Genomic DNA, 228965 nt, shown 5'->3' on the forward strand with positions numbered 1-228965 from the left:
ACTCCGGCGGCCCTGCCCGGTCAGTCCTCGACGAGCACGGGTGCCGGTACCGCGACCGCCGGCGGCGCACCGGCCGCCTCGCCGAAGTTGCCCTCGACCTCCGCCTTCTCGGCCGCGTCCGGGTACGGGTTCGTGCACGCGGTGCCCGCGCTGGAGCCCGACATCAGGCTGGAGCAGGGCCCGGGTTTGCGGTCCGGCAGGCCCAGGATGTGACCGAGTTCGTGGGACGAGATGCGTACCGTGTCGTACCCCTCGTCCACCGCCTGACGGCCGATCCAGACGGTGCCGTTGCCCAGGGAAGTGGTGAGTGCGCGCGGCCAGCCGTCGTCGGCCAGGACGCGTATGTTGGCCCGCTGTCCGGCCGTGGCCGGACGCAGCTCCGCGCCCTCGACGCTCTCGTTCCAGATCGCCGCGCCCCGGTCGACCGCGGACCTGAACTCCGCGGAGCCGCTCGCGTCATAGGTGAGGACCCGGGCCGCGGCCGGGGAGTTCGCCGCGTCGGGCGGCGAGCCGGCGGCCACGGCCTCGCCGCTCAGCAGCGGCAGCGACAACAGCGCGGCCACGGCGAGGTGTCCGGTCAGTGTGCGGACGTGCATGCTCGACCTCCTTGTGGGGGAGAGGAGTCGTGCTCATGACATCACCTGCCTCCCTGCCCACCGGACGCCGCTGCCAATCAGTCAATTCGCGCGGGGCCCCGGACGGCTCCGGAGCCCCGCCGGGGGTCAACTCGTCGGGAAGTCGTCGGCGGTGCTGATCCGGCTCTTCAGCAGGGCCCCGGACTCGGTCAGTACGCCGCTGCTGCCGTAGTCGGTGCCCTCGCAGGTGCCCGGCTTGAAGGCCGCGCTGCCCTCGTCGGCGTCCGAGTACGTCCAGTTCGCGTAGCTGATCTTCAACCGGTCGAGCAGATCCAGCCAGGCGACGCTGCTCGCCCGGTCCACCGCACCGCCGCCGGTGGCGCTCACCGTGCCGAACTCGGAGACGAACAGCGGCAGTTGCGTGGCCGCCCGGCTCACCGCCGCACGGTAGGCGTCCTTGTGGCTCGCGGCGTAGAAGTGGAAGGCGTACATGATGTTGGTCGCGTTCACGGGGTTGTTCACGACCTCGCTCTCATTCGCGCCGTCCGAGACGCCCAGCGAGGACCAGCCGCGGGTGCCGACGATCACGACGGCGTCCGGGTCGGCCGCCCGGATCACCGGGATGACCTGCTCGGCGTAGCTCTTGACGGCCGTCCAGCTCACACCGTTGGGCTCGTTGGCGATCTCGTAGATCACGTTCTCCTTGTCCGCGTTGCGGGCGGCCACGGAGGAGAAGAACGTCTTGGCGCGGTCGAGGTTGTAGTTCGGGTCGCCCGGCGTCAGCGTGTGGAAGTCGATCACCGCGTACATGCCGCGTGCCTCCGCCATGTCGACCAGGGTGTTCACCCGGCCGGTGAAGCCCGCCGGGTCGGTCTCGTAGCCGTCCTCCTGCACGTACATGGCGACGCGCAGCAGGTCCGACTTCCAGTCCTGCGCCAGTGCGTCCAGGGACGCGTCGTTGTAGCAGGGGCCGAACCACTGGATGCCGTGCGTACTCATGCCGCGCAGCTGTACGGGGCGGTCGTACCGGTTGCACAGATGCACACCGCAGACGTGCAGTTGTCCGTTGACGGCGACCGGGGTGCCGTCAGCGGGCGGGTCGGTCGGGGGATCCGTCGGCGGATCGGTGACGGAACCGGTGCAGGCCACGCCGTTGAGTGCGAAGGACGTGGGTGCCGGGTTGGAGCCGGTGAAGGATCCCACGAATCCCAGGTCGGCCGACCCGCCGGTGGACAGCGTGCGGTTCCAGTCGACGCCGCCGGCGGTGACCGTGGAGCCGGACTGCGACCAGGTCGCGTTCCACCCCTGGACGACCTTCTGTCCGGCGTCCGGCATCGTGAACTCGAGCGTCCACCCGCTGACCGGGTCACCCAGATTCGTGATCTTCACCCCTGCCTGGAAGCCGCCCTCCCACTGGCTGGTGACGGTGTACTCGGCCGCGCAGCCGGTCGCGGCCTGCGCCGGGGGTCCGGCCAGCACGGCGAGGCCGATGATCGATGCGCCGGTCGCGAGCAGGGCCAAAAGGCGTTTCACGGGTTTCCTCCCTGAATGGCGCGAGCATGACAATATGGAGCGCGTTTTGGGAGCGCTCCCAAAGCCTTCGGGCCGAGACCGTACACCGGTGCGCCGGTGCGCGACAGATGTCGGACGGTCCGACTGTCAGGACCGGGTCAGGAGGTGCTGGTGGCGGACCGGTGGCGGGTCAGGTACGCGGCTCCCCGTGTGCGGGCCGCGCGGGCTGGTGCCGCTGGAAGTAGTCGACGATCGCCGCCGACGGTGCGCGTACGTCGACCGGAGTGCCGCCCGAGCGCAGCGAGGTCGTCGCGGCGACCGCGGCGGCGACCGCTTCGCGCGCCGCCACCGGAGAGGTGTCCGTGGGGCCCCCGGAGGCGGCGAAGCGGAGGAACTCGTCGACCAGCGCCCGGTCCGCGCCGCCGTGGTCGTCCTGGGACGGTGTGGGGACGGGGACGGTGAGGTCGGCGTCGCGCCGGTAGCCGGAGCGGTGCCGGTTCCACACCTGGATCGTCGCGGGGTCGCCCTCCATGCCGTCCCCGAAGTTCTCCAGCCGGCCCTCGTCCCCGATGACGGTGTAGTTGCGCCAGTAGTCCGGCGTGAAGTGGCACTGCTGGTAGCTGGCGAGCACCCCGTTGTCCAGGCGCGTCAGCATCATGCTGATGTCCTCGACGTCGACGACGGGATTCAGTTCCCGCAGTGCGGCCGGCGGCCAGATCTCCGGGTCGAACCAGTCGGGCATGCGCCCGCCCGCCGGTGCCGGGTCGTCGGCCCCGCGCCGCGGGTTGTCGCCGTACACCGACAGGGCGCCCTGTGCGACGACGTTCCTGGAGTAGCCGCCGGCCAGCCAGTGGATCACGTCGAGGTCGTGGGCGCCCTTCTGCAGGAGCAGACCGGTGGTGTTGGCGCGTTCGGCGTGCCAGTCCTTGAAGTAGTAGTCCCCGCCGTGGCTCACGAAGTGACGGCACCACACGGCGCGCACCCGCCCTATCGCCCCGTCGTCGATCAGCTCGCGCATCCGCCGCAGCACCGGGAGATGGCGCAGGTTGTGACCCACGTACAAGCGGCTGCGCGAGTCGTACGCGGCCTGGAGCAGCGCGTCGCAGTCCTCCACGGTGATGGCCAGCGGCTTCTCCACGAACACCGGGATCCCGGCGGCCAGGAAGAACAGCGCGGGCCGCGTGTGCACATGATCCGGGGTGAGCACGAACACGGCGTCCAGGTCGTCGTCGGCCATCTTCTCGTAGTGCTCGTGCAGCACCACGTCCGGACCGAACAGGGCCCTGGCGTCGTCCCGCCCCCGCGGATCCGGATCGGCGCAGGAGACGACCCGGGCGACGCCGGGGCGGTTCGCCAGCGCGGCCACGGGCGCTCGCTGGCCGACGCCGATCACGCCGACGCGCAGTTCCGACATCGATGTCTGGTCACGGTGGCTCACGTGCTGTCCCTTCGTTCCCGACGGGGGAGAGGTGGGTTTGTGGGTGCGGGGCGTGCCGGGTGCCTACCGGCGTGGTGCGCTCGGCGCGGAGAGCCGGTCGCCCAGCAGCCGGTCGTCGACCTCGTCCAGCGCGAGGCGCACCGCGCCCAGGGCCACGCTCTCGTCGCCGAGCGTGGAGGCGCGCAGTTCCGGCAGGCGCAGGCAGTGCTTGGTCAGTTCGCGGCGCAGCGGTTCGAGGACCACGTCGGCGGAGCGCGAGAAGCCGCCGCCGTAGACGACGACCTGGGGGTCCAGGGTCAGCACCAGCGCGGCGACCCCGACCGCGAGGTCGCGGGTGTAGCGGCGCACCGCACCCTTCGCCTCCCGGTCGCCGTCCCGGGCCGCCTGGAAGACCCAGGCGGCGGCCTCGCCGGGTGCGGCCGTGTCCGGGATCCCGGGGCAGGTCTGCAGGTGGTCCGGGGCGGTGAGCCAGCGCACCGCTTTCAGGGCGCCGATCTCGCCCGCGGCGCCGCCGTGGCCGCGGCGCAGGGTGCCGTCCAGGATGAGACCGGCGCCGGTGCGCAGTCCGGCGAGCAGGAAGACGATGTCGTCGGCGTCCTGCGCCACCCCCTTCCACCGCTCGGCCACGGCGGAGAGCTTGCAGTCGTTCTCCACCCGGACCGGGCAGGAGAAGCGGGCCGCGAGGTGGGCGACCGGATCCGCCTCGGTCCAGCCGGGCAGCGGCGTGGACAGGCTGGTCCGGCCCGCCGCGTCGACCGGGCCGGTCACCCCGACCGTCACCGCCCAGACGTCGTCCGGCGTCATCCCGGTGGCGCGGAGGACGTCGTCGATCACCCCGTCGACCTCCGCCAGCCGTTCCGCGGGCGGCGCCTCGGGGTCGACCGGCCGGCGCAGCGTCCGCACGAGGTTGCCCTCCAGGTCGCTGAGTACCGCCAGCACCTTGTGCACACCGACGTCGATGCCGAGCACATGGCCGGCGTCGGCCCGGAACCGGTACCGGCGGGCGGGGCGCCCCACCACGCTGCCGGCCCCCGGCTCCTGCACCTCCGCCCAGCCCTCGGCGACCAGTGCCTGCACCAGTACGTCCACGGCGGGACGCGACAGACCGGCCCGGCCCGCGAGTTCGGTGACCGTCGACGGGGGGTTGCCGCGCAGCGCCCACACGATGGACAGCTGGTTCATCTCGCGCATCCGGGACAGATCTGTTCCGGTCGTCGCCATGCTTGGTCACTCCCTGCGAGGGTTGCCGTGCGCGCCGCTGGATAATGCTGAGGAGTTTACTAACTCGGATCGGCGGACGCGCTCGTGCCGGAGGTCAGGCGATCGGATAACGCTGCTCCGCCTCCGGAGCGACGGCCGGGGTGAGATCGACCTCCCGCCCGTCGAGGGCGAAGCGGTAGCGGCCGAGTCTGCGCACCTCCGGCCGCGCCTGAAGATACGCCGTCATCGTCCGCAGTTCCTCCGGGCGCAGCCACCCCGGCGGATCCGAGACCGCACGGAATTCGCAGACGTCGGCGAGGTCGCGCAGCCACCGCTGTTGCCGCTCGCTGAGCAGGTTGAGGCGGCTGCGGAAGTACACCACGTCCGGGTCCACCTCGAGGAGCGGCTTCTGCCACAGCCGGTGCACCGTGTTGACGACGGCGTTGCGGGCCAGCGCGTCGGACGGGTCCCGGGTGGCGTAGTGCTCCCACATCGGGGCGACGTCCGGGCCGCTGCGCGCACCGTCGGCCAGGCCCAGCGACGGCAGCAACGGCGCCCCGCTGGCGAGCAGATACGCCTCGGGCCCCGCCGCCTCACGGATGATCCGCAGGCCGGTCCGGTACGCCTCCTCACGGCCGACGTCCGCGAAGCGAACGCCGGGCACCGCCCCGGCCTGCAGGAAGTCGAGCTTGAGATAGGTGAACCCCCACTCCCCGACGACCCGGTGGACCATCTCCCGCAGGTGCTCCTGTGCTGCGGGCAGGGTGAGGTCGAGCGCCCAGTATCCGGTGCCCCAGTTGTGCCCGGCGACCACCGGAGCGCCGTCGTCGCCGCGCAGCAGCAGCTCCGGCCGCTCCCGTGCGGTGCGCGAGTCCGGGTGGACGATGAACGGCGCGAGCCACAGTCCGGGCCGCAGTCCCGCCTCGGAGATCCGCCCGGCCAGTGCCCGCATCCCGGCGGGGAACTTGGCGTTGGCCTCCCAGTCGCCCACCGCCCGCTCCCAGCCGTCGTCGACCTGGACGACGTCGAAGGGCAGACCGCGCAGGGCGGCGATGTCCTCGGCGAGCCGCGCCTCGGTGATGTCCTCGTAGTACGCGTACCAACTGCACCACACGTTGCCGGCCCGCCCGTTGCCGCGTCCCATGCGTGCGCCGAGGTGCCGGGCGTAGTCCGCGAAGACCTGCTCCTCGTCGCCGTGGGCGAGGAACCAGGGGGCTCCCGCGCGTTCGTACCACCCGCAGAGCGTGTCCCGGTCCGCCGACAGCCGGGGTACGTCGAGTCCCAGGGCGCCGAGCAGCAGAACCCGGCCGTCCGCGCCCTGCAGGGCGGCGACGGCGGAGGAGTGGTGGCGCGCCGGGTCGTCCCACACGGGGTCGTCCGCCGTCAGCCGGCGCTCGGGGTTCTCGATGCGCAGGGGTTCGGCGGAGAGCTGGCGCCAGCCGCACGGGCTCCAGGAGTTGTGGCCGTGACGGTAGAAGAGCGCGTCGCCGAGACCGTGCAGCAGGGCCACCCTGCCGGGTGGCAGCAGCAGACCGCCGTCGACGGGCTCCGGTGGGGCTTCGCCTTCGACCTCGACGGCGAAGCGGTGGTCGCCGAGGTCAACGAGCTGGGCCATGTGTCTCCTTGCGTTGCGACGAGTGACGGTGCGACAGGGTGAACGCCCGGGGCGGGGCGGTCCGGACGGCTATCGGAAGAGGGCGTTGACCTTGTCGTTCGCCGCCTTCAGGGCGTCTTCCGGTGACGCCTGGCCGAGGATCGCCGACTGGATGGCGTCCTGGACGATGGGATCGATCTCGGTGCCGTGCTCGGTGATGGGCAGCAGGAACGTGCCGTCCTTCGCCGCGACGGCGTCGGTGAAGACGTGGACGTCCTCGCCCTTCGTCCGGTGTGCGGCGAGCGCCTTCTCGGTGGCGGACTTGAGCGCGGGGAAGACCACGGCCCGCTTCGCGACCAGGTTCTGGCAGTCGGCCGAGGCCAGGAACTTCACCCACTTCCACGCCTCCTCCTTGTGCTTGCTGCCCGCCCAGACGGCGTCCGAGAGACCGTTGACGGCGCTCTTGCGACCGGCGGGTCCGACCGGCATCGGTGCGAAGGCGAACTGCCGCTGCAGCTTCGGGCCGGTGTAGCTGGAGATGGCGTAGGAACCCGCGACCGTCATGGCCCCCTTGCCGGCGGCGAGCAGCTCGGAGTTGGCCATCTTCGACTGCTGGTCCAGGCGGGGCGAGTACCCCTTGTCGATCAGGTGCTTGAACCAGGAGATGGTCTCGACCAGCTTCGGGTCGTCGTAGCGGTAGTGCGTGCCCCACGGGTTCTTGTGCAGGTAGTGGAAGCCGTTGGCGGCGGCGAACTCGCCCCAGCCGTTCTGTCCCTGGGAACCGTCGGCCCACTCCGGCAGGAAGCCGTAGACCTCGACGTGGTCCTTGTCGAAGCCGGGATCCAGGCCGTTGCGGCCCTCGTCGTCCAGCGTGGCCCTGGCGATGACCTCCTCCAGGGTGCCGCCGTCGGAGGGGTTCCAGGTCAGCTTCGCCAACCGGTCGGCGTCCATGCCCTGTTCACCGAGCATCGCCGTGTTGTAGACCAGCGCCACCGTGTCCCAGTCCTTCGGCAGGCCGTAGCGCTTGCCGTCCTTGACCCACGGTTCGGTGAGTCCGGCCTGGTAGCCGGAGAGGTCCACATGGTCCCGCTCCACATAGGGCGCCAGGTCCAGGACCTGGCCGCCGGAGACGTAGGTCGCGGAGTAGGTGGACTGGTTCGTCCACACGTCCGGGGCGTCGCCGGAGACCAGTTCGGTGGTGAGGTTCTGCCAGTACTGGGTCCAGGCCGTCTGGGTGAACTCGACGGTGATGCCGGGGTTGGCGCGGTGGAAGGCCGCCGCGCAGTCCTGGTAGGCGGGCAACTGCCGGTCGTCCCACAACCAGTAGTCGAGGGTGACGGAGCCGTCGGCCGCGTCGTCGCCGCCGCAGGAGACGAGGGTGGTCGAGGCGGCCAGGCACAGCAGGGCCGCGCCGACGCGCTGGCGCAGGGATGTCATGAGGAGGGGCCTCTCTGGCTCGTACCGCGTGCGGGGCTCACTTGACGCCGGTGAAGTTGAGTGACTCGACCAGACGCCGGCCGAGCAGGATCAGCAGGACGAGGACGGGAAGCACGGACAGCGTCGAGCCGGCCATCAGCCCCGTCCAGTCGGGCGACGTGTTGGGCGACTGCTGCTGGAAGATGCCCAGCGCGACGGTGAGGACCCGGGTCTCCTCGTCCCGGCCGGTCAGCAGCGGCCACAGGTAGTCCTTCCAGGCCCACACGGTGGTGGTGAGCCCGACGGTGAGCAGCGGGCCACGGCTCATGGGCAGCACCACCCGCCAGAACAGGCCCCAGGCGCCCACCCCGTCGAGGACCGCGGCCTCCTCCACCTCGCGGGGGATCGACAGGAAGAACTGGCGCAGGAAGAAGATGGCGAACGGTGTCATCAGCACACTCGGCGCGACCATGCCGGCGAAGGTGTTGAGCCAGTCGAGGTTCTTCACCAGGACGAAGTTCGGCATGACGGTGAAGATCGGCGGCACCATGAGCGCGGCGATCAGCACGCCGAACACCGCGTCGCGGCCGGGGAAGCGCAGCCTCGCGAAGGCGTAGCCGGCCATGGCGCAGCACAGGGTCTGCAGTACGGCGATCAGACCGCTGTAGACCACGGAGTTGAGCAGGTAGCGCAGGAAGTCCACCTGCGCGCCGGATCCGCCCGCGGCCATGGCCTCCTCCTGGCTGGTCAGGCCGAGAACCCGCAGGAAGTTGATGGTCGTCGGGTGCTGGGGAACGAGCCCGGTGGAGTCGGAGTAGAGGTCGGCCGCCGGTGTCAGGGCGGTGCGGACCATCCAGTAGAACGGGAAGACGGTCGCCACCAGCGCGACCACGAGGACCACCCAGGCGGCGACGCGTCCCGGCGTCACGGCCCTGCGGGCCCGGGTACGTCGGACGTCCCGCGCCCCGGTCAAGGACCGGATCTGTGTCTGTGTCCGTGTCACGTGCGCCTCCTCAGGCCAGGTCCGAACGGGAAGCGCGCAACAGGCGCATCTGCACCGCCGTCAGCACGCCGAGGATCAGGGCGAGCATCACGGCCACGGCGGAGGCGTAGCCCATGTGGAAGTAGGTGAAGGCCTGCTCGTAGATGTAGTAGTAGATGACCCGGGTCGCGCCCACCGGCCCGCCGCGGGTCGTCACCGCGATCGTGTCGAAGATCTGGAACGAGCCGATCATCGACACCACCAGCACCAGAGCGAGCACCGGCCGCAGCAGCGGCAGCGTGATCCTGGTGAACATCCGGAACTCGCCCGCCCCGTCCAGGGACGCGCTCTCGTACAGGTGCTGGGGGATCTGCAGCATCCCGGCGTAGAGCAGCAGCGCCGTGTAGCCGGTGTACGCCCAGGTGTTGACGGCGGCGATGGACGGCATCGCCCAGTCGGGCGAGGAGAAGAAGCCGGTGGTGCCCATGCCGAGGGCGTTGAGGACGTGGTTGACGAAGCCGAGGTTGGTGTCCAGCAGCCACAGCCACAGGAGGCCGACGGTCACGTTCGGGACGAGCCAGGGCAGCAGCAGCATCGCGCGCAGGGCCACCGAGCGGGTCAGCCGGTGCATCAGCGTGGCCAGCAGCAGCCCCAGCAAGGTCTGCGCGCCTATGTTGACCACGACGTAGTAGCCGGTGACCTTGAGCGCGTTCCAGAACTGCTCGTCGCTCACCAGGTCGCGGTAGTTCTCGGCGCCGGTGAAGTTCGGGGCGGCGAGGAGGTTGTAGTCGGTGAGCGAGTAGTAGACGCCGCGCACCGTCGGATAGGCGTAGAAGAGCGCGAAGCCCACCAGCGCCGGTGCCAGGAACAGCCAGGCGACCCTCCGGTCGTCGCGGCGCTTGCGCGGCCCGCCGGAACCGGGTGCCCCGCCGGGATCCGGGCGGGCGGGTCCCGGCGGTCGCGCAACTGCGGTGTGGGCACCCATGGTTCCCCTCCGAAGGTATCTGCGCCGCACCTCTTGCCAGTGGGGCACCGTGGCTACATATTGATGAGGTGAAGTGAAACTTTGTCAATGCTGACGCATAAAAAGGAACGGAGGCGGCGACGGGAAGGGCGCCGCCGGAGCGATGAGTTTTCCCGCCTGCTCCCGTCCTACCTGGTGACAGAGGAAGAACTGGCGAACAGGCGGTATCCGAGATGGACGAGCAGTTCACCGCGACCTTGCTGAAGAGCCCGAACGCGGGCGGCTGGACCTACGTCGTGTGGCCCGAGTCGGTCGAGTACTTCGGTACCCGCGGCCTGGTGAAGGTCCGGGGCACGATCGACGGTCATCCGTTCCGGGGTTCCTTCATGGCCCTGGGCGACGGCACGCACAAGCTGGCCGTGAAGGCGGAGGTCCGCAAGGCGATCGGCAAGGAGCAGGGGGACACCGTGACGGTCCGCCTGCTGGAGCGCGTGGAGGCCCCACGCATGAAGCAGCGGTAGCGGCGTGGCGATAGGGCCTGTCCGGCGGATCATGCCGCAGACGCGGGGTCTGGCACGCACATCTGCGGCGTTGTCGTCACTCTCCCCCACTCTCGGCTTCGCTCGAGCGGGAGGGGCCCCCACCGCTCCGGGTCGACTCCCTCCTCCGCCTTGCAGCTGCACGCACCAGACCCCGCTCACCAGCGACAATGAGGCGCCGTGGGTATCCTGCGACCTGATCCGCCGGACAGGCCCTAGGCGTGCTGGTCCGTGTAGTGGCCGCGGAGCAGGTCCGTTCCCCAGTCGTGGCGGATGTGCCGCCAGACCGAGTGGGCGTGGTTGCCGTCGTCCTGGGTGTTGTCGTACTCGATCAGGAAATCCGGAGCGCGCACGCAGTAGTAGTGCCGCTCACCGGGTGCGAGGCCGCCGGCCCAGGCGAAGGAGAGGCTGCTCAACCCGCGGGCCACGGTCTCGGACCAGCACTCCCGCGCGTACGCCGCGGGCGCGCGGTCGAGATAGCGGCGCACCAGACGCTCCAGCAGTTGCCGGTCCCCCGGTGCCATGCGGTCGTACGTCAGACCCTCCGGGAGGAGACCCGGATCGGCGAACGGATCGGCCCGGGTCAGGATGTCGTCCGGCGGCGTGGCGGCGAAGACCGCCGACGCCCGCGCGGTGCCGTGCAGGCTCGTGATCAGCCGCCTGGCCAGGTCCTCCTCCGGGCCGAGGAGACGGTGGCCCGCCCGCGGGCCGCTTCCGACGCGAGCCGGTTCCGAGCCGACGAAGTGCGGGGTCACCCGGATCCCGGCCGACGTGACCAGGACGTGTACGGCGAGATGGTGGCCGTTCATCCGCCAGCCCCAGGGTTCGTCACCGTCGGGGTCGCCGAGCAGTCGCACCCAGTATCGGTCCGCGCCCCGGGACCCCAGCAGGCCGCGCCGGTGCCGCTCCACCTCGATCGCACCGCGCACCAGCTCCGCCCCCGCCGTGCTGTGCGCCGTGGCGAGGAGCACGTCGACCACCTCGCGCTGCCGGTCGTCGAGCCCCTCGGTGCAGAGGCCGGGACGCGGCCCCGGCAGATAGGTCCACTCGCGCAGCTCGGGCGCGTCCAGCGGTCCGGGCACCGCGCGCAACAGACGCACCTGCTCCGGCTCCAGGACGGCGAGCAGGGCACGCGCGGCGTCCCGCATCCGGGAGGCGACGTCCTTCGACGGAAACACGCCCACGCTTCTCCCTTCCGCCGACGGCCGCTCTGCCGCTGGCGGGACTCATTGTGCGTGGCGTGCGGTGCGGTGTCATGCGTCCGGATCCGGTGTCATGCCGCACGCCACCGGACCCGGACGACCGTGCCACGGTTGCCGCTCAGTGCGATGGCGGTGCCGGGTCCATGGCGCTGGCGACGGTGCAGCCGCCCTCTCCGGGCATCCGCTGGATACGGGGCGGCACCCACACCTCGGTGGCGCCGGGGACGACGCGGGCGAGCAGACAGTCCCGGGGGTCGACATGGTTGCCCTCCGCGGCCTCCACCATGAGGACGACACCGACCCGGCCGCGGTCCGACTTCACCTCGGTACGGATCCCCGGATCGAGGTCGAGTGCGGCAAGCGCCCGGCGTACCCCGGCCTCGTCCACCCTGCCGTCCCGCGGGACCCGGGGGAGCGCCGCCCGCAGCTCCTCGCCCGGCAGCCGGGGCGGCTCCGGTGGCGGGGCGAAGGCCAGGGCGGGGTCCTCCGGGCAGTCCACGGCATGCGGGTCCTCGCGCCACCGTGTCTCGGGGGACACACGTACCGTGAAACAGCGCCGGACGGTGATCTCCTCCAGGTCGACCCACCTGTTGTACGCGGAGCCGGACGTGCGGACGACCAGGTCGATGCCGTCACCGGCCTGTGTGGAGGTCCCCGTCACCCGCATCACCTCCACGCCCTCGATCTGCGAGGCGGCCCACCCGACCTCCTCCGCCGTACGGGGGCGGCGACCGTCCAACTGCTCGGCCGCCTTCCTCGCGGCGTCCCGTGCGACATCGGTCGCCTCGCTCTCGGAGGACCGGGCCGGTCCGCAGCCGGCGGTGAACAGCAACAGCGGGGCGAGCAGCAGTATTCGGCGCACGCGCCCATCCTTCCACCGAGCACCGCCACGAGCGGCGTCCCGAGCGAACCGGCCGAGAGGGCACCCCGGACCGCGTCCTCCTGGACTTCGCCCGCCGTTCACCCGCCGTCCGCGGAGCACTCGTCCTCGGCTGAGAGCGTGCGGCGACGGAGTGGACCGGACCGGAGGAAAGATGTCCCCCAAGAGCAAGAGAACCCGCGCCGCGCTGACCGCACTGGTCGTGGCCGCCGGCACCCTGGCGACCACGGGAGCCGTGCAGGCGGAGCGGACGCACCCCGGGCAGCAGCAACAGCACCGGCGGCCGGGCCTGTTCGAGCGCACCGCCACCTACCCGGTCTTCCAGAACCGTCCGGCCGGTGACGACCCGGCGGCCGGCACCGTCGCGGAGATCTCCTCGGTCAGCGAGGACGGCCGCACCCTCGTCCACACCGACGCGGTGGCCCGGCGGATCGGCTTCCTGGACATCACCGACCCCGGCCGGCCGCGCGGCCTCGGCACCCTGTCACTGGCCCGGCTCGGCGACGCCGAGGACGAGCCGACCTCGGTGACCGTCGTCGGCGAGTACGTCCTGGTGGTCGTCAACACCAGCGCGAGCCACGCCCGGCCCTCCGGACGGCTCGACGTCGTCTCGCTGCGCGAGCGCGAGCGGGTGGCGAGCTTCGACCTCGGCGGGCAGCCCGACTCCATCGCCCTCAGCAAGGACAAGCGGTACGCCGCCGTCGCGATCGAGAACGAACGGGACGAGGACGCGACCCCGCCCGGCCGCGACAAGGGCGACCTGCCGCAGGCACCGGCCGGCTTCGTGCAGATCCTCGACCTGGGCCGGGGCGCCACGCCCGCGCACTGGCGGACCCGGGCGGTCCCGCTGACCCGGGCCGACGGCCGGGCGCTGCCGGTGCTGGCCGAGGCCGGCATCACCGAACCGACGGACCCGGAGCCGGAGTACGTCTCCGTCAACGGCCGCAACCAACTCGCCGTGACGCTCCAGGAGAACAACGGCGTCGTCCTCGTCGACCTGCCGACCGGCCGGATCACCAAGGCGTTCAGCGCCGGCACGGCCTCGGTGCGCGGCATCGACACCGTCGACGACGGCACGATCGACCAGAGCGGCGCCATCGAGGACGTCCCGCGCGAACCCGACGCCGTCGGCTGGATCGACGACCGCTACCTCGCCACCGCCAACGAGGGCGACTGGCGCGGCGGCACCCGCGGCTGGTCCGTGTTCGACAGCCGCACCGGCAGGCCCGCCTGGGACGCGGGCAACAGCTTCGAACGGCTCGCCGTCCGACACGGCCTGCACAACGAGGACCGGGCCGGGAAGAAGGGCTCCGAGCCGGAGGGCATCGCGATCGCCGAGTACGACGGCGTGCCCTACGCCTTCGTCGGCTCGGAGCGCGACAACTTCGTGGCGGTCTACGACGTCAGCCGTCCCACCCGGCCGGTCTTCCGCCAGATACTGCCCGCCACCAACGGCCCCGAGGGCCTGCTGCCCATCCCGGCGCGCGGACTGCTCGCGGTCTCCAGCGAGGAGGACGACGCCGAGGCGGGCGTACGCGCGTCCGTGAGCCTGTTCCGCCTGGGCCGGGGCAGCGACCGCACCCCCTCGTTCCCCGGCATCGTCTCGGCCGACGACTCCGACGGTGCCCCCATCGGCTGGGGAGCGCTCGGCGCGCTGTCCGCGGCGCCCGGAAAGCCGCACCAGCTCTACACGGTCACCGACGCCGCGTACTCCACCACCCGCGTCCTCACCGTCGACACGGCCCACCGCCCCGCGGTCGTCACCCGGCAGCTGACCGTCAAGGACGCCGCGGGCCGGCCCGTCGGCTATGACGCCGAGGGCATCCACGCCCGGCCGCAGGGCGGTTTCTGGCTCGCCGTCGAGGGCGGGACGGGCGCGGAGAACAAGCTCGTCCGGCTCGACGCGCGGGGCGTGACCCGGCAGGTCGTCCCGCTGCCGGCGAACGTCGCCGCGGGCCTGGGCAAGCAGGGCTTCGAGGGGGTCACCGCCACGACGGACCGGCGCGGCCACGAGATCCTCTGGGCCGCCCTCCAGCGCGAGGTCGCGGGCGACCCGGCGGGCGTCGTACGGCTGGGACGCTACGACGTGACCGCCGGCACCTGGAGCTGGTACGGATACCGGCTGGAATCCACCGGCACGCCCGGCGACTGGCTGGGGCTCTCCGAGATCACCGTGGTCCAGGACCGGCTCGCGGTCATCGAGCGCGACAAGCTCAACGGCCCGGCCGCCGAGGTCAAGCGGATCTACACCGTCGACCTGCCGACGTCGGCGGCGCCCTCGGGAGCCCTGCGGGTCCTGCCGAAGCGGCTCGCGCACGACGTGCTGCCCGACCTGCGGGCCACGAACGGCTGGACGCAGGAGAAGCTCGAAGGGCTGACGGTGGGCGGTGACGGCCACGTGTACGCCGTCACCGACAACGACGGCCTGGACGACGCGACCGGGGAGACCGTGTTCCTGGATCTCGGCACGGACCGGCGGGTCTTCGGCCGCCGCCACTGACGCCGGGACGGGGGAGGGCCCGGCAGCGCGGCCGGCCCTCCCCTCCCGGGCAGCCGTGAGCCGGGTGCTCGCGCGGCGCGTCAGCCCCGGCCGAGGACGCAGAACTCGTTGCCCGCGGGGTCGGCCATGACGACCCAGGAGACGTCGCCCTGGCCCACGTCCGCCCGTGTCGCGCCGAGACCTTCGAGCCGGGCGACCTCCCTCGCCTGGTCCTCGACCGGGTCCGACATCACGTCGAGATGGATGCGGTTCCACACGACGTCGTCGTCCGAGGTGCGGCGGAACTCGAGGTAGGGCCCGACACCCTTGGCGGAGCGCAGGAGTGCACGGTCGTCGGTCAGCCGGTGGACGGTCCAGTCGATCGCCCCGCCCCAGAACCGGGCCATCTCCCGCGGGTCGGCGCAGTCGACGACCACCGCCGCGATCGGCCCCGTGTCCCGGTAGAGATCGCGGGGCTCCAGGACGCCGAACACGTTGCCCTCCGGGTCGGCCATCACCTGCCACGGTGTGTCGTCCCCGACCACGTCGATGTGCGTCGCCCCGAGTTCCTCCAGGCGGCCGACCAACTCCGCCTGGTGGGCGTCGGAGGTGGTGGCCAACTCGATGCGCACCCGGTACCTCACCGTCTCCGGGTCCGGGACGCGGACCAGATCGACGCAGACGGCGGACGGGTCCGGCCAGTCGAAACCCACGGGCTCCAGGTTGGTGACGCCCGGCCCTTCACTCGACATGCTCCAGCCGAGCGCCTGAGCCCAGAACCGGCCGAGCGTCGAGTCGTTCCGGGCCTTGAAGTTCACCTGTACGAGTTCCAACGTCATCCCGTACACCCTAGTGGCCCGGAACGGCAGGGCGGCTCAGCAGGTGCGGCCGGTGTACCAGGCGCCGTCGATGTCGGAGCTGGAGCCGATCCAGGTCACGCCGGGCACCACGCACCGTTCGCTGTTGGGCCCCCAGTCGTCGATCTCGATGACGATGTGCGAGCCGTCCGAGGTGCAGTGGTTGTAGTAGGCGTCGGAGGCGGTCTCGTAGAAGCCGCAGGGGTTGGCCGCGGCCGGACCGGCGCTCAGGGTGACGGCGCCGGCGGAGGCGAGCACCAGCGCGAGGGAGGCGAGGGCGCCGGTCACGATACGACGAGGTGACAAGGTGAGCTCCGTTCAGTGGGGATCGTCGGCCGAACTGCCGGTGTCCGTCGATCCGTTGCCATTGCGAGGCCCAGGCTCGCAGCTCAGGGCAGCCGTTTTGATCAACGAAGGCCCCGTTCACCCGGCGAATCGATTCACTGCTGCGCCGATCAGTTGATCTCCGCCGGTTCACCGGACGGGGTCACCGAACCAGCTTCACCGAACCGCTTCACCGGAAGGCGTCACCGACCGTGCCGCCGGGACCGGCGGAGCCGCGGGCGCCGGGTGCGTCGGGCGGGAGCGGCGGCGTCCGGGGCGGACAGGCGCAGCGATATACGGCGGCGTGCGACCAGGCCGACCGCGATCAGCAGCAGGAACGGCAACCACGCGATCGCGTACGCGACGCCGTAGTGCTGGATGTCCAGGATCGACCGGCGGGAGTCGACGTCGCTGCTGTTGACGCCGAAGTACGCCAGCAGCAGCGCGGGCGGGAGCGCGATGAGCGAGCCCACGGCGATCACCGCGGCCAGCACCCGGTCCCGGTCCTCGGCGTACTGCTGGGACGCCGTCTCGAGGTCCACGCGGCGCGTCGCCAGCACGGCGTTCACGCGCTCGACGATGCGGGAGGTGTTGGCCAGCGCGTCCGCCAGCGACGAGACGTCGCGCAGTGACGAGTGGAAGCTCTCTACCAGCAGCTCCGGTATGAGGATCGTGTCGGCGTAGGCCTCGACGCTGAAGCTCAGGTCGAGTTGGAGGTCGTTGAGCCGGCGCGAGAGCTGCCCGACCAGGGCACGGGCGTCGTCCGTCGTCTCGACTGCCGCGGCCCGGTCGAGTTCCAGCGCCTCGAACGCCTGCCGCCGGATGCGGTGCACGGCCGCGACCGCGGTGAGGATGCCGGCGGCGGCCAGCCCGAACGCGTTCTCCACCGGCGGGGCGTAGCCGACGATCACTGACACGCCCCTGCCGTGCGCGACCATGGTCTGCCCCGCGTTGTTCAGCGTCTCGGGCCGCCGGATGCCCAGTGTGGCGCCGGTGTGGCTGTCCAGCGTGCCGCGCAGCACGATGGTCACCACGTCCTGGCCGACCGCGTCGCCGGGCACGTGTTCGGCCAACAGCCGCCGGGCGAGGGCCGCTCCGGGGAACACGCTCTGGTGGACGTTCCGCCCGAACTCGAGCGGCGGCCGGCCGGTGGGCCCGTCCGGGACGCCGTACACCCGCAGGCGCGCGTCGAGCCACTCGGTCAGCGGCACGCCGTCGACGCGGGTGGCGGAGCGGTTCTGCCAGGTGGCGTAGAGCGTTTCGGCGATGGCGTCCGCGCCGTCGGCGTCGTCCGCGATCTCGACGTCCACGAAGAGCAGCGGGTCCCGGCGAGGTGTGACGGCCAGGGTGACGGACGCACCGTCGACCCGGACCGCGTTCGGCGGCAGCGTGATGTCGACGACGCGCTCGTGCAGCACCAGCCGGGGCAGCAGCAGTTCGGCTGCCTCGACGTGGGCGGTGAACCGGCCGAGTCCGAGTGCCTCGGACAGCGGGCGGAGCATGTCGTCGGGAACCTGCACCTGCGGCGTGAGGTTGTACATCAACAGCAGGCGCGTACGAGTCCTGACAGCTGCGTCGGACCGTGGCACAACGTCCCCCTCCGGCTGACACCCGTGTGGGGCAGCAGCCTAGGGGTGCCGTCGGTGCAAGGCGATGCCGGAGTCGCGGGACCCCGGTTCGGCAGAGTGACACACGAGTCGAGACGTATCGTCTTGCCAAGTCGTGAAAGACGGCGTACCGTCCTGCACATGGGTTCCCTGTGAGATCACCGGCGCCGACGGCGTAGAGCACCGCTCCGCCGTCGCCGTGCCTCGCCGTGCCGCCGTCCACCCCGGACCCGGTCCGCGCCGAAATCCGCGCGGCCAGGAGGGACCCGATCTTGCACACCTCACAACTCACCCTTTGCCAGGTCACCAAGCGCTACCCGGGCCGCACCGTCCTGGACCAGGTGTCCTTCACCCTGAAGCCGGGCGAGAAGGCCGGACTCATCGGTGACAACGGCGCCGGCAAGTCCACGCTGCTCAGGCTTGTGGCAGGACAGGAGCGCCCGGACAGCGGCGAGGTGACCGTGTCCGCCACCGGCGGGATCGGCTATCTGCCGCAGACCATCCCGCTGCCCCCGACCGCCACCGTCCAGGACGCCGTCGACCTGGCCCTCGCGGACTTGCGGGTTCTGGAGGCGGAGCTGCACCGGGCCGAGCACGCGCTCGGCGACGGCGAGGACCCCGCGGCGCTCGCCGCGTACGCCGCGCTCCTCGCGCGCTACGAGGCCCGGGGCGGCTACGACGCCGACCACCGGGTGGACATCGCGCTGCACCACCTCGGCCTGCCGGTACTCCGCCGTGAGCGCCTGCTCGGCACCCTGTCCGGAGGTGAGCGCTCCCGTCTAGCCCTGGCCGGTGTCCTCGCCGGCCGACCGGAAGTCCTGCTGCTGGACGAGCCGACGAACGACCTGGACGATCAGGCCGTGGAATGGCTGGAGGCGCAACTGCGCGAACACCGCGGCACGGTGCTCGCCGTCACCCACGACCGCGTCTTCCTCGAACGCCTGACCACAACGATCCTGGAGGCGGAGGCCGGGAAGGTCACCCGCTACGGCGACGGCTACACCGGCTACCGGACGGCGAAGGCGGCGGAGCGCCGACGCCGACTCCAGGAGTACGAGGAATGGCGGTCCGAGCTGGCTCGCAACGACCGGCTGGCCGCCGGTCACGCCGCCCGCCTCGACGCCATTCCGCGCAAGGCGTCACTGGCCAACTTCGGCCACGGCGGCTTCCGGGCCCGCGGCCGGGCGCACGGCGCGATGTCCCGCATCCGCAACGCCCGCGAGCGGGTCGAGCGGCTGACCGGGAACCCGGTGGCACCGCCGCCCGACCCGCTGGTCTTCACGGCGCGCATGGCCACCCCGGAGGATGCGGCCGCAGGTGCCGTCTCCGCCCCCGCGGAACTGCCCGCCGCGCACCTGGAGGACGTACGTCTGGGTGACCGCCTGCATCTGGGCTCCCTGACCCTCCGCCGCGGCGGCCGGCTTCTCGTCACCGGTCCCAACGGCGCCGGAAAGACGACGCTGCTGAAGCTGCTCGCCGGTGAACTGCGGCCGGAGGAGGGCTCGGTACGAGTGCCGGGCCGGGTGGGCCATCTGCGTCAGGACGAGACGCCGTGGCCGCCGGACCTGAGGGTCCCCGACGCGTTCGGGCTGGGCCGCGTGGGCGCCGCCGCCGAGCACGCCGACGCCCTGCTCGCCCTCGGCCTCTTCCGTCCGGCGGAACTCCGCTTGCGCATGGGCGAGTTGTCGTACGGCCAGCGGCGCCGCGTGGACCTGGCCCGACTGGTCTCGGAGCCCGCCGACCTCCTGCTGCTCGACGAGCCGACGAACCACCTGTCACCGGCACTGGTCGAGGAACTGGAGGAGGCGCTGACCGGGTTCACGGGAGCGGTCGTGCTGGTCACCCACGACCGCGCACTGCGGACCCGGTTCCAGGGTGACCATCTGGAACTGCCGGCGGCAGCGGACCGACGCCGGCCCCGGGCACAGAGACCGGCGTCGGCAGGCTCCGGGTCGGCTAGAAGCCGGGGTTGAGGCAGCTGATGAAGGAACCGCTCTTGTAGTACAGCGGCCACAGCATCTCTCCACGGGTCGCCGGCCCGTAGACGCCGTCGGCGGTCACACCGAGGCGGTTGGCCTGGAGCCACCGGACGGCATCCACCGTGCCGGTGCCGTAGCTGCCGTCCGCCCCGCCGGTGGCGCTGATCCGATTGGCGGCATAGGTGCCGGGGTAGCATGAGAGGATGGCTCGCTGCAGGGCGGTCACGGCGTTCGAACTGCCCGTCTGGTACTGCATGTAGCAGCTCAGGCCGTTCCCGGTGCGGGCGGGGACCCGGTAGTAGTTGCCGGTGTCCCCCAACCCGTCGGTGCGCTTCACCGTCGTGTTGCACGGACCGTAGGCGGCGTGGGCCGGCGCGGTCATCATCGGGCTGGCCGTCAGGCCGCCGGCGAAGAGAAGGGCCAGAGCCCCCAGCACTCCCATCCGCATGCGGAGCGTCATTGATGCTTGTCGCACGATGCAATCCCTCCGGTCTGTGACGTCGTCCCAGTGACGGCCACGCCCATGGACCCTAAAGTCATCGTGGGCACCGGACTTTGCCTGCCGTGCAGGGGTGTTTGTCAGTGGCGCACCGCCCGCCGTCGACCGGCCTCGGCCGGCGTCGGCGGGCGGTGCGCTCGCCTGCCGACGCCGTTGCGCGGCGAGAGGGGACCCTGCCAAGCTGACACCGAGGACTGTCCGTACCGGGGAGGGCGCTCGTGGGGGATCGGGCCGAGCTGCGGTCGGGCCGGCGGTACGGCCGAGGCGGACGAAGGCCCGCCTCATGAGCCCGGTTCTGGACACCGCGTCGATACCGCCGCGCGACCGGGAGGAAGTGGTCCGGCACGCCGTGTGGGAATCCGTGGTGGCGGTCGACATCGATCACCGTCCTGCCGCCGAGGACCTCTCCGTTCGCATCGGGCTCGGCACCGTCGGACCCCTCAGGATCTGCTCGGCGCGGGCCACCGCGGTCACGATCCGTCGTACGGAGCGACTGGCCCGGGAGGACGAGGAACCCGCCGTCTTCCTCGGCCTGCAGGTGAGCGGCACCAGCCTGGTGGCGCAGAACGGGCGCGAATGTGTCCTGGGACCTGGGGAGTTCGCCGTCTACGAGTCGATCGCTCCCTACACACTCCTCTTCGACGAGGGGGTCGACCACCATTTCCTGCGCTTCCCCCGCGCGGCACTCGCGCTCCCCGACCGGCTGCTGCGAGACACCAGCTCGACCACCCTGGGACCCGACAACCCCCTCGCGCGTCTCGCCTTCACCTACTTCTCCGAACTGGCCGCCAGTGACGAGTTGCACCGGGCCGGTGTGCACGCGGACGCCGTCGTGGAGCCCAGCGTCGAACTCCTCCGCGCCGTACTCACCTCCCAGCACGGCAACACCGGCCTTGCCAAAGGCCCGTTGGAGGCCACACTCAGCCTGCGGATCACCCGGTACATCCGGGCTCACCTGGCCGACCCCGATCTGTCCGCGGCACGGATCGCCGCCGCACACGGCATCTCCGTGCGTCATCTCTATGCTGTGCTGTCCGCGGCCGGCATCAGCCTGGGGGACTGGATCCGTACGCACCGCTTGGCGGAGTGCAGACGGGAGTTGGCCGGCCCGAACGGCCGACGGCGGACCATCGCGGCGACAGGACGACGCTGGGGCTTCGTGAACCCGACCCACTTCAGCAAGGTGTTCAAAGGGGCATACGGACTCTCGCCCCGGGCCTGGCGCGATCAGAACCACCCCCGCCCCTCCGGGTGACGGCTCCTCAGGCAGCGGGCGCGGACCCCGTCACACCTGTTCGCGCAGGCCCCAGGGTGAGCCGTACTCGGTGAGCAGGTCGAGGAACGGGCGGGGCGGCAGGGCCTCGGCACCGAGCACACCGGCGCCGGACCAGACACCGGTGGCGAGCAGTTCGAGGGCGACGACCGGGTTGATCGCCGTCTGCCAGACCACGGCCTGCGACCCGTACTCGCGCATGGACCACTGGTTGTCGACCACGTGGTACAGGTAGACCTCGCGCGGCCTGCCGTCCCTGGTGCCCGTGACCCAGGTGCCGGCGCAGGTCTTGCCGGTCATCCTGTCGCCCAGGCTCGCGGGGTCCGGAAGGCACGCGGCGACCACGTCACGCGGGGAGACCCGGGCCGGTCCGTCCTCGCCCGGCACGGTGACCGCGGTGGTCGAGTCGAGACCCAGCTCGTGGAGGGTCCGGAGCCGGGCGATGAAGTCGTCTCCGAGGCCGTACTTGAACGTGACGCGCCGGGCGTCCACCCAGCGGGGAATCAACAGCACCTCCTCGTGCTCCACGTTGACGCACTCCACCGGCCCGATCCCCTCGGGGAAGTCGAACACCTCCGGCTCGCTGAAGGGCGCGGTGGTGAACCAGCCACGATCCCTCTCGTAGACCACCGGAGGGTTCAGGCACTCCTCGATGGTGGTCCAGATGCTGAAGGAAGGGGCGAAGTCGTAGCCCTCCACCCGCAGGTCGGCGCCGTCACGGACACCGATCTCGTCGATCTCGTCGAAGAGCTCGTCCGCGGCGTACCGGGCGAAGACGTCCGACAGCCCCGGCTCCACCCCCATGCCCACCAGAGCCGTGCGACCCGACTCCGCCCACCGCCCGGCCAGTTCGAACTGCGCGTCGCCGAGCTTGACCCCGCACTCCTCGTACGGCCGGGAGGTGTGCGGAGCGGACAGCGACATGGCCATGTCCATGTAGTGGGTCCCGGCGGCGAGGGCCGCCCGGAACAGCGGCATCACGAACCGCGGGTCCGTGGCGTTCAGCAGGATGTCGCACCGGTGCGCCGAGAGCACCCGCCGAACCGCGTCCTCGTCGGAAGCGTCGAGGCGCAGGGCACTGAACCGGTCACCCGCCCCCTGCAGCGCGTCGACCGCCGCCTGGGCGCGGGCGTGGTCGTAGTCGGCCACGACCATGTGGGTCAGGAACTTCCGGCGGGCCGCGATCCGGGTGACGGCGGTGCCGACACCGCCCGCGCCGACGAGGAGCACGCGCATGACGGGGACCTTTCGTACGGGAGGCCGTTGCCTCGGAGGGGTCCGATGCAACAGGGATCCCCGCTGTAAGGTCAACCGTGTTGGCATAAGGGGCCGCGGCAGATCCGGCGCGGCCGCGGACGGAGGTGGCGGATGCCGAAGAAGGTGGTGCCCGAGGAGGCGCGACGCAGACGCAGGCCGACCCGGCAGGGCGCGGTGCTCTCGGAGACCCTGATCGTGCGGACCGCGCTGCGGGTCCTGCGCGAGCACGGCACCGCCGGTCTGACCGCCCGTCGGCTGGGCGCGGCGCTGGGGGCGGACCCGAGTACCCTGTACCGCTACTTCACGGGCATGGACGATCTGGCACGGGCCGTCGGCAACGAGCTGATGGGGCGGGCCCTGGACGGATGGACGGGCGGCCGTGGCTGGCGTGCGGACCTGCGCTCCCTCGGCCTCGCCCTGCACTCCTCCTACCTGGCCCACCCCCAGGCCGCCGTGCTCACCGCCAGCCGGGTGAGTGGACGTCCGCGCGAGATCGCCGTGGACGAGGCGGTCCTCGGTCTCCTGCGGGGTGCCGGGCTGACCGATCGGGCCGCCGTCCGCTTCTACCACGCGTTCATCGACCTGACTCTGGCCTTCGCCGCGCTCGACGCCGGCGCGCTGGCCCTTCCGGAGGAAGCCCGCAGAGCCGACGAGAACATGTGGGCGTCCACCTACGCCCGGCTGCCCGCCGCCTCGCACCCGAACATCGCCGCGACCGCCGACCGCCTCGCGGCCCGTATGCCGCACAGCGCCTACCCGGTGGTCCTGGACACCCTGCTGGACGGCATCGCCGCCGAACTGGCCGCCTCGGCACAGCTGGACCAGGGCATGGACGGCCGCCCCGCACGGGCGGAGCGGGACAGCGGTCCGTAGCGCCCTGTCACCGCCCGCAAGTGGCTCGTCCGGCCGCCGTCGAAGTGGCCCACACGGGGGGAGTGACAGGGGCATACGGTCGAGATGACGACGCACGGTGTGCCGGCGGGAGAGCGCGGGGGCATCGTGTGTCCGACGACCACCGCTTCCTGCGAGGACCCTCATGCAAGCCATCACCGTCCACGACCGCGAGGCGGGTGCCGACGGGCTCGCCCTGACGGAACTGCCCCATCCGCACGCCGCCGAGAACGACGTCGTCGTGCGGGTGCACGCCGCCGGCTTCACGCGCGGAGAGCTCGACTGGCCCGGTACCTGGACCGACCGGGCCGGCCGCGACCGGACGCCCAGCGTTCCCGGACACGAACTGTCGGGGGTGGTGGAGGAACTCGGATACGGCACCACCGGCCTCACCGTCGGCCAGCGGGTGTTCGGCATGGCCGACTGGACGCGCGACGGATCGTTGGCCGAGTACACCGCCGTCGAGGCCCGCAACCTGGCGCCCCTTCCCGCGGACGTCGACCACACCGTGGCCGCCGCGTTGCCCATCTCGGGTCTGACCGCCTGGCAGGGCCTGTTCGACCACGGACGGCTCACCGCGGGGCAGACCGTCGTGATCCACGGCGCCGCGGGAAGCGTGGGATCGGTCGGGGTCCAGCTCGCGCGCGAGACGGGCGCGCGGGTGATCGCCACCGGTCGCTCCGCCGACCGGGACACCGCTCTCGCCCTCGGCGCCGACGTCTTCCTCGACCTCGAGTCCGAGCGGCTGGAGGACGCGGGAGAGGCCGATGTCGTGTTCGACGTCATCGGCGGCGAGATCCTGCACCGCTCGGCCGCGCTCGTACGCTCCGGCGGCACTCTCGTCACCATCGCCGAGCCGCCCGACGCCCGGCCGGAGAACGGCCGGGCGGTGTTCTTCGTCGTGGAACCGGACCGGGCCCAGCTCACCGAACTCGTGCAGCGGGTGAGGGACGGGCGGCTCCGGCCGGCCGTCGGGGAGGTGCGTCCGCTGGCCGAGGCCCCCGCCGCCTTCGCGCCCGGCCGCGGCCGGCACGGCAGGACGATCATCCGCGTCGCGTCCGACACCCGCGCGGCTGCGGGCTCCCGGTGAAAGACATCTCGCTCGACGCCCTTCCGGTGCCCGGCACGGCCGCGGCGGCCGCCGCCCTGGACGTGGCGACCGCCCACCTCTCCCCGGCACTGCTCAACCACTCCCTGCGGGCCTACTTCTGGGCGGCGGCCCGAGGCACGGCGGACGGCGTCCCCTTCGACCCGGAACTCCTCTACGTCGCCGCGCTGTTCCACGACATCGGGCTGGTGCCGGTCTTCGACAGCCACACCGTCGCCTTCGAGGAGGCGGGCGGACACGTCGCCCGTGTCTTCGCCGCCGGCGCCGGCTGGCCGGCCGAGCGCCGCGCACGCCTGTCGGACGTCATCGTCCGCCACATGTGGCCGCGGGTCGACGTCGCCACGGACCCCGAGGGCCACCTGCTGGCCCGCGCCACCGCGACCGAGATCGTCGGCACGGAGGCGGACGCCTACCCGCCCCGCTTCCGCGACGAGGTGCTGGACCGCTGTCCGAGGCTGGACCTCGCCGCGTCGTTCCTGGCGTGTTTCCAGGACCAGGCGAAGCGCAAAGCCGACAGCTCGGCGGCGGGCGCGGTGCGGTCGGGACTGGCGGACAGAGTGGCCGTCAACCCGCTCGACTCCTCCGCCTGAGACCCGCGACGGCCACGCTCGGCAGGGATACCGGGAGCGTCCTGAGCCGCCGGGACTTGCCGGGCGGCCTGGTCGGGAGAGAGGACCTGCCTCGGCGCGGCTCAGGCCACCTGGGTGAGTTCGGCGCGCCCGAAGAGGATCGCGTAGCCGGAGGGCAGTTGGGCGAGTACGCGGTCGAGCAGGGCCGGGCCGGCCAGTCGGGCGACGACGCCCAGGACCGAGCCGGCGTCCCAGCGCGCGGTGGCCAAGGTGCCGCCGGTGCGCGTGGCGAGGTCCCTGACGAAGGCCCAGCCGGTCATCGAGTCGGTGGCGGGGATCTGCGCGGCGAAGATCCGCGCCGCCTCGCGGGGGAGACGGGCCGCCAGCTCGACGCGTTCCTCGCCGGTGATGCGGCGGCCGAGGGCGGCCAGGACGGCGGTCACGACCTCCTCGGCCCGCTCCCGGGTGGGATAGGCGCCGTGGTAGCGGACCTGCTCCAGCATCTGGACGAACGACACGGCCGACTCGGTGGCCGTGGTCGTCGGCGCCGTCTGGGACTGCATCGGTGAAGGGTGCCTTTCTGAGTCGTGGGGTGGTGGGCCCTGGTCGGCCGGTGCTGGCCGGCCAGTACCCAGCGACCCGTGGGTCGTGGGCACTGGCCAACAGGGGGTGCGGAGGGGAGTGTCGGTTTCCCGACGTGCGAGCCGCACTCGACGGCGAGAGCGTGGCTTCGCCTGAGCTCTCTGCCTCGGATCTCCGCCTCAGCCGGAGATCTTCTTGTGGTCCGCGCCGGCGCCGATCGAGATCCTGCGCGGCTTGGCCCGCTCGGCGATCGGCACGCGCAGGGTGAGTACGCCCGCGTCGTACTCGGCACTGATGTGCTCGGTGTCGAGGCTGTCCGCGAGCACCACCTGGCGGGAGAAGACGCCGAACGGGCGTTCGGAGAGTTCCATCTGGACGTCGTCACCCCTGGCGGCGGGACGGCGTTCGGCCCGGACGGTGAGCATGTTGCGCTCGACGTCGATGTCGATCGCGTCCCGGTCGACACCGGGGAGGTCGAGCGCGATCACGTACACGTCCCCCTCGCGGTAGGCGTCCATGGGCATCGCGGACGGCCGCGACCAGGTGCCGGACGTGCTGGGGAACAACTGCTGGGTGAGCCGGTCGAGTTCACGGAAGGGGTCGGTGCGCATCAGCATCGTGAAACACCTCCAGTACGAGCGGATCCGCTCATGCGCTGCTTCTTGCATTTCTTGTAGCATGTCATCGGAACGATGACAAGCGGCGGCGTCGTCGAACGGGTGACGCCGACGTCGGGAGGTGACCATGGCCGTGGACCCGCAGGAATCCGTATCGCAGCCCGTGTCCTTTCTCGCCGCCGAGGCAGCGCTGGCGGCGATCGAGGAGGCGATTCACAGCGCCCAGGCGCCACCGCACGGCAAGCAGCCCGGCGGTGAGGTCGGCTCCGACCAGGTGCTCGCCGCACTGCTGCTCCTGCGTCGGATGCGCGACCAGCTCGCGGGTTGGGAGACGGGCCTGATCGAGACAGCCCGGGAGGCGGGTGCGAGCTGGGCCGACCTGGCCCGCCCCCTCGGCGTCGCCAGCCGGCAGGCCGCCGAACGCCGCTACCTGCGCCTGCGCCCCGGTGCTCCCGGCAGCACCGGCGAACAGCGCGTCCAGGCCACCCGCGACCGCCGCGCCGCCGACCGTGCCGTCACCACCTGGGCGCGTGGCAACGCCGCGGATCTGCGTCAGCTCGCCGGTCAGATCACCGCACTCGCGGGCCTCCCGGACCAGGCCCGCAATCCCCTGGTCCAGGCACTGGGCCACGACGACGCCGCCGGCCTGATCGGGCCGTTGTCCGGTGCCCGCGAGCACCTCGGCGCCCACCACCCGGAGCTGGCCGACCGCATCGACACGCTCACCCGCCGCACCGACCGGCTCCGCCGCACGGGGAGCAGCGAGGCCCCGCCACCCGGGGAATGAGCCGTGCGAGCGAAAGGCTTTGCGCGGGCTGTCGTGCGGATGATGAGGTGGCGCGGTGAGTGCCCGCGACGACACGACGGCCGTCCGGCCGGTGACACCGGCCGGCGCGGGTCGTGGAGGAGCGGTTGGACGCCCATGTCACCGGGTTGATGAACACCCTGGGCTGAGGCCCCCCGCGTTGCGAGGCTCGACGGAGGAGTCTCCCCCCGTGCCGCACTGCGGAGGCGTCCGAGCCATCCCCGGCAGCCGCGTGGCGCGTGCCCTGCCTCGTCGGCCGGCATCCGGGCAGGGTAGGGCTCGGCGAAGTCCGCCGAGCGGCTGACGTCTTCCCACGTGGAGGCATGCGCCAGTTGGCGACGCGAGTACTCCGTCGCCATCTCGACGGCGTTGGCGCCGAGTAGGAGGCGCGAGGGCGGGTTGTCGCGTCGGACCGCCCAGCGTGAAGCGGCGATCCTCGAAGCGGCCCGCAGGCTCGGTGCCGAGCGGGGCATTCGTGAGATCACGCTGACTGACATCGCCGCCGCCGTGGGCATGCACAAGTCGGCGCTGCTGCGCTACTTCGAGACGCGCGAACAGATCTTCCTCAAGATCACTGCCGAAGGGTGGCGGGACTGGTCCGCGCAGTCGTGTTCCCGGCTGCGCGCGCTGCCGAGCGCGACACCGGAGGCCGTCGGCCAAATCTTCGCGGCCACCCGCGCGGCCTCGAGGAGACCCAGGCCGTGGACGTCATCGCGACGGCCACCAGCCTGGCAGGTCCCCTGTGGTAGATGGCGACGCCCGGTCCGCACATCCGGGCCCTCTACCGCAGCGATCCCCGGCTCGCGCACGCAGTGGTGGACGTCGAGCCACGACGGGACCGCGTACTCGGCGCCCTGCTGCGAGGACTGGCCGACCGGTGAGGGCGTCGTCCCCGACGGCTGAGAGGTGCGCCGGCGCTGGTTCTCCCGCACCTGGACCGAAGTTGAGCCGTTTCAGTCGTCCGCTCGGTGCCGCTCGGCCCGTCGGAGTCCCTCGGCGCCCCCCGGGCCGGCGATGTCGAGCGACACCGCCGACAGCGGACAGCCGACGCACGTCAGCACATACCCAGCGGCCTTCTGCTCCGGCGTCAGGCACGTGTCCTCGGGTTGCGTGACCTCCCCGTCGCGCACCCGTGCCGTGCACTCGCCGCAGCTGCCGACCGTGCAGGAGTACGGCATGGGCAGTCCCGCGGCGAGACCGGCGTCGAGGAGCGTCTGGCCGGGCTCGACCACGGTCGTGCCGACGACGTTCCCGTTCTCCTCGACCGTCATGTCCTGGGGCGTCCCGGCGGTGAGCGCGGTCGAACCGCCGGTGAAGCGCTCCTGGTGCATGCGCCCGTCCGGCACGCCGAGACGCCGCAAGACGTCCTGGACGGTGTCCATCAGCGCCTCGGGACCGCAGACGTAGTGATGGGCGCGGTCGGACTGGGGCAGCCCCGTCACCCACCGGCGGACATCCTCGGCGTCGAGTCGGCCCGCGCGACTGGTGAGGACGTGAGTGACCGCCAGCCGGTCCGGATGGCCCTTCTCCAGACGGGTCAACTCGTCGCCGAAGATGACGTCCTCGGGATCGCGGCTGCTGTAGAGGAGATCGATCCTGCCGGCCGGCTCCGGGGCCGACAGGCGGGTCCGGATCATGCTCATCATGGGCGTGATGCCGCTGCCGGCCGCGATCAGTACCAGATGGCCGGGTGCCCGCGCCGCGGCGTGGAAGGTACCCGAGGGGCCGCGCACCGCGAGGAGGTCCCCGGGACGCAGGTCGCGGTGGACGTGCGTGGAGAAGCGACCGTCCGGCACCCGCTTCACGGTCAGCTCCAGACGCGTCGCGCCGGGGATCGAAGAGGCCGAGTAGGCACGCCGCAGCGGCTGTCCCGCCACGTCCGTGACCAGGGTGAAGAACTGCCCGGGGTGGAAGTCGAACGGCCCGGCCTCGTCAGTCGCGTCCGCGAGGACCAGGGTGCGGACGGAGGGCGTCTCGTGGCGTACCTCGAGTACGCGCACGGGTCGAAGAGGGCTTCCCACCCGACTTCCCACCGCCTCGCCCCGGGTGCCGTCGCCGTGGTCGGCTGCTTGCGGGGCCCGGACGTTGTCGTAGCCTTCTTTGCGCAGCCCGAAGACGTAGGCGCGGTCCGCGACCTTCCGCATCAGCCGGTTCATCCCGGGAAGGGCGGTGACGAGCCTGATCAGTCGTGCCGACGCGCGTCCGGACTCCGCCGTGCTCGCGGCCAGGTGGGCGCTGCCCAGGGCCATCATGTCGGGGGCCGGGCCACGGGCGGTCCGTCCCTCGGGCGTCCACAGGCGCGCACCTGCCACCGCGTCGTTGGCGCTCACCTCGGCGTGCTCCACGTCGATGACGAGCGCGAGATGCGGTGGCACACCGCGCAGCGCCATCGTCTTCAGCAGCGCGGCGTCGTCGGTGATCGCGGCCCGACCGTGGACGTGCAGCACACCGCTGCGGCCGGGGACGAGTGCGGCGAGCGAGAGCCGGTCGTCCCGCAGCAGGTTGTGCAGGGTGTCCGCCCGCTTGTTGCCCCTGCGGTCGGCCAGGACCAGGGTGCGGCCGTCCAGGACGCGGGCCACCGTCTGCCGTTCCCCGCGCGGGCTGGTGTCGCTGCCGCCGTCCGTGTCCCACGTGGACAGGGCCAGGAAGGGCGAGGCGGCCAGGAAGTCGCTCACACCGGGGTCGGACAACGGGCCCTCGCCCGGGGCCGGTTCGGCCCCCCGGGACGGCGTCGGCGGTTCCCACAGGCCTGAGCGGATGACGGCCTGCGCGCAGTGCACGTACGCCTCGGCGACGTCCACGGCGGTCTCCCTGCCCCTGTGGCCGTCCCGGAGCGCGGAGGCGGTGCCGTTGACGCGCAGTACCTCGCCCACGCCGGGCAGCAGGAAGAACAGCGAGACCGGACCCCGTACGACGGTCGGCCCGGGAGTGGGGAAGGAGAACCGCTGGGGGGAGTGGACGCGCGCGAACCCGGGGGCGCCGCCGACGAAGGTGGTCCGAGCGGTGCCGTCCGCGTCGAGGTGGCCGAAGGCCGCGATCGTGCTGTGGGCCAGCACGGCGCGGCAGCCCGCGTCCAGGTAACCGATCTGCTTGCGCCTGATCATCGCGGCCGGGCGGCCGACGACCGCCTCGATCTCGTCCACGCGGGAGAGCCGGTGCAAGGAGTCCGGCCGGAAGCTGTGCTGCTGCATGTCGGTCCCTTTCAGCCGGGGGTCGACCGGCCCAGGCGCCAGTAGCCGTAGAAGGAGATGTCGCGCTTGGCCACGCCGCGGTCGTCGGCCAAGTGCCGCCGGACGCCGGTGGCCAGCCGGGACTCGCCCGCCGCCCATGCGTAGAGGGGCCCGTCGGGCAGTTCGGCGTCGCGGACCGCCGCCAGTGCGAGGGTGCCGGGCCGCAGGTTCTCGTCGTCGCGGCTGAGCCAGTGGACGCGCACCCCGGATGGTGCGGGGACGTCCCGGACGTCGGCCGCTGTCGCCACCTCCACGAAGACCTCGGTGGGCGGCGGGTGCGGATCGTCCTCCAGGATCGAAAGGATGGCCGGCAGCGCCGTCTCGTCGCCCACCAGCAGCCGCCCCCGGGCGTGCTCGGGCAGCCGGTACATGGTCCCCAGGTCGAAGATCCCGGCCGGGTCGCCCGGTCGGACGCGGCGCACCCACGAGGACAGGGGCGAGTCGCCGTGCAGGGCGAACTCGATGTCGATCTCCTGCTCGGCGGGCCGCAGCCGCCGGACGGTCAGGTTGCGCACCCACGGGCGGACCGCCTTGGCCATGAGCATCACCTGCACCATCCACCGCTCGTTCGAGGCGGTCGGCATCCGCAGCTCCCGCTGCCCGTCCCTGGTGAAGAAGAGACGGACGGCCTGGTCGCCGCCGCCCCGCACGAGGTCGCGTACGCCGGGACCGCCCAGGGTGACACCGGCGAAGCCCGGTGTGAGCGGCTCGCACCGCCGCACCTCCAAAGTGATCATCTTGCGCTCTCGGGGGATGCTCAGCTGAGGGATCACGTCCGTGCTCCCCGTCCTCGATGCGCCTTGTTTCCGCAGCTCATGGCACTATTCTGAGTAATAGCTCAGCTCTTGGCTACTCGCTTTTCGCTGCCCGGAAGGACCTGTGGATGACGTCCGCCGACCGCCGTCTCGCCCCACGTCGCAAGCCTCGACAGGTGCGCGCGGAACTCACTCGTGAGCGCATCCTCACCGCCGCTGCTCACGTTTTCGCCGACTACGGCTACGCCGCGGGCACCACCAACCGGATCGCCGAACGCGCCCGCATGTCCATCGGCTCGCTGTACCAGTACTTCCCGAACAAGGACGCCATCCTCGCCGAGCTGTTGGTCCGGCACATCGACCGCGGCGCGTGGACGGGCGTCGAAGAGCTGGACATGTCGCCCGGCAGCCTGGCGGAGGCGGTCCGGGCGCTGGTCCGCGACGCGATCGACCACCACCGCGACGACCCGCAGCTGCTGCGGATCATGTTCGAGGAGGCGCCGGCCTCCAGCGAGCTGATCGAGGCGATCGACCGGCACGGCAGGGCGCGGGTGAGTCAGGTGCGCGAGGTGTTCGCCCGCCATCCGGACGTCCGGGTGGGCGATCTCGACACGGCCGCGGAACTCGTCGTGGGAACGGTCGAGATGAACACCCACAAGCTCATGGCGAGCCCGCGGCCCATCCAGGTCGAACGGCTGGAATCGGAGCTGGTCGCCATGATCACCCGATATCTCCGGGGTGACGAGTAGCGGACGGTTGCCGGGTCAGGCCTGCGTCGAGTCGCCCGCGTCGCGCACCAGGAGCGCGATCTGGACCCGGTTCTCGACCGCCAGCTTGGCGAACAGGCTGCCCGTGTGGGCCTTCACCGTCGCGACGGTGATGCGCAGCCGCTCGGCGATCCGCGCGTTGTCCAGCCCGTCCGCGATGGCCCGGGCGGTCTCCCGTTCCCGTTCGGTCAACACGGACAGCCGCTCGCGTGCGTCCTCGCGGGAGCGCCCACGGACGTGCGGGGAGACCGGGCCCGTGGCCGCGGCGATCACTCGTGCCGTGGCCGCCGGGGACAGGACGGGGTCGCCGTCCGCGACGGTCCTGACCGCGTCGAGGATGCCGGCGGGCGGGGTGTCCTTGAGGACGAAGCCGAGCGCTCCGGCGCGCAGCGCCCCGAGCACCAGGTCGTCGGAGTCGAAGGTGGTCAGCATCAGCACCCGCGGCGGATCCGGCCGGGTGAGCAGCTCCCGGGTCGTGTCAAGACCGTCCCGGCCCGGCATCCGTACGTCCATCAGCACCACGTCGGGCCGCTGCTCGGCCACCGCGGCGAGAGCGGCGTCGCCGTCGGCGGCCTCCGCCACCACGGTCAGGTCCGGTTCACCGTCGATGACGAGCCTGAGGGCCATGCGCACCAGTTGTTCGTCGTCGACGATGACGACCCGTACGGGATCGCGTCGCGTGTCCACTCATGCGCCCCTTTCGTGGCGGTGGGCGGGGCCGTGCGGCCAGGGAAGGCGTGCGGTGAGAACGTACCCGCCGTCGGGCGTGGGGCGGTGGCCCAGTTCGCCGCCGGCGACGGCGACCCGTTCGCCGAGGCCCAGCAGGCCGAAGCCGGAGGCCGGCGGCCGTGCGGGACCCGGCGGGGCCGGGCCGTTGCGGACGCCGACGTCGAGGGTGCCGCCCGCGGCTCCGTCGAGGGTGACCCACACGACCGCGCCGGGGGCGTGCTTGGCGGCGTTGGTCAGCCCTTCCTGAACGATCCGGTAGCAGGTCCGTCCCACGCCGTCCGGCGGGGTCGCCGTCACCGCGTCGGTGAGCCTGACGTCGAGACCCGAGGCGCGGGTGTCGGCCACCAGGTCGGGAACGCGGTCGAGGGAGGGCTGCGGGGGTTCCGGGCGGCCGGGGTCGGCGCGGAGCACGCCGAGGACCTCCCGCAACTCCTCCAGCGCCTGGTGGGAGCCCTCCGCGATACCGCGGACCAGGACGCGGTTCTCATCGGCCGAGAGGTCGCCCCGGTGGTCGAGGACCCCGGCCTGCATGGCGACCAGGGAGATGCGGTGCGCGAGGACGTCGTGCATCTCCCGGGCGATCCGGTTGCGTTCGAGGGCCCGTGCCTGTGCCGCCCGTGCGCTCTGCTCGCGTTCCGCGCTCTCCGCCCGTTCGCGCAGGGACCGCACCTCCACCCGCCGTGCCCCGACGGCCATGCCGGCCGCCACGGCGATCCCCGCGGTCAGCGCCGGCACCACGACCTGGACCCACCACAACGTGCCGACCGGATCCTGCGTCGGGTAGACGACGCCGGCCAGCCGGGACGCGGCCACGTAGGCCACGACGACGGCCCCGATCTCCACCGGGCGGCGGCGGGTGGCGACCGAGCACAGCGCCAGCAGCGCGGCGCCGGTGGCGAACGCCGACACGGTCGAGGCGACCGTGACGGTCAGAGCCACGGTGCGGGGCCACCGGCGCCGCCACAGGAGCACCGTCAGGCAGCCCAGGGCCACCAGCGGATCGCCGACGAGGATCCAGCAGCCCGCCTCGCCGGACCGGTCCCGCAGCAGCGCGAGGGCCGAGAGCCAGACCGGCACACTCACCAGCGCGGCCACCAGCAGCCGCCATGCGTGCTGCCAGGCCCCGAGCCGTGGCACAACGTCCTTGTTCACCGGGCCATTGTCGCCGCGTCGTGCGACCGGCGGATCAGACCGGAGACGGATGCGCCTTGGACCCAGGTCCAACCGGCGCCTCTCCTTCGGTCGGACCCGGAGCCGACCGCCGGGCCGATGTGCCGACCGCTTCTTATCAACAGACTCGTCCCCGTGCCGGACAACCCCGCAGGAGGACACCCCATGCGCAGAAGCCTGTCCCTCGCTCTCGTCGCCGTCGCGTTGGCCGCGACCGCGTTGCCGACATCGTCGGCGGCGGCCACGACGACACCACCCAGCACCCTGCAGTGGGGCCCGTGCCCCGAGGGCGCCGATGCTCCCGGCCTGGAGTGCTCGACGCTCCGGGTCCCGCTGGACTACCGGCATCCGGACGGCCGCCGGATCGAGATGGCCATATCCCGGCTGGCGAGCGAGAAGCCGGCACAGCGGCGTGGCGTCCTCCTGACCAACCCGGGCGGCCCGGGCGGCTCGGGCCTGCTGTACCCGGCGGTCCTCGCCGCCTCGGGGCTGCCGCAGAAGGTGCTCGACTCCTACGACATCATCGGCTTCGACCCGCGCGGTGTCGGCCGCAGCACACCGGTGACCTGTGACCTGACGCAGGAGCAGCAGTGGCGCGGCAACTTCCCGCCGTACGCCCACACCGCGGCCGACGTCAGGCGGGAGGCCGGCCCCGCACGGAAGATCGCCGAGCAGTGCAACAGCTCGCGGACTGCCTGGATGCTGCCGCACACGACCACCGCCAACACGGCACGCGACATGGACCGCCTCCGCACGGCGCTGGGCGAGCCGAAGCTGTCCTACCTCGGAGCCTCCTACGGCAGCTACCTCGGCGCGGTCTACACCACGCTGTTCCCGCGGCGCGGCGACCGGATCGTGCTCGACAGCAACCTGGGTCCCGGCGGCTACGACATCTCGGCCATGCGACTGTTCGCCCGTGGACTCGAAGACCGCTTCCCCGACTTCGCCGCGTTCGCCGTCGCGCACCCCGAATACGGCCTGGGCTCGACGCCGAAGCAGGTCACCGCCAAGTTCTTCGAGCTGGCGGAGCGGCTGGACGCGAAGCCGCGACAGGGTGTCGACGGGGCCGCGTTCCGCGGCCACACCTTCGAAAGCCTCTACGCCGACGGCCTCATGCCCCGGCTCGCCGAGTTCTGGCAGGCCGTCGACACGGGCGGACAACTGGCCCTCCCAGAGCTGCCCGCCGACCTGGAGAACCTCATGTCCGCGCGGTTCGCCGTGGTCTGCCAGGACACGCGCTGGCCGGGGACGGTCCGTGAGTACCAGCGCAACGTCGCCGTCGATCGGGTCAGGTACCCGATGCTGGGCGGCTCCACGGCCGGCATCAACCCCTGCGCCTTCTGGCCGCGGGCGCGCACCGAGCCGCCGGTACGCATCACCGACCGGGGCCCGTCCAACGTGCTGATGCTGCAGAACGAGCGCGACCCGGGCACACCGCTCGTCGGAGCCCGGGAACTGCGGCGGGCCTTCGGCGGCCGGGCCACGCTGGTGACAGCCGACCAGGGCGGTCACGGTGTCTACCCCTACGGCCGCAACACCTGCGCCAACGACGCGGCGACGAGGTTCCTGACCACCGGAGAACGCCCGGCGCGGGACCTCGCGTGCGGGGCGCAGCCGGGCAAATAGGCGGCAGCTGCGCCGTGACCGGTCACCGGTCCAACTCGGCTGGACCGTGCCCCTGGTGGCGAGCAGCGCTCCGAGTACCGCCTCGGGCGTCTCGACCTGCGGGAGGTGGCCGGTGCGGGGGAGCAGCGTGAACGTGGATCCGGGGATCGCGGCGGCGTATGCCTCGCCGTACGCGGGATCGACCACGCCGTCGTGATCGCCCCACAGGAAATGGACCGGGACGTCCAGGGTGCCGAGGCGCTCGATCAGGGTCGGGTCGGACATGGTGGGGCCCGTGTAGCCGATCAGCGCCGGTACGTCCGGACTCGGGCCGGTGTCGTCGCCCGAGGCCGCCTGCGCCTTGCTCGGGTCGTAGAAGGAGCGTGCCTGGATCTCGGCCCGCGTAAGGCCGCTGACGTCGGTCATCGGGTGCCCGGGGACCTCGATCCCGATGCCGTCGATGATGACGGCGCCGCTGACGCGAGGACTGTTCCGCAGGGCCAGCTCGGCGGCCAGCCACCCGCCGAAGGAGTTGCCGACCAACGTCACGTCCGCGAAACCCGGGTGGGTGGGCAGCAGTACGAGGGAGTGGGTGCGCTCCGCCAGCAGACCGGCGAAGGCGCTCATGGTCCGCACGCCACCTCCGCCGTGCAGCAGCAGGAACGGCCGGGTGCGGTCGAGGTCGTGGACGGTGACCTCGGCGCGGAGCTCGCCGGTGCCGTAGAGAGCGCGGTGCGGGAGCAGGGCCGCGGCGAGATCGCCGCCCGGTTCCTGTCGGCCCTCGCACTGCTCGCCCTCGACACCGCCCACCGCCGCTGGATCGCCGACCCCGACGGGCGGAGCTACGGCGAGCACGCGCACGAGACCCTGGACGAACTCGTCGCCCAGGCGAGCGAACTGCCCGGTGCCCAGGCACGGAAGGGCTGACTCGGCACCGCGCGACGCACAAGCCGCCAACCCCACTCGCGGAGAACGCCTCGGCCGTTCGGGTGGGTTCGACGCCCACCGGCGCGTTCTCGCGGCGTCGTCCCCGCAGGTGGCGGAGCATGCCACGCATGCTGTCCGGTCTCCTGGCCAGATTGGTCAAACTACTGCTCGGACGCCAAGGCGGTTCGCTGCACCTGAGGGCTTCGTGTGCCGCGACGTTCCTACTGGTGATCGTGATCCTCGTGGGTTCCTACTGCGCCGTCCTCGCCGAGCGCGGCGCACCGGGGGCGCAGCTGACCACCTACCCGCGGGCCCTGTGGTGGTCCGTGGAAACCGCGACGACCGTCGGCTACGGCGACCTGTATCCGGTCACCTTGTGGGGACGGCTCGTGGCCGTGGTGGTGATGGTCGCCGGGATCACCGCCTTCGGTCTGGTCACCGCCGCGCTGGCCACCTGGTTCGTCGGCAGGGAACAAGAACGCCGGGGGCACTTCGTGCGCCGCACCGAGAAGGCCGCCGAGGAGGTGTACGCGCAGGCGGACCGAGCGCTGCACGAGCGTTTCGACCGGTTGGAGCGGATGCTCGAAGACAACCGTGGAGGTTCCTCCCCGTGACGGCGCGCCCGCGTCACCTCCTTCAGGAGCCGCCCCCTGCCAGGGCGGCCAGGTAGCCGTCCAGCAGCTCGACCTGCCGCTCGGGCGTGAACGTCGCCGGATCGATGAGGGCCTGGACCACCAGGCCGAGGACGAAGGACTGCGCACCTGCCGCGATCTGTGCGGGGTCGCCCCGGGGCAGTTCACCGAGATCCTGTGCGGCCGCCACCCGGGCGCGCAGCCTCTCGCGGCCCTGGGCGTACTTGCGGGCGTAGTCGGCGGACAGGGCGGGGTCGGAGAGCGCGGCGTCCCAGGACGAGACCCAGACGCGGTTGCTGTCGACGGCCTCGGGGGTCAGCGGCAGGATGTCCAGCAGGGCGTCCCTGAATGCGGCGAGGCCCTGGCCGGCCTCGCGGCGGGGGCGCGAGAGGGTGCGCTGTTCCAGCAGGTCGAGGGCGTACTCGACCAGGGCACGCTTGGTCGGGAAGTAGTGCGTGAGCAGACCCGTGGTCGCCCCGAGCTCGGCGGCGACGGCGCGCAGGGTCAGGCCGGCGAAACCGCGGGTGGCCATGACGTGCCAGACCGCCGCGGAGACGTCCCGCCGCCGGGCCTCGTGATCTCCCTTGGAGCGTGGCATGCGGCCACGGTACATTGACACAACAAGTGTTGTGCAACAAGTGTTGTGCAAACGGGGAGGCCCCATGTTCTCGATGTCGCTGGGTGACGCTGCGCGCCTCGGTCCGCTGGAGGTGTGGCAGGCCGAGGAGTTCGCCGGTCATCTGGACCGGGCCCGTGAGCACATCCGCCCCTGGGTCGGGCCCGCGTTCGTCACCGACGACACGGAGGGAGCGCGGGCCACACTGGAGCGGTACGCCGCGCGCCAGGCCGGCGACGGCGCCCGCCTGTACGGCATCTGGTACGAGGAAGTGCTGGTCGGCGGGGTGATGTTCACCGCCTTCGACGCGGCCTTCGGCACCTGCGAGATCGGCTGCTGGCTGGAGCCGTCGGCCGAGGGCCACGGCCTGATCACGCGGGCCTGCGACCTGTTGCTGGACTGGGCCTTCACGACCCGGGGGCTGCACCGGGCCGAATGGCACTGCCGCGCGGACAACGAACGCAGCGCCGCGGTGGCCGAACGGCTCGGCATGACCCTGGAGGGCGTGCGACGCGAGGCGTGGCCGTACGAGGGCGTGCGTTACGACAAGCAGGTCTGGGCGGTGCTGGCCCCGGACCGGCGACCGTACGAGGGGCCTCGCGAGGCCGGCGCGGGGCGTACGGGCTGTGTGCCCGTACGCGCGCCCCGCTCCCTGCCGCGAGGGCGGCCCCGTCAACGACTGGCCCCTGTGCCCGGATCAACGTGACGTCACTGCGGCTGGGTGGAGATCTGGATCAGGTTGCCGCAGGTGTCGTCGAAGACGGCGGTGGTGACGGGGCCCATCTCCAGGGGCTCCTGGGTCGTCGACGGTGAACTGGGCGAGGGGGATCCCGTCCGGCCTCGAGCACCGCGAGGTGCTGCGAGACCCCTGCACTTGCCTATCAAACGGGCCTGCGGGCTCACATGCCGTGCTCCGTGAACAGGTCGATCAGGCCCTGGGCCGTGTTGTCGGCGGAGTCGAGTCCGGGCATGTCGTCGGTGGCCCACTCGGCGCTGCGGGGGAACAAGGCCCGTTCGTACGCGGTCAGTGCCCCCTCCACGTCGTCGGGATGCTCGGCGAGGGCCCTGCCCAGTTCCGCGCCGTCGAGCATCGCGAGGTTGGCGCCCTCACCGTTGGGAGCGGAGAGGTGGGCCGCGTCGCCCAGCAGGGTCACCCCCGGCACCCGGTCCCAGCGGTGCCCGGTCGGCAGGGCGTGGAGGGAGCGCAGGACCGGGGCGACGTCGCTGTCGGTGATCAGTGCGGTGAGCTCCGGCGCCCAGCCCTCGAACTCGCGGGCGATCCGCGCGGTGGCCGCGACCGGATCGGTGAAGTCGACGGCGGCGAACCAGTCCCGCGGCCGGGCCAGCCCCACGTAGGCGTGCAGAGTGTCGTCCTTCTCCCGGTGGGCGAAGATCTCCTTGCCCGGCGAGGGAGCGATCAGCATGCCGCTGCCGACGGCCTTCGCGGCGGCCGGGTGTCGGGATCCGGAGTCGAACAGGTAGGTCTCGACGACCGACTTGCCGATGTACTCGGGTGTGGCGGAGGACAGCAGTGGCCGGACGCGCGACCACGCGCCGTCCGCACCGACCAGCAGGCCGGTGACGGCGGTGCCGCCGTCGGCGAACGCCACCTCGTGGCGCCCGTCGCCCAGGGAGCGGACACCGCTGACCTTGTGCCCCCACCGCACGGTGCCGGCCGGCAGCGAGTCGAGCAGGATCTGACGCAGGTCACCGCGCTGGACCTCCGGACGGCCGCCGGTCCCGTCGTCGGGCTGGTCGAGCAGCACGGTCCCGTCCTCGTCGAGTACCCGCATCGCCTGGCGGCCCTCCAGCACGATGGCGCGGAAGTCCTCCATCAACCCGGCTTCCTCGAGCGCGAGTTGTCCGTTGTAGTCGTGGATGTCGAGCAGTCCTCCCTGTGCGCGCGCCGAAGGGGAGGAGTCGGCCTCGTAGACGGTGACCGCAATCGCGTGGACATGCAGGACGCGGGCCAGCGTCAGTCCGCCGAGCCCGGCGCCGATGATCGTGACAGGGGTGTGCATGGTGACTCCTTCGCTGTCGGACCGTCCGGCTGGTTCCGGTCGGCCACGTCCCGAAAGGTGCCAGCCGCCACCGACGAGTCACCGACAGCCGACCGACAGCCGCCGACAGCGCTCCTACGCGGCGGCGACACGGCACCGACACCGCACGACTCGCCGCGACGCGCACGTCAACGAGGACGTCGGCAACCGACCCGGGCCGCGGTGTCGGGGTGCAGGTCGAGGGTCCAGTTCTGGCCGACGAGGTGCTGGCCGTAGCTGTGGTGGCGCTCCTCGTCCGCGAGGGTGAAGCCGAAGCCCTGGTAGATCCGGCGCGCGGCCACGAGCACGTCGTTGGTCCACAGCGTCACCCGCTCGTAGCCCGCCGCGCGGGCGAAGGAGAGGCACTCCTCGACCAGCCGGGTTCCGAGGCGGAGGCCCCTGCCCTCCGGGGTGACGAGCAGGATCCGCAGCTTGGCCACCTCCGGCCGGTCGCCCGCGACGAGGAAGACGCAGCCCACGCGCCGGCCGTCGACCTCGGCGATCCAGCCCGCCTCGCGGGCCGGATCGTGCCGGGTGGCGTAGTCGGCGACGATGTTGGCGACCAGTGCCTCGAAGTCGGTGTTCCAGCCGAACTGCTCGTCGTAGGTCTCGCCGTGGGCCATCACCACCCACCCCAGGTCGCCGGGCCGGTCGGCGCGGCGTACGACGGCGTTCCTCTGATCCTGCTGCGGCATGTGGTGCTCTCCCGGCCCCCGTGGTCGTTCCACCGATGTAACTGAAACAGTCGTTTCAGTTAGGCTAGCCCCATGCCCCAGGAAGCGCCAACCCCCTCGGCCCGGCGGAACGAACTGCTGGAGGCCGCCTACCGGTACGCCCTCGCCCACGGACTGGCCGACCTGTCCCTGCGCCCCCTGGCCGACGCCGTCGGCTCCAGCCCGCGGGTCCTGCTCTTCCTCTTCGAGAGCAAGGACGGCCTGCTGCGCGCGCTGCTCGCACGGGCGCGCGCCGACGAGCTGGCGCTCCTGGACCGGGTCGGGCGGCCCGATCGACCCGCGGGGCTGGCGCCGGCCGTCGAGCGGGTCTGGACATGGCTCGCCGCGAAGGAGCACCGGCCGTTGCTGCGGCTGTGGGCCGAGGCCTACGCACGCTCACTCACCCACCCCGAAGGTGCCTGGGCCGGGTTCGCCCGTGCGACGGTGGACGACTGGCTCGGCGTCCTGGCCGGGTTCCAGGCCCCGTCCGAACGGGACAGCGAGGGCGGTGCCGTTCGCTGCACCCTGGCCCTGGCGGTCCTGCGTGGTGCACTGCTCGACCTGCTCGCCACGGACGACGAGGAGCGGCTCACCGCGGCCGTCGCGCATCAGCTCGCCCTGCTGCGCGACGGTGCGTCGAGGTGACTAGTGTGAACGACATGAGCGAACACTCGGAGCGTTCCGTCGTCGTCGAACGCACCAGCAGCGGCCGGTTCGTGGCGACCAACACCCGTGGCGGATCGATCGAATTCGGTACGTCCCCGGACAGCGGCCCGGACACCGGGTTCACCCCCGTCGAGCTGTTCCTGGCCGCGATCGGCGGCTGCTCGGCCGTGGACGTCGACGCCGCCACCGGCCGTCACGCGGAGCCCACCCGGTTCTCCGTGACGGTCAGGGGAGACAAGGTCAGCGACGACCTGGGCAACCGCTTGACGAACCTCGAGGTCGCGTTCACGGTGACCTTCCCGGACGGCGAGGGAGCGGAGCGCGCCCGCTCGATCCTGCCCCGCGCGGTCAGGGCCTCCCACGACCGGCTCTGCACCGTGAGCAGGACCGTCGAGGTCGGCACACCGGTGACCACGACGGTCACCGACGCCTGACACCCGTGCGGGGTCCGCGGGGCACCTTTGAGGTGCCCGGTCCCCGTTCGGCCACGGCCCAGGCCACCCGTTCGGCCCGATCTCGGCCCCACCGGACCCACCCGCGCCATACTGGTGCAAACAGGGTGAAATCCGGAAAGGGCGAGTTCACGGAGGCGCAGCGATGCAGCAGCACGCCGAGAACGGCGGCGACCACCCGACGGACGCCGCGCAGGAGCCGGAGCCGTACGACGACGAGGTGTACGACGACGAGGTGTACGACGCGGGGCCGCCCTCGCAGGAGCGCGGCCCCGACGTATACCTGGACGTTCCGCAGCTCAAGGTCGACGAGCTCAACCTCGACGTGGAGAACCTGCGGGCCCGGGTGTCCCTCCGGGCCGAGGTGCTCGACCTGCTCAAGCTGAACGTGGGCGCCGACGTCGCGCTCGACCAGGTCCACCTCGGCATCTCGGGAGTCGAGGCACAGGCCCAGCTCAAGGTCCGCCTGGACAACGTCGCGCTGATCATCAACCGGGTCCTCACCACGCTCGACCGCAATCCGCAGATCCTGGAGGACCTGGCCCGCGGCGTCGGGTCGGCCGTGGACGACGTGGGCCGGGGCGCCGGGAGCGCCGTCCGGGAGGTCGCGGAGGACGCCGGGTCCGCGGTCGAGGACATCGGCGGCAGCGCCGGTGAGGCCGTCGGAGAGGTCGCGCGGGGCGCGGGCGGCGTGGCGGCGCGTCGGACGGCCGGACGGGCCGGCCCTGACGCCGAGAGCGGGCGATCGGCCGGGCGGCCCCGCACCCGCGACGAAGCGTCCGGGGCCACGCGGCCCGTCGGGCGCCGGGGTGTCAGCAAGCGCGAGGAGCCGCCGTGAACACTCACGCCGTTGTCCCCGCCCCCTGATGCCTCCGCCGGGCACCCGGCGGGTTCCGGCCCTTGCGTCTCCTTCGACGCGGTCGTCAGCGGCGACCGGCTGCGCTTCGAGCGGGCGCCACGGACCCGGGTCTCCTTCACCGGCACCGGGGCGCGCGAGTCGGTGTCCCGTACCGGGCGGGGCAACCTCCCCCTGCGGGTGGCCCCCGGGCAGGACTACCGCGAGGTGACCGTGGAATACCACCTCGCCAGCCGTCTCACCGGGGCTTCGGAGGAGGGGCGGGTGCCGGACGACGACGGCCCGTCGACCTGAGCCGGGCCACCCGGGCCGGGACACCTGAACCGGGCCACCAGGGCCGGGACACCCGCGGGCGTCCCGGCCCGGCCGACTTCTCGCTCAGGAGGCGGGCAGTTCACCCCGGACGGTGCGGGCGGCGGCGACCAGGTTCTCGAGCGAGGCCCGGGTCTCGGACCAGGCGCGGGTCTTCAGGCCGCAGTCGGGATTGACCCACAACCGTTCGGCGGGGATCGCCTCGAGGCCGGTGCGCAACAGGTCCGCGGCCTCGCCGGCGCTCGGGACGCGCGGGGAGTGGATGTCGTAGACCCCCGGTCCGGCCTCGCGGGGGTAGCCGTGGGCGGCGAGTTCGCGGGCGACCTGCATGTGGGAGCGGGCGGCCTCCAGGCTGATGACGTCGGCGTCGAGGTCGTCGATGGCCTGCACGACGTCGCCGAACTCGGCGTAGCACATGTGGGTGTGGATCTGGGTGTCCGGGCGCACGCCGGTGGTGGTGAGCCGGAACGCCTCGGTGGCCCACGCCAGATACGCCGCACGGTCGGCGGCCCGCAGCGGCAGCGTCTCGCGCAGCGCCGGCTCGTCGACCTGGACGACCGCCGTCCCGGCCGCCTCCAGGTCGGCGACCTCGTCGCGCAGGGCGAGGGCGACCTGGCGGGCGGTGTCGGCGAGGTGCTGGTCGTCGCGGACGAAGGACCAGGCGAGCATGGTGACCGGCCCGGTGAGCATGCCCTTGACGGGGCGATCCGTCAGCGACTGGGCGTAGGACGTCCAGCGCACCGTCATCGGCTCGGGCCGGGAGATGTCCCCGGCCAGGACCGGCGGACGGACGTAGCGGGTGCCGTAGGACTGGACCCAGCCGTGCCGGGTGGTGAGGCAGCCGGTGAGCTGCTCGGCGAAGTACTGGACCATGTCGTTGCGTTCGGGCTCGCCGTGCACCAGGACGTCGATGCCGGTCTTCTCCTGGAACGAGATCACCTCCTGGATCTCCGCCCTGATGCGCTCCTCGTAGCCGCCGGTGTCGACGCGGCCCGCTCGCAGGTCGGCGCGGGCCGTACGGAGTTCGTCGGTCTGCGGGAAGGAGCCGATGGTCGTCGTGGGCAGCAACGGCAGCCCGAGGCGGGCGCGTTGCGCCGCGGTCCGTTCGGCGTACGGCTGGGAGCGGCGGGTGTCGGCCTCCGTCACTGCCTCGGCGCGGGTTCGTACGGCCGGGTCGCGGGTGATCGGTGATCCCGCGCGGGAGGCCAGGTCGGCGCGGTTGGCGGCGAGTTCGGCGGAGACGGCGCCGGTGCCCTGGGCGAGGCCCTTGGCGAGCGTGACGACCTCGGCGGCCTTCTGCCGGGCGAAGGCCAGCCAGCGCCGGATCTGCGGCTCGATGTCCCGCTCGGCGGACGCGTCGAGCGGCACGTGCAGCAGGGAGCACGAGGCGGCCGCGTCGACCCGGTCGGCGAGCCCCAGGAGGGTACCGAGAGTGGACAAGGACTTCGACAGGTCGTTGATCCAGACGTTGCGGCCGTCGACGACTCCGGCGACCAGGCGCTTGCCGGGCAGCCCGCCGACCGCGGCGAGTGCGTCGAGGTTGGCTTCGGCCGCCCCGGTGAAGTCCAGGGCGAGCCCTTCGACCGGCGCCTTGGCAAGGATCGCGAGCGCGTCGCCGAGCCGGTCGAAATAGGAGGCCACGAGCAGCTTCGGCCGGTCGGTGGGGGTGCCGAGCACGCGGTAGGAGCGTTCGGCGGCGTTCAGTTCGGCCGGGGTACGGTCCTGCACCAGCGCGGGCTCGTCGAGTTGCACCCACTCGGCGCCGGCCGCCCGCAGATCGGCGAGGACCTCGGCGTACACGGGCAGCAGCCGGTCCAGCAGCGTCAGCGGTTCGAAGTCGGCGGGCACGCCGGGGGCGGGCTTGGCCAGGAGGAGGTAGGTGACGGGGCCGACCAGCACGGGCCGTGCGTTCAGCCCGAGAGCGAGGGCTTCGGTCAGCTCGGCGACCTGCTTGGCGGAGTCGGCGGTGAAGACGGTGTCGGGGCCCAGCTCGGGGACCAGGTAGTGGTAATTGGTGTCGAACCACTTGGTCATCTCCAGCGGCGCCACCTCCTGGGTGCCCCGGGCCATGGCGAAATAGCCGTCCGTCGCTTCGGCGTCGACGGCGGCGCGGTGCCGCTCCGGGATCGCGCCGACCATGACGGTGGTGTCGAGGACGTGGTCGTAGTACGAGAAGTCGCCGGTGGGCACCTCGTGGAGGCCGGCGTCGGCGAGCTGCCGCCAGTTGCTCCGCCGGAGTCCGGCGGCGGTGGTCCGCAGGGCCTCGGCGTCGACGCGCCCCTTCCAGTAGCCCTCGACGGCCTTCTTCAGTTCCCGGTTGCGACCCTGGCGCGGGTAGCCGTACACGGTGGCCCGTGTCGCCACGGCTGCCGACTTCGCTGTCACGGAGATCTCCTTCGCGAGATGAATCCCTGAGATCCCGGCGGCGGGACGAGAGCGCGAAGGAGCGACGGACCGGACGGCCACGACCCGCGCGGCACAAGCACGGCCGCTCCGTCCGATGTGTACGCCGACCCGCCCTCGAGGTCACCGGGATGTCCGCGTACGGAACGGGTCCGTACCCGGGCAGGTGGCAGGTCTTCGGACTCGCGGGCGTGTCCTGACGACGTCAGGGTTCCTACTGGCCGTCGCTTCCCGGGCCCGGTACCTCGGACCCAGTGCGTGTGACGGCGGTCGTTCCCGCTCACCGCTGCGGGGCAGTCCCGGATTCCCACCGGGTTCCCTCTTGCGACACCCCGCCTGGCTGACGGGGCGAACCAGCTGCACCTGCCAGCCTACGGGGTGGCGGAAGGCGGCGGTGCGACATCCGGGAGGTGAGGCGCGGCACTTCCGGACCCGGCAGGCGAGGCGGGTGAAGGCGTCGGCGGCGGCCTTGCAGTGGCCGACCATGATGGAGGCATGGCAACACAGGAACCGAACCGGTCCGACAGCGGGCCGTCGCTGGAGCAGATCCTCGCTCTGGTCGCCCCCGGGATGCTGGACGTCGTCGCCGCGCCGCGCGGCTCCCAGGTTCCCGTGGCCGACGTGGTGCTGCACGACCCGGGTGAGGAGCGGGATGACGGCAGCTGGGCGGCGTCCGGGCTGATCCTGCTCGCGGTCGGGGTGGACGTCGCCTCCCCGGAGGCGGTCGACGTGCTGCGCGGTGCCGACCGGGCCGGAGCCGCGGCCGTGGTGCTGCGGCGAGGCGCCCGCGGGCCCCGGGCCGCGTTGCTGGAGGCGGCCGCTTCGGGGCGTACGGCCCTGCTCACCCGGCGGCCGGGGCAGGGGTGGACGGAGGTGCTGGGGCAGTTGCGCACCGCCCTGGCGCACAGCGCCCCGACCGGCACGAGCGGGGTGGAGGGCCTGCGGCTCGGCGACCTGCCGGGGCTCGCCAACACGGTGGCGGCCCTGGTCGGCGGTGCCATCACGATCGAGGACCCGCGGTCACGAGTGCTCGCCTACTCGCGGATGGACCATGAGCCCGATCCGCTGCGCAGGCTGACGATCCTCGGACAGGAGGTCCCCCGCTGGCGCGTGGACGAGCTGCGTGAGAGCGGCTTCTTCCAGGCACTGTGGAGCACCGACGGCGTCGTACGTCTGCCCGCCGACGACCGGTACGCGGAGCGGCTGGCGGTCGCGGTGCGCCATGGATCGGAGGTCCTCGGGTCGCTCTGGGCGGCCGCCGACGGCCGGCCGCTGGCCGAGGACGCGGCGGCGGCGCTGCACACCGCGGCGCGGGCCGCCGTGCCGCATCTGGCCCACCACCAGACCTGGGGCCGGGCCGCAGCCAGGGCACGGGAGAGCGCGGTGCACGCGCTGCTCGACGGGAGCGGGCAGGCGGCACGCGTCGCACACGAGGCCGGGGTCGCGCCGGGGCGGCCGTACGCCGTGATGGTCGCGGAGGCGTACGACAGCCGGGAGCTGCGGGGCGAGCCCGCTCCGGCAGCCGGGGGCGCCGCCGAGCAGCGGGTACTGGACGTGCTCGCGCTGCAGGCGGCGGCGTACCGGCCGGGCAGTGTGACAGCCCGGTCGGGGCGACGGCTGTACGTGCTGCTTCCGGCGGGCGAGGGCGAGCCGGACCCGGCGCGTGCCCTGCCGGCGGCGACTCGCTCGATGCCGCGCGGTGTGGTGTTCGCGGGCGTCGGCCCGGTGGCGGCGGACCTCTCCGGGCTGCCGGCGTCGCGCGAGGCCGCGGAGCTGGTGGTGCGGGTACTTCGGGAGCGGGCCGCGCGACTGCCGGCCGCGGACGTGGAGTCCGCGGTGGCGGCGTTCGGCGAACTGGTTCCCGAGGTGTCCGCGCTGCGGGTGCTCGACCGGATCGCGCCGTTGTGGGAGAGCCTGTCGGGTCCGGTGCACGCCATGGTGGAGCACGACCGGGCGCACGGCTCGGAGTACGGCGCGTCGGTCGCCGCACACATCGACGCGTTCGGAGACACGGCCACGGCCGCAAGACGCCTGAACGTGCATCCGAACACCCTGCGGTACCGGCTGCGGCGGGCCCGGGAGCTGTTCGGCGTCGACCTCGCCGACCCCACCCTGCGCTTCCTGGCGGACATCGGACTGCGGCTGGCACGGCGCACGGGATGACGACCCCGGCGACCCCGGGAGCGCCTGGTGCACCGAGGAGATCTTGATCATTAAGCTGTCGCAGCGGACAGGAAACCGACCGTACCGTGGTCGCTCGGGACGAAGACACGCCGGGCTTCGCGGCACGAAGCTGGGCAGGTGAAACGGCCGGCCGCCCGAAGAGCGCCGCGCACGACCGATGCGTCTGGAGTGTGTTGACAGTGACATCCGGTTCCCCCCACCGGCGCGCCAGGGCCCGTGAGGCCGCGCTCGCACGAGCCGTCGAGGACGGCCTGCTGGGCCCGCGAACGCCCCTGGTCGGTCTCCTCGACGTGGACGCCGTGCTCGCCGCCGTCGAGGCGCTGAACGAGGCGTTCGAGGGACCGGCCGAGGTGCAGCACACGTTCGCGGCGAAGGCGTGCGGACTGGTGCCGGTCCTGCGGTTGCTCGCGGAGGCCGGCATGGGGTGCGAAGTGGCCTCGCCGGGGGAGCTGGAACAGGCCCTGGCGGCCGGTTTCACCTACGACCGGCTGGTTTTCGACAGCCCCGCCAAGACGGTCGAGGAGCTCGAGTTCGCCCTGACCCACGGAATCGCGATCAACCTGGACAACTTCCAGGAGATGACCCGCGTCGACGGCCTGCTGGCCGGCCGTGAGCCCGCCGGGCCCATCGGACTGCGGGTGAACCCGCAGGTCGGATCCGGTGCCATCGGTGCGATGAGCACGGCGACCGCCACCTCCAAGTTCGGCGTCGCGCTGCGCGACGAGGGAGCCGTCGACGCGGTGATCGACGCCTTCGCGTGCCGGCCGTGGCTCAACCGGCTGCACGCCCACGTCGGCTCCCAGGGCTGCCCGCTGCCGCTCATCGCCGAGGGGGTACGGGCGGCGTACGAACTGGCCGAGCGCATCAACAAGGAACTGGGCCGCGCCCAGATCACCGGACTGGACATCGGCGGTGGCCTGCCCGTCAACTTCGACAGCGAGGACGACCGCCCGACCTACGCGGACCACGCCGCCGAACTGCGCACCGCCGTGCCCGGCCTCTTCGACGGCCGCTACGCCCTGATCACCGAATTCGGCCGTTCCCTGCTCGCCAAGAGCGGCACCATCGGCTCGGTCGTCGAGTACACCAAGTCGGCCGGCGGCCGCCGGATCGCGGTCACGCACGCAGGCGCCCAGGTGGCCACCCGCACGGTCTTCATGCCGGACGCCTGGCCCCTGCGCGTCGGCGTGTTCGACGCCGCGGGCCGGCCCAAGGAGGGCCCGACCGAGGTCGTCGACATCGCGGGCCCGTGCTGCTTCGCGGGCGATCTGACGGCGACCGGGCGGGAGTTGCCGCTCGTCGAGCCGGGCGACGTGGTGGCGCTGTACGACACAGGGGCGTACTACTTCTCCTCGCACTTCTCCTACAACTCCCTGCCACGGCCCGCCGTGTACGGCTATCGGACGGATGCCGACGGCCGGGTCGCCTTCGCCCTCGTGCGCGAGGCCCAGAGCGTGCGCGGTGTGGTCGAGGAGAGCGGACTCTCCCAGGCGGACGCCCTCGTGTCACTGCGCTGAGAGATGTGCGGTACCCGGACCGTGGCCGCCGCGTACACCGCTTCCTCAGGATCCGGAGGATGGTGAAGAACCGGGTCCGGTGTCAGGCGTGCGCCGTTGGAACGTGGCGTACAGCAGCCACAGGGAGGGGACGAGCAGGACGGCTCCCACGGCCAGGACCACCAGGCAGGCCGCCAGGACCGCATCGTCCGAGGCGGCCTGCCCGACCGTCGTTCCGCCGACCAGCATCGCGGGGTACTGCGCCGCACCCCACGCCCACAGGATCGCGGCGACCGCCAGCGCCGATGCGGGACGGGCCGCCACGAAACGGTCGCGGTGCAGCAGGAAAAGGCCGCCGAGACCGGCGACGGCGCTGAGCACGACCAGCGGCAGCGCGCGGTGGGTCAGCCCGTGGAAGAGCTCGGGGGCGTCGGCGTGCAGCACGGCGACACCGGCGCCCGCGACGGCGCCGCTGACCAGACCGCTGACGACGGCGCGCCGGGCGAAGAGCGAGGCGAGTGCCGGCTCGCCGTCGCGGGCGGCGTCGGCACACAGGTACACCGCGGCGAGGTGGGCGCAGGTGGTGACCGCCAGGACGCCGCCGAGGGCGGAGGTGGGGTTGAGCCAGCTGGTGATCACGTCACCGGCGGCGAGACCCGGCGGTACCCGCCCGGAGGCGACCGCCCCGGCGACCGCGCCGAGGAAGAACGGCGTGACCAGGGAGGAGAGGGCGAAGAACGCCCCGAACAGCCGCTGCTGCCACAGCTCGGTGCTCGCCTTGCGGAAGGCGAACGCGGCCCCGCGCGCGATGATGCCCAGGGCGGCGAGTGTCAGCGGCAGGTAGAGCGTGGACATGACGGCGGCGAACACGGGGGAGAACGCCGACCACAGCAGCACGATCACGAAGATGAGCCACACGTGGTTGGCTTCCCAGATGGGCCCGATGCTGTGCTCGATCAGGCGGCGCTGCGGCAGTCCGCGCCTGGAACCGCCGGCGAGCAGGTCCCACACGCCGGCCCCGAAGTCCGCCCCGCCGAACAGGGCGTAGCAGGTGAGGCCCACCCACATGACAGCAAGAGCCGTGTTCGCGAGCACGGTCACCTCCGGTGACGGCCGACGGGGCGGCGCGAGAAGCGGTTCGGGTGGTGGCCGCGGCCGCCGGGGGAGCCCGCCGGGGCGGGCGGACGGCGCGGCGCGGCGTGAGGCGGCGCGGCGGTCATACGACCGGATAGCTCTCGACGTCCCGCTCCTGCGGAGCCAGAGGCACGGCCGTGCCCTTGGCCAGACGGCGCAGGACGTAGACGGTGGCGACGGTCATGCCGGCGTAGACGATCAGCACCAGCCACAGACCGGTCATCAGCCCCGGTGCCGGGTTCACGGCGTCACGCACGCTCATGATTCCCCAGACGATCCAGGGCTGCCGCCCGAGTTCGGTGACGCACCAGCCGCTCTCCAGCGCGACCACCGAGGCCGGACCGCCGACCGCGGCAAGTGTCAGGAACAGCCGGGACCCCCGCTGGTCGAGCAGCTCGCCCCGCCGCCTGCGGCGCCCGCGCCACCAGGACAGCAGCAGCCAGGCCCCCAGGGCCAGCAGGAACAGTCCGATCCCCACCATGACGTCGAACGCCCAGTGCACGCCCGTCACCGGCGGCCACTGGCTGCGCGGCACCTTGTCCAGGCCCTCGACGACGGTGCTCGGCGAGTAGCCGACCAGCAGGGACAGGCCGTTGGGGATCTCCAGCCCGTAGCGCAGGGCATCGTCACGAGCGACGCCGCCGAGGGTCAGCGGCACATGCGAACCGGTGGTGAAGACCCCCTCGATCGCCGCGAGTTTCGCCGGCTGGAACTCCGCCAGGAACCGGGCGGCCCAGTCGCCCACGACGAGCTGAAAGGGCGTCACCACGGCGCCCAGGGTGAACGGGATGTAGAACCCCGCCTTGTGATAGGCGTCCCGGCGTCCCCGCAACAGGGCGACCGCGTAGACCGAGGCGGTCAGGAAGGACGCCACCATGAACGCGGCGAGGATCATGTGCACGGTCTGCGGCGGACTCGCCGGATTGAGCATGGCGGCCCACGGGTCCACGTCGACGACCTTCCCCTCGCGCAGCACGAAGCCGCGGGGTTGGTTCATCCAGGCGTTGGCGCACACCACGAAGAACGCCGAGGCGACACCCGCCACCACGATCGGCAGTCCGGTGAGCAGATGCCGTCGGGGCGGCAGCCGGTCCCAGGCGTAGAGGTAGATGCCCAGGAAGATGGCCTCGATGAAGAAGGCGATGCCCTCCAGCGCGAAGGGCAGCCCGATGACCTGGCCGAACGTTCCCATCAGACCGGGCCACAGCAGCCCCATCTCGAAGCTGAGGATGGTGCCGGAGACGGCGCCCACGGCGAACAGCACGCCCATCGCACGCGCCCACCTGCGTGCCAGCAGCCGGTGGGCGGGGTTTCCGGTACGGATGCCGTACCACTCGGCGATCAGGGTGAGCGCGGGCAGGCCCACCCCGAGACACGCGACGACGATGTGCCAGGCGAGGGAGAACCCCATCTGGGCCCTGGCCGCGGCGAGGTCCCCCTCGGACGCGGCCAGGAGATGCATGACGGCCACGCCTGCCTCCCAAGGACGAGCCATGCCCGGAGCCATGGGATATGCACCGGTTCGTCCCCTTGACGGTAGCGACACGAACCCCCGAAGCCGTTCGCGCCACGCCTCCGCATGTCCCGTCGAATGTGATGCGGGCCACTCTGTGAATGGTTGACCGTCCGCTTCTCAAACCGGTTTAGTGTGTGCCGTTCGAGGTTCTAAACCGGTTTGAACGCAGTCGTCGGCCTCACTGGCCGCGCGGAGGACGGGAGCGTCATGGCGCGCAAGCAGCCCACCATCGCCGATGTGGCACGGCGTGCGGGTGTCTCACGTACCTCCGTGTCGTTCGCCCTGAACGACCGTCCGGGGATCGCCGAGGAGACCAAGCAGCGCATCCTGGCCGCGGCGGCGGAACTGGGCTGGACACCGAGCCGCCCGGCCCGGGCCCTGTCCCTCGGCAAGGCGGGCGCCTTCGGACTCGTCCTCGCCCGCGAGCCCGAGGACATCGGCACCGACCTGTTCTTCCCGGCGTTCATCGCCGGCGTCGAGGTCGCCCTCGGCGAGCGGGGCGACGGACTCATGGTGCACCTCACCACGCCGGACCGGGAGCGGTCCGTCTACGAACGGCTCGCCGCCGACCGCCGGGTGGACGGCGTGCTCCTGACCGACCTGCGGCACGACGACCCGCGTCCCGCGCTGGTCCACCGGCTCGGACTGCCGGCGGTCGTGGTCGGACAGAGCGAGTGGGGCGACGGACTGACCTCGGTGAGCCTGGACGACCGGCCCGCCTACGTCGAGGCGGTCCGGCGCCTCGCCGAACTCGGCCACCGCCGTATCGCGCACGTCGAGGGACCCCAGGAGTTCCGCCACGCGCACCGGCGCCGGTCGGCCTGGGAGGAGACGCTGCGCGAGCTGGGGCTGCCCGAGGGGCCGGTGCTGCCCGGCGGCTTCACCGCGGAGGGCGGCGCGCGGGCCACCCGCGAACTGCTGACGCTGGCCGAACCGCCCACCGCGATCGTCTACGGCAACGACCTGGCCGCGACCGCCGGACTGTCCGTCGCCCTGGAACTGGGCGTCGCGGTCCCGGACCGGCTCTCGGTGGTCGGCTACGACGACACCCCCCTCACCCGCTACACCCACCCCCCGCTGTCCTCGGCCCGCGCCGACGCACGCGGGTGGGGAGAGGCGGCGGCGCGGGCCCTGGACCGGGTCCTGGCCGGCGAGGAGGTGGCACATGTCGTGCTGCCGCCGGCCGAGTTCGTCCCCCGCGCCTCGATAGGCCCGGCACCGCGTCCCTGACGCCGGGCCGCCGCCCCAGGGAGCGCGGCCAAGGATGTCCCGCCCGGCGACGAGGCCGGGTGTGAACAGTTCGGAGAGTCTTCATGCTGAGGAGAACGGCGTACGCGCTGCTGGTGCTCGCGCTCGCGGGCACCGCGACCGCCTGTGGCCGGTCGGCCCCCGACCCGGAGGCCGCCGCGACCGCCCGCGGCCCCATCACGGTCTGGCTGTCGAACAACGCCCAGGAGGTGGCCTGGGGCGAGAAGATGATCGCCGCCTGGAACAAGAGCCATCCGGGCGAGCACGTCAAGGCCCAGCAGATCCCGGCGGGCAAGACCTCCGAGGAGGCCATCAGCGCCTCCATCATCGCGGGGACGAGCGCCTGCCTGGTCTTCAACACCGCGCCCGCCTCGGTGCCGACCTTCGAGAAGCAGAACGGCCTGGTGCCGCTCAGCGAGTTCCCCGACGGCGACGCCTACATCCAGGAGCGCGGCGGCGCCCTCACGGACCAGTACAGGTCGCCGGACGGCAAGTTCTACCAACTGCCCTGGAAGAGCAACCCGGTGATGATCCTCTACAACAAGAAGATCTTCGAGAAGGCCGGGCTCGACCCCGAGCACCCCCGGCTGGCGACCTACGACCAGTTCCTGGAGACCTCCCGCACCCTCGTCCGCAGCGGGGCCGCCAAGGCCGCCATCTGGCCCGCGCCCAGCAGCGAGTTCTTCCAGTCCTGGTTCGACTTCTACCCGGCCTTCGCCGCGGAGAGCGGGGGCAGGCAGCTCGTCGAGGACGGCAAGCCGCAGTTCGACTCGCCGGCCGGCCGCCGGGCCGCCGCGTTCTGGCGCACCCTGTACGCGGAGAAACTCGCCCCGCAGGAGCTGTACCCGGGCGACGCCCTGAACGACGGGAAGGCCGCCATGGCCACCGTCGGCCCGTGGGCCGTCTCCGCCTACAAGGACAGTGTCGACATCGGCGTGGTCCCCGTACCGACCTCCACGGGCAAGCCGCCCGAGGACACGTACTCCTTCGGCGACGAGAAGTCCGCGGCGATGTTCAGTGCCTGCCGCAACCGGGCCACCGCCTGGGACCTGCTGAAGTTCGCCACCTCCGCCCAGCAGGACGGCGAGTTCCTCGACGAGACCGGGCAGATGCCGATGCGCGAGGACCTCACCGCCCGCTACCCGGCCTTCTTCACGAAGAACCCCCTGTACAAGACGTTCGCCCGGCAGGCCGAACGCATCGTCGAAGTCCCCAACGTGCCGGGCTCCGTCGACATCTGGCAGGCGTTCCGCGACGCGTGGACCAAGTCCGTCGTCTTCGGCGACGAGTCCACCGACACCGCGCTGCGCAAGGCCTCCGACAAGATCACCAAGCTGCTCGACGAGTACGGGGACCCGGCATGACGAACCTCAGCCCCACCGCCGCCGGCCCCGTCGGCGGCCGCCCGGCCCGCAAGGGCGCCGCCACCCGCCACGGCCGGGCCCGCTCCCGGGCCGGCGCGCTGTTCGTGTCCCCGTACGTGCTGTTCCTGCTCGTCGTCTTCGCCGTACCGCTGGCGTACACCCTGTGGATCTCCGTCCACCGCTTCTACTTCACGGCCCCCGGCACCCACGTCGACTCGCCCTGGGTGGGCCTGTCCAACTACCGGGACGTCTTCACCGATCCCGTGGTGGGCCGCGCCTTCCTGAACATCGGCGTCTTCCTCGTCATCAACGTGCCGCTCACCGTGCTCCTGTCGCTCGTGCTGGCCGCCGCGCTGAACGCGAAGATCCGGTTCAGGGCGTTCTTCCGCGCCGCCTACTACCTGCCGTACATCACGGCGAGCGTCGCCCTGGTCGCGGTGTGGCAGTTCCTGTTCGGCACGGACGGGTTCGTGAACAACGTCCTCGGTTCCCACGCACCGGACCCCTCGTGGCTGGTCAACTCGCACCTCGCCATGCCGATGATCGCCCTCTTCGTGACCTGGAAGCAGCTCGGCTTCTTCGTGATGCTGTACCTCGCCGCACTGCAGAACGTCGGCAGGGAACTTTACGAGGCCGCCTCCGTCGACGGCGCGGGCCGCGTCCGGCAGTTCTTCTCCGTCACCGTGCCCGGCGTGCGGCCCGCGACGACCCTGGTCGTCATCTACGCGATCATCACCGGCGCCAACCTGTTCAGCGAGCCCTACCTGCTGACCGGCGGTGGTGGTCCCGACCACGCCTCCACCTCGCCCGTCCTGCTCATGTACCAGAAGGGCATCGAGCAGGGCCACCCGGACTTCGCCGCCGCGCTCGGCGTGGTGCTGGTGGGCTTCGTCCTCGTCATCTCGCTGGCCGCCCGCAAGCTCACCGAGAGGGGCAACTGACATGAGCGCCTCGACCACCCCGGCCCCGGAGAGAGAGACCGCGCACGCCGCGAACCGCTCCCGTCCCGGCGGCTCCCGCCGGCCCTGGGGGACGGCCGCCAAGTACCTCCTGCTCGCGGCCGGCGCCGTGGCCTTCCTCTTCCCCTTCTACTACATGATCGTCGGCTCGCTGCGGAAGACGACCACCGGCGACCTGTCCTCCGCCGTGCCCAGCGGGCTCACCGGCACCAACTACACCGCCGTCAACGGCGCCATCTCGCTCGGCCGTTCACTGGTCAACTCCGGCATCATGACCATCGGTGTCCTGCTGTGCACGCTGGTCTTCGGCGTGCTCGCCGGATACGCGCTGGCCCAACTGCACTTCCGCGGCCGCGGTGCCGTGTTCGCCTCGCTGCTGCTGGTGCAGATGGTGCCCTTCCAACTCCTCACCCTGCCGCTCTACGTCCTCGTCGTCCGCGACTACGGGCTGGGCGACAACTACATCGGGATGATCCTGCCGTTCGCGATCAACTCGACGGCCGTCTTCCTGTTCCGGCAGTTCTTCCTCCAGATGCCGCAGTCCCTCTTCGAGGCCGCCCGCCTCGACGGAGCGGGTGAGCTGCGCATCCTGTGGCAGGTCGCGCTGCCGATGGCCCGGCCGGCCGTGCTCACCGCGATGCTGCTGACCTTCATCGGCCCGTGGAACGAGTTCCTGTGGCCCTTCCTGGTCACCAAGGACGCCGACATGCAGCCCCTGGCCGTCTCGCTGGCCAGCTTCCTGTCCAACCTCCAGGGCACGGTCGCAAACCCGACCGGCGCCCTGCTGGCCGGCGCCTGTGTGCTGGCCGCACCCGCCGTGGCCCTGTTCCTGCTGTTCCAGCGCCACTTCACCTCGACCGACATCGACTCCGGAGTAAAGGGCTGATTCCCCCATGAGCACCACCGGCGCCGCCGCGCGCATCCCCTACCGCCTGGTCCGCAAGGGCCTGGTCATGTCCCCGCTGCCCGGCGAGGCCAACGAGGCGGAAGGCGTCCTCAACCCCGCCTCCGGACGCACCCCCGACGGCCGCCTGCACCTGCTGCCGCGCCTGGTCGCCGAGGGCAACGTCTCCCGCGTCGGACTGGCCGAGGTCACCTTCACCGACGGCGTCCCGAGCGGTGTCGAGCGGCGCGGCGTCGTCCTCGCCCCCGACCAGGGCTGGGAGCGGGGCAGGAACAACGCGGGCGTCGAGGACCCGCGCGTCACCTGGATCCCCTCGCTCGGCAAGCACGTCATGTCCTACGTCGCCTACGGGCCGCTCGGCCCCAAGCCGGCCCTCGCCGTGTCCGAGAACCTCACCGACTGGACCCGGCTGGGCCCCCTCCAGTTCGCCTACCAGCCCGACCTCGACACGGACCTGAACCTCTTCCCGAACAAGGACGTCGTCCACTTCCCCGAGCCCGTGCCCGGTCCCGACGGCGAGCCCGCCTACGCGATGCTGCACCGTCCCATGTGGGACCTGGGCTGGTTCCGGCCCGGCGAAGGCGTCCACCTGCCCGCCGGTGTCAGTGACGAACGGCCCGGCATCTGGATCTCCTACGTCCCCGTCGCCGAGGCCCAGGCCGACATCCGGGCCCTGGCCCGACCGCGCGACCACCGCCTCGTCGCCCTGTCCGAACACCCCTGGGAGGAGCTGAAGATCGGCGGCGGCCCCGCCCCCGTGCGCGTGCCCGAGGGCTGGCTGCTCCTCCACCACGGCGTGTCCGGACACATCGAGGACCCCTTCGAGCAGAACCAGAAGGTGTCCTACGCGGCCGGCGCCATGATCCTCGACCCGGCCGACCCGGCGAAGGTCCTCGCCCGCTCCGAGGAGCCGCTGATGGCACCCGAGACCGAGGAGGAGCGGGCCGGCACCGTCCCCAACGTCGTCTTCCCCACCGCCATCGAGGAGATCGACGGACAGCTCTACGTGTTCTACGGCATGGCCGACGCCCACATCGGCGTCGCCCTGCTGGAGCGCACCGCATGAGCCCGGCGACGGCCCCGCTCGGCCTCGGCCTGGTCGGCTGCGGCGGCTTCGGGGCGTTCCTCCTGGACGCCGTCGCCGACCTGCCGGGGCTGCGTCCGGTCGCCGTCGCCGACCCCGACCCCCGGCGGGCGGCGGCCCTCGGCCGACGGCACGGCGTCCCCGCCCTGGCCGGCCTGGACGAACTCCTGGCCCGCGAGGAGGTGGCGGTCGTCGCCGTCGCCACCCCGCCGGCCGCGCACGCCGCCATGGCCACGGCCGCGCTGCGCGCCGGACGGCACGTGTTCTGCGAGAAGCCCCTGGCCACCACGGCCCGGTACGCCGAGGCGGTGGCGGACGAGGCCGAGCGCGCGGGCCGGGTCCTCGTCGTCGACCACGTGCTGCGCTACAACCCGCTGCTGCGAGCCGCGGAACGGCTCATCGGCGAGGCACTGCTCGCGCCCCCGCGCCGGTTCCTGTTCGAGAACGACGCCTCCGACGAGGACCTCGACCCCGGCCACTGGTTCTGGGACCGCGAGCACAGCGGCGGCACCTTCGTCGAGCACGGCGTGCACTTCTTCGACGCGGCCCGCGCCCTCCTGGGCTCCGACCCGCTCAGCGTGCGCGCGACCGCCGTCCGGCGGCCCGGCGGCGGCCCCGTCGACATGGTCAGCGCCGACGTGCTCCATCCGGGCGGTGTCCTCGCCTCCCACCTGCACTCCTTCACCCACGCCCACCGCTGCGAACGCCAGCTCATGCGCCTGGACCACGGCTTCGCCGAGACCCGGATCGACGGCTGGATCCCGGTGCGCGCGGAGATCTCCGCCTGGACCGACGAGGACGGCGCCCGGGCCTGGGAGCAACTGCCCGCGCGGGCCGGGGCGCTGCTGCGCGTGGAGGGCTTCCGCCCGCACGGCGACGAGCGCGTCTCGGTCGCCGTGGAACGCGACGCCGGCACCGCCCGCCCCGTACGCGGACGCGGGGAGCAGCGGGTCGCACCGCACCACGTCCGCGCCGTGCTCGACCTCGGCGGCGAGGCACGCAAGCCGTACGTCTACCGCGAGAGCGTCCGGGCCGCGGCCGCCGACCTGATCCGCGTCGCCCGCGACGGCGGCACCCCGGTCGCCGACGCCCGCGCGGGCCTCACCGCGGTGGCCGTCGCCGAGGCCGCCACGCTGGCCGCCGACACCGGCGTCGCCCAGCCCGTACCGGCCCTCGTGGCCGGCTCTCGCCCCGGGGAGCCCGCATGAGCTGGTGGCAGGACACCGTGTGCTACGAGCTGTACCCGCGTGCCTTCGCCGACTCGGACGGCGACGGCATCGGCGACCTCGCCGGCGCCACCGCACGCCTCGGCCACATCGCCGAACTGGGCGCGGACGCCGTGTGGATCACCCCCTTCTACCCGTCCCCGCTCGCCGACGGCGGCTACGACATCGCCGACCACACCGGCGTCGCCGCGGACCTCGGCACCGGCGCGGACTTCGACCGGCTCACCGCCCGCGCCCACGCCCTCGGCCTGAAGCTCATGGTCGACCTCGTGCCCAACCACACCTCCGACCGGCACCCCTGGTTCCGGGCGGCGCTGACGGCAGGACCCGGCTCTCCGGAACGCGGACGCTACCTGTTCCGCCCCGGGCGCGGCGCACACGGTGAACTCCCGCCCAACGACTGGCAGTCGGCCTTCGGTGGTCCCGCCTGGACCCGGGTCGCCGACGGTGAGTGGTACTGCCACCTGCACGCCCCCGAACAACCCGACCTCGACTGGCGCGACGAAGGCGTGCGCTCCGCCTTCACCGACATCCTGCGGTACTGGCTGGACCGGGGCGTGGACGGCTTCCGTGTCGACGTCGCCCACGCGCTGTTCAAGGCCGAGGGCCTGCCCGACGCGGGACCCGGCCAGCACCGCGACCCCCTGCGCAACCACCTCATGCCGTACTACGACCAGGAGGAGCTGCACCCGCTGTACCGCGCCTGGCGCACCCTGCTGGACACGCACCCGGCACCGCCCGGCGCGGTGCCCCCGGGCCAGCGGGTGATGGTCGCCGAGGCCGCGGTGTTCGACCCCGAAAGGCTCGCCCGCTACATCCGCCCCGACGAGATGCACCAGGCCTTCAACTTCGCCTTCCTGGAGGCGGCCTGGGACCCGGCGGAGCTGCGCCGCGTCATCGACGCCTCGCTGTCCGCACCGGGCGGCGGATCGGTCACCTGGCTGCTCTCCAGCCACGACGCGGTCCGCCCCGTGACCCGCCTCGGCTTGACGGCCAGGGCCCGGGCCGCGGCCCTGCTCATGCTCGCGCTGCCCGGCTCGGCGTACCTCTACCAGGGCGAGGAACTCGGCCTGCCGCAGGCCACCGTCCCCGACGACCGCATCCGGGACCCGCTGTGGGAACGCTCCGGACACACCGACCGGGGCCGCGACGGCTCCCGCGTCCCGCTGCCCTGGTCCGGCGACCGCGCCCCGTACGGCTTCACCACCGCCGGCCCCGGGGACACCTGGCTGCCGCAGCCGGACGACTGGGCCCGCCACACCGTGGCCGCCCAGGACCGCGACCCCGACTCGACACTCGCCCTGTACCGCGACGCCCTGCGCCTGCGCCGCGCCCACCCCGCGCCCGACCCGACGGCCCCGCCCCACTGGTACTCGGCGCCCGACGACTCCCACCTCGCCTTCCGGCGCGGCGCGCTGGCCTGCGTCGTCAACCTCGGCACCGAGCCGCTGCGCCGGTCCGCACTCGGCGTGCCGGGCCGCCCGGTACTGGCCAGCGGCCCCACCGACGGCCACGACCTGCCACCCGACACCGCCCTGTGGCTCCTGGACACGCCCGCCCCGCAGCAGCACGAAAGAGACACCCATGACCGCCCCCGCTGACCGCTCCCCGCACACCGACCTGTCCGCCCTCGTCAAGGCCTACGACGTGCGCGGTGTCGTACCGGACCAGTGGGACGAGGGAACGGCCGAACTGTTCGGGGCCGCGTTCGTCCAGGTCACCGGCCCCCGCGCCGTCGTGACCGGACACGACATGCGGGCCTCCTCGCCGGGCCTCGCACGGGCCTTCGCGCGAGGAGCCACGGCACAGGGCGCGGACGTCGTAGCGACGGGTCTGTGCTCGACGGACCAGCTGTACTACGCCTCCGGCACCCTCGATCTGCCCGGCGCCATGTTCACCGCGTCGCACAACCCCGCGCGCTACAACGGCATCAAGATGTGCCGGGCCGGCGCCGTGCCCGTCGGCCAGGACAGCGGGCTCCGGGACATCCGCACGCTGGTCGAGCAGTGGACCGACGCGGGCGGACCGCCCCCGGCCGTGCCGCGCCCCGGCACCCTCACCCACCGCGACACGCTGGACGAGTACGCGGCTCACCTGCGTGGTCTCGTCGACCTGACCGGCATCCGCCCGCTGAAGGTCGTCGTCGACGCGGGCAACGGCATGGCCGGTCACACCGTGCCCACGGTCCTGGCGGGCCTGCCGCTGGACGTCGTGCCCCTGTACTTCGAGCTGGACGGCGGCTTCCCCCACCACGAGGCCAACCCGCTCGACCCGGCCAACATCGTGGACCTCCGGCGGCGGGTCCGCGCCGAGGGTGCGGACCTCGGCCTCGCCTTCGACGGTGACGCCGACCGGTGCTTCGTCGTCGACGAGCGGGGCGAACCCGTGTCGCCCTCCGCGATCACCGCACTCGTCGCCCTGCGCGAACTGGACCGGAGGCCGGGCGCCACCGTCCTGCACAACCTGATCACCTCACGCACGGTTCCCGAGGTGATCCGCGAGGCGGGCGGGACTCCCGTGCGCACTCGCGTCGGCCACTCCTTCATCAAGGCCGAGATGGCGCGCACCGGTGCCGTGTTCGGCGGCGAACACTCCGCGCACTACTACTTCGCCGACTTCTGGAACGCCGACACCGGCATGCTCGCGGCGCTGCACGTCCTCGCCGAACTCGGCTCTCACGAGGGCCCGTTGTCGTCCCTCACCCGGCGCTTCGACCGCTACGCCGCCTCCGGTGAGATCAACTCGGCCGTCGACGACCCGCCCGCCCGCATCCTCGCCGTCCGCGCCGCCTGGCAGGACCGGCCGGGCGTCACGGTCGACGAGCTCGACGGCCTCACCGTCACCGGACCCGACTGGTGGTTCAACCTCCGCCCCTCCAACACCGAACCCCTCCTGCGCCTCAACGTCGAGGCCCGCACCCTGGAGACGGTGAGGGACCTGCGCGACGAGGTCCTGGGCCTGGTTCGGGCCGGCGGGCCCGTGGCCATGCCCCCCGCAATCCGGGTATCGACTGCGGACTCGGCCCCATAAAGGATGAAAGACGTCCGATTCTTCTGTCGGTGACTGTTACCTCCGGTACCGCCGGGCCACGGCCGTGAAGGCGGCCTTGGGCTCCCATTCCATGTCGGGGTAGGTGTGTCCCCGATGTCCTTCGAGGAGTTTGACGATGCCCAGGCCGGCTCGGTCCAGGTCTTCCCTGGGGTCGCCGTCCGGGCGGTGCGGGTAGCCGGCCAGGGCGAACAGGAACACGAACGCGCTGTCCACGCCTTCGGTCTCGAAGATCTCCAACAGCTCGCTCAGATACGCGGCCTGGCCGGCCTCGTCGCGCTCGTACACGCCGTTCAGCCGCACGGGGGCCTTGGTCCGCGGGTGGTGCTCGACCACTTCCAGTACCCGCCCGCCGCGGTCTCCCGCGCCGCGGTAGGCCGCGGTGCCGAAGCCGGTGATGGCGAGCGGCTTCGGGCCCTGGGCCAGGGTGCGCACCGCGTCCCGGAACCGGTCGGCGACCTCGGCGGAGCGGAGCAGTTCGTACGTCACCACGTCGAAGGGGGTCCAGTCGACCTGCTCGAACTGGATGGCCGCGTAGGTGAGCGGGCCCTGGAAGTGCTCGCGGATCGTGGCGACGGCCTCGCGGAGGAACGTGTTGACGCGCACGCCGAGTTCGCGCATGGCCTCGGCCCGCCGCTCGGGTCGGCTCAGCAGTTGCCCGACCCGTTCCTCGGGGCTTTCTCCGGGCAGGAACCCGAGGTTCATCACGCTCAGTTCGACCCCTGCGACGAACACGACCGAGGCGCCCTGCTGCCGGAGCCGTTCCGCTCGCGCGGCGCAGTCGCTCAAGAGCGCGAGGATCTGCTCCGGGCGCAGCTCCAGCGGATACGGCGAGAACCAGATCTCCAGGCCGAGTTCGGCGGCCGCGTCGGCTGCCACCGCGAGTCGGTCCGGGTCGCCGCCGATGATCTGGACCGCGTTGCAGTGCAGGTCGTCACGGATGATGGCGAGCTCGCGCCGGACCACGGCGGGGTCGAAGTCCTCGCGGGACAGCCGGCCGTGCGCGACGAGTCCGGTGTCGTAGGTCATTCCTCTGGCTCGCACGGTGGCGTCCTCTCTGTCGGTTTCGGGAGGGTCGAGGCTGACAGGAAAAGTGCGTGCACGCAAGTTTGCGGGCGCGCAGTTCCGTGTGACAGGCTCGGGCCGTGACGACACCACCACCGGGGCTGCGGGAGCGGAAGAAGCGGGCCACGCGCGAGGCGCTGCGCGAGGCGGCCCTTCGGCTGGCCGTGGAGCGCGGGCCGGACCAGGTGCGGGTGGAGGACATCGCCGAGGCGGCCGGGGTCTCGCCGCGCACCTACAACAACTACTTCGCCAGCCGTGAGCAGGCGATCGTCTCCGCGGTGACCGCGGACCGGGAAGAGCGGATCGCGGCGGCGGTGGCGGCCCGGCCGGCCGGAGTGCGCCTGGCCGACGCCGTCACCGAAGCGGTGGTCGAGCAGTACGCGCACGAGGGTGAGCGTGAACGCGGAGTCCTGCTGCTGATCACCACGCGGACCGCGCTGCGCGACGCCTTCCTCGGCAGCACCGCCGGCATCGAGGCCCCTCTGTCGGCGGTGATCGCCGAACGTCTGGAGGGCGCCGGAGCGCAGACGGCCCGCGTTCTCGCGGCAAGCGTCGCCGCGGCGGTTCGCATCGCGCTGGAAGGCTGGCTGCGGCCCCCCGGGGGCGGAGAGGCTGCCGCGGATCTCGGCGTCGCGGGACTGGTCGTGCCCTCGGGGTCGCTGTCCGACCGGCTCCGTGCCGCCCTGGCCCCGCTCGCGCCCGCGTTCGACGCCGCCGAGCAACGCACCCGGCAGTGACGCCGGTTACTCCGCGCCACTGAACCAACGTGCGCCTGCGGAGCCGCGGTCCCACGCGATTCATGGTGTCCGGCGTCCGCCCTGCGGGCACTTGTTGAATATGGATGTCATTACCGACTAATGTCTGAGTGCCGAACAGGCGCCCGCGTGGGCGGTAACAGGGGAGTCCCCATGTCCTTGGCAGGTCAGGCGTCCGAGACCGCGAAGTTCAGTGCCGCACGGGACCGGTGTGTGGGGGCCGGGCAGTGCGTGCTCGCTGCACCGGCCGTCTTCGACCAGGACGAGCAGAAAGGGCTCGTCCTCGTCCTGGACGAGAACCCTCCCGCGGCCCAGTCGGACGCGGTGCGCCAGGCCGTGCGCGCCTGCCCGTCCGGCGCCCTCGCCCTGCGCCGGTAGCACACGCCGCGGCTCGAACCGCGGCGAGCCGATCAACCCAGTAGAACGTCAAGGAGAAGCATGTCCAGACAGATCGACCGCCGTGCCTTCCTCCGTCGCGGCGCGGCGGGGGCCGCCGCTCTGGCGGTGGGACCCGGCCTGCTGGCGGCATGCTCCACCGACGAACCCGGCGCCGCCGGGAAGTCCGGCCCGGGTTCCTCGCCCCGCTCGGGCGGCACGCTGCGGGCCGCCTTCGTCGGAGGCGGCGCCTCCGAGACGCTCGACTTCTTCAACGGCCCCTCCGCACTGGACCTGGTGCGAGCCCGGGCATGGCACGGCACCCTGGGCAACCTCGATCCCAGCGGTCCCGACGGCGTGCGGTACGGAGTGCTCAAGGCGATCGACATCTCCGACGACCTGTCGACGTACACGCTGCACGTGCGGCCCGGCGTCCGCTTCACCGACGGCTCCCGGCTGACCTCCGCCGACATCCTGCACTCCCTCAGCGCGCTCGCCGGCAAGAGCAAGCTGCCCGTGTACCGGCTCGCCGCCGCCAACTTCGACCTCGCGCGCGCCCGCGCCGACGGCGACCTGAAGGTGGTACTGCCCACCCTTCGGCCCATCGCCGACGGCCGTCTGATCCTCTGCCAGGGCAACTTCCTCGTCGTCAAGGACGGCACCGCACGCTTCCGCAAGGGCATGCCCAGCTGCGGCCCCTTCCGGCTGACCGAGTTCACGGCAGGCCAGGGCTCGGCGTTCGAGCGCTACGACGACCACTACGGCCACGTGCCCCACCTCGACGGTCTGGAACTGCGGTCGATCGCGGACTCGACGGCCAGGGCGGGGGCGCTCACCGGCGGCGAGATCGACTTCGCCCACGACCTCTCGCCGGTCACCGCGCGCACCCTCGCTGACGATGCCAAGGTCGAACTGGCCCCCACGAAGAGCCCTTACCTGGTCGGCCTCTCCTTCCAGATGAACATGAGCGCCGAGCCCTTCGACGACCCGCGGGTGCGGGAGGCGTTCAAACTCGCGGTCGACCGCGAGGCCATGGTGAAGACCGTGTTCTACGGCAACGCCGAGGTCGGCAACGACCTGCCCTCCATCGGATTCCCCGACTACGCCGACGGCATCCCCCAGCGCGCCCACGACCCAAACCGGGCCCGCCGACTCCTCGACGAGGCCGGCGCCGACGGGATCACGGTCCGACTGACCACCGGCCCCGAGACACCGGGCATGGTGGAGATGGCCACGCTCTTCGTCGAGGACCTGAAGAAGATCGGTGTGCGGGCGTCCGTCCGCGAGCTGCCCGCGGGTCAGCTCTACGCCGACTTCCCCGCGTACTCGGCCCTGCCACTGGCCGGTTCGTACCAGATGCCCATCCCCGCGCTGTCGACCTACCAGATGAACACGGCGGGCGGATCGCCGTCCGCGTTCGGCTGGAAGAAGTCCGAGACCGACGCCCTCGTGGCGCGGGCCCGCGCCACGAGCGACCCGGAGCAGGCCAAGAAGCTGGGCACGCAGGCCCAGCGCACCCGTTGGGAAGAGGGCAACCAGGTGCTGCCGGTCTTCAAACCGAACCTGAACGCCCAGGCCAAGGGCGTCGACGGGATATCCGACGACCTCTTCGAACAGTTCCCCGGCTTCTCCCGGGCGTCGCTGGCGTGAAGCTGCTCGCCTTCGCCGCCCGTCGCCTGGCCGGGGCCGCCGTCCTGCTCGTCCTGCTGTCGGCCGCGGTCTTCGCGGCCACGGCGGTCCTCCCCGGAGACGCCGTCAGCGCGGTCGCCGGCGTGGACGCCTCCGAGGCCCAACGCGCCGAAGTCCGGGCGGAACTGGGGCTGGACCGGCCCGCGGCCGAGCGGTACGCCCACTGGGCGGCGGACGCGGTCCGGGGGGATCTGGGCCACGGCTTCGTGGGCGAACGACCGGTCACCGAGGTCCTCGCCACCCGCCTGCCCAACAGCCTGCTCCTCGCCGCACTGACGCTCGCCGTCACCGCGCCGCTCGCCGCGCTGCTCGGCCTGTGGACGGGGATGCGCGGCGGCGGCGCCGACCGCTTCGTCTCGACGACCGCCCAGATCCTGGCCGCCGTACCGGAGTTCGTCGTCGCCGCGCTGCTCGTCGCCGTGCTGGCGGTGTGGCTGGAGGCCCTGCCGCGGGTCTCCGTCATCCCGCTGGGAGGCACCCCGCTCGACGTCCCGCACGCGCTGGTCCTGCCCGTACTGACGCTCAGCGCGGTCGGTCTCGCGGTGGCCACCAGGCTGCTGCGGGCCTCCGTGGCGGACACCGCGGCCACGCCGTACTGCGAAGCCGCACGGCTCAACGGCGTGCACGGCGTCCGACTCGCGGTGCGCCACATCCTCCCCAACGCGGCGGGACCGGCCGTTCAGGCGCTCACCCTCACCACGGGGGCCCTGGTCGGCTCCGCGGTGGTGGTGGAGAACGTCTTCGACTACCCGGGAATCGGCCGGGAACTGCACCTGGCCGTCGCGGCGCGGGACGTACCGATGGTGCAGGGCATCGCCACCGCCCTGGTCGCGGTGATGCTCGTGGTGCTGCTGCTGGGCGACATCTGCGCGCGTCTGCTGGGCGCACGGGAGGGACACGGCCGATGACGACGGTTCTGACACCACCACCGAGGCGGGCCCGCCCGAGCCGGGCCGGCACGCCCGCGCGCCGACGCCGGCCGCTGGTCACCGGGGCGTTCACGCTGCTCGTCCTGCTGCTCGCCCTGCTGGGTCCGCTGGCCGCGCCGCACAGCCCCACCGCGCAGCTCGCCGCGCCCTTCCAGCAGCCGGACGGACAGTTCCTCCTCGGCACCGACGTGCTGGGCAGGGACGTGGCGAGCCGGGTGCTCGGCGGCGGCCGCACCATCGTCCTCACCGCGCTGGCGGGGACGGCGGCGGCAGGCGCCGTCGGGCTGGCCGCCGGTGTCCTGGCGGCCATGGTCTCCCGCCGGCTGGGCGACCTGCTGGTCCGCTGCGTGGACGCGCTCGCCGTCGTCCCCGCCCTCCTGGTCGTCCTCGTCCTGGCCGCCGGATTCCCCGGGAGCCACGCCGCCCTGGTGACAGCCGTCGCCCTGGCCACCGCCCCCTTCTCCACCCGGGTGCTGCGGGCGGCCGCGGACACGGTCCTGGACAGCGGGTACGTCGAGGCCGCGTTGGCCCGGGGTGACACCCGGCGGGCCGTGCTGCGCCACGACGTGCTGCCCAACATCGCCGGACCGGCCCTCACGGACACCGCGCTGCGCCTGGTCGCCGCCCTGCACCTCACCGCCACCGCGGGCTTCCTCGGCCTCGGACCGGGAGGAGCGGCGCCCGACTGGGGACGCATGGTGAGCGAGAACGTCCCCGGGGCGACCCTGGCCGCCGCGCCGTTCCTGGCTCCGGCCCTGCTGCTGATCCTGATCTCCGTCTGCGTCGGCCTGCTGGCCGGGAGGCTGGCGGACACGGTGGGAAGGGGAGCCGCATGACCGGCGACGCGACCGTCCGCCCGTCGGGGGAGGACCCGATCGGCGAGCTCTGCGGGCTGTCCCTCGGTCCTGCGGCCGGCGGTCCGCCCGTCCTGCACGACGCCCACCTGTCGATGCCGCGCGGGGGAGTACTGGGGGTCGTGGGCAGGTCGGGGTCGGGCAAGAGCAGCCTGGCGTACAGCCTGCTCGGACATGTACGGCCGGGCCTGGAGGTGCGGGCCGGAACCGTCCGGGTGGCGGGCCTCGACCCGTTCGTCCGCCGGGACGCCCGCGCACTGCGGGGGCGCGTGGTGTCGTACCTGGGGCAGGACCCCGCCGCCTCGCTCAACCCCGCGCTCCGGATCGGCACACAGCTGGCCGAGGCGGTGCGCCTGCGCTCCTCCGCGACGCGCGGGTCGCAGGTCCGCCGGCGCGTCGACGAACTGCTCCGTTCGGTGCGGCTGCCGGCCGACCCGGCGTTCCGGCGACGGCTGCCGCGGCAGGTGTCGGGCGGGCAGGCGCAACGGGTGGCCCTCGCCATCGCGTTGGCCGGCAGCCCCCGCCTCCTGGTCCTCGACGAGCCCACCAGCGGTCTGGACACGGTCCTGGCCGACGGGATGCGGGACCTGCTGGCCGAGGTCCTGTCCGACGGGGACCGCGCCGCGTTGCTGGTCAGCCACGACCCCGCGTGGATCGCGTCCGTGGCGGACGAAGTGATCCGCCTGGAAGCGGGCCGCATCGTCGGCGCCGGGCCGCCCCGGGCGCCGCTACCCGCTCCGCGCTCGTTCGCGAGCGCCCCGGTGGCGGGCCCCGGCCCGGAGAGCACCCGGAGTGCCGCTCCGGTCGGAGCCCTGTCCGTACGCGGTCTCGACGCGGCCCATGGACGGGTACCCGTGCTGCACGACGTCTCGCTCACCGTCCCCGCAGGCTCCTGCACCGCGGTCGTGGGCCCCTCGGGCTCGGGCAAGACCACCCTCGCCCGGTGTCTCGCGGGGCTGCACCGGACCGCGCGGGGGAGTGTCGAGTGGCGGGAGGACGGCGCGGAACGAGGGCGCGCGGCCCCCGTGCAACTCGTCGCGCAGGACGCCCGCGGCGCCCTCAATCCCCGCGAATCCGTGAATGCCGCGCTCCTGCGCCCCCTCAGGGGAGTGGGGCGCCGGTCCGCCGGCGACGCCTCCCGCGAAGCCGTGCGGCTGCTCGGCCTGGTCGGTCTGGACGCGGACGTGCTGGCCCGCCGGCCGGGGGAGTTGTCGGGAGGCCAGCGTCAACGCGTCGCACTGGCCCGGACGCTGGCTGCCGAGCCGCGCGTCCTGGTCTGCGACGAGATCACCTCCGCGCTGGACCCGGAGACGGCCGGCGGCGTCCTCGACCTGCTGGACTCGCTGCGGCACACGCTGGCAGTGACGGTCGTGATGGTGACGCACGACCTGACGGCAGCCACCGGTCACGCGCAACAGGTCGTCGTCCTGGACGCGGGACGAGTGGTGGAGGCCGGTGCCGCGGACCGCGTGCTGAGGACTCCGGAGCATCCCGTCACCAGGGCACTGCTCGCCCACGCCGCGTCCGCCGCCCCTGCCGTCCCCGCCGTACCGGACCTGCGGCGGTGAAAGGCCCTTTACGGCCGGCGGGAGGAGCGCCCGGGGCACCGGACGCTCCTGCGCGCGCGGCGTCACGGCTGAGGCAACTCCTGTGCCAGTGCGGCCTTGTCGACCTTCCCGACCGCGGTGAGCGGAAGCGCGGGGACCCGCACCACCTCGTCCGGAGCCTTGTAACCGGCCAGCCCGCGCTCCTTCAGATGGGCGGCGACCTCGCGCACGCCGGGCGCCGCACCCGTGCAGACGACGAAGGCGACGGACCGTTCACCCCACCGCTCGTCGGGCACACCGACCAGCGCCGCCGCCGTGATCGCGGGATGCGTCATCAGCTGTTCCTCCACCTCGACCGCGGCGACCTTCTCCCCACCGCGGTTGATCTGGTCCTTGATCCGCCCCACCACCACGAGGTGACCGGACGGCAGCCGCCGCACCACGTCCCCGGAGCGGTAGTGGCCGTCCGGGGTGAACGCCGTGCGATTGTGCTCCTCGGCCCGGTAATAGCCGCGCAGCGTGTACGGGCCCCGGGTGAGCAGCTCACCCGCCGTACCGTCCGGCACGGGCCTGCCGTCGGCGTCCACCACGAGCACCTCGTCGTCGGGCGAGACGGGCCGGCCCTGGGTGGCGCAGACGAGGTCCTCGGGGTCGTCGAGGCGGGTGAGGTTGATCAGACCCTCCGCCATGCCGAAAACCTGCTGCACGGTCACTCCGAGCGCCGGTCCCAGCTTGCGTGCGTGGTCCTCGGGCAGCCGCGCCCCGCCGACCTGCACCACCGAGAGGCTCCCCAGGTCCCAGGAACCCGAGGCGGCCTCGTCGATCCAGTGGGGTACGAGCGGCGGGGTCAGCGAGGTCAGGGTCACGCCCTCCCGCTCGACGAGGGCGTACGCCGTCTGCGGGCTGGGGTCGGGCGCGACGACGACGGTTCCCCCGGCCATGAGGGTGCCCAGCACACCGGGGCAGGCGAAGGCGAAGTTGAACCCGAGGGGAAGCACCGCCAGGTACACGGACCGCGCGTCGAGTGCGCACACCTCCGCGCACGCGCGCGCGTTGTAGGAGTAGTCGTCGTGGGTGCGCGGGATGAGTTTCGGAAGTCCCGTGGTGCCGCCGGACAGCAGCAGGAGGGCGACATCGGCGGCGTCCGCACCGCCGTCGTCGGCGGCGGGACCGGACTCGGCCGGTGCCTGGGTGCGCAGCGCCTCGAAGGGCACGAAGCCCTCCTCGGGCCCCGGTTCGCCGACCACCACGACGTGCCGCAGCGAGCCGCCCGGCCCCTGCTCCGCCCGCACCTCGCGCATCAGCTCCCGGTGGTCGAACCGGGCGTGCCGGTCGGGCACCACGCAGGCCACGGCGCCCGCGACGCGCACCAGATGTCCGATCTCCCGGCGCCGGTGGCCCGGCATGGCGTGCACCGGAACGGCGCCGAGCCGCTGCAACCCGAACCACACGAGCAGGAACTCCGCGCAGTTGGGGAGTTGGACGACCACGCGGTCACCCCGCCCGATCCCGAGCCCGCGCAGTCCGCGGGCCGCACGGTCCGCTTCGGCGTCCAGTTCCGCGTAGGTCCACCGCCGTTCGCCGTCGACCAGGGCGACACGCCCTCCATGGGCGGCCGCGGACGCGCGCAGCCGGGCGCCGAAGGTCACCCCCTGCCAGTGTCCGGCGGCTCGGTAGCGCGCCGATTCGGCTTCGGACCAGGTCCGTCGAGTCTCGGTCATGGGGCTTCGCCTCTCATTGCCGGGCCTCCGGCTCTGGCGCCGAGTCCCGTCGTGTGATTACGATGTGAAGTATAGAAATGATAATCATTTCAATCTAGCGGGGGTTCCGCCCTGCGCCGTGGCGGCTCCCGGCGCCGGCCGCGAGCGCATCGGCGACGTGCCGACTGCGGCGTACTCCGCCGCGGCCCCCACCCCATCCGACCGGAAGGCAGCACCAGTGAGCGATGAAGCAGTCGTCCAGGCGCGGACAGCGGAGGGAGACGTCGGCAGTCCTGACCGACACGCGCCCGCCGCGGTGCGTGAAGCCGTGGCACGCGCGCTGGAGATCGCACCGGAGGAGTTGGACGACGACCGTGACCTCTTCGAACTCGGCCTCGACTCACTGGTGCTGATGTCCCTGGTCGGTGGCTGGCGGCGCCAGGGCATCGAGGTCACCTTCCAGGACCTCACGAACAGCCCGACCCTGCGGGACTGGACGACCCTGCTCACGCGTGCGCGGGACGGCGAAGCAGCAGCCGGCGCCCCGCGAACGCCGCCCACGCCGTCCGTGCCGCACGTCGCGACCGGCGCGGAGCCGGACTCCTTCCCGCTGGCCACGATGCAGCACGCCTACTGGATCGGACGCCAGGACGGACAGCCCCTCGGTGGCGTCGCCGCGCACTTCTACGTCGAACTCGACGGTCACGACGTCGATCCGGCCCGCCTCGACACCGCCCTGCGGGCGCTCGTGCTGCGGCACGGCATGCTGAGGGCCGTCTTCGACGAGGACGGCGGTCAGCGCCTCGGTGCCGCAGGTGAACCGCTCACCGTCCACGACCTGCGGGAACTCACCCCCGCCGAGGCCGAGTCGGAGCTGTCGCGGCTGCGTGAGCGCAACACCCACGCCCACCCGGACGTCAGCGCCGGTGACGTCTTCCGCGCCGGGCTGTGCCTGCTGCCCGAAGGCAGGACCCGGCTGCAGATCGACCTGGACATGATGGCCGGCGACGCGCTGAGCCTGCGGGTCCTCCTGGCCGACCTGCGCCGCTTCTACGAGTGTCCCGACGACCCGCCGCGCGAACTCGCCCTGGACTACCGGCGCTACCTCGCCGAGCACGCCGTCCGCAGACGTGCGGAGCGCGAGCGGGCCGCCGCCTGGTGGCGCGAGCGCCTGCCGGAACTGCCGCGGGCCCCACGGCTGCCGACGACCGTCGACCCCCTGACCCCGGTCGGCGCGCACGACGGGGCACTGACCCACTCCCGCCGCCTGCACCACTGGCTCGGCCCCGCCGACAAGGCCGTGCTCGTCGGCGCCGCCCGTCGGCACGGCCTGACTCCCGCCGCGGCCCTGGCCACCGCATTCGCCGAGGTGATCGCCGCCTGGAGCGACAGCCGCCGCTTCCTCCTCAACCTGCCCCTGTTCGACCGCGAGCTGTCCGTCCCCGACGCCGCCCAGATGGTGGGCGACTTCAGCAGCTCGGTCCTGCTCGACGCGGACATGAGCGCTCCGCTTCCCTTCTCCCGGCAGGCCCGTGGCCTCCAGGAACGACTGCAGGAGGGCATCTCCCACGGTGCCTACGGCGGTGTCGAGGTACTGCGCGACCTCGCCCGCGCCGAGGGAGCCCCGGTGCTGGCTCCCGTCGTGTACACCAGCGCCATCGGACTGGGGGAGATCTTCGAACAGGACGTCCAGAAGTCCTTCGGCCGGCCCTCCTGGATCATCTCCCAGGGCCCGCAGGTCTACCTGGACGCCCAGGTCACGGAACTCGACGGCGGCCTCCTGCTCAACTGGGACGTCCGTGACGGCGTGCTCGAAGCCAAAGTGCCCGACGCCGCGTTCGACGCCTACCGCCGCCTCGTCACCCGCCTGGTCACGGACCCCGGTGCCTGGGACCGGCCGGTGGACGGCCTGCTCGCCCCCGACGTCCTGCCCCGGCGCGCGGTGGCCGCCCTGCCTCCGACGCCCGTCGCGGACCGCGCCCTGCACACCCGCTTCTTCCGGCTCGCCGAGACCGCACCCGACCGCACCGCGGTGATCCGCACCACGGGCGACACGCTCACCTACGGCGAACTCGCCCACCGGGCACGGCAGATCGCCGCGCTGCTGGGCGACCACGGCATAGGGGAGGGCGACACCGTCGCCGTGACCCTGCCCAAGGGCGCCGACCAGATCACCGCCGTCCTCGGCATCCTGGCCGCGGGCGCGGCCTACGCCCCGGTCGGCGTGGAACAGCCCGCCGTGCGCCGGCGCCGCATCCACTCCGTGGCCGGTGCGGCCGCCGTACTCACCGACCGCGACCACGCCCACCTCTGCGCGACGGCATCCGAGGCCCCCGTGCTGCTTCTGGAGGACGCGTCGGGAATCCGGCCCGCGCCGGTCGCCCGGCCGGACCCGGCCCTGCCCGCCTACGTGCTGTTCACGTCCGGCTCGACGGGGCTGCCCAAGGGCGTCGAGGTGTCCCACCGGGCGGTCGTCAACACCGTCGAGGCGATGGCGGAGCAGCTCGGGCTCGGCCCGGCGGACCGCACGCTCGCGATCTCCGCGCTGGACTTCGACCTCGCCACCTGGGACATCTTCACCCCACTGTCCCTCGGCGGCCAGGTGGTCGCCGTGGGGCAGGAGCACCGCCGCGACGCCCACCACTGGGCGCGGCTGGTGCGCACGCACGCGGTGACGCTGGTGCAGTGCGTGCCCGCGCTGCTGGACCTGCTGATGGCCGCCGGCGAGGACGAGGGCCTCGGGGACTCCCTGCGCATGGTGCTGCTCGGCGGTGACTGGGTCGGGCTCGACCAGCCCCGCAGGCTCCGGGCCCTCGTCCCCGGGTGCCGCTTCGTGGCGCTCGGCGGCATGACGGAGGCCGCCGTCCACTCCACGGTGTTCGAGGTGGAGGAGACCGACCCCGCCTGGAGGTCCGTCCCCTACGGCGTCCCGCTGCGCAACATGCGGGCCCGCGTCGTGGACGACCGGGGACGCGACTGCCCCGACCTCGTCCCCGGCGAGCTGTGGATCGGCGGCCCCGGCGTGGCCAACGGCTACCGCGGGGACGCCGAACGCACGGCGGACCGCTTCGTCGACCACGACGGTGAGCGCTGGTACCGCAGCGGAGACCTGGCCCGCTACCGGCCCGACGGCCTGCTGGAGTTCCTCGGCCGCGCCGACCACCAGGTGAAGATCGGCGGCCACCGCATCGAACTGGGCGAGGTCGAGTCCGCGCTGGAGGACGACCCCGCCGTCCTGCACGCGGTCGCCTGCGTGCTCGACGCACCGGTGCGCCGCCTCGCCGCGGCCGTGTCCGCCGCCCCCGGCGCTGCTCCCGACCCGGACCGGGTCCGGCCGCGGGCGGCACAGCGACTCCCCGCCCACATGGTCCCCGAGCGTGTCCTCGTCCTGCGCGACCTGCCGCTGACCGCCAACGGCAAGCTCGACCGGGCCGCCGTCCACCGGGCGCTGACCGAGGCCGCGGGCCAGGAGGGCGCCCGCACGTCGGCACCGACCGGTCCGGTGGAGACGGCCGTGGCGGCCGCGTGGGCCGACCTGCTCGGCGTGGCCGAAGTGGGCCGCGAGAGCAGCTTCTTCCTGCTCGGCGGCGACTCGCTCGTCGCGACCCGCATGATCGGACGGCTGCGCGCCGCGGGCTTCCCCGGCGCCCGCGTGGCCGACCTCTTCGCCCGCCCCGTCCTCCGGCGCTTCTGCGAGACGCTGCGGCCCGCCACGGCCGTCGCCGACGAGACGTCAGCGGCCTCCGCGCCCCTCCTCGTACCCGATCCGGAGCACGCGCACGAGCCGTTCCCGCTGACCGACGTCCAAGCCGCCTACCACACCGGCCGCGACCCCAGGTTCACCCTGGGCGGCGTAGGCACCTGGCACTACACCGAGTTCGACGGCACCGACGTCGACCTGGACCGGCTGGAGCGCGCCTGGAACACCCTCGTGCGACGGCACGGCATGCTCCGCGCGGTCGTCGAGGACGGGCACCAGCGTGTGCTGCCCGAGGTACCGCCGGTGCGCCTACCGGTGGAGGACGCCCGCACCGGCGGCGCGGCCGAGGCCCTGGCAGGTCTGCGGGCCCGTCTGTCCCAGCAGGTCCGCGACCCCGCCCGGTGGCCGCTCTTCGCCGTCGAGGCGGTGCGCTACCACGCGGACGAGGACACCGACGGGAAGGACGCCGAGGAACGGACCCGGATCGGCATCGGCCTGGACTACCTCGTCCTCGACGCGCTTTCCATCACCACGCTCTATGCCGAACTGAACGCCCTCTACGCCGACCCCCAACACCAACTGCCGCCCGTGGGCGTGTCGTTCCGCGACTACCTGACCCGTCTCCCGGCGGACCCGGAGTCCACCGCGCGGGCCCGCGCCCACTGGCGGGCCCGGCTGCCGGAACTGCCGCCCCCGCCCGCCCTGCCCCTCGACCGGGACCCGGCGACGCTCGACGTGCCCGTCTTCACCCGGCGCAGGCTGAGCCTGCCGGCCGGGGACTGGCAGGCCGTCAAGCGGGACGCGGCACGGCACGGCCTGACCCCGTCCACCGTCCTGCTCGCCCTGTACGGGGAGGTCCTGGCGGCCTGGAGCGGGTCCGACGCCGTGACCGTCACCCTCACCCTCTTCAACCGGCGTGACGTACACCCCCACATCCACCGCGTGCTGGGCGACTTCACCTCCCTGTCCCTCGCCGGCTACCGGCGCGAGGGAGCCGACTGGCCGGCGGCGGCAGCCGCGCTGCAACGACGGCAGGCCGAGGACCTCGACCACGCAGACGTGCCGATCGACTGGCTGCTGCGGGAGTTCGGCCGGCGCACGGGCACGGTGGACGCCGCCGCACCCGTGGTGTTCACCAGCGCCATCGGCGTCGGCGACGCGACGCTGGCCGGAGGGGGCACCGGGTTGCCCGCGAAGGTCCACGGCATCTCCCAGTCCCCGCAGGTCTGCCTGGACAACCAGGTCACCGAGGAGTCCGGGAACCTGGTCGTCACCTGGGACGCCGTCGAGGAACTCTTCGCCGAGGGCGTGCTGGACGCGATGTTCCGCGCGTACGAGCGGCTGCTGCGGCACCTCGTGGCCGGTGACTGGCAGACCCCGCTGCCCGACCTGGTGCCCGCCTCCCACCACGAACGCAGGGCCGCCGCGGCCCGCGAGGCCGCCCTGGAACCGGTGGCGCCGCGACCGCTGCACCAGATGTTCTTCGCTCACGCCACGGCCGCCCCCGACCGCACCGCCCTCGTCACCACGGCGGGGGAGGAGGTGACCTACGGCACCCTCGCCGCGCAGGCGCTGCGCATCGCCGCCGCGCTCGGTGACGCGGGCACGCGGCCGGGCGACCTGGTCGCGGTCACCCTCCCCAAGGGCCCGGAACAGATCGCAGCCGTCCTCGGCGTCCTCGCGGCCGGCGCCGCCTACGTCCCCCTGAGTCTCGAGCAGCCCGCCGTACGGCTGGAGCGGGTGCACGCCACGGCCGGCTTCGACGTCGTCCTGGGAAGCTGGCCCGCGCCGGAGGGCACCGGCCCCCGCACCCTCTCCTTCGCGGACACACAGGGCGGCGAGCCGCCGACCACACCGGTCGAGACGACTCCCGAGTCGCTCGCCTACGTGATCTTCACATCGGGCTCCACGGGCGAACCCAAGGGCGTCGAGATCACCCACGCCGCGGCCTGGAACACGATCGCGGACATCAACGCCCGACACCGGGTGTCCGGCGACGACCGCGTCTTCGCCCTGTCGGCACTGGACTTCGACCTCTCCGTGTACGACGTCTTCGGCCTGCTCGCCGCGGGCGGCTCCCTCCTGCTGCCCACCGAGGACCAGCGCCGCGAACCGGCCCGCTGGCCGCGCCTGCTGGAACGCTACGGCGTCACCCTGTGGAACACCGTCCCGGCCCTGCTCGACCTGCTGCTCGACGCCGACGAACAGGACGTCCGGGAAGGCGGCTCCGGGCGGGCAGGCAGCGACAGGAGAGAGCAGCGGAGGCTCGCGGGGCTGCGGACCGCGCTGGTCTCCGGCGACTGGATCGGCCTCGATCTGCCCGCCCGGCTGCGGGCCAGGACCGCGCGGCCCTGCGTCTTCGTCGCGATGGGCGGCGCCACCGAGGCCGCCATCTGGTCCAACACCCTGACCGTCGACGAGCCCGACCCCCGGTGGGTCTCCATTCCCTACGGGCGCCCCCTGACCGGGCAGCGGTACCGCGTCGTCGACCGGGACGGCCGGGACTGCCCCGACTGGGTGCCCGGCGAACTGTGGATCGGCGGTGCCGGACTGGCCCGCGGCTACCTGGCCGACCCGGCACGGACCGCCGAGAAGTTCGTCGAGCGGGACGGCCGGCGCTGGTACCGGACCGGAGACCTGGGCCGGTTCCGCGGCGACGGACTGCTGGAGTTCCTCGGCCGGCTCGACGGCCAGCTGAAGATCGCCGGCCACCGCATCGAGGCGGGCGAGGTCGAAACAGCCCTGGAGGCGCATCCGGCCGTCGCCCGGGCCGCCGTCGTGGCCGTGGGGGAGCGCACCGCCCGGCGTCTGGTCGCGTTCGCCGTCCCGCACGAGCCGCCGCCCGCCGAGGGCACCGAGCCGGTCGAGGACCCCGGACTCACCGAGGACCTCTTCGGCCTGCTGGCCGAGCGGGTACCCGTCTACGCCGTACCGTCCCGCATCCTGTTCCTGCCCGCTCTGCCACTGACCGGCAACGGCAAGGTCGACCGGGCCGCACTGACCGGTCTCGCCGGACCGGAGCCGCTGCCGGCCACGGCCGAGCCGCCACGGGGCGAGACCGAGACCGCCCTGGCCGCGCTCTGGCACGAGTACCTGCCCGCCACCGCGCCGGACCGAGACGCCAACTTCTTCACCGCGGGCGGCGACAGCCTCACCGCGCTGCGCCTGCTCACCGCGATCGAGCGCCGCTTCGGGGTCACCGTGCCCGCCCGCCGCTTCTTCGCCGCACCGACCGTCGCCGCGCTCGCCGCGGACATCACCCGCACACACGCGGCCCACGGGACCGCCTACGAGACCGGAGAGCTGTGAACATCGCTGAACTGCTGGCCCGATACGCCGACGACGGCGTGACGCTGTGGGCCCAGGACGGACAACTGCGCTTCCGGGCCCCGCAGGGCAGGCTCACCGACACGCACCGAGCCGAACTGCGCACGCACAAGGAAGCCATCCTGCGCCACCTGGAGGCGGCGCAGCCCGCGCTGCGGGCCGACCCCGACAACCGTCACGAACCGTTCCCGCTCACGGACATCCAGGCCGCCTACCTCATCGGCCGCACCGACGCCTACGCCTACGGGGGCGTCGGCTGCCACGCCTACGTGGAGCTGGAATACCCCGACCTGGACGTGGACCGCGTGACATCCGTGTGGCGGGAGCTGGTCCAGCGGCACGACATGCTCCGCGCCGTCGTCCACCACGACGGCTACCAGCGGATCCTGCCCGACGTACCCGCGCCGACGGTCGGCACCGACGACCTGACCGCGCTGGAGGCCCCCACCGCCGACGCCCGGGTCGCGCGCACCCGGGCCCGGCTGTCCACCCGCGAGACACCCACCGACCAGTGGCCCCTCTTCGAGGTGCACGTGACCCGGACCGCCGAACGGGCCGTGCTCCACCTCGCCTTCGACATGCTCGTCGTCGACCACGCGAGCCTGCGCCTGCTGCTCGCCGAGTTCCGGCGCGCCTACGACGGCACCGCCCTCTCCGACGCCCCGCGCATCACCTTCCGCGACTATGTCCTGGCCCGCCGCGCCCTGGCCGGCACCGACGGCCACGCCCGCGACCGCGGGTACTGGACCGAACGCCTCGACACCCTGCCGCCCGCCCCCGAACTGCCCCTCGCCGAAGCCTGGGAGGCCGCCGTGACGGCCCCGGACGAAGGCGGCCGCATCCCTGCCCCCGACGACCCGGCGACCTTCCGACGGCTGGAGGTCCTGCTGCCCGCGGCCGACCGGGACCGGCTCACCGAACGGGCCGCACGGCGCGGGCTCACCGTGTCGGCAGCCCTGCTCACCGCCTACGCCGAGACCGTCGGCGCCTGGTCGCGGACCAGCCGCTTCACCCTCAACGTGCCCACCGTCGACCGGCCCGCCCTGCACGACGACATCGACCGCCTCGTAGGCGACTTCACCTCGCTCGAACTCCTCGCCGTCGACCTCGGTGCCCCGGCCGGTTTCGCCGAGCGGACCGGGGCCGTGGCGGAACAGCTCCTCGAAGACCTGGCACACCCGCTGTTCACCGGCTCGGAGGTGCTCGCCGAACTCTCCCGCAGGGCCGGCGCCCCGGTCCTCATGCCGGTCGTCTTCACCAGCGCCCTGGGCTCCGGCGCCACCGCCGAGGGCGTGCCCCCCGAGGTGACGTACGCCGTGACCGGGACGCCCCAGGTGTGGCTCGACTGCCAGGTCATGCACCGCGGCGACGCGCTGAGCCTGTCCTGGGACGTCCGGGACGGCGCGCTCGCCCACGGCGTGGCAGACGCCATGTTCGAGGCGTACACCGCACTCGTACGGTCGCTGTCGGCCGCGGGAGCGGCCGGTGAGGACGCCTGGGACGCACCGGTCCGCATCACCCTGCCCGCGGCGCAGGCGGCGCGCCGAGATGCTGTCAACGCCACCGAGGGCCCGCTGCCGGACGCCCTGCTCCACGAACCCGTGCTCGCCCGGGCGCGCACCACACCGGACGCCGTCGCGGTCCGCACCCCCGAACGGGCCCTCTCCTACCGGCAGCTGGTGGCCCGCGCGACCGGTGTCGCACAGACGCTGACGGCGGCCGGACTGCGCCCCGGGGAACCCGTGGCCATCTGGACGGACAAGGGCTGGGAACAGGTCGTCGCCGTCCTCGGCACCCTCATGGCGGGCGGCGCCTACCTGCCCGTCGACACCGCCCAGCCGCCCGCCCGCCGCGACACGATCATCGCGGACGCGGGCGTCCGCACCGTCCTCACCCAGTCCTGGCTGGCCGAGCTCGAAGACCTCCCGGCAACGGTGTCCGCCGTCGCCGTGGACCGCGTCGAGGAAACCGCCGCGGACGGTACGGCGGTCACCGCCCGCCGGGATCCGGACGACCTCGCCTACGTCATCTACACCTCAGGTTCCACCGGCACGCCCAAGGGCGTGATGATCAGCCACCGGGCCGCCCTCAACACCGTCGAGGACGTCAACCGCCGCTACTCCGTGACGGCGGACGACCGCGTCCTCGGCATCGCGGGGCTCGGCTTCGACCTGTCCGTCTACGACCTGTTCGGACCGCTCGCCGTCGGCGCCACCCTCGTCCTGCCCCGGGCCGACCGGCGCGGCGACCCCTCCCACTGGGCCGAACTGGTCCGCGACTACGGCGTCACCGTGTGGAACTCCGTGCCGGGCCAGCTCCACATGCTGTGCGACTGGCTCCGCTCCGAGCCCCCCACCGACGACGGCGCCCTGCGACTCGCGCTGATATCGGGCGACTGGATACCGGTCGCGCTGCCCGACCAGGCCCGTGCGCTCCTGCCGGGCCTGGAGATCATCTCCCTCGGCGGAGCCACCGAGGGCTCCATCTGGTCCATCGCCCACCCGATCGGCGAGGTGGACACCGCCCGACCGAGCATCCCCTACGGCACACCCCTGACCAACCAGACCTTCGCCGTGCTCGACCGGAACCTGCGACCGCGCCCCGAATGGGTGCCCGGCGAGCTGTACATCGGCGGCGCAGGAGTGGCCCTCGGCTACTTCGGCGACGCCGAACGCACGGCGGAGCGGTTCCTCACCGACCCCGCCACCGGAGAACGGCTCTACCGCACGGGCGACCTCGGCCGGTACCTGCCCGACGGAACCATCGAGTTCCTGGGCCGGGAGGACGCCCAGATCAAGCTCCGCGGCTACCGGGTCGAACTCGCCGAGGTGGAGGCCGCCGTGCAGGCCCACCCGGCCGTCGCGGCCGGCGCCGTGGTCGTCGACGACTCGGCGGCAGGAGGGCGACGCCTGGCCGCCTTCGTGGAGACGGCACGCAAGGACGGCGCACCGGAACACGGCGCGGGCGGAACGGCAGGCCGGGACGGCCGCGGGCCCGCCGCGGCGAGCCGCGAACAGGCCCGCGCCGCGGCGGCCGACGCCGTGCGCGAAGCCTCCGCGGCCGTCGACGCGGGACGGCTCACGGACTTCCTGGCCGCGCTCGACGACGTGGCCCTCGCCGAGATGACCCGGGTCCTGACCGCCACCGGGGTGTTCGACGGGGGAGCGGTACGCACGGCGGAGGAAGTGGGCACGGCCTTGCGGGCCACGCCCAGGCACCGGCACATCGTGCGCCGCTGGCTGCGGGCGCTCGCCGCCCGGGACCGGCTCACCCACCGCGACACCGACGACACCTACAGCGGCCTCGTGCCCGTCTCCGCGCCCGAGGCGGAGCGCGCCCGACGGCTGGCCGCCGAGCTGGAGCACGAGATCGGCTGGAGCACCGAACTGCTCGCCGTCATGCGCACCTGCGCCGAGCGGCTGTCCGAGCTGGTCTCCGGGGAGGTGGGTATCCGCGACCTGCTCTTCCCCGGCGCCGCGACGGACGCCGCGGACGCCGCCTACCGGGACAACCTCGCCATCCGGCACCTCAACCGGGCGGTGGTCGCCGCGCTGCGCGAGATCGCCGCGAACCACACCGGTGAGGAGCGGCTGCGCGTGCTGGAGGTCGGCGGCGGCGTCGGCGGCACCACCGGCGAACTGGTGCCCGTCCTCGCCGAGTACGGCGTCGACTACCTGTTCACGGACCCCTCGGCGTTCTTCCTGAACGAAGCCCGCGAGCGCTTCGCCGACCACACGTGGGTGGGCTACCAGCGCTTCGACGTCGACGAGGACCCGCGGGCCCAGCAGCTGGTGCCCAACACCTTCGACGTCGTGGTCTGCGCCAACACGCTGCACGCCGCCGCCGACGCGGACGCCGCCGTGGGCAGGCTCCGGGAACTGCTGGTGCCGGGCGGGCAGCTCGTGTTCGTGGAGAACACCCGCGACGAGAACCTCCCACTGCTCGTCTCCATGGAGTTCCTGGAGGTCACCGGGCGCGCCTGGACCGATGTACGCGAGCACACCGGGCAGTCCTTCCTCACCCACACCCAGTGGCGCGAACTCCTCGACGGACACGGGGCGTCCGAGGTCGTCTCGCTCCCCGACGCCCGGGACGCCCTGGCAGCCACCGGGCAGGAGGTGTTCCTCGCCACGATGAAGGACGACCGCCACCACGTTCCGGTGGGAGAGCTGGCCCGTACGGCGGCCACCCGACTCCCGGAGTACATGCTCCCCACCGTGTGGCAGGTCGTCGACACCCTGCCCCGCACGGCCAACGGCAAGACCGACCGCGCACGCCTGAAGTCCTGGCTGCCCCGGGAGAGCGCACCGGTCGTCGTGGCCGAGCAGCCGAAGGACGAGCTGGAGAGCGCCCTGGCCGGCCTGTGGACCGAACTCCTCGCGGTCGACGGCGTCACCCGCAACGACGACTTCTTCGACCTCGGCGGCGACTCGCTCCTGGTCGCCCGAATGGTGGGACGGCTGCGCGAACGCGTCCCGCAGGCGGCGGACCTGGAGTGGGAGGTCGTCCTGCGCCACATGCTGCGCCGCCCCACGGTCGCGGGCCTCGCGGGGTTCCTGCGCGGCATCGCCGGCGCGCAGGACGCGCCCGCGCCCGGGACCGTACGCACGGACCCGGTGATCCACCTGCACGGCTCCCGCTCGCAGGACGAGCCGACCACCGTGCTGGTGCACGCCGGAACCGCGACGATCATGCCGTACCGGGCGCTGATCACCGAGATCAGGCGTCGCTCGCCGGGCCTCGCCGAAGTCGTCGGCGTGGAGGTGCCCGACCTGGGCGCCTTCCTCGACGCACCGCCCGACGGACTGATCGAGCAGATGGCGGCCGACTACGCACGAGCCCTGACGGCTGACGGCCGCGGCCGCTTCCACGTCGTCGGCTACTGCCTGGGCGGCCTGATCGCCACGGAGGTGGCCCGCAACCTCGCCGAGTCCGGGGCCGAGGTGGAGAGCCTCACCGTCATCAGCAGCCACAGCCCTCGCTTCCGCCTCGACGACGAACTCCTCGCCGAGTACTCCTTCGCCGTCATGATGGGCATCGACCCGGCCGAACTCGGCTTCCCGGACGACCAGTACCGGGTGGCCGCGGCCGCCGACGCCGTCCTGGCCGCCAGCCCGGGTGTCCTGCCGGACGGCGGACTCGCCGCGCTGCCCCGGGAGTTCGAGGATGTCGCGAGCTGCTTCCGGCGACTCGCCGACGTCCCCCGGGCCACCCGCATCGCCCGCATGTGCGAGGCCGTGCCGGCGTCGGCCGGTACCTACGAACCCGACCACATGACACGGCTCTTCCTCGCCTTCCGCCAGAGCGTCTTCGCCATCACCCGCTACGACGCCGAGCCCTACGCGGGCGACATCACCTTCCTGCGCCACGACGGTGCCTACCCCTTCCCCGGCAGCAAGGACGCCGTCACCACCTACTGGGAGGAACTGACCCTTGGGGACCTGGACATCGTCGACATCGGCGGAGACCACTACAGCTGCCTGTCCGTCGAACACGCGCCCGGGATCCTCAAGACCCTCGGCGAACTGACCCAGGGAGCGATCACCCGATGACCAAGCCCGTGATCGGAGTCCTCGGCGCATCCGGGGCGGTCGGCCGGGCCGCCGTACGGGAACTGCGCGCGCTCGGGCACACCGGACTGCGCCTGGGCGGCCGGACCGCGTCGGCCCTGCGCGCGGTCGCCCAGGAGGACCCCACCGGCCACGACGAGACGGTGTGGGCGGACGCCACCGCACCGGACGGTCTGCGGGCCCTCACCGAGGGCTGCGACATCGTCCTCAACTGCGCGGGCCCCACCTACCGGCTGCGTGCCACGGTCGCCTTGGCCGCACTCGCCGCCGGGGCGGACTGCGTCGACGTCGCCGGGGACGACCCGGCCGCCGAGGACCTCCTGGAGGCGGGCGACCCGGCCCGCCACGGCCGTACGGTCGTCCTGTCGGCCGGAGCCCTGCCGGGCCTGTCCAGCCTCCTGCCCCGCTGGCTGGCCGGGCAGGGGCTGGACAGCGTCTCCGCGCTGACCGCGCACTGCGGCGGCCTGGAGACCTGCTCGCCGACCGTGGCGCACGACCTCATGCTCTCCCTCACCTCCGGAGGAGCGGACGGCGCGGCCTACGGCGAGGCCCTCGCCGCCGTCCGCGGCGGCCGGCGCGTCCCGCGCGCCCTGCGCACCGCCGAGGACACCGAACACCACGCCTTCCCCGGCCGGGTGGCGCTCCAGCCCTACCTCAGCGGGGAGAGCGAACGCCTCGCCACCGTCCTCGGCCTCGACAGGCTCGACTGGTACAACGTCCACCCCGGCCCCGCCGTACGCGCCCTGCTCAACGTGCTGCCGGGCCGCCTCGCCGCCGGGGACGACCCGGCGGAGCTGGCGGACCGGCTGTTCCTCGCCGCCGACCTCGACCTGGCCGGGCGGGAGCCCTACTACGTCATGGACTTCGAGCTGTCGGGCACCGCGTCCGGACGGCCGGCCACGGCGGGACTGACCCTGCGCGCGGCCAGCAGCTACCGGCTCACCGCGGCCGTCGGAGCGCTCGCGGTGGACGCCGTACTGCGGGAACGGGTGCCCGCGGGAGTGCACTTCGCCCGCGACGTGCTGGACCCCGGCACCGTGGTGCGCCACCTGCGCGACCGCGGCGCCGCGGACCTCCGGCCCACCGGTGCGGCGGCCGGCGCCGACCACGTGGAAGAGGGCGTGCTGTGACCGACACCTCCGCCCCCTTCCGGGTGCTGGTCTGCGGCACCAACTTCGGCCGCTTCTACGCCGAGGCCGCACACCGCCGCCCCGGATACGCGCCGGCCGGCATCCTGAGCCGGGGTTCGGCCGCCTCCCGGGCGTACGCGGAGCGCCTCGGCGTCCCCCACTACACCGACACCGACGACCTCCCGGCCGACATCGACGCCGCCTGCGTGGCGGTGAGTTCCGCCATCTCGGGCGGCGGGGGCACCGAGCTGGCCAGGGCGCTCATGGACCGGGGCATCCACGTCCTCCAGGAACACCCCGTCCACCTCACCGAGTTGACCGAAAACCTCACCCACGCACGCCGCCGGGGCGTGCAGTACCGCCTCAACACCCACTACCCGCACGTCGCCCCGGTCCGCGGCTTCATCGACGCCGCCCGCCGGCTCGTCGCACAACAGCGACCGCTCTTCGTGGACGCCGCCACCCCGATCCACCTGATGCACCCCCTGGTGGACATCCTCGGCCGCGCGATGGGCACCCTGCGCCCCTGGCGCTTCGCGGACCCCGCGCCGCTGCCCGCCGCTGTCGGACCGCAGCCGTTCCGCTCCCTGCACGGCATGCTGGCGGGCGTCCCCCTCACCCTGCGCGTGCACCATCAGCTCGACCCGTCCGACCGGGACAACCACGCCCTGCACTGGCACCGGATCTCGCTCGGCACGGAGGGCGGAGTGCTCACCCTGGCCGACACCCACGGCCCCGTGCTGTGGAGCCCCCGGCTGCACGTCGGACGTGACACCGACCGGCGCTTCGTCCTCGACGGACCCGGCACCGGCCGCCTGGGCCTGGGCACCACCGCCGTCGTCGGCACCACGGGCACCTTCCGGACCGTCTTCACCGACCTGTGGCCGGAAGCGGTCGGCAGCGCTCTCGACGGGCTCCGCGAGGCCGTCGAGCAGGGCGGCGACGCCCTGCGCACGGGCCAGTACGACCTGGCCGTGTGCCGCATCTGGACCGACCTCGCCGCACGGCTCGGACCACCCGAGATCGTCCGTCCGGCCACCCCGCGGCCCCTCGCGCTCAGCGACGTCTTCCCCGCTCCGGAGCAGGCTCGCGCCGACACGGCCCGCGTCGACACGGCAAGCACCGACGCGCACCGCTCCGACGACACGGACCGCACCCGCGGCCCGGGTAGTGCCTCGCCCTACACCCCGTCGGCCGAGTTCTTCGACCTCGTCGCCGCCGAGCACACCGCGACCGCGAGCGCGCCCGCCGTCGCCGCGCTGCTCGCCGACGCCGACCTGAGCACCGGACCGGTGGTCGACATCGGCGCCGGTACCGGCCTGGTGACCGAGGCCGTCGCCCGTGCCCGGCCGGACGCCGAGATCCTCGCCTGCGAACCTGCGGTCGGCATGCGCGCCGTGCTCACCAGCAGGGTGTTCAGCGACCCGGACCTGCGCTCCCGCGTCACCGTCACCGCCGACGCCGCGCCCGACCTGGACCTCCCGGAACGGGTCAGCGTCGTCCTGCTGTGCGGCGTCCTCGGCCACCTCGACGCCGCCGGCCGGGCCCGGCTGTGGCGGCGACTGAACCGACGGCTGGCCCCCGGTGGGCTCGTGGTCGTCGAACTCATGCAGTTCGAGGAGCCGTTGACCCTCCCCGACACCAGGCTCGCCACCGCCACCGCCGGACGGCACCGCTACGAGTGGTCGTTCGGCGCAGCGCCCGACGAGACGGAGGACGGCGTGATGCGCCTGCACTCCACCTGGCGCGTCTACCGAGAGGACGCCACCGAGGCGGAGCGCGAGGTGCACGACTCCTACCGGTGGGAGCCCTTCGGGCTGAAGGACGTGGTCGCCGAATCCGGGATGACCGCCCGCACCCTGCCCACCCGCCCCGGAGCACCCCCGCTGGCCGTACTCACCCGCGCACCGGACGCACCGGACACCCCTGCCCCCGCCACCACTCCCACCCACGGCTGAGGAACACCGATGACATCCCCCGAATCCCCGACGGCGTCCGACACCCCGGGCACCGTCCCGCCCCGCGACTTCCCGATCCGGCGCGGCTGCCCCTTCGCCGCGCCCGCCGAGTACGCCGCGCTGCGCACCGACGACCCGGTCGCCCGCGTCACCCTGCCGACCCGGCGGGAGGCATGGGTGGTGACCCGCTACGACGACGTGCGGGAACTGCTCTCAGACCCGCGCGCCAGCGCCGACATCCGCCGCCCGGACTTCCCCGCTCTCGGCGAGGGCGAGCAGGAGGCCGGGGCCAGGTTCCGCCCCTTCATCCGCACCGACGCCCCCGAGCACACCCGCTACCGGCGCATGCTGCTGCCGGCGTTCACCGTGCGCCGGGTCCGCGCGATGCGGCCCGCCGTACAGGCGCGGGTGGACGAGATCCTGGACGGCATGCTGGACGCCGGCGGCCCGGTGGACTTCGTCACCGCCTACGCCAACGCCGTCTCCACGTCGGTGATCTGCGAACTGCTCGGCATCCCGCGGCACGACCTGGAGTTCTTCCGGGACGTCACGAGGATCTCCGGCTCCCGCAACAGCACCGCCGAGCAGGTCTCCGAAGCCCTCGGCGGCCTCTTCGGCCTGCTCGCCGGGCTGGTCGCCGAGCGCCGGGAGGAACCCCGCGACGACCTGATCTCGAAGCTCGTCACCGACCACCTGGTCCCCGGCAACGTGACCACGGACCAGCTGCTGTCCACCCTCGGCATCACCATCAACGCCGGCCGCGAGACCACCACCAGCATGATCGCCCTGAGCACCCTGCTGCTCCTGGACCGGCCCGAGCTGCTGGCGGAACTGCGCAAGGACCCCGCCTTGATGCCCGCGGCCGTCGACGAACTCCTGCGCGTCCTGTCCGTCGCCGACTCCATTCCGCTGCGCGTCGCCGCCGAGGACATCGAGCTGTCGGGCCGTACCGTCCCCGCCGACGACGGCGTCATAGCGCTCCTCGCCGGTGCCAACCACGACCCCGAGCAGTTCGACGATCCCGAGCGGGTCGACTTCCACCGCACGGACAACCATCACGTGGCCTTCGGCTACGGAGTGCACCAGTGCATCGGTCAGCACCTGGCGCGGCTGGAGCTGGAGGTCGCGCTGGAAACGCTGGTCCGCCGCGTCCCCACGCTGCGCCTCGCGGGGGAGCGGGACCGGGTCGTCGTCAAGCACGACTCGGCCACCTTCGGCCTCGAAGAGCTGATGGTGACCTGGTGACCGCCGCCTTCCCGCCGAACTTCTCCGCCCGCGCCGCACGGACCGACAGCCCCTGGATCAGGCGCTGGAACGAGGGTTCCGCAGCCCGGCTCACGCTGCTCTGCCTGCCGCACGCCGGTGGCAGCGCGGGCTTCTACCGGCCCTGGGCGGCGCTGATGCCGGCCGAGGTGGAACTCGTCGGCATCCAGTACCCGGGCCGCGAGGACCGCTTCGACGACCCGGTGAGCGCGGACATGGGCGAGCTGGTGACCGCGCTGGCGGACGCCGTCCTGCCGCTGCTCGACCGGCCGTACGCCCTCTTCGGGCACAGCATGGGCTCCGCCGTGGCCTGGGAACTGGCCCACGAACTGGACCGCCGGGGCGTCCCCGGCCCGCGTCGCCTCTTCGCGTCGGGCCGGGCCGCACCCGGCACGGCGGTGACCGGGCAGCTCCACCGCCAGGACGACGACGTCCTGTGCGCGGAACTGGCCCGGCTCGGCGGCACCAGCCGTGAGGTCCTCGACGACCCGGGGCTGCGCTCCCTCGTCCTCACCGCCGTCCGCCACGACTACCGGATCATCGAGACCCACCGGCCCCGGGCGCGGCCGCCGCTGTCCTGCCCGATCCACGTGCTGACCGGCGACACCGACCCGGAACTCGGCGAGGAACGCAGCCGCGACCGGGCCGGCGGCTGGGCGGGCCTGACCACCGCCCGCACCGAGGTCCGGGTCTTCTCCGGGGACCACTTCTACCTCACCCCGCGACGCCGGGAGGTGGTCGCCACCGTCCTGCGCAGGCTCGACCCCTCGCTGACCACGGACGGCCGGCGCACCTGGCCGAGCACCCCGTGAGCGCCCGCCGTCCGGCCACCCCCGACCCGTCCGTCCCACCCACCCCTTCGGCAGCACCCGCCAGGAGACCGTCGTGATCGACTACTACTCGACCTCGGCCGAGTTCTACGAACTGGTCGCCACCCGGCACACCGCCAGCAGCGGCCCCCCGCTCACCCGCGTCCTCACGGGTCTGGACGTCTCGCACGGCCCGGTCCTGGAGATCGGCGCGGGCACCGGACGCGTGACCGAGGTGATCGCCGCCGCACTCCCCGAGGCGGAGATCATCGCCGCCGAACCGTCGGCCACCATGCGGGCCATGCTCACCTCCCGGGTCGCCCGCGACCCGGACCTGCGGCGCCGGGTGACGGTGGCCGACGGCGCCGCCCAGGACCTCGTGCTGCCCGAACGGCTCAGTGCCGTCGTCATCTTCGGCGTGGCCGGTCATCTGACCGTCCCCGAGCGCGTGGCGCTGTGGAAGCGGCTCGCGGCCCGGCTGCCGGAGGGGGCGCCCATCGTGGTGGAACTGATGGGCGTCTCCTCGCCCCGCGTCATCCCTCCGGTGATGTCCCTGCGGGAGACCATCGGCCGCCAGACCTACGAGTGGTGGATCGGCGGCGAACCCACCGAGGGAGACGCCATGCGGTTCACCACGACCTGGAAGGTGCTGCGCGACGGCCGCACCGTGCGCGAGGTCGCCGACAGCTACGACTGGCACACCTTCGACGTCGCCCGCCTGGCCCGCGAGGCGGGCATGACCAGCCGCCGGATCACCGAGGCGGGCGGCCGGCCCATCCCCGAAATCGGAGTACTCGTCAAGTGAAGTCACAACCGTCCGAGACCGGCCGGGACCCGGTGTCCCGGACCCCGGCAGCCCCCGGCGCGGGCACCGGGGCACGTCCGCGCCCCCTGCGTGAGCTGACCGGGCCCGTCCGCGGCCGACTGGCCGTCGCCGTCGGCCTCCAGAGCGTCGCGGCCCTCGCCGGGGTGGTGCCGTTCATCGCCGTCTCCGAGATCGCCGACCGACTCACCGCGGACGCACCCGCCGACGGTGACACCCTGTGGCCGCTGGTCGCGCTGGCCTGCGCGGCGGGGCTCCTCGCCCTGGCGTGCGGCACGGCGGCCGGCGCCCTGGCCCACCTCGCCGACAACGACCTCCAGCTCGCCCTGCGCCGCCGGCTCGCCCGGCACATCGGGCGGCTGCCGCTCGGCCGGCTCACCGAGCGGGGGACCGGCGAGGTGAAGCAGGCGGTGCAGGACGACGTGAGCGCGCTGCACACGCTGTTCGCCCACACCCTGCTCGACATCGTCGCCGTGCTCACCGCACCGCTCCTGGCCCTGGCCTACCTGTTCACCGTCGACCTGCGCCTGGGCCTGGTCAGCGTCGTGCCGTTGCTGCTCGGCGTGTACCTGTTCAGCCGGGCCATGGCGGGCGCGGCGGCACAGATGGCCGAGTTCGGAGCCGCGGTGGGGCGGATCTCCGCCGCCGCCGTGGAATTCGCCTCCGGCATCGCCGTCTTCAAGAGCTTCGGGCGCGGCCGCAAGGCGCACGAGCGGTTCGTCGACGCCACCGAGGGCTTCGCCGACTTCTTCTCCCGCTGGGTCCGCACCACCCTGGTCAGTTCCACCGCCGCCGTGCTGGTGGTCGCCCCGGCCGTGGTCCTGCTGCTCCTGACCGTGCTGGGCACCGTGTTCGTGACCCAGGGCTGGCTGACCGGCGCCGAACTCGTCCCCTTCCTCCTCCTGGGCCCCGCCGTGGCCGCCCCCATGGGCGTCGTCGGCCCGCGCATCCAGCAGATCCGGGCCGGTCAGGCCGCCGCCGTCCGCATCACCGAGCTGCTGCACGCCCCGACCCTCCCCGAGCCCGCCACCCCCGTCCTGCCCGACGGCCACCACGTCCGCCTGCGCGGGGTGTCCTTCTCCTACGACGGGCGGACCGACGTCCTGCACGACGTCGACCTCGACCTCGCGCCCGGCACGGTCACCGCGCTGGTCGGACCCTCCGGCTCGGGCAAGTCGACCCTGGCGTCGCTGCTGCCCCGCTTCCACGACGTCACCGCCGGCACGGTGACCCTCGGCGGCGCCGACCTGCGCGACATCCCCGCGACCGAGCTGTACCGCCGGGTCGGCTTCGTCCTCCAGGACGTACGGCTGCTGCGGGCGAGCGTCGGAGACAACATCCGCCTGGGCCGCCCCGAGGCCACCGACGAGGAGGTCGAGCGGTGCGCCCGCGCCGCCCGCATCCACGACCGGATCACGGCCCTGCCCGACGGCTACGCGACCGAACTCGGCACGGCCGTCACCCTGTCCGGCGGCGAGGCACAGCGCCTCTCCATCGCGCGGGCCCTGCTCGCCGACGCCCCGGTGCTCGTCCTCGACGAGGCGACCGCGTACGCCGATCCGCACTCCGAGGCACTGATCCAGGACGCGCTGTCCGCGCTCGCGGCGGGTCGCACCCTGCTCGTCATCGCCCACCGCCTGTCGACCGTCCGCTCCGCCGACCGGATCGTGGTGCTGGAGGACGGGCGCGTCACCGAACAGGGCCGCCACGACGACCTGCTGGCCGCCGGCGGCCGCTACGCCACGCTGTGGAACGCCCAGCGGAGCGCGGACGACATCCGAGAAGGAAGTGCACGATGATCCGTCAGCTCTACGGTGTCCTCGGGCCGGAGGGCTCCCGCCCGCTGAACCGGCTGCTCGTCCTCCAGTGCGGCGCGGCCGTCCTGCAAGGCGTGGCCTTCGCCCTCCTGGTGCCCGTACTGCGGGCCCTGCTCGGCCCCCGTCCCGACGACGTGTGGCCCTGGCTGACGGCGTTCGCCGCCTGTGCGCTCGCACACGCCCTCCTCCAGGGCGCTGCCATCGCCGGCGGGTTCACGGTCGGGTCCCGGCTCTCCCGGGTGCTGCACCGCCGTATGGCGGACCAGGCCCTGCGCCTGCCCCTGGGCTGGTTCACCACAGGACGCACCGCCGAGTTCAGCAGGCTGGCCGGACAGAACGTCATCCAGGTGATGAGCACACCGGCCCACTTGCTGCGCCCCTTCATCAGCTCCCTGCTCACCCCGGCGACCCTGGTGATCGCCACCTTCTTCTTCGACGTCCGCACCGCCCTGGTGCTGCTGGTCTGCGCGCCCGTCCTGTTCGCCGTCCAGGCGGGGAGCAGCGCCGTCATGCGCCGGCTCGACCTCGGCCGTGACGCCGCGATCGCCGAGTCCGCCGACCGGGTCCTCGAGTACGCACGCAACCAGCCGGTACTGAGGGCCTTCGGCCGGACCGCCGAAGGCCATGGGGCGCTGGACGACGCCCTGGTGGCCGAGGCGCGCGCGGACCGCCGGCTCATCGCGCGCGGGCTGCCCGGACTGGTCTCCTTCTCCTTCGCCACCCGGCTCGTGTTCGCCCTGCTGCTCGCCCTCGGGGTGTCCTGGCAGCTCGACGGCTCGCTCACGGTGCCCACCCTGCTGTCGCTCCTCGTGCTGCTGGTCCGCCTGATCGACAGTGTGTCGTCCGCCGCCGAGGCCGGCGCCGGGATGCGCATCGCCCGCAACACCCTGGAACGCCTCGGCGCGGTCCTCGACGAACCGCCGTTCCCCCAGCCCGCCGAGCCGAAGACGCCGCGCGACGGGAGCGTGGAGTTCACCGGGGTCGGCTTCCGATACACCGAGGGCGGTGGCGATCCGGTGGACGCTGCGGCCGCACGCCCGGTCCTGAACGACGTGACCTTCCGCCTGCCCGAGCGCAGCATGACGGCGCTGGTCGGCCCGTCCGGCGCGGGCAAGACCACGGTCGCCGCTCTGCTCGCCCGCTTCCGGGACACCACCGAGGGCACCGTCCGCATCGGCGGCGTCGACGTGCGCGAGATCGCCGCCGACGACCTGACCGCCCATGTCTCCCTCGTCTTCCAGGACGTCTACCTCTTCGACGGCACGATCGAGGAGAACGTCCGGATCGCCGCCCCCGACGCGGACGCCGGAGCACTGGCCGAGGCCGCGGCGCTCTCCGGCCTCGACCGCGTGATCGAGGAGCTGCCGGACGGCTGGGCCACGAAGGTGGGGGAGGGCGGCGCACGTCTCTCCGGCGGTCAGCGCCAGCGCGTGTCCATCGCCCGTGCGCTCCTCAAGGACGCCCCGATCCTCGTCCTCGACGAGGCCACCGCCGCCCTCGACCAGGAGAACGAGGCGTTGTTCGCAACTGCCGTCCGGGCCCTGGCGGACCGCAAGACCCTCCTGGTCGTCGCGCACCGGCTGAGCACCGTCGTGCGCGCCGACCAGATCCTCGTCCTGGAGGACGGCCGGATCACCGAACGGGGCACGCACGACGACCTGGTGGCGGCGGGCGGCACGTACGCCTCCTTCTGGGAACGGCGTGCGCGGGCCCACGGGTGGCGGCTGGCGGCGGCACCGTCATGACGGCTCATCCGAAACCCACGACCACCTCCGACCGAACGGCAGAAGGAAGGCACGACACGATGAGCACCGGATCGCGGAACACCTGGGAGGCATGGGCGAGGTCCGTCCCGCCGCTCGCGTGCGAGAGCACCCGGGAGCCCTGCCTCGACCCCATGACCACCGCCACCCGCCTCGCCCGGGCCGGACTCGCGGGCCAGTACGTGGTGTACGAGGCGGACGGCGGAGTCTGGCACTTCGCGGCCGGCTCCGACGTGAGTGTCACCGCGGACACCGGCGGCATCACCGCGCGCGCCGCCGGGCGCACCTGGACCTCGCGGACCGACGGGAGGCCACTGGCGGCGTTCGCCGACGCCCTGTCCGCCCTGCGTGACGAGGACGACGAGGGGAGCAGGGGCGAGGAGAACGCCGGAGGGCGCCACTTCTACGGCTGGGCGGCCTTCGAACTCGCCCACCTCCTTCACGCGGACCCCGCGTCGGCCGGGGACCGGCCCCTGCTGCACGCGATGGTCCCGTCCGTCGAGGTCACCCTCGGCGGCGACTCGACGGTGGTCCGCGCGGTGGACGAGGCATGGGCACGCAAGGTCGCCGACCTGCTCGCGGAGCCCGCGGCCGGGCAGTCCTCCACCCGCGACGAACCCGTGCGGGAGGGCACCGAGGGCATCATCGCGGCCGGCAGTGCCGCCTACGGTAAGGCGGTCGCGCGTACGGTCGGGGACATCCGCGCCGGGCTGCTGGAGAAGGCCGTGGTCTCCCGGAAGGTCCCGCTGCCCGCCGAGCGCCACCCGGACTTCCCCGCCACCTATCTCGCGGGCCGCCGGGCCAACACACCGGCACGGTCCTACTTGCTGGACCTCGGCGGTTACCGGGCCGCCGGCTTCAGCCCCGAGACGGTCCTCGAGGTCGGGGGCGACGGGCGCGTCAGCACCCAGCCGCTCGCGGGCACCCGCGCCCTGGGCGCCGACCCGGCGGAGAACGAGCGCCGGCGCGCGGAACTGCTCAGCGACCCCAAGGAGATACACGAGCACGCCGTGTCCGTACGTCTGGCCTGGGACGAGATGGCGGCCGTGTGCAGTCCCGGTTCCGTCGTGGTCGAGGAGTACATGGCGGTCCGTCCACGCGGCTCGGTGCAGCACCTCGCCTCACGGGTGACGGGCCGGCTCCGGCCGGACACCGGGCCCTGGGACGCCTTCGCCTCCCTCTTTCCGGCGATCACCGCCACCGGGGTCTCCAAACGCGCCGCACTTCAGACGCTGGCCCGCCACGAGGACGGGCCGCGCGGCCTGTACGGCGGCGCGGTGTTCCGGGGGAGCACCGGCGGCGCCCTGGACGCCGCGCTCGTCCTGCGCACGCTGATCGGCACGGGGGACGAGGCGTGGCTACGGGCGGGCGCCGGGGTCACCGCCCAGTCCAGCCCGGAACGGGAGATCGAGGAGACCTGCGAGAAACTGCGCAGCGTCGCCCCGTATCTGCGGTTCTCCGCGGACTGAAGCCGTGCGACCGGCGGACCGCTCGTGCCCGATCACGCGTCAGACCTTGACGCGGTGCAGTTCGATCTCCGGATTGACGAAGAGGTGCACGAAACCGCAACGCAGACAGATCAGCCCCGTCGCCCTCTCGTCGGCCCAGGCCAGGTTGAACAACTCCCCGCCCGTGCTGTTGAGTTTCACCCCCCGCTCGCGGAACAGGTCGTTCTTGCAGACCTGACACGTGATCGACATCTCGCCCAGCGAGGCCCGTACCGCCTTGGCCATGGCATCTCCCTTTCCGGGCCCGGCGCGGCGGCCGAGCCGACGCATTCCGCCACTCGTGCTCCGCCCATCTTCGGTCATCGCCGAGTGAACCCCTGCGCCGGTGCCGGTGCCGGTGCCGGCGCCGGTCAGGGCCAGGACGTCGCCTGCTCGCGGAAGACGTCGGGGTCGCTCTCCACCGGCAGGACGCACAGCAGGTGTCCGCCGGGTGCCCGCAGTACACGGCACTCCTGCCATTGCGAGACCTCCTGGGCACCCAGGGCGATCAGGCGGGCCGTCTCCGCCGCCACGTCGTCGGTCTCGAAGTCCAGGTGGATGCGAGGGGCGTCGTCGACCGCCTGAACGGCCGTGACCAGCCCCGGAATCGCGTGGTGCAGGCTGGTGAACTGCGGTGCGGGCGCGAAGGGGCCGGCGGTGGCTCCGAGGGCTGCCGCCCAGAACTGCGCCGCCCGGGCGGCTGTGGCCGTAGGGGCGTCGATGATCACGGCGTACACACGGCTCCGGTGCATGGGGGGACACCTCTCCCGATGGCGTCGCGGTCGAGTGATGCGGTCGTCCGACCTCGCGCCATCGTACGAGTGACCGGCGGCGGTGGGTGCCGTTCCGCCGGTCAGGTGCGGTCGTGGAGGGTGATGTGGTAGCCGTCGGGGTCGGCGAAGGTGAACGTCCGGCCGAACGGGCCGTCGATCGGTGCGGAGACGATGGTGTGACCGTCGGCGACGAGGGCGTCGTGGATGGCCTGGACGTCGGTGGCGTGGAGCCAGATCGCGGCACCGATGCCGGGCTGGGCGACGGAGGCGAGATCGGTGCCGGGCACGACCTCGCGGAGGGCGAACGCGATCGGCTTCGTCTCGAAGACCACGGCGTGCGGCGGCCCGGCCTGCGAGCGGACGAGGCCGAGGTACTGCTCGTAGAACGCCTGTGAAGCGTCGAGGTCGCGGGCCTGGAGGGAGAGGAAGTCGGGGCCGGTGGCGGGCATGGTGGTGCTCCTTCTCTTCATGTCAGCTTTCTGACACGCAGCGTATGTCAGAATACTGACATGAGTCAAAAGGGTGCCGGCATCGACCTGGACAAATCACTGGGCTACCTGCTGAAAGAGGCTTCGAGTGCCCTGCGCACAGCCATGGAGGAGGTGTTGCGGCCACTCGGCATGAGCGTGACGCACTACTCCTGCCTCGAGTTGCTGGCCCAGCGGCCGGGCCTGTCGAACTCCGAGCTGGCGCGCGGCGCGTTCGTGACCCGCCAGACGATGAACGTGCTGCTCCAGACCCTGGAACGCGAGGGCTACGTGACCAGGCCCGCGGAGGCGGCCGTCGGGAAGGTCCTTCCCGCGCGGCTCACGCCGAGCGGCCGCCGGAGCCTGGAGAAGGCGACCGTGGCGGTCCGGTCCGTCGAGGTCAGGATGCTGGCCGGGATGACCGAGGCGGAGCAGGCGCACGCGTTCCGCAGTCTGCAGAGCATGATCGGTTCCCTGCGCGAGCGCGACGAGGATGCCTCCTAGCCCGCGCCTCGGCCCATCCGAACGCCGCGCCCGGCCGGAGTGCGGATCAGGCCAGCGGCTCGTGATTGGCCCAGACGGCCCGGTACGGGTGGCGGGCCTGCCAGCGCCTGATGAGGTCGACGGCCCCGGGCATGGTGAAGGTCGCGTTCAGGGCGTCGAGGTCGGTCAGGCGCAGTTGCACGACGGCGCTGGCGACGGCCACCGGGGCGTGGTCGTCGCCCGGGACGCGGATGTGGTGCCGGGTCGCGACCGACTCGACCAGACCCGAACCCGTCACGAGCTCCTCGAACTCCTTGAGGTACTGGTCCAGCTCACTCGCGGGAATCGGATTGTCGAACGCTACGATCATGGTGTGGTGAATCATGCCTTTAGGGAACAGGCATCTTTCCCGCCCGTCCAAGATCCATCCGATCTCGTTCCATGCCTCATGGGAATGGATCGGGCGGTAGCCTTGCGGCATGGCCGAGCTGGAGACCCGCGAGCTGGAGTACTTCGTCGCCGTGGCGGAGGAGTTGCACTTCGGGCGCGCCGCGGCCGCCCTGGCGATCGCGCAGCCGGCCCTGTCCAAAGCGATCCGGCGCCTGGAATCCCGGCTCGGAGTGCGGCTGCTGGAGCGCTCGAGCAGACACGTCGCCCTCACTCCCGCCGGTGACGCGCTCCTGCGCCACGGCCGGCACGCGCTCAACGCCGTCGGCGCGGCTGCCGAGAGGGCCCGCCGGGCCGGTGATCACCAGGGTCGCCTGCGCCTGGTGATCAAACCCGGGGGTGACGCGAACCTCCTGTCCGGCATCCTGGCCGCTTACGCCGACCGTCCCGACGCCCGCCAGGTGGACATCCTGTTCGGCGGAGCCACCGACCGCGCCGACCACGTACGCGACGGCCGCGCCGATGTCGCCCTGCTCTACGCGCCGTTCGACGACTTGACCGGCCTGGACCACGAGACCCTGATGGTCGAGGGACGGGTCGCGATCCTGCCGCCGGACCACCGGCTCGCCGCCCGCTCGGAGGTCACTCTCGCCGACCTCGCCCAGGAGACGCTGCCCCGCTGGAAAGGCGTGCGCTGGACCGGAGCGCCCGAGGCCGGGCAGGGGCCCGAGGTCACGGACGCGGCCGAGGTCCTGCACATGATCAGACTGGGCCGCACCGTCGCACTCCTGCCCCGCTCACTCGCCCGGCCCATGCACCCCGACCTCGTCTACCGGCCGGTGACCGACGCCCCCGACAGCGAACTCGTCCTGGCATGGTCGCAGGACGACCGCCGCCACCTGGTCGCCTCCTTCGTCGCCGCCGCCGCGGAGGCGAGCGCACGATCGGCGGGGGCGTGAACGCCCGCTCCGACGCACGCGGCCGTGAACGGATGCCTGAGCGACGGCCTGTTGACCCGCACCTCGGCCAGTGACGGGCGGCCGGCCCTGCGCGTCAGTCCAGCGTCTGCGTCAGTTCGCTCCGGCTCGGTGTGTGAACGACGCGGCCGTACGCTCCGTTGACGATCGGCATGTAGGGCGGGACGTGCCCGCACTCGACGTCGGCGATGATCGGGACGTCGAGAGACCCGAGTGCGTCGAGGACGGCCTCGTGCTGGCTGAGGGAACGGTTGCCGGGTGCGTTGGTCCGGCCGACGAGGATCGCGTTGGCCCGGTCGAAGAACCCGGCGAGCCTCAGGCCGTGCAGGTTGCGGCAGATCGTGAACGCATCGTCGCCGGCTGCCTCCACGTACACCAGCAGCCCGTCCGGTGACTCGTCGCGAGCGAAAGCCGTGACATCGAGGTAGGCCGTCCCCGCGAGATTGCACAGGGTTTCCGTGCAGCCGCCGATCAGCCTTCCCTCGGCCTCCACGTCACCGCTCCCGTCGAGCCGCGTCCAGGCGCCCGCCGAGTCGAGCGTGTACTCGCGTACGTCCGGGCGGGCGGCGAAGTCGTCGAAGCCGGTGGTCCGGTGGCGACCGGGAGGTGTCTGGGTGAACCGGTGACCCGGGGGTGCCGCGACGACGTCGAGCCACGATCGCAGTCCTTCAGGCACTCGGTAGGGCGTGTCCATGAGGTTGTTGCCGTGAACGGTCGCCGTCCCCGTGAGCAGAGTCATCGGCGTGATCAGGGTCGAGATGTCGGAGAACCCGACGAACCAGGTCGGCTCTGCTTCCCGAAGCCTGTCCCAGTCGAGCAGAGGTAGCAGGTCGATCGCGGTCTCGCCGCCCCACGGCGGCACGATGGCCTTGATGGTCGTATCGGTCAGCATCGACATCAGCTCGCTCGCCCGGTCGGCGGCGGAGGCGCTGACGTGCCCGGAACCGTCCATGCACCGGCCGACGACGACCTCGTACCCGCGGTCCTGGACCTCACGGACGGCGACGTCGAGTCGCTCACGCAGTTCCTTCGGGACCCCGCTGGACGGAGAGGTGACACCAACACGGTCGCCGGGACGCAGGGGAGACGGGTATCGAACAGCCATGCGCCGGATTTTGGCACAGTGACGCGATGCTCCTGAAGGCCGGCCTCCTCGACCCGCACCCGCCGCGCCGGCCCGTCATCGCCGGGACCGTTCGGACGCGTAGGGTCGGCTCGACCGGGGTGCGACCAGGGACGGGGAGGGGCAGGAGATGGCCCGGACGGGTACGACGGCCGTGCTGGCGCTGTTGCCGGACGCCGAGCCGCTGTTGCGGTCGGCCGCCGAGGTGGACGCACTGGCGGTGCGACCGGGTGTGCCCGCACATGCCGCGCTGCTCTATCCCTGGCTGCCCGCCGACGAGGTGGACGGGTCCGACGTGGACCGGCTGCGGGTCGCCCTACCGGTCGGCCCGGTCCCCGTCAGGTTGACCGCGGTCGAGCGAATCGGCGGGTTCGTCGGTGTCCCGGTGCCCGAACTGGGCCGGACAGCCGACGCCGTCCGCACAGCGTTCCCGGATCAGGTCCCTTACGGCGGCCGGTTCGGTCCCCGCCCGCCGGTGCACCTCACCGTGGCCCTGGACGTCGCCCCGCAGGCCGCCGCCGAGATCGCCCGCCGTACCGCCGCCGCCCTGCCGATCACCACGGAGGTCACCGCCCTGCACGTGGTCGGCCTGACCGACACGGGTTGGCACAGCCTCGCCGAACTGCCGCTCAGCCGCTAGTTCTTCCTACCGGGTCAGGTCGCGGCCGTGACAGCTTGGCGGGGTGCGCATGTCGGCTTCGCCCGGCTGTCTGCTGCCCGCGCCCGTATACCGCACCACCCGCCACCAGGCGGTCCGTATCCATGACTTCAGCCTGATTTCGTCCACGACACAGCGATCCGGCCAACCTCCTCCCGGTTCCCGCCTTCTGGACAACCGGGCATCCGACCGCTCCCTCTCACAGCGCGGGCACAGCATGTGCCCGCCTGCTTCCTTCCCACCGCACCCCCCAGCACCTGAAGGACGAGGGATCGATGACCAGAACGCGCACCACCCGGCTGCGACGTCCACTGCTCGCGGGCACCACGGCCGTCGCCGCCATGGCCGTGACCGCCGGACTCGTGGCCGCGACCGCGGAGCCGGCGAAGGCGGCGACCGGGCCCAAGCTGAGCCTCATCGCCGCGACCAACTCGCTCACGCTCACCTCCTGGAAGGAGGACCCGGGCGTCTACCTCGACCTCGGCACCTACCTCACCGCAGAGGGCAGGCCGCTGGAGCTCAAGGTGACCCGCAAGTCCTACAAGGACCCGGTGACCATCACCCAGACCGTGTACGAGGGCGGCAAGGCCAAGGCCAAGACGCTGCCCAAGGGAACGGTGAAGGACTTCTCCGGACTGCCCGGCTTCGCGGAGGTCACGGTCACCGACAAGGCGGGCAAGAAGGTCCTCAGCCGGACCGAGGACTTCTGCCCCAACAACGCCAGCGGCCGGGTACGCCCGGACGCACCCGCCACCTCCAAGTATCCGGAGAGCTGCCCCACCAACCCGTTCACCCTCGGTTCGGTCTGGGGCGTGGAGAAGGGCTGGGCGGCCAACACCTACGCGGGTTCCTACACGGAGCCGGCCGCCCTGGCGCCCGGGACCTACACCGCCAAGGTCTCGGTCGCCAAGAAGTACCGCGACCTGTTCGGCATCGAGAACAAGCCCGCCACCGTCAAGGTGACCGTGGTGGAACGGAGTTGGGAGGACGACCAGGGTGCCGTCGGATCGGCCGCGTCCAGGTCCGCGACGGCCGGTGAACACGCCGGTCACCAAGCAGCCCACCAGGCCCCGGCCGCACACGCGGGCCACGGGCCGGGACACGCCCCGACTCCCGCCCAGGCGGCGGCGCCGGCCACGAGCGGAGCGGGCCCCTCGTACAACGTGGGCCACGGACCGCTCAAGGCGGCGCCGCCCGCCCTGCCCTGGGCGCTGAAGAAGGAGCAGGCCGCGCGTTCCCTGCCGGTCGGCGACAAGGGCGGCCAGACCGACGGCTCGCGCAAGGCCCCGGCGCTCCAGCCACTGGCGAAGCGACCGGCAGGCAAGCCCGCCGTACCGGACGTCCCCAAGCCCGACCTGCGCTCGCTGCCGGCCTACGGCATCGTCGTCACCGACGGGGAGAAGGACATCCCCGGCAAGGACTACCTGGCCTTCAGCGCCAACGTGTGGAACGCCGGTCCGGCGCAACTGGTGGTGGACGGCTTCCGGTCGCCCGGCAAGGCCAAGATGGACGCCTACCAGTACTTCTACGACGCCAAGGGCAAGCAGGTCGGCTACACCCCGACCGGCACCATGGAGTGGGACCCGCGGCCGGGTCACATGCACTGGCACTTCACCGACTTCGCCAGCTACCGGCTGCTGAAGGCGGACAAGAAGGAGGCCGTGCGCAGCGGCAAGGAGGCCTTCTGCCTGGCCAACACCGACGCGATCGACTACACGGTGAAGAACGCCAACTGGCACCCGTACAACACCGATCTGGCCACCGCCTGCGGCGAGGAGAACTCCATCTCCGTCCGCGAGGTGCTCGACGTCGGTTCGGGCGACACGTACTCGCAGGACCTGCCGGGCCAGTCCTTCGACATCACGGACGTGCCCAACGGCACGTACTACATCCAGGTACTGGCCAACCCCGAGAAGCGGCTCAAGGAGACCAGCCTCGACAACAACAGCGCGCTGCGGAAGATCGTGCTCGGCGGCAAGCCCGACGCCCGGACCGTGACCGTCCCGGCGCACGACCTGGTGAACGCGAACTGACCTGACCCCGCGGGGGCGTCAGCGCCCCGCTGCGAAGAGCCGACGGCCGCCCACGGTGGCCGTCGGCTCCTCCATGTCACCGGTGGGGCGGTACCAACCGATCCCGCAGAGCCGTCAGTTGGTGCGAGTGCTCGACGGCGCGCGTCTCGTCCAGGGTGGTCAGCGCCAGCAGCAGGGCATCGGCGACCAGGAGGCCGGTCAGGGACTCGTTGGTGTTGCCGGTGGGAGTGTGCGGCGCGGTGAGCACGGCGTCGACGCGGTCGCCGAAAGGCTCGCCGAGTTCGTCGGTGATCAGGACGATGGCGGCCCCCACCGCTCGCGCCCGCTCCACCAGCACGGTCAGTTCGTGCAGGTGCCGGGCGGGCTGGAAGATGACCACCGCGTCGCCCTGGGACACGGGCAGCAGATCGTCGGCGAAGGCGAATCCGGTGGCTCCGCTGAACCGGGAGCGCCGCCCCAGCCGGCCCAGGGACAGGGTGAGGTGTCGGGCCCCGACCTCGCACGCGGCGACGCCGTAACAGAGGACCTCGCGGGCCGAGACCAGTGCTTCGACGGCCCGTTCGAAGGACTTCGTACTGGTCAGCCGCCTGGCCTGCTCGATGCGTTCCTGAGCCTCGTCGAACACGTCGCCCCAGATGCTCTCCAGGTCCTGGCCCACGTGGGAGATGCGCTGCTTGAGGCGGACCTCGGGCGCCTGTGAAGCGGTGAAGTCCGCGGCGAGTTCCCTTTTGAGCGCCGGGAGTCCGGCGTAACCCAGGTGCTGCAGGGTGCGGACGACGGTGGCGTTGCTGGTGCCGCTGGCGGTGCCCAACTGCTGGGCGCTGGCGAACATGATCTGCTCCGCGGGTGCACTCGCGAGGTACTGGGCCACGGTGCGCTCGGACGTGGAGAGTTCCCCCCACAGATCTCGGATCGCGGTCCGCAGCCGGGCCAACCCGCCCGGACCCACACTGCCGGCCTCTGGAACGTCCATTACGCCTCTTGACTTCCTCGGTTTCGTGGTTACGCTCTGAGCAACTTGTTCCAATGATGTTCATCTTTGGAATGGATGTTACAACACCACTGCCCCCCGAGGAGCCCTGTCATGCACCACGCCCTCCTGCCGGTCATAGAGATCTCCGGAACGCCGGAGGAACGCGGACGGCAGTACGGCGAAGCGGTGCGCTCCCGCATCGGTGAGGCCATCGCCTACTACACCGAAGCCTTCGGGGAGGCGTCCGGCCTGACCTGGGACCAGGTCACGGCCCGCGCCCAGCTCTGGCTGCAGCCGGTGCGCGAGCACGCACCCGAGCTGGTCGAGGAGATGCGGGGAATAGCCGACGGAGCAGGTGTGGGCCTGCTCGACGTACTGGCGCTCAACGCGCGCGGCGAGGTCATCTACGACTCCACCTTCAGCCGGCTGCTGCCCGAGGACGAGGAGGCCGCCGAGGGCTGCACCTCCTTCGCCGCCCACGGACCGGCGAGCGGCGACGGCCATGTGTGGGCCGGGCAGAACTGGGACTGGCGGGCCGCGGTGGCCGGCACCGTCGTGATGCTGCGCGTCGTCCAGCCCCCGAAGCCGACCCTCGTCATGCAGGTGGAGGCAGGACAGATCGGCCGCCAGGGCGCCAACTCGGCCGGCATCGCGCTCAACGCCAACGGACTGGGCGGACGCTTCGACGACACCGTCGGACTGCCGCAGACGGTGATCCGCCGCAGCGTCCTTGACCAGTCCAACATCAGTGACGCCCTGCGCATGCTGAGCCGGACCCGGGCCCACATCGCCGGGAACGCGCTGCTCACCTGCCGGGAGGGCTTCGCCATCGACGTGGAGACCACCCCGGCCGGACACCGCTGGATGTATCCCACCGACGGCCTGCTGGTGCACGGCAACCACTACCAGGCAGGCATCCCCGCCGCTCTCGCCGCCGACTACCGACCGCTGGCCGCCGACTCCCTGGTCCGTGTCCCCCGCGCCGAGCAGGGGCTGCGGCGGCTGCGGGACTCCACGGGTCCCGACGAGTCCCGCAAGACCATCCAGCAGGCCATGTCGGACCACCTCGGCTTCCCCGAGTCCCTGTGCACCCACCCCGACCCGCGCAGGTCGCCCGTACGGCAGTGGCAGACACTCGTCTCCTCCTGCGTCGACCTGACCTCCGGCGACTACCACGTCACCGCCGGCACCCCCTGCGACCGCGACTACCAGCACCTGCCCTGGAACCTCTACGACGGCCCCCACGCCCCCCGATAGACCGGATCGACGGCCCCACGCCCCCCCGTTGGACCGGATCGAAGGGCACCAGGCGCCCCACCCCCCCGCAGAAACGAGCAGTCTCCGCACCACCCTTCCCGCTCAGGAGCCACCGTATGAAGTTGAAGACCTCGATCGCCGCCCTCGGGCTGGCGGGCATGACGGTTCTCGCCACCGCCTGCAGCGGTGCCGACACCGGCCGGACCGGGGGCACGTCCCGTGACGTGACCCAGCTGGAGCTCACCCCGACCACGGCCGCGGCAACCGGTGCGGTGGACAGCGTCGACTGGCTGCTGGAGGACGAGCCCGACTCCCTGGACCTCGACACCCAGGGCGGCAGCGCGGGCCGCACGGTGCTCACCAACGTGTGCGAGCGCCTGTACCAGTTGCAGCCCGACATGACCGTGCGGCCCTGGCTCGTCGTCAAGGCCGACCGGCCGGACGACAGGACCCTGGTCCTGACCGTGCGCGACGGCGTCACCTTCCACGACGGCTCCGCCATGACCGCCGACGACGTGCTGTTCAGCCTGCGCCGGCACGCGGACCCGGACATGTCCGAGGCCGACGAGTTCGAGAACGTGACGTCGATGAAGAAGACCGGCGCCCACGAGATCACCGTCCGCTTCAAGGAACCCGACGCCCTGTTCACCAAGGCGCTCGCCGGTGACGCCGGACTCGTCTACCAGCAGAAACGAGTACAGGAACAGGGGAAGGACTTCGGCACGCCGGGCCGGCCCGACGCGTGCAGCGGTCCCTACCGGCTCGCCTCCTGGAAGTCGGGCGACTCCGTCACCCTGGAGCGCTACGACGGCTACTGGGGCGACAGGCCACTGACCCGCAAGGTCGTCTTCCGCTGGGCCGAGGACAGCGCCATGGTCAACGCCCTGCGCACCGGAGCCGCCGACGGCGCCTACACCGACTCCGTCGGCACGGCCGCCGCCCTCGACGGCAAGAAGGGCATCGACCTGCACTTCGGGCCCAGCACCGCGACCCTCGACCTCATCCCCACCGAGCGCGGCGGACTGGCCGACCCCGACATCCGCAAGGCCCTCTCCCTGAGCCTCGACCGCACCGGCATAGCCAAGTCCGGCTACGGCGGCCTGGCCCAGCCCTGGGCCACTCCCGTCGGCTCCGGCGCCTGGGGCTACGAGAAGTCCGCCTTCTCCGCCGCCCAGGAGAACCTGACCGGCGCCCCCGCCTCGCCCACCTCCGCCGACATCGCCAAGGCCAAGAAGCTCGTCCAGAACGCCGAGCACAGGCCCGACGGACCGATCGTCATCGGCACCGACAGCACACAGGGACGCCTCGTCATCGCCAACGGCGTACGCGCCGCGCTCCAGCAGATCGGCCTCAAGGCACAGATCAAGACCGTGCCCTCCGCCGAGTACGGCGAGTTCTACGGCGACAAGTCCGCCCGCGCCGACATCGACGTCCTGGTCGCCGACTGGTACATCTCCAAGAGCGACCCCGTCGGCTTCTACGACAACGGAGTCTCCGACGACTCCAACAACTGGGTCGGATTCCACAGCGCCGCCTACGACGCGAAGGTCGAACAGGCCAAGCGCACGCTGGACGACGCCGAGCGCGCCGAGCTGGTCGTCGACATCCAGCGCCGGTTCACCGACGCCGCCGTCTGGATCCCCGTGGCACAGACCCCCACCGCCCTGGCCCTCAGCGACAAGCTCACCGGCCCGCCGGCCTCGATGGCCTACCTCTACCACCCGTGGGCCGCGTCGCTCGGCGCCAAGAAGGGCTGAGCACATGATCGTCCGTATCGGCAGACGACTCGCCGGCCTCCTCGCCACCCTCCTCGCGTCGTCGTTCGTCATCTTCGCCGCGATCTACGCCGCCCCCGGCGACCCCGCGGTCTTCCTGGCGGGCGGCCGCGACACCCTCACCCCCGAGCGCCTGGCCGCCGTACGCGAGCAGTACCACCTGGACGAGCCCCTGGTCGTACAGTACGGCCGGTGGCTGTGGGACTGCCTCCACCTGGACCTGGGACGCTCCTTCCAGTACGGCGACGAAGTCGCCGACCTGCTTGCCGCCCGCTTCCCCACCACCCTGGAACTCGTCGCCTACGCCACCGTCCTCTTCGTGGTCCTGGGCGTCGGCGCCGGTGCGCTCGCCGCGCTCAACCGGGGCCGCTGGATCGACTCGGCCGTCGTCGGCGCCACCACCCTCGCCGCGTCCGTGCCCTCCTTCGTCGGCGGCATCGCCCTGGTCGCACTGTTCGGCGTGCAGCTGGGCTGGTTCCCCGTCACCGGCAGCGGAGAAGGACTCGCCGGCACCCTGCACCACCTCACCCTGCCCGCCGTCGCCATGGCCCTGGGCGCGCTGGCGGTCGTCAGCCGGGTCACCCGGCAGGCCGTCGTCGACGCCGACGGAGCCGACCACGTCGCCGTGGCCCGCTCCTCGGGCCTGCCCGAGCGCGAGGTCGTCCGACGCCATGTGCTGCGCAACGCGCTCGGTCCGATCGTCACCATGTGCGGTCTGGTCACCGCCGGCATGCTCGCCGGCACCGTGGCCATCGAGACCGTCTTCGGCCTCAGCGGCATCGGCTCCCTGCTCGTCGGCGCCATCAACAGCCACGACTTCCCCGTCGCCCAGGCAGTCCTCCTGCTCATGGTCACCTGCTACGTCGTGGTCACCACGCTCGTGGACCTCGCCCACCCGCTGCTCGACCCGCGCCTGAAGTCCGCAAGGAGCGCCGCATGAGTGCCGTACCCGCCGACGCCCCCGCACCGGCCCGGACCGTACGGCGGGCCCGGCGCCCGGTCGCCGCGCTCGTCGCCATCGGCTTCCTCGCCCTGGTCGTCCTCGCCGCGGTCCTCGCCCCGCTGCTCGCGCCGTACGCCCCCGACACCGTCGACCTCTCGTCCTCCCTGGTCGGCACCGGCGGCGAGCACCTGCTCGGCACCGACGCCTCCGGCCAGGACCTGCTCTCCCGCGTGCTGTACGGCGCGCGCACCAGTCTCGTCGCCCCCGTGCTGCTGCTGGCGCTCGCCGGCGTCATCGGGGTGAGCCTGGGCACCCTGGCCGCCTGGCGGGGCGGCTGGGTCGACGCCTTCGTCTCCCGGCTGACCGACGTGATGTACGCCTTCCCCGGGCTGCTGTTCGTCGTACTGATCATCGCCGTCTTCGGCACCGGCATGACCACCTCGGTACTCGGCCTCGGCCTCGCCTTCGCGCCCACCATCGCCAAGTACACCCGAAGCGTGGCCCTGGCCGAGCGTGCCAAGCCCTACGTCGACGCCTACCGGGTGCAGGGCATGGGCGGCGCACGGATCTGCGTACGCCACCTCGTGCCCAACCTCGCCCGGTCGATCGCCGGGTACCTGGTGGTCCTCTTCGGCGAGGCGCTGATGAGCCTGGCCACCCTCAGCTACCTCGGATTCGGCACCCAGCCGCCCAGCTCCGACTGGGGACTGATGGTGCAGGAGGGACAGTCGGCCATCGTGCAGGGCGCCCTGCTGCCCGCGCTGGTGCCCGGCACCGCCATCGCCGCCGTCGTCGTGGCCTTCAACGTCGCCGGGGTGCACCTCGCCGACCGGCTCGGAACCAGGAGGTAGCCACCCCGTGCTGCTCGACATCGACCGACTCACCGTCCACCTGCCCGGCACCGCCCGGCCCCTGCTCGCCGACGTGTCCCTGCGCGTCGCCGCGGGCGAAATCGTCGGCCTCGTCGGCGAATCCGGCTCCGGCAAGTCCACCACCGCCAAGGCCGTGCTGCGCGTCCTGCCCGACGACGCCGCGGCGCACGGGCGGGTGACGGTCGCCGGAACCGACGTGCTGACCATGACCGGCACCGCGCTGCGCGAGCACCGGGCCCGGCGCGTGGCGATGATCCACCAGAACCCGCGCTCGGCCCTCAACCCCGTCCACCGTGTCGGCGACTTCCTCGTCGAACGCCTCGTGCACACCGGCGACCACGACCGCCGCACCGCCCGCGACCGCGCCGTCGAACTCCTCGACAGCGTCGGCCTGAACGATCCGGCCAGCCGCCTGCGCCAGTACCCGCACGAGATGTCCGGCGGCATGCTCCAGCGCGTCGTGATCGCCGGCGCACTGGCCGCCGACCCCGACCTGATCCTGGCCGACGAGTCCACCAGCGCCCTGGACGTCACCACCCAGGCGGAGATCCTCGCCCTGCTGCGCGACCTGGGACGCCGACGGGAGACGGGCATGCTGTTCATCACCCACGACCTGCACCTGGCCGCCGCCTACTGCGACCGCGTGTACGTCATGTACGCGGGCCGCATCGTGGAACACCGGTCGGGCCACACCCTGTTCGACCACGCCCGCCACCCCTACACCCGCGGACTGCTCGACTGCTCACCCGAACTCGGCGTGTCCCGCCCCCTGCGGCCCATCCCCGGCAGGCCCCCGTCCCTCGCGGACGGATCCGACGGCTGTCCGTTCGCCGCGCGGTGCCCGCAGGCGGAGCCCGCCTGCGAGGCGTGGGCCCCGCAGGCGACCGAACTTCCCGACGGCGGCGAGGCCGCCTGCCGCCGACTGCCCGAGGCCGCGGCGGCCACCGCCGGAGCGACTGCGAAGGACATCCCGTGACCACTGCGCAAACCCGGCCCACAGCCCCGCCGCTGCTCGTCGCCGACGGGCTGCGCAAGACCTATCAACTCCCCGGCGGGGGCAGTCTGGTCGCCGCGCACGACGTGTCGTTCACCCTGCCGACGGGCGGGTCGGTGGGCATCGTCGGCGAGTCGGGCTCCGGCAAGACGACCGTCGCCCGCATGCTCGTCGGACTCGTCAGGCCCGACGCGGGAACGATCTCCGTCGACGGACGGGACCGGATGGCGGGCCGACGCCGCGGCCGCGGTGAACGGCTTGCCCGGGCTCGGGAGATCCAGATGGTCTTCCAGGACCCCTACCTCTCACTCGACCCCCGTCTGACCGCGCGCCAGTGCCTGGCTACCTCGCTGAGCCTGCACGCCGCGAGTGACGCGCACGAACGGATCGGGGAACTCCTGGACCGGGTCGGCCTCGGCTCCCGCGAGGCCGCCGCCCGCCCGCACGAGATGTCCGGCGGGCAGCAGCAGCGGCTGGCCATCGCACGGGCCCTGGCGGTGAACCCGCGGGTCCTCGTCCTGGACGAGGCGGTGGCCGCACTGGACGTGTCGATCCAGTCGCAGATCCTGCGACTGCTCGTCGACATCCGGCAGGACACCGGTCTCGCCCTCGTCTTCATCAGCCACGACCTCGCCGTGGTCCAGCACGTCACCGACGAGACCGTGGTGATGCGGCGCGGCACCGTCGTCGAACAGGGCCCCACGCAGCGACTGCTGACCGCGCCCGAGGACGCGTACACCCGGGCACTGCTGGCCTCGGTTCCCCGCCGCGGCTGGGATCCGGCAGCCGCGGTACGGGACCGCGCGGCAGCGGTACGGGACCGCGCGGCAGCCTCGGCGGGCGGTCAGCCCTCCGCCAAGGTGCAGGACTGAGAGGAGTCGACGCACTCCGCGCTCACGGAAACCGCAGGGCAGGCTCACGGAACAGGCGAACAGCTGACCCGGCCGGTCTTGGCCTCAGCGGGCGATCGACACGGCGAAGGGCGCGAATCCGCCGGAGCGGATCACATGCGGTACGAACAGCACCGCGGCCTCGGCGGCCCGAGCGCTCTCGATCCCGCCGAGGTCCGTGACCCATTCGGGCTGCCAGCCCAGGTCTCCCAGGAGCTCGCGCACGACCTGCTTGGCCTGCGCACTCTCGCCGGACAGGAAGGCCGTCGGCTTCTGCGCGAGTGAGCCCGGCGCGGTCATCACCGGGTAGAGCATCGTGTTGAGCGTCTTGACGACGTGGGTGCCGGGCAGCGCTTCCTGCAGTTGCTCCGCGAGGCTCGACCCGGGAAAGAGCAGCTCGGCGGGCAGCCCGTCCGGTCCGTCGACGGTGGCGTTGGCAAGGTCCACCAGGATCTTTCCCCGCAGCTCCTCGCGCAGGGCGGTCAGTCGCTGCAGTGAGCTGTCGCCGGGCGTGGCGTTGATGACGACGCGTGCCTCCCGGGCGCTGTCGGCCGCCGCGCCGGGTGCGCGCCCCGCGACGCTCACCTCGTGCCCGGCGCGGGTCAGGGCCGCGGCCAGGTTGCCGCCGACACGGCCGTTTCCGAGAACCGCGATTCGGTCCATGGTGATCTGGTCCCTTCTTCGTGCTGGTGATGTTGCGCGGTGATGTTCCGCGACGGTCAACGGGTCAGAGCGGCGACGGCGGCAGCGTGCACTCCCGGAGCGGAGGCCAGGAAGCCCTCGCTCTCCGGAGTCCACGCGCGCCCTTCGGCGTCGGTGACCCGGCCTCCGGCCTCCGACACGAGAAGTGCCCCGGGGAGCAGGTCCGCGCGAGCCCCTGCGAACTGCCAGAAGGCGTCGATCCGTCCGGCGGCCACGGACACCAGATGCAGGGTCGCCGGCACGGACGTGCGCACCACGAGCGCGTCGAGCAGCATCGCCGTGACCGAGGAACCGATGCGCCGCACGATGCTCGCGTCCTCGTCCGGTCTGGCCTGGCTGGTGGCCACCAGAGCGAGGCCGAGGTCCGTCGTCTCCGAGACCCGCAGAGCCCGGCCGTCCAGATGGGCACCGCCACCGGCGAGCGCCGTGTAGGTCTCACCGGTCAACGGCAGGTGAATCGCGGTGAGCACCGGGCGGTTCTCGCGCACGAGAGTGGCGGTGACGGCCCACTCCGGCAGGCCGTGCAGGTGGTTGACGTTGCCTTCGGCCGGATCCACCAGCCACCACTCACCGGGAGGCAGCGCACCACCCTGCAACTCGTCCTCCACCCAGCGGGCGTCGGGGCGGAGGAGCGTGAGACTGGGCCGCAACACTTCGAGCACCGCTTCGTCGTTCGCGGCGAGAGCCCGCATCAGTTCCTCACGGCTCTCGTGGCGAGCCACGTCGCCGAACCGCTCCCGCAGGACCGAACCCGCCGCACGAACGGCGTCGGCGGTCCGTGCGAGCACTTCGACATAGGTCGACGACATGACTGTCTCCGTCCAAGAAGGGGTCAGGGGTTGTGGGGGGAGCTTCGTTGCCGTTCTCTCCCCGCTCCTCGACCGTATGAGGCCGGTCAATTAACAGCAAGTGCATGTAAGGAACGCCTAACATGACTCCCATGCAATTGGATCTGAACCTGCTGACAGCGCTCGACGCGCTCCTCGAGGAGGGCAGCGTGGCCGGAGCGGCAGCGCGGCTCCACGTGACCGCCCCCGCGATGAGCCGCAGCCTCGGCCGGATCCGGCGCACGACGGGAGACCAGATCCTGGTCCGCACCGGCCGCGTGATGACCCCGACGCCCTATGCGGTCGCCGTCCGGGAACAGGTGCACGACCTGCTCCTCCAGGCCCGGACCGTGCTGGCGCCCAGCCGCGAACTCGACCTCGCCTCCTTGGACCGCACCTTCACGCTCCGGTGGCACGATTCCCTGGTCACGCTCGGCGGGTCCACGCTCCTGTCCGCCGTCCGCAGCCAGGCACCGGGAGTGAGGCTGCGCTTCATCGCGGAATCGAGCGTGGACACGCCCGAGTTGCGTCGCGCCCAGGTCGACCTGGAGGCCAACGCGGGCCGTCCGGCGGCGCCGGACATCCGGACCGAGCAGGTGACGGAGAGCCGGCACGTGATCGTCGTACGGGAAGGGCACCCGCTGACGCGGGCCGGCACGGTCACCGCCGCGCAGTACGCCGCGGCCGAGCACATCACCGTCTCGCGGCGCGGCAATCTCGGCAACGCCCTCGACGACGCCTTCGCCGAACTCGGCCTCACCCGGCACGTGGTGGCGGCGGCACCCACCGAGGCGGCCGCGTTCGCGTTCGCACGCGACTCCGACTTTCTGCTCACCGTTCCGGACATCACGATGCGCCCGGCAGCCACGGCTTTCGGTCTGACCGTCCTGCGACTGCCGATCGAACTGCCGCCGGCCCCGGTCCACCTGTCATGGCACCAGCGCTACGACAGCGATCCCGCGCACCTGTGGCTGCGCGACCTGGCACGCGCCGCGCTCCGCGGCCGAAGCGGCGGGTGAGAACAGGGGGATCACCGGGGAGATGGGCCGTCCGGTTCACTCATCGGCCATGCATCCGTCGTCGGCGGGTTGCCGGGGTGTTGCGCGTCCTCCGCCCGCGTTCTCGATCATGTGACGTCGTCCCAGTGGTGGGCGCGGTCGCGATCCGACGCCGGACGCATGTCGGTCCCGCCCGCTCCCTGACGAAGGAGACAGCCCGTGCACGCGTTCTCAAGACGCCGCTCCCGTGTCGTCGCGGCGACGGCGACCCTGGTGTTCACCGCAGCCGTCGCGGCCGTACCCTCGGCGGACGCCGCGGCACCCGCCGCACCGCCCGAGGTCGTTCCCCGGGCCGAGACCGCCGCGCTGTTCGACGACGACGAGGGCGGGAACGCGAACGCCGACGACCCGGCGATCTGGCGCGACTCCACGGACCCGGACGCCAGCCTGGTCATCGCCACGGCCAAGGAGGGCGGCCTGCGGGTCTACGACCTCGACGCCCGGCAGGTGCAGTCGGTCCCCGCGCCGGCGGCGCCCGGAGCGGACGACGCCCCCGGCCGCTTCAACAACGTCGACCTGGTGCACGGGGCGACCTCGGGCCCCGGCGCCACGGACCTGGCGGTCGTCAGCGACCGTGGCAGCGACAAGCTGCGCGTCTACCGCGTCGACGGCGACCGGCCGGACGCCCCGCTCACCGATGTCACGGACGCCTCGGCGCCGTGGATCTTCTCCGACTCGCAGGACGAGGTCAACGAGGAGAGCACCGCCTACGGTCTGGCCACGTACACCGACTCCGCGACCGGCAGGTCCTACGCACTCGTCAGCCAGAACGCGACCACCCGTATCGCGCTGCTGGAGCTGACCACGACGCGCCGGGGCACGGTGTCGTACCGGAAGGTCCGCACCCTGAGCCTGCCGGCCGCCTTCACGATGCCCGACGGCACGAAGTGGTCCCCCTGCGGCGCCCCAGGCGAGGGCCCGCAGGTCGAGGGCATGGTCGTCGACCCGGAGACGGGCACGCTCTTCGCCGGGCAGGAGGACGTGGGCATCTGGCGCCTGCCGGCCGACCTCAAGGGCGCCCCCGTCCTTCAGGACAAGGTCCGCGAGTACGGCGTGCCGGCCACGTTCGACGAGGCGTCCGACGAGTGTGTGGCGGGTGACGACCCCGGCTTCGGCGGTGCCCGGGTCTCGGCGGACGTCGAGGGCCTGACCCTGCTGAAGCAGGATGACGGGGACGGCTACCTGCTCGCCTCCAGCCAGGGCGACGACACCTTCGTCGCCTACGACCGTGAACGGTCCGACGACTACGAGTACGAGGGTGGCTTCAGGGTTAGCGCCGCGTCCGAGTCGCTGGACGGCTCCGAGGAGTGCGACGGCGCGGACGTACTCGCCGAGCCCCTCGGCAGCAGGTACCCGAACGGCCTGCTCGTCGTCCAGGACGGTCACACGGCCCCGGAGGACGGCGACCGGGAGGCCACCGGCTTCAAGTTCGTCGACCTCGCCGACGTCCTGGAGGCGCTGGACGACTGACAGCCTCCGTGACGGCCCGAGCCGGCGCCGGAGCCGCCCGCGCGGGCGCCTTTGCGAGCGCAGGGTCCGGGGAACCGTCCGCTCGCCTCACCTCGCGGCGCGCGAGCCCGCCGTGAGGTGAGCCGTGCGATCGCCTTCAGGACCGGCGGGGTTCACGCCGAGGTGCGCCGCACCACCTGATGTGTGAGCACGACCTCCCGCGCGGGTCCCTCGTCCCCGTCGAGCCGGTCGATGAGCAGCCGCGCCGCCGAACGGCCGATCTCCCGTGCCGGGTTGACGACCGTCGTCAGCGCGGGGGAGACCATCGACGCCGCGTCGATGTCGTCGTACCCGGTGACGGCCAGCCGTCCCGGAACGTCGAGGCCCCGCTCGCGCGCCACGTCCAGCGCCCCGATCGCGATCAGGTCGTTGGCACACACCACGGCGTCCGGCGGCTCGGCGGTGTCGAGGAGGCGGGCCGCCCCGGCACGCCCGCCCTCCCGTGTGAAGCCGGTCCACACGGCCAGGTCCTCCGGCACGGCCCGCCCCGCCTCGGCGAGCGCCTGCCGGTACCCCTCGTAGCGCTCGCCGCCCGGTTCGACGCCCGCCTCGCCGCCGATGAACCCGATCCGCCGGTAGCCGCGCTCGCCCACGAGGTACCGGACCAGGCCCCGCATGCCCTCGGTCTCGGCGCCGCGCACCACATCGCCGGGACCGTCGGCGATCCGCGTGCCGAGGCGGACCAGGCGGGCTCCGGAACCGGCGATCAGGTCGAGGTCCGCGCGCTGCGCGCCGAACCGCCCGAGCACGATCCCGTCGAGTCGCCGCGCGGTCAACTGCCCCAGCACTGCAGGGAGTTGCGGGCCGTCCGTCATGGGTGCCTCGCACACCACGGTCAGCAGGCCGCGGGCGTACGCGACGGCCTGGATGCCGGCGGCCAGCTCGGTGTTGAACGGGTTGGTGATGTCCGGGACGACCAGCCCGACGGTGTCGGTGCGCTGGGTGCGCAGGCCGCGCGCCGACGGGTCGGCCTGGTAGCCGAGGCGGCGCACCGCATCCTCGACCCGGGCGCGGGTGGCGGCCGACACCGGGCGGCGGCCACTGATCACATGCGACACCGTCGTCACGCTGACTCCGGCGGCGGCCGCCACGTCCACGATCTTGACGCGGCCCGAGCCGTGCACATCCGCCTCCCGGTCGTCGGTGGCGCCCGTGCGGCGCCATGGTCGGTGTCACCCTACCCAAAACGCAAAACGTTTTGTATCGTCCTCGCCATCAAGGTGTCGCGCAATGCCGTGCATCCGCTCCTGTCTGCCCTCTTCTCGTCATCTGTCATGCAAAACGATTTGGATACGTGATGGCCATAGCTCCCCTTCCCGGGGCTCCACGCGATGCAGAGTGGTCGCCATGAACCGCTCACCGGGCGCCGCGCGTCCGCTCAGCCGCAGAACGCTGCTCGCCGCGGCCCTCGCCGCCACCGCGTCGGGCGCGGCCCTGACGGGGTGCACCTCCGACGCGTCCGGCGACCCCGGCCGGACCGTGCGGTTCCTCGGCCCCGAGACCCCGGAGACGTTCCGGCCCGTCATCCGGGGCTTCGAGAAGGCACACCCGGGGCTGCGGGTCGCGTACACCGCCGTGCCGCCCGCACAGCTCAACGACGTCCTCCAGCTGCGGCTGTCCGCGAAGGACTCGGCCATCGACGTGTACTGCGTCGACCAGCCGCGCGTCCCCGCGCTCAGTGCCCGCGGCTTCCTCACCGACCTGAGCGGCGTCGGCCGGCGGGCCCGCGCGGCCGTCACGACGGAGCAGTACGAGATCAGCTCCTGGGACGGCACCCTGCGCTCGCTCCCGGTGTGGACCTCCACCCAGTACCTCTTCTACAACGCCGACCTGCTGAAGCGGGCGGGCGTCGGCGTCCCGTCCGAGGACCCCGCCGAGCGCTGGACCTGGCAGCGGATCCTCGACGCCGGGCGCCGTGCCATGAAGCGGGCGGGCAGCGAGTACGCCCTGATCCTGGAGCAGACGGACGCGTACTACGGCCTGCAGCCGCTGGTCGAGTCCCTCGGCGGCGGCTCGGGCGTCACCGGCGAGGACATGCTCTCGCCCGCCGTCACGACGGACGGCTGGGTGCGGGCGATGCGCTGGTACCACGACCTGTTCGCGGACGGCCTCTCGCCGCGCGGCGTCACCTCGTTCCAGCTCGCCTCCTTCTTCACCTCGGGCAAGGTGCCGTTCTTCGTCGGCGGCCCGTGGAACCTGGGCTCCTTCGCCGGGCTGAAGGAGTTCGCCTGGGGCACGGCGCCGCAGCCGTACTTCGAGGGCGGCCGCCCGGTGACCCCGACCGACTCCTGGTCCTGGGGCATCAACCCGTACAGCGGCCGACAGGAGGAGGGCCTGAAGTTCATGGAGTACGCCTCGCTGACCACCGCGGGCAGCCTGGCCACGGTGGCCGCGTCCCCGCTGATCCCGGCCAACCGCGCCGCCTTCGACGCGTACGCGGCGCGCCTGGACAGGCAGGCCACGAAGTCCACCGAGGGAGTCGCCGCGATCATGCGGCACGAGCTGGAGCACACGGCCGTCAGCCGCCCGCGCTCCGTCGGCTACACCCAGTTCGAGACCGTCCTGGCCTCCGCCTTCTCCGACATCCGCAACGGATCGCCCGCCGAGCCCCGGCTCGCCAAGGCGTCGGACGAACTGGTGCGCACCTGGGAGCGACTGCGATGACGAGTACCACCCGGCCCCCGGACACCCCCGGCCGGCCCACCGGCCCCAGGTCCGCCGTGCGCCGCCGCACCCGCTCCCAGGCCCGCACCGCGCTCGCCTTCCTGGCCCCGGCGCTGCTCGCGCTGCTCGTCCTGCGGCTGCTGCCCGCCGGGCTCGCGGTCGTCGACAGCCTGCGCCACCACAGCCTCGTCGACGGCGTCACCCGCTTCGTCGGCCTCGACAACTACGGCGACCTCTTCGGCGACCCGCAGTTCTGGCAGAGCGTGCGCGTCACCTTGCTCTTCAGTGTGATCGTCAACCCGCTCCAGGTGCTGTGCGCGCTCGGCCTCGCCGTCCTGTTCAACCGGCGCTTCAAGGGCGCCCGCTTCTGGCGCTCACTCGTCTTCGCGCCGATCGCCGTGCCGCCCGCGGTCTCCGCCGTGATCTTCGGCATCCTCTACCGCCCCGAGGGCCCGCTCAACGCGCTCCTGGGCGTCTTCGGCCTGCCCTCCCAGCCGTTCCTCACCAGCCCCACGCAGGCGCTGTACGCGCTGATCGTGCTGATGAGCTGGGTCGGCGTCGGCTATTGGATGACGTTCCTGATCGCGGGCCTCCAGGACATCCCGCAGGAGACGTACGACGCCGCCGCCATGGACGGCGCGAACGCCTGGCAGCGCTTCGTGCACGTCACGCTGCCGCTGCTGCGCCGCCCGCTCGCCTTCGTCCTCGTCGCCGACACCGTCTCCAACTTCCTGGTCTTCGCACCGGTCCAACTGCTCACCGGCGGCGGCCCCGAGGGCTCCACCAACCTGCTCATGTACGACGTCTTCCGCCGGGCCTACAGCGTCGGCGACATCCACTACGCCCAGGCCGAGGTGGTGCTGCTGGTGGCACTCACCCTGGCCGTCGTCGCCGTCCAGTACCGGCTGATGCAGGGCAAGGGGGAGGAGTAGCCATGACGACGCCTCACCGCTCCACGGTCCGGGGCCGCCCGTCCCCGGCCCGGCACATGCCGGCGATCGTCGCCGTCGTCATCGGCGTGCTGTTCGCGCTGCCGCTGCTGTGGGTCCTCGCGGGCTCACTGCGCCCCGGCTCCCAGGTCCTCGACAGCCTCGACGAGCTGTCCTGGCGCTCCCTGATTCCCACCGACGCGACGCTGCACAACTACGTCACCCTGTTCCAGGGCGACTTCGGGCGCGCCGTGCTCAACTCGGTGCTGGTCGCGGCCGTTACCGTCGCGCTCGGCCTGCTGGTCTCGGCGAGCGCCGCGTTCGGCCTGTCGGTCTTCGAGTTCCGGGGACGCGGCCTGGTCTTCGCCGTGATCCTGCTCAGCTTCATGATCCCGTTCGACGCGATCGCGATTCCGCTGTCGTCCCTGTTCCGCGACTGGAACCTGCAGAACACGTACGCGGGCCTGATCCTGCCGGGCATCGGCAACGGCCTGGCCATCTTCCTGCTGCGCCAGTTCTTCCTCGCCGTACCCAGGGAACTCGTCGAGGCCGCCCGCATCGACGGCCTCAGCTGGTGGGGCGTGTTCACCCGGATCCACCTGCCGCTGTCGCGCCCGGCGCTGATCGGGGCGGGCCTGACCCTCTTCACCTTCCAGTGGCAGTCGTACATGTGGCCCCTGCTGATCGGCACCGAACCCTCCAAGCAGCTCGGCCCCATCGCGCTCGGCACGCTCCAGGGCCAGATGGTCGTCGACTACGGGCAGGTCTTCGCGGCCGCCGTCGTCCTCACCGTCATCCCGCTGGTCGTCCTGCTGCGACTGCAGCGCCACTTCACCCAGTCCATCGCGAACAGCGGCCTCAAGTAGCGGCCCGTAGCGGCCCGAGTAAGGACCCCCACGCATGACCACCCCACTCCACCGCGTCCTCCTCGACACCGACATCGGCAGCGACGTCGACGACGCACTCGCCCTCGGCGTGCTGCTCGGCTCGCCCGCCGACGTCCGCGTCGAGGCCGTCACCACCGTCTACGGCGACACCCTGCTGCGCGCCCGCCTCGCCCACCGCCTCGCCGCGCTCGCCGGACACGAACTGACCGTGGTGCCGGGCGCCGAGGACACCCTCTCCGGCAAGGAGGTGTGGTGGGCCGGACACGAGGGCGCCGCCTTCACCGACCTGGAGACGGAGCCCGTGCACGACGACGTGCCCGCCGACCGCTTCCTCGCCGAGGCCGTCCTCGCTCGCCCCGGCGGGCTCGACGTCATGGGCATCGCCCCGCAGGCCAACCTGGCCCGCGCCATCGCCGGCGCGCCCGGCTTCGCCGAAGCCGTCCGCACGCTCTACCTCATGGGCGGCCACTTCGGGCCGGACGCCGGGCCCGAGCACAACATCGTCAGTGACATCACCGCCGCCCGTGCCGTCTTCGCCGCCGGCATCCCCACCGTGATCACCGGCATCGAGACCACCCGGCGGGTCCGTATCGGCCGCGACGGCATCGAACGCATCCGCGCCGCCGGCCCCTACGGCGTCGCGCTCGCCCGCGAGATCGATGCCTGGACCGGCTTCACCGGCGAAGGCTGGAGCGTCCCGCACGACCCGATCACCGCCCTGTCGATGCTCCGCCCCGACCTCTACCGGACCGAGCCCGGCACGGTCACCGTCGACGACGAGGGTGTCACCACCTTCCACCGCGATCCGTCGGGCCACGTGCGCCTCGTCGTCGACGCCGACCTGGACCAGGTGGCCGAGGAGATCGTCGCCCGCATCGAGCGGGCGGGAACCACTGCCACCCCCTCGTAGACGGTCGGCCACCTGACGACCGCCGTGGGCGCTGCCCGCCGCCTACCGAAAGCCGAGGTACGGGTCGCCGGTGCCGACCAGCTCGGCGCTGACGGCCCACAGGCGGGCAGCGACAGCCGGATCGGCCATGTGGGACGGGACGGGCTCACGCCTCGGGAGGCCGCGCAGGCCGAAGACCCGCGGACCCCACAGCTGCCCTCCGAGCACCTCCGGGTCGAGGACGGCCCGGACGACGGGCCACGCTCCGGCGTCCTTGCCCTGCACCAGGACGCCGGCGGGCACGGCGCGCAGCCGTTCGCCGGGGGTCGTCACGCACACCGGCGGGCGGGACGGGGTGAGGGAGTCCAGCGCGCCGCCGGGGTGAGCCACCACGCTGAGCACCGTGCTGCCGACGGCACGCAGGCGGCGGTCGAGTTCGAAGCCGAAGCACATCTGTGCCAGTTTCGATCGGCCGTAGGTGCGCTTGGGCCGGTAGTCCCGGGCCGACTGCGGGTCGTCCAGGTCCAGGCGCTCGGACCGCGCCGCGAAGCTTCCCACCGTCACGACGCGGCCCGCCGGCGCCGCGGACAGCAGGGGTGCCAGCCACTTGGTCAGCGCGAAGTGGCCCAGGTGGTTGGTGCCGAACATCAGCTCGTGGCCGTCCCCGGTCTCCCGGCGCGGCGGGTCGTCGAGCGCGACCCCCGCGTTGTGCACCACCGCGTCGAGACGATCGAGGTCCAGCCTGTCCACGGCGGTCCTGAGGGACGCCAGGTCGGCGAGGTCCAGTGGGAGGTGCCGCACCTGCGCGCCGGGGACGCGTGCGCGGATCGAGGCCATGGCGGCGCCGGCCTTCGCGCCGTCCCGGCTGCCCAGTACGACGACGGCGCCGGTGGCGGCGAGCTGCTCCGCGGCAAAGTAGCCGATACCGGCGTTGCCCCCGGTGACCAGGAAGCTCCTGCCCTGGGCAGACGGCAGGCGGTGCACGTCCCACGACCGGCTCCGGGATGCGGAAGACACGATGACAGACTCCTTGTGCTCAGGGGGAAGCGTGCTCAGTGGGAGCACCGACCCGCCCAAGGTCGCAGCCTGCGCCGACAGATCTCCGACAAGAGCGCCGACATGGCGCCGACAGATCTCCGACAGGTCACCTCACCACGGACCCACCACCACACTCAGCCCTTAGGGCTGATACCCGTCGGCCTGGACGGTGAAGAGCCGGGCGTACGTACCGGCCTGGTCGAGCAGTTCGGCGTGGGAGCCCTCCTCGCTGACCCGGCCGTCGGCCAGGACGACGATCCGGTCCGCGTCCCTGACCGCACCGAGCCGGTGGGAGATCAGCAGACTGGTGCGGCCCGCCCGGTATCGCCCCAGCCGCAGGTGGATGTCGTACTCGGCCTCCGCGTCCAGACCCGAGCTGGGCTCGTCCAGGATGAGCAGGTCCGGATTCCTGCGCAGGAACGCCCGGGCGAGGGCGAGGCGCTGCCACTGTCCACCGGAGAGCAGTGCCCCGGCGTCGTCGTCGCCGTCGGCGGCGAAGACACGGCTCAGCATGGTGTCGTAGCGGTGCGGCAACTTCGCCAGCACGTCGTGCACGCCGGCCTCCCGCGCGGCGGTGCTGAGCCTCGCCGGATCGTCGAGCGCCCGCACGTCGCCGACGGCGATGTTCTCGCCGGCGGTGAGGTCGTAGTTCATGTAGTCCTGGAACACCGCGCCGAGCCGACGGCGCAGCTCCCGCACAGGTACGCGGCGGATGTCGACCCCGTCCCACAGGATTTCGCCCTGAGTCGGGTCGTAGAACCGGCACAGCAGTTTGACCAGTGTGCTCTTCCCGGCACCGTTGTGCCCGACCAGGGCGACGGACACGCCACGCGGGATGAACAGGGTCACGCCGCGCAGTACCCAGGGCTGGTCGTCGCCGTACCGGAACCAGACGTCCCGCAGCTCTATGCCCCGGCTCAGCGCGGGGAGCCGGTCGAGGAGGACATCGTCGGCCGGCGGTCCGAGATCCGGCCCGGCCTCCAGAACCGCCACGTAGTGGTTCAGCAGCAGCAGTTGGTGGTGCCCGTCGGCGAGGGAGCCGACGAGACCGGACAACGCGCCCTGCACACCCACGACAGCGGCCACGAACAGGGAGACGTCACCGGCCGTCAACTCTCCCCGTCTCGCGGCGAGCACCGCCCAGACCAGTCCGCCCCCGGAAACCAGTGCGCCGAGCAGTGCGAGACCCGACTGGGTGACCAGCTCCCTGCTCTCCACCAGCCGTCGTTCGACGTCCGCCGTGCGCCGTTCACCGAGCATCCGGCCCTTGAAGAAGTCACCGGCCGCGAAGAGCCGGATCTCCTTGGCCGCGTCCAGACTCGACAGCAGGGACTGGTAGAAGAACTCCCTGCGCTGCGCCGAACTGATGCGCCAGGCGCTCTTCGCGCGACGTCGGGACAGCCGCAACTCGGCCACCAGCGCGGGTACGGCCGCCGCGGCGACGAGCGCGGTCATCACCGGGCTGATGACGAACAGCGCGACGACGAACCCGATGACGCCCAGGGCCCCACCGGCGATCCTCAGCCCGGTCTCCACGACATGGCCGACGGTCTGGCTTCCCGCGGACTGCGCCATCCGCAACCGGTCCTGGAAGCGCGGGTCCTCGAACCTGGCGAGACCGGCGAAGGAGTTGACGACCGTGAAGAGCCGGTCCACCGCACGCATGCCCGCCGCCCGATTGAGCCGTGCCCCCAGGTACTGGCTGAGGTGCGGCAGCAGCGCCGCCACCAGTCCCAGCAGGCCGAGCCCCAGGGCCGGCCCGAGCAGAGCCGCCTGGCTCGCACCGGTCAGCCGGTCCAGGAGGAGCCGGGTGAGCCAGGCCACCCCCACGGGGACCACCGCGACGGCGACGGCGACGGCGACGAGGCCCGTCACGTGTGCGGGCGCCGACCGCCAGGCGAGCGAGAGCGCACTGCGGGCGGCGGCGAACGCCTCGCGCGGCGCGAGCTGCTCCTTCCCGCCGCCCCTGCGGCGCCCCGGCTCCTGCCTCGTGTTCTTGGTCATGCACCGGCCTTCGTGGGGTGCGGTACGCGGAGCAGGGCCCGGCCGCTGGCCGCGATCCGGCCGTCGGGGCCCATGCGGACGCCGGTGGGCATGCCCTGGATGCTGAACGCCCGGCTCAGTTCGCCCTCGAGGCGGGTCACGGCGACCGTGGCCACAGGGGACAGCGCGGCGACGAAGGCATCGGGTCGCTCTCCGCCGTCCTCGTTCTGCACCACGACGGCCAGGACCTGACCCGGCCCCGCCCTGCGGCCCAACTCCACCACGCCGGGGAGCAGTTCCTCGCACGGGAGGCAGCCCGGGGACAGGAAGGCCACGAGCATCCCTTCGTGCAGGCTGTCACGGGTCAGCCGCCGGCCCTCCGTGTCGCGTACGGAGAAGCGGCCCACGGGCTCCCCGACGGCGAGGCCCGAGCCCTGGAACGGGTCGCCCTTGGTGGCGGGCGTGGTCTCGCGCCGCTGGGTGCGCAGCCGTCGGACGATCCCGATCGTCAGCGTCAGGTTGACGATGCTCAGCAGGCCGAACAGCGTTACGACGGCGGTCAGGTACGCCATGGTGGATCGGTCCTTCCGGGGACGGCCCGGCCGCCGTGGCCGGGTGACGAACGGGAACGGCTGTTGCCGGACGCGGTGTGCGGGAGCCTGCGGACGACGACGCCCAGCAGCTGGCCGGAGGTGAAGTAGCCGCACTGACGGGAGTCCAGGCTCCGCAGGGGGTTGTCTCCGAGCAGCACCATCCGCCCCGCCGGTACCCGCTCCTCGGTCAACGCCCGCAGCGCGGGGCCTGCGTCCTTCGGTACCCGGTCCCCGGGGACGGCCACGGCACGTTTGATCAGCCACATGGGCAGGGGGAGATGGTCCCAGCGCTCGCCGGAGGGCGGCCCGGACACGACGAGCCGGCCACTGCGGACCGCGGCGAGCCGGGCGCGGCGGACCACGACCCGGTCGCCGTCGGCCAGAGTGGGAGACATGCTCTCGCCTTCCACGGTGACGACGACGTACCGGTGGCGGGCCAGGGCCACCGCACCGGCCACCGCGCATCCGGCGCCGAGCGCCGTGAGAGCGGCGAGGCGCGTCATGCCCGCGCCTCCTCGGCGTCCACCGGGCCGAACAGGTGCGCCAGGTCGTCGAGGACCACCGTGAACAGCGCGAGCAGGACTCCGACGCCGGCAGCCAGGAGCAGCCCGGCCGACGAGCCGGCCGCCGCCTCCGTGAGCGACCGCCCCACCAGTCCGGTGAGGGCCACGCAGACCAGCAGCACATTGCGCACGACGTGCCGGGGAGCGACGGGTTCCGAACCGCCGAAGCAGTGGCAGGCGGCGTGTTCCTCGCGCCGCAGCACACCGGCCAGGGCCAGCGCGAACCCCACGAGCAGGCATGCGGCACCCGCGAAGCCGACAGCCACGGACGCGGGGACCACGAGTGCCACCGCCACGGCTGCCTCGGCGGCGATCACGAGGGGCGCCGCGGCCTTCGTCCTGCGCCTCAACGGCGGGGCGAGCTGCGCCACCGAGAGCCGGAAGGCACGGTACGCGGTCGGGGAGCGGAGCTTGCCTGTGACCGAGCACAGGAAGACGAGGACGAGCAGGACCTGGCTGCTGACGATCACGTAGTTCATCGGAGCGGAAACCCTCCCGCCGGCGCGGCGCCGGGTGCTGAAGACCGGTCGTCGGACACCGGCTCCGTCCCGGCGGTGGCCGGGACGGAGCCGGTGGTGTGGCAGTTGCGGCGATACGCGGTGGGCGACGCCCCGCTACATGCGGCAGCCGCAGTAGCCGACCCGCTGGAGGTCCTCGCACGTCTCGTACCACATCAGCGTGGTGGTGCGCCCCTCGCAGCTTCGGTAGATGCACTCGCTCTGCCAGCAGTCGGCCGCCGACGCACTCGCCTTCGGGGCCACCTTGTCGAGCAGACGATCCGAGATCGTCCGCAGTTGTACGAGCATGCCTCTCCTCCGGTTCCTTCGCGGTTCTCGTGGGATCGCCCGGATCGGCACCGGTCCGTGCACGGCGCGGTGCCGGTCGGTGCGCGGACCCTGTTCGGTCTCGCCGGCCGGGCTGAACCGAGCTTGTGGCACGGAGCGGATCCCGGCAACGGCACGTTCTGTCTCGGACAATCCGTTCCTTGTCCGGACTGGTCACAGGCGTGTCCGGAAGCTGTCCGGAACGGGCCGCGGAGGACCGGAATCAGCGTTGTCCGGGTGTGGCGGGACGGCTCACGATGTCCGCATGGCGAATGTGGGGGAGTTGCAGCCGCAGCAGGTCGGTGATGCAAGGGAGTTCGCGACCGCCATGCGGCAGCTCAAGGAACGCTCGGGACTGACCTACCGTCAGCTGGAGGAGAGCGCCGCCGAACGCGGGGAGGCGCTGGCCCGCAGCACGCTGGCGGACGTCCTCGCCGGGAAGGCCACACCACGTCCGGAACTGGTGGCCGCCTTCGTACGAGCCTGCGGGGACGGACTACGGATACGGGAATGGCTGGAGGCCCGGGAAAGGGCCGTCGGCAGCGGGACCGCCCAGGCTCAAGGCGAGGTGCGCAGACAGGGCCGGCGCACGGGGCGTGGACCGGGGAAGCGCCGGGCGCCCGCGCTCCTGCTGGCGCTCGCCCTGCTGTCCTGCGTGGCCGTGACCGCCTGGGGCGTCGGCTTCTTCGGAGAACCGGGCGGTTCCGGCAAGGACGGAGGAGACGCTTCCGCGGCCTCCCGCAACAGGGCCGTCCTGCCGCAGGGACCCGTGCAGATCCGCCCGGTCCTGTCCGCCGGTCTGTGTCTGACCGACGGTAAGGCCGAGGGGTACGACTCCCTGGTGGCCGTGCAGCGCCCGTGCGGTGACGTCGCACCCCAGCAGACCGAGCTGGTACCCGCGGGGGACGGCACGCTCCGCGTGCAGTGGTACCACCCCGACCACGGCAAGGGCTGCTTGAAAGCGGTGACCGTTCGCACCGGTGCCGCCCTGCTGGAGCCCTGGGACGACTGCGGGAAGACGAGCAGGTTCCGTATCGAGCCGTCGGATTCCGGCGGCCGCGATCAGTATGTGCTCCGTGTGACCGACGGTGGCTGTGTGGGCATCAGCGGGTCGAGGAGATCCGCCGGGGCCCCGGCGGTGACGCAGCCCTGCGACGGCAGCGGAAACCAGATCTTCACCATCGCGCCCGCGTGAGCCGCATGACGACACAGGAACCGCCACGCCGGCGAGTGGACCCGACTCTCAGGTGCCACAGGGACATGGATTGCGGGGCCGGGCGCGGGCGGCCGCTCAGGAACGTGGTGCGGCGGTGCCGGTGCCGCCCCGGGAGCGGTGGGTGCGGATCGCTTCGTGGTGGTCCGCGGCCCAGCCGATGAGCTGCCTGACGATCCCGTGCAGGCCGCGGCCGAGAGGGGCGAGGGCGTACTCCACACGCGGCGGAACCTCGGCGTAGGCGGTACGCGTGACCAGACCGTCCTCGACGAGCTGGCGCAGCGTGTGGGTGAGCATGCGCTGGGAGATGCCGGGGATCTGGCGCTGCAGGTCGGTGTAGCGCAGCGGGCCGTTCTCCAGGACGGCGATGATCAGCATGCTCCACTTGTCGCCGACGCGGTCAAGCACCTGCCGGACGAAGGCCATGTGCTCGGCGGGAATGCTCGCACACGGCCCGGCCGCGGCCGCCATCTCCCCATCGGTCCCGTCCGGCATGGCGCCCATTCCTCTCCGTCGCGCACACCCGTGTGCCTTTTGTAACGCCTTCCATACTGCCGCATCATGGCGCTACGAACAAAAAGTAGGAATTGGAGTTCAGGCCGTGAAAGTAGCGATCTGCCCCACGGACCACGCACCGGGCCGTGCCGCCGAAGGGTGCACCGTCCCCGCCCACCTCTGACCGTCACCCCACCCAAGTCACCCCATACCAGTCACCCCGCACACCCACCTCTCCTCGAAAGGTCCCACCGACATGTCGTACCTGCTGCACGTCGACTCCTCCTCGCTCGGCGAGGCATCCGTCTCCCGTCAGGTCGCCCAGTCCTTCCGCGACCGCTGGCCGGGGCCGGTCGTCCACCGGGACCTCGCGGCCGCACCGGTGCCGCACCTGACGGCGGCGGGCGTCACCGCCCGCGACACCGTTCCGGCCCGGCACACCCCCGAGCAGGCCAAGGCCCAGGCACTGCAGGACGAGCTGATCGAGGAGTTCCTCGGCGCCGGCGCGTACCTGTTCACGGTGCCGATGTACAACCTGTCCATGCCGTCGGCGTTCAAGGCGTGGCTCGACCAGATCCTCGTCACGGACCGGACCTTCAGCCACACCGGCGCCTCCCCGGCCGCGGGCCGGCCCGCCCTGCTGATATCCGCCCGCGGCGGCAGCTACGCGCCCGGCGCCCCAAGGGAGGGCCTGGACTACCTGGTCCCCACGCTGGAAACCGTCCTGGGCCACGAGGACCTGCTCGGCCTGGACGTCACCACCGTGACTCCCGAGCTGACCATGGCTCCCCACGTACCGGCGCTCGCCTCCCTCCTCCCGCTGCACGAGGCGTCCATGACGGCCGCCCACGACCACGCCCGCGCTCTCGCCACGAGCTTCGCCGCCCGCGCGGCCTGAACGTGCCGTCTGCCGGAGTGTCACACCGCGTTGACGGCGTGCCGCACGACCGCGTCGAACAGGTAGCCCTGGGTGTTGTGGACGGTGGCGTCCGGCTGGGTCCGCCCCGTGGTGTCGGTCGCCCGGGCCAGCAACGTGCACGGGCCGGGCGACGGCGGACGCCAGGGGGTCGACCAGCGCACCCAGCCGTCGCGCCGGGGCGCGTCGTGGAGCCGGGCGGCTCTCCAGCGGGAGCCGCCGTCGGTGCTCACGTCCACCCGCACGACACCGCCCGCCCCCGACCAGGACCGCCCGGTGAGCCGGTGGGTCACGCCCGCCGTCAGGTTCGCCCGTGCGTCCAGCTCCCAGGCGCTCTTGATCGTCTGCCGGGTGAGCGGGGCGCTGCCGCCGCCCGGGTGCGCGTCGCCGAACAGGCGGTAGAAGTCGGTGTTCCACGGTGAGTACAGCGGTCGGGCGGACACCTGGATGTCGCCGACCCACTTGATGGAGGCGATGCCGATCCACGAGGGCACGAGGAGCCGCACGGGGTGCCCGTGGTCGGGTGGCAGCGGTGCGCCGTTCATCTCGTAGGCGAGCAGTACGTCGTCCAGCGCCTTGGACAGCGGCAGCGGGCGGCGGACCCGGCCGAGGTTCGTGCCGTCGGCGGTGACGTAGTCGTCGTCGAGGCCCCGGGGCAGGACGTCCACGGCCCGTCGGCCGAGCCCCGCGCGTCGCAGGACGTCCGCCAGACGTACCCCCCGCCAGCGGGCGACACCGATCGCGCCGAGGGTCCAGGCGGTGCCGCCGACCTCCTGGCCCTGCTGGCTGGTGAAGTAGCCGCGTCCGTTGCCCGCGCACTCCACGAACGCGCTGTGCGTGACGGACGGCAACTTCTTCAGGTCGGCGAGGGAGAAGTCCACGGCGCGGTGCCGTTCGAGGCCGTCGCCCCAGACGGTGAGCCTCCAGTCGCCCGCCGAGAGGACGGGTGTCGCGGTGTGGTTGCGGACGAAGAAGCGGTCGTTGGGGGTGTGGTAGCCGGTGTGCGCCAGGGAGGCGAACCGTGTCTCGGCGTTGGTGCCCCGCACCGTGAACAGGTCCTCGGGCAGGGGTTTGACGATGCCGGGGGCAGTGCCGGTGGCGGCGGCCGCCGGTGAGCCGGGCGACGCCACGGATGCGGCGCCGGCGAGTCCGGCCGCGGCGAACAGCCGGAGCATGTCACGCCTGGTGACACCGTCGGCCCGGGCTTCTCCGGAGAGCCACTGCCGCAGTCTGCGTCGGTCGTAGGCGGATTCGGGGGTATGCATCAGGTTCTGCCTTTCGCAGGCGGGCACGGGTCGTGCCCCGTGCGGACGGGGGAGAGGGAGGCGCGGCCGTCCCGGCGGGACGAAGGGACGGCGGCGGCACCGGCCGTGGACGCGGCGACACGCCCCCGGCCGGGCCCGGGGACGACGCTTACGCGGTGAGGATCAACAACAGCAGAACGGCATGAGCACGCGGGACCGCGGGGCTGCGGGGTGGCGTCGGCTGAGGATCACGACGCCATCGTACGGAGGCGACGCGTTCTCGGGAAGAAGTCGGCAAGTCCCGTGCTCCACAAGGGCGGTGACACCCGACCCGAGGCCCCGTGCCGTCCGCCGCTTTGACATCCCTCGCAAGTTCGTTCATATTCCTCTCATGTCGTCCGACCACGCCACCGCACGCGCCGCCATCGAGCTGGCGCTGATCGGCGTGACCCCGCTCTGCGTGGCCGACATTCTCTGTCGCTGACGTCCGCCTTCGGCGCGTACGTCGCGTTCCACGACCCTCACGACCCTCCTCCGGGCACCCTTCGCCGTGCCTCGGGGCGGTCGACGTCCGGTGGCCGCCGTGCCCGCGCCGGGGTGATCCCGTCGCCAGCCGTTCCCCGCGCCATACAGCCGTCCCGAATCCGGAGACGGCCCGTCCGAGAGGTCGTCCTCCCATGCGTCACCCGTCCCGCAGAACGCGCCGTGTCACCACCGCGTTGACCGTCAGCCTGATCGTGACGGCCGGTGCGGCCGCCTGCGGACCGGAGGACAACGATGCCAAGGCCGGCGGCGCCGACGCCGAACCCCACAAGGGCGGCACCCTCACGGTTCTGAACTCCGATCCGCAGCAGGACTTCGACCCGGCACGCCTCTACACCTCGGGCGGCGGCAACGTCCCCTCCCTCGTCTTCCGCACCCTGACGACCCGCAACCGGGAGGACGGTGCCAAGGGCGCCGAGGTCGTCCCCGACCTGGCCACCGACACCGGCCGTCCGAACAAGGACGCCACCGTGTGGACGTACACCCTCAAGGAGGGGCTCGCGTACGAGGACGGCACGAAGATCACGTCCGCGGACATCAAGTACGGCATCGAACGATCCTTCGCCGCCGAACTGTCGGGCGGCGCCCCCTACCTGCGGGACTGGCTCGTCGGCGGCGCCGACTACCAGGGGCCCTACAAGGACAAGGGCAAGGGGCTCGACTCGATCGAGACGCCGGACGAGCGCACCATCGTCTTCCACCTGAACAAGCCCGAGGGCGAGTTCCCCTACCTGGCCACGCAGACCCAGTTCACTCCGGTGCCCAAGGCCGCCGACAAGGGCACGAAGTACGAGGAGCACCCCGTCTCCTCCGGGCCGTACAAGGTCGTCGAGAACCAGAACGACGGTGAGCGGCTGATCCTGGAGCGCAACGAGCACTGGTCGGCGAAGACAGACGAGGAGCGCAAGGCGTACCCGGACCGCATCGACGTCCGCTCCGGTCTCGACTCCTCGGTCATCAACCAGCGGCTGTCCGCCTCCCAGGGCTCCGACGCCGCCGCCGTCACCACCGACACCAACCTGGGACCGGCCGAACTCGCCAAGGTCACCGGCGACAAGGACCTCGCGAGCCGGGTGGGCACCGGCCACTTCGGCTACACCAACTACATCGCCTTCAACCCGAAGGTGAAACCCTTCGACAACCCCAAGGTGCGACAGGCGATCGCGTACGCGGTGGACCGCACCTCCGTGGTCAACGCCGCCGGGGGTTCCTCCCTGGCGGAGCCCGCCACCACCTACCTGCCGAACCAGAAGTCCTTCGGCCACACGGCTTACGACCACTTCCCGGCCGGCGCGTCGGGCAACGCGGCGAAGGCCAGGGAACTGCTGAAGCAGGCGGGTTACGCGAACGGACTGACCGTCACGCTGACCCACTCCAACGCCAAGGACTTCGAGACCGGTCCGGAGATCGCCACCGCCGTCCAGGACGCCCTGAAGAAGGCGGGGATCACGGTGAAGCTGGACGGCCTGGAGGACAACGACTACAGCGACACCATCCAGGACGTGAAGAGCGAACCCGGGTTCTTCCTGGCGCACTGGGGCGCCGACTGGCCCTCCGGAGGCCCCTTCCTGGCGCCGATCTTCGACGGCCGGCAGATCGTCGAGGACGGCGCCAACTTCAACACCGGCCAGCTGAACGACAAGTCGGTCAACGAGGAGATCGACGCCATCAACAAGCTCACCGACCTCGACGCGGCGGCGAAGCGCTGGGGTGCCCTCGACAAGCGGATCGGTGAGCAGGCGCTGACGGTCCCGCTCTTCCACCCCGTCTACAAGCGTCTGTACGGCAAGGACGTCAAGAACGTCGTGATCAGCGACTGGACCGGTGTGCTGGACGTGTCCCAGGTCGCGGTGGACTAGGCCCGGGGAAAGCACGTCCATGAGTGAGGCCCGCGCGGCCGCCGAGGGCGCGAGGGCGGGCACCGGCACGGTGCTCGCCCCCGCCTCGGGGGCCCGACAGTTCTGGCGGCGGCTGCGCGTGCAGCGAGCCGCCCTCGTCGCGGCGATCGTCGTCGCGCTGCTCGTCCTGCTCGCGCTCACCGCGCCCCTGCTCACCGCAGTGGAGGGGCAGGACCCCACGACCTACCACCCCGAACTCGTCGACTCGGCACGCGGCGGTGTGCCCGTCGGCACGTTCGGCGGCATGAGCGCCGACCACTGGCTGGGCGTGGAACCCCAGACGGGGCGCGACCTGTTCGCCCGCCTCGTGTACGGCGCCCGGGTCTCGCTCGGGGTGGCTCTGGCGGCAACGGTGGTGGAGGTCGCCGTCGGACTCGTCATGGGGGTCGCGGCCGGGCTCGGCAACCGGTGGGTGGACCAGGCATTGAGCCGGTTCACCGACGTGGTGGTGGCGCTGCCGCTGATGGTGATGTCCCTCGCGCTGCTCGCGATCGTGCCCAGTGACTTCCCGCGCCCCGTGCTGGTCGCGAGCGTGATCGGGCTGATCGGCTGGGGGTCCGTCGCCAAGATCGTGCGGGCCCAGACCCTGACGCTCAAGCAGCTCGACCACGTCGCGGCGGCCCGGCTCAGCGGTTGGGGCCCGTGGCGCATCGCGCGCCGCGAGTTGCTGCCCGCCCTGGCCGCGCCGGTCATCACGTACGCCGCGCTGCTCTTCCCGGTGAACATCAGCGCCGAGGCCGCGCTGAGCTTCCTCGGTGCCGGAGTGAAGCCGCCGACGCCGTCCTGGGGGCAGATGCTCACCTCCGCGAACGTCTGGTACCAGGCGGCACCGCAGTACCTGCTGCTGCCGGCCGGGCTGCTGTTCGTCACCGTCCTCGCGCTGACCGTCCTCGGCGACGGGGTGCGCAGGGCCCTCGACCCACGCGCGGCCTCCCGGCTGTCCGTGGGCACCGGCCGCCGGAAGGAGACACGGGCATGAACGCCCTGCACGGCTTCGCCGGCTTCGCCCTGCGCCGCACGCTCGGAGCGGTGGTCACCCTGCTCGCCATCTCGGTGATCGTGTACGTGGTCTTCTACGCCGCCCCCGGCGACGTCGCCCAGATCACCTGCGGGCCGCGCTGCTCGCCCGCGCAGGTCCACCAGGTGGCGGAACAACTGCGCCTGGACGACCCGCTGTACGTCCGCTACCTGCACTTCCTCCAGGGTGTCGTCGTCGGCCACGACTACTCCACCGGTACCTCGGTGGAGCACTGCTCCGCGCCGTGCCTCGGCATGTCGTACCAGAGCGACCAGCAGGTCACACAGCTGATCCTGGCCAAGCTGCCGGTCACCGGCTCCCTCGCGCTCGGCGCCATGGTGCTGTGGCTGCTGTTCGGCGTCGGCACCGGAGTGCTCGCCGCGTGGCGACGCGGGCGGCTGGACGAGCGCATCCTGACGGGCATCACCCTGGCCGGCTGGGCGACGCCGGTGTTCGTCGTCGGGCTGCTGCTGATGGTCGTGATCTGCGGGCAGTTGCAGCTGCTGCCGTTCCCGCAGTACGTCCCGTTCACCGAGGACCCGGAGCAGTGGGCGTGGAACCTGCTGCTGCCCTGGCTGTCGCTGGCCCTGATCGAAGCCGCCAAGTACGCGCGCCTGACCCGGTCGGCCATGCTGGAGACCCTGGCCGAGGACCATGTGCGCACCTTCCGCGCCTACGGTGTCGGGGAGCGCGCCATCGTCGGACGGCACGCCCTTCGCGGTGCCGTCGGACCGCTGATCGCGCTGAACGCCAACGACCTGGGTTCGCTCTTCGGCGGGGCGGTGCTCACCGAATCACTGTTCGGGCTGCCCGGGATCGGCCGTGAGCTGGTGCATGCGGTGAACGTCGTCGACCTGCCGGTCGTCGTCGGCATGGTCGTGCTGACCGGCTTCTTCGTAGTTCTCGCCAACGCCGTCGCGGACGTGCTGTACGCGGTGGCCGACCGAAGGACGGTGCTGTCGTGAGTACGGCCGAGAGTCTGGTCCAAGTCACCGGCCTGTCGGTCGCGTTCGGCCCCGTGCGCGCGGTGGACGCGCTGTCCTTCCGGCTGGAGCGGGGAGCGGCGCTGGCACTGGTCGGGGAGTCCGGCTCCGGCAAGTCCACCGTGGCGTCCGCCCTGTTGGGGCTGCACCGGGGCACCGGTGCGGTCGTGGACGGCACGGTCCGGGTGGCCGGGGTCGACGTCGGCAGTGCCTCCGACGCGGAACTGCGGCGGCTGCGCGGCGGCACGGCGGCGATGGTCTTCCAGGACCCGCTGTCGTCCCTGGACCCCTACTACGCCGTCGGCGACCAGATAGCCGAGGTGTACCGCGTGCACCACAGGGCGTCCCGGCGGGCGGCACGGGCGCGCGCCGTCCAGGTGCTGGACCGGGTGGGCATCCCCGACGCGGTACGGCGTTCACGCTCGCGCCCGCACGAGTTCAGCGGCGGCATGCGCCAGCGTGCCCTCATCGCGATGGCCCTGGCCTGCGAACCGGAGCTGCTCGTCGCCGACGAGCCCACCACCGCCCTCGACGTGACCGTGCAGGCCCAGATCCTCGACCTGCTGCACACACTGCGCCAGGAGACGGGCATGGGACTGCTGCTCGTCACCCACGACGTGGGCGTCGCCGCCGGGAGCGTCGACGACATCCTGGTCATGCGGAACGGAGTCGAGGTCGAACACGGCCCCGTCGCCACCGTCCTGGGATCCCCGGCCCGGACGTACACGCGGCGGCTGCTGAAGTCGGTGCCCCGGGTGGACGTACCGCGCCCCGCGCACCCGGCCGACGCGGAGCACGAGCCGGCGTCCGCAGGGGTGGCGCTGGAAGCCGTCGGACTGCGCCGTGTCTTCGGACGCGGTGCGAGGGCGTTCGCCGCGGTCGACGACGTGTCGCTTCAGGTGCGGCGCGGGGAGGCACTGGGCATCGTCGGCGAGAGCGGCAGCGGCAAGACCACGCTCGGCCGGATGCTGGTGGGCCTCCTCGCCCCCTCGGCCGGGCAGGTCCGCCGCGAGGGCGTCGCCGTCAACGGCGTGCGTCCGGACGTCCAGATGGTGTTCCAGGACCCGGTGTCCTCCCTCAACCCCCGGCGCAGCGTGGGCGAGTCGGTGGCCGACCCGCTGCGGGCCCGGGGGGAGCGGGATCCGGCGGTGCGCACCCGTGTCGCGGAGCTGCTGGAGCGGGTCGGTCTCGAACCCGCCCACCACGGCCGCTACCCGCACGAGTTCAGCGGAGGCCAGCGGCAACGCATCGGCATCGCGCGGGCGCTGGCGGCCGACCCGCGCGTCCTGGTCTGCGACGAGCCGGTCTCCGCTCTCGACGTGACCACGCAGGCCCAGGTCGTCGAGCTGCTGGACGAGCTGCGGCGCGAACTGGGCCTCGCCCTGGTGTTCATCGCCCACGACCTGGCCGTCGTGCGCCGGGTCAGCGACCGGCTGGCGGTGATGCGGCGGGGCCGGGTGGTGGAGTACGGGCAGGCGAACGAGGTCTACGAGTCGCCGCGGGAGGCGTACACCCGGCACCTGCTCGCCGCCGTACCCGCACTCGACCCGGACCTCGCCGCCGTGCGCCGTGCGGAGCGCATGGAGCAGCGGTCTCTCGGTTGACCTGCGAGACCTTCACCGTCACCCGGCCGAGGAACTCGCCGATGGACTCGTCGGCATGGTCGGAGCGTCCCGTGGTGAGGCGAGCCCCGGGATGTGACGGCGAGAGATCCGGAGCGCGATCGGCCGACGGGAGAACGTGCCGCTGCTGGTGTCGCTCGTCGGCACGCACGGCTTCGACGTCCCGCACCGGGTGCTTGCCACGGCACCGTACCCGGCGCCGTGGTGATCGAAGACCCGTGGGCCAACGGGGCGGTGGGGGACACCTGGGTCGATACCCACCTGCTGCCCGTTCCCGAAGCGTCGCTCGACACGATGGCCACGCTCTCGCCGGACCGCTTCCGCGGCGCCGTGACCATGCGTCCCGCGTAGGGGGCGGGCAGCCCGCACGGCCTGCTTGTTACCGCTGCATCATCTCCTGCTCCCACCAGCCGCGCGTGTCGACGTCCGTGGCATCCGCCAGCGCCTCCAGTTCCGCGATCTCCTCGTCTGCCAGCTCGATGCCGCGAGCCCGGACCACCGCGTCGACGTAGGCCGCCTTCGTGACCCCGATGATCGGGGTGGTCCCCTTGGCGATGGCCCAGGCGACGGCAACCTCCGCGGCGGACACGCCTCGGTCCTTGCCGATCACCTCCATCCGGTCCGTCAGCGCCCGCAGCCGGGGCAGGACGCCGTTGTACACGTCAGCCCGGCTGCTTCCCGCCGGCAACGGATTCGCCGGGCTGTACCTGCCGGTCAGCGCTCCCTGCTCGAGGACCATGTAGGAGAAGAACCGCACACCGTGCTCGCGGCAGTGGTCGAGGATGCCCGCCCGGTCGGAAGCCCGGTACAGGAGGCTGTAGTGGTTCTGGACGGCCTCCACGCGGAAGCCGGCCTCGCCGAGGATCCGATCGGCGAGAGCGATCTCCTCCAGGTTGTGGTTCGAGACGCCGACATGCTGGATCCTGCCGCTCTCGAGCAGCGGGATCAGATGCGGCGTCCACCGCGCCACGTCGGCAGGATTGTGGATCCAGAAGAGATCCACATAGTCCGTACGCAGTCGGTCGAGGCTCTGCTCCAGCATGTCCGCGACCGGATCGTCGCCGTCGCCCGCGAGTTGCGGGGTGAACTTCGTCGACAGCTGGTACTCGCTGCGGTGACAGCCCGACAGCGCCTGGGCGAGGACGCTCTCCGAGCGGCCCATGCCGTACGCCACGGCGGTGTCCCACAAGGTGAACCCGTTCGCCTGCGCCCTCTCGACGACCTCCCTCAGTCCGGACTCGCTCAGTCGACTGCCGAAGTAGCCGTCGCCCGCCTCGCCGCTGTCTCCCCAGGCCCATGTGCCCAACGCCACCGCCGGCACCGTCAGCGCCCTGCTCGTCATGTCTCGGCTCCGTTGTTCGTTCTCAGGATCGTGTCGCACCGTTCGAACCCCAGGAGACCGCGCCCGCCGCGGACCGGAGAAGGTCGCGTTCATGGGGGTACAACCTCAACCCCCTTCGCTCTGTGACCGGCGCTTACCATGAATTCCATGGACCAGCAGCCCGGAACCCGCGGCGAGATCCGGGACTTCCTCGCCGGCCGACGAGCCAGGATCACCCCGGCACAGGCCGGACTGCCGACCAGCGCCCGTCGCCGGGTCCCCGGGCTGCGGCGCGAGGAGGTCGCCGTCCTCGCCGGTGTGAGCACGGAGTGGTACACGCGGCTGGAGAAGGGTCACATCGCCGGCGTGTCCGAGGGCGTCCTCGACGCGGTCGCCCGTGCCCTGCGACTGGACGACGACGAACGCGCCTACCTGTTCGAGCTGGCCCGGTCGTCGCGGCACGCGAGTCGCACACCGTCGCGTCGCAGGGACGTCGAGGTCCCGGACCGAATCCAGTGGCTGCTCGACTCCATGACGACGTCCTCGGCGTTCGTACGCAACGGCCGCACGGACATCGTCGCCCACAACCCCCTGGCCCGAGCCCTGCTCGCGCCGCTGTTCGACAGCGCCACAACCGACGGACGCGGCCGCCCCAACATCGCCCGCTACATCTTCCTCGACCCGGCCGCGCCCGACTTCTTCGTCGACTGGGACGCCGCCGGCAACGCCACCGCCGCCCTGCTGCGCGCCGAGGCCGGGCGCGAACCCCGCGACCGGGCACTGCGCGAACTCGTCGGCGAGCTGTCCACCCTCAGCCCGGAGTTTCGCGGCCAATGGGCCACGCACGACGTCCTGATGCGCCACGACGGCGTCAAACGGCTCCAGCACCCCGACGCCGGCCACCTGGAACTGACCTTCCAGTCCCTCGACCTGCCCCTGCCGGGCCGGGCCGTGCACGACCTGATCATCTACACCGCCGAACCCGGCACCGCGTCCGAGGAACGGCTCAGGCTCCTCGCGAGCCGGGACTCGACGACGGCGTGTGCGCGTAGCGGCCGATGAACTCGCGGATCTCCCCGGCGACGAGTTCGGGGGACTCGTACGGTGCGAGGTGCCCCGCGTCCGACAGGTAGACCAGCCTGCCCCCGGGCATCGCGCGGACGTCGGCGATCAGCTTGTCCCGCGGGGCGATGGTGTCCCGGCCGCCGATGACGTAGCACGCCGGCACGGCCATCCCGGACAGTTCCTCGAACATGCTCGTGTAAGCGCCGCCACCACTTCCGAGCCAACTGCGCCAGAACTGCTCCGTGACACCACTGGTCATGGTGCGCACGACGTCGGTCGTCCGGCTCGGGTCCAGCGACATGACTCCGACGGCCTCAGTGATGGCCTCGACGTCACGGAAGGACGAGTGGAATCTCTCGATGACCGGATCGCCCGCCTCGGTACCGCCCGCGTTCCACGGCATGACCGCCATGACGGCGAACACCTGGCCGGGCCGGTCGAGAGCGATCCGCACGCCGAGCGCGCCACCGAAGGAGAGACCGACGAGGGCGAAGCGTTCGAGGCCCAGCTCGTCGCAGGCGTCGGTCACCGTTGCGGCGATCCGGGTGAGGCTCGATCCGTCGGCAGGCGCATGGAAGGAGCCGGCGTGGCCCGGCAGGTCCATGAGAATGAGACGGTAGCCGTCGAGCAGGGGTGCCGTCTCGGACCAGCACTGGAGCGAGCACCCGAGTCCGGGCAACAGGACGATCGAGTTCGGCCCGCTTCCCCGCACCTCGTAGTGGACACCGTTGTTCGTCTTCGGCATGAGATCCCTCCCGTGTGTCACGTAACCGGTGTTGTCGTCGCTGTCCGTGCCGTCGTCGCCCGCCGCGCGAGCGGGTGTCACGCCGCTACACCAGCGACAGGCTCGCGCGAAGTGAGGCGAGCAGATCCACCACCTCAAAGAGGTCGGTGGCCGTGCCGAAGACATAGAAGTCCGGGCGGACCAGCACGGCCACGACGCCGGCCGCCTTGAGCCAGTCACTCAGCGCTTCCCCGTCTTCCTGGACCCCCGCGGCACCCACGACGACTGACCGCAGCCCGATCGCTCGCTCGAGGTCCGCCACGGCCGCGGTCGTCGCCTCGTCCGGTTCGACCACGCTGAACAGGGTGAACCCGCGGCCGAGTACGTCGTCCGACCGCTCGGTCTTCCCGCTGCCCGTCCGCAGAAGGGGCTGTACGGCCAAGTGACCGGCCAGCGGTTGCCCGGCTCGGAAGCCCGCGCCGACCGGCGGCGCGAACGGCGCCGGAAGCTCGGTCGCCGACCGCATCTCCTCCCGACGCCGCGCCGCACGGACCGGATCGGTCTCGCAGACGACGGTCCCGACCCGCACCGACTCCTCGATGTAGTCAATGACCTGCGGCCTTCTGGAGAGCGTGTACAGGTCCAGCAGCTCCGGGTCAGCGGCCCCGGTCAGCACGAGGTCGAGCATCCAGCCGAGGGTCGCGGCGTCCCGGACGCCGGAGCTCATGCCCTGTCCGAGAAACGGCGGCATGACATGAGCGGCGTCACCGGCCAGCAGAACCGACCGGTGGCGGAACGTGGCGGCCACCACGGAACGGAACTGGTAGACGGTCTGCCGGATCAGCTCACCCTCCTGCGGGCCGATCCAGGGCCTGAGCAACTCCCAGACGCGTTCCGGCTTCACCATCTCGGTCGGATCGTCGCCCTCGACGAGCATGAACTCCCAGCGGAAGTACCGCTGAGCAACCCGGCCCATGTGATTCGGCCTCGCCGGGTCGAGGACCTGGCCGGTGTCCGGGATGTCCGGGACCGGGGCGCCAGGACGGGGCCGCACGTCCACGACCAGCCAGTCGCCCCGGAAACCGAGATCCTTCGTCGGAATGCCGCAGAGCGTGCGCACCCTGCTGTTGGCGCCGTCCGCCCCGACCACATGGCGGGCGGTGACGACGCCGCCGTCCGCCAACGTCACCACCACGTGGTCGGTCCCTTGACGCAGATCGACCAACTCCGCACCGAAACGAACGTCCACCGTTGACGCGCCGCGGACCGCCGCGTCCAGGGCGTCCTCCAGTTCCGGCTGGTAGAAGTGGTACGACGCGTCCCAGCCGGAGGGTGCGGCCCCCTCCCTCGGCAGGCGAGAGATCACGCTCCCGTCGCGATCGAGGAACTCGTACACACGCGCCGGTTCCGCAATGCGCCGTACGTCGTCGGCAATGCCCAAGGACTGGAAGACGCGCATGATTTCGTGATCGAAGTGCCCGGCTCGTGGCGTCTCGTAGCGGCCCACTCGCCGTTCGCAGACCAGTACCCGGTGACCCGCTGTCCCCAGCAGAGCAGCCAGGGTCTGACCGACCGGGCCGTACCCGATGACGAGGACGTCCGCGTCCACGGCATCCGGTGCGGTCGTCGTCGTGGTGCGGAATTCATCGGCAAGCTTCATGTGTCCCAACCCTTCGCTTACACCGGAGCGTGTGCACGCCGGAGACCACCTCAGGCGGCGTCGATGTCCAGTACGATCCGGCCGCGGGTGCGACTGCCCGCGTGGAGCATGCGCCAGGCGTCGGCGGCCTGCTCCAGCGGGAAGGAGCGGCTCACGGGGACGGACAACTGCCCGGACCCGGCGAGCGCGGCCACCTCCGTCAGCTCGTCGGCGTCCGCGCGCGCCCACACCAACTGGCCGCCCTGTTCGGGTGCGGTGACGTCGGCCACGGAGGCGACCCGCGCGGGATCCTTCAGGACCTGCCGCGAGACGGCCACCGAGTCCCCGCCGAAGAAGTCGAGCGCCGCGTCGACGCCCTCCGGAGCCACTTCGCGCACTCGCTCGGCCAGGCCGGCTCCGTAGGTGATGGGTGTGGCGCCCAGTTCACGCAGGTAGTCGTGGTTGCGCTCGCTCGCGGTGCCGATCACGCGGGCGCCCCGGGCGACCACCATCTGTACGCCGAGCGTGCCGACCCCACCCGCGGCTCCGTGGATCAGGACGGTGTCGCCCTCACCGATGTCGATGCGCCTGACGGCCTGGTGGGCCGTCAGCCCGTTCAGCGGCAGACACGCCGAATGCAGCCAGTCCCAGGACGCCGGCTTGCGTGCCAGGGTGCGGGCCGGGGCCGATACCAGTTCGGCGTAGGTGCCGTTCTGCGCCCAGTCCTTGAGGACGAAGCCGATCACCTCGTCGCCGATCTCGAACTCGGTGGCGCCGAATCCGCGGGCCTCGACGATGCCGGCCATCTCGAAGCCGGGGACGAGGGGGAAGTGGGTCACCATGATGCCGTCGAGGTTGCCGACGGCGATCTTCTCGTCGGCCGGGTTCACCCCGGCCGCCTTGACGCGAATCAGGAATTCTCCGGGCGCTACCGCCGGCGTCGGCAGCTCGGTGAGTTCCAGGGCGTCCGCGTCGCCGTAGTGCGGGAGTGCGATGGCTTTCATGGTCTCCTCGGTGAATCCGTGAGTGGTTCGGAAGGTTGCCGGGTGTGCTGGGTGCGCTGGGTCACCCACGGCGGAGCCGGTCACGGAACCAGTCGCAGACGAACTCCGTGCGCTCGGCCGAGTGGTTGTACACGGTGTGGTCGCCGTCGTCCCACACCCGCAGGGTGTGGTGTTCCGACAGGTCGAGGAACACCTTCTGCTGGTCCAGGCCGACCAAGGGGTCGTTGCCGCCGTGCAGCACGAGCATCGCGGCGCTCATCCGGTCGACCGCCGGATCGAGCCACAGAGTGCGGAAGACGGCCGCGGCTACGTCGTCGGTCTCGACGCCCAGGAGCGCCCGCGACTGTTCGCGCGCGGTCCGGAACGGCAGTGGCTCAGGCCTCGCGTGGGCCCCGTTGACGCAGCACGCGCCGAAACGGCTGTCGTGCACGGCGGCACGGGCGGCGAGCAGTCCGCCGAAGCTGTTTCCCCACACCCCGAACCGGCCGTCGTAGCCGGTACGGGCACGTACGGCGTCGAGGGCCGCGCTGAAGGCCCGGTCGACGCTTTTGTCGAGGTGCAGTCCGCCGGCCATGCGCGTATCACCTTGGCCCGGTGCCTCGAACAGGACGGCCGACAGTCCCCGCCGTGCCAGGGCTTCGGCCTGCCGGTGGAAGGCCGGGCCCCAACCGCTCTGCCCGCCGACGACGACCACTGCGGGGCCGGGGCGAGCGCCGGACCGACTCACGAACCAGGCGGTGCAGTGGCCCTGCCGGAACGGGATCGACAGCCGCTCCACGTGCAACTCGGTGTCGAGCTCGGCCGCGGCCTGGTAGGCCCGGAGGAGCCGGACGTAGAGCGCGCGTTTGGCCGGAAGGTCGGTGTTGAAGGCCATCTGCGCGAAGACCAGGCAGGCCGTCGCCCGGCGATAGCAGGCGACCGCGGTTTCGACGTCACCGCGGTCAGCGGCCGCCGCCGCCCGGGTCGACTGGGCCTCAGCCAGGCGAGTGGCGACCTCGTGCCACGGTTCCGAGACGGCCGCGCCGGCCAGGTGGACGGCGTCTGCGTGGTCCATGCCGTAATCGAGCATGCGGGACATCGGCATGGCACGCAGCAACGCGGCCCGAAGCTTGGCCGGATCCTCCGCCGGCCCGGGAGTGTCCATCAGCGCGCGGCTCCATCGGTGAGGCGCGGTCGTCCTTCGTCCTCCCGCCCTGCCGCGCCCGGGGTTCGCAACGGCATGACCGGCGCGGCCTCGACGACGGTGTTGCGCAACTCTCCGAGACCTTCTATCGCCGCGACGACCTCGTCGCCCGGCTGCAACCAGGGGTAGGTCGTCGAGTCGTGGGTGCGGGAGAGCTCCAGGACGCAGCCGGTTCCGCAGGTGCCGGAGCCGATCACGTCGCCGGGCCGCACCTCGGTGCCGCGGGAGGCGTAGGCGATCATCTCGCCGAACGACCAGTGGATGTCCGACCACAGGGCACGGGAGTAGGGGACCCCGTTGACCGTGCAGGTCATTTCGAGACGGTACCCATTGCCCTCGCGGAAGTCGGCGATCTCGTCCGGGGTCACGAAGTACGGGCCGAGGCTCGTCGCGGTGTCCTTGCCTTTCACCGGTCCCATCGACAGCTTCATCTCGCGCTGCTGCACGTCCCGGCCGCTCCAGTCGTTGAGCACGCAATAGCCGGCGATGGCGCGTTCGGCGTCCCGGACGGTCAGGTCGCGGCCGCCGTGGCCCACCACCGCGGCCACCTCCAGTTCGAAGTCGAAACGCTCGGCACCCGGAGTCATGGGCACCGGCCCGCAGCCCGTGACGGCGTAGGGGTTGGAGAAGTAGAAGACCGGCAGCTCGTACCAGTCCGGGTCCATCTCGAGGCCCCGCCAGGCGCGCCCCGCCCGGACATGCTGTTCGAACGCGTAGAAGTCGCGGACGGTCGGAGGCGTCGCGATCGGCGACAGGGGAACGAGGTCCGGCAGGGGCACGGTCGCACCGCGCCGCAGCGCCGTCCGTCCGGCAGCGAGCAACTCGTCCTTGCCACCCTCGATGAGGGGCAGCAGGTCCGTCGGACCGTCGACGACCCGGACCAGGTCGCCGTCCACCACACCGACGCTTGAGGACGGCCCGTCCGCGTAGCGAACGAATTTCACCGGCCTACCTCCTTGCCTGCGTGGGAGTCGGCCGCCACCGCTTGTTCGCGCGTCCAGGCGCGGTAGCTCTCCTCGGTGAAGCCCGACGTGCCGTGGCGTTCGACCGAAGCCCGGATGGCGTCCAGCAGCTCCTCCGAATCGGTCTCGATGTCGATGTGCTCGACGAAGGGCTGTCGTGCCACGAGCCCGGTCCGCCAGTAGACCTCGCACCGGTTGCCCTCCGGGTCGAAGAAGTAGACGCCGACGGCGTTGCCGTGCGAGACGATCATGTCGAGCCGTACGTCGTGCTCCCTGAAACGCCGATGGAAGCCGAGGACGTCCTCGAATCGCGCGCACCGGAACGACACCTGCTGGATGAGTCTGACTCCGAGTGGCGCGTCCCGGCCCTCGGCCAGGAGCAGTTCGTGGTGTTCGGTGTCCGGCCTGGCGGACAGGAACCAGATGCCGAGCCGTTCGTCATGGTCGGTGACCGTCAGCCCGAGTATGTCGCTGTAGAACGCCAGCTGTCGGCTCACATCGTGACAGCGCAGGCCCACGTGGCCGAGTTCCGCGACGGACGGCGATGAAGGTGTCACGCCGGTCCTCCTGAACGGTGTTCCGTAGAGCAGATCATGTTCTGCAAGGTAACTCGGCTCGGATGCAGCGTCAACGGTCTGGTGTTCTGCTGAATGGATGGCGATCTGTTCAGCGGAACGAAGATTGGAGCGTGAGCGCTACGGAACGACAGCCGCGGAGGCGTGCGATCAGGCAGGTCACGCTATTCTGGCTGGCGAAATGCAGTTCAATCACCAGAACAGCCGCCGGTGACGACGGCGAGAGGGAGGGCTCGTGGCAGCGTCGGCCGCCTACCCGGTGGAATCGATCGACAACGCGGCACGAATCCTGCTGATGCTGGTGGACAATCCGTCGCTGCGAGTCACCGACGTGTCCGCCGAGCTGGGGGTGGCCAGGTCGACCGCCCATCGGATGCTGACCACCCTGCAGGCCCGCGACCTGCTCCGTCAGGACGCCCGGACCAAGGGCTACGGACCCGGGCCCGCCCTGGCCAGGCTCGGTATCGCCGTGATGGGGGCGGTCTCCCTCCGTGACGAAGCCCGGCTCCTGCTGGAAAGACTCGTAGAAGACACCTCCGAGACCGCGCATCTGCTCGTCCTGGAAGGGACGGAGACGGTCTTCGTCGAAGGTGTGGAGAGCCGGCAGGTGATCCGCGCCGGGCTGAGGACCGGGCAGCGAGGCCCGGCGCACGCGTCCGCCGCGGGCAAGGCGCTGCTCGCCGAGCTCTCCCGCGAAGAGCTGCGGCGCCGCTATTCTGGCGCGCGACTGCGAGGCGGGACCGAGCGCGCGGTCAGCACACGCCGGGCGCTTGAGGCCGAGCTCGAGAAGGTGAGGGAGACCGGCTACGCCACCAACATGGAGGAGAGTGAGTGGGACCTCTGTGCGGTGGCCGCCCCCGTACGGAACCGGCAGGGCGTGGCCTGCGGAGCGCTGTCCGTATCCGGCCCGGCGAGGCGGACCGGGACCAAGCTCGCCCTGCTCAGCGTCGCCGTCGTCGCAGCCGCCACCGAACTCGGCGCGCGCCTCGGTTAGGCCCTGTCCGTTAGGTCATATGAGCTGATCGGGTGACGCTTCGGGCTCCTGCGCAGATCCGGTCACCCCCCTGCCGGGTGGCCTTCCACGATGACGGCCGTCGCCGCGTCGCCCCGGCCCGGGGATCGTTTGCGTGCCGCCCGTCAGGCGTGTTTGGCTCGCCCGATGAACTTCCTGTTGACGGCGAGCGGCCTGCGCAACGAGACACTGCGGGATGCGCTGCGTGACATGCTGGGCAAACCGTTCGGATCGGCGAACGTCGTGTTCGTTCCCACCGCATCCGTCGCGGATCCCGGGGACCACGGGTGGGTCGTCGCGGACATGAACCGCCTGCACGGCCTCGGCTGGCGGGAGTTCGACATTCTGGAGCTGAACGGCCTGCCCCAGCAGCTGGTGCTCGACCGGCTGCTCCACGCCGATGTCGTCTACGTCGAAGGCGGCAACCACTATCACCTCGCCCGCAGCATCACCGGCAACGGTCTGGCCGAGGGCTTCCTGGAGGCGCTGCGGAGCCGTGTCTACGTGGGAGTCAGCGCCGGATCAATGATCTTCAGCCGCAACCTCACCGGACACTCCGCCGACGTCATCGGGGATGCCACGGACCTCCACGTGCTCGGCGCGACGAGTGTGGAGCCGCCGTTCGGCCTCTTCGACTGGTACCTCAAGCCCCACCTGTACTCGCCGGACTTCCCCGAGCGGGACGACGCCTGGGCCGACCGGATCACCGCGCGGGCGGACTTCCCGATCTACTTCATCGATGACGAGACGGCCGTTCGTGTCAGGGACGGCGAAGTGGATGTCGTATCCGAAGGCAGGTGGCGCTTCCACCCGTGACCCCGTTGCCAGGCACCTCACTGGGAGGTTCCAGCACCGGCGACACGAGCGTGGGGTCTAGCGCAGTGCGGCGGCGACCAGCCCTTCGAGGGCCTCTCGCCGTACTTCGCCGCCGTTCACCAGTCGGTCGAAGACCAGTCCGTCGACACAGGTCAGCAGTGTGTGAGTGCGATTCTCGACGTCGGTCACGCCGTGCTCGGCGAGGAACAACCGGACGGCCTCGCGGCCGGCGTTCTCGCGGGGCACCAGGATCTCGCGCAGCTCTTTGTCGCGCACGCTCTCGACGGCGCAAGCGTGGCGGGCGAGCGAGCGGCGGCGGCCCGCGCCGGTGAGTCGCCGGCGGGTGAGTGCCACCATGCCGTCCACCAGTTCCTCGACGGTCCGCAGGGGTGGAAGCTGGTCGGCCGCCGTCCGGAGTTCCGCCTGGTCGAGCTGGACCAGGCGGGCGACGAGCCCGGTCAGCAGCGCGGCACGGGTGCGGAAGTAGGCCGAGGTGGTGCCGGGCGGCATGGCCGCTCGGCGATCGACCGCGCGGTGGGTCAGCCCGCGCATCCCTTCGTCGGCGAGGACGTCGAGAGCCGCGTCTGCGAGGAGGGTGCGCCGATTCGAAGCCATGGCCCCTTTCTACACCCGTAGAAGTTCGGGGGTAGAGTCGACTTCTACAGATGTAGAAGAGGGGGAATGCGGCATGGGGAACACGGCAGTGGTGGTCGGAGGAGGCATAGGCGGGCTGGCCGCCGCGATCGGCCTGCACCGCATGGGATGGGACGTGACGATCCTCGAACGTTCGCCCGTGCTCGAGGACGCGGGGGCAGGCATTTCCCTGGCGGCCAACGGCCTGCGCGCCTTGGACGAACTCGGCGTCGGCGGTGCGGTTCGGGACGCGTCGCGAGGCCAGTACACCGGCGGAACCCGAACGCCCCGGGGCGGCTGGCTGACCAGGATGGACGGCTCGGCCCTCGAGAAGGCGGTGGGCACACCGATCATGGGCATTCCCCGTTCCACCTTGCACCGACTGCTGCGTGAGCACCTGCCCGCCGGATCACTGGAGGTCGACACCGAGGTGACAGCCGTTGAGCAGGTCGGCCCGGGGACAGTCCGTGTCGACTGCGGCACCACGGCCCTGGAAGCCGATCTGGTGGTGGCGGCCGACGGTATCGGCAGTGCCGTCCGCAGCAGAGTCCTTCCGGGCCACCCGGGCCCCGTCTACAGCGGCTCGACGGTGCTGCGCGCGATCACCGAGCACGCGGTCGACGTACGCGCCGACTTCGAGCTGACCTGGGGCCGGGGCGCGGAGTTCGGGCACATCGCCTTCCTGGACGGGCGCGCCGAGTGGCACGCCGTCCTCAGTCTCGCCGCCGGAACGCGGTTCGCCGACCCGCTGACCGAACTGCGTCGGCGCTTTCGCACCTGGCACGATCCGGTCCTCGCCCTGCTCGACGCGACTCGGCCCGAGGCCGTGCTGCATCACGACGTGAACGAACTCCGCACGCCACTCCCCGCATACACGGTCGGGCGGATCGCACTGCTCGGCGACGCGGCCCATGCGATGACCCCCAACCTCGGGCAGGGCGCCTGCCAGGCACTGGAGGACGCGGTCACCCTGGCCGCCGCCCTCGGTGCCGAGCCCACCGTCGAGGCCGCGCTCGCCCGCTACGACGCCGAGCGCCGGCCGCGGAGCCAGGCTGTCGCGGGGGCCGCCCGTCAGGCCGGGAGAATGGGTCAGCAACTGTCCCACCCGCTGGCCGTCACCCTGCGGAACACGGCCATGCGACTGACACCGTCGCGGGCCGCCACACGCATGATCCTGCGCCACCACGCCTGGGTTCCGCCGTCGCTGAACTGACCCGAGCTGCTCGGCGTCACCCCGTGGCCTCGCGGGCCACCCCACGGCACTGGCCGGGCCTGCGCTCAGCGGCCTCGACTCCCGGCCACGCGACCGCTTCGCGCAGCTGTCGATGAGAAATCGTCGTTGGCTTTCACGTCCCCGGGCGGGATCATGAAGGCCATGACCACTTCCTCGTCTGCCGTCGACGTGCTGCGCTACGCGGCCTTCACCCCCCGCCCCGACGGGGGCAACCCGGCCGGTGTCGTCCTCGACGCCGCGCTGCTCGGGCCGGACCGCATGGGGGCGATCGCCGCCGAGGTCGGATACTCGGAGACGGCGTTCGTAACCACCCGCGACGAGGAGCGGCGCCGGCTCACACTCCGGTACTTCAGCCCTCTCGCCGAGGTCGCCTTCTGCGGCCACGCCACCGTGGCGACCGCGGTGGCTCTCGCCGAACGGCTGGGCCCCGGTGACCTGGTCTTCGACACGCCTGCCGGAGAGATCCCGGTGACCACGGAGACGGACACCGACGGCGCGGTGCGGGCGACCCTCACCAGCGTGCCGACCCGGTCGCGGGAGGCGCGGACCGACGAGGTGGACGCGACGCTGTCCGCCCTGCGCTGGGACAGCGCCGACCTCGCCCCCGAGCTGCCGCCGCACGTCGCCTTCGCCGGCAACGACCACTTGATCCTCGCGGTCCGCTCCCGGGCCCGACTGGCCGACCTCGACTACGACTTCGACGCGCTTGCCGCACTCATGCGGAAGCACGGCTGGACGACCGTGCACCTGGTCTGGCGCGAGGACGAGCAGCGGTACCACGCGCGGGACCCCTTCCCGGTGGGCGGCGTGGTCGAGGACCCGGCGACCGGAGCCGCCGCGGCCGCGTTCGGTGGCTACCTGCGCACGGTCGGCGCACTGCCCGCGTCAGGCGTCGTCACCGTCCGGCAGGGGGAGGACATGGGCCGGCCCAGCGACCTCACCGTACGAACGGACCCGCACGGCGCACGCGTCCACGTCTCCGGCAACGCCGTACCGATCGTCGGCTGACGAGGTCCGTCGGCGACGTGCCGGCTGCGTGAGATCCGCGCCGAGATCGTCCAAACCCGGGCCGACTGCGACGGGCCGCCGAACGGGAGGCGCCGATGAGTGGCCAGGCGGACCGGCACGGCCTGGAACGGGCCCGCCCCCTGTAAACCGGCGCTCGAGGTGTTCGTACGGGGTGCGGTGTCACGTGTCGGGTGCTCCGTGCTCCTCGGCGCCGTTGGCCGACGGGTGGAACTGGACAGCCTGTTGGCACAACGGTGAGGCGAGGGGGCTTGTGGTGGCCAGTGAGTTCCGCAGGACGAAGGTCCAGGCGATGTTCGACGTGTTCGACACGGACGGCAACGGCTTCCTGGAGGAGAGGGACTTCGAGGCGCTCGCCGCGCGGTGGAGCCGACTGCCGCGGGTGGCCGCGAGCCCGGAGCTGTCCCTACGGGTACGCGGCGTGATGATGGGATGGTGGCAGCAGCTGTCGGCCGCCGCCGACGCGAGCCGGCCCGGCCGGGTGAGCATGGACGAGCTGATGACCGTGGTCGAGCGGCTGCCGGCCATGGCGGAGGCCGTCACGGCCACGGCCGACACGATCTTCGACGCGGTGGACGAGAACGGTGACGGCCGTATCTCCCGTGACGAACACCAGCGGCTCGTCGACACGTGGCACGGCCGCGGCATGGCGACGCAGGACGTGTTCGACCGCCTCGACCAGGACGGCGACGGCTACCTCGGCCGGGCGGAGTTCGCGCTGCTGTGGACGCAGTTCTGGATCAGCGACGACCCGGCCGAGCACGGCAACGCGATGTGCGGCCCCGTCGCCCCCGCCGCCTGAGGCCACGGCAGCGACGGCTCATCGAGGCCCACGGCCCACGTGGTGGTGCGGACCCTGTCACACCGCGGGCCGTGGCGGCACAGCCGCGAGCAGCCGGTGCTCGCCAGCAGAGGTCAAGCGGTCCCGGACGGAAACGCGCGGATGCGCCACAGGCGCGTGCGACACGTGGCGCGTGCGGTCGCGGCGAGCGCCAGGAGTGAGCGACAGTGGTTCCATGTGCGGCCGGTACGTTTCCACCCGCGGTCCCGAGGACCTCGCCCGGCAGTTCCAGATCGCCGACCCGGACCTCGGCGATCCCCTCGCGCCGAGCTGGAACGTCGCGCCGACCGACGAGGTGTGGGCCGTCCTCGAGCGCCCCTCGCGCGACGCCTCCACGGGCGCTCCGGCGGCGCGGCACCTGCGTAGGCTGCGCTGGGGTCTGGTGCCGTCCTGGGCCCGCGACACGAAGATCGGCGCCCGGCTGATCAACGCCCGGATGGAGACCGTCCACGAGAAACCGGCCTTCCGCACGGCGTTCGCCCGGCGCCGCTGCCTCCTGCCGGCCGACGGCTTCTACGAGTGGCAGCGCATCGAGGACCCGGAGACGGGAAGGACCCGGAAGCAGCCCTACTTCATCCACGCCGCCGACGACCAGGTGATGGCCCTGGCGGGGTTGTACGAGTACTGGCGCGACCCGGACGCCCGGCACGACGACGACCCGTCGGCCTGGCTGACGACCTGCACCATCATCACCACCGAGGCCACGGACGACGCCGGACGCGTCCACCCCCGCATGCCGCTGACCGTGGCCGATGAGCACTACGACGTCTGGCTCGACCCTTCCCACCAGGAGACCGGCGCGTTGCGCGACCTGCTCGAGCAGCCGGCCGGCGGCCGGCTCGACGCCCGTCCCGTCTCCGCGGCGGTCAACAACGTCCGCAACAACGGTCCGCAGCTGGTCGAGGCGGTCACCGGCCCGGAAACCGGAGCCACTCCGTCCGATTGAGCCCCCGGCCCATGAACAACCGCCGCCTCGCGAAAGACCGGTTGAACGCCGAGCGCCCGACGGCAAGGATGACGCCATGCGAAGCATCATGGTCATGGACGCCCCCTCCAACCTGGGGCTGCGCCCGCCGGCCCCCGGCACCGTCCCCGGCTGCTACAAGCTGGCCGGGGCGCTGCGGGACAACGGGATCGTACGCAGGCTCGGCGCCCTCGAAGGAGGCGTCGTCGTGCCGCCCCGCTACGACCGCGGCGACTGGCAGGAGGGCGACGGCGTCTTCAACGCACGCGCCCTCGCCGCCTACACACGCACCCTCGCCGACCGCATCGAGCCGCACGTGTCCGCCGGTCACTTCACCCTGGTCCTCGGCGGGGACTGCTCCATCCAACTCGGCGCCGCGCTGGCCCTGCGCCGTCTCGGCCGGTACGGCCTGGTGTCGATCGACGCCTCTCCCGACTTCCGCCATCCGGGCACCTCCGACCGGATCGGCGCCGCCGGGGGAGAGGAACTCGCCCTCGCGACCGGGCGCGGGCAGGAGGACCTGACGGACCTCGAAGGGCTGCGGCCCTACCTCCGGGACGAGGACGTCCGGCTCTTCGGCACCCGGGACGCCTTCGTGGACGACGAGGACGTCGCCGAGCTGCGCGGGCTGAAGGTCCCCGTCACCACCGTCTCCGACCTGCGCCGCACCGACCCCGCAGACCTGGGCGCCGCGACCGCCGCCGACCTCGATGCGGCAGCACTCGACGGCTTCTGGATCCACCTGGACGCCGACGTCCTCGACCCCTCGGTGATGCCCGCGGTCGACAGCCCGGACCCCGACGGACTGCTGCCCCGCGAAGTCACCGCCCTGCTGCGCCCGCTCGTCCGTTCCCCGCGCTGTGCGGGGCTCAACGTCACCATCTACGACCCCGACCTGGACCCGGACGGCAGCGCCGGCGTCCTCCTGACGGACCTGGTGGTGGCCGCCTTCACCACCGACTGAGACGCATCAGCACGGGCCAGGCCCACGGCGCACGCCGCGATCAACTTGTCGCGGAGCCTCGTCCGGGTGGCCGTCCCCGCCCAGCCGCCCTCCGCCACCGCGGGGTCAGCACGAGATCTCGGACCTGATCACCGTCGCCGGTACCCCCGCGACGACGCTTCGGGCGGGAACATCACGAGTCACGACGGCACCGGCGGCGACCACGGCGTCGGCACCGATGGTCACGCCCTGCAGGACCACGGCGGACGCTCCGATCCAGACGTTGCGTCCGATCCGGATCGGGGCCGACGTGATCCCGGTACGCCGCCGCGCCGGGTCCAGCGGGTGGCCGGAGGTGATCAGACTGACGTCCGGACCGAGCATCACGTCGTCGTCGATCTCGATGCCACCAACGTCGTTGAAGCGGCAGCCCTGATTCACGAAGACGTTGCGGCCCACCCGGATGTTCACACCGTGGTCGGTGTAGACAGGCGGGATCAGGTGGAAGGTCTCGTCCACCTCCCGCCCGGTGAGCGCGCTCCAGCGCTCCTGAATCTCCGCCTGCTGGGCGTACGCGAGCTTGTTGATCTGCTCGGCCATGCCGATCGCCCGCCGTACCTTCTGCGCAAAGTCCATGTCGTCCTCCCCGGAACAACCGTCGTGTGACCGGTGCGAGTGAACCAACGCTGTGATCTCTGGGGCAAACAACCTCAGGGTCACCGGCCACAACCTCTGGTTGTGTCGTTACGATCCAGGTATGGATGTCGATGCGGTCCGGACGTTCGTGGTGGTGGCCGACAACGGGCATTTCCAAGTGGCAGCCGACGAGCTGGGAATCAGCCAGCAGGCGGTGTCCAAGCGCATCGCGGCCCTGGAGAGACAGCTCGGAGTCGCACTACTGGTGCGGACCACTCGCGGGTCCCGGCCGAGCGTGGACGGGCAGGTCTTCCTGCCCCACGCCAGGAAGGTCCTGACCGCCGTCGAACAGGCCGAACACGCCGTGCGGCCGGGGAGCCGGCTCCTGCGGGTCGACGTCCTCAACCGGCGCATCGCCCCGGCCCAGGCCGTCTACCGTTTCTACCGCTCCCGCCCCGACGCCGACCTCGACGCGGTCACCCTGGGTCGGGAGAACGCCGCCCAGGCGGCCCAAGCCGTGCTGGAAGGAACGGTCGACGCCTCCTTCCGTGCGGTGCCGGCAGACCAGGTCCCTGCCGGAATCAGTGCCGAACGAATTGCGGACGCCCCACTGCAGCTCCTGGTCGGGCCCGCCCACCCGCTGGCGAACGCCCCCTCGATCAGGCCGGCCGACCTTGCGGCGCACCGCATCTGGGTTCCAGGGATCCGACCCGGCACGGAATGGTCGGCGTTCTACGATGCGCTGGCCGAGGAGTTCGGACTGAGCATCGACGCCCTCGGCCCCAACTTCGGCGACGAGGCCCTCATGGACGCACTGGCCGACTCGGCCTCCCTTGCGACCCTCGTCGGCGCCGGGGACCGGTACCTGTGGCCCCAGGCCCACGACCTGCGACGCATCTCCCTGATCGACCCGACACCGGTCTACCCGCACACCCTGCTGTTCCGCACCGGGGACAGGCACCCGGTGCTGACCGACCTGCGCGGGTACCTGCGCGCGGCGGTACCTGAGACATCCGGTGACGTGTGGGTGCCACGCTGGGCGTGCATGTGACGTCGCCCGGGGAGGGGCCGGAGCACGTCGCCGGCCGCTACCCCTCGGCCTCGGTGAAGCGATGGGATCCGAGTACGGCCAGGAGTCGCAACTTCTCGTAGCCCTCGCTCCGGGGCGGAGCCGTGAGGACCAGCAGGGTCTGGGACTGGTCCTCGGTGAACAGCGCCTGACAGTCGAGTTCGATCGCGCCCACCTCGGGGTGGATGAGCGTCTTGTGGTCCTCGAACCTTCGTGTGACCTCGTGCCGGGCCCAGAGCTCGGCGAACTCGGTGCTGGCCTTCTGCAGGATCCGTACGAGCTCGCCGGCGCGCGACTGCGGCCCTCGCAGCCCGTAGGCGGCGCGCAGGTTCGCCACCTGGGCGCGGCTCTGCCGGTCCCGGTCGGCCTCGGGATAGATCGACCGCTCGGCGGGATCGGTGAACCAGCGGTGGACGGCGCTGCGGGCCAGTCCCGTGTGATTCGCCGCGTCCCCGAACAGGGCGGCCGCCATCCTGTTCTGCACCAGTGTCTCGCCCAGGTCGGTCAGGACGAGCGCCGGAGTGTCGTCGAGCCGCTCCAGTACCCGCAGCAGTGCGGGAGCGACGTGTGCCGGAGCCGACAGGGCAGCCGGTGCGTTGTGCCCGGCGAGTTGGTACAGGTAGTCGCGCTCGGCGCTCGTGAGCCGCAGCGCACGGGCGAGCGAGGCCAGTATGTGGCCGCTGGGCCGGGGGCCGCGCTGCTGCTCCAGCCGCGTGTAGTAGTCGGTCGACATCACGGCGAGAGCCGCGACCTCCTCACGCCGCAGACCTGGGGCTCGCCGACGCGGGCCTGGGGGAAGACCGACGTCCTGGGGGCGGAGCGCCTCGCGGCGGCGGCGCAGGAAGTCGGCCATTGCTGCACGGTCCATGTCGTCGATTGTCGTCCTGCACCGGGCGGCGAACCAGGGATCGTCGATCCCCCGACAACCGGTCTCTGCACCCGCGCACGCAGACCGGTGACGATCGGGACATGAACATCTCCGGCAACACCATCTTCATCCCCGGTTCCACCAGCGGCATCGGTCTCGCCCTCGCCCTCGCGCTGCGTGCCAAGGGCAACACCGTCATCGTCGGCGGCCGACGTACCGAACTGCTGGAACGCATCGCGGCCGCGCATCCCGGCATCGACACCGTGCAGATCGATGTCGCGGATCCCGCGAGTGTCGCCTCCGCCACGAAGCAGGTGCTGGCCGGTCATCCGGACCTGAACGTCCTGGTCGCGATGGCCGGCGTGATGCACGTCGAGGACTGGCGCGATCCCGCGTCGTTCCTCACCACCGCCGAGTCCACGGTCACGACGAACGTGCTCGGTCCGATCCGCCTCATCGCGGCGCTCGTCGAACATCTGCAGACCCGGCCCGACGCCACCATCATGACCGTGTCCTCCGGCCTGGCGTTCACGCCGCTCAAGGTCACGCCGAGCTACAACGCGTCGAAGGCGGCGATCCACATGCTCAGCGAGTCCCTCCGGCTGCAGCTCGCCGGCACGTCCGTGAAGGTCATGGAACTCGAGCCGCCGTCCGTCCGTACCGCGCTCCTGCCCGGCCAGGAGGACAACGAGCTCGCCATGCCGTTGGACGAGTTCATCGCCGAGGTGGTCGACCTGATCGAGGCCCGGCCCGACGCCGAGGAGATCCAGGTCGAGCGGGTGAAGTACCTCCGCTACGGTGAGGCCCGCGGCGACTACCACGAGGTCGTCCAGACGCTCAACCACTCGGACCCGCACGGCGAGTAGCCGGGACCGCCGAGAGGCGCGACGCAGCTCAGGGGCGGGGCAGCACGCCCAGGAGGGTCGCGGTGAGGGCCAGCTCCAAGGAGTCCTTCAGCTCCAGGTGGAAGCGTGCCAGGTCGGGCTCGGCCTGGTAGGCCGCCTGGAGGCTGGGCGGGGGTGTGCTGTACGCCGACAGCGCGCCGGCCATGACCATGGTCTGCAGGCTGAACAGGGTCGCGTTCTCGCCCAGCTCCGGCAGGTACTTCCGGATCAGCGCGGTCATGGTCGTGAGGCGGTCCAAGGAGGCGCGCTTGTAGCGTGCCACGACCTCGACGGAGACATTGTGTTCCAGGACGCCGCCCTGGGCGCCGAAGAGGTCGCACAGCACCGCACGGCTGGAGAGTGAGCGGCTGAGGATCCCGGCCACCGCCGTCGCTCGCTCGGCCATGGGCCGGCTCTCGTCGACGTCGGCCGCCAACTCGTCTGCCAGTTCCGCCAGCCACTCCCGCAGGAATCGGTCCAGCAGTTCCAGCAGCACCGCCTCGCGGGACTCGAAGTAGCGGAGCACGTTCGGCTTCGCCAGTCCCACCCGGCGGCTGAGCTCGTTCAAGGTGACCGCGGCCACAGGCATCTCGTCGAGCATCGCCGACGCCATGTCGAGGATCGCCCGCCGACGGATCTCCCGCTGCTCTTCGGTTCTGGCCCGCTGGAAACTCACGACCACCACCTTAGCTTAAGTACCTCAGGTACGTTGACAACGTACCTGAGGTACTTTAGCGTTCCGAGTGCAAGATACCTCCGGTACGTAATGAGTGGGAGCTCGACATGGGTGAGCAGTGGACGACGGCGAGCATGCCGGACCAACGCGGGCGGGTGGCCCTGGTGACCGGGGCAAACGCCGGACTGGGGTACGAGACCGCCAAGGCCCTCGCCGAGCGCGGGGCCTGCGTGGTGCTGGCCGTGCGCGACGTCGAGAAGGGCGAGCAGGCCGCGGCCCGCATGGCCGGCGACGTGACCGTACAGGCGCTGGACCTGACCTCGCTCGACTCCGTCCGGACCGCGGCGGCCGCGCTGCGGTCCCGGCTCGGCCGACTCGACCTGCTGATCAACAACGCCGGTGTGATGTACACGCCGAAGCAGATCACCCGGGACGGCTTCGAGATGCAGTTCGGCACCAACCACCTGGGCCACTTCGCGCTCACCGGGCTGCTGCTCGACCTGATGCTGCCGGTGCCCGGCTCGCGCGTGGTGACGGTCAGCAGCACCGGCCACCGCATCCGAGCGGCGATCCACTTCGACGACCTGCAGTGGGAGCGGTCGTACGGTCGGGCCGCCGCCTACGGCCAGTCCAAACTGGCCAACCTCATGTTCACCTACGAGCTGCAGCGCCGGCTCGCCGCGCACGGCACCACCGTCGCGTTGGCGGCGCACCCCGGCATGTCCAACACCGAGCTGGCCCGCAACACACCCGCGGCCCTCCGGCTTCCGCTCACCTGGCTGGCGCCGCTGATCACCCAGACGCCGGCGATGGGTGCCCTGCCGACCCTGCGAGCCGCCACCGACCCCGCCGCGCTCGGCGGCCAGTACTACGGCCCCGGCGGACGCAACGAGGTCAAGGGCCACCCCCGGCTGGTCACCTCCAGCCCGGCGTCGTACGAGATGGCGGTCCAGCAGCGCCTGTGGGCCGCCTCCGAAGAGCTCACCGGCGTGAAGTTCCCCGTCGCCGAGTCCAAGGGGAGCCCGCTCACCTCCGGCTCGGCCGCCACCACGTAGCCCGCGCCGGAACGCCTCTGCGGTGCTACAGCGGTCCGGCCGCATGCGTCAGGGGAGGGGCGATCGCCTGCGCATCCGCTCCCTCGCCGACCCACAGGGAGATGAACAGCGCGGCGGTCGCTTCCAGGAGCCCCGCACGTTCGAGACCGCCGCCGGCGACGGGCTCGCCGCCCACGTCCCGCACCAACTCGCGTACACGGGCAAGGGCCGTCTCGTCGTCCCCGCAGACCGGCACGGCGAGTGGACGTCCACCGAAGACGGGCGGACGCATGCGCCACACGTTCTCGTGGCAGAGGTTGAAAGCCTTGACCACGTGGGCTCCTGGTGCCGCCGCAGCCAGTCGCTGTGCGGCTGAGGGGCCTCCATGCGTCAACAGCCGGAAGCCCGGACCGACCGGGTTGGAGCAGTCGAGCAGCACCTTGCCCTGCAAACTCGCGCGCAGGTCCCGTGCCACGTCCGCTCCCGCCTCGAAGGGCAGCGCGGCCAGCACCACCTCCTGACCGAACTCGGCCGCGGCGCGCAGGCCGGCCGGCTGCACGCCGCCTCCGATGCGCCTCGCGAGTCGCTCCGCCCTGTGCGGGTCCCGCCCGCCGATGGTCACCTGGTGGCCGGCCCGCACCCAGTGGGTGGCCAGTGCGTCGGCCATGTTGCCCGTTCCCAGTACACCGATTCTCATCACACGTTCCCTCTCCGTGCAGGCTTCGCCGTTCACACCGACGTTAGAAGGCGGTTCGGGCACCATTTGGTACGTGACGACCGACGCCTTCCTCGCCGACTGCCGCGCCCGCCTCGCCTTCGACCTGCTCTCCAACACCTGGAACGCCGTGGTGCTCTGGGCACTGCGCGACGGCCCCAGGCGTCCGGTCGAACTACGGGAGCGGATCGGAGGCATCAGCTCCAAGGTGCTCACCGAGACCCTGCGACGGCTGCAGTCCAACGGACTGGTCGACCGCATGGCCGACCCCGAGGCGCCATCCCGGGTCGAGTACCGACTCACCGCTCTGGGCCGGACCCTGCTGGCGCCCATCGACGCCGTCGGTGCCTGGGCCTTCGAGTACGGCGACGAGGTCGTGGCCGCACAGGAAGCGGCCTGCACTGCTGACCCGGGCTCTCCTCGCCCGCCCCGGCCGACCTCGAACTACGACACATCTCCGATGAATTGACGGAAAAGAAGCATCCGGAGCACAACCAATCCCCGCTGCCCGTAGTCACACCAGACAGGAGCAAACAACTCCTACGACCGCAAGGGGGAAATATGCGCATTACGCGCCCCGTCCTGTCCGCCACCGCCGTGGCGGCCCTGGCCCTGGGTACCGCGACGGCACTCGCCGCACCCGCGTCCGCCGCTCCCAACACCACGCCCGCGAAGGTCTGCGGCAGCGGCTACAAGACCGTCAACTCGGCCGCCGTCGGCTCGCGCGGCACCGTCTACCTCACCTACAACGCCACCACCGGCAAGAACTGCGTCGCGACCATCCGCAGCACGCCGGGGACCGCGACGGACATGTCCGCCTGGATCTACGTACCCGACACCGAGGCGTACGACGAGGACTACGGGAAGTACACCTCGTACGCCGGCCCCACCTACGTCTACGGCAAGGCCCACTGCGTGGACTGGGGCGGCAGCATCGCCAACGTCAGCGTCCAGATCACCGGCTCCAACTGCGCAGCCCGCGCCGAACACCGGGTCACCACCGTCCGGTGACCATCACGGGCGGACTGCCGCGTCACCGGACGCGGCAGTCCGCCCGTGCCGCGTTCACTCACGGCTCGACCCCGTGCACGAGCTCCTGGGCACCGGTGAGGTCGACGGCGAACATGACACGACGCGTGCCCAGGACGTTGTGCGGCCGAGCGGGCGGTCCAACGAGGCCGTACGCCACCCGTCCGCTACAGCGGATGGCGTACGGCCGCTCAAGGGTGCCGGATCGGGGATACGCCCGGCTTCAGGGCACCGGCGCCGGACTCGGGGCCGCGTGCCGCTCCTCGGTCACCGGGGTCTTGCGGCCGCGCAGGCCGGCCAGTGTCACGGCGAGCAGACCGAGCACGGCCCACGTGCTGAGCGTCACGATCGCCGTGCCCGCGCCGCTGCCGTCGAAGAAGGCCACGGAGCGCAGCAGGGTGCCGCCCGCGCCCGGCGGCAGCAACTGACCGATGGCACCGACCGGTTCGGGCAGCAGCTCCGGTGCCGATGTCACGCCGGACCACGGGTTGCCGAGCAGGACGACGAGCAGGGCGCCGACGCCGACGCCGGCCCGCCCCAGAAGGGCGGCGAACCCCGCCACCGCGGCACCCGCGGCCAGCGCCATCAGCCCCAGCGCCCCGGCCTCCGCCCACCAGTTGCCCGTGAGCACGCCCAGCCAGCTGTCGGCGATGGCCGCCGCGGCCAGCCCGACCAGGGCGGCGGCCCCGGCCAGCGCGGTGGCGGCGCGTACGCCGCGCAGCCCCAGCAGGGTCACCAGGGATCCCGCGGCGACGCCGGCGAGCGCCAGCGGCAGCGCGCTCGACCCGAGTACGGCGCCGCGTGGGTCGGCCTCGGGTGCGGCCACGACGTCAACTGCCTGGAGCCGTGTTCCGGGCGGCGCCTGGCGCGAGACGGCATCGGTCAGCAACTGGGCGACCACGGGGCCCGCGGCGCTCGCGGTCAGCAGCTTCGGGCCCTGCGGGGTGACGACCACGGCGCCGTAGACGTGCCGGTTCTCGATCGCGTCGCGGGCGGCGGACTCGTCGTCGTAGCGGTGGACGTCGAACGCTCCTTCCCGTTGTTCGAGTTTCTCCTGCAGGGGCGCGGCGGCGGCCGCCGGGCCCGCCACGCCGACGGGCAGGTCGTGCGGAGCGATCCGGGCATTGGGCCAGGCGAACGCCCACAGGGCCAGGGCGATGACGACCGGCACCATCACGAGCACCACGAGCATCTGCCGGGCCGCGGGCAGGGGCGGCCGGGCGGGGGCTGTAGCGGACACGGTTGGGACCCTCGTTTCAAAGAGAAGGATCGTTCGTTTTGTATGAGTCCCACTGTCGCTCCGTCGTTCGACGCTTGTCAAGAAGGAGCGTTCGCTTTACGTTGGGGCACATGGCCCGTGTATCCCAGGCGCACCTCGACGCCCGCCGCCGCCAAATCCTCGACGGCGCGGCCCGTTGCTTCGCCCGCAACGGCTTCCACGCCACGTCCATGCAGGACGTGCTGCGCGAGGCGGGCCTGTCGGCGGGCGCGGTCTACCGGTACTTCCGCAGTAAGGAGGAGATCATCGGTGCCATCGCGCGGGAGTGCTTCGCCACCGTCCGCGCCGCCTTCGAGGACGCCTCTCGCGAGACCCCGCCACCGCCCCCGGACGTGATCGTCGGCCGCGTCCTCCGCCAGGTGTACGAGGGCCCGGCCGGCTTCACCCAGGGAGACGGGGAGTCCTTCGCCCGGTTGATCCTCCAGGTGTGGTCCGAAACCCTGCGCAACGACGAGCTCGCCGCGATCCTCCGGGACGGCTTCGGTCATCTGCGCGAAGGCTGGACGGAACTCGTCGAGGGCTATCAGCAGGCCGGGCTCGTGCGGGACGACATCCCCGCCGACCACATGGCACGCACCCTGATCGGGGCCGTCCAGGGCTTCATCGCCCAGCAGGCGCTGTTCGGCGAGGTCGACGTCGAGGTGCTCCGCAACGGACTGCGCGGAATCATGTCCATGGGCGCGACCGCGAGTGCCGCGAGTGCGTAGTGTGCGAGCCGACGCCTTCGAGGGTCGCGGAAGGCGGATCCTAGTAGCTGTCGTAACTCGGCTTGCCGTTCGGCCGGTACACGCCGACGACGGTGCCGCCCTTCGTCGTCGAGACGCTGACCGGCTCCAGCGCGGTGGGGATGGCACCGTCGGCGAACAGCCGCTTGCCGGTGCCGATGATCACCGGGTGGATGGTCAGCCGGTACTCGTCGACGAGGTCGTGCCGCATCAGGGTCTGAGCCAGGTCGCCGCTGCCGACGACGTTGATGTTGCCGCCGTCGGCCGCCTTCAGCCGTCGTACGGCATCGGCGACGTCGCCCGTCAGCAGGGTGGAGTTCCGCCACTCGACGGATGTCAGGGTCCGGGACGCCACGTACTTGTCCATGCTGTTCATCCGGTCGGTGAACGGGTTGCCGGGATCGGCGGTCGGCCAGTACGCCGCGAAGATCTCATACGTCTTGCGGCCGAGCAGCATCGCGTCGGAGTGCTCGTACCAGCCCGCGACGGCCGTGCCGACCTCGTCGTCGTCCACCGGCTTCTGCCAGCCGCCGTGCCGGAAGCCGCTCTCGGCGTCCTCGTCCGGGCCGCCCGGTGCCTGCATGACGCCGTCCAGCGTCAGGAACGTGCAAACGATGACCTTGCGCATGGTGCGCTCCCTTCGTCGAGGGGTAGACGGCGCGACCACCGCAAACTCATCGGCAGGACCCCGGCCCCGCCTCCTGTCACACATCTCCCGGCCACCCGGTCAGTAGTGCGTACGTCATCACTCGACCAGGAGAAAACGCCATGGAACCGCGTCTCAACTACTTCGGGAACCCCCTCGCGGGCAAGATCCTCAGGCACATCAACTCCGCGGGCAAGGTCGCCTCGGAAGCAGGCGTGCCGGTCGCCACGCAGGAGCTGGTGAAGATCCGCGCCAGCCAGATCAACGGATGTGGCTTCTGCACGGACATGCACACGAAAGACGCTGCCGTCGCCGGCGAGACCCCGCTGCGGCTCAACCTCGTTGCCGCCTGGCGTGAGGCCACGGTGTTCACCGACGCGGAGCGTGCCGCGCTGGAGCTGGCCGAGCAGGGCACCCGGATCGCCGACGCCGCCGGCGGAGTGAGCGACGAGGCATGGGAGAACGCCGCCAAGCACTACGGCGAGGACCAACTCGTGGCGCTCATCTCCCTCATCGCCGTCATCAACGCCTACAACCGCATCAACCTCATCAACCGGCAGCCCGCCGGAAGCTACCAGCCCGGCCAGTTCGGCTGACGGGACACGCCGGCCCCGGACCCGATCGCGGTGGCGAGCGCTTGGCACACTGTGCGGGGCGCTCCGACCCGGCCGGGCGTAGCGTGACTCGTAGCCGGGCCGGAGGGAGCACCATGCAGGCAGGGCAGGACGTCGGTGGTCTCGAAGAGGCGACACGGCAGTTCCTCGAGGCACGCCCGCGGCTCTTCGGCATCGCCTACCGGGTGCTCGGCAGCGCCGCCGAAGCCGAGGACGTCGTGCAGGACGCATGGGTGCGGTGGCAGAAGGCAGACCGTACGGACGTCGTCGAGCCGGCCGCATTCCTGGCCACCATGACCACGCGTCTGGCGATCAACACGGCCCAGTCCGCGAGGGTGCGTCGTGAGGCGTACGTCGGGCCGTGGCTTCCCGAGCCCATCGACACCGGCACGGATCCGCACGTGGGGGCCGAACGGGCCGAAGCGGTCGAGATGGCGGTGCTCCTGCTCATGGAGAAGCTCAACCCGGTGGAACGCGCCGCCTATGTCCTCAGAGAGGCGTTCGACTACCCCTACAAGCAGCTCGCCGTCATCCTGGAGACGAGCGAGGGCAACGCCCGCCAGCTGGTGAGCCGAGCGCGCAAGCACCTCTCCGCCGAGCGCCGGAAGCAGGTCGGCAGGACCGAGCACAAACGCCTGTTGGAGGTCTTCCTCACCGCGGCGCGCAGTGGTCACCTCGAAACCCTCGAGCAGGTGCTCGCGGCGGACGTCGTCAGCTACGCGGACGGTGGGGGGATCCGCGGTGCGTCCCGGATTCCGGTGGTCGGGCGCACGCACGTCTCCAAGTACCTCGCCGCCTTCGCTCCCCGGTTCTGGCCGGGGTCCGACGTGCACTGGGTCGAGGCGAACGACCGCCCCGCCGTGCTCGTCGAGTCCGCCGGGAAGGCCGTGGCGCTGCTGTGCGCGGACGTGTCGACCGCGGGCATCGACCGGCTCATGTGGGTCATGAACCCGGACAAGCTGGCGCCATACGCTTCCTCAGTGCAAGCCGCCGGGAACTGAACAAGGCCAGAAGCGGGGGAGCGGGCCGGTGAACTCTTCTGGCGGCGGAGGTGGGGAAATCCTTCATGTCCCGGTCGCCCGTCGCGAGGGGCCGGAACTGGGATTACTCCCGCCAGGGGTGCTCATGATGTCCGATCGCGATCCTCTGACCAGCGGTTATGCAGGATTCCGCCATTGACTGGCGGAAAAACGCTGGTTAGCTTCATCGCATGCCCCAGGAAACGCCCGAGGACGCCATCGACGACCTGGACCGCCGTGTCATCGCGGCGCTCCAGCTCAACGGTCGTGCCCCCTGGAGCGCGGTGGGGCGCTGGGTGGGCGCCAGCGAGACCACCGCGCAGCGCCGCTACACGGCGCTGCGCGAGCGAGGGCTGCTGCGGGTGTCCGGAACCCTGGAGCTGGACCGGACACGGGAGGGATCCTCCATGATGGTCCGCGTCCAGACCCGCCCCGGCCGCGGGCTGGAGGCCGCGGCCCGGTTCAGCGAGAGCCCCGACGTCCGCTTCGTCGCCGTCGTCACCGGATCGGCCGACCTCGTCGTCGACTTCGTCGCCCGTGACAACGAGGAGATGATGCGGATGCTGTTCACCGACCTTCCCGCGACCGACCTCATCACGAGCACCGAGGTGGTTCCCGTCATCCGGTCCTTCACCTCGGCGGCGATGTGGGACACCGGGCTGCTCCCGCCCCAAGCGGCCGCCGACCTGCGGCCCGCCCCGACCCCGGGCGACCGCACCGACCGGGAGCGCGCGCCACAAGCGCTCACCCCGCTCGAGCAGGAGATCGCCGCGGCGTTGCGGGAGGACGGCCGGACCCAGGTCAGCGTCCTCGCCCGGCGCCTGAACCGCGCCGAATCAAGCGTCGCACGCGCCATGGACCGGCTCATCTCCCGCGGCATCCTCCAGTTCCGCACCCTCGTCGAGCCCTCACTCCTCGGCTTCGACGCGGAGTTCATGGTGTGGCTGTCCATCCAGCCCGGACAACTGGACGCCGCCGGCAGACAGCTCGCCGGGCATCCGGGGACGAAGTTCCTGAGCGCGGCGACCGGGCGCTTCAACCTCATCGGGCACATGGTGCTGCCCCGGCGTGCCGACCTCCACCCCTACACCAGCAACGTCATCGGATCGCTTCCCGGACTCATCGCATCCGACGTGACGCTGCACCTCGCCACCGTGAAGTACTCCTGGTACCGGATGAACCGGCCCGTCTGAACCGGGCCCGTCCGAACCGGGTCCGTCCGAACCGGGTCCGTCTGAACCGGCCCGTCCGAACCGGGTCCGTCCGAACCGGGTCCGTCCGAACCGGGTCCGTCTGAACCGAGTCCGTCTGAACCGAGTCCGTCTGAACCAGGTCCGTCCGAACACCGCCGGTTCACCGCCCCCGCACACCCCCGGCCGCGCTCCGGCCCGGCACCTCCGTTCGTTCGTCCCCGCCCCCCGCCTCACCTTCCGTGGAGTCACCATGTCCTCAGATGACGGCAACCCGCCCGCAGAGAGCTGGCGCTGGTCCGAGACCACGTGGCGCGGTCACGTCGACGCCGTGCGCGCCGGACGGCGCCTGGTCCCCGACCGCTGGCCCGGCGACGCCCGCGTCGCCGTCGCCGTGTCGTTCGACTCCGACCACGAGACGATCCCCCTGCGCGACGGGGAGACCAGCCCGGGCCGACTGGCCCAGGGAGAGTACGGAGCCCGCACCGGCGCTCCGAGGATCCTCGACCTGCTGGCGCACTACGGCGTGCCCGCCACCTTCTTCATGCCGGCCGTCTCCGCCCTCCTCCACCCCGAGGAAGCCCGCGCCTACACGAGGGACGGGCACGAACTGGCCGTCCACGGCTGGATCCACGAGCGGAACATGCTGCTGGGTCGTGCAGACGAGCGGGACCTGACCGCACGCGCCCTCGACACGCTCACGACGCTGACCGGGCAGCGACCGGTCGGCATCCGGACCCCCTCCTGGGACTTCTCCGACTCGACCCTCGACATCATGCTCGAGCTCGGGTTCGCCTACGACTCCTCGCTCATGGCCGACGACGAGCCCTACGAGATCGTCGCCGCGGGACGCCCCACGGGCCTCGTCGAGATCCCCGTCGACTGGATCCGTGACGACGCGCCGTACTTCACGATGGACCGCTACGGCTCCGTCCGCCCCTACAGCCGGCCCCGCGACGTGGGCGAGATCTGGCGGGACGAGTTCGACGCCGCCCACCGCGACGGCGGGGTCTTCCAGCTCACGCTGCATCCCCACGTCATCGGCCACCGCTCACGCCTCGTGGTGCTGCGCGAGCTCCTCGACCACATCACGGCCCACCCGGGCGTGTGGTTCGCCACCCACGCCCAACTGGCAGACGCCGCCCGCGGCCTGCTGCACGGATCCACCTCCGTCCGTCCCGTCCCCTCGGAGCGCACCCCATGAACACCAGATCCGCCACGCCCGCAGGACCCCGAAAAGAGGAGGGCGTCGTGTCCGCCCCGGGGAAACTGAGTGCCGGCCAGCGCAAGGCCATCGTCGCAGGCACCATCGGCAACACCGTCGAATGGGTGGACTGGGCGCTGTACTCGATCTTCGCGAAGATCATCGCGGACGAGTTCTTCCCCAAGGGGGACGGCGCGGTCGCCCTGCTTTCGACCCTCGCCGTGTTCGCGGTCGGCTTCGTCATGCGCCCGATCGGCGCCGCCGTGCTCGGTGCCTACGCCGACCGCCGCGGCCGCAAGAAGGGCATGACGCTCACCGTGGCCCTGATGGCGGGGGCAGGCTTCCTGATCGCCATCACCCCCTCCTACCAGCAGATCGGTGTCCTGTCGCCGCTGCTGCTGGTCGTCGCCCGCCTCGTGCAGGGCTTCTCCGCAGGCGGCGAGTTCGGTTCGTCCTCCGCCTTCCTCGTCGAGTCCGCCGCGCGGGGCCGCCGCGCCTTCGCCGGTTCCTGGCAGCAGGTGTCGGTCGCCGGTGGTGTTCTGATCGCCTCGCTCCTGGGCACCCTCACCACCTCGTGGCTCAGCGACGACGCCCTGCACGCCTGGGGCTGGCGCGTCGCGTTCGTCGTCGGCGCACTGCTGGGCCTGGTCGGCCTGTGGCTGCGCGTCTCGGTCCAGGACACGGAGTCCTTCACCCGGACCCAGGACAGCGGCCGTACCCGCACGAACCCCGTCAAGGCGATGTTCGTCGAGCACCCGGCGGCGACGCTGCGGGTCGCCGGCATCACGATCGCGGGCACCCTCACTTACTACATCTGGGTCAACTACCTGCCCACGTACGCGAACCTGACCACCGGCATCCCGCTGAACACGGCACTGCTCTCGCAGACCCTGTGCCTGGTCGTCTTCGTGATCGCGCTGCCCTTCGCCGGAGTGCTCTCCGACCGGCTCGGGCGCAAGCCGACGATGGCCGGTTTCGCCGGCGGGTTCGTCGTCCTGGCCTGGCCGCTGCTGCACCTGCTCGGCAACAGCTTCCTCAGCCTGTTCCTGGTCCAGCTCGTGGGCATGCTGCTCATCCTCGGCTACTCCGCCAACTGCGCCGTCATCATGGCCGAGCAGTTCCCCGCGGAGGTCCGTGCGACCGGCATCGCCCTGCCCTACGCCCTGGCCGTCGCCGTATTCGGCGGCACGGCGCCGTACGTCACGACGTGGATGCACGAGAGCGGCCACAGCGACCTGCTCTGGATCTACGTGGCCGTCGCCTCGTTGATCTCCCTCGTCGTCTACCTCACGATGCCCGAGACCAAGGACAAGGAATTCAAGTGACGCGCCACGTTCTCCTCACCGGCGCCGCGGGCGGCATCGGCAGCGCCATCGCCGAGGCGTTCGCCGCCCAGGGGACGTTCCTCACGCTCAGTGACCGCGACCAGGACGCACTCCGGGCCACGGCCACCCGCTTCGGCGACGGTGCCGCGGCCCTGACCGCCGACCTGACCGACCCCCGGGCGGCTGCCGGCCTCGTCGAAGAGGCATGGAAGGCGCACGGTCCGGTGGACGTCCTGATCAACGCGGCCGGCAGCTACCCCTCTCTGGACATGGCCCAGGTCGACGCCGGGGCCTGGGACCGGCTGTTCGCCCTCAACCTGCGCGCCCCCGTTCTGACCACCGCGGCCCTCGCCCGCCTCGCCATGGCGGCGGGCCGGCCCGGCAGCGTCGTCAACATCTCCTCCGGATCCGCCCTGCGTTCACGCCCGGGCGGCGGACCGTACGCCAGCTCCAAGGCAGCCCTCGAGATGGCCACCCGGGCCGCCGCCCTCGAACTGGGCGTTCACGCCATCCGCGTCAACGCGGTCAGTCCCGGCTTCGTCCTGGTCGACAGCGACTGCAACCCCGTCTCCGCCGAGTACGCCGAGGCCATCGGCGTCAACCCGCTCGGGCGCCCGGGGACACCCGAGGACGTCGCCCGCGCCGTGTGCTGGATCGCGGGCCCCGAGGCATCCTGGATCACCGGTGAGGTGCTCCGGGTCGACGGCGGGTCGAGCACCGGGGCCCTCCAGCTCCCCAGGATCTGGCAGACCGACGGCACCCGCGCCACCGCCGCCCGCGCACCCCTCGCGGCCGTCACCACGACAGAGGAAAACGCCCGATGAGCGACACCACCCAGGAACGGACCGCCTACACGATCGTCGGCGCCGGAGCGATCGGCGGGACCCTCGCCTTCGCCCTGGCCCGCGCGGGCCACCCCGTCACCCTCGTCGACACCGACCGCGCGCACGTCGACGCCCTGCGCACCCACGGACTCGTCCTCGTCGCGGCCGACGGCGGCCGCACGAGCATCCCGGTCACCGCGACCACCCCCGACGACTTCACCGGACCGCTCGAACGCGTCCTGCTCGCGGTGAAGGCACAGGCCACCCGGAGCGCCGTCGACTGGATCGCCCCCCGCCTGGCCCCGGACGGATACGTCGTCTCCGTACAGAACGGCTTCAACGAGGAACTGATAGCACGACTGGTCGGCGGCGACCGCACCGTCGCCGCCTTCGTCAACATCTTCGCCGACGTCGCCGAGCCCGGAGTGATCCAGGACGGCGGCCCGGGTGCCCTCGTCGTCGGCGAACCCGGCGGTGCACCCGTCAGCGACCGCGTCCGCGCCCTCGTCGCCGACCTGCAGAGCTGGGGTCCCGCGCGGGCCAGTGACAACGTCGAGGGCTACCTGTGGGCCAAGGCGGGATTCGGCGCCATGCTCGCCGCCACCGCCCTCGCCGACGCTCCCATGGCCGACCTGATCGACCGTCACCGACCCGCCATGGCCCGGCTCACGGCGGAGATCTTCGCCGTTGCCGACCGGCGCGGCGTCACACTCGAGGCGTTCGACGCCTTCGACCCCCGCCCCTTCCGGCAGGGAGCGGACAGCGCCGTGCGCGATGCCGCCTTCGACCGCCTCACCGCCTGGCTGCGCACCCAGCCGAAGGACCGCAGCGGCATCTGGCGCGACCTGGCAGTCCGCCACCGCCCCGTCGAGGTCACCACTCACTACGGCGACGTCATCGACCACGCCACCGACATGGGACTGCCCACAACCCTCCTGCGGTCCGTCCTGGACGGGCTGCGCGAACTCGAGGGAGCACCGCACACGATGTCCGAAGCGCGACTCGACGCCCTCGATGCCCTCGACCGTCTCGCCCCGCGCTCCGCGGGACTGGTCCCTCCCGGGGACGAACAGGCCGGGGCCGTCCTGCGCCGGCTGGAGCTCCACAGGGAGGACATGGTCGCCGACCTGGCCGCATACACCGCCCGGGGCAGCGCCAGCGACGATCTGGAGGCCCTGGACGCCTGCCTCGCCTGGCTGCGCCAGTGGCTCGACCGGCGGCTGGGACCGCCGGAGACGGAAGAGATCATTCCGTGTGCCGAGGCCGGCGACATCATGATCCGCCGGTACCCGGCGCGCGGCGCCACGGCGGCCGATGAACGCCCGGTGATGCTGGTGGGCCACTACGACACCGTCTGGCCGACCGGCACCCTGGACGACTGGCCCTTCCGCCGGGAGGGCGACACCATCAGCGGGCCCGGCGTCTTCGACATGAAGGCGGGCCTCGTCCAAGCGGTCTGGGCGCTGCGCGCGCTCGACGTGCTCGGCCTGCCCCGGCCGGCCGTAACCCTCGTGCTCAACGGCGACGAGGAGACCGGAAGCCTCGCGTCCCACGAGGCCCTGGTCGAGGCGGGCCGCGACTGCCGGCTCGCCCTGGTCTTCGAAGGCGCGGCCGACGGGGCCATCAAGACCGCCCGCAAGGGGGTCGGCCTGTTCACCCTCACCGTCACGGGCAGCGAGGCCCACGCGGGACTCGACCCCACCGCGGGAGCCAGCGCGGTGGACGAACTCGCCCGCCAGATCCTGCGGCTGACGGAGCTGCGCGACCACGCGGCCGGAACCTCCCTCAACGTCGGAGTGATCGAAGGTGGGACACGCAGCAACGTCACGGCCGGCCGCGCCCATGCCCATCTGGACGTCCGCGTGGCCACCGACGCCGAACGGCGGCGCATCGCGCAGGCCCTCGCCGACCTGCGCCCCGTCGACGCCCATACGCGCCTGGAGGTCACCGGGGACTGGAACCGCCCCGTCTTCGAACGCAACGAAGACGTCGCGGAACTCGCGGACCTGGCCAAGGCCTGCGCCCGTCGGCTCGGCCACGACCTCGCGGAGGCGTCGGTCGGCGGAGCGAGCGACGGCAACTTCCTCGTGGCAGCCGGCATACCGGTGCTGGACGGCATCGGGGCGGTCGGGCACGGCGCCCACGCCCGTTCGGAGCGCACATCCGTGTCCGAAATGATCACCCGTGCCGCGCTGGCTGCCACCATCCTCACTACGCTCGCCGAGAAGTGACACCCGCCTTGTGGCAGTTCGGCGCGACACCGGCCGTCAGTGCCCGACGCCGCGCATCAGTCCCTCGAGGTCGCGTTCGCCGGCCGGTGTCTGCGCCCCGGCCCGCAGCCCCCCGCTGATCAGGTGCTGAGCGGACGGCAGACTGAACGTGGAGGCCCAGGCGTCGTTCTCACGGAGAAGTCCTGCCGTGAAGTCGTCGGCGGGCAGCGAGTGCTTGACTGCTTCGATGACACCGTCGGGCAGCGCGGCGATGTTGCGGGCGACGCGGTCGACGTACTCGTCGAGCTCGTCGGCCGGCAGGGCCCGGTTGATCCATCCGTAGGACGCCGCCGTCCGGGCATCGAACAAGTCGGCTGTGAGGATCACTTCCAGTGCGCGGTTGCGACCCACGCGGTCTCGGAGGTACTGCGTTCCGCCTCCGCCGGGGACGATGCCCATGAGCGCTTCGATCTGACCGAGCCCGGCGGTCTCGACGGCGCCGAATGCCATGTCCGCTGCGGCCACGAATTCTGCCCCGCCTCCGCGGGCCTTCCCGGCGAGCTTCACGATGGTCACCTGCGGCTGATGGCGTATCAGCTCACCGATCGCCTGGAACACGTTGACGTCGGCCGGCGCGGATGCGGCGAGTTCCTGGAGGGTGTCCATCTCCTCCCCGATGTGCATGTCCACGTGAGCAATGAAGAATTCAGGGTCGGCGCTCGAGAAGACGACCACGCGGACGGAGGGATCGTCCTTGAGGTCCGTCAGTACCGTCCGCAGCTCGCGCATCATCGCCGTGCCGAGCGCGTTCACCGGGGGATTGTCGAGCACGATCCGGGCGACTCCGTGTTCGCTGCTCACGCGCAGGGTCGAGTAGGCATCGTTCGTCACCAGGTTCTCCGGGTTCCCGTAGGCCATATAGGTTTGCAATGCATACCTACCGTCGGCGGTGACGCCCAGATGGTCAAGAACGCACTTTGGGAGTACCTGGGATCGTGAAGGACACTGGTTTGCAAGGCGTGGACGCCGAACAGCGGACGGTTTTCCGGGCGGACTGCCCCAGTCGGCCGATCCTCGACCAGATCGCGGACAAGTGGTCGATGATGGTGATGGCGCTGCTGGAGCGGCCCACCCGGTTCAATGAACTGAAGCGAGGGCTGGAGGGCATCACGCAGCGTGTCCTCACCCAGACACTGCGCCGACTCGAGCGCAACGGCATGATTCGGCGCACGGTGCTGGCGACCTCGCCGGTCGGCGTCGAGTACTCGCTCACACCACTGGGCGAGTCCCTGCGCGAGCCGTTCGGCCATCTCTACGACTGGACCGTGGAGCACAGCGGAGAGATCCAGAACTGCCAGCGGGCGTACGACACCAGGGCTGACGCACGCCCGCCTGTTCGGTGACGTCGCGATCCTGCTACACCGTCTCTGTGAGAGCCCCCGCCCGCGCCGCAATGCCGGCCCCGAGACTTGCACCTCACACTGATGTCAGGTTCTACAGTGGCGAGCGTCGGATGAACACGTCATCCCGGCCACGTCGAAGTAAGGCAGAGCATCATGCGCGCAGCCCGGTTCCACGCATACGGCGGAGTGGAGACGCTGGTGGTCGAGCAGGCCCCCGACCCGCATCCAGGACCCGGTGAGATCCGTGTCCGCGTCGCGGCGGCCGGCGTGAACCCCATCGACTGGAAACTGCGTTCCGGCGCCCTGCAGCAGTTCCTTCCGGTGGAGCTGCCGGCCATCCCCGGGCGGGACGCCGCCGGTGTGGTCGACGAGATCGGCGGGGGAGTGCAAGGCGTGCGCGTCGGCGACCGGGTCTTCGGGCTCGGCGGGGTCACCGGCGCGAGCGCGGAGCTGGTCATCCTCTCGGCCTGGGCGCACGCCCCCGCCACGTGGAGCGACGGACAGGCAGCGGGCGCCGGTCTCGCGTCCGTGACCGCCATGCGTGGCCTGAACGCGCTCGGCCCCCTCGCCGGGCGCACTCTCCTCGTCGAGGGTGCCGCCGGAGGCGTGGGCAGCGCGGCAGTCGAGATCGCCGTGGCCCGGGGCGCCGCCGTGATCGGGACCGCCGGCGAACGCAACCACGAGTTCCTCTCCTCCCTCGGCGCCGTTCCCACCACCTACGGCCCCGGCCTCGCCCAGCGCCTCACAACCCTCGCTCCGCGGGGCATCGACATCGTGCTCGACACCGCGGCCTCCGGTTCCCTGGCCGACCTCGTCGCGATCGCGGGCGACGCGAAGCGCGTGGCAACGGTCGCCGACCACGTGGGCGGCCGGCGCCTGGGCACGTATGTGGTCAACGCGGAGAACGACTCCGCCCTCCTGTCCGCCGCGGCGGAACTGGGTGGGCAGGGCCGCTACACCCCCCGCGTCGAAGAGACCTACCCCTTGGAGCGGATCGCCGACGCCCACGCGCACGCCGAGCGTGGACGCACCCGGGGAAAGCTCGTGATCTCCGTCTGAACAGGCCCGGTCACAGGAGGGTGGTGCGGGAGCGGCGGGAGCGCCGGCGGCGGCCGGCAGCCGGGGCCACATGGGAGTTTCATGTGAAGTCTGGGTCCCTCGGCCGCCGCCGTCGGTGTTTGACCACGTCAGAGCGTCGGGGCTCCGACGAGGCTTTCATGTTCGTCCAGATCCGGCTCAGGTTGTGCGGCCACATTGGTGGCGTGCAGGTGACCGTCGCGTGCACAGCACCACCGGGTCTGGAGTTCCGATGATCGAAGTACGAGGTCTGACCAAACGCTACGGCGAGGTCGTCGCCGTGGACGAGCTGACCTTCGCCGTGCGTCCCGGAGAAGTGACCGGCTTCCTGGGACCCAACGGCGCCGGCAAGTCGACGACGTTGCGCATGATCCTGGGGCTGGACGCCGCCACGTCCGGTACGGCGACCGTGTCCGGGCGGCCGTACTCGGCGCAGCCCGCACCCCTGAAGGCGGTCGGAGCCCTGCTGGACCCGGGCGCCGTGCTGCCCAGCCGCACCGCGTTCCACCATCTGATGGCGCTCGCCGCAGGCAACGGCATCCCGCGCGCCCGGGTGGGCGAGGTCCTCGCGGAAGTCGGTCTGGAGAAGGTGGGCCGACGCCGTGCGGGGGCCTACTCCCTCGGTATGCGCCAGCGGCTGGGCATCGCCGCCGCTCTGCTGGGAGACCCTCCCGTGCTGGTCTTCGACGAGCCGCTCAACGGGCTGGACCCGGAGGGCATCGTCTGGATCCGCTCGCTGATGCGGAGGATGGCGGCCGAGGGACGCGCCGTGCTGATGTCCAGTCATCTGATGAGCGAGACGGAGCTCACCGCCGACCACCTCATCGTGATCGGCCGGGGAAAGCTGATCGCCGACATGACCATGAAGGACTTCATCGCCGCGCACTCCGAGCGCGAGGTCCTGGTCCGCACGCCACAGGCCGAAGTGCTGCGAGAGCTGCTGGCCAGTGCCGTCGGGGTACGGGTCGAGGACCGCGACACGCTGGTCGTGACCGGGCTGGAAGCCGCGGAGATCGGCGCGCTGGCCTCGATGAGCGGCGTGGAGTTGCATGAACTCACCCCGCGCCAGGTGTCCCTGGAGAAGGTGTTCATGGACTTGACCAGCGAGGCCGTGGAGTACCGCACGGAGCAGATGGAGCGGACGGAGCCGGAGAAGGTGACGGGCCGATGAGACAGACCACCGTGCGTCCGGCCTCCGAGCCCACGAGGTTCCGGCCCGGGCGGTCGCCCGCACGGCGGCTCCGGGCGGTTCGGCGTCGCGAGCGCGAGGCGGGCGGGGCGGCGAGCTTCGCGCACTGTCTGCACGCCGAGTGGATCAAGATCCGTACGATGCGGTCGACGCTCTACGTGCTGCTCGGCACCCTGGCCTTCTGCGCCGGCCTCGCCGCGCTGAACGGCTCGTCGGCGGGCGACGAGTTCGCGGGCCTGAGCCCGGCGGACCAGGCCGTCTTCGATCCGCTGGCCACCAGCCTGCGGGGCTACCTGATCGCGCAGATCACCCTGGGCCTGCTGGGCGGTCTGGTCATCACCTCGGAGTACGGCGCGCGCACGATCGTCTCCACCCTCACCTCCGTCCCGCACCGCGGGCGGGTGCTGACGTCCAAGGCCGTGGTGCTGGTGGCCGTGGCGTTCCCGACCGGGCTGGTGGTCTCGTTGACCGGGTTCCTGGTCGGCCAGGCGGCCCTGTCCGGGGCCGGAGCTCCGCATCTGGCGCTGTCCGACGGAGAAGCACTGCGAGGCATCTTCGGTGGGGGCCTCTACCTCGCACTGGCCGGGCTGTTCGGACTCGCCCTGGGCACCGTGATCCGCTCCACCACGGCGACGGTGACGACACTGTTCGGGGTGATGCTGATCGTCCAGCCGTTCGCCCCGGCGCTGCCCGGCGGCCTCGGCGACTGGGTGACGACGTACTGGCCGCCGATCGCCGGCGGGCAGATCATCACCTCCTACCAGGACCCGGACCTGCTCACCCCCTGGGCGGGGTTGGGCGTCATGGCCGGGTGCGTGGCCGTCATGATGGGGGCGGCCCATGCCGTCTTCCGCAAGCGTGACGCCTAGCGGGGCGCGACAGTGAAGGCAGAAGGCCACCGACCGGGGACGGGTGCCATGACGGTGAGACAACGACTGCTGCTGGTCGAGGACGAGCCCACGCTGCGTGAGCTGCTGTCCGCCAGCCTGCACCTGGCGGGCTTCCAGGTGATCCCGGCCGAAACGGGCGCGCAGGCCGTCGACGCGGTCCGCGAGGAGCGGCCCGACCTGATCGTCCTGGACGTGATGCTGCCCGACTTCGACGGCTTCGAGGTGGCCCGCCGCCTGCGAGAACATCCCGCGGGCCACCACGGCACACACCCGCCGATCCTCTTCCTGACCGCCCGGGACGCCGCCGAGGACCGCATCAGCGGCCTGCGGGCGGGCGGGGACGACTACGTCACCAAGCCCTTCAACCTCGAGGAACTGGTCCTGCGCATCCAGGCCGTACTGCGCCGCACCAGCGGCCGCCGCACGGACGGTCTCCTGGTCGTCGACGACCTGGAACTCGATCCCGGCAGCCATCAGGTGACCCGGGGCGGCCAACAGGTGCAACTGTCCCCGACCGAGTTCAGTCTGCTGCGGGTGCTGATGGAGAACGCCGGGCAGGTCCTGTCCAGGGAACAGCTCCTGGACCAGGTGTGGCACTTCGACTTCAACGGCGACGACTCCATCGTCGCCTCCTACATCAGCTATCTGCGCCGCAAGGTCGACACCCGGGAGCCGAAGCTGATCCACACCGTGCGCGGCACGGGCTACGTCCTGCGCAGGCCGCGCGCATGAGCGCCACGGCCTCGCGCTGGTCCCTCGGCCGGGTGTCGCTGCGCGGCCGCGTCGTCACCATCAGCCTGCTGCTGGTCGTCGCCGCCCTGCTGACGAGCAACGCCCTGCTCGTCACCCTGCTGGAACGGCAACTGACGCAGCAGTTGGACGACCGTCTGCGCACCATCACCACCGCGGCCGCGCGGCTGCCGATCCCCGCCGAGGTGCCGGACGGGACGCCCTCGGCGGCGGCCGACACGGCGGAGCGCGAGCTGGTCGGCGATGTCTACGTGGCGTACCTCGACGCCGAGGGCCGGGCCGGGCGCACGCTGCGCCTGGCCACGGGGAGCGCCCCGGAGCTTTCCGCGCTCGACTCCGAGGCCGTCGCGGCCCGCGACGGCCGCCCCTTCACGGTCCCGGCCGAGGACGGCGGCGAGTGGCGTGTGGTGGCCATGCCGCTGCATCCCGCAGGGACGTCGGTGACCGGCCCGACCGCCGCCAACGGCAGCGTGGTCGTGGCCGGTTCGCTGGCCGAGGTCAGTTCGACGATGCGGCATCTGGGCGGGTGGATGCTGGTGATCGACTCCCTCGTCCTCGTCCTGCTGGGTGTCGTCGCCTGGTTCGCGCTGCGGGCCGGTCTCGGACCGCTGCGGCGCATCGAGACGACCGCGGCGGCCATCGCGGGCGGCGACCTCACCCGCCGCGTCCCCCGACCGGTCACCACCCGCACCGAACTCGGCAGGCTGTCCGCGGCGCTCAACGGCATGCTGGACCGGATCGAGGCCGGCGATGCCGACCGCGCCGCCACCAACGAACGCATGCGCACCTTCATCGCGGACGCCAGCCACGAACTGCGCACCCCCCTGTTCGGCATCAAGGGCTTCACCGAGCTCTACCGGATGGGCGGCATGCCGCGACGCGAGGACGTCGACTCCGCGATGAGCCGGATCGAGCACGAGGCGGCCCGGCTCGTGCGCATCGTGGAGGACCTGCTGCTGCTCGCCCGGCTCGCCGAGGAACCGACCGCCGACACGCACCTGCCGCTTCGGATGACCCCGATGGACCTGCGCTCACTGGCCGCCGACGCGCTGCACGACCTGCGGGCGCTGGCTCCCGAACGTCCCGTCACCCTCACCGGCCCGGACGGCGGCCCGCCCGGTGTCGCCCCGGTACTCGGCGACGAGTCGCGTCTGCGCCAGGTGACCTCCAACCTCGTCGGCAACGCCATCGCCCACACGCCGCCCGGCACACCGGTACGCATCGGGGTGGGGACTCTGGGAGACCGGGCCGTCCTCGAGCTGAGCGACGAGGGACCGGGAATGACGGCCGAGCAGGCCACCCACGTCTTCGACCGCTTCTACCGCGCGGACACGGCCCGTACCCGCACACACACCGGAGGAGCCGGGCTCGGCCTGTCCATCGTCCACTCCCTGGTGACCGCTCACCACGGCCGCGTGGACGTCCGCACCGCCCCCGGCCACGGAGCCACCTTCCGCATCCTGCTGCCGCTGCACACCGACACCGGTAGCTGAAGACCCCCACCCCGCCCCAACACCCGCACCCCAACACAAACCGAAGACCCTCTCGTCGGTCTCGCGGACACCTCGGCATGCCTGCCCTGGGCTGTCGATGCCCCGAGGCCCCGGGTGAGACGCCCCGTGAGGGAGACCGAGTGTCCCCGGCACTCAGAATTGGAGACATCTCTTCATGTCAACTTTCCTGCATCGGGTGGCCCACTGGGCCTTCCGAAGGCGCCGCACCGTGGTGCTGGTGTGGGTGGCGGTCCTGGCAGCCGTGTTCCTCGGCGCCGTCAGCTCCTCGGAGGCACCCGAGGACTCGGCGTCCCTGCCGGGGATCGAGTCCCAGCAGGCGTTCGACCTGCTCGACGAACGCTTCCCCGGTACCGAGGCGGACGGGGCGCAAGCCCGTGTCGTCTTCGTAGCCGCGGACGGGCAGCGGGTCACGTCCACGGCCAACCGGTCGGCCGTCGACACCCTCGTCGACGAGGTCGCCGCCGGGCCGCAGGTCGCCGGGGCCACCAGCCCCTTCGACGCCCACGCGGTCAGCGAGGACGCCTCCACGGCGTACGCCACCATCACGTACAGGACCACGGCCGACGACCTCACCGAAGCCAGCAAGGAGGCACTGACCGAGGCGGTCGAGCACGCCCGGGACGCCGGCCTGACCGTGGAGGTCGGCGGCTCCGCCCTGGAGACCGAGCCGGCCCAGGGCATCGGGGAAGTCCTCGGCATCCTCGTGGCCGCGGCGGTGCTGCTCATCACCTTCGGCTCGCTCGCCGCCGCCGGTCTGCCGCTGCTCACCGCGGTTCTCGGCGTGGGCATCAGCCTGGCCACGATCACAGCGCTGGGAAGCGCCCTCGGATTCTCCTCCACGGTCGGTGAACTGGCGATGATGCTCGGCCTAGCCGTCGGCATCGACTACTCCCTGTTCGTCGTCTCCCGCTACCGCGAGGAACGGGCCAAGGGCCATCAGGCGCAGGAGGCGGCCGCCCTGGCCGTGGGCACGGCAGGCAGCGCGGTCGTCTTCGCCGGGCTCACCGTCGTCATCGCCCTGCTGGGCCTCTCCGTAGTCGGCGTGCCCACCCTCACCAAGATGGGAATCGGCTCCGCCGGGACCGTCCTGGTCGGCGTCCTGATCGCCCTGACCGCGGTGCCGGCGCTCCTGGGCTTCTGGCCCGACGCCGTTCTCCCGCGTCGGGACCGCGAGGGCGCCCGGCGCACCCGCAGCAGGCGTCCGGGCCGCTTCGGCAGGAACAGGACCTGGACCTGGAACTGGACCTGGAACTGGACCTGGAACAGGAACAGGCAGGGGACAACCCCGGCCGGCACGGCCAGGACACCATGGGGTGTGCGCTGGGCACGGTTCGTGACGCGACGGCCGGTGGCGGTGCTGTTCCTGACCGTTGTCGGCCTCGGGGCGCTCGCCGTACCGTCGCTGAACCTGCGGATGGGCATGCCGGGCGCCGAGTCCAAGCCGACCACGACCACGGAGCGCCGCGCATACGACGCTCTCGCCGACGGATTCGGACCGGGCTTCAACGGTCCGCTGACCGTGGTCGTCGACGTCAAGGGCGCCGAGGACCCGGCAGCGGCCGTGACCGCCGTGTCCGACCGTCTCGCCGACACCGAGGGAATCGTCTCCGTCTCACCGCCGCACTTCAACGAGGCGAAGGACACCGCGGTCGTCTCCGCGGTCCCGTCGACCGGCCCCGCCGGCGAGCGGACGCAGGACCTGGTGCGCACCATCCGTGACGAGCGTCCCGCGATCGAGTCGGCCACCGGTGCCGAGTTCCAGGTCACCGGCACCACCGCGCTGAACATCGACGTGGGCCGGAAGATGCAGGACGCCCTGGTCCCCTACCTCGCGGTCGTCGTCGGCCTCGCCTTCCTCCTCCTGATGGTGGTCTTCCGCTCGATCCTCGTGCCCGTCAAGGCCGCACTCGGCTTCCTGCTGTCCGTGGGCGCGGCCCTCGGCGCCATCGTCACGGTCTTCCAGGAGGGCCACGGCGCGGGCGTCTTCGGTGTCGAGGAGACCGGCCCGATCATGAGCACGATGCCCATCTTCCTGGTCGGCATCGTCTTCGGCCTCGCCATGGACTACCAGGTGTTCCTTGTTTCCCGGATCCGGGAAGCGCACATCCACGGCGAGCAGCCGGGCCAGGCCGTCGTCACCGGCTTCCGGCACAGCGCCCAGGTCGTCGGCGCGGCGGCACTGATCATGATGGCGGTGTTCGGCGGCTTCATGACGGGTGGCGAGTCCATGGTCAAGATGGTCGGCTTCGGCCTGGCCAGTGCCGTGTTCTTCGACGCCTTCGTCGTCCGGATGGCGTTCGTGCCCGCCGTCCTGGCCCTGCTCGGAAAACGCGCCTGGTGGCTGCCGGGCCGGCTGGACCGGCTGCTCCCACGCGTCGACGTCGAGGGCGAGACACTCACGAGGCGCGTGCCGGCCCCCGACGACGCGTCCGGGGACGACGACCGCCGGGAACCCGTGACGGTCTGACATACCCACCGACCGGGCCGCTCGCGGTTACTCTGCGAGCGGCCCGGGCCCCGCAAGCCACGGCGAGCCCTGGTGTTCCACTCTCTAGGCGCCGAGCGTCAGAGCTGGGACCCGCCGCCGTCCACGGCGAGTTCGGCGCCGGTGGTGTAGGTGGCGTCGAAGGCGAGAAACAGCACCGTCGTGGCGACTTCGAGGGGCGTGCCCATGCGGAGCATGGGGTTGTCGGCCGCCATCTGCGCCTTGGCCTGATCGGCGGCTTCCCGAGGCATCGACTTCTCCAGGATTCCGGAGTCGATCGGGCCGGGGCTGACCGCGTTGACACGGATCTTGCGCGGGAGCAGCTCCCGGGCCAGGCTGCGGGTCATGGAGCGCACCGCCGCCTTGCCGGCCGCGTACGCGCTGAGCATGGGAAGTCCCAGCACGTTCGCCACGGAGGTGGTGAGTACGACGCCGCTGCCCTCCGCCAGGAGCGGAGCGAGCTTCTGGATCGTGAAGTAGGGGCCCTTGGCGTTGATGGTCAGCAGTTGGTCGAAGAGTTCCTCGCTGGTCGCCTCGAACGGCGCGAAGCCGTTGACGCCGGCGTTGGCGAACAAGGCGTCGACCGTGCCGAACTCGGCCTTCACCCGGTCGGCCAGCGCGTCGATGTCGGGCAGCGACGCAGCGTCGCTGCGGACCGCGACCGCACTCCGGCCGAGCCGGTCACGGGCGGCGTCCAGAGCGGCCTGATCACGTCCGGTGATCAGCACACGTGCCCCTTCGTCCACGAGCAGTTGCGCGGTGGCCAGTCCGAAACCGCTGCTGCCGCCGGTGATCACCACACGCTTGCCTTCGTACTTGCCCATGTCGGACATACTCCCTCTGTGAAAACGGCTGTTGGCTCCGTCCGAGCGGTCCCTCCCGGCCGGACACCAACGAGTCAACAACCGCCCGAACCGGGCGTCCAAGACCCGTTCTGCACCCCGTGATGCAGGATCTGCATCACGGGTACGCTGCCGGTATGTCCGACGCAGAGCCGCCCACCACGTCGTCCCCTCCCGGCCCCGACCTGGATCTGAGACTGGTGCGGTACTTCACCGTCGTCGCCGAGCATCTGAACTACGCCCGGGCCGCCGCGGCACTGCACATCGCCCAGCCCTCCCTGAGCCGCCAGATCCAGCGGCTGGAGGACGCTCTGGGCGTGCGCCTGCTGGAGCGCTCCAGCCAGGGCAGCCGCCTCACCGCTGCCGGCGCGGCCTTCCTCCCGCAGGCACAGACCCTCCTGCACACGGCTCACCAGGCGGTGCTCGGCGCACGCGCCGCCGCCCCGCCGCGTACGGTCACCGTCGGATACGTCGAGGACCTCGTCATCACCCCCGCGGTGCGGGACCTGCGCCGCCGTCACCCCGACGCCCACGTCCGCACCCGTCACCTGGACTGGGACGAAGCCCGTGCCCTGCCCGAGGGCCGGATCGACGCGCTCGTCGTCCGCACGCCGCTGCCGATCCCGGACGACGGTCTGGACGTGACCGTCCTGTACGACGAACCCCGGGCTCTGCTGGTGCCCTCGGCCCACCGCCTCGCCGGGAAGGAGTCGGTCACCCCGGGCGACTTCGCCGACGAGCCCCTCGTGGCCTGCGCCGGTATGGCGGCGCTGTGGACCGGGTTCTGGCGGCTCGACCCGCGTCCGGACGGCAGCCCGGCTCCACTCGGTCCCATGCTCGTGGACACGTTCGAGGACAAGCTCGAAGTCGTCGCCGACGGCCGGGCCATCGCCCTGGTGCCGGCCGACGACCGGCGTGCCACACTCCGCGACGACCTCGCCACCGTCCCCGTCGAGGGAGTCGAACCCTGCCAGGTGGTCGTCGCCACGCGCCTCGCGGACGCCAACCCGCTCGTCGCCCGCTTCCGTGAGTCCGCGAAGCGCTTCCTCGTGCGCGAAGACTGACCCGGCCGGTACGGACGTGCTGCTTCAACCCTGGTTCAGCCGGTCCTGACGGGCGTCAGGGTGAACCCGTCGTTGGGCTTGCCCGCGAGGAGGTCTGCCAGCCCGCCGCTGAGTGCGTACGTCGTCCTGACCGGTCCCTCGGTCACGTCGCTGGTGACGGGGTCCGTGACGGTGTCGGTGACGGTCACGGTCGCCGTCTTCCAGCCGTCTTCGGGGTTCACGTGCTGGATCCGGGCGGGCTTGCCGGTCAGCAGGCCGCTGCTGACAGCCGTGATCGAGCCGTCGGCCAGGAGCCGCATGCCGGCGGTGGGGGAGGCCAGTGGTGCGGACAGCCTCACCTTCTGCGCGTCCTCTGGACGCTGGACCGGCACCCGCACCAGGGAGCCGTCGGCCATGGCAATGATCAACTGGTCGCCCGCCACGTACTCCACCGCTGCCATCCCCACATCGTCCAGGAAGTCGGGGATGTCGAGGGTGCCCTGGAGCAGGTCGTCACGGAGGAAGACCGAGGCGTTGCCCTCGGGGTCTATGCGGAACACGGTCGGAGTCAGCTCGTCGACGGCGTACGCGGTGCCGTCGGGCGCCACCGTCACGTCGGAGATCAGGTGCTGCTTGCCGTCCAGGGTGAGCGCGGTCAGGTCGACGCACCAGTTCTGCTCCCCGGTCTCCAGGTCGTAGCTGCCGACACCGGCGACTTTGAACGGGGCGTCCTTGCGGGAGCGGTCGGCGGTGCCGTAGTCGACGTTGCTGACCAGGACACGGCCCCGTTCGCGGTCGATGTTGACGGCCTGCGCCGACACGATCTGCGGATCGTCGATGAAGGTGCGCACCTTTCCGTCCGTGCCGACGGTGGAGACCGTGCCGTGCTTCAGAGAGCCGACGTAGAACGACTTCGACGGTGCGTCGAAGTCCAGCGAGTGCGGGAAGAGGTTCGCACCGTCGGCCTTGACGACCACGGGCGTCTGCTGCTTGTCCTGCCCGACCTGCTTGTTCTGCGCGGTGCTGGGCCGCTCGGAGCCGGAGTCCGAGCCGGAGGAGGAGCCGCCCGAGGCCAGCGCGGTCCCGGTGGCGGCGGCGACGACCAGCGTCGCGCTCGCAAGGGCGATCCTCAGCTTCGTCTTCTTGTTCATAGTCCTTGTTCCTGGGAGGGGTTGGGGCGGACGGATTGGATGTACGGATTGGGCGGAGGCGCCGCGAGGACTTCGGCGAAAGCGGTGACGGGGGTGGTGGACATGGGTGGTGCCCCCGGTGGAAGTGACAGGGGATGAACAGTGGCAAAAAGCGGTGCAGGCGCGCTCGGCGGCGCCGAAGCGGGCGCGACGAGGCGCCGCGGCACCGGACGACGGGGTACCGCGGTGGCCGGACGGCCGGGTCAGGAGTGCGGGGGAGTGGTGACCGGGGTGACTCGTGCGGGAACGGTGCGGGACGTCTTCGGACCCTCGGTCGTGGGCCGCAGGCTCTGGTTGAGCAACCGGAGCGCCGCCTGTGAGGCGGAGCCGGCCGCTGCCGTCGTCACCACCAGCCGGATCCCCTGCTCCCGGGGCACCGGAAGGGAGTGCTGCAGCACCTCCAGCTCCCCGAGTACCGGATGGCGCATCCGGTACTCGGCCGTACCCCAGGCCCGCACCCGGTGCTGGGACCACAGTGCGGCGAACTGCGGACTGTGCATCGTCAACTCGCCGATCAGGGAGGCAAGCTGCGGGTCGTCCGGAAACTCGCCGACCGCCTGCCGCAACTTGCCCACCACGTCCCTTGCCTTCCTGGGCCAGTCCACGTACAGGTCCCGCGTGTGGGCGTCCAGGAAGATCAGGCGGGCGGTGTTGGGCCGAGTGGATGCCTGATCGGGGCTGTCCGGTGCGAGATGCCCGGCGATCAAGGCGTGCCCGGCGGGGTTCCACGCCAGGACGTCCGAGCGCCGGCCGACGACGACCACGGGTGAGTCACCGAAGGCGTCGACCAGTTGGCGCACCGCCGGGCCGACCCGCTCGGCGGGCAGGCGACGGCGCCGCCGCCGGCGGGGCTCGCCGGACAAGGTGTGAAGATGGCGCCGCTCCGCGTCGTCCAGCCGCAGAGCGGTGGCCAGCGCGGCCAGGACCTGGGGCGAGGCGTTGAACGACAGCCCCTGCTCCAGCCGGATGTAGTAGGCCACGCTGACGCCGGCCAGCTGGGCCAACTCCTCGCGCCGCAGCCCCGGCACCCGGCGTCGGTCGCCGTAGTCCGGCAGATCCACGTCCGCCGGCTTCAACTGGGCCCGGCGTGTGGACAGGAACTCACCCAGCAGGGACTTGTGGTGTGTTGTCTCGTCCATGCGCTCGAGTATGGGCAATCGCGTCCCGCCCAGCCTGCTCCTGCCAGTAGCAGACTCCAGGCCGCGAGCCGAGCGCGCAGGTGGCCGAGGCCCCGCCCACCGGCGGCAGGATTCGGGTCAACGTCGACTGACGCGGAACCGCACAAGGCAGAGCACTCCGTTCACCCGATTGCCACACATCCCGTGCACTGCAGAAGCGTTACTCCAGGCATGAGTGAGACGACGGGGGAAGCGATTCTCCGGCTGTGGGGAAAGCGGGATGCCGAGAACGGGGAGGAACGCGGACACGGGTCACCACCCGGCCGCCCCGATGGGGGAGCGGCGCGGTAACCAAGCACCTCATGTATCGCGAACAAGGCGCACACCACACGTACGACAGTTGGCACGCCTTTGGCGGGGAGGAGTGGCAACCGCCTGCCGGCGGCGGCAGGCACCGGGCGCACGCCGACGAGTTCGGCCATCCCCCGGACATGTCCACCGGGCCGCGCACGCCCGGTGACTTCGCCGAGCCCCTGGTGCCGCCGGGCACCGACTGGGACCCTGCCGAGGAGCTGGCCTTCATGCTCCAGGACGCACCGGAGCAGTACGCCGACACCTCCCGTGAAGACGGCGCTTCGGGAAGGGCCGGGGTGCCCGGGACCGGACGGGCCGACCCGCAGGAGAGCACGACGGAGCTGCCAGGGCTCAGACGGCGACGCCGTCCGGGACGCAGGGCGCGCCGTCGGCAGGCGCTCGGCGCCGTACGCACCGCGAGTGTGGTGCTCGCGGCGCTGGCGGCGGTCATCGCCTTGGCCGTGGGCCTGCTCGGGGGGTTCGCCGCCTACGAGCCGCTGCGGCTGTCGGCGACCTCACCGGCCTCCCACGGCGTGGTGACGTGGTGGCCACTGTTGGTCTACGGCCCCTGGCTGGTGGCTTCGCTGTCCGTGTTGCGGGCGGCGCTGCACCGGCGTCGCGCCGTGCACTCGTGGACCGTCGTCCTGCTGTTCTCGGCGATCGCGATGTTCCTGTGTGCCTGGCAGGCACCGAGGACGCTCAGCGATTCGGCGGCGGCCGTCCTGCCCGGCCTGGCCTCGCTGATCTCCTTTCAGCAGGTCGTCCGTCAGATCACCCTGAGCCGGCCACCCCGGCGGACGGTGTCCCGGCACCGTCAGGCGCGAGCCGGGTCCCCGGGCTCGGCGGAGGGAGACGGCGCGGGCACCGCGAGAGGAGAAAGCGGACGGAAGCCGTCGGCGTCCCGTCCGCGCACCAGGCAGGGACAGCCCCGGGGCGCTGCGCCGCGCGGAGGCGCCCTCCGCTGAGCACCGGGCCACTCACACCACGGCCGCGTTCCTGTACCGCGGCCGTGGAGATGGCCTGCCCTAGTGAGGGTAAAAAGGGGCAATTATGGAAATTCGTCGCTTGTGAGGCAACATCTCCCCATGCCCTCTTCGTTTCGCCCGGTCGACCTGTCGAGAAATCGACAGGCCGACCCTCTCGTTGCCGCGTACGCCCTTCCGCGACCGAAGGAATCGTTTCACCACGGCTCGACGGCCGAGTCCGCCTTCGACGCGCTGTACGTGCACGCGGCTCCAGGTCTGCTCCATCAGACGCATCTGCTGACCGGCCGACGGGGACGTGCCTTCCAGGCGGTCGAGTACGCGTTCTCCCACGCCTGGGAGTACTGGCCGGAAGTCGCGGTCGACTCGGACCCGGTGGGCTGGGTACGCTTCCACGCCTACGAGTACGCCCTGTCCCCGTGGCACCGGTTCCGGGAACTCGTGGAACGGGAAGAGCCCGCACCGACCTCCCCGATGCACCGGGCCCTCCTGCAGCTGAGCGCCCGTCATCGGCGCGCTGTGCTGCTCTGCGACGGTCTGGGACTGACCATTGCCCAGGCGGCGGCCGAGCTGGAAGCCTCGTGCGCCGCCACGGAGAGCAGACTGCTGGGCGCCCGCGCGGTCCTCGCAGAGTGCTTCCCGGACTCCGACGACCATGACGCTCTGCCCCTGCGGATCCGCACCCTCGTGGCCGAGGGCTCCGCCGCGACGGTGCCCACGGCGGGCTCGGTGCGGGCCGAGAGCGATCGTCGCCTGCGGCTGCTCACCCGGTCCGTGGCGGGAGCGGTGGCCGTACTGGGCGGCCTCGTCTGCACGTTCGTCCTCGTCAGCTCCCCCTGGCCCGAGCCGCCGGATCGGCACGAGCGGACGACGGACACCACGCAGGGACCGTCCCGCGATGTCCGTTCCCATCCCTGAGGCACGGCACAGGGAGGCGGAGTCGATGCCCACGGCGTGTGCGCGCGAGCACCTGCCCCGGCCCACCTCGGGTACCGGCACTTCCTTGCGAGGCAGGACCTCGGGGCCGCCCGACCCGCGCCGCGTCAGGCCACCGGAAACACGCGGCGCACGACGCGTTCGGACGCCCGCCCGTCGTCGTGCGGACAGAACCGCTCCCGGAACGCCTGGCGCAGACGGGTCGCCTCGGCCTCCCCGGTCCTGCCGCTGCTGATCGCGTGCGCGAGTTCGGGCACGGTCGTGGTGACCACGCCGGGTGGAGCGGCGAGCAGGTCGAAGTAGACGCCACGCTCCCTGCGGTACCGCTCCCAGTCCGGGACGTACAACGCGATGGGGCGGTCGTCCAGCACCGCGAAGTCGAACATCAGCGACGAGTAGTCGGTCACGAGCAGGTCGGCGGCCAGGCACAGCTCCTCGACCGACGGGTGCCCCGACACGTCCAGGATGCGCGCACCCTGGTCCACCGGCGGGATCCCCGCGCCCGCCTCCAAGTAGTGGTGGCGTACCAACAGTGTGTAGGCGTCGCCCAGTTCGCGGGCGAGCGCGGTCAGCTCCTCCGTACGCCGGGACGGTGTCACGCCGTCCCGGTGCGTCGGCGCCCACAGGAGTACCCTGCTGCCCTCGTGCACGCCCAGCGCCGCGCGAGCGGTCTCGCGGTCCTGCGCGCTGGCCGCGGCCAGGCGGTCATTGCGCGGGTAGCCCGTCTCCAGCACCTCGTAACGCCCCGGGTAGGCGCCGGTGAACGCGGTCGTGGTGTGCGGGTTCGGGGTGACGAGATAGTCCCAGCGGCCCACGTGCTCCAGGAGCCGCTCGAAGTCCATGTCGCCGGCGCTGGGCCTGCCCTTCAGGTCGAGGCCCATGTGCTTGAGGGGCGTACCGTGCTGTGTCTGCACGTGGACCGAGCCCGGCCGCTTGGTCATGGTGTGCGGGAAATTGACGTTGTTCACCAGGTACTTGGCGGTTGCCATCACCCTGAGGTAGGGCAGGGTGTTCGCGACGACCCAGTCCACGCCCTCGGGCAGCGCAGCTCCGGCAGCCTTGTCGGCCACGACCCACACGCCCCGCACGGACGGGGCCAGTTCCCTCGCCTTCTCGTAGACGGCCGCGGGACTGCAGGCGTATCCGCGATACCAGTAGGCGGCGTAGACGGCGAGGTTCTCGTTCATCGGCAGGCGGAGGAACGCCTGGTAGACACCGCGTCGTGCGATCCCCAGCAGGCCGCGAACGGCCCTCCTGCCCCGCGCCGGCACGCCGCGGGACAGGGTACGCAGCCGGTTGGCGTCGTCCATGCGGTGGAAGGCCCCGCGGGCGCCGCGTGCCACGCAGCGGTACTGCAGGCCGCGCACACCGCCGGGGAAGGAGTAGCCGTCCGGTCGGTGATCGCGGAAGTGGCCGGTCAGACGGTCGAAGAACTCTCTGCGCAGACCGCCGGGGACCAGACCGGGGGTCCGGTAGACCGTGACGCCGTGCAGGACGGTGCGGTCGAAGACCCGGCGGCGCAGCCCGGGGGAAGTGCCGCCTTCGCGCGCGTCGATGAAGTCGAATATCCGGTCGTACTGACCGAAGGCGTCGAGGTGCTTGGGCGAGCTGCTGTGGGTGATGGCGCCTTCGCGTTCGCGGCGGTAGTAGTAGCAGGGTCGGTCGAGGTAGCTGATCCGTTCGGCCGCCAGCAGCAACGGGTAGGTGACGGAAATGTCCTCGTAATAGCCGTCGCCGAATTCGACGCCGAGGGTGAGTAGGTACTCCCGCCGGACCACCTTGTTCCACACCGACATGATCATGTTGAGCAGTTGGGGTTTCTCGGCCAGAGTGAACAGCTCCGGCGGCGGCGGATCCGCGATCTGACGCCGCCAGGTGTTCGGCTCCACCCGGCCGTCGGGATATCCGCGCACGAAGTCCGTCACCAGGACATCGGGCCGTACCTGCGCGAGCCGCTGCGCGACCGCCTCGACCGCACCGTCCATCAGCCGGTCGTCACCGTCCACGAACCACACGTAGTCGCCGGTCGCCCGCTCCAGGCCGGCCTTCCGTGCGCCTCCAAGGCCCCTGTTCCCCGCCAGGTGCACCACCCGCAGGCGCTCGTCCCGCTCCGCGTAGGCGTCCAGGATCGCGGCGCACCCGTCGGGTGAGGCGTCGTCGACGGTTATTATCTCGAGTTCCGCGCCGCTCTGCGTGAGCAGGGAGTCCAGGCACTCGGGCAACAGGGCCTCGATGTCGTGGACCGGGACGACGATGCTGATTCGAAGATCCATGCAGGCAATCCAGAGCGGTGAGACGACGGTGAACCGGCCTCGCGCTCGGACCGTGACGGCGAATCACGCTTTCGCCGCACTCCGGCCGACGAGAGCGCAGGGACGACGGTGGCTCCGGCAAACGGAACGCACTGTCGAGGACCGAACGGGCGGGCGCGCCGTTGCGGATCAGGTCCGTGACAAGCGTCACACGGCGTGTGGCCTGCGTTCACGCGAATGCCCCCGGCGAGAAGTGTCGCCATCGTGACCCGGACTCGGTAGTTGAGGGCGCGTCAGAGACCGAGCGGACCGGTCACAGCCGCTACGGGATCGCACCCGTGCGGTGGGCGGTTGTCGCGGTCCGTGACGCGAGGGCGCGCAGGCGGTCGTGACTGGCCGTGCCGGGCTCGGCGGTCAAGGTGATGAGCTGCTGCTCGGGATCGTCGGTGGAGGTGAGGAAGGACCAGTCGAGGGTGAGCGGGCCGACGGCCGGATGGTTGAGCACTTTCGTGCCCGATCTCTGGGCGGCGACCCGGTGGGTGCCCCACCACCGCCGGAAGTCGGGGTCCTGGAGCGACAGTTCGCCCACCAGTTCGGCGAGCCGCGGGTCCTTCGGATCGCGGACGGCCTCCATGCGCAGCTGCGCCAGGGTCATCCGTGCCGCCCACTCCCAGTCCGCGTACAGCGCTCTGATCCCCGGCTCACGGAAGACCAGCCGTACGAAGTTGCGGTCCTTCTCCGGAATCCGCGCGAAGTCGGTGAACAGGGCGGCCGCCATGGCGTTCCAGTCGAGGATGTCCGTGCGCCGGCCAAGGACGACGGCCGGCGTGGTGGAGAGGTCGTCCAGGAGGCGCCGCAGTTGCGGCTGGACCTTCTGCGAGGTGCGTCGACGCGGCCGGGCGGCGTCCCGGCCGGACAACTCGAAGAGGTAGGCACGCTCACCGTCGTCGAGACGCAGGACGCGCGCGAGGGCGTTCAGTACCGGCTCGGAGGCTTGGCGGCGGCCCTGTTCCAGGCGCGTGTAGTAGTCGGGGCTGATCGACGCCAGCGACGCCACCTCTTCGCGGCGCAGACCTTTGACCCTGCGCCTCCCGCTCGCTTCAGGCAGCCCCACTTCGGCCGGGCTCAGCTCCGTGCGCCGTGCCTTGAGAAAGGCGCCCAGTTCGCTGACGTGGCCGTTGCTACTGCTCATGGGCGCAAGTGTGACAGCCCGCCGCTCCTGGGACAGTGGGCCTGCCGTGTCCCAGGACAGCTCTGTCCGGGGCCGGAAGGAGCCCCTTACCCGCCCCCGTGCCGCGTGCGAGTGTCGGTGGCGCCGAGAGCGGCCGGGAGGAATCCGCCCCGTTCGCGGACACCGCCCTTTCCCGCCCGTACCAGGAGACGCACACCGTGAAGACCAACGTGGCCTTCCCCAGCAACGGCCTTGCCCTCGCCGGGATTCTCTTCACCCCCGACGACCGCATCGACGACAGGCTGCCCGCCGTTGTCATCTCCCATCCGGGAGGGGGCGTGAAGGAGCAGAGTCCGAGTGTCTACGCGGAGCGTCTGGCCCGGGAGGGGTTCGCCGCGCTCGTCTTCGACGCCGCCTACCAGGGCGAGAGCGAGGGCGTGCCGCGAGGGCTGGAGAACCCCTTCCAGCGGGCCGAGGACATCAAGTCCGCCGTGACCCACCTGACCACCCGTGACGACATCGACCCGGACCGGATCGGCGCCCTGGGCATCTGCGCGTCCGGCGGGTACGTGCCCTACGCCGCGCAGACCGACCATCGCATCAAGGCCGTCGCCACGGTCAGCGCCGCGGACATGGGCTCCGTGATCCGTGAGGGTCTGGGCCGTACACAGGACCCGGCGGTCCTGACGGCCCTGCTCGACCGGTCCGCGGCGGCGCGTACCGCCGAGGCTCGCGGCGCGGCTCCCGAGATGGTGGCGTGGATCCCCGACGACGCCCAGGACCTGTTGCAGACTTCCGGCCGGCAGTTCCGGGAGACGTTCGAGTTCTACTGCACCCCGCGTGGCTACCATCCCCGAGCGGTCCAGGGATGGGTGCTGCGCAGTGTCGACCAACTCGCCCAGTACGACTCGTACGCGATGATCCGGCTCATCGCGCCGCGGCCCCTGCTGATGATCGCGGGTTCGGAGGCGGAGACCGCCTACTTCAGCCGGGAAGCGATCGAGCGGGCGGCCGAGCCCAAGGAACTGTGCGTCATCGACGGTGCCACTCACATCGACCTGTACGACAGGGACGAACACGTCACGCCCGCCGTCACCAGGCTCACCGAGTTCTTCGGGAAGCACCTGGCCGGATGACCGGCCGTCACGGCTCACCCGCATCAGCGGCAGTGACCGACGCCGTCTGCCTCCGGCACGCGCCGCAGGTGCCGGGGTCAAGGGGCGAGGTCGATGACGACCTTGCCGCGGACGTGTCGGGCCGCCTGGGTCTCGACTGCCACGCGGATGTCCTCGACGGGGTAGGTCGCTTCCAGGGGTACCCGCAGGCGTCCCGCCGCGACGAGGCGCGCGATGTTCTCAAGGGCGTCGGGAGCGGCATTGGCGCCGTTGGCGGCAGGAACGCCGTCGACCTGGCCCGCGATGGTGCAGATGCGGTCGTCCGGGACCCCCAGCTCGCGCGCGACGTGCACCGTTTCCGTGCCGTGCAGGTCCAGGGCTGCGGTGACCGTGCCCAGGCCGAGGTCACGGACTCGGTCGGCCAGGCCCTCGCCGTACGCGACCGGTTCGGCCCCGAGGCTTCGCAGGTACTCCGCCGACGACGGCGAGCCGGTCCCGATGACGCGCGCGCCCGCGATCCGCGCGAGCTGGACCGCGAACACGCCGACCCCACCGCCCGCGCCGCCGACCAGCACCGTGTCGCCGGGACCGAGGCCGAGGACGTCGAGAGCGGCGGACGCGGTGCTGCCCGCGATCGCAAGCGTGGCGGCGGTGCGGTCGTCGACACCGTCCGGGGTGTGATGGGCGACGCCGCTGGCGATGTTCCCGTCCGCGTCGATGACGACGTGGTCGGCGACCGCCCTGGACAGGGCCGCTCCGAACACGCGGTCACCGACCGCGTAGCCGCTCACGCCGGAGCCGACCTCGTCCACGGCTCCGGCGTAGTCGGTCCCGAACCCGCAGGGCAGGCTCAGACCGAACCGTGCCGCGGTCTCGGCGTCGGCGGTCATGAACCAGTCCATCGGGTTGAGCCCGGCTGCTGACACACGGACACGGATCTGCCCGTCGCCCGCCCGGGGGAGGGGCACGTCCCTGAGCGCGAGGACCTCCGGGCCACCGAACGTGTCGAGCAGAACGGCCCTGCTCGCTTCGTCTCGCAGTGAGTCTCCGTGTTGGTGCATGTCCTGCCCACTCCTCGTGTTCGTGGAGCCGCCCGAAACGGACTATGCTCCGGTTATGGAATCCAGCATAACCGGAGCGTGATCCGTTTGACGAGTCCGAAGCCGCGGGCGACACGGGCCGATGCCGCCCGCAACCGCGATCAGCTGCTCGAGGTCGCGACACGCGTGCTCGCCTCACCCGGGGCCGAGACGTCCCTGCGCGCCATCGCCCGCGAGGCCGGTGTGGGTATCGGGACGCTCTACCGCCATTTCCCGACGCGTGAGTCCCTCGTGGAGGCCGTCTACCGCGACCAAGTCGTCCGCCTCACCAAAGGTGCCCAGGACCTGCTCGCCGACGAGGCACCGGCCGTTGCGATGCGACGCTGGATGGACCTCTTCGGCAACTGGATCGCGACGAAGAACGGCATGCTCGACACCCTCCCGGCCCTGATCGAGTCCGGCGCGGTCGGCCACGCCCGGACCAGGGACGAGCTCCTGAACGCCATATCGACGATCCTCGACGCGGGCCGAGCAGCCGGAGACCTCCGACCCGACGTCACCGCCGAAGAGACCGCAGCCGGCCTGATCGGGATCTTCACCGTCGCGCACCAGTCCGGCCCGACCGTCACGGCCGACCGCCTCCTGGACATCTTCCTGGACGGCCTCCGACCTCAACGGCACCCGTGAGGAGCAGCCCCGCGAACGCGCCCGGCAGGACTGAGCCGTGCCGGGAGGGGGCTCGGTCCTGCCGGACCCCCGTCGGCCCCTTGCCGCCGCTAGCGGCCGATCTTGTCCAACTCGGCGAGGTCCTCGCCGGAGAGCTGGAGTCCCGCGCCGACGACGTTCTCGCGCAGGTGCGCCACCGACGAGGTGCCGGGAATGAGCAGGATGTTCGGCGAGCGCCGCAGCAACCAGGCCAGGGCGACCGCGAACGGCGTCGCGTCCAACCGGGTGGCCACGGCGGAGAGCGCCGTGGACTGCAGCGGGGTGAAGCCGCCGAGCGGGAAGAAGGGCACGTAGGCGATGCCCGTCTCGGCGAGTTCGTCGATCAGCTCGTCGTCCTGACGGTTGGCGAGGTTGTACATGTTCTGCACGCACACGATGGGTGCGATCGCCCGCGCCTCGGCGACCTGCTCCGCGGTCGCGTTACTCACTCCGAGGTGCCGGATCCGGCCCTGCCGCTGGAGTTCGACGAGGGCCTCGAAGGGCTCGGCGAGCGAGCCGGGCCGGGGCCCCTGAGCGTCGCCGAGCCGGAGGTTGACCACCTCGAGCGAATCGAGGCCGAGGTCTTCGAGGTTCTCGTGGACGGCACGGCGCAGATCCGCCGGCTGCCGGGCAGGGATCCAGCCGCCCTGTTGGTCGCGGACCGCACCCACCTTGGTCACGATGCGCAGGGACGCGGGATAGGGGTGCAGCGCCGCACGGATCAACTGGTTGGTGACACGCGGCCCGTATGCGCCGGCGGTGTCGATGTGGGTGATCCCGAGGGCGGCGGCCTCGCGCAGCACGGCCAGCGCGCCGCTGCGGTCGGCGGGCGCGCCCATGACCCCGGGGCCGGCGAGCTGCATGGCGCCGTAGCCGAAGCGCGTGACGGTCACATCGCCCAGGAGCCAGGTGCCGCCCGGCAGTGACGCGGAGGGTGTGTTCGTGGTTTCGCTCATGCCGTCGATGCTCGCCCGCGGACGAGCCGCCCATCCAATACCGATGCAGTGTCCTGTCATACCCAGTGGGTATCACCGAGATACGCTGTGGCCATGGACACCTTGGAGACCCGTGAGCTGAGGTACTTCGTGGCTGTCGCGGAGGAACTGCATTTCGGGCGTGCCGCCGAGCGCCTCGGTATGGCCCAGCCACCGCTGTCCCGGTCGATCCAGCAGCTCGAGCGACGCCTCGGCGTACGTCTTCTCACCCGCAACCGTCGCGGTGTCTCCCTGACCGGCGCCGGAGAGATGCTGCTGAACGAGGGGCGCGCGGCCCTCGACGCGACCACTGCCGCCGCTCGCCGAACCCGTCGCGCCGGTGGCGCCGACAGTCCGGGCGGCCCCCGCAACCGCCTGGTGCTGGCGGTGAAGGCCGGCGCGTCCCACGAACTGCTGCACAAGCTCCTCGACGCCTACGCAGCCGAGCCCGACGCCGCCGACGTCGAGGTGCTGCCGAGCGGAACGTGCGAGCAGGAGGGGATGCTGCGCGACGGCCGTGCTGATGTGGCGCTCATGCACGCGCCGTTCAACTCCCTTGCCGGGTTCGACAGCGAGGAACTGATGACCGAGGGGCAGATCGCTGTCCTGCCCGCGGGGCACCCCCTCGCCGCGCGGAGGACCCTGTCCCTGGCCGACGTCAGCGACATCCCCGATCTCCCCCTTGCCCGCTGGTCCCGCCACGGCGCGTACCCGCCCGGCCCGGGCCCCGAGATCCACGACCAGACGCAGCTTGCCCAGCTGATCGCCCTCGGACGCACCGTGGCCGTCTTCCCCGACTCGGCCCGCGCCTGGCTGTGGACCGAGCACACCGCAGTCCCGCTGACCGACGCACCACCCGTCGTCACTCACATCGCCTGGCCCGCCCACAGCCGCTCCCTCGCCCTTGCCGGGCTGGTCCGTACAGCCACACGGCTCTGACCCGCCCTCGCCCCGTTCGACCAGGAAGGGAACGACCCGCACGCCGGCCGTCTCGGCGGCCGACCCAGCCGGGCATCGCGGGGAACCTGAATCTTCGCAACGCCGCTTCAGGGGATCAGTGCCCTGCGCCAGTGCTCCGTCACGTGTGCGCGCAGCCGATGGGTATCGATGTGGGCGGGATCGACCAGCTGTTGCATACCGATCCCGCGTAGTTGCGCGAAGAGGGCGGTCGCCGTTTCGTCGGGGGCCACGTCGGGGCGGATCGTGCCCTCGGCGATCCCCGCGGTCAGGTCCTCGCGCAGATCCGCACGGAATGCCTCACTCCGCTCGCGGAAGACGGGTGCCAGGTCGGGCGACGTGGCGGCTTCGGCCCACAGCAGCAGGAAGACGCGGTTCAGCACGTTCATGCGGCCGAGTTGTCCGACGTAACCGTCGATGAGGCGCAGCAGTCGGTCGAGTCCGGGCGGCAGGCCCTCCAGGCCGGGGACGAACCCCGCCTGTGCGGTGTGCGCCAGGCGTTCGACGAGGGCCTGCTTGGACCCGAAGTGATGGGTGACGAGCCCCCGGCTGTAACCGGCCCGTTCGCCCACGCGCGCCAGGGTCAGGGAGCGCACACCCTGCTCGTCCATCAGTTCGGCGGCGGCCCTGAGCAGCGCGGCCTCGGCCTTCGCACGGCGCTGTGCCTGAGTGCGGCGAGTGGTGGTCATGACGTCGAGCCTAACAAGATACTTGTCATCCGACTAGCAAGTATATGAGGATGGCCGTGGCTGCTCCAGGGCACGGAACGGGAGACACCGGATGACGCAATCCACTGGACGGGCGCCGCGGTCGGACGCCCGGGAGAACCGCGCGCGCATCCTGACGGCCGCACGCGCGGTTCTCGCCGGCGACCCCTCGGCGCCCCTTCAATCCGTCGCGAGGGCGGCCGGTGTCGGTCAGGGGACCATGTACCGCCACTTCCCCGGCCGGGAGGCATTGTTGGTCGCCGTCCACCAGGAGGAGTTGAACGCGCTCACCGACAAGGCCGTGGTGCTGCTGGCCACGTACGAGCCGCTGGAGGCGCTGCGCCTGTGGTTCGAGCACCTCATCGGTCACGGCCGCAGCGGGCACGGGGCGGCCGTGGCTGTCGAGGCGGCCGCACGCGCTGGGGGAGGACGGGACGGTCCGCCCGCTGTCGCCGCGTTGGACCTGCTGCTCGAGGCCGGGAAGGAAGCGCGGCAGGTCCGGTCGGACGCCGAGGCGGAGGACGTCCTGCTGCTCGGAACCTGTCTCTGGCGGGCCGAGAACGGACCGGCGCGGCGCGAACGCCGCCTGCGGATGCTCACCGTGATCATCGACGGCCTGCGCGCCGACCCGCCCCGGGAGCGGTGAGCGCCGCGCCCCATCCATTGCGGCGACCGCACCGTGCCGAGTTCCGGCGCGACGGCAGGGAAGCCACCGGTGCGGATAGCCTGCGCGGATGGAGTGCATTCAGCGGGCTGCCGGCGCGGTCGTCGGCTCGGCGGTGGGTGACGCTTTGGGCGGCCCGTTCGAGTTCGGCCCTCAGGGAGCGTTCTCCGCGCGGTTTCCCACGCCCGGCGGTGGTGGCGAGATGTGCGGGGGCGGTGGCTGGGACCGTGGCGAGGCGACCGACGACACGCAGATGGCCGTCCTGGTCGCGGAGTCGCTTCTGGAACAGAAGGGGTTGGACCTGCCGGACATCTTCGCCCGCTTCCAGCGCTGGGCTGCATCGGAACCGAAGGACATCGGTTTGCAGACCGAGGACGTCCTGACCAACGGCATGCCGTGGGACCTCGCCGCCGCAATCCACTTCCAGGTCAACCGACGAGCGGCGGGAAACGGCTCGCTGATGCGCGCAACGACCTCCGCGGTCTACTTCGCGGCCGCCGGCCGACAAGCCACCATGGACGCTGCCCGGCGCATCGCCGCCCTGACGCACGGTGACCGGGCGGCCTGGGAAGGCACCGCGATCTTCCACGAACTCGTCCGCCTCCTGCTCGACGGGCACACCGACCCCCTCACCACGCTCGACGACATCCTGGCGTTGGTCCATCCCGACCACCGCGGCCGCTACGCCACCGTTCTCTCGCCGGACTGGCACCCCGATCAGGCAACCGAGTTCAACGGAGCCGTTTGGCCCTGCCTGGGCTCCGCAGTCTGGGCCCTGCGCACCACGACCAGCTTCGAGGACGCGCTATGCGCGGCGATCGATCTCGGCGGCGACACCGACACCGTTGCCGCCGTGACCGGAGCCATGGCGGGGGCGTACTACGGTCTGGATGCAATCCCGGCCCGCTGGACGGAGCCGCTGCACGTCCCGCTCCCCGGCTTCGGCGGGCGGGTGCTGCGCCTGGCGGACCTGCTCCACCTCGCGAACTGCCTCGTCAAGGAATGCCGTTACTGAAAGCCACGGGGCAGACCGGGCAATGGAGTGTCAGTGCTGTGACCGATTCCTTCGCCGAGCCTGGTGACACGCACCTGCAGTCCGTCGCAGTGGCGTCGGCGAAGGCAGGTTGCACATGTCGTAACGGCATGTGGTCCAGTGGCCTGTGAGTGAGACGTCGAGAGGTCCTCATGCATCTTCCTGTGATTCCCCGCCGGGTCAAGATCGGCGATGCCGCCGCGTTCGCCGGGACGACCCCCCGGGCCATCCGCCACTACCACGCCATCGGACTGCTTCCCGAGCCGGAGCGGGGCGCCGACGACCGCCGTCGCTACGGCTACGACGATATGATCCGCCTGCTGTGGATCCGCAAAATGGCAGACGTCGGAATCGCCCTGGAGGACATCCGCACCACCTTCGAGCCCGGCACCGACATCGAGCAGTCCCTCGCCCGTCTGGAGGAATCCCTGGCCGCCCAGGCAGCCGTCATCGAACGCCAACGGGCCGCGGTGCGCAACTGGCGCGAGGCCGGCGACCCTGTCGGCCTGCTCTCCCCCCTCGTCACCGGCCGCGTACGCCATCTGCCCCCCGGCGCCCTGCGGCGATCGGATCTGGACACCCTCCTGGTCACTGAGCGCATCTTCGGACCACTCGGCGCGGCCCTTCAGGCTGACCGGTTCATCGTCCTGGCCACCCACCCCGAACTGCGGGCCGAGGACGATCGCCTGACCGAGGCCGAGACCGCCCTCGACGACAGCGTCGACCCCGACGATCCCCTTGTGGAAGAAATCGCCGAGCAGTGGTGCGCCCACGAACTCGCTGTGGAATCCGCCATAGAGGAGGCCGGACTTGACGACACCCTGGATGAACTGGCGGTCCACCAGCCCGATCAGACAACGGACCCGGAGGACGGTGAACCGGTGATGAGCGCGCTCCAAGCCATCGGCAAGATGCCGTACGACTTCTCCCCGGCTCGCGTACGGTGCATGGAACGTGCCGCAGAACTGCTCAATGCCGCCCGCCAGACAGACTGATCGGCCTTCGAAGCACCACGGTCGGCGCACGGTGATCCCTCACCGGCGATCGGCTGATCCGAGCGAAACCGCCTAACGCTTGTCGACGGCGAGTTCGCCGTTGAGGATCACGATGCTGAGATCGCGCAGGTTCCCGATGTCCGTGGTGGGATCGGCGTTCAGTACAAGCAGGTCGGCGCGCTTGCCTTCGGCCACCGCGCCGAGGTCGGGGCGGGCGCACTGCCGCGACGCCCCGCTGGTGCCTGCGGCCAGTACCTGGGTGGGTGTCATCCCGGCCGCCACCATGAGCTCGGCCTCTTCCAGGGTGTTGGCTCCGAACAGGCCCCGGCCGCTGAAGGTGTCACTGCCCAGCGCGATGTGCACGCCGGCCTGGGAGACCTTCTTGAGGTTGCCACGCGCGTCCGGGTGGGCATCGTCGATCCAGAGTGTGGGTGTGTAGGTGATGCCGCGTTCGAGCATGAGGTCGATGAGCGAGCGGTCGGTGAGGGGCTCGACGGTGACACCGTGCTCCAGGCCGTCCGCCCCGGCCTCGATCGCCTCGCGTGCCGCGGCTTGCTGAGTGGTGTGGACGGTGACCCGAAGGCCCCGCTCGTGCCCGGTCTCGATACCTGCCCGGAGGAGTTCGAGGGGGAGTCGTTCCAGCTCGACACCATCCGGAAAGGCGGGATTCTGCCAGAGGTATGCCGACTCGCCGCAGTGCGCGCACGCGCCCTCTGACAGGAGTTTGATGGCGTCCACCTTGCGGTCGGCGAGGTGGTGCACCAGGTCGCGGATCTCCTGCACGCTGTCGACCTCTCCCGTGAAGCGTTCGCGCGCCCAGGGGTTGTCGCTGAAGACAGTGGCGGCGGGGTGCCCGTCGCGCCCGGTGATGCCGCAACCGGTTGCCAGCAGTCGCGGGCCACGCAGCGTGCCTTCGGCGATTCCGGCCCGCGTGGCCAGGATCCCGCCCGTCGGATCGCCCACCGACTTGATGGTGGTGACCCCGTGGTCGAGGAACAGCCCGAGGCGCCCCGGGAGTTCGTTCTCCTCGAAGGCCCGCATCGAGTCAGGATCCGAGACCGCGCGCACGTCGTAGAAGTGGACATGAGTGTCGATCAGTCCCGGCATTACCCATGCTCCGGCCGCATCGACCTCCTGCCTGCCCCCGAGCGGTTCGGCCGATACGGAGGCGATCTCCGTGCCGTTGACGGCGATGTCGTACAGACCGGTGAGCGCCTGGCGGCCGTCGAAGACATGTGCGCGACGGATGACGAGGTCGTAGGTCGCAGGACCGGCGGCCTCGGCGCTCGCGATCGCTTCGGCTTCGTGGTGCATCGCTCTCACTCCTGGCGTGTACGCGTCTCGAATCAACTGCAACTGCATTGGTTGCAGTTAGGGTGTGCGTCATGACGTGGCGTGTGTGTCACGGTTGATTCAGTGGTCCCGCGCTTCGTTGTCGCAGGCCAGTATCTGCTGCAGGAGGGCGGCGATCGTCGTGCGGCCGAGCTGTTCCTCCAGAGCCCGCTCCGCGCCGCGGAACTCGACGTCGAGCAGATCGCCGATGTTGCGGCCGATCACACATGCCCCACTCGGTGGATGGGGGTGCCTCGAGAGGATTCGCCCTCCCTCCACGGCGGCGTACGCGTCGTAGAGCGTGATGTCCCGCGGAGTGCGGGCAAGGAACCAGCCGCCACCCCGCCCCTCCGTGGACCGCACCAGATGAGCGTCTCGCAACTGGCCGAGGATGCGCCGCACGAGAACTGGATTGCTTTCGAGGCTGTCCGCGATCTCCGCGGAAGTCAACGAGCCTCCGCGCCGGTGCGCCAGCATCGCGAGCGCGTGAATCGCGACCGCGCTCCTGCTGCTGAGCCCCGCCATCTTCGACTCCTCGCCGCCGATCAACTGTCACCAAAGTAGTTGCAGATGATTCGACGGTCAATGGAGCCGTCCGGCCCCCGGACCCGCGCAGGGCGGACGCCGGGTGACGACGGCCTGAACGGTCGTCCGGTCACGCCCGCAACCCGTCCACCGCCGCGTCGACCGCCGCCAGGGCCGCAGCCCTGTCGAGCCCCGCCCTCGATACGAGCGAGAGCCCCTGGACGATGTAGAGGAGGAGTTGCGCCTGGGCCTCGGGGGAGCCGGTGTCCGTGACCTCACCGGCTGCCTGTGCGCGGCGGAGCGCTGCGGCGACGATGTCGGTGAACCTGCGGTACGAGCGGGTGACGATCTCCGTGGCTTCGCCGTCCTGGGGGACGAGCTCTGCGGTCGTGTTGCCGATCAGGCAGCCCTGTGGCGCGCCCAGGTCGGAGACCAGTTCGTCCAGCCTGACGGGATGGGTCAGGATCTCCCGCAGGGCGGGCAGGAGTGGGCTGGTGTCGAGTGCGGCGGTCAGATGACGCTCGTACACCTGCCAGTAGAGCCTGACGGCTTCCAGGTAGAAGCGGCGCTTGTCGCCGAACGCGCCGTAGAGACTGCCGCGCTCGACGGCCAGCGCGTCGACCAGGTCCTGGATCGATGTCGCCCCGTATCCCCGGGACCAGAACAGTTCGAGTGCGCGCTCCAGCGTCCGTTCCTTGTCGAACTCGCGGGGGCGTCCGGTTCGTGCCACGTGCTCGATCCTACGACTTCTTGACTGGACGTTCAAGAAGTCGTAGGTTCCGTCGCATCACTTCTTGAACGGACGCACAGAAGTCGGTCGCTCACTGATCGGCGCGAAGGGCGGAGCAATGGAGTTTGCGGGCAAGACGGCACTCGTCACCGGATCCGGCGCGGTCGGGGGACTCGGGCACGTCACGGCCAGGGTGCTGGCCGCGGGCGGAGCGGACCTGATCCTGACCGGCACCGATCCGCGACGCGGCGCCAAGGTGGTGGAAGACCTCCGCGCAGTGCGCGGCAGCTCCGCCGGGGCGGTGCGTTTCGTCGCCGCCGACCTGTCCGACCCGGCGGGCGTGCGGCAGCTGGCCGCGGACGCCGGGGCAGTCGACATCTTGGTCAACAACGCGAGCATGATGACGTTCGCCCCGACCGCCGGGCAGGACCTCACGACCTACGACGCAGCCTTCGCGGTCAATGTGCGTGCCCCGTTCCAGCTCACCGCCCTGCTCGCGGAGAAGATGGCCGCGGGCGGCGGCGGCAGCATCGTCAACGTCAGCTCCACCGCGGCCGGCCTCGGCATGCCGGGCATGGCGGTGTACGGCGCCACCAAGGCGGCGCTCGAATCACTGACCCGCACCTGGGCGGCTGAATTCGCCGAGTCGAACGTGCGGGTCAACGCCGTCGCTCCGGGCCCGATGCGCACCTCGAAGGTGATCGCGGCGATGGGACCCGACATGGGCGGCATGGGCCTCACCACCGCGCTCAAGCGCACCTCCGACCCCGCCGAGGTGGCCCAGGTGATCGCCTTTCTCGCCAGCGGCCGGGCCAGCTACATGACCGGGGCGATCGTGGCCGCCGACGGTGGCCGCACCGCAATCTGAGAGGAACAGAACCATGGATCGGCTTACGGGAAAGCACGCACTGATCACAGGGGGGACGAGCGGCATCGGCCTGGAAACGGCCCGCGAGTTCCTCGCCGAGGGAGCCACGGTCGCCATCACCGGCCGCTCCCGGGAAAGGCTGGACGCCGCCGCTCGGCAACTGGACGGCCCGCTGCTGACCATCGTCAGCGACGCCGGCGACGTACCCGGCCAGGCGACGCTCGCGGCACGGCTGCGGGAGGAATGGCCGAAGCTCGACATCCTGATGAGCAACGCCGCCGACACGACCCACCTCCCCATCGAGGCATGGACCGAGGAGGCGTTCGACACGCTCGTCGCGACCAATCTCAAGTCGCCGTTCTTCCTCGTCAGACACCTCCTGCCGCTCTTCTCGCAGCAGTCCTCGGTCATCCTCGTCGGCTCGGTCTCCGCGTACATCGGACACGAGAACGCGACGGTCTACGGCGCGGCCAAGGCAGGCCTGCTCTCCTACACACGTGGGCTTACCCATGAGTTGAAGGACCGCGGCATCCGCGTCAACGGACTGAGCCCGGGCCCGACGATCACCAACGCGTTCGCACCCCTCGGCGCCGAGCGCCAGGCAGCCCTCTACGAGGAACTCCGGCAGACCGTGCCTCTGCACCGCCTGGGAACCGCCACCGAGCTGGCGAAGGCGGCGGTCTACCTCGCCTCGGACGAATCCGCCTACACCGCGGGGACCGTGCTGCGCGTCGACGGGGGCATCGGACAACTCGCGTACTAGCACTGGTTCGCCGCTCGCCGCTCGCCGCTCGCCGCTCGCCGCTCGCCGTGACGACGGATCCGTGCGCCCGCCCGAGACGACGCCCTCGGCGAGGACGGCCCCACGCTGCAGTCTGCGCGGCTGTGCGGGCTCAGGCTGCGCGCAGGCAGAAGGGATGCCCGGCCGGGCTGGCGTAGATGCGGCTACCGGTGTCGTCGCTCTCGGCCTCGGCCGGCCGCAGACGGATGGCGCCCGCCTCGGTGGCCGTGCGGTCGGCGATCGCGAGGTCGTCGACGCCGAAGTCGAGGTGCATCTGCTGAGAGGCGCCGTCGGGCCAACTCGGAGCGACATGTCCGGGGGCCGACTGTACGACGACCACCGGCAGGCCGGGAGCCTGGATGAAGCGATGCGTGGGTGTGCGGTGGACGGAGCCGCCGAGCAGGCGGTGCCAGAACGTGCCCTCCGTCTCGATGTCGGCGGCGTCGATGATCACGGAGGCGAGGGTCATGGGCATGTTGTGGTCCTGTTCCTCATGCTGGTCGGGCTTCAGACGGTGGGGAGGATGCCGCCGTCGACGCGGAACTGTGCGCCGGTGAGCCACTTCGCACGGTCCGAGGCGAGGAAGGCGATCATCTCGGCGACGTCCTCGGGATCCCCGGGGCGGCCCAGGGGCACCTTCAGGTGATCCACGATCTGCCGGGTGACCTCCTCGGTGGTCGTGCCCTGCTTCTCGGCCATGTGGCGCAGATGGGCGGTCGCGCCGTCGGTGACGACGAAGCCGGGAAGGACGCACACCACGCGCACGCCGTGCTCACCCACCTCGGTGGCCAGTTCCCGGCTGTAGGTGTTCAGCGCGGCCTTCGCGGCGGCGTAGGACGCCTCGGTGCGCTGGGGCAACTGGCTGGCGATCGAGGAGACGTGCACCACGACGCCGGATCCGCGCTCGACCATTCCCGGCACCAGGGCCCGGTCGAGGCGCACCGCGCTGAGGAGGTTCATCTCCAGGTCCGCCTGCCAGGACGCGTCCGACCGGCTCAGGGTGGGCGCCGGCGCACTCGCCGCACCGGCGTTGTTCACGAGTACGTCCACACCACCCAGGTGCTCGACGACGCGGCGACCGAGGTCGGCCACGCCCTGCTCCGTGGACAGGTCGGCCGCGAGGAACGCGGCGCGGCTGTCTGTCGCGGGCGGGGTGCGAGAGGCGGTCAGCACGGTCGCACCGGCGGAGGCGAACCGGCGTACGGTCGCCTCGCCCAGCCCCCGGCTGCCACCGGTGACCAGTACGCGCAGGCCGTCCAGACTCTTGTCGTTGTTCGGCATGGGGGATCTCCTCAGTAAAGTGAACCCGACTCCGGAAAGGTACACCTAAACGGAGTCGGACTCACCTTATGGAGGTTTCCTTGACGGCATCACGCCCGTTGCGCCGCGACGCGCGGCGCAACCGCGAGGCACTGCTGGCCGCGGCCCGCGCGGCGTTCCTCGACGGTGACACCGACGCGCACGTGGAGGACATCGCCCGAAGCGCCGGGGTGGCCGTCGGAACGCTCTACCGTCACTTCGAGACCCGCGAGGCACTGATCGAGGAGGTGTACCGCAAGGAGGTCGACGACCTGTGCGCAGAGCCCGACCACCTGCTGGGTCAGTACGCCCCGGCGGAGGCCCTGCGTCGCTTCTTGCTGCTGCTCGTGGACCACGCCGCTGTGGGCAAGGGCATGTCCGTGGCGCTGGAGAGCATCATGGCGAGCGACTCACCGGTCTTCGACGACGCCCGCTCCCGCATGAGCGACGCGCTCACCCGGCTGCTCGACGCCGGCGTCGCAGCCGGCACCGTTCGCGACGACGTCACCGGCCCCACGCTGCTACGCGCCCTTGGTGGCATCTGCGCCATGCGCGTCAGCGACGGATGGCTGGACGAGGCCCGAACCATCACCCGCCTCCTCCTCGACGGCCTGCTGCACCGCTGACGCAAGGGAGGAATGGCGGACGCCGCGGACAGGGGGCGTCTGAGCAGTCCTCGGGTTGCGGTAGAGGCGTCTGGGAACACGTCATGCCCCGGCGGGGGGGAGCGGAGTCGAGGGGTCGGCGCCGGTCGGTCGCTTCGCGTCAGCCGCGTACTGCGGCCAGGCACTCGTCGTACAAGTCCATGATGTTGCTCTGGCCGTCGTTGGCGACCCATGTCATCGACGCGGCGTCGAGGCACGCGAACGCTGTCGCAATCACCGCGCGGGCCCTCGCGTCGGCCGCGCCGGCAGCGGCGTCCATACGCGCCTCGACGAGCGGCAGCAGCTCTTCCTGGAGACGCAGCCGCTTCTCGAGCCAGCCGGCGCGCAGCGAGGCGGTGTTGTGCAGAAGGCGGAACCGCTGCAGTGCCTGCTCGCTGTTGTCATGCAGGGACAGTACGGCGGCGATCCCCGCGTGCAAGGCATCCCAGACACCGGTTTCGGCGGGCTGTTCACTGATGGCGCCCGCCAGGACGCGCCCGAACCTGTCCTGGTCGCCGCCGAGCAGGTCTTCCTTGGAGCCGAAGTAGCGAAACAGGGTGCGCTGGGAGACGCCGGCCTCTCGGGCGATCTGGGCAATCGTCGTCTCGTCATAGCCCTGCTCGGTGAACAGGCGAAGAGCTGTCTCAAGGATCTCCTGGGAGGCCAATTGGCGCGTCCGGTCCCACAGCGTGGCCGACGCGCGCGTCGTCGTCTTGGCTTCCTCCCGCTTCATGCCGACAGCCTATCCCAGCACTGCCAGATGGGCACTCGCAGGAGGATTGGCACCGACACGACCTCTGGCAGTCGCTGCCAGGTTGGCGTACGCTGACACTCAGGTCGCTGTGTCACGGGGTGACGCGGCTCCTCGGACCGGGACCCCTCAAGCGAGCGACTCGTACTTCTCCAGCACGAAGAAGGGAACGCAGCATGTCTGCACCTGCGGCTTTGATCACCGGCGGAACCAGCGGCATCGGCAAGGCGACCGCTGAACTGCTCCACTCCCGCGGCTACCGCGTCATGGTCACCGGCATGGACAACGTCACGAGCGCAGAGCTCCCCGAAGGCGTCGTCGTCGTTCGGGCCGATGCGCGGTCCCTGCGGGACATCGACGACGCGATGGACCAGGCGCGCCGGCACTTCGGCTCACTGGACCTGCTCTTCCTCAACGCGGGCATCTCTCGTCCCGGCCCGATGGAAACGACCGACGAAGACACCTTCGACGCCCTGTTCGACACCAACGTCAAGGGCACCTTCTTCACCCTGCAAAAGGCGCTCCCACTCCTCAACCAGGGCGGCTCGGTCGTGATCACCGTGGGTGCCGGAGAAGGCGTCGGAGCCGCCATGACGGCCGCCAAGGGAGCACTGCTGCCCCTCGTGCGGTCCCTCGCGCTGGAGCTCGCCCCGCGCCGCATCCGCGTCAACGCCGTCAGCCCAGGGCTCATCGAGACACCCGCCTACAGCAAGATGGGCGTCTCCAAGGAAATGATCGACTCCTGGGCGCGGGACGTTCCGCTGGGCCGCGTCGGCGCTCCGGCCGACATCGCCGAAGCCGTGGCCTTCCTCGCCTCTGACGCCGCCGGCTACATCACCGGTGACAACCTCACGGTCTCCGGCGGTATCGGTGTACACGCCCGCCCCTGACGGCCGGCTCCGCACTCGGCTCCGATGGCGGAACATCGCCACCGCCACCGGTGACTGACCATTTCAGAGCGAGGTTCGTGGTCATCTCAAACAGGTAGTGCCGCAGGCGAGTCGGAGAGGTCGGAGGCCGTCGTGCGCCCCGGCCTGGTCGTCAGCCGCCGTCGGTGGGGCGGCGGGTCGGCAGCGCCGACGATGCGCAGGATCTCGACCGGCGTCGGACGTTGATGACCGGGGAGCGTTTCGAACAGTTCCCCGGCCGCCGCTACGTAACCGGCCGTCCACTGCGCGGCCGGTGCCGCTGGGCGTCACACGGACGTTGCCGGGGCGTACTCGAACCAGTCGAAGGCGACCGTGCCCTCGATGGCGTACATGCCGATCACACGGCCGGTGAAGCCGCAGGCGACCTCGGTGGACAGGTAGCGCCCGTCCAGTTCGGCGAGCGGCCGGGCATCCGTGGCGTCGGGATCGCCGAGCCCGAAGACGATGGTGTCGGGCCCCGTGGTCCCGCCGTCGGTGAGTTCGGGCGACGCGGGAACGAGGTCCGACGTCCGGACCGTCACGGTGAGGTGCAGCGGCCCGGCCGGCACCGGTCGGCGGGCCACGGTCTGGCGCAGCGGCCCGATCCGGGCGACGACACGGACCTCCCCGCCCCCGGCCTCCACCTCGTAGTGGTGGGCCTCGTCGAGACGTACGCAGAGTCCGCCGCGTCCTGTACCCGGGTCGATCAGGGCGGTGACGCGGCAGTCGTGGTGCTGCTGGCGCCGCCCGACAAAGGTGTACCCGGGGCGATCGAGCGCTGGGCCGGTCGCGCTGAGGAGCAGCCAGCCCGGCCGCTCGGCGAGCGACCAGGAGCCTTCCTGGCGGGCGAACGGCGAGATCCAGTGCGGTGCGAGGGAGGACCCGTCGAAGTCGTCCCGGGCGGGCGGGGCCGGAAGGGGGTGCCAGGCCCCACCCGGGGCGGCGTGGCTCACGGGAACGGGCGCGACGACGGGCCATCCGTCCCGGTCCCACGCCACGGGGGTCAGGAACGTCTCGCGGCCGAGCACGTGCACGTCGGGCGTGAAGCCCCGGGGACGGACACCGAGCAGCACCATCCACCAGCTGCCGTCGGGAGCTTCCACCAGGTCGGCGTGGCCCGTGTTCTGGATGGAGCGGGCGGTCCCGCTGTGGGACAGCAGGGGGTTGGCGGGCGCGCCTTCCCAAGGGCCGCGAGGCGAGCGGCTGCGGGCAATGGACACACTGTGACCGCGTTCCGTGCCGCCCTCCGCGATCAGCAGGTACCACCAGTCGCCGATGCGGTAGAGGTGCGGCGCCTCGGGGAACTTGAGGCCGCTGCCCGACCATGTGGCGAAGGGCTTCTCCAGCACCTCGCCCTTGACAGGGTCGATCCTGGCCATGTTGATGCCCCCTTCGGGACCGGAGAAGGCACACCAGCAGGTGCCGTCCTCCTCCCATGCCAGGTCGGGATCGATCCCGGTCAGGTCGATCCACACGGGGTCGCTCCAGGGCCCTTCGGGCCGCTCGGCCGAGACCACGAAGTTGCCGCCACCGTCGATGTTGGTGTTGATGACCCAGTAGCGGCCGTCATGGTGACGGATGGTCGGGGCGTAGAGACCTCCGGACGCCTTGGCACCGGGCAGAGGTAGCGGCAGTTGCCCGGGCCGGTCGAGGACGTTGCCGATCTGCTCCCAGTGCACGAGGTCCTTGCTGTGGAAGAGCGGCAGCCCGGGAAAGTACTCGAAGCTGGAACACACCAGGTAATAGTCGTCACCGACCCGGCACACGCTCGGATCAGGATGGAAACCACTGATCACCGGATTGTCGTATATGTGCACGGAAGTGTCTTCCCTTCGAGCCGTCCGGGTGCCGAGAGTCTAACTAGTGCTGTGACGAGGAAGATTGACCGTGACCGGCAGGGGTCCTGGGACGACAGCTAGGGCGGTCGTCGTTTTGCTGGAGGTGGCCGGGGGAGGCGGCAATCCCCTCGGGGCCGAGCGAGCACCGGGGTGGTCCCGGCCGGACGGACGCACTGCGTATCGGTCGGCCGGACGCCGAGGGGCCGTCGCGCCGGTGATGGGGGTGGGCGTCAGCCTGCGTTCGGCTGGGGCGCCCCGGCCAGGCTCAGCTTGACGTGCCGACTGGTCTCGTCGGCGAGGATCTCGGACAGGCCGGTCTCGATGCCGCGAAGGGCCTGGGCTGCAACTTCGGCGGCGGCGACCTTCTGATCGGCGGGGACGGCGGCGGCCATGTCGGTGTCCATGTAGCCGACGTGCAGCGCCGAGACGGTGATACCGCGAGGAGCCAGTTCGTCGCGCGTCGCACCGGTCAGAGCCCAGGCGGCGGCCTTGGACGCGGCGTAGGCGCCGAGCCCTGCCGGGTGGTACCAGGACAGGGCGGAAAGGACGTTGAGCACCGCTCCGCCGCCGTTGCCCTCGATGACGGGGGCGAAGGACCGGGTCGTGGCGAGCGGGCCGAAGTAGTTGGTCTCCATCTCCCGGCGCACCTCAGTCATGTCGCCTCCGAGCAGCGTCGCGCCGGTGGAGATGCCCGCGTTGTTGATCAGCAGTGTCGTGTCGGACGCCACGCGCACGGCCTCCCGTATCGATGCCTCGTCCGTGACGTCCAGCCGCAACGGGATGACGCCTGGCACGTCGACGGTCTCGGGACGTCGGGCCCCGCCGTACACCTTGGCGCCGCGATCGACGAGCTGGGCGGCCAGATGCCGGCCGAAGCCCCGGTTGGAGCCGGTGACGACCGCGACCGCGTTCTTGAGTTCCATGTCTGCTCCTGGTCCGGCAGGGGCCGTCCGGCCACCCACCTGGTTTAGATTATGAGCCTAATCTAAACGACGAGCTACGATAGATGCCAGTCGACATCCAAACGGGAGCTGGTCATGGGCCGCGTATCGCAGGCGCAGGCGGAGGAGAACCGCAGGCGGGTGGTGGACACCGCATCCCGGCTGTTCCGGGAGCGGGGCACCCATGTGAGCGTCGCCGACGTGATGAAGGCGGCCGGTCTGACCCACGGTGCCTTCTACAAGCAGTTCGCCTCCAAGGAGGCGCTCGTCGACGAGGCCACCGCCCACGCCTTCGCCGAACTCGCCGAGCGCTACAACACCGGGCTCGAGCGGCACGACGGGCAGCGCGTCGCCGCCCAGCAGGCGCTGATCGATGCCTACCTCTCCGTCGAGCACCGAGACGCCCCGGCGGACGGCTGCCCGGTCGCCGCGCTCGCCACCGACATCGCGCGCGAGGGCGAGGCGGGTGAGCGTCAGGCTCATCGCGTCTACGCCGAGGGGGTGGCCGACTTCGCCGAGTTCCTGGCCCGTGACGACCAGGACGGCATCGTCCGCCTCTGTACGCTGTTCGGTGCGCTGGTACTGTCCCGGGCCACCAAGGGCCTCCCGCTCTCCGAGGAGATCCTCGCTGCCGCGCACAAGGCTTTGACCGAAGCGGGCTGATCGGCCCCGTTCCCGGCGGCCCGCTGGCATCACTGCCGTAGCTTCAGCGTCGTACGTGCGGGGCCCACCCTGCAGGGCAAGTCGGCCGCACTGCTGCACTCCGTTGCCCGCCGATCGACGCCACCGAGCGCACTGCCTGCCTTGCCATGCCTGTTGCCCGGCGGTCCCACGGCGTCAGCGCCGGCGCCGCCATCCGTCTCCGTTGCCGACTCGGCTCTTCACTTCGAAAGTTTCGAGCATCACACACGAGATTGCGTACTACCGCCTCTGGTCCTCATCTCATCTCCCGCAGCCTCTCGGGCAAGAAGTGTTCTGATCAGGGAGTTCATATATGCCAGAACCTCCACCCCTGAGAAGCGTGTTTCCGAAAGTCAGCCGAAACTATTGACAGGATCATGGCATCTTGCGAAAGCTGTGGCCACAGAACGACAGGGCGGTCGTGGCCCGTTCGCGTCATGTGGCCGGGCACGGCGACCGGTTGTCACGGCGCGACGACCGGGCGGCCCCGCCGTGGTTCGTGCAAGGCAGCGGGCGGCAGAAGTCGCTCGCCCCCCACCCGCCTTCATCGGGAGAACGCATGCAGCAGGACGGCACACAGCAGGACCGGACCAAGCAGAATCCCGCCCCCCTCAACGGAGTGAGCCGACGAGGCTTCCTCGGTGGCGCCGGCACTCTCGCGCTCGCCACCGCGTCCGGGCTGCTGCTGCCCGGCAACGCCCACGCCGCCACCACCATCACCACCAACCAGACCGGCACCGACGGCATGTACTACTCGTTCTGGACCGACGGCGGCGGCTCCGTCTCCATGACGCTCAACGGCGGCGGCAGCTACAGCACCCAGTGGACCAACTGCGGCAACTTCGTCGCCGGCAAGGGCTGGAGCACCGGCGGACGCAGGACGGTCCGCTACAACGGCTACTTCAACCCGTCGGGCAACGGCTACGGCTGCCTCTACGGCTGGACCTCGAACCCGCTGGTGGAGTACTACATCGTCGACAACTGGGGCAGCTACCGGCCCACCGGTACGTACAAGGGGACCGTCTCTAGTGACGGCGGCACCTACGACATCTACCAGACGACCCGCTACAACGCCCCCTCCGTGGAAGGCACCAAGACCTTCCAGCAGTACTGGAGCGTCCGGCAGTCGAAGGTGACCAGCGGCTCCGGCACCATCACCACCGGCAACCACTTCGACGCCTGGGCGCGCGCGGGCATGAACATGGGTCAGTTCAAGTACTACATGATCATGGCCACTGAGGGCTATCAGAGCAGCGGAAGCTCGAACATCACGGTCAGCGGTTGACCTCTGTCCGGTGGACAACGGGTTGTGGGCCCCGTCTACGTGGCGGGGCCCACAATCACTGCCGGTCGGTGCCGGAACCGCGGAGTTGTTCCGGCCGCCACGAGTCCTGCGCACCCGGCACAGAGACTCCTCGCCGGCCTCCTGCTCATCCGCACCTTTGCGGACCGGCGTCCCACTGACCTGAGCTGCTCGCACGACCGTCCGGGTCCCGCCTTGGCTCAAACGTCGCCGGGGTTCACCACTGAGCCAGACCGATGTTCCCCGCCTCGGACACCAGCAATGACGGCCGGGTCGGCAGTCACTCGATCAGTGCCGCGACGTGCGGGCAGAACGCGACGCTGGAACTTCTCGAGGAGAAGACCGGGATGCGCTACACGGACTCCGCGCGAGCCCTGCCCCGGCCGCTGAACAGCACCTCCCATGAAACCCGCTCGACACGACACACCAGGAAGGGAATTATGGGCGGGTGACATCGACCTCAGCAGCAGCACTCGCCCTACAGGACCATGCCGTCCTGTGGAGCATGGGCGAGATTCCTGCGGCCGACGTCGTCACTGGCGCCTGCGATGCGCTCATCGCCGGACTCGACAGCCCCGCCCTGCGAATGCTGGCCGCATGCACACGCGCTGAGGCGGATTACGACGTCCCCGACCTCCTTCCCCCAGCACTTGACGAACTGGGCCTCACCTTCCACCCGGCGGGCAGCGTTGCCGGACAGGAGGCCGCCGCACGAGCACTTGCCGCCCGAATGCTGGCCGGCGAGCTGACGCCACGCGAGCTGGTTTTCCGGATCCACCAGCGCTTCGGGCACGAACTGCCCTTGGTCGAAGGACTCGCCAACCTGGACGACGAGTACGACGTCCTCGAATACGGTGGCAGGACGTCGGCGCAGGTCGACGCCGACGTTGTGGCGCAAGCTCTTCGGCTGACGCGGCATCCTCGCGTTGCACCCGAAAGCACGGTTCACTGAGCTGAAGCACACCAGTGGGCCCTCGGGTTCGTACTGGAGAGACCTCGGCTTCCGTGATTCCCGAACCTCCGACTCGATGACGGCCATGTGACCCTCACGATCCCGGGTACGGAGCGTGCAGTTCGGTCAGCAGCACGGCAGGCTGGCCGATGACCGGGCTGTGCTGGCCGGGATCGTGTATGTCCTGGCGCGCGGGCCGGGGCTACGGCTTCCGCATGTACTGCCGGCTCGCGTGGGAGCGCGGCATCGTTTTGAAGACTGCCCGACGTGGAGCCTCGCTCGACTCCGGCCCGGGCAGGGCTCGTTCCGCTGCTGGACAAGATCCCGGCAGTGGCAGGAGTAGTGGGCCGGCCGCGCAGGCGGCCCGACATGCTCTTCGCGGACCGCGGCTACGACCACGACAAGTACCGCCGGCTCCTGCGGCAGCGCGGGATCCGCCCGGTGATCGCCGAACGTGGCCAGCTGCACGGCACCGGCCTGGGCACCTTCCGCTGGGTCGTCGAGCGGACGATCTCCTGGCTGCACGGCTTCCGACGCCTACGCATCCGGTGGGAACGACGCGACGACATCCACGAGGCATTCCTCGGACTCGCCGTTTGCCTGATCACCCACCGGCACGTCCAGAGGCTTTGTTAAGGCCAGTAAGACTGCGTCAAGCGATGAGAGAACTTGCCATCCGGACCACCCAGGACACGAACACGTCCCTGACGGTGCTCGTACCCCGGAGAATGTACGCCAACGCCCTGGGCAATCTCCTCCACCGGGGGACCGGCGAGAAGATGTTCATGACGCTGGAGGAACTGCCGCACGTCGCGGTGACGATTCTGCCCTTCAACGCGTCGCACGCCATGCGAGCCCTGGAAGCGGATCATTTGCCCGACCTCGACTGAATGAGTAGGCGTCAGGCCGGTGGTGTGCGCTACCCCATGACCGCGCGGGTCGCGTCCAGAAACGCCAGCCGATTGTCCTCCCAGTGGTCGCGCACGCTCTCGCCGTCGGGCAAGCCCTCCCACACCGTCCGGCTGAGGTCGAGAAAGTACGCGCGTGCCGCGGCGTGCACGGACAGGGGGGAACTGGATGCGGATGAGCCGCTCCGCGACCCACAGCCTGTTCACAGCGTCCCGGGTCGTGAGGAACCAGGCGTCGGTCTCCTCCTACTCGGACGGCCGACTGAAGGCGGACCGTTCGGCCTCGCCCCCACCTCGATGAACCGCTCCAGCAGTGCCCGCCGCTCCCCGCGCCGAGCCTCCGACAAGGCGATCTGCCGTCGTCGCTGTTCAGCGCGATCCGCCGGGAGTTGAGTCCTGTGCTGGACGAGGTAGGACAACGAGCCGCCGAGAACAACGCCGCCCAGCGATGTGAGGGACACCCAGGCCTGACCTGACATGGCGGTCATCGCGCCATGCCGTCGATCTTCGAGACCATCTCGGTGTGGCTGGTGTGATCACGGCGTCCGAGCCGCCCTGGACAGCACCGTTCACCGGGCGGAGTCACGCGTCAGTTCGGCAAGGTGATCATCGAGCTACGGCGGGAAGGCGATGGTGGACGGAACCCTGTGCCCACCTGTGACCCCACAGTCGCCGCGCCGTCGAAGGTCTTGCTCTGCTGTGCGGTGGTGTCAGGTCGCGCCGAGGCCGTTCAGGAAGGTGGCGGCGACAAGATCGGCGGCCTGCGGGGGTTCCAGGTCGGGGAACCGATGGGCGACGGTGTCGACGAGTTCGTCCAGGACCGTCCGTGCCCATGCCGCGTCTACGCCCGCTCGCAGGTAGCCCTCGTCCAGCGCGCGGCGGATGAAGGCGTCGAGGCGCGCACTCTGCTCCTCCCGGCGGACCCGGGCGGCGGGGTCTTTCTGCATCATCAGGCGCATGTCGACCGGCCATTCGCGGCTGACGGGGATGATTCCCTCCAGGTAGCGGTGGAGTGCAACCGGCAGGGGGGACTCGACCAGGCGGGCTTCGTCCAGAACGCTTTCGGCGGAGTCGAGCTTGGCTTGGAAAACGGCGCTGAGCAGGGCTTCACGGTTTGCGAAGCGGCGGTGGACGGTCGTCCGGTCCACTCCGGCGGCGCTGGCGATGGCCGCCATGGAGGCGCCCGGGTCCTCCGCCAGGAGTCGGGCTCCGGCATGGAGGACGGCAGTCAGGTTACGCGCGGCGTCAGCTCTCATGATGCCCACATTCTACGAGCGAGCTTCACTTAGTTGATTAACATCACGCGTGAGATGCACCACTAGAGATTACCGCATCATTGATGTTGCAGTTAGGTCGATTTCGTCTACAGTGAAGTTGCTGTCCCGCTCGGGGCGGTGAAGCAGATGACGAAACGAGGCACGCGTCATGGCACGAACCTGGCTGATCACGGGGGGTTCGCAGGGTCTGGGCAGGGCCCTGGTGCTCGCGGCCCTGGAGGCCGGCGACAACGTTGTGGTGACTTCCCGCAAGCCTGAGGCACTGGCTTCCCTGCGGGCCGAGCACCCGGACCAGTTGGAGGCGGTAGCGCTGGACGTCACCTCCGCGTCGCAGTCCCGGGGAGTGGTGGCCGCGGCGGTGGAGCGGTTCGGATCGGTTGACGTCGTCGTCAACAACGCCGGCTACGCCACCAGCGGCTCGATCGAGGACTTTCCCGAGGACGAGTTCCGCGCACAGGTCGATACCAACCTGTAGGGCGTGGTCAACACGACCCGGGCGGTCCTTCCTGTCATGCGCCGCCAGCGGTCCGGGCACATCGTGCAGATCTCCTCAATCGGCGGACGTGTGGGTGGTACGCCGGGTCTGAGCGCCTACCAGACCGCGAAGTTCGCCGTCGAGGGATTTTCCGAGGCATTGGCGAACGAGGTGGCACCGTTCGGTGTCAAGGTCACCATCGTCGAGCCGGGCGGCATCCGCACCGGCTGGGCCACGGGTGCAGCGGAGCCTTCCGGTCCCGTGACCCCCGACTACGAGGAGACCGTGGGCCTCTGGATGGCCCGGTTCGCGGACTACGCCGGTAATGAGCCTGGTGACCCGGACCGCATGGCCCACGCGATCATCGGCGCCGTGGACGCCGAGGAGCCCCCGCGCAGGCTGCTGCTCGGCAGCGACGCCCTGGAGATCGCGATCAGCGCGGAGGAAGGCCGTCTGGCCGAGGCCGGCAAGTGGGCCGAGGTCAGCCGTTCCACGGACTTCCCCGCCACCTGACGGCACTGTGCGGGGGCGGCAGCGGGCCGGTCGAAGCACCGGATCCCCGGGCCGCCCGCGCCGACCGACCGCCGGTTCACAGGAGGAGCGAGAAACAATGACCAAGACCTTTCTGATAGCCGGGGCCCGGGCGGCCGTGTCGTCACGGTGGCGCTCGCCGCGGGCCACAACGTGGTGGCGACCGACCTGGCGCCGACACGGTTCCCGCCCCCTGGGAGCACCGTGACCGGCTGTGCGTACGCGCCCTGGACGTGACCGACCCGGCCTCCGCGTACGGCCTGTCCGGCGGTACCTGGACCGCTGATCCCGACCGCGCCCTGACCACAGCCCGTCGGCTGCGCACCGGCACCGTCACGCTGAACGGATCGCCGATCAGCTTCGACGGCCCTTTCGGCGGCTACAAGGCCAGCGGCCTCGGCCGTGAGCTACGGCAAGGCTGGTCCGACCGGCTACGTCGAGCACAAGTCGATCACCCGCACCCGGTAGTCCATGCTCTGTAGCCCGGACGGTTCACCCGACCGAGCAGACCGATTGCACACGGTGCGAGCGTGGACATCAGCCTCGTGCGACGAACAGCCGTCTCGCCGCCCCGGCGAGCAGCAACCCCCAGCGGGTGGGGAACCACCCTGACCGGCAGCCGAACCCTGGACGGCGCGTGGTGGCCAGGACCGCCGGCCCACCACCCCGCACGACCGACCGACAAGGAGCAGAGATGAGTACCGACGACGACTACGAGCGGGCGCTGGACACCGCAAGCGAACTCCTGGGACAGCGCCTGGAACTCCCGATGAGTCCCGGCGAACCGGCCTCCGGAGCCGACTTCCGCAAGGTCGCGACTGTGCACACGTTCGGGGACTCATGGACCCGTACCGCACTGTCGACGCACGACCGATCCCTGGTCTCTGTCGCCATCGCCGCGACGCTGGGCGCGTTCGAACCGCTGCGCGGGCAGCTGCGCATCGCGCTCAACAACGGCGTCACTCAAGACGAGATCGTCGACCTCTTCATCCACCTCGCCGTCTACGCAGGAGCGGCCCGCGCCTTCGAGACATATCAGGTCGCCTTGTCCGTCTTCGCCGAGAACGCTTCGTCCGACCCCGTCTGATTCTCCAGCATCCATGCCTGTGCGGGCAGGAGCCGGTCCCAGCCGACGGATCCCCCCACGACGCCCGCCTGCGCCTGATCCTCAGTGGTGCCGGCGTTCCCCGCGCCATGCTCGGCATCGCCCGCCTGAACAAACCTGCCCTGGCCGGGGAACAGGGATACGGGGTGATCAACCAGCACACCGTAGATCATTTACAGGACAAGTCATCCACCATGCAGCGCGGGCGATTCGCGGCGGACGGCCGTCAACTGTTGGGCCACCCTAGCTGGCCCTGACAAAGCCTCGGCGGCGGATTTCGGGTCACGGAGGAGGCTGGCGGTCACGCGGGTGTCCCGCTGGCATTCCTGCAGCTCGGTGGCCCGCCGTACCCCGGGATCGGGGTCGGCCGGCAGTGCCGACCGCTCGCCCGCCGACAGGGCGTCCCATGCACGCACTGCTTCCCAGCGCGCTGCTTCACGGTGATGAGTGGCCATCGCTGCCACGGACGTTGGCGTCAGGTGGGGCGAGTCCAGCAGTGCCGCGCGTACGGAATGATCAGGGTCGTCGAGCAGAGGGGCACACACGGCATCCGGGAGCGGCGCGACCTTGGCGCGCGGATCGTACACCTCGGGTCCGTATGCGAGAGCTGCCCGCACCTTGGGGGAAGGATCGTCCGCGAGCCGGGCCCGCTGTGCGGGCTCCGCCCTGGCACTCATGGCGAAATCGATCCGGACCCCCGGGTTCGGGTGGGCCAGGATCAGCGCGACGGCCGACTCGGGGAGTTTGGCCCGGTGAAGAACGTCACGGGGCGGACGGTCACCGTCTGCCCCGAAGGCGAGCAGGCGCAGCAGCAGAGGCGTCGGCAGCGCCGGATTCCGGGCCACTCCGTCCAGCGCGGAGGCATGGAGAGCCACCATGATTCCTGCACCCCCGGTGTCTTCCTCGATCGGTCCGCGCCCATGATCCCGTATGGCATGCACGACATCTGCCGACCACCGCTGCACCGGTCCTTGAGGCTCTGACCAGCACAGATGCCCCAGAGGGGGGCTCCCAGGTCAACTGGCCCAACGGAAAGGCCGTGTTCGTGTCGGGCGTGCCGGCCGGTCGGGTGATGGTCCGGTCCGTCCTGCCGATGTCTGCCAGCTTTTGTCAGTGTCTATCGGTATCTATCGGTTTCGGTCGGCGGGTTGTTGGGGTGCTGGTGGGCCTGGGCAGGGGTGTGGGTGGGGCCGGTGTGGATGTGGCCGGTCGGTGTCGCCGGCTGCGTCTGCCCCGGGGTTTGGGCCTGTTGCGGGGCTGGGGGCTGGGGGGTGGGGGGCTGGGGGGGGTGGGGGGTGCGGGGGTGATGGCCGCGTGGGGTGTGGGGTGGCGGAGGGGGGCGGAGAGCGTGCGGCCGGGGCCCGGAGCACGCGTTCGGGCAGGGCGTTCGGGCGGGCCCTGGCCGGTGGCGGCTTAGGGGTTGAAGGGGATGCCGGTGTGTTGTTCGCTCACGGCCCACAGCCGTCTGCCCTGGGTGGGGTCGTCGGCGCTGGTGGGGAGTTTGGCGGGTTGGGGGGTGCCGGAGGTCTGGTCGCGTGCGGCGGGTCCGATGAAGCTGCCGGTCGGGGTGTTCGGGCTGGTTGCTGCGTACAGGGAGGGCCAGGCGGCGCCCTCGGCCGAGCCCATGAGCAGGCGGGCGGCGATCGGGGTGACGAGGCGGCTCAGGGTGCCGGTGCCGTGCTGCTGCAGGCCGGTCATCGCCGATCCCGGGTGGACGGCGAGTGCCGTGACGGGAGTGTCTGCGGTGCGGCGCGCGAGTTCGAGGGTGTAGACGATGTTGGCGCGCTTGGACTTGGCGTAGGCGCCCATGGCGCGGTAGTTCTTCTCGCTCATCAGGTCGTCCAGCCTGCCGATAGGCCACCGTGCGGCGATGGCGCTGACGGTGACCACGCGTGGTGCCGGCGAGCGGAGTACGGCGGGCCAGAGGAGGGCGTCGAAGGCGAAGTGGCCGAGGTGATTGGTGCCGACCGTCATCTCCAGGCCGTCGCGGGTGGTGCGCCGCTCGGGCAGGTTCATCACGCCGGCGTTGTTGAAGAGGAGGTCGACGGTCTCGGTCTCGGCGATGCGGGTGGCCGCGTCGCGGACGCAGGAGAGGTCGGCGAGGTCGAGTACGAGGGTGTCCGTCCGGGCGCCGGGCGCCGTGGCGCGTACGGCCTCCGCGGCCTGGTCGAGCCTGGTTTGGCTGCGGCCGGCCAGGATGACGCGGGCTCCGTGCCGGGCGAGTGCGCGGGCGGTCTCGAGCCCGATGCCGCTGCTCGCGCCGGTGATCAGCGCGGTGCGGCCGGTCTGGTCGGGGATGTCGTCGGGTGTCCAGTGGTTCACCGTGGTCACGCTCCTTGGGTGCGTTGTTCTCGTGCTCGGTCGTTGCGTTGCCCGGCGGGGCCGTGTCACCGGGCGGGGAAGTGCAGGGCCGGGGGTGTTCTCGGCGAGAGGCGGCTGCGGCGGGGTGCGGGACGGGGTGCGGGTGCATGCCGGGGGAGGCGCAGGTATGCACCGGGGCGGCCGTGAACGTCCTTCGGGCGCCGGTGCCGCGGCGTCCGCCCGCAGCGGGCGCACAGCGCCGGGACAGCCCGCGCGGGTGGCTTGGTCGGTGCGGCGCGCCGGCCCTGGTGCGCCGCCCGGAGACTCCCCACTCTTTTTCAGACCGGTGGTCTGTTCGGTCGTGGTCCCAACGTAGAAGACCGCTGGTCTGATGTCAAAAGACCGCCAGTCTGTAGCCTGGGGTCATGACGGACTTCCAGCGCGCACGCAGTGAGGAGCAGCGCGGGATACGGCGCCAGGCCATCCTCGACACCACTGCCGCCATGCTCGAGACGATGCCCATCGGTGAGATCAGCTTGAACGAGCTGAGCCGCCGTGTCGGGCTGGCGAAGTCCAACGTGCTGCGCTACTTCGAATCGCGCGAGGCGATCCTGCTGGAACTGCTCGACCGTGCCTGGCAGCAGTGGGTGGCCTGCCTGCCTGCCCTGGCGCGCGCCGGCATCGACCAGGACGCTCCGGTGAGCCGGCGCACGGAGCAGTTCGCCGCCGTCGTCGCGGGCTCCCTCGCCCACCGCCGCGTCCTGTGCGACCTGCTCAGCGCGCAGGCGGGCGTGCTGGAGCACAATGTGTCCCCGCAGGCGGCCGCCCGCTACAAGCGTGCGGCCGTGGCCAACGTCGCCGGTATCGCGGCGCTGGCCCGCCGGTACCTTCCCGAACTGGGCGACGGCGCACCGCAGTTGACCGCAGCCATGATCATGTCTGTCGGTGCCGTGTGGACCCACGCGCGGCCCTCTGCGGCGATGCTCGCCGCCTACGAAGCCGACCCCTCACTGACCGCGTTCAAGCTGGACTTCGTGACCGCCCTGCAGGAGATGCTGGCCACGCTCACCGCCGGCACCATCGCCCGCGCCCGCGCCTGAGCGGGCCAGCCGCCGGTGGTCCCTGACGCGGTGCCATGGTGAGCCTGCGCCTGCGCCTGTGCCTTGGCCGGGTGTCGCGCCGGCCGGTGTCCGGGACCGGGACGTCGCGCCGGCCGGTGTCCGGGACCGGACGTTGCGCCGCACCAGGCCGAAGAGGTCCGCTGGGGTGCAGCGGTGCCTCGCGGGTGGGGAGGTGGCCGCGGGGTGCCGGGCACGTCAGTGAGCCTTTGGCAGCCTGGGGCTGAGGCGTGACGAAGGGCGGGGACGGTCTCCACGGTGGCGGTGGCCCGGTTGGTGCTGCAGCGCAGTTTCCGCGCACGGCGCCGGCCCTTCAGGGCGGCCTGGCTTGCTCGCCGGGCAGCGGGTTGCGGCCCGGGTGCTGCCCTGCCGGCGCTGCCGCAGCGTGGGACGCCGACGGAGGACGGGCGTCCGGGCGGTGCCGCCGGCGTCTCGACATGCCTTGTCCGTCCGGCACTTCGCCTCCGCGTCGCCGGGGGAGGGGGAGTCATCGGCGGCGCCCGTGCCGTGGCGAGCGCCCGCAGCGGTGGGTGAGGCCGTCGGCAGCCGGCCTGCCGTTCATCGGCGGTGGCCTGCCACGCCGGGCTTGCACCGGGACATGGGGGGCGTCGGCGCGGCTGAGAGCTGCCGCGGATCTGCGCACCGGCCGGTGGGCGGTCGGTGCGGGCCCGGTCTACCGGTTCGCGGCTTCGCGAGTGGAGGTCCGGTGCGTGCGGCCGACCGCGCGGCCCACCGTGTTGCGCACGGCGAGGCCCGGCCGGGTGCGGGGCACCATGAGCCTGGAGAGCAGCCCGACGCGTCGCTGCCGCGGGCCTGTCTCACGGCGGAGCCGTGACTCGTAGGCGGCGAAGGCGCGGGCGTGGTCGCCGGGTTGGGCGGCGAGCTCTTGTGCGAGGGCGTACGCGCCCGCCATCGCCATGCTGGACCCGTCGCCCAGCAGGGCTGTCGCGGCCGCTGCGTCCCCGAGGAGTACGACCCGTCCGCGGGACCACGAGGGCACCCGGACGGTGGTCAGGGGGTCGAAGTACGGAGCCGGGTGGCCGAGGAAGGCTGCCACGAGTTCCGGTGCCCGCCACCGCACGTCGGCGTAGGCGTCGGCCACGGTCTGCTTGTGGAGGGCGACGTTCTTGCGGTCGTGGGGCGCCGGCCGTGCGGCCCGGAAGGTGAAGATCGCGAGCGGGGTGGTCCGCGAGGGGTGGAGGACCAGCATCCGGTTCGGCACGGTCAGCATCGTCATCTCGGTCGGGTCCTCGACGGCGTCGGGTTCCAGCGGGACGGTCGCGCCGTACAGGCCAAGGTCGCTCGCGAACTGCCGCTCGGGGCCGAATACCAGGCGCCGTACGGTGGAGTGCATCCCGTCGGCACCGACTACCAGGTCGAAGCGCCGTGGCGCGGACCGCCGGAAGGTGACGTCCACCCCGTCTTCGTCCTGGTCGAGAGCGGTGACGGTGTCGTCGAACACGAACTCGGCCCCGGTCTGCGCCGACCGGTGGAGCACCTCGGACAGGTCGGCCCGGGTCACCTCGACGGTCGGAGCCTTGTCCGAGGTGAGCGGGAGCTGCAGGATTCGCCTGCCGCCGGCATCGAGCAGGGTCAGCGACTGGTTGCGGGTGGCGAGCTCGCGGAGCTGCGGGAGGATGCCCATGCGCTCGGCGACCGGGATCGCGGGCCCCTTCACGACGATCGCGCTGCCGCCGGAGCGCAGCTGCCGGGCGTGTTCGACGACCGTCGGCCGGTATCCGTTGCGGGAGAGCCAGTACGCGAGTGCGGGCCCTGCGATTCCGGCACCGACTATCAGCACCTCGGGCTTCTTCATGACGATGACCTCTCGGAGTTCGGAGTGTCGATGCCCAGGTCCCCGGCGGGTGCCGGGCCGGGCCTGAGGGAGCGGCGGCACGGGGAGGGGCAACCGGACCCAGGTACGATCATTTCCGTACCTCAGGGAAGCATGCCCTTCAGGTACGATGCAAGTCATACCTGAAGGAGGTGCGGCGTGGCCGGGAGGAACCTGGTCGGCCCAAAGGCCGATGCGCTCGATCTGGGCGCGGTGTTTCGCGCCCTCGCCGACGAGCACCGTCGTTCGGTGATGACGCAGCTGGCAGCCGACCGCAGCGACAGTGAGCGGGGCTGCAACTCGTTCGATCTTCCGATCTCGAAGCAGACCCAGACCCACCACTTCCGGGTCCTGCGCGAGGCAGGTCTCATTGACGAGATCGACTACGGCAACCGCAAGGGCATCCGACTGCGACGCGCGGACATCGAGAAGAGATTCCCCGGGCTGCTCACGCTCCTGGGCGAAGACTCCCCGGGCGGTACTGCTCCCCGCTGAGCACACCGGAGGGGAGCCCGGGTTGAGCCGCGAGCCCGGCCGGACCCAGCCCGCGCCCGGCTCGCAGGCAGCCGGACACGACGCGGACACACAGGGGACCGGTGCCGCATCGACCACCGCCCCGCACCCGTGACCGGCGCCGAACCCTTCCGCACACCCACACCTGCACCCACACCCGCACCTGCACCCGCACCCGCTGAGGTTTCCTCAATCTGCATGCGGAGCAGGACCACCGGGGGAGAGGGCGGGGCCCGGCCACAGAGAAGCTCCCGGCAGACGGGTGCGCGTCGAGTCCAAGCCGTCCTGCCAGGAGCTATCCGCAGGCTGGCCCACCCAGCCGCCCCGCAGACAGGAGCCGGCACCAAAGGCGAGGTGGCCACGAACGGCTCGTCCTGCGCGAGAGGGCCCGGACCGGATCCTCCGGTGGACTGTTCGTGGGGCTCGGCGCCGTCGCCTGGCGCCGTGATGTGGATGCGGGCTTGCACACGTGCCTGCCGACGGCTTTCGGCTTTCGCCGAGGCGTCTGAGGGGGTGTGTGACGGCTTCAGCTGGGTGCTGCCGGTGCATGGTGTTCCGTGGCAGCGCGGTTCTTGACTGGCTGTCCGTAGTGGTGACTGAAGGGCTGTGTCACGTGCCGGGGTGGCGGGCGCGGACGTCCGCGGTGAGGGCAGCCTGCAGGGTTCCCCGTCTGGGCTGGTGCGTTCGGCCGGCGGACAGGCTCTCCTGAAGCCCCCGCCCCTCGCCCCCTGCGCCCCCGTCCTGTGGCCCGCACGCCCGCACCTCGGTTCCGACACAGCGGCAGTCCCTCACCCTGTGCGGTCTCTCGGTTTGGAGTCGGTGGTGGTGAGAGCCGGTGTTGGTGGTCGGGTGGTCGGGTGGTCGGGTGGTTGGGTGGTTGGGTGGTTGGTGTATTGGTGCTGGTCAGTGGGGTGTTGAAGGGGGGGCTGGCAGTGTTATGGGGCGGGAGTCTGGTGGCTGGGATGGCTGTCGTGGGGGCTTTGTCGTATGGCAGCTGGTGCTGTCTCAGGTTCGTGAGTTCTTGTGCGCTGGCTGGGGGCTGGGCCGGTGTGATCGTGGGGGGCAAGAGGTGGGGGCCGGTCGTGGGCCTGTGCTGCTGAGGGCGTTGGTGGTGCGTCGTCTGCTGGAGCGGCAGCAGGCGGGGCGGGGGGGCCATGCGGCATGTGCGTGCGGTTGCTGAGACGGTGGGTGTTTCGGAGCGTACGGTCTGGCGCTGGTTGGAGAGGGCGAGGGCGACCGGGTGGGTCAGGCGCCGGTCCGGCAGGGGTGCGTGGTGTCGGGCGAGGTGTGGGAGTTGCTGGGTGAGGCGGGGGGAATGTCTCGGTGCTGAGGCGTCGGCTGGTGGCTGGCGGTGGTGAGGTGCCCGTTCCGTCGATGTCGAGGTGGTGTCGGGTGATCCGCAGGGGCCGTCGGGCGGGGCGGGCTTTGTCGACCGGGCGGGTGTCTGAGGTGGCCGGGTTGCGTCGGCCGGATTCCCTCGGCGAGCTGGGCCTGGACGTGGTGGCCGGGAAGGGTGTGGGTGGGCAGGTGTTTCTGCGGGAGCAGCAGCACCTGGCGCAGGTCCCGGTTCTGGTTCCGGATGCTCAGGTGGTGCATACGCCTGCCGTTCGGTCGGTGCTGGGGACGGTTGCGCTCGTGGCTGCGGTGGGGGCGGTGGTGTGTCTTTACGGTGACGCCGGCCGGGGCAAGACCGTTGCGTTGCAGTACGTGCTGTCCCAGTTGCCGTATCCGGCCCGGGTCTGTCGGGTTTACGTCGGTGTGCACGCGACGGTTCCCGGGCTGCGCCGGGTGCTCGTGGACGTTCTGGAGCTGGGGAGGCGTCTGCCGCGCGGGGCGGGGGAGGCCGGCCTGATGCTGGTGAACGCATTGCGGCAGCCGCGTGTGCTGGTGCTGGACGAGGCGCTGCGTCTTCCGGGGCCGGCGCCTGGAGTTTCTGCGCGGGCTGTGGGACCACCCGGACACGGACATGGCGCTCCTTTTGGCGGGTGCGGGCAGTGAACGGGCGCTGCGTCGGGTGCCCGCGCCGGCGTCTCGGGTGCTGACCTGGGAGTTGGTGCCGCGTCTTCGCCCGGGCGAGGTGTCAGTGGCGGTGGCGGCCTTCCACCCGCTGTGGGGGGTCGTGAGCGAGGACGATGTCGTGTGGGTGGACGAGCATGTGGGCCACGGCAATTTCCGGACGTGGGCGAAGCTCACCTCGCACCTGCCGGCCGAGCTCTACGGCAAGAGCCGGCAGGTGGTGGACCGCCGGTTGCTGGAGCGGGCCTGCGCACGGCTCATGGGGCCGCTGTGGCCAGCGCCTCCGGTCCGGGAGAGGCCGGCGGCCAGGAGGACGGTCCGCACGCGCGGGGAGGTCTGCCGGTCTCCTTCAAGCTCACCTGATCGACCGCCTTGCGGGGTGACCGGCGCCGTACGGGAGTGTCCAGCCGGACGCGTCAGGGCGACGGCTCACCCGCGGCGCCTGGTCCGTCACCCTGTAGGCCGGGAGGCTGACTCATGCATGGCCCCGCTCCTCTGGCCGGTGCGGACGGGCCACTGGTGGATCGGGAGTTATATCTGCCGAAGTCCTGGACGACGGACCGGGATCGCTGCGAGGCGGCGAAGATACCCGACGACCGCGACTTCTTCGACGCGCCGCGGCGGCCCAAATCGCCCCGCCGTGATCGGTGCAGCAGCCTCATCCCGGAGAGCGACGCCGATATGGCTCAGTGGGTCGTTCCGTCGGGGTTGATCGTGTGGAATCCGGTGTAGGGGGTGAGGGCTGGAGGGATTGCGATCGAGCCGTCGGCGCGCTGGTTCTGTTCGAGGAGTGCCACCACTGTCCTGCCGATGGGAAGTCCCGAGCCGTTGAGTGTGGCCGCGTACTCCTTCGTGTCGCCTCGCTTGACCCGTATGCCGGCTCTGCGTCCCTGGAAGTCTCCGCAGTCGGATACGGAGGAGATCTCGCGGAAACACTGTTGGCTCGGCAGCCAGACCTCAAGGTCGTAGGTACGGCGGGCGGAGAAGCCGAGGTCGCTTGCGCGAAGGTCTATGACCCGATAGTGCAGACCAAGGCGTTGGAGGCACTCTTCGGCGTGGGACAGCAGGAGTTGGAGCTGTTCTTCCGCGTCCTGCAGGAGGCACAGACGCACAAGTTCCACCTTGGCGAATTGGTGGAGACGGATCACTCCGCGGGTGTCCCGGCCGTAGGACCCGGCCTCGGAACGGAAGCACGCCGTGTGGGCGGTGAGACGCAGCGGGAGGTCGTCCGCAGCCAGAGTCTCTTTGCCGTAGAGGTTGACCAGGGGTACTTCCGCAGTGGGGATCAGATACAGGTGACGGTCCGCGACCTTGGTGGCGAACAGGTCGTCAGCGAACTTGGGCAGCTGGCCCGTTCCCGTCATTGTCTCCGATGTCACGAGGTGCGGGACGCTGTGCTCGATGTACCGGTGCTCTTCGGTGTGCAGATCCAGCAGGAAGGAGGTCAGCGCGCGTTCGAGCCGTGCGCCGGCACCGCGGAACACCGCGAAGCGGGATCCGGACAGCTTGCTGGCCCGGGGCAGGTCGAGGAGGCCTGCGGACGTGGCCAGGTCGACGTGGTCGCGCGGTTCAAAATCGAAGGTCGGCCGGCGTCCCCACCGCCGGACCTCGACTGGCGGGTCGTCCGGGCCGCCCCTGGGGGTTTCGCTCACGGGAATATTGGGCACTGCCAGCAGGAAGGCGCTCAACTCGCCATCGGCGGCCCGCTGTTCCTCGTCCGCCAGCTGAACCCGGCGCTTCAGCTCTTTCGCGGTGTCGAGGTCGAGCTGATCCCTGGCACCGCGTTGCTCCGCCAGCTTGCGGGTGACTGAGTTGAGTCGTCCACGCAGGGAGTCCTTGTGCGCGATGGCCTTTGCGCGTCGCTGAACGAGCTTTTTCAGGGTTTCTGTGTCAAGGACGTAACGGCGTCTGCTTAACCGTTGTTCGGCTTGCGTGTCCGGACGCAGCAGGTCCTGAGGGTCGTGCACGATTTCTCCTTGAGCGGCGAGGGCGCTTTCGGGCAATCGGGCCAGCCGGTCGAGGCCTGTGCCGACGAGGACCGGTCGGGCCACGACGACATGCAGGGCAGTCCCCGGAGATTGCGGAGAGGGCAGGATTCGAACCTGCGTGGGCCGAAGCCCGACCGAGTTGGACACCCGGACCCCGATAGGCCACTACGGGCACCTCTCCCTGTAGCGTTCCCGCGATCCATTCGCTGGCGCGCTGTTGGTGAATAGTCTGCCCCCATGGCTCTGACCGCCTCCTGACTCCCTGCTGACAGCACGGTCTTCAGGTCGGAGGCATTCCTGAGCGGGTGTGCCGGCGGCCCCGCGCTCCGCAGGACGAAGTCGGTGAAGCCCGGGTCGTGGCGGTCACCGGGTGCCCGGGGGCAACCGTGACGTCCGCCATCGCTTCAGATGCTGCCGCCACCCTTGCGAATACGGGCGGTCCGCGTGTGCAGTCGATGCCCTGACCGGCATCTTCACCTGTCCAAGGGGCTTTGCAGCAGCCCGGCCCCGGTAACGCGGCTGTGCGGACTTCACCGTGTGCGGAGGCAGGGTGGTGTTGTCGCAATCCTGCCGGTGCAAAGGCGGGGCAGCTGCCATAATCAAGACGTGCTCGCGGAGATGGTCACGAGCAGAAGCGGTCATTGCCAGGCGTCGTCGGGCGCATCGTTGACTGCCAAGAGCACCTGATTCTGCCCCTGATGGTCGGTGTCCCCCGTATCGGCCATCAGGGGTGCACTACAAGGCGCGGGCATTGACGCTGGCTCCGAGTATCGTGCGAAACCTGCCTGGCGACAGACCGATACGGAGGCATCGCGTGCCAGACGATGAACAGACCGGAGCACTTGAGGAAGCCACCCGGATGATGCTGGACGCTGTCGCCGCTTATCGCATGGCGGTGGGAAGCCATTGTGAGGAATCAGCGGGCCTGCAGCTCGACAAGGCCGCCGCCATGCTCAAGCCTGATGGAACGGTTACCCGGACCCTGCGAGAACTGACGAGCCAGGAACTGGACTTCCTTGCGTACGCCGAGGAGCCTTCTTCACCGGGCAGTGTTCGCCGGCACGAACTGCCCCCGCACGACACCGAAGGTGGTGCGGAGGTGTTTGCTACCTGGCAGACGGTGTGCGAGCGATCCCGGAGAGCCACTCAACATTTGAGCCGATCGTGCACCCGAGGGCTGCTGGAAGAGGCAGAACTGTGAAAGGCATTGCTGCACCTCTTTGGTGAAGATGCACGCTGTGAAACCAAGCTGCAAATTCTCCGTGATCACTGTGAGTGAATCGCCGTCGCCCTGGAGGCGCGGGAAGAACAGCATTTCAAGAACGGAGAATGTGATGACTGGGCAATGGGACGACTCGGCGCGGAGAGCGGTTCAGAAGCGGGCCACGGGTATGAACCATGCGGATGCGGTGGCAGCAGAAGCCGGTTTACGGGATGTACGGCAACGGCAGCCGAAAGCGTACTGTCTTGAATCTGCTTGGCGCCAGAACTATCTGGACTGCGAGCTCGCGGAATGGCAACGCCTGATTCGCCTGTTGAGCGAGGACGGCTTCGGCGTTTATTCGCCGGACAAGGATCCTGCTGTACGGGAACGGACACACGCGAACAGTAAGGGCGAGTGAATCCCGGGAGGCGCCTGAATCAGGTGACGATTCCGGCGCCCACGGTACGGTTTGTGGACTCATCGATCAGAATGAATCCGCCCATGGTCCTGTTCCGCCGGTAGGAATCGAACGTCAGCGGGACGGTGGTGCGAAGACGGACACTGCCGATCTCGTTGACTGCAAGGCTCTTGGCCGGCTCTTCGCGCAAAGTGTTGATGTCGAGCCGGTATCCCAGCTGTCGCACCATGGCGCGCGCCGTGCGCGTGGTGTGTTTGACCGCGTACTTCTGGGTCGGGTCAAGGACCTGGCTCTCGTTCATCCAGCACACCAGGGCCTGCAACTCCTGGGAGACCACCGGAGTGTCGTGCGGGTGACACAGCAGGTCTCCGCGGGAGATGTCGAATTCGTCGGCGAGCTCGACCGTGACGGACATGGGCGGGCGGGCTTCTGGAACGGAGCCGCTGGGCGAGTTGATCCTGGTGATTCGCGTGGTGGCACGGGAGGGCAGGACCAGCACCTCGTCGCCGGTACGCAGCACACCGGCAGCCATCTGGCCGGCATAGCTGCGATGGTCGGTGACGCGGGTGGACTGCGGCCGGATCACGTACTGGACCGGTAGCCGGGCACCCAGGGAGTCCGTGACAGATGTGGCGGGCACGTTCTCCAGGTGTGCGAGCAGAGCAGGCCCGTCATACCACGGCATGTTCGGCGAGGGGTGTACGACGTTGTCGCCCCGCAGCGCCGACACCGGGATGACAGTGACATCCCGCGCGCCGATCTCGGCGGTGTAGTCAGTGAACTCCGCACGCAGCTCCTCGAACTGCGCCTGGCTGAAGTCGACGAGGTCCATCTTGTTCACGCACAGGACCAGGTGCCTGACGCCCAGCAGGGTGCACAACAACGCGTGCCGGCGGCTCTGTTCCACCAGTCCCTTCCGCGCGTCGGCCAGGACGAGCGCCAGGTCGGCCGTCGAGGCTCCGGTGATCATGTTGCGGGTGTACTGGGTGTGCCCTGGCGTGTCGGCAACGATGAATTTGCGTCTCGGCGTCGAGAAATACCGGTAGGCGACGTCGATGGTGATGCCTTGTTCGCGTTCGGCGCGCAGTCCGTCGGTGAGCAAGGACAGATCGGTGTAGTCGTCGCCGCGTGCGCTGGAGACGGCCTCGATCGCGGACAGCTGATCGTCGAAGAGCGACTTCGAGTCGTACAGCAACCTGCCGATCAGGGTCGACTTCCCGTCATCCACCGAACCGGCGGTGGCGATTCGCAGCATGTTCATCAGAAATACCCCTCGCGCTTGCGGTCCTCCATGGCCGAATCGCTGACCCTGTCGTCGCCGCGCGTGGCTCCGCGCTCGGTCAGCCGGGTGGTGAGAATCTCCTGGATGACGGCCGCCGCCGTCGTGGCACCGGAGCCGACGGCCGCGGTGCAAGAGGTGTCACCGATGGTGCGGTAGCGCACCTGCGCGATGTACGGCTCTTCGCCAGGCCGGACGGGCAGGTGTTCGTGGACCGCGAACAGCATGCCGTCTCGGTTCACGACGGACCGCTCGTGGGCGTAGTACAGCGCCGGGAGCTCGATGTCCTCCCGCTGGATGTAGTGCCAGATGTCCAGTTCGGTCCAGTTGGACAGGGGGAACACCCGGATCGACTCACCCGGACGGATGCGGGAGTTGTACAAGGACCACAGTTCGGGCCGTTGACTCTTGGGGTTCCACTGGCCGAAGTCGTCACGGAAACTGACGACGCGTTCCTTCGCCCTGGCCTTTTCCTCGTCCCGGCGGGCGCCGCCGAACAGGGCGGTGAGACGGTGCCTTTCGATCGTCTGGAGCAGGACGGGTGTCTGGATCGCGTTACGCATACCGGAATCAGGCTCGGCGACCAGGCCGGAGTCGATCGCCTCCTGCACGCTGCCCACGATGAGCTGCGCCTCCAGTTCAGCGGTGAGTTTGTCCCTGAGCTCCAGCACCTCGGTGAAGTTGTGCCCGGTGTCCACGTGCACCAGCGGGAACGGTATCCGCGCGGGCGCGAAGGCCTTCTGCGCCAGATGGAGCATCACGATCGAGTCCTTGCCCCCGGAGAACAGCAGGGCCGGCCGTTCCGATTCCGCGACGACCTCGCGGAGTATGAAGATCGCCTCCGCCTCAAGGGCGGCGAGGTGTTCGACATCCACAGCCGGTATGGCCCGGGGTGTGTCACGGTCGACGGAGGTGGGCATCACGGTTCACTTCCTTCGTGGCGGGAAGCCGGTCACTGCGGTCGTCGGGCCCTGGTGCAGCCGGCGCCGGGAGGAGCCGGCGCAGAAGCGGCCCGGTCATGGCGGTTGTCACCAGTGCCATGCACACGAACATCGCGAACAACTGCGCATCCAGAACACCCAACTCGAGGCCCAGGCTGAGGACGACGAGTTCGGTCAGCCCCCGGCAGTTCATCATCGCTCCGAGCGCCAGCGCCTCGCGTCGGGTGTGGCCGCCTATCGCCAGTGCGGTGGCGGAGGCGCTGGCCATCTTGGCCACGACAGCCACCACAGTGATCAGTAGCGCGGTCAGCCAGGGGCCGGCACCGTTCAGCGTGCTCAACGTGGTCTGCAGACCGACGGTCACGAAGAACAGCGGCAGCAGCAGCCACAGCGTGACCCCCTGGATCTTGCGGCTGAGTTCACTGATCAGGGGAGAGTTCCGCGGCATGATGACGCCCGCCATGAAGGGGCCGAAGATCGCGTGCACCCCCATGCGGTCGGTGGCGAGCGCGGAAAGCAGGATCAGGCACACCAGCGCGGCACACAGGCCGTCACGGGACAGCCGATTGCGCTCGGCCCGCGCCACCGCCCTGGCCACCAGCGGTTTGACGAACACCCACATCACCAGCGCGAAAGCAGTGACGAACACCACCGCGAGAGAGGCGGCGGTCGGCGACGTACCGCGCACGATGGCGATCACCACCGCGAGCAGGCCCCAGGCGGTGGCGTCGCCGACCCCCGCCGCGGTCAGCCCGGTCACACCGATCGGGGTGCGCAGCAACTGACGCTCCGACAGCACTCGCGCCAGTACGGGGAACGCGGTGATGGAGAAGGACAGCGCGACGAACAGCAAGAAGGCCGTCTCGCTCGCATGCGCCGGGGGATATCGCCCGTGCAGCCACCAGGCCATGAGCAGGCCCGCGAGGAACGGCACCGCGATCGAGGCGTGGCCGATGAGGAACCCCACGGGCCCGCTCTTGCGCAGCGTGCCCGAGGGGACCTCCACTCCGACCAGGAACATGAAGAACACCACGCCGAACTGGGCCAGTGTGTTCAGGTGCGGCAGGACCGACGTGGGAAACAGCCACTCCTGCGCCCGGGGCGCGATCCCGCCGAGCACGGAGGGGCCCAGGAGCAAACCGGTCACCAGCTCACCGACGACCGCAGGCTGGCCGCAACGCCGCGCAACCGCTCCGCCCAGCGCCGCGACACCGACCACGACCGAGGTGGCCACGAGCAGTCGGTACAGCTGCAGGTCACCCCCGGAACCGGAGTCGACGCCAGCGGCGCCGCTGCCGGAACCGTGGGCCAGCCAGCTGAGCATGCACACCGCCACGACGACCGGTGCCAGTACGATGAACGAGTAGACACCGAGATAGCGCCTCATGACCGAGCATCCTCAGGAAGCGGTACAGGCCGGTACAGCGAGCGGTGCAACACGGCCGTGGAACCAGGCAGGGGCGCACGGCGCCGGCGGACAGCCGGCGGGGGGAGGAACCCAGGTTGAGCAGACTCGCAGTTGTCTCGGGCGCGGCCACCGGCATCGGTAGGGCGGTGGCCGAGGCCCTGGCGGCCGAGGGAGCCGACGTCGTGATGATCGGCCGCCGGGCGGACCGCCTGGCACGGGCCGCCGCCGAGCTGAACGAGAAGCTGGGAGCCCAGCGGGTCCGGGCCGTGCAAGCGGATCTGACCGTGCTGCAGGACGTGGAGCGGGCGGCGGGTGACATCACGTCCACGGGCCGTACCGTGGACGTCCTGGTCAACAACGCCGGCGGGAACTTCGCCCCCACTGCGCCGAAGGACCTCGCCGACGTCCGCCGTGACTGGCTCGTCAACGTCACCGGCAACGTACTTCCCGCCGTGCTGCTGACACACGCTCTCATGCCTGCGCTGAGCCGCCCTGGCGGCCGCGTCCTCACCATCGGCTCCATCGCGGCCCTGCGCGGCTCGGGCTCCTACGGCGGCGCCAAGGCCGCACTGCACCCTTGGTCGACGGAACTTGCCGTGCGGCTGGCGCCCGAGGGGATCACCGTCAACGTCATCGCCCCCGGTTACATCCAGGACACCGAGTTCTACGGTGAGCGCATGTCCCAGCAGTTCCACGCCGACCGGTCCCGGCAGGCGCCGGCCGGCCGCGGCGGCACCGTCGAGGAGGTGGCCGCGACGGTGGCACACCTGGCCGGCCCCGCCGCCGGATTCATCACCGGCCAGATCCTCCAGATCAACGGGGGCGCAGTGACCGGACGAGGCTGAGCAGGAGCCCGTGGCCGAAGCGGCGAGAAGGTTCACAGAGGGTCCACCGCAAGCGACTTGCGGGCTTCGGCCACGGCACGGCCGGTCAGCACGGAGGAGGAGCCCAGGTAGCTGGACGCGTCAAAGATCTCCTCCAGTTCGTCCGGCCCCAGCTTCCCGCTGATCTGGGGGTACGCCTCCACAAGGGAGCGCACGAGCCGGCCTTCCTGCTGTGCGCGCTGGGTGAGTTCGTAGACGAGTTCGTGGGCGCGCTGCTTGCCGATGTACTTACCCAGCGTCAGCATGAGCCGCTCGGACATGATCTTGTCGGCGGCGGCCTCGGTGTTGTGACGCATCCGGTCGGTATGGACCAGCAGTCCGGTAACACTCTCCGTCATCATGCCGCATGCGGCCAGGCAGTAGTGTGCGATGTCGGGTATGCAGGCCCACTCGATACGCAGGGCGCGCGCGTCGCGCTCGTGGTCGCCGATCATCGCCGACAGGGCGGCGCCGGCCTGGGCGTTCGCCAGCCGGGCCATCACCACGACCTGCTCCAGGCGTTCGGGATTGCGCTTGTGCGGCATCGTGCTGCTGCCAACCTTGCCGGGCCGCCAGGCCTCGGCCACCTCGGCGAATTCCGGCCTGGACAGCGTGCGCAGCTCGTCCGCGATCCGGGCGAGGGTGCCGGTGACCATCGCCAGAGCGAGGACGAACTCCGTCGGCCTGTCACGCGCGGCGTGCCAGCCGGTCGTCGGCACCCCGAGTCCCAGGCGGTGGGCGAACCGCTCCAGAACGGCGGGCCCGAGATCACCGAATCCCGCCATGGTGCCCGCCCCGCCGAACAGTTGTGCCACCACGACGCGCTCACGCAGCTGCGCGAGGCGGTCGTGGTGGCGCAGAAGCTCGTCGGTCCAGCCGGCCACCTTCAGCCCGAAGCTCATGGGCAGAGCGGGCTGGGCATGTGTGCGGCCCAGGGCCACCGTGTCCGCGTGCTGCCCGGCCAGATCGGCCAAGTCGGCGATGAGGCGGGCCAGTTGAGGTTGCAGAATGTCGAGCACGTCACGGATCTCCAGGCTCTGCCCGGTGTCCTGGATGTCCTGAGTCGTGGCACCGTAGTGGATGAACTGTCCCGCCTCGGGGCCGCAGGCCGCCTCGAAGACGCGCAGGAGACCGACGAGCGAGTGCCCGGAGTTGTCGATCTCGCGCTGTACGGCATCGAGGTCGATGAGTTCCGTGCGCGCGCTGCTG

General features: G+C 71.5%; 206 protein-coding genes, 1 tRNA gene, 9 pseudogenes and 1 riboswitch (1 of these 217 running past the window's edge). Of the genes and pseudogenes, 125 read left to right on the forward strand and 91 right to left on the reverse strand.

The features are described from left to right. Positions 1-20: 20 nt before the first annotated feature. The 8 genes from IE258_RS19660 to IE258_RS19695 all read right to left on the reverse strand — a co-directional run bounded on the left by IE258_RS19660 (position 21) and on the right by IE258_RS19695 (position 9702). Complete coding sequence (locus IE258_RS19660; RefSeq protein WP_189745243.1) at positions 21-596, reverse strand: snapalysin family zinc-dependent metalloprotease; 576 nt, start codon at positions 594-596, stop codon at positions 21-23. A gap of 126 nt (positions 597-722) precedes the next feature. Further along, on the reverse strand, positions 723-2108 hold the full coding sequence (locus IE258_RS19665) for a cellulase family glycosylhydrolase (protein WP_189745245.1): 1386 nt from the start codon (positions 2106-2108) through the stop codon (positions 723-725). A gap of 169 nt (positions 2109-2277) precedes the next feature. Then, positions 2278-3501, reverse strand: coding sequence for a Gfo/Idh/MocA family protein (locus IE258_RS19670; RefSeq protein WP_189745760.1), 1224 nt, complete (start codon positions 3499-3501; stop codon positions 2278-2280). 87 nt (positions 3502-3588) lie between these two features. Next, positions 3589-4746, reverse strand: coding sequence for an ROK family transcriptional regulator (locus tag IE258_RS19675; RefSeq protein ID WP_189745247.1), 1158 nt, complete (start codon positions 4744-4746; stop codon positions 3589-3591). Positions 4747-4840: 94 nt separating this feature from the next. Beyond that, a complete protein-coding gene (locus IE258_RS19680) occupies positions 4841-6340 on the reverse strand; it encodes a glycoside hydrolase family 36 protein (protein WP_189745249.1) in 1500 nt (499 codons plus the stop codon). Positions 6341-6409: 69 nt separating this feature from the next. Further along, positions 6410-7756: an ABC transporter substrate-binding protein gene (locus tag IE258_RS19685; protein ID WP_189745251.1), complete on the reverse strand. Its 1347-nt coding sequence runs from the start codon at positions 7754-7756 to the stop codon at positions 6410-6412. 37 nt (positions 7757-7793) lie between these two features. After that, a complete protein-coding gene (locus tag IE258_RS19690; protein ID WP_373309861.1) occupies positions 7794-8717 on the reverse strand; it encodes a carbohydrate ABC transporter permease in 924 nt (307 codons plus the stop codon). 31 nt (positions 8718-8748) lie between these two features. Next, on the reverse strand, positions 8749-9702 hold the full coding sequence (locus tag IE258_RS19695; protein WP_189745253.1) for a carbohydrate ABC transporter permease: 954 nt from the start codon (positions 9700-9702) through the stop codon (positions 8749-8751). 212 nt (positions 9703-9914) lie between these two features. Here IE258_RS19695 and IE258_RS19700 point away from each other — a divergent pair, with 212 nt between their 5' ends. After that, the gene (locus IE258_RS19700; protein WP_159326774.1) at positions 9915-10202 is read left to right on the forward strand and encodes a DUF1905 domain-containing protein; all 288 of its coding nucleotides are present in this window, start codon (positions 9915-9917) and stop codon (positions 10200-10202) included. Positions 10203-10435: 233 nt separating this feature from the next. Here IE258_RS19700 and IE258_RS19705 read toward each other — a convergent pair whose 3' ends face one another. Both IE258_RS19705 and IE258_RS19710 read right to left on the reverse strand, forming a co-directional pair. Continuing rightward, a complete protein-coding gene (locus IE258_RS19705) occupies positions 10436-11398 on the reverse strand; it encodes a DUF3500 domain-containing protein (RefSeq protein ID WP_229892254.1) in 963 nt (320 codons plus the stop codon). Positions 11399-11540: 142 nt separating this feature from the next. Next, a complete protein-coding gene (locus IE258_RS19710; protein WP_189745254.1) occupies positions 11541-12284 on the reverse strand; it encodes a translation initiation factor IF-2 in 744 nt (247 codons plus the stop codon). Positions 12285-12456: 172 nt separating this feature from the next. Between IE258_RS19710 and IE258_RS19715 the strand changes: the two genes are divergently transcribed. After that, positions 12457-14802 carry an esterase-like activity of phytase family protein gene (locus IE258_RS19715; RefSeq protein ID WP_189745256.1) on the forward strand — a complete coding sequence of 782 codons (2346 nt, stop codon included), beginning with the start codon at positions 12457-12459 and terminating at the stop codon, positions 14800-14802. A gap of 80 nt (positions 14803-14882) precedes the next feature. On the opposite strand, the gene IE258_RS19720 is transcribed toward IE258_RS19715, so the two are convergent. The 3 genes from IE258_RS19720 to IE258_RS19730 form a co-directional block, all read right to left on the reverse strand. Next, positions 14883-15620: a VOC family protein gene (locus IE258_RS19720; RefSeq protein ID WP_189745259.1), complete on the reverse strand. Its 738-nt coding sequence runs from the start codon at positions 15618-15620 to the stop codon at positions 14883-14885. Between the two features lie 36 nt (positions 15621-15656). Continuing rightward, positions 15657-15944: a DUF6355 family natural product biosynthesis protein gene (locus IE258_RS19725; RefSeq protein ID WP_189745261.1), complete on the reverse strand. Its 288-nt coding sequence runs from the start codon at positions 15942-15944 to the stop codon at positions 15657-15659. A 221-nt stretch (positions 15945-16165) separates the two neighbouring features. Continuing rightward, positions 16166-17503 carry a hypothetical protein gene (locus tag IE258_RS19730; RefSeq protein ID WP_189745263.1) on the reverse strand — a complete coding sequence of 446 codons (1338 nt, stop codon included), beginning with the start codon at positions 17501-17503 and terminating at the stop codon, positions 16166-16168. Positions 17504-17841: 338 nt separating this feature from the next. Between IE258_RS19730 and IE258_RS19735 the strand changes: the two genes are divergently transcribed. Next, positions 17842-19542, forward strand: coding sequence for a TlrC/CarA/OleB/SrmB family ABC-F type ribosomal protection protein (locus IE258_RS19735; protein WP_189745265.1), 1701 nt, complete (start codon positions 17842-17844; stop codon positions 19540-19542). On the opposite strand, the gene IE258_RS19740 is transcribed toward IE258_RS19735, so the two are convergent. Beyond that, a complete protein-coding gene (locus tag IE258_RS19740) occupies positions 19526-20023 on the reverse strand; it encodes a peptidoglycan-binding domain-containing protein (protein ID WP_189745267.1) in 498 nt (165 codons plus the stop codon). The genes IE258_RS19735 and IE258_RS19740 overlap by 17 nt on opposite strands. A 307-nt stretch (positions 20024-20330) precedes the next feature. Here IE258_RS19740 and IE258_RS19745 point away from each other — a divergent pair, with 307 nt between their 5' ends. Then, complete coding sequence (locus IE258_RS19745; RefSeq protein WP_189745269.1) at positions 20331-21302, forward strand: AraC-like ligand-binding domain-containing protein; 972 nt, start codon at positions 20331-20333, stop codon at positions 21300-21302. Between the two features lie 30 nt (positions 21303-21332). Here IE258_RS19745 and IE258_RS19750 read toward each other — a convergent pair whose 3' ends face one another. Further along, on the reverse strand, positions 21333-22556 hold the full coding sequence (locus tag IE258_RS19750; protein ID WP_189745271.1) for a saccharopine dehydrogenase family protein: 1224 nt from the start codon (positions 22554-22556) through the stop codon (positions 21333-21335). Between the two features lie 132 nt (positions 22557-22688). On the opposite strand from IE258_RS19750, the gene IE258_RS19755 reads away from it, so the two are divergent. The 3 genes from IE258_RS19755 (at position 22689) to IE258_RS19765 (ending at position 25166) form a co-directional block, all read left to right on the forward strand. Then, positions 22689-23450 carry a TetR/AcrR family transcriptional regulator gene (locus tag IE258_RS19755; RefSeq protein WP_189745273.1) on the forward strand — a complete coding sequence of 254 codons (762 nt, stop codon included), beginning with the start codon at positions 22689-22691 and terminating at the stop codon, positions 23448-23450. Positions 23451-23613: 163 nt separating this feature from the next. After that, entirely contained in the window at positions 23614-24558 is a 945-nt protein-coding gene (locus IE258_RS19760; RefSeq protein WP_189745275.1) for an NADP-dependent oxidoreductase, read from the forward strand. Further along, the gene (locus IE258_RS19765; protein WP_229892256.1) at positions 24555-25166 is read left to right on the forward strand and encodes an HD domain-containing protein; all 612 of its coding nucleotides are present in this window, start codon (positions 24555-24557) and stop codon (positions 25164-25166) included. The genes IE258_RS19760 and IE258_RS19765 overlap by 4 nt, the downstream gene beginning before the upstream one ends. 101 nt (positions 25167-25267) lie before the next feature. Here the strand turns inward: IE258_RS19765 and IE258_RS19770 are convergent, their stop codons facing one another. Both IE258_RS19770 and IE258_RS19775 read right to left on the reverse strand, forming a co-directional pair. Continuing rightward, positions 25268-25708, reverse strand: a complete 441-nt coding sequence (locus IE258_RS19770) for a DUF2267 domain-containing protein (protein WP_189745277.1) — start codon at positions 25706-25708, stop codon at positions 25268-25270. A gap of 198 nt (positions 25709-25906) precedes the next feature. Next, entirely contained in the window at positions 25907-26344 is a 438-nt protein-coding gene (locus IE258_RS19775; RefSeq protein WP_189745279.1) for an Hsp20/alpha crystallin family protein, read from the reverse strand. A 127-nt stretch (positions 26345-26471) separates the two neighbouring features. On the opposite strand from IE258_RS19775, the gene IE258_RS19780 reads away from it, so the two are divergent. Next, on the forward strand, positions 26472-27131 hold the full coding sequence (locus tag IE258_RS19780; protein WP_189745281.1) for a type III effector protein: 660 nt from the start codon (positions 26472-26474) through the stop codon (positions 27129-27131). A 387-nt stretch (positions 27132-27518) separates the two neighbouring features. Then, positions 27519-28030 (forward strand): annotated as a pseudogene (locus IE258_RS19785) (TetR/AcrR family transcriptional regulator). Between the two features lie 72 nt (positions 28031-28102). Here the strand turns inward: IE258_RS19785 and IE258_RS19790 are convergent. Both IE258_RS19790 and IE258_RS19795 read right to left on the reverse strand, forming a co-directional pair. Beyond that, a complete protein-coding gene (locus tag IE258_RS19790) occupies positions 28103-30340 on the reverse strand; it encodes a 2Fe-2S iron-sulfur cluster-binding protein (protein ID WP_189745283.1) in 2238 nt (745 codons plus the stop codon). 11 nt (positions 30341-30351) lie between these two features. Further along, the gene (locus IE258_RS19795) at positions 30352-31116 is read right to left on the reverse strand and encodes a siderophore-interacting protein (protein ID WP_189745769.1); all 765 of its coding nucleotides are present in this window, start codon (positions 31114-31116) and stop codon (positions 30352-30354) included. 146 nt (positions 31117-31262) lie between these two features. On the opposite strand from IE258_RS19795, the gene IE258_RS19800 reads away from it, so the two are divergent. Further along, positions 31263-31883 carry a TetR/AcrR family transcriptional regulator gene (locus IE258_RS19800; RefSeq protein ID WP_189745285.1) on the forward strand — a complete coding sequence of 207 codons (621 nt, stop codon included), beginning with the start codon at positions 31263-31265 and terminating at the stop codon, positions 31881-31883. Between the two features lie 15 nt (positions 31884-31898). Here the strand turns inward: IE258_RS19800 and IE258_RS19805 are convergent, their stop codons facing one another. Both IE258_RS19805 and IE258_RS19810 read right to left on the reverse strand, forming a co-directional pair. Continuing rightward, positions 31899-32588 carry a response regulator gene (locus IE258_RS19805; RefSeq protein ID WP_189745287.1) on the reverse strand — a complete coding sequence of 230 codons (690 nt, stop codon included), beginning with the start codon at positions 32586-32588 and terminating at the stop codon, positions 31899-31901. Continuing rightward, positions 32589-33782 (reverse strand): sensor histidine kinase, encoded by a 1194-nt coding sequence (locus tag IE258_RS19810; protein WP_189745289.1) that lies wholly within the window; start codon positions 33780-33782, stop codon positions 32589-32591. It abuts the gene before it with no gap. A gap of 183 nt (positions 33783-33965) precedes the next feature. On the opposite strand from IE258_RS19810, the gene IE258_RS19815 reads away from it, so the two are divergent. Beyond that, complete coding sequence (locus IE258_RS19815; RefSeq protein WP_189745291.1) at positions 33966-35426, forward strand: alpha/beta hydrolase; 1461 nt, start codon at positions 33966-33968, stop codon at positions 35424-35426. Between the two features lie 132 nt (positions 35427-35558). Here IE258_RS19815 and IE258_RS42055 read toward each other — a convergent pair. Beyond that, positions 35559-36032: pseudogene (locus IE258_RS42055) on the reverse strand (alpha/beta fold hydrolase); the annotation flags it as partial. On the opposite strand from IE258_RS42055, the gene IE258_RS19820 reads away from it, so the two are divergent. Continuing rightward, positions 35970-36332, forward strand: a complete 363-nt coding sequence (locus IE258_RS19820) for a hypothetical protein (protein ID WP_189745293.1) — start codon at positions 35970-35972, stop codon at positions 36330-36332. The pseudogene IE258_RS42055 and the gene IE258_RS19820 sit on opposite strands and share 63 nt — an antisense overlap. Positions 36333-36451: 119 nt before the next feature. Continuing rightward, positions 36452-36946, forward strand: coding sequence for a potassium channel family protein (locus IE258_RS19825; RefSeq protein ID WP_127891909.1), 495 nt, complete (start codon positions 36452-36454; stop codon positions 36944-36946). A 22-nt stretch (positions 36947-36968) separates the two neighbouring features. Here IE258_RS19825 and IE258_RS19830 read toward each other — a convergent pair whose 3' ends face one another. Beyond that, positions 36969-37562 carry a TetR/AcrR family transcriptional regulator gene (locus tag IE258_RS19830; protein WP_189745295.1) on the reverse strand — a complete coding sequence of 198 codons (594 nt, stop codon included), beginning with the start codon at positions 37560-37562 and terminating at the stop codon, positions 36969-36971. Positions 37563-37626: 64 nt separating this feature from the next. Between IE258_RS19830 and IE258_RS19835 the strand changes: the two are divergent. Next, positions 37627-38175, forward strand: a pseudogene (locus IE258_RS19835) (GNAT family N-acetyltransferase); the annotation flags it as partial. Positions 38176-38288: 113 nt separating this feature from the next. Here the strand turns inward: IE258_RS19835 and IE258_RS41265 are convergent. The 3 genes and pseudogenes from IE258_RS41265 to IE258_RS19845 all read right to left on the reverse strand — a co-directional run. Continuing rightward, positions 38289-38415: pseudogene (locus tag IE258_RS41265) on the reverse strand (VOC family protein); the annotation flags it as partial. A gap of 64 nt (positions 38416-38479) precedes the next feature. Beyond that, positions 38480-39601, reverse strand: coding sequence for an FAD-dependent oxidoreductase (locus IE258_RS19840; RefSeq protein ID WP_189745297.1), 1122 nt, complete (start codon positions 39599-39601; stop codon positions 38480-38482). A gap of 167 nt (positions 39602-39768) precedes the next feature. Continuing rightward, positions 39769-40314: a GNAT family N-acetyltransferase gene (locus tag IE258_RS19845; protein ID WP_189745299.1), complete on the reverse strand. Its 546-nt coding sequence runs from the start codon at positions 40312-40314 to the stop codon at positions 39769-39771. A gap of 72 nt (positions 40315-40386) precedes the next feature. On the opposite strand from IE258_RS19845, the gene IE258_RS19850 reads away from it, so the two are divergent. The 4 genes from IE258_RS19850 to IE258_RS19865 all read left to right on the forward strand — a co-directional run bounded on the left by IE258_RS19850 (position 40387) and on the right by IE258_RS19865 (position 42600). After that, positions 40387-40977 carry a TetR family transcriptional regulator gene (locus IE258_RS19850; RefSeq protein ID WP_189745301.1) on the forward strand — a complete coding sequence of 197 codons (591 nt, stop codon included), beginning with the start codon at positions 40387-40389 and terminating at the stop codon, positions 40975-40977. A 14-nt stretch (positions 40978-40991) separates the two neighbouring features. Then, complete coding sequence (locus tag IE258_RS19855; protein WP_127891917.1) at positions 40992-41432, forward strand: OsmC family protein; 441 nt, start codon at positions 40992-40994, stop codon at positions 41430-41432. A 163-nt stretch (positions 41433-41595) separates the two neighbouring features. Then, positions 41596-42288, forward strand: a complete 693-nt coding sequence (locus tag IE258_RS19860) for a TrbL/VirB6 family protein (RefSeq protein ID WP_189745302.1) — start codon at positions 41596-41598, stop codon at positions 42286-42288. Between the two features lie 12 nt (positions 42289-42300). Next, entirely contained in the window at positions 42301-42600 is a 300-nt protein-coding gene (locus tag IE258_RS19865) for a hypothetical protein (RefSeq protein WP_189745305.1), read from the forward strand. An 84-nt stretch (positions 42601-42684) separates the two neighbouring features. On the opposite strand, the gene metE is transcribed toward IE258_RS19865, so the two are convergent. Next, on the reverse strand, positions 42685-45003 hold the full coding sequence (gene metE / locus IE258_RS19870) for a 5-methyltetrahydropteroyltriglutamate--homocysteine S-methyltransferase (RefSeq protein ID WP_189745307.1): 2319 nt from the start codon (positions 45001-45003) through the stop codon (positions 42685-42687). A 169-nt stretch (positions 45004-45172) separates the two neighbouring features. After that, positions 45173-45394: riboswitch (cobalamin riboswitch) on the reverse strand. A gap of 122 nt (positions 45395-45516) precedes the next feature. On the opposite strand from metE, the gene IE258_RS19875 reads away from it, so the two are divergent. Continuing rightward, complete coding sequence (locus IE258_RS19875; protein WP_189745310.1) at positions 45517-47184, forward strand: PucR family transcriptional regulator; 1668 nt, start codon at positions 45517-45519, stop codon at positions 47182-47184. 200 nt (positions 47185-47384) lie between these two features. Next, positions 47385-48722, forward strand: coding sequence for a type III PLP-dependent enzyme domain-containing protein (locus tag IE258_RS19880; RefSeq protein WP_189745312.1), 1338 nt, complete (start codon positions 47385-47387; stop codon positions 48720-48722). Between the two features lie 45 nt (positions 48723-48767). Here IE258_RS19880 and IE258_RS19885 read toward each other — a convergent pair whose 3' ends face one another. Both IE258_RS19885 and IE258_RS19890 read right to left on the reverse strand, forming a co-directional pair. Beyond that, on the reverse strand, positions 48768-49796 hold the full coding sequence (locus IE258_RS19885; protein WP_229892258.1) for a cytochrome d ubiquinol oxidase subunit II: 1029 nt from the start codon (positions 49794-49796) through the stop codon (positions 48768-48770). Positions 49797-49917: 121 nt separating this feature from the next. Beyond that, positions 49918-51297, reverse strand: coding sequence for a cytochrome ubiquinol oxidase subunit I (locus tag IE258_RS19890; RefSeq protein ID WP_189745773.1), 1380 nt, complete (start codon positions 51295-51297; stop codon positions 49918-49920). Positions 51298-51558: 261 nt separating this feature from the next. Here IE258_RS19890 and IE258_RS19895 point away from each other — a divergent pair, with 261 nt between their 5' ends. From IE258_RS19895 to IE258_RS19930, 8 genes are all read left to right on the forward strand, one after another. Next, positions 51559-52581: a LacI family DNA-binding transcriptional regulator gene (locus IE258_RS19895; RefSeq protein WP_189745314.1), complete on the forward strand. Its 1023-nt coding sequence runs from the start codon at positions 51559-51561 to the stop codon at positions 52579-52581. A gap of 83 nt (positions 52582-52664) precedes the next feature. Then, positions 52665-53963 carry an extracellular solute-binding protein gene (locus IE258_RS19900; RefSeq protein WP_189745316.1) on the forward strand — a complete coding sequence of 433 codons (1299 nt, stop codon included), beginning with the start codon at positions 52665-52667 and terminating at the stop codon, positions 53961-53963. Continuing rightward, the gene (locus IE258_RS19905) at positions 53960-54904 is read left to right on the forward strand and encodes a carbohydrate ABC transporter permease (protein WP_189745318.1); all 945 of its coding nucleotides are present in this window, start codon (positions 53960-53962) and stop codon (positions 54902-54904) included. Before IE258_RS19900 ends, IE258_RS19905 begins: the two co-directional genes overlap by 4 nt. Before the next feature lies 1 nt (position 54905). Further along, positions 54906-55808, forward strand: a complete 903-nt coding sequence (locus IE258_RS19910) for a carbohydrate ABC transporter permease (protein ID WP_189745320.1) — start codon at positions 54906-54908, stop codon at positions 55806-55808. 7 nt (positions 55809-55815) lie between these two features. Continuing rightward, the gene (locus IE258_RS19915; protein WP_189745322.1) at positions 55816-56892 is read left to right on the forward strand and encodes a glycoside hydrolase family 130 protein; all 1077 of its coding nucleotides are present in this window, start codon (positions 55816-55818) and stop codon (positions 56890-56892) included. Continuing rightward, positions 56889-58118, forward strand: a complete 1230-nt coding sequence (locus IE258_RS19920; RefSeq protein WP_189745323.1) for a Gfo/Idh/MocA family protein — start codon at positions 56889-56891, stop codon at positions 58116-58118. Before IE258_RS19915 ends, IE258_RS19920 begins: the two co-directional genes overlap by 4 nt. After that, positions 58115-59737 (forward strand): glycoside hydrolase family 13 protein, encoded by a 1623-nt coding sequence (locus tag IE258_RS19925; RefSeq protein WP_189745325.1) that lies wholly within the window; start codon positions 58115-58117, stop codon positions 59735-59737. Before IE258_RS19920 ends, IE258_RS19925 begins: the two co-directional genes overlap by 4 nt. Further along, complete coding sequence (locus tag IE258_RS19930) at positions 59721-61166, forward strand: phosphomannomutase/phosphoglucomutase (RefSeq protein WP_189745327.1); 1446 nt, start codon at positions 59721-59723, stop codon at positions 61164-61166. The genes IE258_RS19925 and IE258_RS19930 overlap by 17 nt, the downstream gene beginning before the upstream one ends. Before the next feature lie 36 nt (positions 61167-61202). On the opposite strand, the gene IE258_RS19935 is transcribed toward IE258_RS19930, so the two are convergent. Further along, positions 61203-62213 (reverse strand): glycoside hydrolase family 113 protein, encoded by a 1011-nt coding sequence (locus IE258_RS19935; RefSeq protein ID WP_189745775.1) that lies wholly within the window; start codon positions 62211-62213, stop codon positions 61203-61205. A gap of 116 nt (positions 62214-62329) precedes the next feature. Between IE258_RS19935 and IE258_RS19940 the strand changes: the two genes are divergently transcribed. The 6 genes from IE258_RS19940 to IE258_RS19965 all read left to right on the forward strand — a co-directional run bounded on the left by IE258_RS19940 (position 62330) and on the right by IE258_RS19965 (position 68419). Continuing rightward, entirely contained in the window at positions 62330-62986 is a 657-nt protein-coding gene (locus IE258_RS19940; RefSeq protein ID WP_189745329.1) for a TetR/AcrR family transcriptional regulator, read from the forward strand. Between the two features lie 171 nt (positions 62987-63157). Then, positions 63158-63382 carry a ferredoxin gene (locus tag IE258_RS19945; protein ID WP_189745331.1) on the forward strand — a complete coding sequence of 75 codons (225 nt, stop codon included), beginning with the start codon at positions 63158-63160 and terminating at the stop codon, positions 63380-63382. Between the two features lie 60 nt (positions 63383-63442). Then, the gene (locus IE258_RS19950) at positions 63443-65029 is read left to right on the forward strand and encodes an ABC transporter substrate-binding protein (RefSeq protein WP_189745333.1); all 1587 of its coding nucleotides are present in this window, start codon (positions 63443-63445) and stop codon (positions 65027-65029) included. Beyond that, on the forward strand, positions 65026-65976 hold the full coding sequence (locus IE258_RS19955) for an ABC transporter permease (protein WP_189745335.1): 951 nt from the start codon (positions 65026-65028) through the stop codon (positions 65974-65976). The genes IE258_RS19950 and IE258_RS19955 overlap by 4 nt, the downstream gene beginning before the upstream one ends. Continuing rightward, positions 65973-66833, forward strand: a complete 861-nt coding sequence (locus IE258_RS19960) for an ABC transporter permease subunit (protein WP_189745337.1) — start codon at positions 65973-65975, stop codon at positions 66831-66833. The genes IE258_RS19955 and IE258_RS19960 overlap by 4 nt, the downstream gene beginning before the upstream one ends. After that, positions 66830-68419, forward strand: a complete 1590-nt coding sequence (locus IE258_RS19965) for an ABC transporter ATP-binding protein (RefSeq protein ID WP_189745338.1) — start codon at positions 66830-66832, stop codon at positions 68417-68419. The genes IE258_RS19960 and IE258_RS19965 overlap by 4 nt, the downstream gene beginning before the upstream one ends. Positions 68420-68481: 62 nt before the next feature. Here IE258_RS19965 and IE258_RS19970 read toward each other — a convergent pair whose 3' ends face one another. Next, positions 68482-70119: a (2,3-dihydroxybenzoyl)adenylate synthase gene (locus IE258_RS19970; protein ID WP_189745340.1), complete on the reverse strand. Its 1638-nt coding sequence runs from the start codon at positions 70117-70119 to the stop codon at positions 68482-68484. Between the two features lie 217 nt (positions 70120-70336). Here IE258_RS19970 and IE258_RS19975 point away from each other — a divergent pair, with 217 nt between their 5' ends. From IE258_RS19975 to IE258_RS20020, 10 genes are all read left to right on the forward strand, one after another. Continuing rightward, entirely contained in the window at positions 70337-77107 is a 6771-nt protein-coding gene (locus IE258_RS19975) for a non-ribosomal peptide synthetase (RefSeq protein ID WP_189745342.1), read from the forward strand. Further along, positions 77104-82677, forward strand: coding sequence for a non-ribosomal peptide synthetase (locus tag IE258_RS19980; protein WP_189745344.1), 5574 nt, complete (start codon positions 77104-77106; stop codon positions 82675-82677). The genes IE258_RS19975 and IE258_RS19980 overlap by 4 nt, the downstream gene beginning before the upstream one ends. Beyond that, the gene (locus IE258_RS19985; RefSeq protein WP_189745346.1) at positions 82674-83825 is read left to right on the forward strand and encodes a saccharopine dehydrogenase NADP-binding domain-containing protein; all 1152 of its coding nucleotides are present in this window, start codon (positions 82674-82676) and stop codon (positions 83823-83825) included. The genes IE258_RS19980 and IE258_RS19985 overlap by 4 nt, the downstream gene beginning before the upstream one ends. Beyond that, on the forward strand, positions 83822-85783 hold the full coding sequence (locus IE258_RS19990; RefSeq protein WP_189745348.1) for a Gfo/Idh/MocA family oxidoreductase: 1962 nt from the start codon (positions 83822-83824) through the stop codon (positions 85781-85783). The genes IE258_RS19985 and IE258_RS19990 overlap by 4 nt, the downstream gene beginning before the upstream one ends. A gap of 9 nt (positions 85784-85792) precedes the next feature. Continuing rightward, on the forward strand, positions 85793-87028 hold the full coding sequence (locus IE258_RS19995) for a cytochrome P450 (protein WP_189745350.1): 1236 nt from the start codon (positions 85793-85795) through the stop codon (positions 87026-87028). Then, the gene (locus tag IE258_RS20000) at positions 87025-87858 is read left to right on the forward strand and encodes a thioesterase II family protein (RefSeq protein WP_189745352.1); all 834 of its coding nucleotides are present in this window, start codon (positions 87025-87027) and stop codon (positions 87856-87858) included. The genes IE258_RS19995 and IE258_RS20000 overlap by 4 nt, the downstream gene beginning before the upstream one ends. A 73-nt stretch (positions 87859-87931) precedes the next feature. Continuing rightward, on the forward strand, positions 87932-88660 hold the full coding sequence (locus IE258_RS20005) for a class I SAM-dependent methyltransferase (protein WP_189745355.1): 729 nt from the start codon (positions 87932-87934) through the stop codon (positions 88658-88660). After that, positions 88657-90477 (forward strand): ABC transporter ATP-binding protein, encoded by a 1821-nt coding sequence (locus IE258_RS20010; protein ID WP_189745357.1) that lies wholly within the window; start codon positions 88657-88659, stop codon positions 90475-90477. Before IE258_RS20005 ends, IE258_RS20010 begins: the two co-directional genes overlap by 4 nt. Continuing rightward, a complete protein-coding gene (locus IE258_RS20015; RefSeq protein ID WP_189745359.1) occupies positions 90474-92240 on the forward strand; it encodes an ABC transporter ATP-binding protein in 1767 nt (588 codons plus the stop codon). The genes IE258_RS20010 and IE258_RS20015 overlap by 4 nt, the downstream gene beginning before the upstream one ends. Positions 92241-92299: 59 nt before the next feature. Further along, entirely contained in the window at positions 92300-93727 is a 1428-nt protein-coding gene (locus IE258_RS20020; RefSeq protein WP_189745361.1) for a salicylate synthase, read from the forward strand. A 39-nt stretch (positions 93728-93766) separates the two neighbouring features. On the opposite strand, the gene IE258_RS20025 is transcribed toward IE258_RS20020, so the two are convergent. The 3 genes from IE258_RS20025 to IE258_RS20035 all read right to left on the reverse strand — a co-directional run bounded on the left by IE258_RS20025 (position 93767) and on the right by IE258_RS20035 (position 94967). Next, complete coding sequence (locus tag IE258_RS20025; protein WP_159326827.1) at positions 93767-93991, reverse strand: helix-turn-helix domain-containing protein; 225 nt, start codon at positions 93989-93991, stop codon at positions 93767-93769. A gap of 125 nt (positions 93992-94116) precedes the next feature. Continuing rightward, complete coding sequence (locus IE258_RS20030) at positions 94117-94497, reverse strand: VOC family protein (protein WP_189745363.1); 381 nt, start codon at positions 94495-94497, stop codon at positions 94117-94119. Between the two features lie 101 nt (positions 94498-94598). After that, positions 94599-94967, reverse strand: coding sequence for a VOC family protein (locus IE258_RS20035; protein ID WP_189745365.1), 369 nt, complete (start codon positions 94965-94967; stop codon positions 94599-94601). Positions 94968-95027: 60 nt separating this feature from the next. Here IE258_RS20035 and IE258_RS20040 point away from each other — a divergent pair, with 60 nt between their 5' ends. Next, positions 95028-95489: a MarR family winged helix-turn-helix transcriptional regulator gene (locus tag IE258_RS20040; RefSeq protein ID WP_189745367.1), complete on the forward strand. Its 462-nt coding sequence runs from the start codon at positions 95028-95030 to the stop codon at positions 95487-95489. A gap of 46 nt (positions 95490-95535) precedes the next feature. Here the strand turns inward: IE258_RS20040 and IE258_RS20045 are convergent, their stop codons facing one another. Then, a complete protein-coding gene (locus IE258_RS20045) occupies positions 95536-95838 on the reverse strand; it encodes a hypothetical protein (protein WP_229892259.1) in 303 nt (100 codons plus the stop codon). Between the two features lie 109 nt (positions 95839-95947). Here IE258_RS20045 and IE258_RS20050 point away from each other — a divergent pair, with 109 nt between their 5' ends. After that, on the forward strand, positions 95948-96814 hold the full coding sequence (locus IE258_RS20050; protein WP_189745371.1) for a LysR family transcriptional regulator: 867 nt from the start codon (positions 95948-95950) through the stop codon (positions 96812-96814). 94 nt (positions 96815-96908) lie between these two features. On the opposite strand, the gene IE258_RS20055 is transcribed toward IE258_RS20050, so the two are convergent. Beyond that, positions 96909-97937, reverse strand: a complete 1029-nt coding sequence (locus IE258_RS20055) for a S66 family peptidase (RefSeq protein ID WP_189745373.1) — start codon at positions 97935-97937, stop codon at positions 96909-96911. 148 nt (positions 97938-98085) lie between these two features. On the opposite strand from IE258_RS20055, the gene IE258_RS20060 reads away from it, so the two are divergent. Both IE258_RS20060 and IE258_RS20065 read left to right on the forward strand, forming a co-directional pair. Next, the gene (locus IE258_RS20060) at positions 98086-98595 is read left to right on the forward strand and encodes a 2'-5' RNA ligase family protein (protein WP_189745375.1); all 510 of its coding nucleotides are present in this window, start codon (positions 98086-98088) and stop codon (positions 98593-98595) included. A 293-nt stretch (positions 98596-98888) separates the two neighbouring features. Further along, on the forward strand, positions 98889-100646 hold the full coding sequence (locus tag IE258_RS20065; RefSeq protein ID WP_189745377.1) for a lysyl oxidase family protein: 1758 nt from the start codon (positions 98889-98891) through the stop codon (positions 100644-100646). A gap of 76 nt (positions 100647-100722) precedes the next feature. On the opposite strand, the gene IE258_RS20070 is transcribed toward IE258_RS20065, so the two are convergent. Then, a complete protein-coding gene (locus IE258_RS20070; protein WP_189745379.1) occupies positions 100723-101619 on the reverse strand; it encodes a MurR/RpiR family transcriptional regulator in 897 nt (298 codons plus the stop codon). 111 nt (positions 101620-101730) lie between these two features. Between IE258_RS20070 and IE258_RS20075 the strand changes: the two genes are divergently transcribed. The 6 genes from IE258_RS20075 to IE258_RS20100 all read left to right on the forward strand — a co-directional run bounded on the left by IE258_RS20075 (position 101731) and on the right by IE258_RS20100 (position 108332). Beyond that, a complete protein-coding gene (locus tag IE258_RS20075; protein ID WP_189745381.1) occupies positions 101731-102876 on the forward strand; it encodes a C45 family autoproteolytic acyltransferase/hydrolase in 1146 nt (381 codons plus the stop codon). A gap of 116 nt (positions 102877-102992) precedes the next feature. Further along, a complete protein-coding gene (locus tag IE258_RS20080) occupies positions 102993-104633 on the forward strand; it encodes an ABC transporter substrate-binding protein (RefSeq protein ID WP_189745384.1) in 1641 nt (546 codons plus the stop codon). A 4-nt stretch (positions 104634-104637) separates the two neighbouring features. Continuing rightward, the gene (locus IE258_RS20085; RefSeq protein ID WP_159326836.1) at positions 104638-105591 is read left to right on the forward strand and encodes an ABC transporter permease; all 954 of its coding nucleotides are present in this window, start codon (positions 104638-104640) and stop codon (positions 105589-105591) included. After that, the gene (locus tag IE258_RS20090) at positions 105588-106445 is read left to right on the forward strand and encodes an ABC transporter permease (RefSeq protein ID WP_189745386.1); all 858 of its coding nucleotides are present in this window, start codon (positions 105588-105590) and stop codon (positions 106443-106445) included. Before IE258_RS20085 ends, IE258_RS20090 begins: the two co-directional genes overlap by 4 nt. Positions 106446-106452: 7 nt before the next feature. Further along, positions 106453-107442 carry an ABC transporter ATP-binding protein gene (locus tag IE258_RS20095; protein ID WP_189745388.1) on the forward strand — a complete coding sequence of 330 codons (990 nt, stop codon included), beginning with the start codon at positions 106453-106455 and terminating at the stop codon, positions 107440-107442. After that, positions 107439-108332 (forward strand): ABC transporter ATP-binding protein, encoded by an 894-nt coding sequence (locus tag IE258_RS20100; protein ID WP_189745390.1) that lies wholly within the window; start codon positions 107439-107441, stop codon positions 108330-108332. Before IE258_RS20095 ends, IE258_RS20100 begins: the two co-directional genes overlap by 4 nt. Positions 108333-108416: 84 nt before the next feature. On the opposite strand, the gene IE258_RS20105 is transcribed toward IE258_RS20100, so the two are convergent. Next, positions 108417-109013 carry an NADPH-dependent F420 reductase gene (locus IE258_RS20105; RefSeq protein ID WP_189745392.1) on the reverse strand — a complete coding sequence of 199 codons (597 nt, stop codon included), beginning with the start codon at positions 109011-109013 and terminating at the stop codon, positions 108417-108419. A 56-nt stretch (positions 109014-109069) separates the two neighbouring features. Continuing rightward, positions 109070-109861, reverse strand: a complete 792-nt coding sequence (locus IE258_RS20110) for an inositol monophosphatase family protein (RefSeq protein WP_189745395.1) — start codon at positions 109859-109861, stop codon at positions 109070-109072. 131 nt (positions 109862-109992) lie between these two features. On the opposite strand from IE258_RS20110, the gene IE258_RS20115 reads away from it, so the two are divergent. Further along, complete coding sequence (locus IE258_RS20115) at positions 109993-110898, forward strand: LysR family transcriptional regulator (RefSeq protein WP_189745397.1); 906 nt, start codon at positions 109993-109995, stop codon at positions 110896-110898. A gap of 198 nt (positions 110899-111096) precedes the next feature. Then, positions 111097-112407: a phytase gene (locus IE258_RS20120; RefSeq protein WP_189745398.1), complete on the forward strand. Its 1311-nt coding sequence runs from the start codon at positions 111097-111099 to the stop codon at positions 112405-112407. A 152-nt stretch (positions 112408-112559) separates the two neighbouring features. Here the strand turns inward: IE258_RS20120 and IE258_RS20125 are convergent, their stop codons facing one another. Further along, positions 112560-113570 carry a LacI family DNA-binding transcriptional regulator gene (locus IE258_RS20125; RefSeq protein WP_189745401.1) on the reverse strand — a complete coding sequence of 337 codons (1011 nt, stop codon included), beginning with the start codon at positions 113568-113570 and terminating at the stop codon, positions 112560-112562. Positions 113571-113793: 223 nt separating this feature from the next. On the opposite strand from IE258_RS20125, the gene IE258_RS20130 reads away from it, so the two are divergent. From IE258_RS20130 to IE258_RS20145, 4 genes are read left to right on the forward strand one after another with little or no spacing between them, the layout of a single operon-like run. Further along, the gene (locus IE258_RS20130; protein ID WP_189745403.1) at positions 113794-115110 is read left to right on the forward strand and encodes an ABC transporter substrate-binding protein; all 1317 of its coding nucleotides are present in this window, start codon (positions 113794-113796) and stop codon (positions 115108-115110) included. Then, entirely contained in the window at positions 115107-116042 is a 936-nt protein-coding gene (locus IE258_RS20135) for a carbohydrate ABC transporter permease (protein WP_189745405.1), read from the forward strand. The genes IE258_RS20130 and IE258_RS20135 overlap by 4 nt, the downstream gene beginning before the upstream one ends. Positions 116043-116044: 2 nt before the next feature. Then, positions 116045-116905, forward strand: a complete 861-nt coding sequence (locus IE258_RS20140) for a carbohydrate ABC transporter permease (RefSeq protein ID WP_189745406.1) — start codon at positions 116045-116047, stop codon at positions 116903-116905. A 34-nt stretch (positions 116906-116939) separates the two neighbouring features. Continuing rightward, complete coding sequence (locus IE258_RS20145) at positions 116940-117836, forward strand: nucleoside hydrolase (RefSeq protein ID WP_189745408.1); 897 nt, start codon at positions 116940-116942, stop codon at positions 117834-117836. Between the two features lie 42 nt (positions 117837-117878). Here IE258_RS20145 and IE258_RS20150 read toward each other — a convergent pair whose 3' ends face one another. The 6 genes from IE258_RS20150 to IE258_RS20175 all read right to left on the reverse strand — a co-directional run bounded on the left by IE258_RS20150 (position 117879) and on the right by IE258_RS20175 (position 122798). Next, a complete protein-coding gene (locus tag IE258_RS20150) occupies positions 117879-118832 on the reverse strand; it encodes an SDR family NAD(P)-dependent oxidoreductase (RefSeq protein ID WP_189745410.1) in 954 nt (317 codons plus the stop codon). 162 nt (positions 118833-118994) lie between these two features. Then, positions 118995-120857: an ABC transporter ATP-binding protein gene (locus tag IE258_RS20155; RefSeq protein ID WP_189745412.1), complete on the reverse strand. Its 1863-nt coding sequence runs from the start codon at positions 120855-120857 to the stop codon at positions 118995-118997. Then, on the reverse strand, positions 120854-121408 hold the full coding sequence (locus IE258_RS20160) for a TlpA family protein disulfide reductase (protein WP_189745414.1): 555 nt from the start codon (positions 121406-121408) through the stop codon (positions 120854-120856). Before IE258_RS20160 ends, IE258_RS20155 begins: the two co-directional genes overlap by 4 nt. Continuing rightward, a complete protein-coding gene (locus tag IE258_RS20165; protein ID WP_189745417.1) occupies positions 121396-121932 on the reverse strand; it encodes a S26 family signal peptidase in 537 nt (178 codons plus the stop codon). Before IE258_RS20165 ends, IE258_RS20160 begins: the two co-directional genes overlap by 13 nt. Beyond that, positions 121929-122471, reverse strand: a complete 543-nt coding sequence (locus tag IE258_RS20170; RefSeq protein ID WP_189745419.1) for a MauE/DoxX family redox-associated membrane protein — start codon at positions 122469-122471, stop codon at positions 121929-121931. Before IE258_RS20170 ends, IE258_RS20165 begins: the two co-directional genes overlap by 4 nt. 135 nt (positions 122472-122606) lie before the next feature. Continuing rightward, positions 122607-122798 (reverse strand): hypothetical protein, encoded by a 192-nt coding sequence (locus tag IE258_RS20175; protein ID WP_189745421.1) that lies wholly within the window; start codon positions 122796-122798, stop codon positions 122607-122609. Positions 122799-123081: 283 nt separating this feature from the next. On the opposite strand from IE258_RS20175, the gene IE258_RS20180 reads away from it, so the two are divergent. After that, positions 123082-124011 (forward strand): helix-turn-helix domain-containing protein, encoded by a 930-nt coding sequence (locus IE258_RS20180; RefSeq protein ID WP_189745423.1) that lies wholly within the window; start codon positions 123082-123084, stop codon positions 124009-124011. A 96-nt stretch (positions 124012-124107) separates the two neighbouring features. Here the strand turns inward: IE258_RS20180 and IE258_RS20185 are convergent, their stop codons facing one another. Further along, positions 124108-124524 (reverse strand): winged helix-turn-helix transcriptional regulator, encoded by a 417-nt coding sequence (locus IE258_RS20185; RefSeq protein WP_373309815.1) that lies wholly within the window; start codon positions 124522-124524, stop codon positions 124108-124110. Positions 124525-124780: 256 nt separating this feature from the next. On the opposite strand from IE258_RS20185, the gene IE258_RS20190 reads away from it, so the two are divergent. Beyond that, a complete protein-coding gene (locus IE258_RS20190) occupies positions 124781-125422 on the forward strand; it encodes an FMN-dependent NADH-azoreductase (protein WP_189745427.1) in 642 nt (213 codons plus the stop codon). A 20-nt stretch (positions 125423-125442) separates the two neighbouring features. On the opposite strand, the gene IE258_RS20195 is transcribed toward IE258_RS20190, so the two are convergent. Further along, entirely contained in the window at positions 125443-126705 is a 1263-nt protein-coding gene (locus IE258_RS20195; protein WP_189745429.1) for a sulfite oxidase, read from the reverse strand. 370 nt (positions 126706-127075) lie between these two features. Between IE258_RS20195 and IE258_RS42060 the strand changes: the two genes are divergently transcribed. The 6 genes and pseudogenes from IE258_RS42060 to IE258_RS20220 all read left to right on the forward strand — a co-directional run. Further along, complete coding sequence (locus IE258_RS42060) at positions 127076-127168, forward strand: Ms4533A family Cys-rich leader peptide (RefSeq protein WP_328822926.1); 93 nt, start codon at positions 127076-127078, stop codon at positions 127166-127168. A 193-nt stretch (positions 127169-127361) separates the two neighbouring features. Then, entirely contained in the window at positions 127362-129086 is a 1725-nt protein-coding gene (locus IE258_RS20200) for an ABC transporter substrate-binding protein (protein ID WP_189745431.1), read from the forward strand. A gap of 19 nt (positions 129087-129105) precedes the next feature. Further along, positions 129106-130104 carry an ABC transporter permease gene (locus IE258_RS20205; protein WP_189745433.1) on the forward strand — a complete coding sequence of 333 codons (999 nt, stop codon included), beginning with the start codon at positions 129106-129108 and terminating at the stop codon, positions 130102-130104. A gap of 5 nt (positions 130105-130109) precedes the next feature. Next, positions 130110-131108, forward strand: coding sequence for an ABC transporter permease (locus IE258_RS20210; protein WP_189745777.1), 999 nt, complete (start codon positions 130110-130112; stop codon positions 131106-131108). Further along, entirely contained in the window at positions 131105-132730 is a 1626-nt protein-coding gene (locus IE258_RS20215; protein ID WP_189745435.1) for a dipeptide ABC transporter ATP-binding protein, read from the forward strand. The genes IE258_RS20210 and IE258_RS20215 overlap by 4 nt, the downstream gene beginning before the upstream one ends. Positions 132731-132836: 106 nt before the next feature. Continuing rightward, positions 132837-133099: pseudogene (locus IE258_RS20220) on the forward strand (peptidase C39 family protein); the annotation flags it as partial. Between the two features lie 28 nt (positions 133100-133127). Here the strand turns inward: IE258_RS20220 and IE258_RS20225 are convergent. Further along, positions 133128-134090, reverse strand: a complete 963-nt coding sequence (locus IE258_RS20225; RefSeq protein WP_189745437.1) for an aldo/keto reductase — start codon at positions 134088-134090, stop codon at positions 133128-133130. A gap of 147 nt (positions 134091-134237) precedes the next feature. Between IE258_RS20225 and IE258_RS20230 the strand changes: the two genes are divergently transcribed. After that, positions 134238-135131: a helix-turn-helix transcriptional regulator gene (locus IE258_RS20230; protein WP_189745439.1), complete on the forward strand. Its 894-nt coding sequence runs from the start codon at positions 134238-134240 to the stop codon at positions 135129-135131. Here the strand turns inward: IE258_RS20230 and IE258_RS20235 are convergent. From IE258_RS20235 to IE258_RS20260, 6 genes are all read right to left on the reverse strand, one after another. Next, positions 135076-135879 (reverse strand): alpha/beta fold hydrolase, encoded by an 804-nt coding sequence (locus IE258_RS20235; protein WP_189745441.1) that lies wholly within the window; start codon positions 135877-135879, stop codon positions 135076-135078. The genes IE258_RS20230 and IE258_RS20235 overlap by 56 nt on opposite strands. Before the next feature lie 85 nt (positions 135880-135964). Beyond that, entirely contained in the window at positions 135965-137518 is a 1554-nt protein-coding gene (mhpA, locus tag IE258_RS20240; protein ID WP_189745443.1) for a bifunctional 3-(3-hydroxy-phenyl)propionate/3-hydroxycinnamic acid hydroxylase MhpA, read from the reverse strand. A gap of 50 nt (positions 137519-137568) precedes the next feature. Continuing rightward, positions 137569-138501 carry an NADP-dependent oxidoreductase gene (locus IE258_RS20245; protein ID WP_189745446.1) on the reverse strand — a complete coding sequence of 311 codons (933 nt, stop codon included), beginning with the start codon at positions 138499-138501 and terminating at the stop codon, positions 137569-137571. A 61-nt stretch (positions 138502-138562) separates the two neighbouring features. Beyond that, positions 138563-139645: an alpha/beta hydrolase family protein gene (locus IE258_RS20250; RefSeq protein ID WP_229892260.1), complete on the reverse strand. Its 1083-nt coding sequence runs from the start codon at positions 139643-139645 to the stop codon at positions 138563-138565. Beyond that, a complete protein-coding gene (locus tag IE258_RS20255; RefSeq protein WP_189745447.1) occupies positions 139645-140628 on the reverse strand; it encodes a fumarylacetoacetate hydrolase family protein in 984 nt (327 codons plus the stop codon). Before IE258_RS20255 ends, IE258_RS20250 begins: the two co-directional genes overlap by 1 nt. Next, positions 140625-141203, reverse strand: a complete 579-nt coding sequence (locus IE258_RS20260) for a VOC family protein (RefSeq protein ID WP_189745449.1) — start codon at positions 141201-141203, stop codon at positions 140625-140627. The genes IE258_RS20255 and IE258_RS20260 overlap by 4 nt, the downstream gene beginning before the upstream one ends. Before the next feature lie 253 nt (positions 141204-141456). On the opposite strand from IE258_RS20260, the gene IE258_RS20265 reads away from it, so the two are divergent. Next, entirely contained in the window at positions 141457-142215 is a 759-nt protein-coding gene (locus IE258_RS20265) for an IclR family transcriptional regulator (RefSeq protein WP_189745451.1), read from the forward strand. A 165-nt stretch (positions 142216-142380) separates the two neighbouring features. Further along, positions 142381-143049, forward strand: coding sequence for a peptidase E (locus IE258_RS20270; protein ID WP_189745454.1), 669 nt, complete (start codon positions 142381-142383; stop codon positions 143047-143049). Between the two features lie 57 nt (positions 143050-143106). On the opposite strand, the gene IE258_RS20275 is transcribed toward IE258_RS20270, so the two are convergent. Beyond that, a complete protein-coding gene (locus IE258_RS20275; RefSeq protein WP_189745456.1) occupies positions 143107-143664 on the reverse strand; it encodes a TetR/AcrR family transcriptional regulator in 558 nt (185 codons plus the stop codon). Positions 143665-143737: 73 nt separating this feature from the next. On the opposite strand from IE258_RS20275, the gene IE258_RS20280 reads away from it, so the two are divergent. The 5 genes from IE258_RS20280 to IE258_RS20300 all read left to right on the forward strand — a co-directional run bounded on the left by IE258_RS20280 (position 143738) and on the right by IE258_RS20300 (position 148711). Next, positions 143738-144895: an FAD-dependent monooxygenase gene (locus IE258_RS20280; protein WP_189745457.1), complete on the forward strand. Its 1158-nt coding sequence runs from the start codon at positions 143738-143740 to the stop codon at positions 144893-144895. A gap of 153 nt (positions 144896-145048) precedes the next feature. Beyond that, positions 145049-145924: a PhzF family phenazine biosynthesis isomerase gene (locus IE258_RS20285; RefSeq protein WP_189745780.1), complete on the forward strand. Its 876-nt coding sequence runs from the start codon at positions 145049-145051 to the stop codon at positions 145922-145924. A 274-nt stretch (positions 145925-146198) separates the two neighbouring features. Continuing rightward, a complete protein-coding gene (locus IE258_RS20290; protein WP_189745459.1) occupies positions 146199-146744 on the forward strand; it encodes an EF-hand domain-containing protein in 546 nt (181 codons plus the stop codon). Positions 146745-146958: 214 nt separating this feature from the next. After that, a complete protein-coding gene (locus IE258_RS20295) occupies positions 146959-147729 on the forward strand; it encodes an SOS response-associated peptidase (RefSeq protein WP_189745461.1) in 771 nt (256 codons plus the stop codon). Between the two features lie 76 nt (positions 147730-147805). Continuing rightward, a complete protein-coding gene (locus tag IE258_RS20300; protein WP_189745463.1) occupies positions 147806-148711 on the forward strand; it encodes an arginase family protein in 906 nt (301 codons plus the stop codon). 105 nt (positions 148712-148816) lie between these two features. Here IE258_RS20300 and IE258_RS20305 read toward each other — a convergent pair whose 3' ends face one another. Further along, complete coding sequence (locus tag IE258_RS20305) at positions 148817-149326, reverse strand: DapH/DapD/GlmU-related protein (RefSeq protein ID WP_189745465.1); 510 nt, start codon at positions 149324-149326, stop codon at positions 148817-148819. Between the two features lie 121 nt (positions 149327-149447). Between IE258_RS20305 and IE258_RS20310 the strand changes: the two genes are divergently transcribed. Beyond that, on the forward strand, positions 149448-150377 hold the full coding sequence (locus tag IE258_RS20310) for a LysR family transcriptional regulator (RefSeq protein ID WP_189745467.1): 930 nt from the start codon (positions 149448-149450) through the stop codon (positions 150375-150377). 37 nt (positions 150378-150414) lie between these two features. Here the strand turns inward: IE258_RS20310 and IE258_RS20315 are convergent, their stop codons facing one another. Then, positions 150415-151263 (reverse strand): helix-turn-helix transcriptional regulator, encoded by an 849-nt coding sequence (locus IE258_RS20315; RefSeq protein ID WP_189745469.1) that lies wholly within the window; start codon positions 151261-151263, stop codon positions 150415-150417. Between the two features lie 101 nt (positions 151264-151364). Here IE258_RS20315 and IE258_RS20320 point away from each other — a divergent pair, with 101 nt between their 5' ends. After that, on the forward strand, positions 151365-152129 hold the full coding sequence (locus IE258_RS20320; RefSeq protein ID WP_189745471.1) for an SDR family oxidoreductase: 765 nt from the start codon (positions 151365-151367) through the stop codon (positions 152127-152129). 28 nt (positions 152130-152157) lie between these two features. Here the strand turns inward: IE258_RS20320 and IE258_RS20325 are convergent, their stop codons facing one another. Then, the gene (locus IE258_RS20325; protein WP_189745473.1) at positions 152158-152823 is read right to left on the reverse strand and encodes a TetR/AcrR family transcriptional regulator; all 666 of its coding nucleotides are present in this window, start codon (positions 152821-152823) and stop codon (positions 152158-152160) included. A gap of 107 nt (positions 152824-152930) precedes the next feature. Here IE258_RS20325 and IE258_RS20330 point away from each other — a divergent pair, with 107 nt between their 5' ends. Next, complete coding sequence (locus tag IE258_RS20330; protein WP_189745475.1) at positions 152931-153878, forward strand: SDR family NAD(P)-dependent oxidoreductase; 948 nt, start codon at positions 152931-152933, stop codon at positions 153876-153878. Positions 153879-153903: 25 nt separating this feature from the next. Here the strand turns inward: IE258_RS20330 and IE258_RS20335 are convergent, their stop codons facing one another. Beyond that, on the reverse strand, positions 153904-154554 hold the full coding sequence (locus IE258_RS20335) for an NADPH-dependent F420 reductase (RefSeq protein WP_229892262.1): 651 nt from the start codon (positions 154552-154554) through the stop codon (positions 153904-153906). A 73-nt stretch (positions 154555-154627) separates the two neighbouring features. On the opposite strand from IE258_RS20335, the gene IE258_RS20340 reads away from it, so the two are divergent. Together IE258_RS20340 and IE258_RS20345 are read left to right on the forward strand one after the other, a co-directional pair. Next, positions 154628-155041: a winged helix-turn-helix transcriptional regulator gene (locus tag IE258_RS20340; protein ID WP_189745479.1), complete on the forward strand. Its 414-nt coding sequence runs from the start codon at positions 154628-154630 to the stop codon at positions 155039-155041. Positions 155042-155133: 92 nt separating this feature from the next. Then, positions 155134-155583 (forward strand): spore-associated protein, encoded by a 450-nt coding sequence (locus IE258_RS20345; RefSeq protein ID WP_189745481.1) that lies wholly within the window; start codon positions 155134-155136, stop codon positions 155581-155583. A gap of 241 nt (positions 155584-155824) precedes the next feature. Here IE258_RS20345 and IE258_RS20350 read toward each other — a convergent pair whose 3' ends face one another. Then, positions 155825-156793 (reverse strand): ABC transporter permease, encoded by a 969-nt coding sequence (locus IE258_RS20350; protein ID WP_189745781.1) that lies wholly within the window; start codon positions 156791-156793, stop codon positions 155825-155827. Positions 156794-156951: 158 nt separating this feature from the next. Here IE258_RS20350 and IE258_RS20355 point away from each other — a divergent pair, with 158 nt between their 5' ends. Continuing rightward, the gene (locus tag IE258_RS20355; RefSeq protein ID WP_189745483.1) at positions 156952-157587 is read left to right on the forward strand and encodes a TetR/AcrR family transcriptional regulator; all 636 of its coding nucleotides are present in this window, start codon (positions 156952-156954) and stop codon (positions 157585-157587) included. 40 nt (positions 157588-157627) lie between these two features. Here the strand turns inward: IE258_RS20355 and IE258_RS20360 are convergent, their stop codons facing one another. After that, positions 157628-158233: a dihydrofolate reductase family protein gene (locus tag IE258_RS20360; protein ID WP_189745485.1), complete on the reverse strand. Its 606-nt coding sequence runs from the start codon at positions 158231-158233 to the stop codon at positions 157628-157630. 140 nt (positions 158234-158373) lie between these two features. On the opposite strand from IE258_RS20360, the gene IE258_RS20365 reads away from it, so the two are divergent. From IE258_RS20365 to IE258_RS20395, 7 genes are all read left to right on the forward strand, one after another. Then, positions 158374-158847 carry a carboxymuconolactone decarboxylase family protein gene (locus IE258_RS20365; RefSeq protein WP_189745487.1) on the forward strand — a complete coding sequence of 158 codons (474 nt, stop codon included), beginning with the start codon at positions 158374-158376 and terminating at the stop codon, positions 158845-158847. Between the two features lie 113 nt (positions 158848-158960). Continuing rightward, positions 158961-159866 carry an RNA polymerase sigma-70 factor gene (locus IE258_RS20370; RefSeq protein WP_189745489.1) on the forward strand — a complete coding sequence of 302 codons (906 nt, stop codon included), beginning with the start codon at positions 158961-158963 and terminating at the stop codon, positions 159864-159866. A 209-nt stretch (positions 159867-160075) separates the two neighbouring features. Continuing rightward, positions 160076-161077: an Lrp/AsnC family transcriptional regulator gene (locus tag IE258_RS20375; protein ID WP_189745490.1), complete on the forward strand. Its 1002-nt coding sequence runs from the start codon at positions 160076-160078 to the stop codon at positions 161075-161077. Positions 161078-161327: 250 nt separating this feature from the next. Then, positions 161328-162278: a polysaccharide deacetylase family protein gene (locus tag IE258_RS20380; RefSeq protein ID WP_189745491.1), complete on the forward strand. Its 951-nt coding sequence runs from the start codon at positions 161328-161330 to the stop codon at positions 162276-162278. Further along, positions 162275-163603 (forward strand): MFS transporter, encoded by a 1329-nt coding sequence (locus IE258_RS20385; RefSeq protein WP_229892269.1) that lies wholly within the window; start codon positions 162275-162277, stop codon positions 163601-163603. Before IE258_RS20380 ends, IE258_RS20385 begins: the two co-directional genes overlap by 4 nt. Continuing rightward, on the forward strand, positions 163600-164427 hold the full coding sequence (locus IE258_RS20390) for an SDR family NAD(P)-dependent oxidoreductase (protein ID WP_189745492.1): 828 nt from the start codon (positions 163600-163602) through the stop codon (positions 164425-164427). The genes IE258_RS20385 and IE258_RS20390 overlap by 4 nt, the downstream gene beginning before the upstream one ends. After that, positions 164424-166658, forward strand: a complete 2235-nt coding sequence (locus IE258_RS20395; RefSeq protein ID WP_189745493.1) for a 2-dehydropantoate 2-reductase — start codon at positions 164424-164426, stop codon at positions 166656-166658. Before IE258_RS20390 ends, IE258_RS20395 begins: the two co-directional genes overlap by 4 nt. A gap of 36 nt (positions 166659-166694) precedes the next feature. On the opposite strand, the gene IE258_RS20400 is transcribed toward IE258_RS20395, so the two are convergent. Further along, entirely contained in the window at positions 166695-167528 is an 834-nt protein-coding gene (locus tag IE258_RS20400) for an enoyl-CoA hydratase/isomerase family protein (protein ID WP_189745494.1), read from the reverse strand. Between the two features lie 104 nt (positions 167529-167632). Between IE258_RS20400 and IE258_RS20405 the strand changes: the two genes are divergently transcribed. The 7 genes from IE258_RS20405 to IE258_RS20435 all read left to right on the forward strand — a co-directional run bounded on the left by IE258_RS20405 (position 167633) and on the right by IE258_RS20435 (position 175927). Next, entirely contained in the window at positions 167633-168040 is a 408-nt protein-coding gene (locus IE258_RS20405) for a winged helix-turn-helix transcriptional regulator (RefSeq protein WP_373309825.1), read from the forward strand. A gap of 153 nt (positions 168041-168193) precedes the next feature. Next, the gene (locus IE258_RS20410; protein ID WP_189745495.1) at positions 168194-169099 is read left to right on the forward strand and encodes an NADP-dependent oxidoreductase; all 906 of its coding nucleotides are present in this window, start codon (positions 168194-168196) and stop codon (positions 169097-169099) included. Positions 169100-169349: 250 nt separating this feature from the next. Further along, positions 169350-170288, forward strand: a complete 939-nt coding sequence (locus tag IE258_RS20415; protein WP_189745496.1) for an ABC transporter ATP-binding protein — start codon at positions 169350-169352, stop codon at positions 170286-170288. Beyond that, positions 170285-171175 (forward strand): ABC-2 transporter permease family protein, encoded by an 891-nt coding sequence (locus IE258_RS20420; RefSeq protein ID WP_189745497.1) that lies wholly within the window; start codon positions 170285-170287, stop codon positions 171173-171175. The genes IE258_RS20415 and IE258_RS20420 overlap by 4 nt, the downstream gene beginning before the upstream one ends. A gap of 48 nt (positions 171176-171223) precedes the next feature. After that, positions 171224-171928: a response regulator transcription factor gene (locus IE258_RS20425; protein ID WP_189745498.1), complete on the forward strand. Its 705-nt coding sequence runs from the start codon at positions 171224-171226 to the stop codon at positions 171926-171928. After that, positions 171925-173439 (forward strand): sensor histidine kinase, encoded by a 1515-nt coding sequence (locus tag IE258_RS20430; RefSeq protein WP_189745499.1) that lies wholly within the window; start codon positions 171925-171927, stop codon positions 173437-173439. The genes IE258_RS20425 and IE258_RS20430 overlap by 4 nt, the downstream gene beginning before the upstream one ends. A gap of 175 nt (positions 173440-173614) precedes the next feature. Next, complete coding sequence (locus tag IE258_RS20435; RefSeq protein ID WP_189745501.1) at positions 173615-175927, forward strand: MMPL family transporter; 2313 nt, start codon at positions 173615-173617, stop codon at positions 175925-175927. A 98-nt stretch (positions 175928-176025) separates the two neighbouring features. Here the strand turns inward: IE258_RS20435 and IE258_RS20440 are convergent, their stop codons facing one another. Then, the gene (locus tag IE258_RS20440) at positions 176026-176769 is read right to left on the reverse strand and encodes an SDR family oxidoreductase (protein ID WP_189745503.1); all 744 of its coding nucleotides are present in this window, start codon (positions 176767-176769) and stop codon (positions 176026-176028) included. Between the two features lie 155 nt (positions 176770-176924). Between IE258_RS20440 and IE258_RS20445 the strand changes: the two genes are divergently transcribed. Continuing rightward, a complete protein-coding gene (locus tag IE258_RS20445) occupies positions 176925-177851 on the forward strand; it encodes a LysR family transcriptional regulator (RefSeq protein ID WP_189745505.1) in 927 nt (308 codons plus the stop codon). A 35-nt stretch (positions 177852-177886) separates the two neighbouring features. On the opposite strand, the gene IE258_RS20450 is transcribed toward IE258_RS20445, so the two are convergent. Next, on the reverse strand, positions 177887-178981 hold the full coding sequence (locus IE258_RS20450) for a hypothetical protein (RefSeq protein ID WP_189745507.1): 1095 nt from the start codon (positions 178979-178981) through the stop codon (positions 177887-177889). 242 nt (positions 178982-179223) lie between these two features. Continuing rightward, on the reverse strand, positions 179224-180159 hold the full coding sequence (locus IE258_RS20455) for a helix-turn-helix domain-containing protein (protein ID WP_189745509.1): 936 nt from the start codon (positions 180157-180159) through the stop codon (positions 179224-179226). Between the two features lie 341 nt (positions 180160-180500). On the opposite strand from IE258_RS20455, the gene IE258_RS20460 reads away from it, so the two are divergent. Together IE258_RS20460 and IE258_RS20465 are read left to right on the forward strand one after the other, a co-directional pair. Continuing rightward, entirely contained in the window at positions 180501-181457 is a 957-nt protein-coding gene (locus tag IE258_RS20460; protein ID WP_373309829.1) for a DUF1109 domain-containing protein, read from the forward strand. Positions 181458-181577: 120 nt separating this feature from the next. Continuing rightward, on the forward strand, positions 181578-182393 hold the full coding sequence (locus IE258_RS20465) for a sigma factor-like helix-turn-helix DNA-binding protein (protein WP_189745512.1): 816 nt from the start codon (positions 181578-181580) through the stop codon (positions 182391-182393). A 125-nt stretch (positions 182394-182518) separates the two neighbouring features. Here IE258_RS20465 and IE258_RS20470 read toward each other — a convergent pair whose 3' ends face one another. Both IE258_RS20470 and IE258_RS20475 read right to left on the reverse strand, forming a co-directional pair. Further along, positions 182519-184684, reverse strand: a complete 2166-nt coding sequence (locus IE258_RS20470) for a bifunctional glycosyltransferase/CDP-glycerol:glycerophosphate glycerophosphotransferase (protein WP_189745514.1) — start codon at positions 184682-184684, stop codon at positions 182519-182521. 301 nt (positions 184685-184985) lie between these two features. Beyond that, complete coding sequence (locus IE258_RS20475; protein WP_189745516.1) at positions 184986-185855, reverse strand: helix-turn-helix domain-containing protein; 870 nt, start codon at positions 185853-185855, stop codon at positions 184986-184988. A gap of 197 nt (positions 185856-186052) precedes the next feature. Between IE258_RS20475 and IE258_RS20480 the strand changes: the two genes are divergently transcribed. Beyond that, a complete protein-coding gene (locus tag IE258_RS20480; protein ID WP_189745518.1) occupies positions 186053-186970 on the forward strand; it encodes an alpha/beta hydrolase in 918 nt (305 codons plus the stop codon). Between the two features lie 77 nt (positions 186971-187047). Here IE258_RS20480 and IE258_RS20485 read toward each other — a convergent pair whose 3' ends face one another. Then, positions 187048-188010: an NADP-dependent oxidoreductase gene (locus IE258_RS20485; RefSeq protein WP_189745520.1), complete on the reverse strand. Its 963-nt coding sequence runs from the start codon at positions 188008-188010 to the stop codon at positions 187048-187050. Between the two features lie 87 nt (positions 188011-188097). Here IE258_RS20485 and IE258_RS20490 point away from each other — a divergent pair, with 87 nt between their 5' ends. Next, positions 188098-188676 (forward strand): TetR/AcrR family transcriptional regulator, encoded by a 579-nt coding sequence (locus tag IE258_RS20490; RefSeq protein ID WP_189745523.1) that lies wholly within the window; start codon positions 188098-188100, stop codon positions 188674-188676. An 89-nt stretch (positions 188677-188765) separates the two neighbouring features. Here IE258_RS20490 and IE258_RS20495 read toward each other — a convergent pair whose 3' ends face one another. Beyond that, positions 188766-189650, reverse strand: coding sequence for an aldo/keto reductase family oxidoreductase (locus IE258_RS20495; protein ID WP_308434194.1), 885 nt, complete (start codon positions 189648-189650; stop codon positions 188766-188768). Between the two features lie 93 nt (positions 189651-189743). Here IE258_RS20495 and IE258_RS20500 point away from each other — a divergent pair, with 93 nt between their 5' ends. Next, on the forward strand, positions 189744-190607 hold the full coding sequence (locus tag IE258_RS20500) for a LysR family transcriptional regulator (RefSeq protein WP_189745524.1): 864 nt from the start codon (positions 189744-189746) through the stop codon (positions 190605-190607). A gap of 107 nt (positions 190608-190714) precedes the next feature. On the opposite strand, the gene IE258_RS20505 is transcribed toward IE258_RS20500, so the two are convergent. Further along, a complete protein-coding gene (locus tag IE258_RS20505) occupies positions 190715-191314 on the reverse strand; it encodes a TetR/AcrR family transcriptional regulator (protein ID WP_189745526.1) in 600 nt (199 codons plus the stop codon). A 91-nt stretch (positions 191315-191405) separates the two neighbouring features. Between IE258_RS20505 and IE258_RS20510 the strand changes: the two genes are divergently transcribed. The 3 genes from IE258_RS20510 to IE258_RS20520 all read left to right on the forward strand — a co-directional run bounded on the left by IE258_RS20510 (position 191406) and on the right by IE258_RS20520 (position 194024). Further along, complete coding sequence (locus IE258_RS20510) at positions 191406-191978, forward strand: TetR/AcrR family transcriptional regulator (protein WP_189745528.1); 573 nt, start codon at positions 191406-191408, stop codon at positions 191976-191978. Positions 191979-192066: 88 nt separating this feature from the next. After that, positions 192067-193011: an ADP-ribosylglycohydrolase family protein gene (locus IE258_RS20515; RefSeq protein WP_189745530.1), complete on the forward strand. Its 945-nt coding sequence runs from the start codon at positions 192067-192069 to the stop codon at positions 193009-193011. A 170-nt stretch (positions 193012-193181) separates the two neighbouring features. Next, on the forward strand, positions 193182-194024 hold the full coding sequence (locus tag IE258_RS20520; RefSeq protein ID WP_189745533.1) for a MerR family transcriptional regulator: 843 nt from the start codon (positions 193182-193184) through the stop codon (positions 194022-194024). Between the two features lie 72 nt (positions 194025-194096). On the opposite strand, the gene IE258_RS20525 is transcribed toward IE258_RS20520, so the two are convergent. The 3 genes from IE258_RS20525 to IE258_RS20535 form a co-directional block, all read right to left on the reverse strand. After that, positions 194097-195386, reverse strand: coding sequence for an amidohydrolase family protein (locus tag IE258_RS20525; protein WP_229892277.1), 1290 nt, complete (start codon positions 195384-195386; stop codon positions 194097-194099). Positions 195387-195437: 51 nt separating this feature from the next. Continuing rightward, positions 195438-195881, reverse strand: a complete 444-nt coding sequence (locus tag IE258_RS20530) for an RrF2 family transcriptional regulator (RefSeq protein WP_189745535.1) — start codon at positions 195879-195881, stop codon at positions 195438-195440. Between the two features lie 130 nt (positions 195882-196011). Beyond that, positions 196012-196611, reverse strand: a complete 600-nt coding sequence (locus tag IE258_RS20535; protein WP_189745537.1) for a TetR/AcrR family transcriptional regulator — start codon at positions 196609-196611, stop codon at positions 196012-196014. Positions 196612-196729: 118 nt separating this feature from the next. Between IE258_RS20535 and IE258_RS20540 the strand changes: the two genes are divergently transcribed. Then, entirely contained in the window at positions 196730-197479 is a 750-nt protein-coding gene (locus IE258_RS20540) for an SDR family NAD(P)-dependent oxidoreductase (RefSeq protein ID WP_189745539.1), read from the forward strand. 13 nt (positions 197480-197492) lie between these two features. Further along, complete coding sequence (locus IE258_RS20545; RefSeq protein WP_189745541.1) at positions 197493-198242, forward strand: SDR family oxidoreductase; 750 nt, start codon at positions 197493-197495, stop codon at positions 198240-198242. Positions 198243-198372: 130 nt separating this feature from the next. Here the strand turns inward: IE258_RS20545 and IE258_RS20550 are convergent, their stop codons facing one another. Together IE258_RS20550 and IE258_RS20555 are read right to left on the reverse strand one after the other, a co-directional pair. Continuing rightward, on the reverse strand, positions 198373-198735 hold the full coding sequence (locus IE258_RS20550) for a VOC family protein (RefSeq protein ID WP_189745543.1): 363 nt from the start codon (positions 198733-198735) through the stop codon (positions 198373-198375). A gap of 32 nt (positions 198736-198767) precedes the next feature. Continuing rightward, complete coding sequence (locus IE258_RS20555; RefSeq protein ID WP_189745545.1) at positions 198768-199541, reverse strand: oxidoreductase; 774 nt, start codon at positions 199539-199541, stop codon at positions 198768-198770. A gap of 80 nt (positions 199542-199621) precedes the next feature. On the opposite strand from IE258_RS20555, the gene IE258_RS20560 reads away from it, so the two are divergent. Next, positions 199622-200185, forward strand: coding sequence for a TetR/AcrR family transcriptional regulator (locus IE258_RS20560; RefSeq protein ID WP_229892278.1), 564 nt, complete (start codon positions 199622-199624; stop codon positions 200183-200185). Between the two features lie 139 nt (positions 200186-200324). On the opposite strand, the gene IE258_RS20565 is transcribed toward IE258_RS20560, so the two are convergent. Next, positions 200325-200936: a TetR/AcrR family transcriptional regulator gene (locus tag IE258_RS20565; protein WP_189745549.1), complete on the reverse strand. Its 612-nt coding sequence runs from the start codon at positions 200934-200936 to the stop codon at positions 200325-200327. Positions 200937-201130: 194 nt separating this feature from the next. On the opposite strand from IE258_RS20565, the gene IE258_RS20570 reads away from it, so the two are divergent. Beyond that, complete coding sequence (locus tag IE258_RS20570) at positions 201131-201844, forward strand: SDR family NAD(P)-dependent oxidoreductase (protein WP_189745551.1); 714 nt, start codon at positions 201131-201133, stop codon at positions 201842-201844. Positions 201845-202149: 305 nt separating this feature from the next. Here the strand turns inward: IE258_RS20570 and IE258_RS20575 are convergent, their stop codons facing one another. Together IE258_RS20575 and IE258_RS20580 are read right to left on the reverse strand one after the other, a co-directional pair. Then, positions 202150-203679 carry a glycoside hydrolase family 43 protein gene (locus IE258_RS20575; RefSeq protein WP_189745553.1) on the reverse strand — a complete coding sequence of 510 codons (1530 nt, stop codon included), beginning with the start codon at positions 203677-203679 and terminating at the stop codon, positions 202150-202152. A 251-nt stretch (positions 203680-203930) separates the two neighbouring features. Further along, positions 203931-204623: an SDR family oxidoreductase gene (locus tag IE258_RS20580; RefSeq protein ID WP_189745556.1), complete on the reverse strand. Its 693-nt coding sequence runs from the start codon at positions 204621-204623 to the stop codon at positions 203931-203933. Between the two features lie 114 nt (positions 204624-204737). Here IE258_RS20580 and IE258_RS20585 point away from each other — a divergent pair, with 114 nt between their 5' ends. The 5 genes and pseudogenes from IE258_RS20585 to IE258_RS20605 all read left to right on the forward strand — a co-directional run. Further along, entirely contained in the window at positions 204738-205304 is a 567-nt protein-coding gene (locus IE258_RS20585; protein WP_189745558.1) for a TetR/AcrR family transcriptional regulator, read from the forward strand. Between the two features lie 577 nt (positions 205305-205881). Continuing rightward, a complete protein-coding gene (gene xynA, locus IE258_RS20590; RefSeq protein ID WP_189745560.1) occupies positions 205882-206607 on the forward strand; it encodes an endo-1,4-beta-xylanase XynA in 726 nt (241 codons plus the stop codon). A gap of 523 nt (positions 206608-207130) precedes the next feature. Continuing rightward, on the forward strand, positions 207131-207577 hold the full coding sequence (locus IE258_RS20595) for a hypothetical protein (RefSeq protein WP_189745561.1): 447 nt from the start codon (positions 207131-207133) through the stop codon (positions 207575-207577). Between the two features lie 258 nt (positions 207578-207835). After that, positions 207836-208213 (forward strand): transposase, encoded by a 378-nt coding sequence (locus tag IE258_RS20600; RefSeq protein WP_268256335.1) that lies wholly within the window; start codon positions 207836-207838, stop codon positions 208211-208213. An 8-nt stretch (positions 208214-208221) separates the two neighbouring features. Beyond that, positions 208222-208467, forward strand: a pseudogene (locus IE258_RS20605) (DNA-binding protein); the annotation flags it as partial. Between the two features lie 29 nt (positions 208468-208496). Here IE258_RS20605 and IE258_RS41270 read toward each other — a convergent pair. Then, a pseudogene (locus tag IE258_RS41270) lies at positions 208497-208973 on the reverse strand (hypothetical protein). A gap of 35 nt (positions 208974-209008) precedes the next feature. On the opposite strand from IE258_RS41270, the pseudogene IE258_RS20610 reads away from it, so the two are divergent. Next, positions 209009-209114 (forward strand): annotated as a pseudogene (locus IE258_RS20610) (IS5/IS1182 family transposase); the annotation flags it as partial. Positions 209115-209195: 81 nt separating this feature from the next. Here the strand turns inward: IE258_RS20610 and IE258_RS20615 are convergent. Beyond that, entirely contained in the window at positions 209196-209741 is a 546-nt protein-coding gene (locus IE258_RS20615) for a TetR/AcrR family transcriptional regulator (RefSeq protein WP_189745564.1), read from the reverse strand. A gap of 169 nt (positions 209742-209910) precedes the next feature. On the opposite strand from IE258_RS20615, the pseudogene IE258_RS20620 reads away from it, so the two are divergent. The 3 genes and pseudogenes from IE258_RS20620 to IE258_RS20630 all read left to right on the forward strand — a co-directional run bounded on the left by IE258_RS20620 (position 209911) and on the right by IE258_RS20630 (position 211855). After that, positions 209911-210750, forward strand: a pseudogene (locus IE258_RS20620) (oxidoreductase). Positions 210751-211001: 251 nt separating this feature from the next. Then, positions 211002-211250 (forward strand): aldehyde dehydrogenase family protein, encoded by a 249-nt coding sequence (locus tag IE258_RS20625; RefSeq protein WP_373309836.1) that lies wholly within the window; start codon positions 211002-211004, stop codon positions 211248-211250. Positions 211251-211462: 212 nt separating this feature from the next. Beyond that, positions 211463-211855, forward strand: a complete 393-nt coding sequence (locus IE258_RS20630; protein WP_189745566.1) for a carboxymuconolactone decarboxylase family protein — start codon at positions 211463-211465, stop codon at positions 211853-211855. On the opposite strand, the gene IE258_RS20635 is transcribed toward IE258_RS20630, so the two are convergent. The 3 genes from IE258_RS20635 to IE258_RS20645 all read right to left on the reverse strand — a co-directional run bounded on the left by IE258_RS20635 (position 211804) and on the right by IE258_RS20645 (position 214204). Then, the gene (locus IE258_RS20635) at positions 211804-212046 is read right to left on the reverse strand and encodes a hypothetical protein (protein ID WP_189745568.1); all 243 of its coding nucleotides are present in this window, start codon (positions 212044-212046) and stop codon (positions 211804-211806) included. The genes IE258_RS20630 and IE258_RS20635 overlap by 52 nt on opposite strands. Before the next feature lie 12 nt (positions 212047-212058). Further along, a complete protein-coding gene (locus tag IE258_RS20640; RefSeq protein WP_229892282.1) occupies positions 212059-212751 on the reverse strand; it encodes a hypothetical protein in 693 nt (230 codons plus the stop codon). A 535-nt stretch (positions 212752-213286) separates the two neighbouring features. Beyond that, entirely contained in the window at positions 213287-214204 is a 918-nt protein-coding gene (locus IE258_RS20645; RefSeq protein WP_229892285.1) for an oxidoreductase, read from the reverse strand. A gap of 395 nt (positions 214205-214599) precedes the next feature. On the opposite strand from IE258_RS20645, the gene IE258_RS20650 reads away from it, so the two are divergent. Beyond that, positions 214600-215274, forward strand: a complete 675-nt coding sequence (locus IE258_RS20650) for a TetR/AcrR family transcriptional regulator (protein WP_189745570.1) — start codon at positions 214600-214602, stop codon at positions 215272-215274. 691 nt (positions 215275-215965) lie between these two features. On the opposite strand, the gene IE258_RS20655 is transcribed toward IE258_RS20650, so the two are convergent. After that, positions 215966-217108 (reverse strand): FAD-dependent monooxygenase, encoded by a 1143-nt coding sequence (locus IE258_RS20655; RefSeq protein WP_189745572.1) that lies wholly within the window; start codon positions 217106-217108, stop codon positions 215966-215968. A 177-nt stretch (positions 217109-217285) separates the two neighbouring features. Here IE258_RS20655 and IE258_RS20660 point away from each other — a divergent pair, with 177 nt between their 5' ends. The 3 genes from IE258_RS20660 (at position 217286) to IE258_RS20665 (ending at position 219637) form a co-directional block, all read left to right on the forward strand. Further along, on the forward strand, positions 217286-217621 hold the full coding sequence (locus tag IE258_RS20660; protein WP_189745574.1) for an ArsR/SmtB family transcription factor: 336 nt from the start codon (positions 217286-217288) through the stop codon (positions 217619-217621). 1172 nt (positions 217622-218793) lie between these two features. Beyond that, a complete protein-coding gene (locus tag IE258_RS41275; RefSeq protein WP_229892287.1) occupies positions 218794-218997 on the forward strand; it encodes a helix-turn-helix domain-containing protein in 204 nt (67 codons plus the stop codon). Between the two features lie 91 nt (positions 218998-219088). Continuing rightward, positions 219089-219637, forward strand: a complete 549-nt coding sequence (locus IE258_RS20665) for an ATP-binding protein (protein ID WP_189745576.1) — start codon at positions 219089-219091, stop codon at positions 219635-219637. Positions 219638-220341: 704 nt separating this feature from the next. On the opposite strand, the gene serS is transcribed toward IE258_RS20665, so the two are convergent. Together serS and IE258_RS20675 are read right to left on the reverse strand one after the other, a co-directional pair. Continuing rightward, a complete protein-coding gene (gene serS / locus IE258_RS20670; RefSeq protein ID WP_189745788.1) occupies positions 220342-221622 on the reverse strand; it encodes a serine--tRNA ligase in 1281 nt (426 codons plus the stop codon). Positions 221623-221736: 114 nt separating this feature from the next. Beyond that, positions 221737-221824 (reverse strand) — tRNA-Gly (locus IE258_RS20675). A 633-nt stretch (positions 221825-222457) separates the two neighbouring features. Here IE258_RS20675 and IE258_RS20680 point away from each other — a divergent pair. Both IE258_RS20680 and IE258_RS20685 read left to right on the forward strand, forming a co-directional pair. Continuing rightward, on the forward strand, positions 222458-222844 hold the full coding sequence (locus IE258_RS20680) for a hypothetical protein (RefSeq protein WP_189745578.1): 387 nt from the start codon (positions 222458-222460) through the stop codon (positions 222842-222844). A gap of 61 nt (positions 222845-222905) precedes the next feature. Further along, positions 222906-223265, forward strand: coding sequence for a hypothetical protein (locus tag IE258_RS20685; RefSeq protein WP_189745580.1), 360 nt, complete (start codon positions 222906-222908; stop codon positions 223263-223265). Between the two features lie 19 nt (positions 223266-223284). On the opposite strand, the gene IE258_RS20690 is transcribed toward IE258_RS20685, so the two are convergent. Genes IE258_RS20690 through IE258_RS20700 form a run of 3 tightly spaced genes read right to left on the reverse strand, consistent with a single transcriptional unit; the run spans position 223285 to position 226872 of the window. Beyond that, positions 223285-224526: a sulfate adenylyltransferase subunit 1 gene (locus IE258_RS20690; protein ID WP_189745582.1), complete on the reverse strand. Its 1242-nt coding sequence runs from the start codon at positions 224524-224526 to the stop codon at positions 223285-223287. After that, positions 224526-225464 (reverse strand): sulfate adenylyltransferase subunit CysD, encoded by a 939-nt coding sequence (gene cysD, locus IE258_RS20695; RefSeq protein WP_189745584.1) that lies wholly within the window; start codon positions 225462-225464, stop codon positions 224526-224528. The genes IE258_RS20690 and cysD overlap by 1 nt, the downstream gene beginning before the upstream one ends. After that, positions 225442-226872 (reverse strand): cation:proton antiporter, encoded by a 1431-nt coding sequence (locus IE258_RS20700; RefSeq protein ID WP_189745586.1) that lies wholly within the window; start codon positions 226870-226872, stop codon positions 225442-225444. Before IE258_RS20700 ends, cysD begins: the two co-directional genes overlap by 23 nt. Positions 226873-226988: 116 nt before the next feature. Between IE258_RS20700 and IE258_RS20705 the strand changes: the two genes are divergently transcribed. Further along, positions 226989-227738: an SDR family NAD(P)-dependent oxidoreductase gene (locus tag IE258_RS20705; protein ID WP_189745588.1), complete on the forward strand. Its 750-nt coding sequence runs from the start codon at positions 226989-226991 to the stop codon at positions 227736-227738. A gap of 32 nt (positions 227739-227770) precedes the next feature. Here the strand turns inward: IE258_RS20705 and IE258_RS20710 are convergent, their stop codons facing one another. Beyond that, positions 227771-228965: the 3' portion of a class-II fumarase/aspartase family protein gene (locus IE258_RS20710; RefSeq protein WP_189745590.1), read on the reverse strand. Its footprint extends 224 nt past the window's final position; only the last 1195 of its 1419 coding nucleotides appear in the window; its start codon lies off the right edge, out of view — the gene reads right to left on this strand; the stop codon is at positions 227771-227773.

It is taken from the genome of Streptomyces tendae (genome assembly GCF_014650435.1).
GTDB lineage: Bacteria > Actinomycetota > Actinomycetes > Streptomycetales > Streptomycetaceae > Streptomyces > Streptomyces tendae.

Coding starts and splice junctions, on each gene's coding strand:
- IE258_RS19660 (WP_189745243.1), bottom strand. CDS start 596: ATGCACGTCCGCACACTGACCGGACACCTCGCCGTGGCCGCGCTGTTG.
- IE258_RS19670 (WP_189745760.1), bottom strand. CDS start 3,501: ATGTCGGAACTGCGCGTCGGCGTGATCGGCGTCGGCCAGCGAGCGCCC.
- IE258_RS19675 (WP_189745247.1), bottom strand. CDS start 4,746: ATGGCGACGACCGGAACAGATCTGTCCCGGATGCGCGAGATGAACCAG.
- IE258_RS19680 (WP_189745249.1), bottom strand. CDS start 6,340: ATGGCCCAGCTCGTTGACCTCGGCGACCACCGCTTCGCCGTCGAGGTC.
- IE258_RS19685 (WP_189745251.1), bottom strand. CDS start 7,756: ATGACATCCCTGCGCCAGCGCGTCGGCGCGGCCCTGCTGTGCCTGGCC.
- IE258_RS19695 (WP_189745253.1), bottom strand. CDS start 9,702: ATGGGTGCCCACACCGCAGTTGCGCGACCGCCGGGACCCGCCCGCCCG.
- IE258_RS19700 (WP_159326774.1), top strand. CDS start 9,915: ATGGACGAGCAGTTCACCGCGACCTTGCTGAAGAGCCCGAACGCGGGC.
- IE258_RS19715 (WP_189745256.1), top strand. CDS start 12,457: ATGTCCCCCAAGAGCAAGAGAACCCGCGCCGCGCTGACCGCACTGGTC.
- IE258_RS19720 (WP_189745259.1), bottom strand. CDS start 15,620: ATGACGTTGGAACTCGTACAGGTGAACTTCAAGGCCCGGAACGACTCG.
- IE258_RS19730 (WP_189745263.1), bottom strand. CDS start 17,503: ATGTACAACCTCACGCCGCAGGTGCAGGTTCCCGACGACATGCTCCGC.
- IE258_RS19745 (WP_189745269.1), top strand. CDS start 20,331: ATGAGCCCGGTTCTGGACACCGCGTCGATACCGCCGCGCGACCGGGAG.
- IE258_RS19750 (WP_189745271.1), bottom strand. CDS start 22,556: ATGCGCGTGCTCCTCGTCGGCGCGGGCGGTGTCGGCACCGCCGTCACC.
- IE258_RS19755 (WP_189745273.1), top strand. CDS start 22,689: ATGCCGAAGAAGGTGGTGCCCGAGGAGGCGCGACGCAGACGCAGGCCG.
- IE258_RS19760 (WP_189745275.1), top strand. CDS start 23,614: ATGCAAGCCATCACCGTCCACGACCGCGAGGCGGGTGCCGACGGGCTC.
- IE258_RS19770 (WP_189745277.1), bottom strand. CDS start 25,708: ATGCAGTCCCAGACGGCGCCGACGACCACGGCCACCGAGTCGGCCGTG.
- IE258_RS19775 (WP_189745279.1), bottom strand. CDS start 26,344: ATGCTGATGCGCACCGACCCCTTCCGTGAACTCGACCGGCTCACCCAG.
- IE258_RS19780 (WP_189745281.1), top strand. CDS start 26,472: ATGGCCGTGGACCCGCAGGAATCCGTATCGCAGCCCGTGTCCTTTCTC.
- IE258_RS19790 (WP_189745283.1), bottom strand. CDS start 30,340: ATGCAGCAGCACAGCTTCCGGCCGGACTCCTTGCACCGGCTCTCCCGC.
- IE258_RS19795 (WP_189745769.1), bottom strand. CDS start 31,116: ATGATCACTTTGGAGGTGCGGCGGTGCGAGCCGCTCACACCGGGCTTC.
- IE258_RS19800 (WP_189745285.1), top strand. CDS start 31,263: ATGACGTCCGCCGACCGCCGTCTCGCCCCACGTCGCAAGCCTCGACAG.
- IE258_RS19815 (WP_189745291.1), top strand. CDS start 33,966: ATGCGCAGAAGCCTGTCCCTCGCTCTCGTCGCCGTCGCGTTGGCCGCG.
- IE258_RS19825 (WP_127891909.1), top strand. CDS start 36,452: ATGCCACGCATGCTGTCCGGTCTCCTGGCCAGATTGGTCAAACTACTG.
- IE258_RS19830 (WP_189745295.1), bottom strand. CDS start 37,562: ATGCCACGCTCCAAGGGAGATCACGAGGCCCGGCGGCGGGACGTCTCC.
- IE258_RS19840 (WP_189745297.1), bottom strand. CDS start 39,601: ATGCACACCCCTGTCACGATCATCGGCGCCGGGCTCGGCGGACTGACG.
- IE258_RS19845 (WP_189745299.1), bottom strand. CDS start 40,314: ATGCCGCAGCAGGATCAGAGGAACGCCGTCGTACGCCGCGCCGACCGG.
- IE258_RS19850 (WP_189745301.1), top strand. CDS start 40,387: ATGCCCCAGGAAGCGCCAACCCCCTCGGCCCGGCGGAACGAACTGCTG.
- IE258_RS19855 (WP_127891917.1), top strand. CDS start 40,992: ATGAGCGAACACTCGGAGCGTTCCGTCGTCGTCGAACGCACCAGCAGC.
- IE258_RS19860 (WP_189745302.1), top strand. CDS start 41,596: ATGCAGCAGCACGCCGAGAACGGCGGCGACCACCCGACGGACGCCGCG.
- IE258_RS19875 (WP_189745310.1), top strand. CDS start 45,517: ATGGCAACACAGGAACCGAACCGGTCCGACAGCGGGCCGTCGCTGGAG.
- IE258_RS19890 (WP_189745773.1), bottom strand. CDS start 51,297: ATGCATCTCCTGGCCGCGTCCGAGGGGGACCTCGCCGCGGCCAGGGCC.
- IE258_RS19895 (WP_189745314.1), top strand. CDS start 51,559: ATGGCGCGCAAGCAGCCCACCATCGCCGATGTGGCACGGCGTGCGGGT.
- IE258_RS19900 (WP_189745316.1), top strand. CDS start 52,665: ATGCTGAGGAGAACGGCGTACGCGCTGCTGGTGCTCGCGCTCGCGGGC.
- IE258_RS19905 (WP_189745318.1), top strand. CDS start 53,960: ATGACGAACCTCAGCCCCACCGCCGCCGGCCCCGTCGGCGGCCGCCCG.
- IE258_RS19910 (WP_189745320.1), top strand. CDS start 54,906: ATGAGCGCCTCGACCACCCCGGCCCCGGAGAGAGAGACCGCGCACGCC.
- IE258_RS19915 (WP_189745322.1), top strand. CDS start 55,816: ATGAGCACCACCGGCGCCGCCGCGCGCATCCCCTACCGCCTGGTCCGC.
- IE258_RS19920 (WP_189745323.1), top strand. CDS start 56,889: ATGAGCCCGGCGACGGCCCCGCTCGGCCTCGGCCTGGTCGGCTGCGGC.
- IE258_RS19925 (WP_189745325.1), top strand. CDS start 58,115: ATGAGCTGGTGGCAGGACACCGTGTGCTACGAGCTGTACCCGCGTGCC.
- IE258_RS19930 (WP_189745327.1), top strand. CDS start 59,721: ATGACCGCCCCCGCTGACCGCTCCCCGCACACCGACCTGTCCGCCCTC.
- IE258_RS19935 (WP_189745775.1), bottom strand. CDS start 62,213: ATGACCTACGACACCGGACTCGTCGCGCACGGCCGGCTGTCCCGCGAG.
- IE258_RS19945 (WP_189745331.1), top strand. CDS start 63,158: ATGTCCTTGGCAGGTCAGGCGTCCGAGACCGCGAAGTTCAGTGCCGCA.
- IE258_RS19950 (WP_189745333.1), top strand. CDS start 63,443: ATGTCCAGACAGATCGACCGCCGTGCCTTCCTCCGTCGCGGCGCGGCG.
- IE258_RS19960 (WP_189745337.1), top strand. CDS start 65,973: ATGACGACGGTTCTGACACCACCACCGAGGCGGGCCCGCCCGAGCCGG.
- IE258_RS19965 (WP_189745338.1), top strand. CDS start 66,830: ATGACCGGCGACGCGACCGTCCGCCCGTCGGGGGAGGACCCGATCGGC.
- IE258_RS19970 (WP_189745340.1), bottom strand. CDS start 70,119: ATGACCGAGACTCGACGGACCTGGTCCGAAGCCGAATCGGCGCGCTAC.
- IE258_RS19985 (WP_189745346.1), top strand. CDS start 82,674: ATGACCAAGCCCGTGATCGGAGTCCTCGGCGCATCCGGGGCGGTCGGC.
- IE258_RS19995 (WP_189745350.1), top strand. CDS start 85,793: ATGACATCCCCCGAATCCCCGACGGCGTCCGACACCCCGGGCACCGTC.
- IE258_RS20015 (WP_189745359.1), top strand. CDS start 90,474: ATGATCCGTCAGCTCTACGGTGTCCTCGGGCCGGAGGGCTCCCGCCCG.
- IE258_RS20020 (WP_189745361.1), top strand. CDS start 92,300: ATGAGCACCGGATCGCGGAACACCTGGGAGGCATGGGCGAGGTCCGTC.
- IE258_RS20025 (WP_159326827.1), bottom strand. CDS start 93,991: ATGGCCAAGGCGGTACGGGCCTCGCTGGGCGAGATGTCGATCACGTGT.
- IE258_RS20030 (WP_189745363.1), bottom strand. CDS start 94,497: ATGCACCGGAGCCGTGTGTACGCCGTGATCATCGACGCCCCTACGGCC.
- IE258_RS20035 (WP_189745365.1), bottom strand. CDS start 94,967: ATGCCCGCCACCGGCCCCGACTTCCTCTCCCTCCAGGCCCGCGACCTC.
- IE258_RS20040 (WP_189745367.1), top strand. CDS start 95,028: ATGAGTCAAAAGGGTGCCGGCATCGACCTGGACAAATCACTGGGCTAC.
- IE258_RS20045 (WP_229892259.1), bottom strand. CDS start 95,838: ATGATCGTAGCGTTCGACAATCCGATTCCCGCGAGTGAGCTGGACCAG.
- IE258_RS20050 (WP_189745371.1), top strand. CDS start 95,948: ATGGCCGAGCTGGAGACCCGCGAGCTGGAGTACTTCGTCGCCGTGGCG.
- IE258_RS20055 (WP_189745373.1), bottom strand. CDS start 97,937: ATGGCTGTTCGATACCCGTCTCCCCTGCGTCCCGGCGACCGTGTTGGT.
- IE258_RS20060 (WP_189745375.1), top strand. CDS start 98,086: ATGGCCCGGACGGGTACGACGGCCGTGCTGGCGCTGTTGCCGGACGCC.
- IE258_RS20065 (WP_189745377.1), top strand. CDS start 98,889: ATGACCAGAACGCGCACCACCCGGCTGCGACGTCCACTGCTCGCGGGC.
- IE258_RS20070 (WP_189745379.1), bottom strand. CDS start 101,619: ATGGACGTTCCAGAGGCCGGCAGTGTGGGTCCGGGCGGGTTGGCCCGG.
- IE258_RS20075 (WP_189745381.1), top strand. CDS start 101,731: ATGCACCACGCCCTCCTGCCGGTCATAGAGATCTCCGGAACGCCGGAG.
- IE258_RS20080 (WP_189745384.1), top strand. CDS start 102,993: ATGAAGTTGAAGACCTCGATCGCCGCCCTCGGGCTGGCGGGCATGACG.
- IE258_RS20085 (WP_159326836.1), top strand. CDS start 104,638: ATGATCGTCCGTATCGGCAGACGACTCGCCGGCCTCCTCGCCACCCTC.
- IE258_RS20090 (WP_189745386.1), top strand. CDS start 105,588: ATGAGTGCCGTACCCGCCGACGCCCCCGCACCGGCCCGGACCGTACGG.
- IE258_RS20105 (WP_189745392.1), bottom strand. CDS start 109,013: ATGGACCGAATCGCGGTTCTCGGAAACGGCCGTGTCGGCGGCAACCTG.
- IE258_RS20110 (WP_189745395.1), bottom strand. CDS start 109,861: ATGTCGTCGACCTATGTCGAAGTGCTCGCACGGACCGCCGACGCCGTT.
- IE258_RS20115 (WP_189745397.1), top strand. CDS start 109,993: ATGCAATTGGATCTGAACCTGCTGACAGCGCTCGACGCGCTCCTCGAG.
- IE258_RS20130 (WP_189745403.1), top strand. CDS start 113,794: ATGAACCGCTCACCGGGCGCCGCGCGTCCGCTCAGCCGCAGAACGCTG.
- IE258_RS20135 (WP_189745405.1), top strand. CDS start 115,107: ATGACGAGTACCACCCGGCCCCCGGACACCCCCGGCCGGCCCACCGGC.
- IE258_RS20140 (WP_189745406.1), top strand. CDS start 116,045: ATGACGACGCCTCACCGCTCCACGGTCCGGGGCCGCCCGTCCCCGGCC.
- IE258_RS20145 (WP_189745408.1), top strand. CDS start 116,940: ATGACCACCCCACTCCACCGCGTCCTCCTCGACACCGACATCGGCAGC.
- IE258_RS20155 (WP_189745412.1), bottom strand. CDS start 120,857: ATGACCAAGAACACGAGGCAGGAGCCGGGGCGCCGCAGGGGCGGCGGG.
- IE258_RS20160 (WP_189745414.1), bottom strand. CDS start 121,408: ATGGCGTACCTGACCGCCGTCGTAACGCTGTTCGGCCTGCTGAGCATC.
- IE258_RS20165 (WP_189745417.1), bottom strand. CDS start 121,932: ATGACGCGCCTCGCCGCTCTCACGGCGCTCGGCGCCGGATGCGCGGTG.
- IE258_RS20170 (WP_189745419.1), bottom strand. CDS start 122,471: ATGAACTACGTGATCGTCAGCAGCCAGGTCCTGCTCGTCCTCGTCTTC.
- IE258_RS20175 (WP_189745421.1), bottom strand. CDS start 122,798: ATGCTCGTACAACTGCGGACGATCTCGGATCGTCTGCTCGACAAGGTG.
- IE258_RS20180 (WP_189745423.1), top strand. CDS start 123,082: ATGGCGAATGTGGGGGAGTTGCAGCCGCAGCAGGTCGGTGATGCAAGG.
- IE258_RS20185 (WP_373309815.1), bottom strand. CDS start 124,524: ATGCCGGACGGGACCGATGGGGAGATGGCGGCCGCGGCCGGGCCGTGT.
- IE258_RS20190 (WP_189745427.1), top strand. CDS start 124,781: ATGTCGTACCTGCTGCACGTCGACTCCTCCTCGCTCGGCGAGGCATCC.
- IE258_RS20195 (WP_189745429.1), bottom strand. CDS start 126,705: ATGCATACCCCCGAATCCGCCTACGACCGACGCAGACTGCGGCAGTGG.
- IE258_RS42060 (WP_328822926.1), top strand. CDS start 127,076: ATGTCGTCCGACCACGCCACCGCACGCGCCGCCATCGAGCTGGCGCTG.
- IE258_RS20200 (WP_189745431.1), top strand. CDS start 127,362: ATGCGTCACCCGTCCCGCAGAACGCGCCGTGTCACCACCGCGTTGACC.
- IE258_RS20205 (WP_189745433.1), top strand. CDS start 129,106: ATGAGTGAGGCCCGCGCGGCCGCCGAGGGCGCGAGGGCGGGCACCGGC.
- IE258_RS20225 (WP_189745437.1), bottom strand. CDS start 134,090: ATGACGAGCAGGGCGCTGACGGTGCCGGCGGTGGCGTTGGGCACATGG.
- IE258_RS20230 (WP_189745439.1), top strand. CDS start 134,238: ATGGACCAGCAGCCCGGAACCCGCGGCGAGATCCGGGACTTCCTCGCC.
- IE258_RS20235 (WP_189745441.1), bottom strand. CDS start 135,879: ATGCCGAAGACGAACAACGGTGTCCACTACGAGGTGCGGGGAAGCGGG.
- mhpA (WP_189745443.1), bottom strand. CDS start 137,518: ATGAAGCTTGCCGATGAATTCCGCACCACGACGACGACCGCACCGGAT.
- IE258_RS20245 (WP_189745446.1), bottom strand. CDS start 138,501: ATGAAAGCCATCGCACTCCCGCACTACGGCGACGCGGACGCCCTGGAA.
- IE258_RS20250 (WP_229892260.1), bottom strand. CDS start 139,645: ATGGACACTCCCGGGCCGGCGGAGGATCCGGCCAAGCTTCGGGCCGCG.
- IE258_RS20270 (WP_189745454.1), top strand. CDS start 142,381: ATGAACTTCCTGTTGACGGCGAGCGGCCTGCGCAACGAGACACTGCGG.
- IE258_RS20275 (WP_189745456.1), bottom strand. CDS start 143,664: ATGGCTTCGAATCGGCGCACCCTCCTCGCAGACGCGGCTCTCGACGTC.
- IE258_RS20280 (WP_189745457.1), top strand. CDS start 143,738: ATGGGGAACACGGCAGTGGTGGTCGGAGGAGGCATAGGCGGGCTGGCC.
- IE258_RS20285 (WP_189745780.1), top strand. CDS start 145,049: ATGAAGGCCATGACCACTTCCTCGTCTGCCGTCGACGTGCTGCGCTAC.
- IE258_RS20295 (WP_189745461.1), top strand. CDS start 146,959: ATGTGCGGCCGGTACGTTTCCACCCGCGGTCCCGAGGACCTCGCCCGG.
- IE258_RS20300 (WP_189745463.1), top strand. CDS start 147,806: ATGCGAAGCATCATGGTCATGGACGCCCCCTCCAACCTGGGGCTGCGC.
- IE258_RS20305 (WP_189745465.1), bottom strand. CDS start 149,326: ATGGACTTTGCGCAGAAGGTACGGCGGGCGATCGGCATGGCCGAGCAG.
- IE258_RS20310 (WP_189745467.1), top strand. CDS start 149,448: ATGGATGTCGATGCGGTCCGGACGTTCGTGGTGGTGGCCGACAACGGG.
- IE258_RS20315 (WP_189745469.1), bottom strand. CDS start 151,263: ATGGACCGTGCAGCAATGGCCGACTTCCTGCGCCGCCGCCGCGAGGCG.
- IE258_RS20320 (WP_189745471.1), top strand. CDS start 151,365: ATGAACATCTCCGGCAACACCATCTTCATCCCCGGTTCCACCAGCGGC.
- IE258_RS20330 (WP_189745475.1), top strand. CDS start 152,931: ATGGGTGAGCAGTGGACGACGGCGAGCATGCCGGACCAACGCGGGCGG.
- IE258_RS20335 (WP_229892262.1), bottom strand. CDS start 154,554: ATGAGAATCGGTGTACTGGGAACGGGCAACATGGCCGACGCACTGGCC.
- IE258_RS20345 (WP_189745481.1), top strand. CDS start 155,134: ATGCGCATTACGCGCCCCGTCCTGTCCGCCACCGCCGTGGCGGCCCTG.
- IE258_RS20350 (WP_189745781.1), bottom strand. CDS start 156,793: ATGCTCGTGGTGCTCGTGATGGTGCCGGTCGTCATCGCCCTGGCCCTG.
- IE258_RS20355 (WP_189745483.1), top strand. CDS start 156,952: ATGGCCCGTGTATCCCAGGCGCACCTCGACGCCCGCCGCCGCCAAATC.
- IE258_RS20360 (WP_189745485.1), bottom strand. CDS start 158,233: ATGCGCAAGGTCATCGTTTGCACGTTCCTGACGCTGGACGGCGTCATG.
- IE258_RS20365 (WP_189745487.1), top strand. CDS start 158,374: ATGGAACCGCGTCTCAACTACTTCGGGAACCCCCTCGCGGGCAAGATC.
- IE258_RS20370 (WP_189745489.1), top strand. CDS start 158,961: ATGCAGGCAGGGCAGGACGTCGGTGGTCTCGAAGAGGCGACACGGCAG.
- IE258_RS20375 (WP_189745490.1), top strand. CDS start 160,076: ATGCCCCAGGAAACGCCCGAGGACGCCATCGACGACCTGGACCGCCGT.
- IE258_RS20380 (WP_189745491.1), top strand. CDS start 161,328: ATGTCCTCAGATGACGGCAACCCGCCCGCAGAGAGCTGGCGCTGGTCC.
- IE258_RS20385 (WP_229892269.1), top strand. CDS start 162,275: ATGAACACCAGATCCGCCACGCCCGCAGGACCCCGAAAAGAGGAGGGC.
- IE258_RS20395 (WP_189745493.1), top strand. CDS start 164,424: ATGAGCGACACCACCCAGGAACGGACCGCCTACACGATCGTCGGCGCC.
- IE258_RS20410 (WP_189745495.1), top strand. CDS start 168,194: ATGCGCGCAGCCCGGTTCCACGCATACGGCGGAGTGGAGACGCTGGTG.
- IE258_RS20415 (WP_189745496.1), top strand. CDS start 169,350: ATGATCGAAGTACGAGGTCTGACCAAACGCTACGGCGAGGTCGTCGCC.
- IE258_RS20420 (WP_189745497.1), top strand. CDS start 170,285: ATGAGACAGACCACCGTGCGTCCGGCCTCCGAGCCCACGAGGTTCCGG.
- IE258_RS20425 (WP_189745498.1), top strand. CDS start 171,224: ATGACGGTGAGACAACGACTGCTGCTGGTCGAGGACGAGCCCACGCTG.
- IE258_RS20430 (WP_189745499.1), top strand. CDS start 171,925: ATGAGCGCCACGGCCTCGCGCTGGTCCCTCGGCCGGGTGTCGCTGCGC.
- IE258_RS20435 (WP_189745501.1), top strand. CDS start 173,615: ATGTCAACTTTCCTGCATCGGGTGGCCCACTGGGCCTTCCGAAGGCGC.
- IE258_RS20440 (WP_189745503.1), bottom strand. CDS start 176,769: ATGGGCAAGTACGAAGGCAAGCGTGTGGTGATCACCGGCGGCAGCAGC.
- IE258_RS20445 (WP_189745505.1), top strand. CDS start 176,925: ATGTCCGACGCAGAGCCGCCCACCACGTCGTCCCCTCCCGGCCCCGAC.
- IE258_RS20450 (WP_189745507.1), bottom strand. CDS start 178,981: ATGAACAAGAAGACGAAGCTGAGGATCGCCCTTGCGAGCGCGACGCTG.
- IE258_RS20455 (WP_189745509.1), bottom strand. CDS start 180,159: ATGGACGAGACAACACACCACAAGTCCCTGCTGGGTGAGTTCCTGTCC.
- IE258_RS20460 (WP_373309829.1), top strand. CDS start 180,501: ATGTATCGCGAACAAGGCGCACACCACACGTACGACAGTTGGCACGCC.
- IE258_RS20465 (WP_189745512.1), top strand. CDS start 181,578: ATGCCCTCTTCGTTTCGCCCGGTCGACCTGTCGAGAAATCGACAGGCC.
- IE258_RS20470 (WP_189745514.1), bottom strand. CDS start 184,684: ATGGATCTTCGAATCAGCATCGTCGTCCCGGTCCACGACATCGAGGCC.
- IE258_RS20475 (WP_189745516.1), bottom strand. CDS start 185,855: ATGAGCAGTAGCAACGGCCACGTCAGCGAACTGGGCGCCTTTCTCAAG.
- IE258_RS20485 (WP_189745520.1), bottom strand. CDS start 188,010: ATGCACCAACACGGAGACTCACTGCGAGACGAAGCGAGCAGGGCCGTT.
- IE258_RS20495 (WP_308434194.1), bottom strand. CDS start 189,650: ATGAGCGAAACCACGAACACACCCTCCGCGTCACTGCCGGGCGGCACC.
- IE258_RS20500 (WP_189745524.1), top strand. CDS start 189,744: ATGGACACCTTGGAGACCCGTGAGCTGAGGTACTTCGTGGCTGTCGCG.
- IE258_RS20505 (WP_189745526.1), bottom strand. CDS start 191,314: ATGACCACCACTCGCCGCACTCAGGCACAGCGCCGTGCGAAGGCCGAG.
- IE258_RS20510 (WP_189745528.1), top strand. CDS start 191,406: ATGACGCAATCCACTGGACGGGCGCCGCGGTCGGACGCCCGGGAGAAC.
- IE258_RS20515 (WP_189745530.1), top strand. CDS start 192,067: ATGGAGTGCATTCAGCGGGCTGCCGGCGCGGTCGTCGGCTCGGCGGTG.
- IE258_RS20520 (WP_189745533.1), top strand. CDS start 193,182: ATGCATCTTCCTGTGATTCCCCGCCGGGTCAAGATCGGCGATGCCGCC.
- IE258_RS20525 (WP_229892277.1), bottom strand. CDS start 195,386: ATGCAGTTGCAGTTGATTCGAGACGCGTACACGCCAGGAGTGAGAGCG.
- IE258_RS20530 (WP_189745535.1), bottom strand. CDS start 195,881: ATGGCGGGGCTCAGCAGCAGGAGCGCGGTCGCGATTCACGCGCTCGCG.
- IE258_RS20540 (WP_189745539.1), top strand. CDS start 196,730: ATGGAGTTTGCGGGCAAGACGGCACTCGTCACCGGATCCGGCGCGGTC.
- IE258_RS20545 (WP_189745541.1), top strand. CDS start 197,493: ATGGATCGGCTTACGGGAAAGCACGCACTGATCACAGGGGGGACGAGC.
- IE258_RS20550 (WP_189745543.1), bottom strand. CDS start 198,735: ATGCCCATGACCCTCGCCTCCGTGATCATCGACGCCGCCGACATCGAG.
- IE258_RS20555 (WP_189745545.1), bottom strand. CDS start 199,541: ATGCCGAACAACGACAAGAGTCTGGACGGCCTGCGCGTACTGGTCACC.
- IE258_RS20565 (WP_189745549.1), bottom strand. CDS start 200,936: ATGAAGCGGGAGGAAGCCAAGACGACGACGCGCGCGTCGGCCACGCTG.
- IE258_RS20570 (WP_189745551.1), top strand. CDS start 201,131: ATGTCTGCACCTGCGGCTTTGATCACCGGCGGAACCAGCGGCATCGGC.
- IE258_RS20580 (WP_189745556.1), bottom strand. CDS start 204,623: ATGGAACTCAAGAACGCGGTCGCGGTCGTCACCGGCTCCAACCGGGGC.
- IE258_RS20585 (WP_189745558.1), top strand. CDS start 204,738: ATGGGCCGCGTATCGCAGGCGCAGGCGGAGGAGAACCGCAGGCGGGTG.
- xynA (WP_189745560.1), top strand. CDS start 205,882: ATGCAGCAGGACGGCACACAGCAGGACCGGACCAAGCAGAATCCCGCC.
- IE258_RS20595 (WP_189745561.1), top strand. CDS start 207,131: ATGGGCGAGATTCCTGCGGCCGACGTCGTCACTGGCGCCTGCGATGCG.
- IE258_RS20615 (WP_189745564.1), bottom strand. CDS start 209,741: ATGAGAGCTGACGCCGCGCGTAACCTGACTGCCGTCCTCCATGCCGGA.
- IE258_RS20630 (WP_189745566.1), top strand. CDS start 211,463: ATGAGTACCGACGACGACTACGAGCGGGCGCTGGACACCGCAAGCGAA.
- IE258_RS20635 (WP_189745568.1), bottom strand. CDS start 212,046: ATGATCTACGGTGTGCTGGTTGATCACCCCGTATCCCTGTTCCCCGGC.
- IE258_RS20640 (WP_229892282.1), bottom strand. CDS start 212,751: ATGGTGGCTCTCCATGCCTCCGCGCTGGACGGAGTGGCCCGGAATCCG.
- IE258_RS20650 (WP_189745570.1), top strand. CDS start 214,600: ATGACGGACTTCCAGCGCGCACGCAGTGAGGAGCAGCGCGGGATACGG.
- IE258_RS20655 (WP_189745572.1), bottom strand. CDS start 217,108: ATGAAGAAGCCCGAGGTGCTGATAGTCGGTGCCGGAATCGCAGGGCCC.
- IE258_RS41275 (WP_229892287.1), top strand. CDS start 218,794: ATGCGGCATGTGCGTGCGGTTGCTGAGACGGTGGGTGTTTCGGAGCGT.
- IE258_RS20690 (WP_189745582.1), bottom strand. CDS start 224,526: ATGAACATGCTGCGAATCGCCACCGCCGGTTCGGTGGATGACGGGAAG.
- cysD (WP_189745584.1), bottom strand. CDS start 225,464: ATGCCCACCTCCGTCGACCGTGACACACCCCGGGCCATACCGGCTGTG.
- IE258_RS20700 (WP_189745586.1), bottom strand. CDS start 226,872: ATGAGGCGCTATCTCGGTGTCTACTCGTTCATCGTACTGGCACCGGTC.